The organism is Lysinibacillus capsici, from assembly GCF_003367505.1.
Taxonomy (GTDB): Bacteria; Bacillota; Bacilli; order Bacillales_A; family Planococcaceae; genus Lysinibacillus; species Lysinibacillus capsici.
In genome coordinates, this window is sequence record NZ_PXXX01000010.1 from 1 (window position 1) to 230,686 (window position 230,686).

Consider the following 230,686-nt stretch of genomic DNA (forward strand, 5'->3'; position numbering starts at 1 on the left):
GTTCTATCCTCCACTTTTTCATTTTTATCCGTCACTTTGAACAGGTTATCCGCTACATTAAATTTTATCCGTCACTTTGAACGTTCTATCCTCCACTTTTTCTTTCTTATCCGCAACTTTGAACAGGTTATCCGCTACATTAAATTTTATCCGTCACTTTGAACGTTCTATCCTCCACTTTTTCTTTCTTATCCGCCACTTTGAACAGGTTATCCGCTACATTAAATTCTAACCTCTACTTTACGCTCTATCCACCGCACTATAAAAAAACGCCCACCGAAGTGAGCGTTTCTTTTTATTCGTTTGTGCCTTTTTCCACGTCATATTCTGTAATCCAATCACTGAAGCTACCTACATATAATTGGATGTTTTCATAGCCTTCATCTGCTAATACAGCATAAAGCGGAGAGGCTGTTACGCCGCTTCCACAGTAAACAACAACCGGTTCATCAGCTGCAACTTTTTGACGTAATGCATCGTTTGCCTTTAGTTGACCATTTGACTTCAATTGCTCCCAGTCAAAGTTTTTCGCAGTTGGGATATGACCTGCTACTTTATCCAAAGGCTCTACTTCTCCTCGATACCTTTCAGCAGCGCGGGCATCGAGTAAAGTAGCTTTTACCTCTCCATCTACAATGGCTTTTACGGCTTGGCGTGGTGCATAAAGCTCATCTTTCCAATCAAACTCAATGATAGTTGGAGGATATTTAATAATATCCTTGGTAAAAGGAATTTTTGCCTCTAGCGCAGGTGCACCTCCGTTGACAATCACTACATTTGGGAAACCAGCATATGTTAGCATCCACCAGGCACGTGGGGCAAATGGAGCTGCTCCTTGGTCATAAACTACAATCTGATCTTCATACCGTAATCCTAGTTCTTGAAAAACGGATGCCAATTTTTCTTTGCTTGGCATTGGATGACGACCTTCTTTGCTGTCCATATCCGATAACTGCTGTTCTAAATCAATATAGATAGCACCAGTAGCATGACCTTCCTCGAATGCTTTTTTGCCAGCCTCTTTGTCCTGAAGATCGAAACGAGCATCGATAAAACGGACGCCATCATACTGAATTTCATCCACTGATTTGAATACTTTTCCCATTAGAATCACCTCATGCGTATTGTAATTGTGCGTAAATCGCTTTCCAAGAAGCTAAACGACTCTCTTCTTGTAAGGCTAATCTTTCTGTGTCAATTTGTTCAAGCGCTTGATGATAAATATAGTAACGTAATTTTTCGGCTTCCTCTGCTATAAACGTAATCGCCCATGTCATGAGAGAAACTTTCTGTGCATCTAAATAGTCTTGTGCATCTGGCTTTGTTACAGCTTCTAGTGCCTCACTTAGCTTCACTTTTTCATTCTTTTCAAAGAAAGCTTTTTGATTGCGGAAATGAGATTTTACGCTAGCATATTTGGAAATATCCGCAAACGGTCCTTCAAAATCCAATAAATTTGGCTCAGAGGATTCAAAGGCTAGGAATGAGAAGCTTCGATTTAACTCTTTCAATTCGCGCACTTCATCTTTAAAACGTTGTTGCATCTTTTTGCTAATGAATTGCGATAAACGGAAGTTTGTTACACGCATTTCTTGAGTAAAATCAAAACGCAAGCTTTGCATCACTTCTTTTAATGCATGCTCCAACGCTTGCTGTGCGGGCATTGCAGCAAAAGTAGAAGGATTGTAGCCTTCCTTAAAGAACTCAGGGTAACGATAATAAACACGCTGAAGAACATAATAGAGTAGCTCATCAAGCTCCTGCTTTGTTTCACTCTCTAATATGCTCGTATTCAGCACACTGAACTTCGATTGAATATGTTGTTCAAGTGTTGCTAATTCCTCTAGTCGCTCATCTTTACGTTTTAAGTTTTCCTCTGTTTGGGCAATTAAATCCGCCAAACGTTGCTCTGTTTTATCAACTTCCTCTGCAAGAGCTTGAACGGCTAATGCACTCAATTCATCATTTAAGAATGTATGGAAGTCGCTTTCAAACGGTGGCATACCTGATGTTAAATCGGCACCTTCTACCTTTTCCTTCAACGCTAAAAGACTAGATACCCCATATAGTCTTGGGAAGCGAATGCCAAAGCGTTGTAACTCTGAGCGTACATAGCCTTTTACATCTTCCTGTTCTTCATCCGTTGTTGCCAAATCAATTGCATTGACAATAAAGAACATTTTATCTAGCTCAAATGCATCCTTCACACGACCAAGTTGAATTAAAAACTCTCGGTCAGCTTTGGCAAAGGCATGGTTATAGTACGTAATAAATAGGATGGCATCAGCATTACGAATATATTCAAATGCTACGCCTGTATGGCGGGCATTAATAGAGTCCGCTCCTGGCGTGTCAACAAGTGTCACGCCCATACGTGTTAATGGACTATCATAATAGAAGTCGATATTATCAACAAAGCAAGATTTATTTTCTTGTGCTACAAATTTTTCAAACTCTTCACGGTCTACGCGGAGGATAGAACCAAACTCAGACTTAAAGGTTGGATAGCCTTCTTTATAGGCACGAATAAATGATTTATGAACATTTAAGCGTTCGTCCGTTAACTGCACCGCAAGCCCTTCATCAGCACGATTATAGGCTTCCTCCAATGTCGATACAGACAAACCAATCGCCGCATAGGAGCCTTGAATATCCTCTAGCATTTGTTCCGCAGTTTTAAGCTGTACATCCGCTGTTTCATGTGGGTGTTCAGGTGTAACTGGACGAATTTTATTGATGGCCGCAGTTGTTGGGTTTGGTGATACAGGTAACACCTTGGCTCCCATTAAAGCGTTTGAGAAGGAAGATTTCCCAGCACTAAATGCGCCAAACAATGCAATGGTAAAATCCTTTTTCTGTAGTCGTTCTACTTTATTTTCAAGGTATTGGGCTACTTCGGCAAAGCCTTGCACCTCTTTGACTGCATTGGCAGTATGGAGTGCACGGTTAATCACACCATCGATTGGTAGAGTCGTTGCACTAGTAGCTTGCTGAGCTTCCTCTTGTTGGATGATTTGCTCTTTTGGCTGCAACATGGACTCGTCAAATAGACGAATTTCTGCTAAATCTTGCTTAAATGATTGTTCCCAATTTGTAAGCTGTTGATTGGCAACTTTACGAATTTCATTGCTCGCTTGATGCATAGTGCTTGCACTATATTGCTGATAGCCTTCAATTTCAAGGACCGCATTAATGGCATCTACTTTGTCCTGCATACCCGCCATTTTTAATTTTGATGGTGCGGCAGTTTCTGTTGCTACAGCTTCAAGAGTTGTCGCTTGCGCATTTTTCCAGCTATCTGTCTCCTGAATGAAGTAGCGCTTTGTTGCTTCTGCGATACGGTTAGCGAAGTTTAACACAGCATCACCTGTTAAAATAGCGCCTGTTTGAACTTGCTGCTCAATCAATGAAAAAGGTAAGTCAAATACATAGGCATCAATAGCAGAGGCACGTTCCTCATTTAATGCACCAACGTCCTTCAATGCCTTTTTCATAAGACCTTTTAAATGTCCCGTGATTTGTGCATGGACCACATTTTGATAGGCACTATACGCATTTTCTTTACGTCTGTTTCGCTCTTCCTCTGTTTTTTTCTTTGCAGTAAAGAGCCCTCCAACTTTAAAGCCTTCCTGCATGCTTTCTAAATAAAGGCGTAAGTGATCGCGTAAATCAGCTGGCATAATTGCAGCATTCGCGAGCAACTCCTTACGTTGCTCCTCAAACGTTTCGTTCCAAGCTTCTACTGAAAATAATTCAACCTGACGATTTAATTTATTGTATTGCTCTAATATATCTTGATGGTGTGCCCAGTCATCCGCACTTAAAATTTCTTCATCAATTGCTAAACGATCCTGTCTTTCTTCCATTAAATAATTGTCATGCTCGCTTTGCAATAAACGCAATGTATTCGTAGCTGTTTGTACAAGCTGCTCCTGCCAGTCATTCATACTGTCCATCACGATTTTCTTTACTGCCTCAAAATCATTATGTGGATGCTCTGGCTCTCTTAATGATGTAAAGAAAACACCCTTCGGTACAACACCCCATGCTGCAAAGGACTGATGAACAGTGGCTTTAAATTCTTCGAAGCTCAATTCATTATCCTTATGCTTATCAATCATATTGACAATTAAATAAACATTTGGATTATATTTCATTAATTGCTTTGTGAATTGGAAATTTAATTCCGACTGCACATGGTTGTAGTCCATTGTATAAAATACGATATCGGCAATATGTAGTGCTGATTCCGTTGACATGCGGTGTGCATCATCTGTGGAGTCTACCCCTGGCGTATCCATTACAGTGACACCTAGTGGTAGTGTAGAGGCACTGTGTCCAATCTCAATTTGTGACACTAAATCCCCATTTTTACTTAGCTCTTTTACTGTTTTAAAATCATAGCCAGCCTCAAATTTTACAGGCTTTTCATTGTGCATATAAACAATCGCATAGTCTTCCTCTGATTTATGAACTTTTACGATGTTTGCACTTGTTGGAATAGGACTAGATGCCAGCAGATTTTCACCAGACAGCGCATTAATCATACTGGACTTCCCTGCAGAGAAATGGCCTGCAAAGCCAATCACATACTCTTTTTGCTGAATTTTTCGAGCAAAAAGTGATGTTTTATCCATGCGCTCTGTATCACCATTATGCTGATAAATTATGTATTGCAAAGAGGCTTGCTTTAATAGCCCCTCCAATTGTTGTTCAAAATCTTTCATGAAACCAGTAACCCCTTTTTCATTAATTATTCATAATTAGTATTCTACCTTATTCAACTAGCAAAGTATAACACTAATTTAAAGCATATATGCCAACGTTTCCATCCTTACAAAAACATGTTTATACAAAAAATCTATGCCAAATGATAGATGGTCAACTAGTTCTTTTTATATTTACTTCATATTTTATAGTAAGCATATTCGGGGCAAAGTTATATTTTTTATGAAGGGAGTGTGATGCCATATGATAAATCCTAAGTCTCATCAAATCATTGAAAAATATTGTTCATGTAACTGTGAGGATCGATTTATCTGGCCCCGTATAAAAGCAACAAACGGAATACCCATGGTTCCTCCTGAAGTAGTCCCTGAAGGTATGATTATACCAACGATCCAGCGATATTTTTATATCGTTACAGCTGATCTTGATCTATCGAATGGGGCAACTCTTCCAGCCAATCTCTTTTGGAATGATGAAGCAAATTCTGTTACTGAGTTTACAATTTTTTCACCTAATGGTTACGTTAACCTTTATATTAATGCAGTAATGCAGGAAGGCGGTATTTATACGGTAACCCCAGCCTCCCTGACAATCGTACCTTATAATGCGACATTGTATAGAGGAACACCCATTATTATTGAATCGCTAGGCTTTACAACGAAATAAAGGAAATGAAAGGAGGTGAATTTGGTGGCACTTTCCATTATTAATATTCACGTCAATGTAACAGGTAGTTCTACAAGGTTTTTTAACGTCTTAGCTGCACCCCTTGTCATTGCAGATGGCACGACAGTCGCTGCAACAACGTTTTTAAATGATAGCGGTACAGCCGCAACAGCATTCCCAGAAGTCGCAAATGGTTACTATAACTTATATATCAATGGTGTTCTTCAGGAGGGTGGTGCCTATACAGTTTCTACAACTGAAATAACGTTCAATACTGTCACAGGTACACTTTCTGCTGGTACGCCAATTGTGCTAGAAGCTGTGGAGCTAGTGACAACAATCTAAATCAGAACCACCAGTCTAACTGGTGGTTTGCTCTACGCGTGAAACGCTGGGGTACTGGCCCATGTCTAAAGACACACTGAAAGGTCCGCCAACCGCACTCCGTTTTCACGCTACCACTAAAGTGGTTTTATTATTTTCGCTTTTTTGCTTGTATTTCTTCTCCTGTAAATGGATCAATGAATTCTTTCATGGTCATTTGATCCTCAAGAATATCCTCTTGCAATTGATTTTTTATATATTCCTGTATGATTTTTCTGTTTCGACCTACTGTATCTACATAATATCCGCGACACCAAAACTTCCTATTTCCATATTTGTATTTCAGGTTCGCATGCCGATCGAATATCATTAAACTACTCTTCCCTTTCAAATAACCTACAAACGATGAAACACTTATTTTTGGTGGAATACTCACCAACATATGAATATGATCAGGACAGGCTGTAGCTTCAATGATTTCTACTCCCTTTCTTTCACATAACTGGCGAAGAATTCTACCTATATCTGCTTTGATTTGTCCATAAATAATCTGCCTTCTATATTTTGGCGCAAAGACGATGTGATACTTACAATTCCATGTCGTGTGTGCTAAACTTTTATTATCCATTTGGAGCCCTTTCGTACGAAGTCGGTTGACCAGACCTGATTTCATTGTACGGCTGGGGTTTTTTTCTTGTCCATAGCTAGAAGCTCTTTGGAACCCCTCGCATAGCAAGGGGTTTTCAAAAGATACAAAATAAAATGGATGCCTTATTTAGGGCATCCATTCTTACATTTTATTGTAATTGCTTTCTAAGACCTGCAATTTTTTTCGCATAGTCTAGCGCATGTGGGCCATCTCCATGTATACATAAGGTTTGGACTGCCACTTTAATTTTTTTGGACTGGACCGACATCACTTCATTCGCAGTCAAAATTCCTTTTACATGCACTAGCATTTCCTCTTCCGATTGTATGAAGGCATTTGGCACCTGTCTGTTCACTAATGTGCCATCTTCGTTATAGCGTCGATCCGAAAAAACCTCCTCATATACTTGAAGCCCTTGGTCTCTAGCAATCTCTACGATGAGGCTACCAGATAAGCCATATAAAATAAGCTGCGGATTAAGATCATACACTGCATTGACTACAGCTAACGCTTTTTCACGATCATTCGCGCATTGATTATAGAGTGCGCCATGTGGTTTAACATGATGAAGCATACCATTTTCAATCTGTACAAATGCTTGTAAGGCACCAATTTGATAAACCATCATATCGTAAATTTCAGCTGGGCTACATTGCATGTTACGGCGACCAAATCCCTCTCGATCGGGATAGCCTGGATGTGCACCAATGTGAACGTTTTTACGAATGGCGCTGCGTACAATTTGATGCATGATTGAATGATGACCCGCATGATAGCCACATGCAATGTTGATGGAAGTTACATAGTCTAATAGTTCTTCGTCCTTACCCGCGATAAAAGCATCATAGCTTTCACCCAGATCACAATTGATATCAATTGACATCATGTTTCCTCCAGTACAAAGTGAATTGTGTTAAACATACGCATTTGCGCTACTTTATGTAAATCTTCTTCATGAACTGTTGCAATAATAGGATAGCCTCCTACTGTTTGAGCATCAGCCATTAGGATAATGGGATTACCACTTTGAGGCACTTGGATTGTTCCGAACTGTGTAGCTTCTGATAGAATATCCTTCATCTCCTGAAGTTGTAAGGTAGGTCCTTTGATGTAGTAGCCCATACGATTACCGCCGATAAATTGAAAAGGATCTTGTAAAAATTGTCGCTGACTCTCCTCAGCAAATAAATGGAAATGCGGCCCTTTAAACAGTCGAACCGTAATCGAACTGTCAAAACGCGGACGATAGGGTGCATATAGCCCTCTATTATATTTTAAAGATGATGATACCTGCCCATATAAAATACTTCCTTTTGTAATGCATGTTCCCAAATTCCCAAGTGGAAGGTAGGATTGGCTACCAAGCTCATCATTTGTACGAAAACCTCCTAATGGAGTTAAGTAAACAATAGAGCCCTGATGGACACCCTTGATAGATAATCTATCTCCCCTCGTTAAATGGAAAGTTTTCCACATTTCAATTGGTACATGATTAACCAAGCATGTACTATGCCCCCCTGTTAATACATAAACACCATCAGCAAGCGCCTCAAATTCAAAACCACCCACAAACATTTCAAAAGACGTTTGATCATGGTGGTGCTGTAAGATTCTTTGAGCTGCTTGAAACGATCGGTGATCCATTGGTCCAGATAGCGGAATACCAAATGCCCGATAGCCGAACCTTCCTTTGTCTTGTAAGCTACCATACACCCCTAGTTTTGTTACGAGCAGAAGTGGCTTCAATTGCTACACTCCTTTGCTTTTCATTTCCCAAAATTGCTCTTTGGTTATTTCATAAAATTGAACTTCATCACCAAGTTCAAATAAAAATGGCTCTTTGCCATGAGCATCAAATAAATCCAAAGGTGTTTTCCCTATAATATTCCAGCCTCCAGGAGAATCAACAGGATAGATGCCTGTTTGTCCACCCCCAACCCCAACAGAGCTTGCTGATACAGATGCCCTTGGTTTCTGTAAGCGTGGCACAAATAATTTAGCATCAAGCTCGCCTAAGTAAGGAAAGCCTGGTAAAAAACCGATTAAATAAACATAATAGCTTTTAGACATATGCAAAGTTTTAATATCCTCAAAAGGTAAACCTGTGAAATCCATGACACGCTTTTGATCTAAAGCAAATTCCTCATCATAGCAGACAGGTATTTTTAAAAGTCGATTCGTTCCTTTATCAATTGTTGTGGAGGCTTGCATCTCAAGCCACTGCGTCCTTAAACGTTCAATATCTATTTTTTGTTTAATATAAGCTGTTACTGTATGGTAGCTTGCAACACTTTCGATTAGGTGATGCTGTAGCTGCTGTTTCAGAAACCGATTGAACGCTTGGACCGCGTGAAAGTTTGAGTGAGAAATTTCCTCTTTGAATGCAAAACGAATAGTATGTTGACTAATCCACATTGAATGCGGAAAATCAATGATTGGTTGCACGTGCCGTCTCCTCAATACAAAGCTGTACTGCAGCTACTAAATCTCTAATACTCCAGCCGGGAATTTTGCCATGTTTGATGGCCAGCTCAAATGATGCTGGAATATGAATAAAGCCAGCACGAACCCCTTCATGTTGCTGTGCATAAGCAAGCCCCTCATACATAATGTTATTACATAAGTATGTACCCGCTGTATTAGAGATTTCCGCTGGATATCCTTCTGCCTGCAAACGATTTACCATACTGCGAATTGGTAAGTTTGTTAGATAAGCATCTGCCCCCTCCTCATGGATACGCTCATCAACTGGTGTATAGCCATTATTATCAGGCTCTCCGTCTTTCACATTAATAGCAATGCGCTCTGGTGTTACTTTAAAACGTCCTCCAGCCAATCCTAATGAAATAATGATTTGTGGTTTCACTTCTTCTATATGTTGTTTTAATTGCTCCGCTGATTGCTGAAAATCTACAGATAGAATTCGTCCGACGATATCATAGCAATCTATTTTCTTTCCGTTTAATTCTTCCACAATTTGCATCGTTGGATTTATTTTATAATCAAGAAATGGCTCAAACCCTGTTACTAATATTTTTGTCATATTTGTCACCTGATTTCTTTAAATAACCTTAAAGGTTTGCTTCATTTTACAATAGATTTCTGAAAAAACAAATATTTCCCACGAACAAAAACATGTAAAAAAGAGGAGATTCTTTCCCTACACTATTGGTAATATGGAAGAAAATTTTGTAGCCTAATTAATTGAAGCGGAGACAGCGTCATTCCTAGGAGATTAGTGTTACTGATCAGATTCTAGAGGGTAAGTTAAAATGGACACTGGCGTAACAGGAATCACCTCTCGCCTTGCTAAAGCCCTTTTCTGCACGTGCTATTTTCTTTTTTAACAACATGAAAAAGAGTATGAAGCATAGCAGCTTCATACCCTTTTGTTTAGCTCTTATTTCAAATGTGCAGTTGCCTGGTTCATGACGTATTTTCCAACTCCAATATAGATCACTACAGCTGCTCCAATCAATACGAATGTCATTGCGAACCGCTCCTTCTTAGTTATTTTTCGTTAAGTTTTCAGACGTTTACATTGAATTTGAAAATCATTCTCATTAATATATTATAAATTTCATGTGAATTCGTCAAGACATACTTTCATCTTACCCTTTTTACATGGTAAGATGTAGAAAAGTCGGAAAAAGGATGCGGTAATGATGAGTAATTCGAAGTACTTTCAAACTATTTTAAACGGGACAATTCACGCTTTAAAAACCATTCTTCCTATGGATATAGAAGTAAAGTCGCCTAGTATTATTTCTGAACCCTTTCAACAACAACAAATGGGCGTATTAATTGGCTTAATCGGAGATTTAAAGGGACGCGTCATCATTGACTCCTCTCCCGAAGTGTTCAGCGGGATCGGTAGTACCATGTTCGGTATGCCGCTTGAAGGAGAAATGCTAGAATCCTTTACAGGGGAATTTGGTAACATGATTGCAGGAAATTTATGTACAGCTGTTGGGCAAGAAAGCTTAGAAATTGATATCACTCCGCCAACGGTGATGGTGGGCAATACAAAATTATATGGCTTTGAAAAGGCATTTGCTCTCCCAGTTTCGGTCCCAAGCGTCGGTGCCCTAACAGTTCTATTAACGATTGAGGAAGAAGAATAGAAAACAAGATTTGAGGAATGTTCCAAATAAGACATTGTATGCTCAAACAGACAGCACACATGCAAAAGATTTATCATTCGCACAAAAAAGAATGTACTTTCCTACCAATCTTTTATTTTTACTAAAATTAAGCAAAATATAGTACGGTGACAAGCTATCTCAATGACTTTTGAGATAGCTTGTTTTTTTTTCTTCGTAATTCTTCACACTTTTTTCACATAATTCCTCTAGAAGTGTGATTTTTTTCACATCAAAATGCAGGGGATTTTTATATGATGACTGTAAGAAACACAACAATAAAAAGCGTAGGAGGAGCAAAAATGGCAAATAAAAAGAAGTCAGATGAAAATTTAAAAGGTTCACTCTATGCAGTTTTTGGAGTAGGTATTATCATCATTTTACTTTGGGTGTACTGCTTCGATTTGTTCATTGGACGGTTTTAATCTACGAAGAAGGGACAGAAATATATGCACATACATAAGTATGAGAAATACTGGCTTGTGTTTGGAGTTACCACTTTAGTGGCATTCCTGATCATTCTCGGTATCGGAGCATTTCATCAAGGCTCCCATCCAAACAATGGTAAAAAAACACTAGATTACGAGAAAGTGAAAGAGACAGCGCCTTTTGATAATCCAGGTGTCCATAAGGTTGAAGGTAAAGATTGGGATTACGAAGTGGTAGTAGTTGCTTCTGCATTCAATTATAATCCTCCACAAATTGAGGTTCCACTTGGTGCAAAAGTGAAATTTATCGCGACAAGCGAGGATGTTATGCATGGTTTTGAGGTTGCAGGTACGAATATCAATATGATGCTTGAGCCTGGCTATATTTCGGAATATGTGACAGAAGTCAATAAGGTTGGCGAGTTTTTAATCGTATGTAATGAGTATTGTGGTACAGGACATACGATGATGCACTCTATGCTAAAGGTGGTGGATTCAAATGAGTCACACTAATTCAATGACAAAAGTGGATCGTCGAGATGCAAAGCTAGCAATGGCACATATTTACGTGGCATTTATCGCATTGTTATTAGGTGGTCTTGCAGGTTTATTACAGGTTTTTGTACGTTCTGGTCAATTTACATTACCAGCAGGCATTGGTTATTATCAAGTATTAACAGTTCATGGTGTCTTACTAGGTCTTATATTAACTACATTCTTTATTTACGGCTTCCAAATTGCAAGTGTAAGTCGAACATCTGGTACATTCACTGATACTCAGAGAAGACTTGGCTGGATTGGTTTCTGGTTAATGACGATCGGTACAGCTGCTGCCGCAACGATGGTGTTATTGAATAAAGCAACTGTTCTTTATACCTTCTATGCACCATTAAAGGCACATTGGATTTTCTATTTAGGTCTTACATTAGTCGTTGTTGGTTCTTGGGTTGGCGGCGCAGGTCAAATTTTACGTTATGTCCAGTGGCGCAAGGAAAATAAAGCGAGTGGACAACGCAGCCCGTTACTATCATTTATGGTAGTTGTTAATAATTTAATGTGGTTCGTGGCAACGCTTGGTGTTGCAGCTTCTGTTTTAATTCAATTATTACCATGGTCCTTAGGTTTAATTGAACGTGTCGATGTAGCATTATCACGTACCCTTTTCTGGTATTTTGGTCATGCACTTGTATACTTCTGGTTATTACCTGCCTATATGGTTTGGTACGTGATTATTCCAAAAGTAATTGGTGGAAAAATTTTCTCCGATTCTTTAGCAAGACTTTCGTTTATGCTATTCTTACTCTTCTCTATTCCTGTTGGGATTCACCATCAGTTAACTGAGCCTGGTATTGATGGTACATGGAAGTTCATTCAAGTTGTTTTAACATTTGCTGTTATCGTACCTTCTCTCATGACGGCCTTCTCGATGTTTGCCATGTTCGAGTTACGTGGACGTGAATTAGGTGGCAGAGGACTATTTGGTTGGTTTAAAAAATTACCTTGGAAGGATGCTCGTTTCTTCGTACCATTTATCGGTATGGTGTCATTTATTCCAGGTGGTGCAGGCGGTATTGTCAATGCCTCTTATCAAATGAACCAATTAATTCATAATACCATTTGGGTTACAGGGCATTTCCATTTAACGATTGCCACAGCTGTTGTTTTAACTTACTTCGGTGCGGCATTCTGGTTAATTCCACATTTAACAGGTCGTACACTTTCAAAGTCTTTAAATAATCTTAGTAATTTCGCTGGTATCTTATGGGCTACTGGTATGACGATTATGTCTTCAGCAATGCATATTGCTGGTCTAATTGGTGCGCCTCGTCGCTCAGATTACTCAGAATATGGTGGCGCTCAGCAGGCTTACGATTGGATTCCTTATCAAATCGCGCAAGCTGTGGGTGGAACAATCCTCTTTATCGCCATCCTAGTGATCATTTATATCGTCGTGAAATTAGCTTGGTTCGCACCTAAAGGTGACGAAGAATTCCCTGTAGGTGATGTACATGAGCTTAGCGGTCCAACACCAGCGATTTTAGAAAACTTTAAAATATGGCTTGTTATTTTAGTAGCCTTAATTTTATTCGCTTACACAGTACCAATTATCGATATTATTTCAAACTCACCAGCCGGCTCTAAAGGCTATCAATTGTGGTAAGCATCCAAACGCATCTTCCTATAAAAAAGCGATTTCTCTGTAACGAGAAATCGCTTTTTCACTTTATAATTGATACAGTTTCGTATATTTTTCTTGTAAATAGTCTGCTAGGTACTTAGCATTTAAGCCTTCCCCTGTCGCTTCTTTCAGCAATTCAAATGGCTTTTTCAATGCTCCATATTGATGAACTTTATCAGTTAGCCACTCACGAATAGGTAGTAGCTCTCCCTTTTCTAGTAATTCATCAAAATTAGGAATATCCTTGTCCATCGCATGCTTCCACTGTGCTGCATAAATCATCCCCAATGCATAGGATGGGAAATAGCCAAACATACCGCCTGACCAATGCATGTCTTGTAGCACTCCTTGTGCATCTGTCTCAGGACGAATACCTAAATATTCCTCATATTTATCATTCCATACTTGTGGGAGATCCTTCGCCTGTAAATCGCCATTGAACAGGTCACGTTCAATTTCATAGCGAATCATGATATGTAATGGATATGTTAGTTCATCTGCTTCAATGCGAATCAATGATGGTTCTACCATATTAATGGCACGTAAAAAATCGGCTAACGCTACATCACCAAATTGAACTGGTGAGAAGTGTTGAAGGCGCTCATAGTTATGCTCCCAGAACTTTTCATTTCTGCCGACAAAGTTTTCATAAAATAATGATTGTGATTCATGAATCCCCATCGATGTACCAGTCGCTAATGGTAGACCAGCAAGTTTTTCATCAATGTTTTGCTCATACATCGCATGTCCACATTCATGAATTGTGCCAAAAATAGCTGAACGGAAATCATTTTCATCATATTTAGTTGTAATACGAGCGTCACCATAGTTTAAGCCAATCATGAAAGGATGGACACTTTCATCCAAGCGACCAGCATCGAAGTCATAGCCGAGCTGAGCAAGCAATTCTAACGATAATTCACGCTGTGCCTCACGCGGGAAATGCTTAAATAACATGGTAGTATCGGGTTTATTCGATGAATGAGCAATTTTTTGAACAAGCGTCACAATAGACTCTCGTAATTCACCAAATACTTGATCTACGACATCTGTTGTCATATCTGGCTCATATAAATCTAGTAATGTATTGTATGGAGATCCATTTTTAATGCCCCAATATTGAATGAATTTTTTCTGCCATTGTATGATTTCTTCTAGGTATGGTAGGAATAGAGCAAAATTATTCGTCGCCTTCGCTTCTTCCCAAGCCGTTTCTGCCTTCGATTGAAGAATGACGAATTCTTTATATTCATTCGCAGGGATTTTTTTATTTTGATCGTAATTCTTTCTTACTTCTTCTACTAAACGTAGTGTTACATAGTCAAGATCAGCTTTTTGTGCCTCTAATGCTGCTAGAAGCTCTCCTAGTTCTTCACTCGTCTGCATATCAAATAAGGAGGCTGATAATGTACCAATTACCTCAGAACGTTGTGCTAACCCCTTTTTCGGTGCACCCGTCCGCATATCCCAATAAATCACATTGAGCGCTTCCTCATAATGCTGCATTTTCTTCACATAGTCTGTAAATTGTTGAACAGTCATGCATTCATCCTCCTTTTCACGTTATAAGTTTATCATATTTTCGAAAATTTTGTATATTGCGGACTTTCTAGGATAATTATTCAGAATATTCCTTTTTTAACTTCTCTATTATTTTGATGTATTGTCTATCCCCTAATCCATAGTGTGGAAATAGGGAAAATAATTGCTTTAACAGGTCATTTTGAGATAGATTGAGGTGTTTTTTTATATAAGTAGTGATCTCATTCTCTTCATTTAAATAGCTGAAAAATAATTGAATGCCCTGATACATGACAGGTATAAGCGTTGTCTTGGGTAGACGATGGTGCATCAAGACCTCGTGATAGACCCCCCCATACGGTCCAAGTTCTATCTCTGTTTCTTCCACATCATAGGTCATTTCCTTGACCATATAATAATAGACTTTGCCTTGATACCTTTGTTGCTCTAGGAAAGCAAGGACGGTCAATAAATTCATCTGACAAAACATATCATCTCCAAACCATAAAACAATACATTTATAGTCATTTGTTAACAATGGCTTCAACGGCTTCAATGTCACCTGCTCATATTGCTGTAAAGATACCTCATGCCCTATAGCACGTAGTTTATTAAATTCTTCACTGAAAATCGGACTAATCGTTGGATTCGTACACATCGCTTCATTGAAAGGAACGTAATCACTGTTGCCCATTAATTGTTGTTTTGCAAACTCCTCATACATCATTTGACCATTTAATACATTCAATAGCTCTTGATCGTATTGCGCATTCATCTTCTCTTGTAATGCTTCAATTTTTAATTTCTGAGAAATATCCATCATCAACCATCCTCCATCATCCTGTAATCTCAACTTTACAAAGGTTTGTAAAGGTTGAGGAGACTTTCTGTAATCATTCGGACTTATACCAAAATACCTTTTAAAAGCTCTAGAAAAGGATTCCTGCGATGAAAAGCCGTAGTGAAAGGCGATGTCGATTATTTTCTTTTGGGGATCTTTTAATGCAATAGTAGAAAGATAAATTTTACGTAGTAATCTATATTTTTTAATCGTCATCCCTGTCGTCTGATGGAATTTAAAAGAACAGTAATAAGGAGAATAACCTATATCCTTTCCTAATTGCTCTAATGAAAATCCTTCTAATAGATGAAGCTCAATCCAATCAATCATCTCCTGGACAATGTTGTTCATCCACATTCCTCCTAATTTCATTATAGTAGAGGCGATAATTTTTTTTATGATATAAGTTGTGAATAAAAAAACTGCAGCAAACTTTACAGAGTCTGCTACAGTTTCTGCTCCCATAACTAGAGGAGAGCTTTCTATATAATTGGGGATTTATACTAGCCTTCAAGTCATGTTCGGTTTCCAATCAAACATTTTTTGAGCTATCATGAAGTTTTATTGGAAAGAAAGTTGGGGATCCTTTCGATCCATTTAAAAATAGAGTCTGTTTACTCTATTCAATGTTTTGGCAAATAGCAATTACCTGTTTCACAGCCTCTGCAGAGTGCTGAAGGGCTGTTTGTTCTTCATTTGTTAGGTGCAATTCGATGACAGATTCGATGCCATTGCCACCTAAAATAGTTGGTACCCCTAAAAAGAGATCGTGGTACCCATATTCTCCTTCTAATAGGGCAATAGAAGGGATAATTTTTCGTTGATCTTTGATAATAATTTCAACCATTTGGGCACACGCTGCGGCTGGAGCATAGTAGGCACTACCATTACCTAGTAAGCCAACAATTTCACCGCCGCCTTTACGCGTACGCTCCACGATTTGCTGTAGTCGTTCCTGAGGAATTAGTTTCTCTAATGGAATGCCGCCTGCATAGGAATAACGGATTAATGGAACCATTTCATCGCCATGTCCTCCTAGGACGAAGCCTGATACATCCTCTGGTGCAATGTGAAGCTCCTGCGCCACAAACGTGTTGAAGCGAGCTGTATCTAACACACCAGATTGACCGATGATACGATTTTTGGCAAAGCCTGTTTCCTTATGACACACATACGTCATGGCATCAACAGGATTACTCAACACAACAACAATACTATTTGGAGCATAGTGTTTAATTTGTCTTGAAACCTGTTGAATAATTTTAGCATTTGTTGTGACTAAGTCATCACGACTCATCCCTGGTTTACGTGGAATACCTGCTGTAATGACAACAATATCCGCGCCTGCGATATCTTCATATTGACTCGTGCCTTTAATGGACACATTGAATTTTTCGATGGGGCCTGTTTGTAGCAAATCCAAAGCTTTCCCTTTTGTCGGGTTCTCGGCCTCTGGAATATCAACAAGCACTACATCGCCTAATTCTTTCTGTGCTAAAAATAAACTCAGTGTGGAACCGGTGTGGCCTGCTCCAATAACAGCGATTTTATTTTTACGAAATGCCATTATGCCTCACCTCGATTATCTGTCGCCAATGTTGTTTCTGTTGTTTTTTTAGCACGCGTTGCTGCTGGTGCAGAGACAGCCTTTTTCTTTGTTGCCTCTGGTCCTTTAATCATTTTAAAGACATCTTCATCAGGTCTCGGAATGACGTGAGCGCCTAATAATTCACCAACACGCATAGCGGCTGCTTTTCCAGCCTCTACTGCAGCTTGTACAGAACCTACGTCACCCTTCACGACAATCGTCACGATGCCACCATCCACAAACTCTTGTTTGACGATTGTGACGTCTGACGCTTTAATCATCGCATCAGCAGCTTCATAAGAGCCTACTAATCCTTTTGTTTCGATCATTCCAATTGCGCTACTCATTGTCCTCACCTCTCATTACTTCCGTAGAATCAATAATACCAATGACAACTGCATCAATCGGTAACGGATTATCTTTCATAATATAGCGAGATGACCCACCACTTGTAATCAGGACATCATCACCAATACCCGCTCCTATACGATCAGCTGCAACCATTTCTGTGCGAATCGGCTGTTGATTGGAATCAATAGGTTGAATGATTAGTAGCTTTAAACCATTCAGTCCCTCTTCCTTGCGTGTTGCCCATACACTGCCTATCACTCTTCCCATTTGCATGAACTTCACCCTCTTTATGCGACACACATTGTCTAACTACTCTGAACGAATCGTTAATGTTTTATTTAACTCTCGCAGCTTATCATAAGCCAATGCTGTCACAATGGTTTTCTTTGGAACGACAATTTCTTGTGCATCGATATCGAGCACTTCTATTTGTGAAAGTAGCTTTTTGTCATAATGATAGACGGACGGTTGCTCTACTTTCTGTACGACTGGCGACTGCTCTTTCACAGTGATCATAGGTTCACTTACTTGATGATGCACGATTTCTGCAAGCGTTCCTTGCTGAATTAACCCTGCATTTGCTTCATCTGTATCAATATGCATTTCTAAGCGATAGCGCTCTGAAACACGGATAACCACATTCGATAAAATAATTGGGCGAATACCTTCTACCTTAATTTGGACAGATTGCCCATCTACGACTTGGAATCTCGCACTATCCGCTGGGGACATATGAATATGTGCCTGTGCAATAATGAGGCCTTCATTTAACACAACACTTCCCTTTGGACCAATTAATGTAACAGGACTGGAACCTTGAATATCACCAGAAATTCTTAATGGTGGCTTCAGACCTAATTTCATAGCATCTGTCCAGCTTACTTCCACTTGCGATAAGGAACGAGCGGGACCAAGAATACGCACGCGCTCAATTGACCCTTTTGGACCTGCAATTACTACAGTTTCCTCCGCAGCAAATTGCCCTGGCTGTGAAAGCTCGAATTTCGGTGTGAGCTGATAATTTTCACCAAAGAGCTGTTCAACTTCTGCTTGTGCAAGATGGACATGGCGGGCAGATACACCAATCGGAATTTTACCGTCATGTGGAGGGGAAGATTGATTTTTTAAGACTTGTTGCAGAACTTCTTCCACAATTTTTTGCACTAAATTTTCTTGCATCTTGCCTCCTCCTTACGATGATACTTTTATTAATTTACCCTGTGCCTGCTGTTCGATAAAACCAGCATTTGCTTCATCCGTATCAATGTGCATTTCCAGACTAAAATCATTTGAAACACGTACAACGACACCTCGGAAAGTGACAGGTCGATCACTTACAACTTCTACTGAAACTAATTCATTATTGCGTACTTCCAATGCTTTGGCATCTTCCTCAGTCATATGAATATGCGCTTGCGCAATGATGACTCCCTGCTGGATCTCTATTTCTTTGTCTTGAGAAAGTATTTTAATACCCGCAGAATTGTCAATATCACCTGATTGACGTAAAGGTGGTGTCACTCCTAGCTTCATGGCATCAGTGCGGCTTACCTCTACTTGGGTTGCTGGTCTTACAGGTCCAAGGACACGGACATTATGAATAACGCCTTTAGGTCCCTCAATAGAGACGCGCTCTTTTGCAGCAAATTGCCCTGGCTGTGATAAGTCGAAATCTTTCGTTAGGGTTGCATTTGGACCAAAAAGTGCTTGTAAATCCGCTTCACTTAGATGGATATGACGAGCCGAAATGGCCACTGGAAAAGTTTTTGTTGCTGTTGTCATGTTAGCCACCTCTTTATTTTGTTGATTATTTTATCAGGACAAGGTGAGAGCTGTTCTAAAGTTAGATCCAGCTCTCTTCTATAAATGGTAGTTATTTTTCCATCTATAGCGTTTGAAAGAACATGAAATTATGCTTCTGCTTTTGGTAAAATCATTTCTAATTCGTGGTGTGGACGTGGAATTACATGGACAGATAATAGCTCTCCTACACGTTGTGCTGCTGCTGCCCCTGCATCTGTTGCTGCTTTTACTGCACCTACATCACCACGTACAAGAACTGTTACGATCCCGCCACCTACATGTACTTTGCCTACTAAATTAACGCTTGCTGCCTTTACCATTGCGTCTGCTGCTTCAATTGCTCCTACTAAACCTTTTGTTTCTACCATTCCTAATGCTGTACTCATTTGTCATTCCTCCAAATAATTTATTTATTTTGTAATGTGATTTGTTTTAATACTTGATCGACAATTTGTTGAACCATCGTTGTATCAAGAGTAGGTTCTTGTGAAACTACCGATTCAACAACGGACTGTACTTCGAATTCTGGTTTTGGCACTTCGACATCTTTAATGCCATACGCCATACGTTTGATATTTAATAAATGTCTTGCTGTAATGTTGTCTGACGTAATATTGCCGCCAAATGTCCCACAGCCTAATGTAAAGGATGGTGCTAAGCCCGTTGTGCCACCTACTGCACCAATTGAGGATAATGTATTAACCACAATTCGTGATACTGGTAATTCGACAGAAAATTGCTCTGCTAATGCTGCATTTTCAGTGTGAATTGAGCATGTATGTCCGCGTCCTCCAATATTTAATAGGTCAATCATCACCTGCTTGGCTTCTGTACTGTTTTCAACAACATAAAGCGCAAAGATTGGTGATAGTTTTTCAAGAGAAAATGGAATATTTTTACCAATCATTGTTTCGAAGCCCACAAGAACTTTTGTATCGTCTGGTACCGTAATACCGACAGAATCTGCTAGGCAAGTAGCTGATTTACCGACAATCTGGGGATTTACTTTCCCAGGAACTGGCGAGATCAATTTTTCCATTTTAGCTTTTTCTTCGGCATTTAATAGATAGGCACCATTTTTCTTTAATTCTGTTTGCACTTGCTCTGCAATCACCTTATCCACAATAATGGCTTGTTCTGTTGCACAGATTGTGCCATTATCGAACGATTTACTTTGCACCAATTGACGTACAGATTTTTGAATATTAGCCGATTTTTCAATATAAGCTGGTACATTTCCTGGCCCAACCCCATAGGCAGGTTTGCCAGAGCTATAGGCCGCCTTGACCAATGCACCACCACCCGTAGCTAAAATTAAATGAATGTTTGGGTGCTTCATTAGCTGCTGTGTTGCCTCCATGGAGGACATTGTTAAACATTGTAGTAATCCTTCTGGCGCACCTGCTTTTTCAGCAGCTACTCGACAAATATCTAAAGCCTCTTTTGTACATTTCACTGCATATGGGTGTGGACTAAGCACTAAACCATTTCTCGTTTTTAAAGAAATAAGTGTCTTAAAGATCGCTGTAGAGGTTGGATTTGTTGTTGGTACGATACCAGCAATAACACCGAAAGGACTTGCAATTTCGGCTACTTTTTTCATCCGATCATAGCCCACAATACCAACTGTTTTTAATTCTTTAATATCTTCATAGACATCTCGTGAAGCTACTTCATTTTTCATCTTTTTATGGTTAGGAATACCCATTCCTGTTTCTTGCACAGCCATTTTTGCTAAACGGTCTGCTTCCTTAAAGGCAGCATCCGCGACAGCCTTTACAATGTTGTCTACTTGTTGCTGAGAAAATTGCATATAGGCAGCCTGTGCTGTATTAGCATGTTTAACGGCATCTCTCATTTCCTGAATCGCTAATAAGTCTTTGTCTAATGTGGCCATAAAGCCGCCTCCTTTCTAAATCACTGGGTTTCTAGCTATATTTTCAATAGCTTCTCTGAATGCATGTGCCGCAGCCTCGCATGAAGATTGGCTGCCAGTTAATAAGCCGCCCCCAAAGTTAGTTTCAGATGGAGGACCAAAGAAAACCTTTAGCTCAACATCTGCAGCCTTTAATGCTGCATCTAATCCAACAACCGCTTCAAGCGGCGGAGCAATTAAATAAGCAAGTGGGGTGCCAACCTTTACATCTGCAAGCTCTGCAAGATACGTCCCACAGCTTGCCACGGTATGGGCAAACAAGGCATGATTGTCATTATTATTAATGGCTTCAAAATACGTATCAAATTCAATTTTTTGTTGAATGGCATCAAGACCACTACGAATTTCATCAGGTGAGCTTCCAGCAATAATGCCAATCACTTCACCTGACAATGGACCAGATGCATGTGCCGCTCCAGCATAAAAGCTTTTTGCATAAACAACATCGACATCTGCCTTTTTCGTCGCCTCATCTAAGGCAACATAGCCAACATCGTCGATTGTCAGTGTGACAAGCCCAATGCTATGATGATGTGGCTTTAAATCTAACTGCTCTGCTAGTTCACTGTTGACTCTTGGAATGGTTTGCATCGCCAAGATTTGCGCCATAATTTTTTGAGGATACATATTTCAGCCTCCTAACCTTCTTTTGCGACAAGCTCTACGCCACTTGCCTGATAACGCAGGATTTTTTCTACGACTGTGCCAAGATAAGCTCCCGCTTCTAATGGTGGGATACCACCCTTATGGATATTTGAAATTACCATACGTTCCGCTTCCACTGTCCCAATTCTTGGCTTGTAGCATAAATATGCACTCATCGATTCTGCTGATACGAGCCCTGGACGCTCACCAATTAGATAAACAATAACCTCTGCCTGTAGCAGCTCACCAATCTCATCCATTAAAGCAACACGCCCTTTATCGATATAGAACGTAGTACCAATGTCAATATTTAAATTGCTAAGACTTTGCTGAAGGGCTAAGTAAACATCTTGAACATTCTCCTCAATCGCACTTGCACTCAAGCCATTCGAGATAATAATCTGTACCTTTGGCTGTGGTTTACATTTTTGCTGAATCAATGCCTTTGATTCTTCTGATAAACGACGCCCTAAGTCAGGTCTTGTAATGTATTCCTCTTTATCTGTGACTTTCGTTGTGACCTGAAAGACATCAAGCTTTTGTAAAAGATCTTCTGTCACTTCGCCATATACAGCATCTACCGCAGCAGCATGATCAAGTCGGAATTTTAACCAGGTTTTCGTTTTCGGTCTTGTCCCTGCTCTTCCTACACCAATACGAGCAGGTGTATGTTTCTTAGCAGCCTGCACACTTTCACTTAACGAGCCCGCCTCAAACTGAAAGGGCTTGATTGGCACAGCGTCATTTACTGGTTGTTCGAAAGTAGCAGAAGTAACCGTCGTTACTTGCTGTGGAGCTCCATGCTGATACAGCTGAATTAATGGCTCCTGTGATGTTGCTATAGCTTCTGTTGTTCCTGAAGAACGATTTTCTACTGTATCATAAAATTTAATAAGTGGTTGTTCTGTTGGAGTAGCTGCTATTTCAGGTGTTTGGCTACCTGTACTTTTCTCCATCTTCTCCATGACAAGCTGTGTAATCATAGAAACTAATTGATCATTCACTTGACTCACCTACCTTTCAAAAATGGATAAATCGCCAGCTCTTGCTGACAGTCGACCATTTTCATAAATGCCCATTTTCTCTAACCATGCTAAATACTCTGGTGCTGGTTTTTTACCAAATGTTTGGAGTAATGTAGCCACATCATGGAAGCTCATCGATTGATAGTTGAGCATCACGTCATCGCCCATTGGCGCAGCAATAATAAAGTTAACACCAGCAGCTGTCAGCAATACACTCAAATCTTCCACATCATTTTGGTCTGCCTTAATATGGTTGGTATAGCAAATATCTACCCCCATAGGAATACCATGCATTTTGCCCATGAAATGATCTTCGAGACCTGCTCGAATTACTTGTTTATTGTTGTATAAATACTCTGGGCCAATAAAGCCAACTACAGTGTTCACAATATAAGGATTAAAATGTCTAGCAAATCCATAATTGCGCGATTCCAGTGTTACTTGGTCAATACCCATATGTGCCTCTGCCGATAGCTCTGAGCCTTGACCTGTTTCAAAGTAGAATAAATTTGGACCAGTACCTGTTCCTTGTTTTTTAATGAGCTCCTCTGCTTCTCGTATTAAATCAGCAGAAATACCGAACGAACGGTTAGCAATTTCTGTCCCTGCGATACTTTGGAAAATCATATCTGCTGGGGCGCCTTGTTTAATTGCCTTCATCTGTGTTGTAATATGAGCTAATACACAGTTTTGCGTAGGAATGGACCAATCATTGATGAATTCCTTTGTAGCTGTAAGCACTTTTTTGACACTTTCAACTGAATCATCTACAGGATTAATGCCGATAACAGCATCCCCAATACCATAGGACAGTCCTTCTTTTAGAGAGGCGATGATGCCATCAATATTATCTGTCGGATGATTTGGCTGTAGACGAGATGACAGCGTCCCTTTTTGACCAATCGTAATATTACACGTTGAAAGTATTTCAACTTTATTGGCTGCATGTACAAGATCTAAATTGGACATTAGTTTTGTAACAGCGGCAATAATCTCGGAATTCATCCCTTTACTTAAACGCTTTAATTCACGATCACCCGTGTCATTTGATAAAATGTATTCACGCAGCTGCTCGATGCTCCAGTTTTTGATTTCTCCATATATTTGCTCATTAATATCGCCCTCAATAATGCGTGAAACCTCATCATTTTCTTGTGGCACTAATGGGTTTTCGCGGATATCTTTAACTAAAAGCTCACTTAATACTGCCTTTGCTGCGATCCGTTGTTGAACCGTCTCAGCGGCAATACCTGCTAGCTGATCGCCTGATTTTTCTTCATTGGCCTTAGCCATAACATCTTTTAATGATTTAAAATTATATTTTTCTCCACCAAATATCACCGATAAGTTCACATTCATCCTCCTTACTTTGAATGGAAGGCAAGGGTCTTCACCACAACAGGAACGACGCCAGATGGCAGAACCTCTCCAATGTCGATGTAATCGCCCGTTTCCACTTTAATTTGATCGATGCAAATAATTGGTACTGTCGCATTTATGGCTTGTATGGTCTGTCCAATAATCTTTGCATAATCTGATTGAATGACTATGATAATTGGTATGTCCTTAGAGCATCTTGTCGCCAAATGTAACAAAATGGCCTGACACAATGCATGTACATCCTGAAAGCTTAAATATGGCAATTCACTAAAATAGAGGGCAAATGGCGAACGATTGTCCTGTATAGAAAATAAATCATTTGCTCTCTCTACTGCTGTCCTCACCGTCGAGTTAAAGTCTGTTGAAGGATCTAGATGACAATTGAAGACAGGTACATTTTTTAGTGGTAATACCTGTGCATCCACCTGAATGGTTGCCCCACTGATTTCAGTGGTTTGTGTACCAGCACCAGTCACTGTTGCACGTGCTGTTTCCTCTGGTCGTAACCATAAAAATGATTGTAGCTGTTCATGCTGAAGTAGCATTTTCGCTAATTTTTCACCAATATCATCATATTGACGCTGGGTACATTCATTTTCATAAATACAAGAGGCCACACCACCCGTAAAAACGATGGCATCCACAGGTTTATGCCAGTTTGGTAAATGCCCTAGTAATAATGGATGCTTTTCATCTCTGCATTGCCCATGAAGAATCATGGCAAGTGTTTGCACCATTTCTTCAATACAATGTGTCACTCGAATATCTTCGGCCGCATCACCGACCGCTAACGGATTAGTCCATCGTTCCATCAATCGCATGAGTGGCGGAGAAATTGATTGAATCTTGCCATCCTTAAACTCAATCAATCTACCACCAACATGTAAGGTACATGTACCAATGACCTCTCCAAATTGCATAACAGCAATATTCGCTGTCCCTCCACCAATATCGATATTGGCGATGACTTTGGATGAATTCTTTGATTGCTGTAAAGTACCTGCCCCTTTGGCAGCAATGATGCCCTCTAAATCAGGACCTGCGGTAGCAACTAAAAAATGACCTGCGCCATCTGCAATGGTATGGACAACCTCACTTGCATTTTCCTTCGTGGCTGATTCACCAGTAATGATGATGGCCCCAGTTGCAATATCAGATGGAGCAATTTGTGCCAATTGATACTGTTGAGAAATAAATTCCTCTATCTTTTTCATATCAATGATGTCTTTATTGATAAAAGGGGTTCTAATAATTGGACTTTGATGCAACACCGTTTTCTCAATAATTTCAATCCTTGGCACATGTGTTACGCCAGCCACATTCTTTAACAGAAAACTACTGACAACCATTTTTGTGGTACTTGTCCCAATATCAATGCCTGCACTAAATATTTTTTCAGTTTTCACCCTACACCTCCCTCTCGCTACTGTGAGCAATACATGAGATACGGACTATCGCTTTCCTTAACAAATTTTCGAATTTCTTCATTTGTCTGGAGTTGAATCAATGGTTCAATCAATTCAATGCCAAGCTTTTGCCAGGAAGAGGTTTTCACGATAGGGCCCTGCGTCATAACATTTTTTAATAAGGCGGTAGCCCTTTCTACATCTGCATCAGGGGCATCAATCTTGGTAATAACCCCTATTTGTATTTTGGGAATCCCTAAGCTGAATTGCGGAGGGAATACACTCCTTGCTGATGTGGCATCCTGCAAGTAAATTACATGGGTTACTTCCAAAGATGTTGCCATAATATTTCTGTAATACATTGGATTTTCAACATATTCACCTGGTGTATCAACAACCCAGTCATCATAAACGAGTGCTTGTGTTTTGTTGGCACTGCTTTCTTTGCCCAACAATGTATTCATCAATGTTGACTTTCCTGCTTGCACACCGCCTATTATCATTACTCGATTTTTCATATGACACATCCTATGATTTTGTTATTTTTGATGGTGTGTAACCTAATACCTCGGATAAAAAACGATTGATTTCTAACATCGCCATTTCTACCTCTGACACACTACCAACAATAACGAGACTACCTGTAAAACGATCTAAAAATCCTAGTTTGACATTGGCAGCCTTTGTTGCTAAGTCTCCTGCAATAATTACCGTTTCACTTGGCGTACAAGTCATAATGCCAAGGGCACCTGCTTCTTGGATACCTAGCTTTTGAAACATTTCTGGATCAGGATTGGCAATAAGGTGACTCAATGTTAGCTGTTTACCCGGCACAAACTCCTGAATAAATCGTTTTTTCTCTTCACTCACACGTCATCACCTCACTTTTTAATTAATTAAGATTGTTGATCTGTTAAATACTCGCCTTCTTTGATAATGCCAGCCTTACGATCTTCAATTTCCAACCTTAATGCAGTTGGTACTGAAAGCTTATAGGCTAAAATAATCGCAATAACACCCGCTAAAAACTTCCCTGCAATAACAGGTAAAATAATGGTTGGCTGGAAGTTCGCCGTGAATGATAAGTGATCACCTAATAAAAAGGCGGAACATACACCAAATGCAATGTTAATTACTTTGTCTTTTGGTGGCATATGGCGAATTAGTGTAAACATCGCTAAAATGTTCGCAATCGTTGCTAAAATCCCAGCACTTCCTACAGAGGATAAGCCTAATTTTTTACCAGCTGCTTCAAGTGGCTTGGAAGCATACTTTCGAATTAGATACACCATTGGGAAGGCACCCGCTAGCATAATCCCGATATAACCGGCTGTTTCTAATGCTCGGAACTGATCGATTTCATCAGCCATGATTGGATCGAAGCCCCACGCGCCAAAAATCTTTGTAAAAATACCTGTAAAAATCTCAACAATAGAGAACACTAACACCAATTTAATTCCCGCATCCATTACACGACCGAATACCATGAAGCCAGTAATCATGCCGTTTGGAATAAGCTTTAAGCCTAGTGCGATTAAGATAACGAAAATGAATAAAGGTAGTAAGTTAATTAATATTTGTAAAACAGAAATGGCAAATACATATGTAGGAGCCTCTGTTGTACTAATGACTTCACGTACTTCTGTGTTGAATAGCACAATCATGATCGAAGAAATAAATGCACCAATCGGAATTGTTAAAACGCCAGCCATAATTCCTAGCGCCATGTATTTATGATCACGCTTATCCAACATCGCAAGGCCCATTGGAATTGAGAATACGATAGTAGCACCTGACATAAAACCAACAACAAGAGCCATTACCCATCCCTCATAAGACTCCTTTAATGCATTGGCTAATTGGTAACCACCCATGTCCGAGGCTAAAATCGTCGTCGCTGCAATCGCAGGATCTGCGCCAATTAACTCAAAAATCGGACTAATAAAATGACTAATAAACCATGTTAAGTAAGGTATAGCTGCCATGATCCCTGCTGCTGGGACAAAAATATGACCAACCGTATGGATCCCATTCATAAATTCTTTCCCAATTCCATACTCAGCATCTCGGATAGCTCCGATTGCCCCTAAAACAGCACAAATCATAATAATATAAACGATAACCGTTCCTATCATTGCCATCTTACTCATCACCCCTTTTTTATTTATAAATTTATATAAAAAAAGGCACTTTAAAGAAGAAATCTCTTTAAAGCGCCTTTGCTTCAACTATTGACTTGTAAGTTGTTAATAATTTGCTGTGCAATATGCACCATTTCCTGTTGTGTTTGCATGCTTTCATTGCGAATCTTACGGTAAGCCTCGTCCTCGCTTATATTTTCAGCCTGCATCAGCAAGCCCTTCGCTCGTTCAATGACTTTTCGCTTATCTAATTGTGTTTGCTTATGTAAGATCTCCCCATTGAGACGGTTGAATTTATCAATTTGATGAAAAGCAACCTCAAGCACAGGCAACACATTTTTTTCAGAAAACGGTTTCATTACATATCCTAATATATTATCCTGCTTCATGTATAGCAACAATTCTTTTTCACTATAGGCCGAGATGAAAAGAACGGGTATACCAAGCTGTTGTTCAATAATTTTACTTGCCTTTAAACCGTCAAGTTTAGGCATTTTAATGTCCATTAAGATTAACTGTGGTTTGTGTAAAAAGGCTAATTCAATGGCTGTTTCCCCATTGTTCGCTTGAGCTACAACTTCGTAGCCGTTATCTTCTAACATAAACTTCAAATCAATCGCAATCAGTGATTCATCTTCGACAATCATAACTTTCCTAGTCATTTACGATAAATACCTCCTCACTTACAGGGAACTGAATTTGAGTATGTGTACCTTCATTACTAGGGATAATTGAAAATGAGCCAGCTAAATCATATTCTACAAGCCTTGTGATAATCTCCATACCAAAAGATGCCTTCACCTCTTGCATTCCAACGCCGTTGTCAGAAATATGAAGCGAAATTGTAGAATCTTCCTGAATGAATTGAATATCGATGATTCCTTCATCACGTCCGATAAACGCATACTTTAATGCATTTTGCAGTAGCTCACAAATAATGAGTGCTAAAGAGACTGCCTTTTTTGAATGGCAGAACAGCTGCAAATTTTCATGATGAAAGGCTAGTTGAATAGTTGCTGTATTAGACGTACCAATCATTTTATGACCAATTTTTTTAGCTAATGCGATAACGTCTACTCTTTCTTCAGCGTTATCTTCATTTTCTAAAATCAGCTCATACACCGATGAAATACTATAGATTCGATTTAATGCTTCTTGAAACGCACTTGCATTTGAAGCAGACAGATCATTGCGCATTTGCAAACGTAATAGACTTGTCACTGTCTGAAGATTGTTTTTCACGCGGTGGTGAATTTCTCGTATCGCAAATGTTTTCATCATTAGCTCATTTTCTTTCAGCTTAAGCTCTGTTAGATCATGAATAATGAGTAGCGTGACTTTCTCGTTATGACTGCGAATAGGAATCTTCTTCACAATAAAGGACTTACGATCAATCGTAATTTCTAGGAAAAAGACATCGTCGCCTTTATCATAGACCTCCTGTAAAAAAGGTAAGATTTTATCCAACGGTATATTGTCAAAATTTTCTAATCCAGATAGCTCCGAAATAAAATGATAGCCTGCTGGATTACTATAAATCACTTTATTTTCGTGATTTGTGAGAATAATCGACTCTACGAGTAAATCAGAAACAACTGGAATTGGTTGAGAATTAGGTTCGACAATATGCTCAATTAATGCAAACGGCATATTTTGAAAATCATCCTTCGGTGTCGTTTGCATCTTCACCATTTTTTCCTGAATCAACACAGCAATTACTTGCTGCTGCTCATTAAAAATGGGAATGACATTTTGCTCCACCGTTATGCCTTCCTGCGTAATTGCTCTGGAAATGGATGATTTTTCTTTATGTTTAAACGCAGCAAATACGGCTGGTTCAAAACTTTCAAATACGAATTTTCCGATAACTGATTTTTCGTATAAACCAATCTCTTTCTTCGGGAATGCCTCTGCCACAACAATTGCATGCGGTAAATTCTCCAACAGGCAATCTATGAACATGTAACAATCAGTCAACTCAGCATAATACGTTAGCGTAGCCTCTATTTCTATTAACTTGTCAATATCCGTTGCCGATAGATTTGTATATTTTCTACACAATGATTGAATGTTCGACAGGTTTAAGCCCCCTATCAAGGAATAGTCAGCAAGCAATTTGACTATTCTTAAAAATCTTTGTCATTATTATAAACCTTTTGTGAAATTATTTTCAATATAAAAAATATATTCTTTCACAAGATTTCGTTGCATTACAAAGAACTATATAGCTTAAAAGAGAAATATTCAACAGTTTTTTAAAGATCCATAATTTAACTACACACATAATGTTATTTCGATATAACAAAAAACGAGCTTACCGTTTGGGTAAACTCGCTTCTTTCTATTTTATTTCTGGTACAACTGCTACTATATTTTCAAAGGCTGCGCGCTGCTTTTGTTCATCTTCATTTAACAAAATGTGAATATCACCATGGTCATTCGATGTACGAATTAAGCGCCCCATCCCTTGCTGCAAGCGTAATTGCATGAAAGGTAATTCCACTTCCTCAAATGGGTTTTCGGCAAATGTACGTTTCGCATCAAATAATGGGTCCTGTGGAGGAAACGGTAAATCATAAATAATCACACGAGTTAATGCTTCCTCAGGCAAATCTAACCCCTCCCATAAATGATATGAACATAATGTTTTAACTGTTCCTTGCTGGAAGTCTCGAACAATGGCTGAAAGCTCTCGATCTCCCTCAAATGCTACATACATACGTTCCATTAGCGGTAATTCTGCCTTGAAGTTTAGCATGGCTTGCTTCGATTTAAACAAAATCAACGTTTGCTCACCATCAAGCAGCAACTGCTGAACACGCGCTGTTTTGTCTCGTTGTGTAAGCTCATGTAAATAGATTTTCATAACCTCTTTATAGTCGAATGGGGATGGCACAGAAAATGATTGGTAATCTCGAATTCCTAAACTATAGGCAATATAAGAAAAGTCTTTATTGACCGATAGAGTGGCAGAAGAAAAGACGATTGGAAGCTTTTTAGAGAATAATTTTTCTGCTAAAACTTCTGTGATTAAACGAGGCATAATGACGAGCGTTTCTTCACCATCTGTTTCCTCTAACCAATCTACTGCATCTCCCTGTGCGATGAAAATACGCAACGAAGCCTCATATTGTTCTAAATATTCTTCCGCCATATTTAGCTCATATTCAGGAATCATGTACATTTCTGATTCAAAAACGAATTCTTCCATCAATGTTTCTACATCATCTATTAATTGCTTCCCATAAGCAAGCAATGTTTTTGATTTGTTTATGCGTTTGCGATCTTCATTAGAAGCAACGATATCATCACGAAGCTGATCAAAAAATAGTTCATGATCATCCTGTAATTTCTCCATTGCATACAGTGTGCGCTCGCGTACACCATCTACCATCAAGCGCTCCAGTAATTGCACGATAGTCGTCGCCTGTACTTTATAGGTCATCGCTTTTTGCGCAGCATACTCCAATAAATGTCCTTCATCCAGCACCATCATTGATACCTCAGGCAGTAATGCTAACTGACCTTCACGCTCACGAGATTCCTTTGTAGCCAAATGCTCCATTAGAAAATCTTGTGAACAAATAACAAGATCGGTTGATTTTCGATAATGAGAGCGATGCAATGTTTGCCCACAGCGATTACGAAGGTCACAAACCGAACATTGCATAATCGAATTGTAATTAACCTTTTGCCAATCCTCATCACTGACTGTTGGATAATCACTGCGTTCCCCATATGGATGAACAGCAATCATCGAACCTTGTGCATAAACACCATCAGGGATAGAAAAGGAAATATCATCAATCCATTCATCCGACTCCACTTTCTCTGCTTCCTCAAAGCGTTTTAAGCATAAATACTGATCTCTCGATTTTGCTAGACGAACATCAATATCAAGTCCTAATGTTTTTTGGAGTTTATAAATATCGCCCCCCTCTTTTACAAGTTGGTCGATTAATGTTTCATCTGCACAAGCAATCAACGCAGGTTTCCCTGTGTAACGTGCGTAGGAAATAGCTGGAAGCAAATAAGCGATCGTTTTGCCAGTTCCCACTCCTGCCTCTGCAAAGAGAACATTTTTTTCTTTTAGTGCTTGTTCTATTTGATAAGCCATAAAGATTTGCTCATCACGGCATTCAAAGCCCTTTTCTGGTAATTCATCATAAAGAACATCGCCCATCCAGTCACCTAATGAATCGAAAAATGAACGGTCCTTTGATAATGCAAATGGTAAAGATTTACGCAATTAATGTTCCCCCTCTAACTATCTGGTGCTATTATACGCGACGAAACGGAAGATAAGAAAAAATCTTATCTTCCGTTACTATTCGTTAATCTCTTTTAGACTTTTGACCCCAGAACTGATAATAATTTGTTTCAATAAAACCATTAAATAATTTACGTTTTTTCGTCGCTTGGCGTCCATATAATTCTTCAAAATTCTTCATGGAGGATAGCATATATACAGACCAAGTTGGATAGTTTTTCATGACCTTCCCAACATCGCGAATCACCTGTTCCACGACTTCCACATCACCAATACGCTCTCCGTACGGCGGGTTCCCAATCATGACACCATCCGTTAACTGTGTTGTAAAATCACGTGCTTGCATTTGCTTAAACGTGATTAACTCTCCAAAGCCTGCTTCCATTGCGTTTTCTTGCGCAATGCTGACCATGCGGTGATCAATATCGGAACCAATAATTTCCAACGGCTGATCATAGTTCGCTAAACTATCTGCTTCATCACGAACCGCATCCCAGATTGCAGCTTTCATCCATGGCCATTCCTCAGAAATAAATTCTCGGTTATAGCCTGGCGCTATATTTTGTCCAAACATCGCCGCTTCCAATGCAATAGTACCAGAGCCACAGAATGGGTCAACAAACGGGCGATTTGGATTCCATTTTGAAATTTGTACAAGTGCAGCTGCTAATGTTTCTTTTAATGGTGCCTCACCTTGAGCCTGACGATAGCCACGCTTATGTAGGCCAGCACCAGATGTATCAATCGTTAGTGTCGCCACATCTTTTAAAATTGAAACCTCAATTTTGTAAGTCGCTCCAGATTCATCTAAAAAGCCAAGTCGCTTATAATGCTGTTTCATTCGCTCAACGATTGCTTTTTTGGTAATGGCTTGACAATCAGGTACACTAAATAATTTCGATTTTACGGACTTTCCTGAAACAGGAAAAGCAGCGTCCACTGGTAAATACTTCTCCCAAGGGAGTGCCTTTACACTTTCAAATAATTGTTCGAACGATTTTGCTGGGAATTGCCCAACAACAATCTTTACACGATCCGCTACACGTAGCCATAGATTGGTACGCGCAATCGCTGTTTCATCGCCTTCAAAATATACTTTGCCATTGTCAACGGTTGTTTCATAGCCAAGTGCTTTTACTTCTTGTGCCACAATAGCTTCTAAGCCCATTGCTGACGTAGCTACTAATTGATAGTTTGCCATAGATTATTTCCTTCCTTGATGCTCAATTTCCCAATACTCCATAAACTCCATCAATTCGTTTAACGGGAGTGGTTTGCTGTAATAATAGCCTTGGATAATATCACAGTTCATTTTACGTAGTATATCCACTTGTTGTGCTTGTTCTACACCTTCAGCAACAACTTTCATTTTTAAGCGATGGGACATTTGAATAATCGCATCTACAACTGCCTGTTTTTCATCGAGTGATCCAATATGCTGGATAAAGCTACGATCAATTTTTAAACAATCTAATGGGAAGCGAACCAAATAGCTTAAGGATGAATAGCCAGTCCCAAAATCATCGATTGAGATTTTAAAGCCTAATTGTTTTAAACGAACCAATTTACTAACTGTCTCATTGGCACTGTTCATCACCGTTCGCTCTGTCACTTCTATTTCAAAATTGTTAGCTGGCATATTATAGCGCTCTAATATTGTTTGTATCGACTCCAAAAAATTCTGCTGTTTAAAGTGAATGCTCGAGATATTAATGGCGACAGGTGTTTTCCAACCATATTGTTGCATTTGAATGACTGCCTCACATGCTTTTTCGATAATAAGCTCACTTAATGGAATGATTAGACCTGTATCCTCTGCATAAGTGATAAACTCAGCAGGCGAAACAAAGCCTAGCCTCTCGCTATTCCAGCGGACTAGTGCTTCTAAACCTTGAATCTGCTCATTTTCCATAGAAATCTTTGGCTGAAAATGTAGCTCAAATTCACGGTTTTCTATTGCTCTTCTTAACTCAGAATCTAGCAATAGCACTCGTTGTGCGTCGGTTTGCAGTTCATCAAAATAGAAGGAATAGCCGTTTAATTCATTCTTTTTTGAATAAGTCATCGCTCTATCTGCACAATTGATCAGTTCTTCTGTGTTTTTACTATCAACTGGATAAACGCTAATACCAATACTTGTAGAAATAAAAACTTCCTGATCATTTATCATCATTGGCTGTTCAATACTACTAATAATTTGTTCAGCAAATTTTGCAGCCTCTTTCACATTTTTCACATTGGTTAATGTAATGACGAATTCATCTCCGCCATATCTTGCAATAATATCTTTATTTTTCAGTAATTTTTTTAGTCGATTTGCTACTTCTATTAAAATTGAATCTCCAACAGCATGGCCTAATGTATCATTAATTTGCTTAAATCGATCCAAATCTAAGAAATAGATCGCATGCTGCACTGAATGAGAAATAGCAGAAGTCGATTCCAAGAGATTATCCATTCTTTCGATATAGGCAAAACGATTGGATACATCTGTTAATGAATCCGTGAGCAAACGCTTTTCTAATTCATTTTCTACTATTTTTCTTTCAGACAAATCTGTGAAAATACCACAGTAATTTGTAACCTCACCCTCATCGTTGGTTACACAAACAATTGTTAACCATTCAGGATATACGTCTCCAGTTTTACGACGATTCCATATCTCACCTTGCCAAATGCCTTCTTGTCGTATCTGCTCCCACATCTCTAAATAGAACGGCAATTCATGTACACCAGATTGTAAAACGGCTGGCGTTTTTCCAACCACATCATCACATGTATAGCCTGTCACAAATTCAAAGGCAGGATTAACCATTACTATTTTTTTGTATTCATCAGTAATCATGATACCTTCAGATACATTTTCGAAGATTTTAAGTATTAAGGAAGTCGGATATTTAGATATCAGTTTCAGTTTATCCGTACTTTCCCAATTGTTTACTCCGTTCATGTTTCCGCTCCATCCTATCTCTCTATACTCCCTCTCAGAAGGGCATTTACGTCAGGCCAACCACTATGTAATCTATTACGCTCGGTGTAATTGTCACTGACGCTTCTCTTTCGTGCAATGAATGCGTCCAGATTTTTCTAATTTGCTCGAAAAGCGCCTCAAGTAAATCTATGACAATCGCCGAAGGCATTCTCTTGATAAACAGGTAACCATACACCTAAAACTGATAAACCATTTATAGAGGTGGTTGTTATACCTGGCGTTTGCTTACAATACAAGTATGTGAGCAGTCAAGATCAATACATCACATTGATGCGATAACCGTTTTCAGATGTTGTGACTTAGAAGCGGTAGCGATACTTCTCAAACGTATAGCGCATACCAAGACTTGATTAACAAGGTTACTTTTTCCTCATGAATTCAAAATAAAAGCTCTCCACCGAATTGGAGAGCGCTTGTTATTTCGTAGATAAGCATCAAAAAATTCCATAAGCCATGTTTTGTTCCCGAGTACTCAAACAGCTTGCGCCTCGTACGATCAGGTGGTAATCATCTATCTACAGAGCAAACTCTGTCCCTCTATCCGTTCAATTCCTTCTAGAGAGTGCCCCTACCATAATTTGGGTTTCTCACTCGTGGGGTTTACCTCGTTCCACCTTGCAAGTTTCCAAGCAAGCTTCGTCACTGTGGCACTTTCAGGAAGTGTCAACCATATCCAGAGGACTTAGGTTTTCCTTCCGCCGTCAGCCTTAATAGCTGCCTTACCTTATTTTTTCAGTAAGCACGAACACTACGGTCATCTCAGAACCGTGCGAGCATGGACTTTCCTCTACGACGTCTAGCGCCGCAGCGATTACCAGAATTTCGTGATGATACGAAAGATTATACTAGAGTTTTATGTTAAATACAATATAATTGACTAAATTTATTCGTACAGCTTGCTACCAAATACATGTTTTTCTAAATTAGAAAGACGTTTTAAAATATCAAAATTCGTTGTACCAGCTGCCGCTGAAGCAACCGGTTGTCTCTTAGGTGTGCTTTCAATTTCTTCTTTTAACTGTCTATTTTCTTCACGTAGTTGGGCCACCACTTTTTCAAACGTTTCATAGTCTTGAATAATTTCATCAAGAAAAGAATCTACTTCTTCTACATTGTAGCCTTTAAAGTTCTTTTTAAATTCCTTTTCAAGGATCATTTTTGACGTTAATTTAATGTCCATTCACATCGCCCTTCCTCACACTACATACACGAATACATTATAGCATACTTCATCACATTATATCGTCTGAAAATACTAATTGTAAGGCTAAACTTGTCGTTTCACGCGCTTACCCACGAATTTATTTCTTATTTCCTAATCTGTGTAGTCTCTTTTCCCAAGAAATTTCCCATTTTTGTTTTTGTTCTGCTCTCCATTGCCCATTATTTCGAATGAGACGTATGCCTTCTTGCGTATAATAAAGGGCCTGCTCATAATCCTTCATTTTGTGCTCATAAAGTATGGCTAGCTGCTCAAGGGCATGTAACTTTGTTCTTGCTTCAACAAAATGAAGGGAGGCCACGAATGAGTCAATAGCTTCACTATAGCGTTTATTCTTCTTGTGCTGTAAAGCTAAATAATATTGAGCATGGCCCGCTTCTAGCGCATCAAATTTTGATGTCACCTTTTCTAAAATCCTCACACTTTGTGTGCTTTCTCTTAAATCACCATACCATTTCCCAATGTTGGTGAAAGTTTTTGCCGATTCTTCATGGTCCTGCTCGAACAATAAATACGTAGAATGACTATACAGTGTGATAAGTGATAGTAAATCCCACTCATTATGATGCAAAACCTTTATAAGAGCATCTGGAATGCCACTTTTTACTGCATCCAAATAAATAATAGGTGCGAGATGGCCTGGAATATCCCCTTTACGCGAAAAACCAAGCTTTTCTTCCTCGACAGATTTTAATTTTAAACGCTCCATATCATTTTTCCATAAACGCTTCGAACTATGCAACAAATCGATCTGTCGCTGAGAGCGTAATTTTGGTAAGGTTTTTTGATGCAATGTCCATCGTGTTTCAAGCTGTGGCCAATCAAAGCTTTTCCCATTATAGGTAATCACAGTAGCTGACTTTTGCCAAAGCTTGGATTCAAATAAGAAGGCTGCTTCATGTGCAGGATCTGCCATAATATATTGTGTGAGGATAAAGGATTCTTCAGCTACTTCTAAAAATCCAAGCAAAAAAATATGGGTCCCAACACCCTTTAAACCTGTTGTTTCCGTGTCAAAAAATAAGACGGATTCTTCCATATCTAGCGCATAAGGATGATCAAACTCAGCATCTTGCCATTTTTTCAGGGCTTCAAAGAATGATTGCAGTTGATAATGTCCATGCTGATAGCTAAACGGATAGCTTACTTGACGCTTAAATACGATGCCGAAATCATTTTCAACAACGGTTAGTCCCGCCTGTTTCCATTGCTCTGTATAGCTTGGCCTAGCAGGCTTTTGGAACGCTGGTTCTTCAACTTTTTTGGCGGACATCGGTTTTTTTCCCAGCATTTTTTTCATTTGTAATATTTTATTTTCGTAAGACATGAATTTCACTCATTTTCTGCTTATTGTATAAGACATCTCTCTTGCAAGAGTAACATGATTGTTAACCTCATTCAAAATATTCTTCGATGAAAATCGATTTACCATGAATACAAACAAGAGGGTGAAAGAACATATTGGCGTTCCTCACCCTCTGTTTACTATGCCATTAATTGTTGCAGTAATTTAGCTACCTTTCCTTTTGTTTGGAGCAATGATTCTTGTGCCCCAATACAGGAAGGACAGCCTGATTCACATGCACAATTTGTAACATGCTCATATGTTTTCATGATTAGCTCTTCCCATAGTTCATATACCTTTTCACTTAAGCCGATGCCACCAGGATACTTATCATAGACAAAAAACGTTGGCCGCTCATTATGTGTGGCCTTCACCTGTGGTACAACGGCTACATCGCTACTATCACATTGAATAAACAAAGGAATGAAGGCATTCATCGCGTAGGCTACCCCAGTCATAGCATCTGTTAGCTCTTCCTCTGTCCATTTATCTGGTGCTGTAAACGATAGCCATGAAGCACTTGTATGCATTTCATCAGGTGGTAAATGTATAGGTCCTGAGCCAATATTGTCATGTGTGCCGAAGCGTATTTTCTTGAAAATCGTTGCTTGTGCAACTAAGCCAACATCGCCAAAGCAGATTGTACCACCTGCATATGAACGGTTACGATCTTCCTCTAAAACTTTCATTTCAACTGCTAGATTGGCATCTGTATAGTAATCAACATCTACTTCACGTACGTAGGCTTTCTTTTCTTCCCAGTCAAGCTTCTCTACTTGGAACTGAATGCCTTGGTGCAAGTAAATGGCTTCTTCATGCAAGAGTGTCATGGCACTATGACGATCCATTTCACCAATAACCTTTGTCTGTGCAGGAATGGTAAGATCAATAATGACTACATTTTCTTGTGACGCTGAACGTAAGCTAATATCATGCGCCGGGAAACGATCACTCATCCAATGCCATTTATCACTCGTCTTAAAAACTACCCCTTCTTCTGCTAAATACTCCAGCAATTCTTGTATGTCATATTCTCCATACGTATCGCCTGTTGAAAAAGGTAGCTCGAAGGCAGCACATTTCAAATGATCCATTAAAATCAGCATATTTTCTGGATAAATACGTGCTTCCTCTGGTGTACTGCCTAGTAAAAATAGTGGATGATTGACTACATACTGGTCCAATGCGGAAGATTGCGCAACATAAATAATCAATGCCTCATCCTGACGTCTCCCTGCACGTCCTGCTTGCTGCCAAGCACTCGCAATATTTCCTGGGTAACCTGTCATAATACATGCTTGTAATTGACCAATATCGACACCTAATTCTAATGCATTGGTGCTAACTACTGTTTGGATTGTCCCATCACGTAAGCCTTTTTCGATGACACGTCGTTCAGATGGCAGATACCCACCTCGATAGCCACGTACAGATTCATCGAGCAGCTTATTACGTGTAAGTTCCTTTAAATAGGTTACAATCATTTCTACTCGTACCCTACTTTTGGCAAAAATAATGGATTGAATGCCAGCTGTGTACAACCTCTTAGCTAAATCACTTACCTCTAATACAGCACTTCTACGCACGCCAAATGTTTTATGAATAATTGGCGGATTGTAAAAAAGAAAGGTTTTCTTACCAACTGGAGCACCCGAATCAGCAATGAGCATGTGTGATTCATTCGTTAGTAGCTCAGCAAGCTCTTTAGGATTTTTTATGGTAGCCGATGTACAAATAAACACTGGTTTACTCCCATAAAATTCACAAATTCTTTTTAATCTCCGAATAACATGCGCCACATGGGAACCAAACACACCTTTGTATGTATGCAATTCATCAATCACAATATATTGTAGATTCTCAAAAAGTGAAACCCATTTTGTATGATGCGGCAAAATACCCGAATGAAGCATATCAGGATTCGTCATCACGATATGCCCTGCCTTACGAACCTTTTGGCGAATGCCTGGAGCCGTATCTCCATCATAGGTATAGCTTAAAATCTCCTCACCGCTTTGCTCAATGAGCTCATTCAAATCATTTTTCTGGTCCTGTGCCAGTGCCTTTGTTGGAAATAAATAAATGGCACGTGCATTTTTATCCTCCATTATTTTTTGTAGCACTGGCAGATGATAGCAATAGGATTTACCTGAAGCAGTTGGCGTAACCGCTGTAAAAGATGTACCACTCTGTGCCAAATCAAATGCCTCTCGCTGATGTGTATAAAGCTGCTCAATCCCTCTTGTCTGTAAGGCTTTCACTAAAGAAGGATGTAAATTCCTAGGAAATGGTGCATAGTTCGCTGGACGCCCCTCTAATGTTTGCCAATGCAGGATACGCTCTTTAAGTTCTTCATCATATCTCCACTCATGTAAAAGCTCACTAATCGTTCGTTTCTTCGATAGCATCCTTTTCTCCCTCCTTAACTAATCGTTCAAATATTTTCAAAGTATAGGAAGTAGAATGTATGGCATCTAAAAAACGTTTTTTACTTGTTTCTTTATAAAAAGATTGCACAACAAATTGCTCCATCGATTCAACGACCGAAGCAATTTGTTGCGTATGCATGTATTTTGGTCGATTTTTTTGAATCCATTTATTGGCTTCTTGCTGCCATACCTTTAAAAGTTGATGAATTTCATCTGCATGTGGCTTTACCTCTTGAAAAAAATCAGGTGTTCGATCTTCCTCACGCATTTGCCAAAAACGTGAAACGCACTGATCACATTCATCTATTAATTTGGATGTTTGCTGGATAACTAACAATTTTGCACCTCATCTCTCAACAATTATACATAGCAAATATATTTCGTAGTGACGGCATATACATGCTGAGTATGTTTTGTTCAGCTCGTCAGCTATGGAAATATCACTGTTTATGACACCTATTTACCACACCTTTATGGAAAATAATGTATCAATCTTCATGCTATTGCGTTAGTTCAATTGCTTATAAGATAAGTGTACCAAAGTCTATGATTTTTCACTACTAATAGGCGAACAAGCATTCTTTACTTGCCAGTTCTTTTCTGCTAAGCTTACTTTCTGGCTAACCGCTTTAAGTTGCATAAAAAAATGCAAACTATGAGCATTGTTTTCCAATGACACTCTCGTGAAAAGTAATTGATTGACCAGATCTAACTGCGCAACTAATTGTTCTAACTTGTTCAAAATAACGCCTCCTTTGCTTTACTTTAGTATTCCTCGTATGTATAGAATTACCTTCAGGCGTGACAAAATAAGCGTAAGTTAGCTGAAAGAAGAAGATTTTCGATAAAATTTTAATAGTGAACCTCTGACCAAAAAAATCGTCATGAATGAAAGGTTGCTGTGTGAGTATATTTTCATCCCAATGACCTATTTAAATTTATCAGTTATTTTGACGATTCTAGTAATAATAAAGCTGGCGATTTTTCGACGCAAATTATTCATACGTACCATTTGTTTTCTACTATTCTAGTAACAATTTCATGAATGATGGAGGTAGAGAACAGCTATTAAAACATGGTAAACTAGTGGATAGAAAAGCAGTAAGGTAAAGGGTGAGTTTAATGACAATTCGTTATCCAAACGGGAAATTGTATACCCCAAATGCTTCTGTACAGAAAACAGAAAAAAAGAGCAAAAGCAAAGATTTATCTTTTAGTAATCGCGGGAAGACGCTAGAAGATGAAATTAATGAAGCAAACGACTATTATATAAAAAGGCGACTTGCTATCATTCATAAGAAACCTGTTCCTGTGCAAATCGTCAAAGTAGAGTACCCTTCACGAAGTGCTGCTGTCATTCGTGAAGCTTATTTTCGAACACCCTCTACAACCGACTACAATGGTGTTTGGAATGGGCATTATATAGATTTTGATGCAAAGGAAACGGCTTCCAAAACAAGTTTCCCCTTAAAAAATATTCATGAGCATCAAATGACACATATGCAGCAAGTGACGGAACAAAATGGTGTGGCTTTTATTATCGTTCGTTTTTCTGCTTTTGAGCGATATTTTATTGTGCCATACAAAGTTTTACAAAAGGCCTGGCAAGCAATGGAAAATGGCAATCGTAAATCGATACCCTTTTCGATCATCGAAGAAGAGGCATATGAAATTCCCACGAGCTATTATCCGCGTATCGATTATTTACCTATCATCCAACAATTGATTGATGCAAAATGCTACGGGTCTGAAAGTGAGGAGAAATAAGAATGACTGAACGTCGTCGAACACGTGGAGAGCATCAAAAAGCTCTCGCTGAAAAAAATAAAAAGAAAAAAACGAAACCAGCCTCATCCGCTAAGACATGGTTTAAACGCATTTTCTTAACTGTCTTAGCCATCGGTGTAGCAGGCTTAATTGGAGGAGGTGCATTATTTGCCTTCTATGCAAGCACGGCTCCTGAGCTCGATGAAGAATTATTGAAAGATCCTGTTTCTTCAGAGTTCTACGATAAAAACGGTGAATTATTTGCAACAATCGGTGCTGAAAACCGTAAATATATAAAATATGAAGATATACCTGAAGATATGATCAATGCTATTCTGGCTACAGAAGATGTACGCTTTTTTGAGCATCATGGTATGGATTTTTATCGTCTAGGCGGTGCAATCCTTGCAAACTTCCGTGATGGCTTTGGTGCGCAAGGTGCATCAACTTTAACACAGCAAGTAGTCAAAAACTCATTTTTACAAAACGAGAAGAAATTAAAGCGTAAAGCACAGGAAGCATGGCTTGCCTTCCAATTAGAGCGTAAGTATACGAAAGAAGAAATTTTTGAAATGTACTTCAACAAAATGCTTATGTCAGGTCGTATCTATGGCTTCGGTACAGCCTCACAATACTTCTATGGTAAAGAATTAAAAGATTTAACTTTAGATGAAGAAGCACTATTAGCAGGGCTAGTGCAACGACCAAATGCGTATAATCCATTAAAAAACCCTGAGCTTGCAAAAAAACGACGTAATACCGTTTTAGGATTAATGTATCAACACGGAAAAATTTCTAAAGCCGAAATGGAAGAAGCCAAAAAAGCAGAAGTTCAATCAGGTTTAGCGGATGATGCAACACGCCAATCATTTGCAGGTTCCAAATATGATGCCTTCCTGGATATTGTTATTAATGAATTGGAAAATAATGGTGACGGTTCGGCAATGGCAGAAGGAATCAAAGTCTATACGACGCTTGATCCAAATGCTCAACAAGTTGTAGAAAATGTGATGAATGATGATAGTAATTTCCCAACTGAAGATATTCAGTCAGGTGTGGCGGTCGTTGATACAAAAACAGGTGCCATTCAAGCCGTTGGTGGCGGTCGTAAATATGGTGCAGAACGTGGCTGGAATTATGCCGAGGACTTAACAAATAATCAACCAGGTTCCACAATGAAACCGTTAGTCGACTATGGGCCAGCAATTGAATATTTAAAATGGTCTACAGGTCAAACACTTGTCGACGAACCAATGAACTATACAGGTACAAAGCAAACAATCACAAACTGGGATGGCAGATATATGGGTGCCATGACTGCACGTAAAGCATTATATGCTTCACGGAACGTTCCAGCTGTCAAAGCATTACAGGAGGTTGGCACAGAAAAAGCCAAGGAATTTGTTGGACGTTTAGGAATTGAAACAGAAAATCTCTATGAGTCCGATGCAATTGGCGGTGGTGCTATTACTATCTCTCCTATTCAAATGGCAGCTTCCTATGCTGCTTTCGGTAATAACGGGGTCTATACAGATCCACATTCGATTACAAAAATTGTCTATCGAGATGGTAAAACGTCTAAAAACTATACACCTGAGTCTAAAGTGGCTATGAATGATTATACGGCTTACATGGTAACAGACATGCTACGTGATGTAGTCGGCAATAAGCCTGATGCCTCAGGAACTGCAGCCAATGTGCCTGGCTTGGATATCGCAGGTAAAACAGGTACAACTAACTATTCAGCAGAAGACTTTAACAAATATAATTTACCGAATACAAGTGTGCCAGATTCATGGTTTGCTGGTTACACAACTAACTATTCCATCGCTATATGGAGTGGCTATGAAAAACACTTTGATCCAATTACAACGTGGGAAGAACGTCGATTACCACAAAACTTATTTAAGACGATTATGCAAGAAATTTCAGCGAATGTTGAGACAGCTAGCTTCAAAAAGCCAAGTACTGTTGTAGAAGCAACGGTGGAAGTAGGCTCTAAACCTTTAAGATTGGCAAGTGACTATACACCTAGCGAACTACGTCAAACAGAGTTATTCGTTCGCGGGACTGAACCAACAGAGGTTTCTGAGGTCTATGAGGCGCCAGAGCTATCTACACCTTATAATGTTTCAGCAAACTTAGATTTAGGAGCACAGTCGATCAATATTTCTTGGGAACATGATGCCATCCTAAATCCAGAAACCGATGAACCATTACCAACTTCATTTGAAGTTTCTGCCACACGTGAAGGTGGAGAAACGGTTGTCCTTGGCACAGCAGACACGAAAGGCCTAACTGTTGCTAACACACTTGAAGATGGTAACTATACAATCTCTGTCGTAGCCATTGTAGATGGCACACGCAGTGAGCCTGGGACAACTACCTTCCAGATCACAACTACCCCTGAGGAAGATTTGGAAACGGAAGATCCAGATGAACCAGATATTGATTTACCGATTGATCCTGGTCAAGAGGATAATGATCAAGGTAATAACAATAATGGTAATGGCGACAACGGTCATAACAACAATAATAATGGTAATAACGGGCATGGAAATGGCAATGGGCATGGAAATAACGGCAATGGTGGAAACAATGGCAATAATGATGGAAATCAGCAGCCAACACCTCCTACCGAGCCCACCAACCCAAATGAAGAAGACCAAAGCTCAGAATAAAGAAAAAAACCGAGAAGCAGTTCATTCACTGCTTCTCGGTTTTTTTATTGACGAAGGCTCTGAGGAGGCTATCCGTCAGTTTTGACGGTCTATCCTTCACTCTACAAGGTCTATCCGCCACTTTTCGCGTCCTATCCTTCACTTTATCTGTCCTATCCACTTTTTATACTCTATCCATCCACTCTAACTTTTACTAGCTTGAATCCGCAGTCGTGCTGTGCGCTTTTTCGTTTCTTTAAATAGCTCATCTAGTTGACGATAGCATGCATATTGACCTGGCTTAGCTTTAATAAAGGCTAATCGCTCAACCCCATTAATCGGTAGCACTTCATCGCCTGCAGCTTGCACAAGTTGTTCAAATAGCTCGATGGCATCTTCCATTAGCCCTTTTGCCAGTCCATTTCTTGCATCATGTGCTGTATGGATAGCGGCTTGTAGTGAAGTCCATTGGGCAAACCATGCATCTACTTTTTCTTTTGCAATGGCTTCACTATTCATGCTTCCTTCACCATGCCTTTCTTTAAACGCTTTTGCCCTTCACGACAATCGTCGAGTAAAGGGCAAGTACCACATCCAGGATTTTGTGCCTTACAATGATAACGTCCAAAGAAAATTAATTGGTGATGCGTTTTTGACCATTTGTCCATTGGCGTTTTCTTCATAATCGTTTCTTCCACTTCAAGCACCGAATCTTTCCATCGACAGAGCCCTAGGCGTTTGGATACTCGCTCCACATGGGTATCCACTGCAAGTGCTGGAATATCGAAGGCTACTGAAAGCACAACATTGGCCGTTTTTCGACCTACACCTGGTAATGTCACCAATGCTTCACGTGTTGCAGGGATTTCGCCACCGTACTCATCTAGTAAACGTTGACATAGAGCCTGAATGTTCTTCGCCTTATTGCGATAAAGGCCAATAGAGCGAATATCCTGTTGCAATTCCTCTATGGAAACAGCTAAATAATCTTCTGGTGTTTTATATTTTTGAAATAAGGTTTTCGTTACTTTATTGACTAGTACATCTGTACATTGTGCAGATAATAATGTGGCAATCGTTAGCTCAAAAGCATTGTCATGGACGAGCTCACAATGTGCGTCGGGAAACATTCGATCCATTTCTTCTAGACAATGCTCCCACTGTTTTTTCGTTAACAAACTGGATGCCCCCTATTCTCTTTCTTCCAACCAATTATAAAAAGGAACTCTACCCGTTGATTGCGTCTCTTGTTGAACTGTTCGAGCTGGTGCTCTGTTAAATGTCTGTTTCTCACGGAACTGTTCACTTTGCTTTTGTGCGGCTTGTGGTGTCGTAATATTTTTCTTTTTCCATTCTAATAAAATGCGATCAATATAGCGAATACTCAATTTCCCAGCAAAGACAGCCTCCTTTAGCGCCTCTTTGATGAGTGCGGGACTATGCTTGTCCTCATCAAGCCAGCATCCAATTTTTTCAAGTTCTAAAGGAGATAAAAGACGCCCCATTTCCTCTTCAAAAAGACGGAATATCTCCCCTTCTTCTTGCTGAAGTGTCACTGCCGTTTGTTGCTGCTCTTTCATATCAATCATCTGTAAAATGCGCTCCCATAGCGGGTATACGGAATACTTTTCATATAGCTTGCCACCCGCGTCGACATCTCGTGTAATTTCAAGAAAACCCTTCTGCATTAATCGCTGTAAACGGGATGTGATGTCATTATCAGACATTGTGAGACGATTTTTTAAATCATTAGGTGTTGGGAAGTCATTCTCCTCCATATGAAAGGCCAATAAGTGCATGACAATAAGTGCTTCTTCATCCTCCATGTTTAACTCCTTATAAAACTGAAAAAAAAGCTGTGGAATGGGAATCATTCTCTGCTCAGTCCATGTACGGAGTCGATGATTATTTACGTTCATTATTCTCCAGACTCCTTCTTTAAGTAAGTAGAAAAGCCGCGTAGATAGTTCACTACGCGACTTTTAAATTGATTAGCTTATGGATATAAGCGGTTTAGTAAACGTGGGAATGGAATTGTTTCACGGATATGCTCTGTGCCTGAAATCCATGCTACAGTTCGCTCTAACCCTAGACCAAAACCTGAATGTGGGACAGAGCCATGTTTGCGAAGCTCCAAATACCAAGCATAGGCATCTAATGATAGGTTATGCTCTTCCAGACGTGATTTTAATAAATCGTAGTCATGGATTCGCTCTGAACCACCAATAATTTCTCCGTAACCCTCTGGTGCAATTAAATCTGCACATAATACAACATCATCACGATCTGGGTGTGGTTGCATATAGAACGGTTTAATACCTACTGGGTAACAAGTAATAAATACTGGTTTGTCAAATGAATTCGCAATCGCTGTTTCATGAGGCGCACCAAAATCATCGCCCCACTCAATATCGTCGAAGCCTTGTTCGTGTAAAAGCTTAATCGCATCATCATAAGAAATTCGAGGGAATGGCGCTTTAATGTTTTCAAGTGTTGATGTATCACGGCCAAGTCGCTCTAGATCTAATTTGCAGTTTTCAAGTACAGATTGTACGATGTGCGCTACATATTGCTCTTGTACTTCTAAATTTTCTTCAAATTCTACGAATGCCATTTCAGGCTCAATCATCCAAAACTCGATTAAATGACGACGAGTCTTAGATTTTTCAGCACGGAAAGTTGGACCGAATGAGAAGACTTTTCCTAAAGCCATCGCAGCAGCTTCCATGTAAAGCTGACCAGATTGAGATAGATAAGCATCTTCATCAAAATATTTTGTATGGAACAGCTCTGAAGTACCTTCAGGCGCAGAACCTGTTAAAATTGGTGGGTCCATTTTTGTAAAACCGTTGTTATTAAAAAATTCGTATGTAGCGCGAATAATTTCATTACGAATTTTCATAATGGCATGTTGTTTACGAGAGCGCAGCCATAAATGACGGTTATCCATTAAAAATTCTGGACCATGTTCTTTTGGTGTGATTGGGAAATCTGTTGCTGCATGTAGTACCTCGATACCAGTTATAGCAAGCTCACAGCCAAAGCTTGAACGTTCGTCAGCTTTCACCTCACCAATCACATACATAGAAGTTTCTTGCGTCATCCCTTTTGCCGTAGCAAAAATTTCTTCGCCTACTTCTTCTTTCACTACAACGCCCTGTACAAAGCCAGAGCCATCACGTAGCTGTAGGAACGCGATTTTTCCACTTGAACGTTTATTGGCTAACCAAGCGCCAATTTTGACTGTTTCACCGATATGCTGTGGCATATCTTTAATCATAATTTTTTTCATAGAAATCCTCCAAAGTTGACTAGAAGGATTAGTCTTGCCATTTTGATTTTACGAATGTATCAATACGACGGACTGCCTCTTCTAATAAGTCTAAAGATGTAGCATAAGATAATCGCATAGTAGTTGGTGTACCGAAGCCAGAGCCTGGAATCACTGCTACGTTTGCTTCTGTTAAAATATCCGCAGCAAATGCATCTACTGAATCATAGCCAGTGTGAGCCATAGCTTCTGCTACGTCTGGTAATAGGTAGAATGCACCCTGTGGCTTTAATACATGGAAGCCAGGAATAGCACTTAACTGTGGGTAAATTTTTTCAAGACGAGATTCAAATGCCTGACGCATTTCCTCTACCGCATCCTGAGAGCCATTATACGCCTCCACAGTTGCATATTGTGCTGTTGTTGTCGCATTAGATGTTGAGTGTGATGCAAGGTCAGTCATTGCTTTAATAATGTCTGTGTCACCTGCAGCATATCCAATACGCCAGCCTGTCATAGAGTGAGATTTTGCCACACCATTTACAACGATTGTACGTGCTTTCACTGCATCAGAAAGTTGTGCAATTGAAAAATGCTCAATACCATTGTATACAAGCTTCTCATAAATTTCATCTGACACGATTAAAATATCTTTTTCTTCTGCAACAGCAGCAAGTTCTGCAAGCTCTTCACGAGAATAAATCATGCCTGATGGGTTACTAGGAGAATTAATAATCACTGCTTTTGTCTTGTCTGTCACAGCTGCTCTCAGTTGATCCGCTGTAATTTTATAGCTTTGTTCACGTGTACCTTCAACATAAACTGGTACGCCGCCAGCTAATTTCACTTGTTCTGGATAAGACACCCAATAAGGAATTGGAATAATAACCTCGTCGCCTTCATTTAAAATCACTTGGAATAGCGTGTATAAAATATGCTTTGCCCCTACACCAACAATGATTTCATTTGGCTGATAGGTAAGGTTATTGTCGCGTTGAAGCTTATCAATAATGGCTTTTTTCAGAACTGGAAGTCCGCCAGCAGGTGTATATTTTGTATACCCTTTCTCCATTGAATCAATGGCAGCATTTAAAATATTTTGAGGTGTATTAAAGTCTGGTTCACCAGCTCCAAGACCAATCACATCAATACCTTGCTCTTTCAATGCTTTTGCTTTTGCAGTAATCGCTAATGTTGAAGATGGTGTTAAAGTTTTTACACGTGTTGCTAATAAATTTTTCATTCGGGATCTACTCCTCTTATAAATTCGTAATGCGCTTCCACCAGTCGCCATCCTTAAACAGAATATAGACATAGTTGAGCTGGTCGTGGTCGTTCAGATATGTAATTTCCCAAACTGCGCCAGGCTCCTCATAGCCTAATTTCATGTGGAGGACTTTTTGTACATTTCCTTCATTTTTAAAAACCGATAATGCTTGCTTTTCCGTAATACCATCTTCTAATATCACTTCCTGAATGGAATCCTCGTCTAGATTCGTCGGAACAAAGACAGCTTTTTTATCACCGTATTCGTCTACCCCGAACACAGTAACATACGAATGTTTGCCATTATATGTGTAGGACTCCGATACAATTGCGAGGGCTTTGGCATCGAGTGCCAACTGTTCAGCCTGCTCTTCAATTGAACGGAACGGAGCCTCGGCTTTCCAGAGTACTAAAATACTAATGACAAGTGACAACGAAACAATAAAGACAGAAATGAAAATTAACCAGTTTTTCATCTATTCACCTTATGTTTCACATCGAGCTGTTTTGGCATAACACATAGCTGATGCATGTGTGTGTCTATAACTGTGTAACCATTCATTTTGCTTTCCATTTTGTCAACCTGCTTTCTTTCCTCATACCACAACATTATACAACAATTTTGTGCTGTCGTGTTTCTTAATTTCATATATTGTACGTTGCTAGAACAACGTTTTCAAACAATGACTACAGTAAATTTCATTTCACCTCTTAGAAGCCTCGTTTTGGGCATAAAAAACATGGTCCTATCATAAGAAAAATTCCTATTTAACTATGTAAATAGGAACCTGTCATTATGATAATTCGTATAGCACACAGCTAGCACGGCCATTCGCCTTTGCTTGGTATAAACAGCTATCCGCTTGCTCAAATAGCTCCTTGTATTGATAGTTTTTCTGATTATTCACACAAGCACCCATACTGACCCTTAAGGGATAACTTTGCTGTTCCTGTTCGAGCTTTAGTGAGAGCAAATAGACATGTGTGTTATGGACCAATGTTTTGATATAGTCCTTCTGAGAATGCCTAAAACAAAGGATGAATTCATCTCCGCCATAACGAATAATTTCCACATCTTCATCCTGTAAAAAATCCTTCAAGCTGTTAGCTAAAAGCTGTAAAATCATATCTCCAAATAAATGACCATGCGTGTCGTTAAATAGTTTAAAATAATCGACATCCAAAACCGTAATACATACATAGGATTGCGTTATTTCGGCTGCATTGAGCCATTCCTGTAGCTCATAGTCTAAAAAATGTCGATTTAAAACGCCTGTTAATGGATCATAATGTGCTTTTTTCTCAAGCTTTTCCTTTTGACGCTTAAATTCTAAGTTCATTACTTGTTGTAATAAATTTGCAACACTCATTTTTTCCGAGAGATCAATATATTCACGCTGTACATCAAAAATTTCATCTCGCCAATCCAATTGATACAATACATTTAACAGTAAGCGCATCACTTTTTTTGTAATTGGCTTATCTCCATAAGATCGGGCAAGATCTATGGCTTGTTTATAATAAAATACAGCTTCTTCAAGCTTTTGCTGTTTTTCAAATAAAAAACCGTAGCCAAACAATGCCGCTACTTTTTCTCGTTTATGATGATGAATAATAGTAGAGGATAACGTACTGTCCAGCAATGCCTTCCCCTTTTTAAAATCCCCTTCTAAAATATACACATCTGCTAAATTATTATTAATACGAATATCATGTAATTTTGCTAGATCAGGCATTGTTCTAGCAAGAGATTTATTATATTCTCTAGCTAATAGCCCTGCTTGAAGTGCTTCCTTTGTACAGCCCTTCTCTACCTCTAAATAGCACAGATTATTATGACAGCGAACAAGCATGACAGGATCTTGAAGCTCCTGTGCATAGGCGATAGATTTTTTCGTCATCTCCACCGTTTTTTCACGGATGCCAACTAAATCATAGATTAATGACATTACTAAATGATAATGCATTAAATCTTTTGTCGTACCATAATTTTGACAAATGGCCTCATAATCATGAATAAGATTAACCATGCTTAATGTGTCACCTAAAGAATGATGAACTAATATTTTTTGATAGTACAAATCCATGACATATGGATAGTTATTGCTCTCTAATGCGACTAAAAGACCTTGATCAGCAAGCTTTAGTGCTTTCGTTAAATACCCCTTTGTGCGCATCTCCATTATCGTTTTATTTAATTCTTCTAATGTTAATTCCACCGTCTCACCACTTCTCCATACCCCATATCATCCAGTTTACTTTGTGCTTTCTCAATTATAAGACATATGTATTCACTTAGTCCGCCTTTTTCGTATGATACCAACTATTACCTACAACGCAAAAATCTTTTGTGATGATTGTTTTAAAATCTTACATCTGTTTGCTTGAAAGTGAATCATCTTATCCCATCATAATATGTAGGTAATTTTTTTATGTCTTTACACATTTTTCTCCATTTTTGTCCTCGTTACCTGTTGTTTTTACCCATATGATGAGTTAATTAGCTTTTTTAGTATCGAAAAGGGACGTGATGTTGTGAGTATGCAAATTAACCCTTCTGATCCAGCAACGATTCCAAAATTTGTAGATGAACTTCCAAAACCAATGATTGCTAAACCAAAATACAGCAGAGGGCAACAGAAGAATGATTATTACGAATTGGTCATGATGGAGGGCCAGCATCGTTTTCATAAGCATTTTCCAAACTCATTAATTTGGGGCTACAATGGGCTTTACCCAGGGCCAACCATAGAAGCTTCTAAAGATAAAACTATCTATGTGAAATACAAAAACCAGCTGCCCTTACAGCACTTTTTACCAGTAGATTTTACGCTTCATGCTGCAAACGATTCACAAGAAGTAAGAACAGTTACTCACTTACATGGTGCCAATGTGGATTGGCAGAGTGATGGCCATCCTGAAGCATGGTACACAAGAGACTATCGGCATACTGGTCCAAAGTTTAATAAGGAAATACATGAATATACGAATCATCAACCTGGCACTACCATGTGGTATCATGACCATGCCATGGCTTTAACACGTTTAAATGTATATGCAGGATTAGCAGGCTTTTATTTACTGAGGGATGCCCTTGAGGAACGCTCTAATTTACCATGTGGAGACTATGAATATCCGATTTTAATTCAAGATAAAACGTTTAATGAGGATGGCTCATTGTTTTATCCTGACGAACCACCCTTTCCCGTGCCTGTTCATCCCTCTATCACACCAGGCTTTGTTGGCAATACGATAGTGGTTAACGGAAAACTATGGCCTTTTTTAGATGTTGAGCCACGTAAATATAGATTTCGTTTACTAAATGGCTCTAATCGACGAGGCTATGTCATCAGTCTTTCCAATGATCAACCAATGTTTCAAATTGGTACAGATGGCGGTTTCTTATCAGCACCACAACTTATCCAATCTGTCGAGTTGCTGCCAGCTGAACGCACGGATGTCATTATCGATTTTTCAAGCTGTGCTGGACAGGAGATTACCTTACTTAATACTGATACCGATTTCAGTGATGAACACACAAACGTGATTATGCAGTTTCGAGTAACTTTACCTTTGAAATGTGAAGATACAAGTGAGATTCCAGAAAGACTTGCCGTTTCTATGGATCTACATCCACACCATGCACATATTGAAAGACAACTACCATTGACGGCGACTACCGATGAGTTTGGTCGACCTATGTTGCTGTTAAATGATCGAATGTACCATGATCCAGCAACGGAAAAACCTTCTTTAGATAGTGTGGAAATCTGGAACTTTATTAATGCTACACCCTTTATCCATCCTATTCACCTGCACCTCATTCAATTTAAAATTCTGGAACGAAGGCCGTTTGATTTAGAAATCTATCAAAATGAAGGCATCGTACAATTTACAGGGCCGCCTGAAGAACCAAGAGACTATGAGCGAGGTTGGAAGGACACGGTGAAGGCTGACGCTGGAAAGGTGACAAAAATTATTATGCATTGGAAAGATCATGTCGGGAATTATATGTGGCATTGTCATTTCCTTGAGCATGAGGATCATGATATGATGCGACCCATTCTCGTTATGAAAGACGTCCATGCTGTTCAGCAGCCTCATGCAGCAGTAGAACATCCTGGAACACATCAAGAATCAACAGCTCCCACAAATCCTACAAATCTTACAAGTACTACCCATCATAGTGAATCTTCAGCACCACTATTAAATGAGGTAGAACACTCACAACTTGAGGAAGAAAAGGTAGTCTCACCTCAAGAAGAAGAATCCATTACTATTCATATAGGAGATAATACACAACATATGCCAACGCTACTGTTTCCAACCCTTCCTACCAATACTCCTACGAGCAGGCATAGGCCTCGTCAAAGAACCCGAAGATTTTAGCTAAGTATCGCTTTACAAAGAAAACTACCCATGAAAAGGTGGTTTTCTTTGTTCTAGCAATTTATTTGACCTCCAATCGCCATATTCTTCTCGTTACGAAAGCTAATAATAATACACATACAGAGATTATAAAGACTGGTATATAGATGTTGGCTTGAAAGAACTCAAATAGCAACCCATACCCCATCTGCCCAAGTGGTGCCATACACTGTGATACTGCCATCATAATTGCCATGACTTTCCCTAATTGTTCATTTGGTGTTTCTTTTTGCACAAGGGTCATTACGTAAATGGAGATAATCGTCATCATCATCGCAATGATAAGAGCACAACCAATAAATAAGCTATACGATGGATAATAGCCAATTTGAAGGGCGCGAGGGAGCACAGCCATAGCCATGGGAATTACCAAAAAGGCTGACATCAATACCCAAATATAGAGGGTGTGAATACGCAGCTTTTTTGCAAAGTACCCCATCGTTAACGCGCCTAAAATCGTCGCAAAATCAATAATCCCCATTCCTATTCCATACAATGTATCACTACTTTTCATCGTGACACGAAGAATAATAGGCACACCAACGATAAAAAGTGGAGTCAATAGTAAATTCAATAAAGCAGCAAGTAGCGTACATTTTAAAATAAAAGTTTGCTTCACCACATAAGTAAAGCCTTCTTTCATGTCTTTGATTAAGGTCGGCATCAAATGACCATCATAGCTACGTTTCACAAATGGGATTGTCATAAACATTTCTACAATAGCCGTAAAGAAAAATAATAAACCACTTACTATGACGAGAAGTTTGAGGCCAAGCATTCCATATAGTATCCCCCCTAGCACAGGTGCTGTCACTCCTGCTAATGCCTGGACCCCATTGACGATCCCATTAGCCTGCTCAAGCTTTTGTTCGCTAACTAATAGCGGAATACTAGCCATTACAGCTGGCGTGTACATGGCACTAATGAATGAAAGAAGCACCATAACCAACCCAATCCATAGCACAGAATGATTGTCTGTTAGTAATACAATAAAAAAAATCAATACAATGCCACTACTGATAAAATCAAATAGGACCATTAAATTTCGCCGATTAAAGCGATCTGCTATAGCGCCACCAAATGGTGTAAGTAAAACAGGAAGGCTTGAAATAGCGAAAAGCACAGCAAAAAGATCTGCCCGTCCTGTTATATCTAAAACAAAAAGTGAAAGAGCAAATCTTAAAAGCGCAGAGCCTAAAATAGAAATAATCTGCCCAGCTACCATAATGATAAAATCTTTCGAAAAGCCTTTTTCTTTGACTAGCATTTCCATATAAAAAACACCCCTTATTATTTTTAGACCGACAGTCGGTCATTTAATGTGTTAAAAAATTGTAGGCACAAGCTTCTAGGACTTGCCCTACAAATTAGACTGACTGTCGGTTTATAAATAGTATATGTGAACTCCCCAAAAAAAGGAACATATTTTTATATCTTCCTTTTTGTTAACCCTATTTACTTTTAAAGTAATGTTTAATTTGCTCAATCATAGCAGTAGTTGCCTGACTAACATAGCGATCTACACGGAAAATAATGGATAGGCTTCGGCTTGGAGCACCATTTGAAATTCGTATACTACACAAACTAGGATCATTCATTTGTTGGAGCAAAGGATAGGGTTGCACCGTTACACCAATATTGGCTCGAACGAGATTCATAATGGACGTGACAGAGCTTGTTTCAAGAATAGAATGAATGTGAAAACCATGCTTTTTTACAGCCTCTTCAACTATCTCTCTACCAAGAAAACCTTCTGGATACATCACCATAGGAAGTCCTTCTAATTCAGCAATTGGGATCACTGTTTGATGTGCCAATGGATGCTCCTTTGAAACGGTCAGTACATATTCCTCTCTACATAAAGGAATAATGACCAATCGATCATCTGATTCTACATTCGTCCCAATACCGATATCCACTTCATTTTCGAGAACCTGCCGCATAATATCGATGGAAGCAAGTATCTTTAATTTTACCTTTGGAAATTTTTGATGGAAATCAATAACAAGCTGTGTAATCCGATAATCAAGATCAGATGGCATGATGCCAATACTTATTTGTCCCCCTTGTAGCCCCTGTAAATCTTTAATCGAATCTTTGACATTTTGTAATGTATTAAATACCTCTGTTGTATAGCTAAACAAAAGTGAGCCTGCCTCAGTCACAACAATTTTTTTGCCAATACGATCGAACAATGGCATTCCTAGCTCATCCTCCAGCACACGTATTTGCTGGCTTAACGTTGGCTGAGAGATGCCAAGTTTCTCAGCAGCTTTTGTAAAATGTAGCTCCTCATAGACTGCCATAAAATAATGCAGATGCCGTATTTCCACATAGACCACGCCCTATCATAGTTTCTAACTATCATTGTAATAGTAATAATAGTATTGTTCAATCATTCTAATTCAGATAGACTTCAATTTAGGCTTACTATTTATTTGATAGGACGGAGAGGAAAGACAATGAATATAAAACACAAAATCGTACCAATTATTGCCATTATTTTAGCTTCTTTTAATTTACGGCCTGTCATTACTTCGGTGTCCCCCTTATTAGGAACTATTCGCCAGACTTTACATATGAGCGCAGCTACTGCTAGTTTGCTAACTTCTTTAGCTGTGCTATGTATGGGCTTATTTGCACCTTTCGCAATCAAACTAGCTAATCGTTGGAGCATCGAGCGAACTATCGCTTACGCTCTTATTCTTATTGGACTAGCAACAGCTACCAGATATTTTGCTAATACTGCCTGGGTCATGCTAGTAACAGCCTTGTTATCAGGCATTGGCATTGCCATCGTAGGACCACTGTTATCGGGCTATATTAAGGAGAAATTTGCGAACCCTTCCCGTGTAGTGGGGATATACTCGCTAGCACTTGTAGTAGGAGCTGCACTTGGCTCTGGGCTTTCTATTCCACTAAGCAATTTTTTTCATTCATGGCAAGCTTCTTCTGCCTCCTGGGCTATTCTTGCTTTAATCGCTTTATTCTTTTGGTGGAAGCCAATTGAACAAAAAGCAGTTACTGCATCAGTCACAAATTCACCTAGTAAGAGCAACAGTGTGAAGCAAATGTTAATGAATCAAAAGGCTTGGCTTTTAACAGGCTTTTTTGGGTTAATGGCCTTCATGTTTTATACCATCATGGCTTGGTTACCTCCCATCGCAGAAAATTTAGGCTATAGCAAACACGACGCTGGAATGATGCTGACACTATTAACAATTGCCCAAATGCCAGCTACATTTTTAGTGCCTATATTAAATAACCGTTTTCAGCATCGAGCCGTATGGCTAGTAGGTAGTTCATCATTAGAATTAATTGGTTTATTGATGCTACTGTTTTCTTATAATCCTTGGCTGAGCAGTATTCTGATTGGCCTTGGTGCAGGTGGGCTTTTCTCATTAGGGCTAACATTACCAATTGATGAGGCCAAAGATATTCACGAGGCTAGCTTCTTAGCTGCTATGACACAATCAGTTGGCTTTGTATTTGCTGCATTGGGCCCCTTCTTTGTCGGTCTTGTTCGAGATTTCACAGGCAATTTTACAACTGCTATTATTGGCATGATCATCATCGTCCTTGTGATGATTCTGATTCAACTAAAAATTGGAAACCAAAAGCAACCGCAAATGCATCATATTCACATGAAAAAGACGACTTTCTAACAAGGAAGGTCGTCTTTTAATGATGGAATCGATTTTGAGCCTTTGTTGTATTGCCTTCACGGGATGACACTGGCCATATATGTAGCGTCTTCAACTGATGATTTCTAATTAGCTGACTGAAGCATATCTTAGCACAACTGCCTCTAAAACATCGATTCCTATTAATATATCTTCAAGCTCCGTATGTTCATCTGGATGGTGACTTAAACCATCCACTGAAGGAATAAAAATAAGGCCAACTGGTCCGAGCCTTGTCATATTCATAGAATCGTGACCTGCTCCACTTTGCATATATTGATAGGATAGTTTCTTCTCTACACAAATTGTTTCTAAATCTTGCATTAGCTTTGGAGAAAGCAGGACAGGATCCTCTGAGCTAATGACATTGTATTCAATCGCAAGCTGCCTCTTTTGTTGAACGTTTGCAATAACCGTATAAAAATGCTGAAGCACACGTTCTCTCGATTCCACAGAGGATGATCGGATATCTACAGTTAACTCCACTTCACCTGGAACTACGTTCATCGAGCCTGCCACAACCTCTAGTATTCCAACAGTTGCCACAGTGCCAAACTCCTGCTCTGCTATCGCCGCTTTTTCTAATTCTAATGCCAATTCGGATGCTCCTAAAAGAGCGTCCTTTCTCATATTCATTGGAGTCGTGCCTGAATGGGACGCTTTTCCATTTAACTTCATTAATAAGCGAACTGGTGCTGCTACCCCTGTGACAATACCAATTTTCTTTTCATAGTTAATTAGCAGTGGTCCCTGTTCAATATGCAATTCGAAAAAGGCATGGAATCCTTCCTCTACTCTTGTCGCTTGATCAACACTACTAAAATCAAGTCCACAATGAGCAAAAGCCTGCTCCATCGTAATACCATCTCGATCGACTAAATGGCGATACTTTTCTTTATCAATTAATCCTGCCATTGCTTTACTGCCTACTGTTGACACACCAAATCTTGAAGACTCCTCACAGGCAAAGGCGATAATTTCAATTGGATGCTCTGTCACAATAGATCGCTCGTTTAATCGCTTGATGACCTCAAGGGCAGCGGTTACCCCTACAACGCCATCATATTTACCGCCTTGATAGACAGTATCTAAATGAGATCCCATGACAACAGGCTGCAATCCTGGCACACTGCCTTCTCTTCGAGCAATAAGATTTCCACAATGGTCAATATGAATTTGAAGATTTTCATCTTTACATAAACGAATAAAGGCATGTAAACAAGCCTGTTCTTCATTCGTATAGGCAACTCTCGTAATCCCTTTTTCGCCTGAATTATATTGATTCATTTTATCTAGTAATTGTTGATAACGTTCTTTATAGATCATGTAAACAGCTCCTTTTGAAGAATTACGAAGATGAAAATCAGACCAAATGTACGCTTGTCATAGTATCTATTTTACACCTTTTTGGTTGAAAATTAGAAAAGGGATTCTCCATAACGAGATCCCTACTCTAATTCACTGGAAAGACTTAAGCAGTATATGACTGCTCTAATCTATTTACTATTAGCCATTTTGTCATTGAAATGATGGAACAATGCATCACATTCTTCAGTCGTTTCAATTTTTTGCATGTTCAGGACACTTTTATCTTTACCCGTTAAGTAATCACGTAGATGCATATCAGAGAAGCCATGTACATGAGCATCTTCTGCTGTATTACAATAATGAACTTCTTTAATACCCGACCAAATAATAGCGCCCACACACATTGGACATGGTTCGCAAGTAGCGTAGATGACACAATCGGATAAATCCATTGTGCCAAGCTTTTTAGAGGCTTCACGAATGGCTACTATTTCTGCATGTGCAGTGATGTCTGTATCACGCATCATTGTATTGCCAACAACAGCGATGATTTCATCACCTCTTACAATGGTTGCACCAAATGGTCCACCAATATTTTGATCGATGCCTTCTTTTGTTTTGTCAACAGCTAGTTGAATATAATCCATACCGTGATTCCTCCTAGTTAATAATATGAGTACCAGCCTGATTATTGATCGCTTCTTTCAGACTTTCAGGGTTTGTAATAATTACTCGATGACCACCATTTTCTAAGAAGCTTAAGCTTGCTTCGATTTTTGGTAGCATACTTCCTGGCGGGAACTGATTATCTTGAACATGCTGCTTTGTTTCCTCAACAGTAATTTCTTCAAGTGCTTGTTGTTCAGGTTTTCCAAAGTTAATAAACACACGCGGAACACCCGTTGTAATAATTAATGAATCCGCATTTACTTGTGCCGCTAATAGACTTGTTGCAAAGTCTTTGTCAATGACTGCATCTACACCCTCATAGACATTGTTTTCTTTTTTCACAACTGGAATTCCACCACCGCCTACAGCGATCACGACATAATCATTATCAATTAATGATTTAATCGCCTCTTTTTCCACGATATCGATTGGTTTTGGTGAAGGCACAACGCGACGGTAGCCACGGCCAGAATCCTCTACCATTTTCCAATCTGGATGCTCTACTAGCATCGCCTCCGCTTGCTCCTTTGTAAAGAATGAACCAACTGGCTTTGTAGGGTTAATAAAGTTGGGATCATGTTCATTGATTTCAACTTGTGTAATCACACTGACTACCTTTTTATTAATTTGACGTTTAGTCAGTTCGTTAATTAATGCTTGTTGAATTAAATAGCCAATTCCACCTTGTGTGTCAGCCACACAGTTTACTAACGGAATTGCTGGCATGCCTGATACTTCATTAGCAATTTCACTTCGTTGTAAAGTGAAACCAACTTGTGGACCATTGCCGTGTGTGACAACCACTTTATAACCTTCCTGAATCATATCCGCGATATGCTCGACAGTTTGAGCAACTGCCTCTTGCTGACTTTGAATAGATTCACTTCCACTATCCTTTACCAACGAGTTACCGCCGATTGCTACAATTACTAATTTATTCACAACTACACCCCTACTTCTTTTTCTACACTATTTTGAACATTTTGCTGATTAAATTTATATAACAGCGTATATAAAATGAATGACACGATCAGTCCGCTAAAGAAAGCAAAGTTATTTAGCTGTACTAAAAACGGCACACTTTTCAGGAAAGCACCTGACATTGGTAAGAGGAAGCTTATTAATAGAACGATACATGCTACGATGTTATAGCCAGATTTATAAGCTCCATTATGACCTTCTTCCACATAAATCATAGATAAATCTAAACGTCTTTTACGCTCGATAAAGAAGCTAGACAACATAATACCTGCAATCGGTCCAAACATAGAGCCTATAAAACTATAAAAGAAAAATAACGTTTCTGTACTCGATACTAGTTTCCAAGGCAAAATGACTGTGCCAATAATCGCTGTTAAAATACCTGCTGTTTTGACCGTAAATACTTTAGGGAATAAAGTTGTCATTTGTAATCCAGATGGTAATAAATTACCAAAAACTACAAAAGCTGTTGCGCCTACATTTAACGCTAAAATTAATACAATCACTGAAAAGGGATTTTGAATTTTATCAATAGCATCTACAATATTAAAAATTGGTTGCCCAAAAGCAATTTCTGTCCCTGCTATTAAACTAATACAAGTAATCGCAAATAATAGATACGAGCCGATCATACCGATGGATAAGCCATAGATCATTGCTTTTGGCGATTTAGCTCTATGCGTAAAATCTGCAATATTTACAATTGGACCAGCCCAGTTAGACACCAATGCGCTAACACATGCAATAAAAACCAATGGACTTTCCATCGTTGTAGAAGGCTTATATTCTAAAATTGGTCCAATTCCTCCAGCAATATTAATTGCCCAAATCGCTGCGCCAATAATGAAAATATAAACAATCGGTGATGAGTATTTACCGAAGACTGTTAGCATATCCATGCCACCTAAAAAAAGTAAAACTGTAATTACCCATAAAATAATATAAGAAATCATAGTCGGAACATCTAAGCCAAAAATAGTGAAGTCTCCACCAATAGACATATAGTTCGGAATGAATCTTGCAAATAATACATTAAGGGATTGAGCGCCCACAACGGTCGTCGTACCAAAGAATACAACCCCAGCAATCAACCCTCGACATAACGCCGGAATAATAGAGCCTTTTACTCCAAATGAATCTCTTAGTAATATGGCAAACGGAATGCCATATTTAGAGGCGGAATATCCATTTAAGCAATAGCCTGCTGAGACGATTACTGCTGAAAGCATAATGGCTAAGAAAACTTGATTAACTGATAATCCTAAGACAAAAAACCCTGCAACCGTCATATAAGACATAATATTGTGAACTGCGCCCATCCACACGGTAATGTAGTTAAAGATTCCCCAGTCTCTTTCCTGAGGCCCTTTTGGTAAAAGTTCTTCCGAATAGCCAAGTGCTCTATAATCTTGATTGGACTGTTCAATTTTTGCGTGTTCCATAGAAAGCTCCTCCTACTTATAGGAAGTGGGCTTAAGCCCACTTCTCACTAATTGTAATTAATGCTTTTTCAAAAGCTTCCATTGGAGGATTTGTAATACCAGCACCAATCATACCGATTCCAGCCTCTTTATGTGCGATAGCTGTATTAATAATTGGAAGAATACCTGATTGGATGACTTTGCGAATATCAATACCAGTAGGAATTCCCATGAAGTTTAATAATGGAATGGTAATATTTTGGTTTTCTGTCGTCGTAATTTCTTTCATTTTACGAGAATAACCAATTGCTTCATCCACTGTTCCACCTACTAAAGCAACGATTGCTGGTGCAGTAGCCATTGCGAAACCACCAATACCGTAAGTTTCTGTAATAGCACTATCCCCTATATCAAGACCTGAATCCTCTGGTTTGTAGCCAGCAAACATCGGTCCGATTACTTTTTGTGCTGGGCCAGTAAACCATGTATTACCTGGCATGCCACTAATACGAACACCAAATTCTACACCGTTACGTGCCATTGTTGTCACGACAGTACTATATTCGATTCCATGTGCAGCATCTAATGCACATTTACAGCATGCCATCCATGTAGGACCTGAGAAATAATCACTACTTGCCACGAAATCAAATACTGCTCGCTTCTGTTCAACAGGATAATCTGTTTCTAAGATATATGGTGTCAATGCTTGAATTAATAAGCTTGTACCTGCATTATTACGGTTATGACATTCGTCACCCATGTGGAGCGCTTGTGCAAGCATCAATCGTAGATCGATGCCGTCTTTATTTAATTTCATTGCATCACGTAAAATTGGCCCTAACACATCACGCATCCATATTAATCGCTCGACAACGCTGTCATCGTTGGCACCCATACGTAAGATTTTTGCCATTTGCTCACTTAAATTTGTATAGGCGATATTGCCATACGTTTTATTTTCAACGATGTGCATAAACATCGAAGCAGATGTTACCCCAGCCATTGAACCAACTGCATTATGCTCATGGCAAGGTGAGAATGTAATATCTCCAGAAGCCGCTACCTTTGCTGCTTCTTCCAAATCTTTCGCTAATCCTTCGAATACAAGAGCACCCATCACAGCGCCCTTCATTGGGCCATTCATATCTTCCCAAGTAATGGGTGGTCCTGCGTGTAAAATTGTTTTTTTCGTCATGCCAGGTACAACATTGATGGCTTGATCGAAACCAATCAACACGGGTTGAGAGTTCACAATTTTTTCCACTGCAAGACGATTTGCTGCTTCGATTTTTTCAGCAAGTTCTGCTTTATCGATTTTGTTTAGTGCTGCAATAATTTCTGGCTTACCTCCACCCGGTGGTGACCACTCTAGGTGTGTAGCACTTGCATTTTGTGCTAATATATCATCCTTAAAAAGTTCAATACCTACGTTAATTACGTTAATTTTACTTGTGAAAAGTTCATTGATCTTACTCATGATTTTCTCCTTTCAACACCATTTCTCTAGCAAGTAATCCTGCATTTGTACTACTGCTTGCATGTGTAACACCTGCATCGACTAATTTTTCCACTTGCTCATCTATGTTTGGCGTATCTAAGTCTGTTCCAAGGACATACCCAATGATCTCTAAATGTCTACCTTCTTTTTCAGCAAATTTTTTAGCTTCAATGATGGCTGGAAGCATAACACCTACTGGGTCTTCATGAGAGCCAAAGCCTAATACGAAGTCCATCACAATGACACCAACTGTCGGATCTTTTGCTTCTTGTAAGAAGCGCTCAATGCGAGAAGATGGATCGATCATTGGATGTGGTTTACCATTTGTAAAATCATCATCACCGAAGTCAATGAATGTATGTTCCTGACTCACATTGATATCTTTCAATAAGAAATCAGGATTCTTTTGGATGTTACTGTAAATATTATCTAATTTTTCCATAGCTAGATACATAGATTCATCACAAAGCGTACCGCCACAGAATAACCCACGAATGTATTTTTGCTCTGGCGCTAATTTTGCACGAACCTCTTCAACTAATGGAATGTTAAGCGCACGTTTGTTAATACCTGCTTCATCAATACCTGCTAGTAAGACTGCCTTTAAGGCTGCTTCTTTCGATGTTTTAGCAAATTGTCCACCAGCTGCCACTACAGCCTCTTCATTACCACCTATAAAATAAACCACTACCGGTTTGCTGCATTCTTTAATTTGTGCGAGTACTTTTTTCTCAACACTTGCTTCAGGTGGCTTCGATACAAGTACAATCACTTTAGTGGCTTCATCGGCTTCTAGTGCTTTCATTCCATCAAGCATCATCATACCGCCCACTTCTTTACTTAAATCTCTTCCGCCAGTACCGATCAGTTGTGTGATACCACCACCGAAGTCATGAATGCGAACACTTACTTCTTGGCTACCTGTACCAGATGCCGCTACGATACCGATATTGCCTTTTCTTACAGCGTTTGCAAAGCAAAGTCCTGTATTACCAATAATAGCGGTACCACAGTCTGGTCCCATCATTAATAAGCCTTTTTCATGTGCTAAAGTTTTTAATTCTACTTCGTCTTCAACGCTCACATTATCACTGAACAGCATCACGTGTAGATCATTTTCAAGTGCTTTGCGTGCTTCGCGAACAGCAAATGCCCCATTGACAGAAATGACCGCAAAGTTTGCATCAGGAATTCCTTGTGCAGCTGAATCAATCGTTGCATATTTAATATCACTTTTTGCTTGTGCTTTATCTTTATTTATTAGTAATTCTTCCACTGCTAGGTAAGCGCTTTCTGTTTGATCCGCATTAGCAGTTTTAACAATAATCATTAAGTCCCCTGCTGTTGCTTCCTCCACTTCTGGCGTCATCAAACCAACGTTACGAATGACTCCTTTGTTCATCTCCGTACCCATACCAATAATTGCTTGCTCGACGCCTTCAATTTGATTCGCTTTTGTAGATAGTGACATCAATGACACTGAATCAAAATATGTGTTGCGCTTAATTACGACTTTAATACTCATCATTATCCTCCTAATTTTATATTGGCTTCTAAGCCACTTATCAGTCCTAAGGCAATATCTGTTCCTGAGGAGGAGCCAATAGCAAGCACCTTTCTCAGAGCCTCAATGGATTCCACTTCTGTGCCATATAAAATGGCGTGTATGAATGAACAGATGGACTCCCTTACTTGTCCATATGCTGCCTTCTTCAATGTTGTAAAGCTAATCTCATTGGTCAAAGGCTGAATCACTTTGATGACGCTTTCACACAAAGGTTTATACATAGAACACGGGCTATTTTGTAAGTGAATGATAGCAAATAAGCCTACTAAAAAATCATCCCCTGATGGTGTTAGCCCTGGCCCCAAGCCTACTAAATCAGCTGCATATGCCTGAAAACGATCCAAACGTTGATTCAATATTTCCTCATAAAGTAAAGTTGTACGCTGCTGTAATAATCTCGATGTCTCCGCTTCAAATTCACTGACGGGAGAATCATTACGTTTTATGCCGCCGCCTTTCCCATGTAAATCAATGAATTGTTTTACACGGATCATATTCATTTTTAAGCGTGTACAATTTGCTGGATAAATAGGTAGCTGACATTGCCAACGAGAGGCTTTTGGGATCGCTATTTTTAATTTTTCTTCTATTAATAGTTCATTATGGCGAACCGATACCCTGTCATGTTGCTGAATGCCCAGGTGATCCAATGTATCAAGATCAATGACAAGTGTATTGGGTGCCCGATCCATTGCCTTCGTAGCAAGTGTAAAAATTTCATCCTTACCATCACTCCGTATATTTAAGGCATGTTTAAACACGCTATGAACCGTTCCCGTAAACGTCGCCACTATTTGCTGCAGGAAATAATCATCACCCAATTTGGCATGTATCATATGTACACCTCTTTATGTCGTAGGAGTACTACTATTTCGCTCCTGCTTCTAGTAGAATTTTTTCAATTTCAGTAAATCCTTTTTCTTTAGCCATTGTTAATGGTGTCACACCATATTGATCCACTAATTGTGTATCTGCTCCATGTTCTACTAATAGACGAACTATTTCTTGTTGCTTTTCTCCCCCATCATTGAGGAGAATGGCTTCAATCAATGGTGTCCATCCACAAATATTTGTATGGTTGACATTGATGTCTGTAGTCGTTACAAGTTCACGAACTACCTCAACAAAGCCCTTCTCACTTGCTGGATGAATCCCTACACCGCCAAAGCGTGTTAAACGCTCTAAATCTGTGTTTGCTTGTAGCATTATTTTCACAAGCTCTAACTTTCCATTTATACATCCATACAAAAATGGGTTTAAACAAATTTGATCTTGAAGGTCAATATCTGCCCCTTCCTGAATTAAAAATTTTACTGTTTCTAATTGATCATTCATCGCAGCAAGTAAAATTGCTGTACGTTTGCGCTTATTTTGAGAATTAATATCCACACCTTGTTGTAAATAACCTTTCAGAGCGTTATTATCACCTGCTTCAGCTGCAGTTAAAAATTCTGAGACCACATTCATATCTACCAATTTCATTCCTCCATTTCTCTGACCTATTGTTCATTTCAACTAAAAAGAAATAAACCGCGAGAATGTTACTACTTTCACATTTCCGTCTTACAAGCTTTATTTTATTCTCTTATGCCGTAGATATCATTGTTTAGCAAAACCAAAAAGAATGAAGATCATTTAGGCAATATGTACAATGTTTTGTGATAAGATTATGGCGAAGGAGTGAAATCATTTGCTAACAATTAAAGATATATTAGAGATAAAGGCACTTGAAGGAATTAAAATTGTTGCTGGAGAGCAAGGAATTCACAATGAAATTGCACTTGTGAATATTATCGAAAATCCCGATGCATTTGATTGGCTGACACCGAATGAATTACTGTTAACGACTGGTTACATCTTCCAAGATGACGAAGCCTTACAAAATAAAATTATCCAAGAAATCTCTAAAATCAATTGTGCAGGCCTTGTTATTAAAATGAGACGCTATTTACAAAAGACGCCTCAAAACATGATCGATATTGCCAATCAGCATGGATTGCCGTTATTAGAGTTACCTTATAATTACACCCTTTCCAAGGTCATCTCGATTATCAATGAAAAGGCATCTGGCCGTTATGATCTATTAAATAGAAAATCTTTGGACATGCACAATACGCTATTTAAGGTGGCGCTTGAAGGAGGAGGCATCGAATCTATTTCCTCTAAGTTAGCTGAAACAATTAATAACCCGATTATTTTTTTAGATAATGACTGGAATTTACTGCATTATACAGATCTTGATACGAATCCTGTGCCCCTTGCCTATGGCATTAATTTAAAGAAGAATCGTCCAACATTTTCAAAGGATTTTATAAATACCATTCCGAATGATCTCAATGAAATGCAAAAATCCATTACACGAATCTATCAATTAGAAGATCTAGCCGTAAAATGTAGAATTCTTCCTGTTGCAGTAGCCAACTATATTTATGGCTATATTGTCATTTGGCAAACTGTACGGGATCTGAATGAATTTGATTTCATCGTTTTAGAGCAAGCCTCCACGATTGTGGCACTAGAAAGGATAAAACAGAAGGAAATTGAGGGTGTACGTCTAAAGATTAAACAAGAGTTTTTTGATGATTTATTGACTGGAAAAATCACTTCGCTTGAAACGCTACAAACACTATGCGATCTCCACGGCTTAAAGATCAACCATAAATATTATTGCATCGTCATCTCTATTAGCCATGAAAATTTGCAAAACCAGCATGATTTAATTTCTAGAAAATACGAAACCGATAATATTGCAAAAAAATGTATGAATTTAATTTATGAGCACTCTAGCACAATTAATGGGGAAATTACATGCCTTTATCGCAACAATCAAATCATTATATTAGTTGGACAGCAAGACAGCAAACAAGATTTCACGATCAATGAAACAAAGCAATACGCAGAAAACATTCTCCAATTATTAGTACAGCAACATACGCAAAGCTCTTTCTTAATGGGGATTGGCAAAGAATATAAACATATACGTTTTGTCCATAAAAGCTTTGCAGAGGCACATGAAGCTCTCCGTCTTATGCACCGCTTCGAAGAGCGTGGGGCAGTGGCTCATTATGCGGATCACTCCATTTATCATTTTTTAGATTCGAATATTAATGAAGTGCAGCTAAAGGACTTTTTCTTAGAAAGCTTGGGTTCTGTCTTTGAGCATGATCTATTACATGGGACAAGCTATCTACTTACATTAGAAAATTACTTTATCAATCATATGAATATAAGTGAAACAGCCAAGGAAATGTTTATCCATCGCAATACGTTAATTTATCGGATTGAAAAGATTAAAGAAATTTTAAAAACCGATTTAAAAAGCTATGAGGAGCTGTTACAAATCCAGCTAGCCTTAAGAATCTATCGCTTGCTTGGTAAGTCTTTATACCACGATGAATTTGCAGACTAGTATCAAAAGGTGGTGATCGCATCACCTTTTTTGATGACCATTCATTTCATATTCAGTTCATAAACGCATGCTATAGTAAAGCCATAGAAACGAAATACATTGTTTTCAGACAATGAAGGAGGCTTATTTCTTTGCAAGAAACATCAAATGATATGTCTAAACAAAAAGATTGGCGCCGTTTTATACAGTTAGTAAAACGTGCCGAACCACCGATATGGCTACTTGTCATCGCTTTAGTGATGAGTTTAGCAACGACAGGTGTAGGGTTTATTGTTCCATTATTTACAAAACAATTAGTGGATGGCTTTTCGTTAGAATCGCTTAATTATTGGCAAATTATTGTACTAGGTATTGCCTTTATCGCACAGGCTATTGCCAGTGGATTATCCATCTATTATTTAAATCGAGTTGGACATCATGTTGTGGCAAAATTACGTGACCAGCTATGGCGAAAGCTGTTGCATTTACCAATCCCCTATTATGATGAACATGATACAGGCGAAACATTGAGCCGTGTTACGAATGACACAGGGGTTGTGAAAGAGCTTATAACAGAGCATTTAGCAAACTGTTTATCTGGCGTTATTTCCATTATAGGTTCTATCATCATTCTTCTATTTTTAGATTGGAAAATGACATTAGTCATGCTGATTGCCGTACCACTGGCTATGGTGATCTTAATGTTGTTAGGGCGACGCATGTTTGTGATTTCAAAAGGGATGCAAGATGAAACAGCAAAATTTACGTCTGTATTAAATCAAGTTTTACCTGAAACGCGCCTAGTCAAGGCTTCAAATGCTGAGCAAATTGAATATGAGCGTGGAAAAAAGGGCATTACGAATCTCTTTACATTTGGCTTAAAAGAAGCAAAAATTCATGCACTGATTTCCCCGCTGATTTCATTCGTTCTGATGTCTGTGCTTGTAGCTATTATTGGCTATGGTGGTGTCCGTGTTTCCTCTGGAGAGCTGACGGCTGGCGATATGGTGGCATTTATTTTATATTTAATCCAAATCATTATGCCAATGACGCAATTAACGATGTTCTTTACCCAGCTCCAAAAAGCCATGGGTGCTACAGAACGAATTAGTGCATTGCTTGAATACGAGGAAGAACATATTGAAGAAGGCTTAACAGTAGAAAAAATAGATCAACCCATTTATCTTAAAAATGTTGATTTTTCTTATGGTGAGGAGCCCATTTTATCCGATATTAACTTCACAATTGAGCCAGGCAAAGTAACAGCCATCGTTGGACCAAGTGGTGGCGGTAAAACAACTACATTTTCACTGCTAGAACGATATTATCAGCCAACGAACGGCAGTATCACACTAGGAGATACACCAATCGAAACTTTTTCACTCCACTCTTGGCGCAGTCAAATCGGCTATGTAGCACAGGAAAGTGCCCTGCTCTCAGGTACGATTCGAGAAAACATTTGCTATGGTATAGACCGTGAAGTGCAAGATGATGAGCTAGAAAAAGTGGCTAAAATGGCCTATGCAGATCAATTTATTAACGAGCTTCCAGATAAGTTCGATACTGAAGTTGGAGAACGAGGCATCAAGCTTTCAGGAGGACAACGTCAGCGTATCTCTATCGCAAGAGCGCTCTTACGTAATCCGCAAATATTAATGCTGGATGAGGCAACATCAAGCTTAGATAGTAATTCAGAAATTTATGTACAAAAAGCATTAGACAACTTAATGCAAGGACGCACAACACTAGTCATTGCGCACCGTTTATCGACAGTGGTAGATGCCGATCAAATATTATTTATTGAGAAAGGGCATATTACAGGCTGTGGTACACACGAAACACTCTTTGAAACACATGCTATGTATCGTGAGTTTGCCATGCAGCAATTACGCATTAAAGACGTAGAATAAAGGGGTTTGTTGAGATGACAAAACTATTAGTCGTGGATGATGATGCACATATTCGCGAATTGGTAAAAGTGTTTCTGCAAAACGAGGGCTTAGAAGTAATAGAGGCTATCGATGGTGTCGATGCACTGTCTAAATTAGACACTGAGAAAGTCGATATGGTCGTGATGGATATTATGATGCCCAACATGGATGGCTGGGCATTATGTGAGGAAATACGTTCATTCAATACAGATCTACCAATCCTTATGCTAACAGCTAAAGGAGAAACCTCTCAAAAAATCAAGGGCTTTCATTTAGGGACAGATGATTATCTTGTGAAGCCATTCGAGCCTGCCGAGCTAATCGTACGTGTTAAGTCTATTTTAAAAAGATATCGTATCTCCCTTTCTCAAGTTGTAGAGGCTGGTCATGTCAAATTAAATCGCCATACACATGAAGTGGAAATGAACGGCGAGACGATTCTCCTTCGTTTGAAGGAGTTCGAGCTATTATTTACACTTGCAAGCTATGTTGGCAAAACCTTTTCCCGTGAACAGTTGATCGAAGAAATCTGGGGCTACGACTATGAGGGAGATGAACGAACAGTTGATGTCCATATCAAAAGAATACGAGAACGCTTTCCACAGGAGACGAGTGGCTTTGTCATTCGCACCATTCGTGGTCTTGGTTACCGCTTGGAACTAGGCACATGAGAAAACGAAGATTCTTGTTAAGATTAGCGCTGGTCTTTTGCCTGTTTCTGATTGCAAACACCGTTTTCGCTTTTATTTCCTATCATGTAACTTCATGGCTGTATGGACGGTTAGGAACTGAGCCTCATGGATTTTGGCTACAACTAGCAACAGTGATTGGGGTGTTTGCACTCTTTGCCTGTTCAGCTGCCATTATCTTTTTAATCGGACTAAATCGACAACGTAACTATTGGGATACGATTGTAGATGCATTAAGCCGCATGGCAAAAGGTGATTTTGATGTTCAGCTGGATTTGAGAGCAGATGAGGAGGATCAATTTGGGCAATTGATTCATGGTATTAATCATATGGCTGTTGAGTTAGGTGAACTGGAAAGAATGCGTCAGGAGTTCATTTCCAATGTCTCCCATGAAATTCAATCACCTTTAACGTCTATTAATGGCTTTGCCAAGGCTTTGAAAAATATTAACCTACCTGAAGAAAAACGTCAGCATTATTTAGCTATAATTGAATTAGAAAGTAATCGTTTATCAAAAATTAGCGACAATTTGCTCAAGCTAACTTCCTTAGAATCGCAGCACCATCCATTTGAGCCTATAACTTATCGACTCGATAAACAATTACGCAATGTTGTGCTGGCACTAGAACCGAATTGGTTAGCCAAACAGATTGACTTTGATCTCGATCTTGATAACCTGAGCATCACTGCAGATGAGGATTTGATGAATCAAGTCTGGATGAATTTGCTGACAAACAGTATTAAGTTTACACCTACCAATGGAACCATCTCATTATCTATGAAAAAGCAGTTCGACACGATAACCGTTCAGGTTCAAGATACTGGCATAGGCTTAACCGAAGAACAACAAAAGCATATTTTCGAAAGGTTTTATAAGGCCGATCAATCGCGAACTGCTGGAAATGGCGGTAGCGGATTAGGGCTAGCCATTGTCAAAAAAATAATTGAGATGCATCATGGAACCATTGCTGTAGAAAGCAAAATAGCAGAATATACAAGATTTTTGATTACTGTCCCCATCGACAGTACGCCAACTCATGCAAACGACTAACCCCGTCTGCATGAGTTATTTTTTCTAGTATGCTACTTTACTAAAATATCGATATACTTTATTTAGTTTCTGCTGTTGCTTCCCCTTTTTACTTTCCATATTACCAAACTCAAAAAACTTCACTTTTTTCATTCCAACAAATTTAAACAACGCCCTTTTCATTAAAATTTTATGTGCATTGTTCAACCATAAAAATGGATAATTGGTTGGCCCCTTCATCGTGGACACACAGACTACAGACTTCCCTTTTAAAAGACCCTCTGGAAATAAACCCTTTGTATCTCGATAAGCAAAATTTGCTGCAAATAATTGGTCGATATATCCTAACAGCATGGCTGGCGGTCTCCCCCACCAGATCGGATAAACAAATACAATTTGATCTGCCCAAGAGAGCTGTTGGCGGTATTTTTCCATTTTCGGATCCCGATACATATCACGACGTCGTTTATGTTCATGGAAAATTAAGCGTGGATCGAACTCTTCTTCATATAAATCTAGTATCTGAATCTCCTCGATGGTAGGATTCTCTCGACACCCCTTTATCACTTCTTGTAAAAAAGCATAATTTAAACTTTTATGGTTGGGATATGTATAAACAATTAACGTTTTCATTGTGCGCCTCCTCGTTACTTATCATTTGATAACAAAATAATAATTCATTTCATTTTAGTTGTCAAATGATAATTGTTTTAGGACAAGTTATTTGTTATCTTGACAGTAAGAGGTGATCCCATTGAATAAAAGCGCTTTATTTCATCAGTTTGTAGCATTTACAGCCACAATCCATCAAGTGACACATGATCTCACACAAAATGTTAACACTGCGAATATTACACCGCTACAATATAAAATTCTTGAATATATTAAAGTAAGCCAACCTGTCACACCAACAGAAATCAGTGAATGTCAGCATATGTCCCTACCCAACACAAGCCGTGAACTTCGGAAATTGCTGGAACGGCAGCTAATCGAAAAATTTAACGACACAGCCGACCGCAGAAAGCAGTATGTCCGTTTATCCAAAGAGGGTGAAAAAATGATGGAGGAGGCATTTGCCTGTATCGAAGAACGCTTTTTACAGCTTATTCAACACGCAACACAGGATGATCTAAAGGACATCCAACATGCTCTAACCATTTTAGAGGAAAAGGTTTTACAGCAAAACGGCTAAGACCATGCTGCTTTTCGGGTGTGGTGATCGCTACTATTGGAGAAGCTGGAGGCGAGATCTTTTTTGACTGAAATTGCTCTTGCTTTAGTTTGAAGTGATCATTTTTTTCACAACCGATCTTTTCTTTGCTCGAAGTGATCATTTTTTGTTCAAAACCGCTCTTTCTTTGGTTTAAAGTGCTCGCTTCTGATTCAAAGCTGCTCTTTTATTGGCTTGAAACACTCTCTTTTCATGCAAAGCCGCTCTTTCCTTGGTTCGAAGCGCTCTCTTTTACTTCAAATTGCTCATCTCCTTGCTCGGAGTGATCACTTCTAAACCAAAACTGCTCATTCTTCTTTATGGAATTATTCATCTTACACGCAAAAAGGTTAGCCATAATTTGACTTGAATCATTAAAAATCTTTAGTGTCACGCACCACAGATTCGTAACCACTTTGTCTTTTCTTTAATAGTATAAAGGTGAGTAGAAGGAGGAGTCTCAAGTGGAAGTAGTGTTTGATCGGGAGTGGATTGAAGAACAGTTTGATACACTTCCATTATGGCAACGGTCAGCCTATACAGATTTTGCTGCCACGATTGCGGATGAAGCAAATACGTTTCCGTGTATACCAGCAAGAATGGGCTTTTTATCAAACCATTTGCGCTATAGTTTTGTCGGGGATCCACGGGAAGAGCAATCGATTAAAATGTTAGCACAATGCTTAAAGGACTATACGAAAGCATCACGAACTTTCGGGAAGTATACAACTCTTACTGTGTTCTTTCATACCCCTCACGATATGCAAGATAGCTTTGAGGTAGCAGATTATCAGCAGTTATTTTGGTCCATATTAAATAATTTAACCAATTTGGATGAGATGAATTGGCCTGAAGGAATACCAATGGAGCCTACTCACCATGAATGGGAGTTTTGCTTTCATGGTGAACCCTATTTTATCTCTTGTGCAACACCAGCCCATAAATTGCGAAAGAGTCGTCATTTTTCCACTTTATTAATGGCCATTCAACCCCGTTGGATATTCGATGATATAAACGACACCACAGCCTTTGGGCGAAAAATCAAAAAGCTCATTCGTCAGCGGATTGCAGACTACGACACAGTTCCAGGACATCCAGATTTGAAATGGTATGGGCAAGAAGATAGTTATGAATGGAAGCAGTACTTCTTAAGTGATGATAACCATAGTCCATCCAAATGTCCTTTTTTAAGGATGTCTCAGGAAAACGGTTCATTACGTAATGTTTTTTTGCCTTTTCACAACAATCCAGGTCGCCACACTGATTAAGGCTATAAAGAGCAGGCTCACATAAAAACCGAGTCTGCTTGTTTTTTCACCTAAAGTTCCAGATACCGTCACAGCAATGAGCAACATCCCCATAGCATTCTTTACATGCCCCCACTTAGTTAACTCCATGAGCTTCCAGTAGGTTACTAAAATAAAAAGCCAATTATAGATCAACATTAAACCCGCCGCTGTAATCAAATATTCGAAGATTTTTTCTGGCATCAAAAAACCAATTACAATCGTAATTACTAGCCCACTCGTTAAAAATAAAAAGGCTGGAAAAGGAACTTTCATTTTTCCTTTCTTTGCAAGGACTGCCGGTGCATCATGATCCTCTGCAAGTGTAGTGAGAATGGTGATCACCGCGTAAAGCGAGGCCACCATTGTTGAAAAACCAGCAATGATTAGCACACCATTAAAGATATCTGCCACAAAAGGGATATGGTGTCCTTGAAGCGCTGTAATAAAAGGACTTTCATCAATCGAAAAGTCTTTCCACGAAACGAGTACTAATGCAAGGGCGATGGCCATGATAAAAATAACGGTAATCACGATCAGCATAATTCTCCCCGCTTTTGGCGCCTCTTTTGGATTTTTCAAATCGATGACCATTAAACCCATCACTTCAATTCCTCCGTAGGCATAAAAGGCATAAAGTAATCCGAGCCAAATACCTTTTAGTCCTTGTGAAAAAAATGCTTCATAATTAGCTTGAAGTGAAGCCATTGTAGTAGATGGTGTACCTTTCATGATGATGACCACTGCTACAATAATGAACATAATGATGGCAGCTGCCTTTAAGGCACCGAAGATATTTTGGAAATTTTCAAAGCCCTTCATGCCTGTGAGAATAATGACTAAACCAATAGCAGCATAAATCGATGCAGCAATCCACAGGGGCAGTGCCGGAAACCAAAATTTCGTAAAAATGCCGAGCGCCATCAGCTGGCTTCCCATGATTAATAGCTCAGAAATCAAGTACACCCAGCCATTGCTAAATCCTGCCCAGCGTCCAAAGGCTTGCTTGGCATAGGTACGAAAAGAGCCTTTATCTGGATTTTCCACAGACATTTTAACAAGTGCATCATACACGATATACGTACAAATGGCCGCTAATAAAAAAGGAATTAATACCGCAGGCCCACTTTTATGAATGGCCATACTTGTCCCAAGAAAAAAGCCAGTGCCCAAAGTACAACCGATACCAAGAAGCGAAAGCTGCCACCAGGCCATACTTCCTTTAGCTGATTTTGAAGTCATTTGTTCTCAACCCTTCGTTACGTTCTTACCAATGGCAATGTCATACATCGAATGCCACCACCGCCTTTTTCAAGCTCCGTGACATCAACTTCAAGCAAGTTTTTATTCTTCAGCAGTGGATGCGCTAATAATTGTTGTTGTGTTGCCTGCTTGCTTATCAACAGTGTTTCTGGATTCAGGTTAATAAAGTTGATGTCTGGAATGGTCTTATACGAGTTCAGCCAGTAAACATCCAAACCATGACGCTTTAAAAATGACTCTACCATATCAAAACGACTGCTTTGAGCTGTTAACACCTGAATAGGAAAATGGCGTACAAAGCTTTTAGCAACAACCAGATTCGCGTTTACAACATTACAATTCATATCTAAATGCAGCGTATCATTGCTTTTCGGTAAATCAATTATGGCAATTTCAGAAAACCCCTCTTGAAAAATGCCTTCCTTTAAGCTTTCGATAGCTTCTATCGATGTTCTCATTCCAAGATTAATAAGCACAGCATCTTTATTTAAAATTAACAAATCTCCACATTCGAAGGAATGAAGCGGCTGCAAATTAGCTTTCCATTGTTGTGGTAACCATTTTTCTAATAGTGAATGTGCAAGAGGGTACTCTGGTTTTCTAAGTGAGCTTCCAGCATTTCCAAGTAAAAGCCGATTCCCAATGACACAGGCTAGGTCACGCACAAAATAACGATTGAGGAGCTGCTCACTTAATAGCTGCTGATCGTGGGCTAGTTCTCTTGCATAATCAAGTACATGTACCCCTGCGTTTTCGAATGTTGTCTTTAATGCCATGAAATTATCCATCGCCTTCTGATGGTTGACCGTATCACTCCAACCAACCTGCTCTGCTACTGTTAAATCCGTTACATCTACGAGTGAAGGTGCACAAAGCATCACTACTTTCAGTTCTCCATGTTCTGACCAACAATTTAGTTGAAATGAATCCATTCAAGTATTCTCTCCTTCTTCACAACAATCTCTGTTAGCGTTACCATTGACTTTCAGATTATACAAAGACCATAATTAAGAAGAATTTACCAATTAAAACTATTTAGAGAAAGAGGTGTCATTATGGAATACTATAAATTTTTAAGACAGTATGTAGGACACCAACCAATTATTTTACCTGGTTCGGTGGTTCTCATTCTTAATACTGAAAACGAAATATTATTACAAAAAAGATATGATGGCGGTTGGGGGCTCCCTGGATGCTTAATGGAATTAGGCGAGAGCTTAGAGGATACTGCCAAAAGAGAGGTACAAGAAGAGACAGGACTAGCCATCACAGATTTACAGTTACTAGGTGTTTTTTCTGGTCCGGATTGTTACCTTAAAGTTTCGAATGGGGACGAATTATACGCCGTTACAGCAGTCTTCTATACAAGAAATGTGCTTGGTAATTTAGTGATTGATTACAATGAATCAGAGACAATGCAATATTTCTCTCTTTACCATTTACCAAACGATTTAAAAGATCGTCGATATATTGAACCTTATATCGCACAATTAATTTAGAGAGAAAACAAGCCGTTCTCTCTCTAATTATCATGTAAAATATTCTAATTTTGCTTGAGGGAAAAATTTCTGCATATAGCGATACAAATGTTCCTTAATGTCTTCCTCTTCCTCTTTTTGATAAATATATTTACCAATGCCATATTTGCCCCATTTATATCGTCTTACCGTCTCGTCGAGCTCTAGCTTTGTCATTGGATAATTTTTTTCAATCACTCGTTTTGCAGGCTTTGTAAAGCGATGTTGAATAAATTCAAAGGTGATGTCATCGCGCACATCCTTTGGCAATTCAGCGTCCAATCGCTCAAACATATGATAATAGCCCTCCTGCCAGCCATCATGAAGATAGATTGGCGCAACAATAAATCCGAGTGGGTATCCAGCTCTTGCCACTTTCCCCGCTGCCTCAATGCGCTTTTCCAATGGTGATGTACCTGGCTCAAAGTGCTTAATCACATAATCAGCATTGACACTAAAACGAAACCTTGTACGACCATTATGCTTGGCATCTAATAAATGATCCACATGATGGAATTTCGTTACAAATCGTAACTGACCTAGCTCACTTTGTCCAAAATGCTCAATGGCTCGCTTTAAGGTATGCGTAAGATGATCAATTCCTACAATATCAGAAGTACAGGATGCCTCAAAGCGAGTGATGTCAGGTGCTCGTTCAGCCATATAGTGATCGGCCTGTTCTAGGATTTCATCGACATTGACATACGTCCGAATATAAGGTTTGCTGCCCATAGTTGTTTGTAAATAGCAATAATGACAATGTCCCATACAGCCAGTCGCAAATGGGATGGCATATTCCGCTGAGGGCTTAGATGTATCAAACTTTAATGTTTTTCGAATACCCACTACTAAGGTCGATTTTGCTACCCGATACTTTTGAAAATCATTGTCTCCAGGAAGGTTTCTCACTTGATTATGGGAAGTTGTATAGCGAATTTCAATTCCCATCTGCTCAAACTTCTCTTTTAGCTCCTGACCTAATGGATACTGGAGGGCATCTGGCTCAAAATAAACAAGCTGAGGGGTAAATGGCTTTATCATGTGAGTCCTCCCTTAATGAAAATACTGGTGATAGGCCTGTTCAGCCGCCATCTCGCTTGCAAAAATTACCATGTCATTCGTGATTGGATAATAGGTTTCAAATAAAAATAGAGCTAGCTCCTCTGGTTTTTCTGGATGATAAACGACTGCCGCTTCCTGTATATTCGTTACATCTTGAATATGTGGATTGCGGTAAAAAATATAAACAATATCACCCACATCAAATGGTTGTTGCATCTCTTCACCTTCCTCTGCCTTTCCATTAGTTTGGTGAAAGTGTACAAAAAATATGTCATAAAAAATTTAGTTGGTAATATACATACAGTCTCTTGCAGTTATTTTAAGAAAATTGCACTTCCCGTAAATTGTAACACTTCAATTTAACCTGCTTTATTCAATTCTCCTACGTCGAATAGTGTGAGGTTATCCACTCAAAATTCCCTTACTCTTTTCAATCATCTTGTAAGGAAAGTAAGCCAGAATAAGTATCAAAACTGCATGATGGTTAAATTTTCTTCAAAAGGTAAAAGGGTGAAACTTTTAGGATGCTCATACGTTAAATTAGATGTCATGCTAAGTCATTCAAATGGCATGAAGAAGGGTGGAATTTATGAAAAAAATATGGACTTTACTTTTTGCTGTGATACTTATTGTACCGTTAGTATTGCAGCCGGCAACCGCACAAGCGGCAAAAGCCATCACAATTAATGTGGATGGGGTGCAATTAAAAACCGATCAGCCACCAGCGATGATTCAAGGACGTGTTATGCTACCACTTAGAGCGATCTTTGAAGCATTGAATGCAAGCGTAAACTGGGACCAAAAGACTCAAACAGTCACAGGGATAAAAGGTGATACAACGGTAGTTCTCAAGATTAAATCGAAGACAGCTACTATTAATAACCAGACAGTAACGCTTGATGTACCAGCACAGGTATTAAAAGGTAGAACAATGGTACCAGTACGCTTCGTCAGTGAAGCACTTGGGCAGGATGTTGATTGGAACTCAGAAAAACAGCAAGTATCTATTAAATCTGACACTCCAAGTAATATCAGTATTGCTCCAGCGAGCAATGTGTCAGTTCGAGATGTGAATGATCAGGGAGATGGGCGTGATCTTGAGGTTAGCTTCTCTAAATCGTCTACAGAATCATATGTAGATCATTATCGGGTTATGGTTGTGAAGGCTTCTAAAAGTTTTAATTTGTCATCAGCTCTTAAAGTCTCCTCTTCTAATTATTCGGTGGTATCGACTTCAAATGCGAATCGTGCCGTAACTTTATCGCAAAACTCGCGAGATGTGGACGGAGACTACATAAAAAATGATCAGTCTTATGTGGTTTATATACTTGCCATTGGTAAAGGTTCTTATTCTAGCGTATTATCAACTTCTTCTCCGAAGATTACTCTAACAAACATGTCTACTGTTACCGCAGTAACAAATGTGAAGATTAGCGATATTAACGATTTTGGCGATGGACGTGATGTCTCAGTTAGCTTTACTCGTCCACAAAATGATAGCAATACTTCCAATTACCGTGTGTTTATAGTAAAGACCAAGGATGCTAACAATTTTAGTCTTACCACTGCGAATAATTTATCCAGCAATTATTATACAACAGTGGACAAATCAGGAAGCAACGGCAGTACGTTGATAGCAACTCTGTCTTCCTCAACACGAGATACTTCAGGTGACTTTATAAAGAATAACGAATCCTACACAGCGTTCGTTATGTCTGTAAGTAATACGAATTCTGGCATGAATAAACTCTCGCCTGCTTCATTAGCAGTAACGCTTACTGTATCTACTCCAACTATTACACAAGTAGATGATGTTAATGATTTTGGCGATGGACGCGATTTGAGAGTTAGCTTCAACAAAGTGTCTGACGAATCTAATGTTAACTCTTACCGAATTTTTGTTGTAAGAGCTAACAACTATACGAACTTTACATTGACAAAAGCCAACAGTTTACCTAGCACTTATTACACACAAGTGAACAAAACAGGCAGCAATATTACTCAGGTGCTCTCTGCAGGGGCAAAAGATACTGACGGTTATGCCATTCAAAATGGCGTTAGCTATCGTGTATTTATTATGGCAGTAACTAATAACTCTGCAAATAATGTGCTTTCTTCAGCCTCCAATATGATTTCGCTGCTTAGCAACAATGTGGGTGCAGTGTCGAATATCATTGCCAGCGATGTGAGCGATTATGGTAACGGTCGTGACCTCTTTGTGTCATTCAATAAAGCTGTTGATGAGGCACCTATTAATCACTATCGAATTATGGTGGTACCAACAGCAAATTACAATAATTTTAGTCTGACGGATGCTAATAGCGTATCCAGCAGCAATTACACAACTGTTAATAAATCTGGGAAATCCACATATGAGCAAGCGTTATCTGAAAATACTCGGGATGTGCGCGGAAATACTATTAAAGAAGGTACGAACTACCGTATCTATGTACTGACTGTTGCCAATGGAAATACATTAGGAAACAATGCGCTAACTGCCGCAACGTCTACAGTTACACTAACTAAGAACTTCACTGTGCAAGCTGTAACTAATTTGAATGTTGCAGATATCGATGATAAAGGGGATGGCCGTGATGTGCAAGTAACATTCACGAAGCCTACAGATGAATCGAATGTTAATCATTATCGGATTTTAATGGTACCAACTGCATATTACAGTAGCTTTAATCTTTCACAAGCCAATAGTAGCTCTTATTACATCACAGAAAGCAAAGGTGGAAATTTAGCAGCAAATAGAACATTGGATGGGATTAGGGATGTACGAGGTAATTTTATTACAGAAGGAACTAGCTATCGCGTCTATGTACTGACTGTTGCAAATGGTAACTCTTTAAATGCCTACGCTCTATCCTCTCCTTCACCTGTGATTACAATTAGTAAAAGCAAAGCTGTTCAGGCAGTAAGCAATATTAATGTTAGCGATGTTGGTGATTATGGAGATGGTCGAGATCTACAGATTTCGTTTACAAAACCTTCTGATGAATCAAATATAGATAGTTACCGTATTCTAGTTGTACCTGCATCAAAGGCAAATGACTTTGATCTGAATACAGCTATTAGAGCAACTAATTATACAGGTTGGAGTAAAGGCCTGTATAGTGTGAAATTGGGTGCTGATAGTAGAGATACAGACGGAAGACTTATAACGAATGGCCAAGAATATCGCGTATATATCTTGTCTGTAGGTGGTGGAAATTCTAAGGAAATGTATAGCTTATCCTACCCATCTTCCTACATTGCTTTGGAAGACCTTTCAGCCCCTGGATCAGTGGAGAAAGTAACACTCAGTCTTCAGGGCGACGGATATAAATATAACAATATAAACATTAGCTTTGATGTCAAAAATGGTCAAAGCGTAACGGAGTATAGAGTGTTTATGTTACCTAAGGATAAAGCAGATAGTTTCAAATTGCAGGATGCTATTAGCAATCCAAATAGCACCAGAATTTATCCGAATAATCTCTCTAACGTCAGCCAAGCGCTAAGCATACCAGTAGATGCATTTGGTAATCAACTTGATTCATCTACAGAATATGTTGCTAAGGTTCTGACTTTGGCGAAAGGAACTTCTTCGCTATCGAACACATCCAATAATTCGGTGCAACTCAATAAATCTCCTGATAATAACAATAATGAGGCACCCCAAGACCCTCAAATTAATCAATAGGTCAATTATTTTTTCATAGCTGGGACTCCTTATGGCGCTTCTTGTACCATAAGGAGCCCTTGTTGTTTTGTAATTACTTTTCCCTCTGCTTTTTACATACGTCGCTCTATTTCCACTCTTTATTGATTCGTATACTGAACGATAGCCTGGCTTATAGTTGCTTTGTCATCTGTACCTGCTCTGTTGTCACCTTTAATCCATGCTTTAACAAATATTTTGTTGCTGGATTACTCGCTAAGAAGTTCAATGTCGTCAAATGGACTTTATGTGTTGTAATACTTGCTAAAAACTGTGTTATTAACTCTACATTACTTTCCTCTAGTATTACCATTTGATAAAGTAGAATACGCTCCACCTCACCATATTCATTCCACAATGTTTTGTATAGCATATAGCCAAGTGGTTCATGGTTATCATTATAAAACACCTTTGCTTCCCCATGCTTCACGCTCTGCCAGTTACACTGCCAAGGAACATTTTCCCGATAGAAAGATAGATGTGCTAGCTGCTCTGGGCGAATGGTCGCTATATGAAGGGCTACTGTAGATGTTACCTTGGCTTCATACTCGCCGCTTAAAAATAGTAATTGATTGGCAACCACATAGCCATATTTTTCATACAAGGCAATGGCTACCTGATTTTCCTTAATGGCTTCTAACGTACCCAACTCTACATTTTCTCGCTTATAGATAGCTAGGGTTTCCTCCATTAATAGGCGCGAGACACCCTTACCACGATATGCTGGAGAAATACCAGTCCCACCATTCCAAGCTGTTTTTTGGCCATCGATGGTACGAAAGCCATTCATCACAATGGCAATCGGTTCCTCTTGATCAAAAACGACAATAGAATGCTCAGGAGATAAGCCCTCCCCCACTAGTCGCTGTAAAAACATTTCTGCTGTCATATTAATTTCAATAAAATAACCTTCAAAGCCTTTGTTCCATGCTTTCAATACTTCATCTAATGTACATTGTGCAACTGTTTTAATCTTCATACAATCCCTCTTTTCAAATGGAATCTAATGCTGCTAGATTTTCTAAGGTTAGTTTTCTCACAATCTCATAACCATGTCCTTGACCTTTAGGTTTTATGACAACCGTCCCCATATTCGAAATGATGCCCAGCCCTACATTTCTTGGAAAGCTATGCCCAATGATTATGTTGTTTATGCCCTCAGGTGGAATGATTTCCAGCATCGATGTAGAAATCGTTAATATACTGCTTTGCACTACTGTAGGAAGATTGCCACCTAACATAAAGATTTCAAACAAGAAGGGGTCAATTTGGAGATTGCTGTTTGGAAATGCCAAACGTGCTGTTTCAATGGTCCGACAAAAAGGACTGGTAGTGATGGTGGAAAGGATGGGAATTTGCCAATAGCGTAGCATTTGACCATAATAAATTGCCTCCCTACGACCTTGATCGGATAAATTCCGTTGATTTTGACAACTTTGAAATGTACCATATGCTTGATCTACACCAATAGTTGCTGTTCCGTGTCTTGCATATAAAGTTAGCCCACCTTTTCTCAATAACGCTAGGAGACCCTTTTCCATTTTCTTCATCTCCTTCATCATATCACTTTCTACTTTGTAATGTATGTGCTGTACATAGAAAAAAGCTCCCCACAACTTTTTGTAGGAAGCTTTTTTCTGTTATTTTATTGGAATTCTGACAATAGCAGTCGTTTCTAAATGTTTTGATGAATCAATTGAAATATGACCATTATATTTAGTGACAATTTCTTTGACAATAAATAAACCTTGTCCTCTTAGTCTACCATTCTCATGTTTTTTCGTTGAAAATCCTTGTTTGAATATGTGATCAGGATTCGCAATATTTGGCCCAGTATTGGTAATTTTAAATTCATACTGAGATTCATCTGCTGTACAGCAAATCTTAATCTTACGTTGTTCCTCAGGTAATTCAACAGCAGCATCAATCGCATTATCAATTAAATTGGATAGAATCTTGATTAAATCTGTCGTTTTAATCTTATTAAAGTCATTTTGAGAAAGCGTAAAATCCATATCAATATGATGATTTTGAGCCGTTAATTTCTTCGTTTGCAATAAGATGGACAAACCTGGATGATCAATATTTAATTTTAATGACTTGATCGCCTGAACTTCTTTTGATAGTGAGGATAAATATTGTCTTGCCTGATCTGTTTTTTCTAATTGTAATAAACCATGTAACACTTGGATATGGTTCGTAAAATCATGACGTAGGGACGACACCGAAGTAATCAATGTTTTGATTTCTGCTAGATATGTGTCCTCTGTAGCGCCAACTTCCTTCGCTACCTCTTTTTGATACCATCTTTGTAAAAATAAAAAAGAACCGATGACAATTAAAATAAGTACACCATTAAAAATAAAATTAAATAGGTTGTCTTCAATGACTTTACCCTTAATACCATTTAGCGTATCTGCACTAATGTCAATGCCTAAATACCCGATAATTGTTCCATTATCATCTTTGATGGGTGCACCAACAGATAAATAAGACCCATGTTCAGAATCATGAATTACCTCTGTAACATAGGTTTCACCATTATAGGCCTTTTCAACATGCTTTGCAGGGACAGTACAAACCACGCCAATACCGAAGCCCTCTTTCATTTCTTTTGGCATCCCTGTAATCATGGCTATAGATACTTCAGGATTATCCACCTTTAAGGTGTAAACAAATAGTGCACCTAATTTTATCCTTGCATCGTTTAAATAATTTCTTACTTTCCAATAATAATCATTTTCCTGTGGATTATTTAAAAATTGCTGATAGGCATCCGTATCTATGGATGCAGCAATAGAATGGGCTGCCTCTAAGCTTTGATTGGCAATTGACTCTTCAACGGTCTTTTTTATTTTTACATAGGATGTAAAGATGTTTAAACTTGTAAACAAACATAATAAAATCGTTGATAGAATTAATATTAGTTTTATTTTTCTATTTTTCATAAAAAACGGTACTTCCTCATCTATAAATATTCTAGAATATTATTATATTATAATTAACTCTATTTTTTGTTTGTAAAGCAAACATTGCTTGTATATCCTACATAAATTAAAACACAAAATCAATTTTTATTTTATTCATACCCAAAATTACACACTGTAACAAATAGTTTAATAATCCTTGACAAGAAAGTAAACTAAAAAGATAAGTAATAACTTTTTATGTCTCATTTCCTATTTAAATGGAAAATTGAAAAAACCACTAAAGCAAAGGTATCAAAAAAAGATCAGGTATCAACAATACCTGATCTCATCACAATATGCTTATTTTTTACTTGAAGTCCGTGTTTGATCTTGCGGCTTAAGAAAGGTAGGTCGTTTACTATAGCCCTTTGGAGATAGTCGCAATAGGGACTTACGTATATTGCCCTTTTCAAAATCGGCACTAAAGTTTACGTATGGCACTCCCAAGACTCTCATATTCGCAGTGTATAAAAGGATGAAAAACACGGATATAAAAAAACCAAATAAACCAAAAAACGCCGAAGCCATAATAATGATTAATCGAAAAATACTCATAGCCGTCACAAAGGATTGATTGACCAATGTAAATGCAGCGATACTGGAAATGGCAATCACAACAATCATTGAGGGGCTTGTAACACCTGCTTTAATCGCTGCATCCCCAATAATTAGTCCTCCTACCACACTAACTGAGCCACTGACGGCACTCGGAAGACGTAAGTTGGCTTCACGAAACAATTCAAACATAAATAGCATCATTAAAATTTCTAGAATGGTTGGGAAAGGCAATCCCGTTCTCGATTCGACAACCGTTGCCAGTAGTAGAAATGGAAGCTGTTCTTGATGATATGTCGTCAATGCAAGCCAAAAACCTGGCAGTAGCATACTTATTAATATCCCGACAATTCTGAGTAATCGTTCCATCGAGCTAACAATGAGTGGGTACTCATTATCCTCTGCTGATTTAAAGAGCAACATAATATTTGCAGGTGTAATTATGGCATAGGACACACCATCAATCATTAAGAGTATTCTTCCTCTAATTAAGGCCTGCATAGCAAAATCAGGTCTCCCTGTATAATCATGTCTTGGAAGAATTGTCGCTGTCTTTTCAATTTTTTCCATTAATAAGTCGCCATTGATAACAATATCCGTGTCAATTTTTTGTAATTGAAGTCGAATTTGTTCCAGCATATTTAAATTCACAATGTCTTCCATATATAGTATGGCTACGGTTGTTTTAGAACGCTTACCAATTTCTAATGTCTCTACACTAAAAGAATTAGTCGGTAATCGTTTTCTTAATAAAGCAATATTAATAAAAACATCTTCAATAAAGTCATCTCTAGGTCCCTTTACTACTAGTTCTAATGTTGTTTCCCCAGGCTCTCGATTGGGTCTTTTTGAAATATCACTAGAATAAAGTAATTGATTTTCTTCAAAATACAGTAAAACATGGCCTTTATAGACCCTAGTTACCGCATCCTCTTTCGATAAAATCTTTTGTAAATAGGGAATGTGTAAATGCTGTTCAATTTCTTCCTCTAGCATGTCCTCCGTGACATTGCTTAACAAAGATTGAACACGTTGAACAACCACAGTTTGAAGAATTTGCTCATTGACCATTGCATCACAAGTTATAAAATGTACTGTATATTGCTGAAAATTATATTGTTGGAAAATCACATCAGCAGAGCGTTGAAATAGTGATTTCAACATTTTCAAATTAATTTGTTCCATTGATGAAATACTTCTCATCTCCTACTGAGCCAGCTCAAGATTAGTACATTTATGAAAACAATCACCTTCAATAAATACACTTAAGCATATTTTTCCCATGGTTGTTCAAAATATTCAAAGAAACAAATGTTGTGACGACTATTCAAATTGTCCTGATCCAATCATTTTCTTTAGATTTGCCATCTCAATTGCAGACATTGCCGCATCATAGCCTTTATTACCAGATTTCGTTCCTGCACGTTCAATTGCCTGTTCAATATTTTCGGTAGTAACAATTCCAAAAATAACAGGTACATTCGTTGACAATGACACATTGGCAATGCCTTTTGCCGATTCATTACAAACATAGTCATAGTGTGTTGTAGAGCCACGAATAACAGTACCTAAACCAATAATAGCATCATATTTCTTGGTTTCTGCCAGTTGTTTCGCTATAAAAGGAACTTCAAAAGCTCCTGGCACCCATGCAACATCAATAGATGCAGAATCAACCCCATGACGAGTTAAACCATCCATTGCCCCATCCAATAATTTGCTAGTAATGAACTCATTAAAACGACCCACTACTACTGCAATTTTCAAATCCGTTCCAATTAATTGTGCTTCAAATGTTTGACCCATTGTTCCTTCTCCTTTTTACATAGAAATTTTAGTTTTATTAGTGGATAATTGTTTACGATAAGCAACCAATGCTTCTATCGAGATCATTTTTAAGCCATGATGTGCAGCGTAATTTGTTAGTTCTTCAAACCGAAGCATGTGCCCATCATCACCCATAATTTCGCAAATAACACCTGCAGGTACGCTATGACAAAGCTTCGCTAGATCAATAGTGGCCTCCGTGTGCCCTCTCCGTTCCAGCACTCCTTGCTCTTTCGCAATCAACGGAAAAATATGGCCTGGTCGACGAAAATCAGTTGGCTTAGCTTGCTTTTCTATCATTCTTTGTATCGTTAGCGCACGCTCAAAGGCGCTAATCCCTGTCGTTGTTTCTACATGATCGATACTTACAGTAAATGCGGTTTGATGGTTATCTGTATTGTGCTGAACCATTGGATATAAATCTAGCTTTTGTGCAAGCTGCTGCGAAATCGGCGTACAAATTAAACCTCTACCATTGGTTGCCATAAAGTTGATTGTTGCTGGTGTGATGAATTCAGCGAGTGCCAGAAGATCTCCTTCATTTTCTCGATCCTCATCATCAACCACCACAATCATATTGCCCTGCCTTAAATCCTCTATGGCTTCTTCAATTGAATGTAGCACGATGATCAACTCCTATTCTGTGATTTAAAAACCATGTTGTGCTAAATAATCTCTTGTAATAGCTGGCGTTGTTTGCCCCTTTTTTAATTGCCCTATAATGTATTTTCCAACTAAATCGTTTTCGATATTAACGATTGCTCCAACCCTCTTCATACCTAAAACGGTTTCTTTGTAAGTATGAGGAATAAGTGAAATTGTGACACTATTGGCTTCAACATGAAAAAGGGTTAAGCTTGTGCCATCAATTGTTATGGAACCCTTTGGAATACAAAAGTTGGTTAGTTCCTCTGACATTTCGATATCAATATAAACGGCGTTTGCTACTGGACGTTTTCGCAAAATTTTGCCGACTCCATCAACATGACCAGCAACAAAATGGCCACCAAATCGTCCATTAGCAGGCATGGCACGCTCCAAATTAACAGAATCGCCTATTGCCAGCTGCTGTAGATTTGTTGCTTTGACTGTTTCAGGCATAACATCCATCGTAAGCTGCTGTTGTGTGAAATTTGTCACCGTTAAACAAACTCCATTGACCGCTATACTGTCACCAAGCTTGACATCCTCCGTTATCTTGGCTGATTGAACCGTAATTTTCATACTGTCCCGATCGCTTTGCACGGCTTTTATGATACCAATATCCTCTACAAGTCCTGTAAACATCCCATCACCTACTCTACTTTATTAGTACTTCTATCCTTTACTTTTAAAGTTGATCCACCTGTTTTTGTGCCTTATCCTTCTCCCTTCTCTCGTTAGCAATAAAAAATAAAAACCCCTTTACATCAAAGGGGTTTTGGGAGTATAAGACATCAACAAATAAGCCTATTTGAAAACAATTTTTTCATAGACTGTCATCTCACTCGTTCTTCTCCCATCCAGACTATCACTGTCGGTTTTGGATTTGCACCAAATCAGCTTGCGCTCACGGACTTTGAATTGCTTCATCACCGCCGATTGGGAATTTCACCCTACCCCGAAGAACATCTTCTATTCGATTGTAGCTAAATAAAAAAACTTCCCACAAGATGATTGGAAAGTTTTGTAATAAATGCATAGTCAAATAAACCTTCTAAATTAGAATCAATTTAAAAAGTTCGCATTTTTACCCTTCTCCCATCCAGACTGTAACTGTCGGTTTTGGATTTGCACCAAATCAGCTTGCGCTCACGGACTTTGAATTGCTTCATCACCGCCGATCGGGAATTTCACCCTACCCCGAAGAATATTTTTATTTAGCTAGTCTTACGATAACACTATTTTATTATATTATCCATCCTTCTTTTTAAATTTTTTTCGAAGCATAAATTTTAAACAGCTCTGACTCGACTTGAAAAATGTAAAAGATGTTATTAAAATGATGACATTTAACCTGTTTATGGAACTTCTTAATCAAAAAAACGTTCCTTTACAAGTGACTATTCAGTCTAGCAGTTTGGAGGTCATTTACTTGACATTTTTTAAAAATATACCTTTTAAACAAGCTATTTTCTATGCCCTATTAGCACTCTGTTGTGGGGTTTCGATCGTTTTCGTACATCATAACGAACAATTTTATGATCGACCGATAGCGGAAATAACGCAAGTGGATGTAACAGCATCAGAACCGATGACAGATATGTATGAAAATGAGGATTTTTTGTTTACACAGGAGATTATGGCCATTATCAAAAATGGTCAGCATAAGGGGCAATCCATTCATTTGACGAATGACTATTCTTCGTCTGGTGCTTTTGATCAAGAATACCATGTAGGCAATGAAATCTTTGTCACGCTAGATGATCGCACAACACAATCTGTTTTAACAGGAACCATTCTCGATTTAAAACGAGATCAAACCATGGTAATGATTGCATGGATTTTTATTTTTGCCCTACTTATTGTAGGTAAAAGACAAGGCTTATTTTCTATCATTAGTTTGAGTGTCAATGCTGTGATTTTATCATTCGCATTAGATCTTTATGTGAAGCATGGGGGCGTAAGCCTGTTATTAGTCAGCGGCATTTGCGCCCTGCTATTTACGATTATTTCGCTACTACTTATTAGTGGATTGCATACAAAAACATATGTAGCCATCGTGTCCACACTTTTAGGCACTGTTATAGCGCTTATCATAAGCTCTATTGTAATGTGGTTGACAGGTGAAAATGGTCTTCGTTATGAAGAAATGCAATTTTTAACACGTCCCTATCGTACCGTCTTTATGGCAGGTTTATTTATTGGCTCACTTGGGGCAGTAATGGATGTTTCTATTACAATGGCTTCCTCAATTTTTGCTTTATACGAGCAAGATCCTACAATCTCTGTCAAGGCTCTGAAATCTTCGGGACATGAAATCGGTAAAGATATTATGGGTACCATTACAAGTATCTTATTCTTTGCCTACCTTTGCGGCTCCATACCTATGATTATTCTCTATTTAAAAAATTCTTCCACATTAGGGCTTACATTGTCCTTAAATCTTTCTTTAGAATTAGCCCGTGCCTTAGCAGGGGGTATTGGTGTTGTCCTTACGATTCCTATCAGTCAGTATACCGCTATATTTTTCATTAATCGAAAGAGGGTTCAAGGATGAATGTTGTCGTCTTATTAGCAGTTATATTATTCGTGTTAATGGTACTTGTCGGCGGTAGACAGGGGATACGCTCATTTCTTTCTTTATTCCTAAACTTTGGTGTGCTCTTTGTCACCATTTTTTTAATGACAAACCCTAAAAATAGCCCCATCATCTTGACGTTTTTTGCCTGTACGGTCATTAGCTGTATTAGTCTTTTCTATATCAATAAAACAAACAGTAAAACCATTACAGCCTTTATCTCGACGATGGTGACGATAGGTGTGTTACTACTCTTTATTACCTTTGTAACGGAAAAGTCGATGATCCAAGGGTTTGGCGAAGAATCAACTGAAGAAATCAGCATCTTTTCTCTCTACATTGGTGTTAATTTTGTGCAGATTGGTGCATCAGTCATCATTATGAGTACGATTGGTGCCATTATGGATGTAGCCATTTCCATCGCTACCTCTATGCATGAGATTTTTTATCGCAATCCTTCGATTAGTAGAAAAAAATTATTTACAGCTGGCTTAAGCATAGGAAGAGATATATTAGGAACCGATACTAATACGTTATTTTTTGCTTTCTTTGGTGGCTATTTAAGCTTATTAATCTGGTTCAAGGACCTCTCCTATTCGATTGGGGAAATTATTAACTCCAAGGTTTTTAGTGCCGAAATGACAACCATTTTTTGTGCAGGAATCGGCATTGCATTGATTATTCCGATTGCCGCCTGCATCAATGCCTTTTATTTAATTCGAACACGCGAAAAAACAGAAAAACTTTTATAAAAATTACCAGTACCTATCATAAAACACAATAATGTCGAGGTGTCTCAATGGACTTTTGAGACACCTCCTTTTGTTGTACCATTTTCATTGCAATCGCCGTATTTTCTGATAATATTTACCATAAGATGTTTACGTACGCTCAAAATGGTTGTTATTTCAAGAATACTAGATGCCCATTCCATGTAACATTTTTTAGCATAGAACGTCAATACAACGAGATGAAAAAGGAGAAAGTTTGCAATGAAGCATATTATCTTTGATTTTGATGGGACGCTTGCAGATTCTACTGCTGTGTTTGCCTCAGCATGGAATACTTTAGCCCAAAAATATAAATTTAAAGGCATTGAATTAAAGGAAATTGATACATTAAAAAAATTATCAATTTCAGAACGCAGTAAATTATTCGACTTTCCAATGTATAAGTTGCCTATGATTTTACCGCAATTTTATAAATTGTATCGTCAATCATTAAATGATGTTCATCTTTTTGAAGGAATGAAGGAACTATTAATAGAGATTGATAAAAGAGGCTATAAAATCCTGATTATTTCCTCAAACTCTAAAGAGAATATTTTAGAATTTCTTAAAATGAACGGTATTCATTGTGTAGCGGATGTACTTTGCTCCAACCGCATTTTTGGTAAGGACAAAGTAATGAAAAAGTTTTTAAAGGAAGCAAATGTCGACTCGTCTAACGTCGTATACATTGGAGACGAACAAAGGGATATTGTTGCTTGTAAGAAAGCCGGTATACCAATTATTTGGGTGGAATGGGGCTATGATGCCAAAGAGGTCGTGCAAAATGACGAACCTGAATACAGTGTCTCAACACCACAGGAAATTTTAGAGATCATTTAATCATGAAAAAGGATAATAGCACTTGTCTATTATCCTTTTTATATGCCTATCCTTTGATGTCACTAATTTGCATTAGCTTTTCTGCTGTACTATTAACCCCTTTGTAGGCATCTGTTAATTCATGCATACTCGCAGCAAACTGCTGTGTAAACGCAGCAATTTGATTTGTTGATGCATTGACCTGATCGATGGATTGCTTAATATTTTCTAGTTGCACAGTTATGCTATCAGCACTTTCTGTACTACTCTGGGACATTTTTTGTATTTCAGAAGCGACCACCGCAAAGCCACGCCCATGCTCACCTGAACGTGCTGCTTCTATCGATGCGTTTAGACCAAGAATTCTCGATTTCATAGCTAAATCTTTTACTAAATGGACAATCACATTAATTTGTTCAATATCGCCTGTCATCGATTCCGCGAAATTAGATAGCTCTTCCAAACGATTGGATACATCCTTACTGGCAGTGGCTAATCCTTCATTTGTAGCTGTCATTTCTTCTACAGCACTCGAAAGCTCAGTTGCCAATAGACGCATACTATCCATTTTTTCGTTCGAAATAATGGCACTTACTACGCCAATAATACGTCCTCCTTCAAAAATAGGCTGGGCAGAGGCGATATAGGCCATACCAAAACCTTCTGCGCTACGCTCCTCTTTCACAAATTTTCCTGAACTTAACGCTATTTCTGTTGCTGTACCTCGATATTTATGTACTGGGTCACCAACCCCAACTTTTAAGTCAACCTTTTTTCCTGGTTTGTAGGCAAGCACTTTTTCCGTATCTGCCACGATGACACAAGCATCCTCTGGGTAAGTTGCTTGGTATAAATCAATCGAATCAATAGTTGCTTGTAGTTTAGGATGCATTGTCTTTTCCCCCTAAAATTTTCTGAATTGTATCAATTTAACTATATCATGCGATCCGAAAAAAGACACCAACGTCCAGTGGTGTCTCCTTACAACATTATGGTTTTTTCAATAATTCTACATATTTTTCTGCCGTTCGAATTTCAATTGTTAGAGAATTCTCTCCATAACTTGCCTTAATTAAAAATGGTACATCATTTGAGTTTTGAAACCTAAAATCTAACGTATCATAAGAAACCGTAGCATCTCTTCCTTTTGGGACATATCCTACATCTAACGAATGATGATGGCGCTCAACATATTTGACGGGAATTTGGTCTACTGCATTAAACAAGGTTGAAGAAGTTTGACAGATTCCACCACCAATTCCCATGACTACCTTCTTATTAATAATTTCAGGTGCGGGTTGATAGCCATTTGCCTCATCTCTTGGACCTACAATTGTATTAAAAGAAAAATAATCGCCACTGCCTACAATCACATTATGAATGGCTCTAGCAGAGAGCTCAATATTTTTATTTCTTCCTAAATCAGCACGATTGAAATAAGTTGTATAAGATGCAACAACCACTTCCTCTAATAAAGGAAGATCCTCAAAATAATAGCCACTTTCTGTTATATAGAGCGGCATTTCTACCTGACCGCCAGTCGCAGAAGCTTCGATAATACGCTCCACTAGCTCACTTTCCTTTAAAATGATTTGCGGCTTCCCCTTGATCACTTGCCCGTTTTCATCCAATCGATCAAGCATCATACGCTGATCATAGCCATTTGATGTGTCCGTTCCTCTTGCCCATTCCCTTGCTAATTGTTCGATATGCTTTTGATAGGCTTGTGGGTCCGTATCGAAGCCAAATTCCTTTGGAGATATTGTTTTAAGTACCTTACTCGTAGTTGGATCAACAACCTCTACAATAGGATCAATCATTTGTTCTTGTTCATATGTAACAGGTTGCTTTATTTCCTCACGTTGTTGAATTTCTTGTTCTAGCTTGTTATCAGGGACTGCTGTTTTTTCACAACCTACGAGACCCGTCATACAGATAACGCAACATGTAGCTAACCACTTCTTTTTCAACCATAAACACCACCTCTATCTTCATACTACAGAGACATCTTATTCGTCTATTGCTCATAGTGTGTTGTTTTTTGGTTATTTTTATTTGTCAAGATAGCAAAAACACGCTACATTATCCTTAGCCTGACATATCTAAAGATAGTTTGATGTGTATTCTTGTACTTAATTAACCTTTTAATGATTTAGGGGGATGTTAATTCTAGAAGAAGTAATATACGCTTCCAATACGGTATACTTTAGAATTTAACGCGAAAAAGAGCATCTACTAGCTATCACAAAAGCCAATAGATACTCTTTCTTTTTTTATTTTTGAATAAACATTTGTGTCCAGTAATTACCTTCCTGTACATAGCCTACACCAATATGTGTGTAGCTTTTATTAAGGATATTGGCACGGTGTCCTTCACTGTTCATCCAGGCCGTTACAACTTCCTGTGCGGAGCGTTGGCCCTTCGCGATATTTTCACCAGCAGATTTATACGTAATACCGAAGTTTTTCATCATGGTAAAAGGTGTACCATACGTTGGACTTGTGTGGTCAAAGTAATTTTTATCCTGCATATCTTGCGACTTATATTTAGCAACCCTTGATAGCTCCCAATCTTCTTGCAATGCTGGAAGACCTGCTTTTGCCCGTTCTGCATTGACAAGTTTCACAACCTCTTGTTCAACTGTTGCCTGTTCTTTTACAGGGACGTTAATTTTTTGACCTGGAGAAATTTGATTTGGGTTAGCGAGTTGTGGGTTGGCATCAATTAATTCCTGTACACCCGTTTCTGTTTTTAATGCTATTTTCCATAGCGTATCGCCAGATGTCACTGTATAGGATTCGGCGGCCATTGCCGCAACTGGTACTAATAATGAAGTTGCTACTACTGAAGCTAGTGCTACTTTTTTTATTTTTTTAAACATGTTAATCACCCTTCCTAATTGCTCTACCATTATCGTAAATAGTTTCTGAGCCATAATCATCACAAAATATTTGGAAGGATTTTTACAATTGTATGACAAGCGCGCCATATGTTTAGTTAAAGCCCTTTCTCTCGCTATTCTTTCCCATTGGAATTGTCATCAAGTTGCAATATGTTTGTAATTGGCATACATTACTAATAGATTCAGTGATCAATTGCTGCACAAAATATCCTATTTTGCTAATTGCTTACGCTGTAATCGATAAATTAAGAGAATATAGAGCCAATCATAAAAGAGCGTTGCTACAGAAATAATGGTAATTAAAGGTGTGCGGAAGTATAGATAAAATCCAACCGCTGCAAATAATGTACCCACCATCTTACAAACTGCTATCCCCATGGATTGACCAGCTAAATTCCCTCTTTGCAAGAGTAAAGCAATAAATAGTCCTGACATCATAAGATTTTGAAAGAATGCTACGTACTTTCCTTCGAAATCTTGAAATTCATAGACTATACCTAAAATGATCAGCATGCTAAAGATTAACGTGATCAAAAAGGAGAAATACAATAGCTTTTTTGATAGCATCTTTCGATATTCATTTGGAGCATAACGTAAAAATTGCATCAAAATAAAGACATCCAATACAAACCAAATCAGCGTAATATAGCGTTGCAGGTCATTTTGTGGGTAGAAAAAGGCAAAGATAAATTCCCATGAAATATTGGCACAAATAGCGACCATAGGCATGCCATAGGTTTTATCTTGCCATCCTTTGTAAATAACAAGTATATATGTAAAAATCCAAAAAAGACCCATTCCTACTTGGCAAATTAATAATATGTCTTGTTCACTCAACATTCACGCTCTCCCCCTCTCTAGCATTCCTTCTACTATATGAGGAAATCGATTCTTTATGTCTAAAAGTTTGATAGACGGGTAAAGGAGTGCTAAATAGTAAAAAACGGCAACCTATACATTCCACAAGCGATCCTATATAGTAAAACGAGGTGATTAAATGAAAATAAAAATGTATATAGATAATGAGCAATTTATCGCAGGAACGACCTTAAAAGATGAGATGGAGATTGAACACAATAATATGGCTTTGCATAGTTGCCATGATGTTCAAGCTATCATTAACAATCGTCAGCATTTAGCTGCGACATTGAACTGTGATTTACAAAATTTTATTTGTACAGAGCAAACACATAGTGCGAACTTTCATAAAGTCACATTAGCCGATCAAGGACGAGGAGCTGCGCAAATGGATACAGCGGTGAAGAATACAGACGCGCTTTATACACTTGAGCCTAACTTACTATTATGTAGTTTTACAGCAGATTGCGTGCCCGTTATTTTTTATAATGCTGTGAATGGACTCGTCGGTGTGATTCATTCGGGATGGCAAGGAACAGTCAAAGAAATAACACCCAAACTGTTTCAGCATCTTATGAATGAAGAACAGTGTCGACCTGAGGACTTTCATGTTCAAATCGGTATGGCACTGAGTCAGCAGAAATTTGAGGTAGACGCAGATGTATATGAAAAATTTCACAGTCTTGGTTATGCCGAAGAATTTATGTATTACAATGCAGAAACGAAAAAATACCATATTGATAATCAGCAGACAGTCAAAAAGCAATGTGAGCTTGCGGGTATTCCAGTGAATCAAATACAAATTGATGAAACCTGTACATTCCTTAGTCCCGATGGCTTTTCTTATCGTCAAGATAAACAAGCCGGAAGACATTTAAGCTTTATTATGCGAAAAACACAATAACAGCAAAGACCCTTCTTATCGAATGGGTCTTTGCTGTTATTTTAAAGTACCTGTACTAATAATGGACGTTTCTACATGGACCTTCACGTCTAATTTTCTAATAAGCTCTCTTGTTTTTTTCGATGTCCATTTTCCATGATGATACATTCTAAATTCTTCACTTAAGCCAGCTGGATCTACCTCTGTTTTATTTAATCGCGCTAAAAATTCACTAATATCCTGTTCCAGCTGTTTATTCACATCTTTTTCCAAATCACTTATACTTTCAACTGTAAATAAATGTGATTCTCTTTCTCCCTTATATTCGCTTAAAGTACCCTTTATTTTTAAGAAAATCGTTAATTTGGGTGATTCCATATTTTTATTACTCTCTTTTTTCACACTGCTCTCGATTAAATCAATCATTACCTTTTCTTCTCCATGTCCTGCATTTAAATCAAGGTGCAAAGGAGCAAGATTTTTCTGTCCACTTAAAGCTTGAATAACTAGTGCTTCCTCAGGTTTAATTAATTCATGCATCTGATTCCCTTTAAATATGGCAACGCCTTTAATCTCTAATTTCTCCCCTCGTTTTTCAACATAGGGTAATACTGTATCCACTACAGGATTTGTAATCGAGTACATAAAATCATGAATATTGGTATTGGGGTTAAAAGCAGTATTGATACTCGGCTCTAATAGATTGTTCAAATAAAAATTAATACTTGGCTTATCAGGATAATCCCCTTTTAAAATCGCTTCCGCATTATCCTTCACAACAGCTATTAATACTTTATTACCTACTTCCGCATTGCGATATAAGTGCTGAACAATTTTTCGAACATTCCCTTTCCGCGCAAAATCTTCATTTACTAAGACAACTCGCAATTGATTGAAGACTATTTTCTTATCGGATTGCTTTTCTATTTCCACGATGCCGCTTGATACTAAATCTGTTGTGATAGAAAAAGTTTGTGTGTCTTTTTCTGCGTCTGGAGAATATTGGGGGATCGCTACTGTGAGCCTCATCTGGTTCTCATCGATATAGTCAAAAGCCATCGAGTCTACCATCCCAACATCTTCTAGAGGAACTTTTAATTCTTTTTTAGAACAGCCTGTAAGTAAAACGAAAATCAAAAAAGAAATGATGCATAGATGTTTATTTTTCATACCTGCACCTGCTTTTTTCGAATAACATATATCAGGATTAAAAACACTGGCCAGCTTACCAGCACATAGCCTACATAGTTACTTGCCATAAATAATTTTTCTTGGAATTCACGCGAAAAGGGCATTTTTACAATAAAGAAAATAATCAAGGCGATGATATACAACTGATAACTTTGCTTTTTCTTTTTAAGGAAGGTATCCATACCCCTTTTTGCACACCATACATAGGCTGTAATCGAGGATAAGATTAGAAAAACCCAAAGCGTAATGCCAATGATATCGATTCGCTCAATAAAGGTAAATTCTCCTGCCTTAAATAGGTTTAATACTGAAAACTCTACATTTTTTAATTGCCACTCTGAATAATACATGACGCTAATAGCTGTTGTGATAAAGCATAAAAATATACTAATCCAAATACCGATTAAGGAATGACGAAATGCCTTTTTTTGATCGATGATATATGGAAAATAAAATAGAATTAATTCGTAACCAAGGATAGAAAAATATCCTTGCTTTAACGCTTCATAAAATTCCTTAGGCGTAAAATTAAAGAGAGGCAAAAAATGACTTGGATCACCTTTTTCAATGGCCCAGCGCGTAAAATAGAATAATCCAATGGTAATAAAAAATGTCATTATACAAAATCGTGCAATAGATTTAATACCCCCACTTACAATATAAATAAGTAGCAGTAAAAAGCAAAGAACAGGCATGGTGATGGTTTGTTCCTGCAATGCTGTACTTTGAATTAAGTGCATATAATTACTAATAATCCCTGCACTAAAAACAATAAATTGAATAATGACGAGTAGATTTATAAACTTTCCGAGCCATTTTCCCAATAATATTTCATTCATTCGAAATAAATCATCATTGGGAAACTTCGAACAAAGCCATACCATCGCAAATAGTGTCAGGCTAGCAATCACACCAAAGAGAAGAGGCATAAATGATTGTGTGTAGCCCATAGGACTTAATTTCTGAGGGAGTGAAAGGATACCGGTACCAATCATAATACTTTGCGCTAAGAAGATGACATGATAACGATTTAACACCTTTCCTTTTGTTGTATTCAAAATTAACCACCTCATTCTCATTCTGACACTATTTTTTCTGTACTTTTGAAATACCAGTCTTACTTCTTATATATTTAGTTGGAAATCGGATGACACTATCCAATAAATCGCTTGGCTTTCTTGGAATGGCAGGTGTCATATAATGCGTCCCTAAAGATTTGAGACTTAATAAATGGTGGATCAACCACGCAAAGGCGAGCATCTGTCCAAACAAGCCAAATAAACCTGCTGATAAGATAAAAATATAACGGATAAATCGGCTAGTATTACTCATTAAGAAAATGGGCGGTAAGAAGGAAAGTAGTGCTGAGGTAGCGACTAATACAATGAGTATATTACTGAGTAATCCAGCTTCTACGGCCGCTGTACCAATTACAATACCTCCTACGATACCAATTGTTTGTCCGACTTTGGCAGGCATTCGAGAGCCCGCTTCTCGCAATACTTCAATAATAAGCTCGATAAATAATACCTCAATCAGTGGTGGAAATGGTACCTTACTTCTTGATTCTTGAAGATTTAATAATAATTCGTATGGCAAAATTTCTGGATGAAAGGTTAAGGCTGATATATACATGGGTGTAATCATGATCGTTAAGAAAAAACCAAAAAAGCGCAGCATCCTTAATAAAGATGCTGTTGTCCAACGGTTGTAGTAATCCTCAATCGACACGAACATTTCAAAAAAAGAAGTGGGACAGACAATGGCTAGTTGACTATTATCCATAAAAACGACGATTCTACCATCCAGAAGATAACGGCAAATACTATCTGGACGGACTGTCATGTAATATTGAGGAAAGGGCGATAATGGATTATCCTCAATTAATTGCTTCAACACGGATATATCCGTAAATAACGGATAATCTACCTGGTCAATACGGTTTCTTAAATCATCTAAATTTTCATGGCTCACGATATTATCCATATACATAATCGATATTTTAATATTGGCTTCTGACCCAACAATTCGGTTTTCATTTTTTAGCATGGAGCTTTGAATCCGTCTTCTCACTAACGATATATTCGTTTCCAGTGATTCTGTAAATGCATCCTGTGGACCAATTACAGTCGACTCTGTTTCCGTATCCGTAATGGCCCTTGTAGGCGCACTATACGTATCGATACTTAATAGGGCGTTGGTTTCGTGAAAAAAAAGAAGGGTTTGCCCAGCATTCAATTTTTTAACGACACCTTTCACATCTTTCGGGTCCACATATTGAGCCATTTGATGAATTTGTTTCAAATTATTAGCTAGTGGAATCGTCACCATGGTTTGCAAGGTCATTTTTTCGATGAGTGAGGAGAAATAAATGACCGTCACATCCCCTTCTTCTGTAGCGATCATTTTCAGTTTTACGTCATCGACTTCGTTAATCTCCTGCTTTAATTTAGTGACAATCTGCTCGGGTATCTCGTTCATTTTTGCTCCACCCCTTTTGTTCCGATAAATACCAGTCCATATCATTCATTTTTTAGTAGTTTGCCTTTTTATCATTTAATTATGTAAAAATTGTGCTAGCAAAAATAGCCATACAAAAAGGATGCATCCCAATTAGAGATACATCCTTAAAGGTTATTCTATAGAATCTTTGCTGTATCGGTTTTTACCAATACCAAATACGTAGTAGCTAATGGTTACAAGAATCAAGAAAATAATGCCCACTATTAATGACACGCGTGTATCATCATTGAACCACATGCCGACTAGTACCATGATTAAAAAGATAATTGTTACATAGTTTGTAATCGGTGCGAACGGCATTTTAAAAGGATGCTTTGCTAGCTGCGCTTCCTTTACTTTTCTAAAACGAATTTGACTTATTAAAATGATAAACCATGGAATCATCCCTGGTAAAACACTTGCACTATACACATAAACAAATAAGTTTTCAGGGGCAATATAACTTAAAATAACACCAACGACTAAGCCAACTAATACGCCCGCTGTTCCAAATAAAGGCACACCATTACTAGAAAGCTTTGCGAAAAATTTTGGTGCTTGTCCATTCATAGCAAGTGTATATAACATACGTCCAGCACTATAGATTCCACTGTTACACCCTGACATTGCAGCTGTGATGACGACGAAATTAATAATACCTGCGGCAGCTGTGATACCTACCTTAGCAAATGTCGCAACGAAAGGACTACCAATTGTGCCAAGCTCATCCCAAGGATACACTGTAACAATGACAAAGATTGCACCGATATAGAAAATTAAAATACGCCAAATAATGCTTTGGATGGCATTCGTAATCGTTTGTTGAGGATTTTTTGCTTCTCCTGCTGTAATCCCAATGAGCTCCACCCCTTGATAGGCAGCAACGACTAAAGATAAGGCAAAGAAAAATCCTGTCCAGCCACCTGTAAAGAAGCCACCGTGACTCCAAAGATTGGATAAGCCGATTGCTATTCCATCATTGCCAAAGCCAAAGAAGATGAGTCCGACCCCTGCAATAATCATTAAAATAATCGTAACAATTTTAATCATCGCAAACCAGAATTCAAATTCTCCAAACGATTTGACAGAAATGAAGTTTGCCACACCCAAAATCACCATTGCAATTAGACCAGGTATCCAAGCTGGTAATTCTGGATACCAATATTGCATATACGTTCCTACTGCTATAATTTCAGACATCCCAACAATAACCCATTGGAACCAGTTACTCCACGCTGTTAAATACCCTGCTAAAGGATGAATATATTTATAGCCAAATGTGGCAAAAGAGCCTGTACTTGGCTCCATATAAAGCATCTCACCCATTGCCCTCATAATGAAAAAAATAAAAATACCTGCAATACCATAGGCAAGGAGTACAGAAGGTCCTGTCCATTGAATAGCACTTGCTGAGCCCATAAATAGCCCAACACCAATCGTACCGCCAAGTGCAATCATTTGAATATGACGTGCTTCTAATCCTCTTTTCAATTCCTTATTGGCCACTCCATAACGCCTCTTTTCCTGTTGTTCTTTCTACGATGTTTTTACTTTAAAATAATAATCAATTTTTCTAAAAAAGACAAATGTATTTTTAGGAAAAACAAAAAATATTACTATTTTAATAGAATAACAAAAAATAGGTAATAACGACGATTTAATTGATGTTTGTACGAAATATGATGTTACTTCAACATAATTAAAATCAGAAAATTCAAAAAACTCTATTCCGTTCAAGTCGAAAGGAATAGAGTTTACTTCGTTATTGTAATAAAGTTTGTTCCTGTAATTTTGCAGAAAAGTATTTACGTGCATCTGCTGTTAGAATTTGTAGCAAAGTCACTTCTTCTTGACGTGCAAACTCTACAAACATCCCACTTAAATTTTCGTAGACATATTTGATTTTAAAGCCACTATCTAAATAATGATCTACTTTTTGAATTTCCTCTGTGCTTTGTTGGAATTCAGACATGCCATCACCTCACCTTCTTTTGAAAATGTCTTGATGTTGTCTCACTTACTCGGCACCCTTCATCTCTAACAGAGGATCTGGTTGCTCCACCAGTTCATCTTCATCCGGAGTCGCCGTTGGAGCTGTTGGCTGGCCAAATATTTCGTCTAAATTATGTCCGACAGTAATACCTAAATATTTGGCATCACTTGGATCATCTAGCTCAGCTTGTGGATACTTTTTAAACCACCAATACTTCGCTAATACATAATATACAATCGCGCCTACAGCAAACCCTACTAAAGAAGAGTAAGTTGAAAATATATTGGCAACTGCACCACCGATTACCCAAGCGATTAATCCAGCCATATTAAAGCCCTTATAATATTTAAATTGCCCATCTAATTCATAAAGCTCTTTTACATGTACGCGCCGTTTACGAATTAGGTAGTAATCAGCAAATAAAATACCTACAATCGCTGTTAAAATACCGCCAATGATTAATAGGACATTGACCATGACATCAAATAGACTCCAGGGCTGTGCAAGAATACCAATAATCCCTGCAATAACTACCCCTACCCAGAATGGCACTTTCGGTCCACCGATATTAGAGAAAATAGTAGCTGCTGGTACAACGTTGGCAGAGGTATTTGTCGACCATTGTGCTAATACAATCATCAGCAATAGAATTCCAAGAATAAAGCCGCTTGCACTTTGCTGTAAGGCATTAATTGGGTCTGCCGAGGCAACTGCCATATAGCAAACTGCACCAATCGTAACAATGAATGTGTTTGTAATGGGCATGACAATTAAAGAGCCTACAAGCTGTGTTTTATTACGCTTGAACCAATTACGCTCATTTTTGGGTGCTTTAAAGAAACGGGACAAGGATGGCATATCTGCTGCTAAGGTTGCCCAAAAGCCCATATTTGCCATCACCACTACCATAAAGGCGGTAAAAGCAGCGAAGCCTGTTGTTGGGGTTTCCACCCACGTCCAAATATTTTTTCCCTGAGATGTTGCATTATCTGCCAATGTGTAATACATCCAACAAGAAATTAAAATTATGACAGGGGCTGCTAAATCAGCAAAACGCTCAATGGATTTAATACCAAGAGATGTATTAAAGAGTTGAAGCGCTGCAAACACAAGGAAGCAGATAAACCAATTATCAAAGCCAAACAATAAATTTAAAATTCCGTTTATCGCTAATGCACCAAAATACGTATTCAAACCAAACCAACAGGCAGCTGTAACACCACGTACAAGGGAAGGTATATGAGTACCGAATGTGCCAAATGGTGCACGCATATAAACAGGGAAAGATAATCCATGCTCTATTCCGATGTCACCAATTAACGTCATAAAGACGCCAATTAAACAAGAACCTACCAATGTTGCCACAATCACCATTGGTAAGGATAAATTCATGATAGCCGAACCACCAATGGCAAAAGCCGCTAATACAATTGCCATTCCTATCCAAATCACCGCAAAACCAAATGTTCCAATATTTCTTTGTTGATGTGTCACTGGAAGTAAATCTGGGGATTTTAAATAATTCCCTTCACGTTCCATAATGTTTCTCTCCTTTTTTTCTAATTTCCGTGACAACCTACTTGAAGTGCCTTCCTTCACCCAAAATGCTGAAGGAAGGTGGAATTTCGATTTTAATCTTTATTCAAAAATGAACAACGGTCCTTTATTTTGATAGACTGCTAAGAAGTGATTGGCGTTCATTCCATGTCATTGGCGGAATTGTAGATGGGCGTTCAACCATTGAAATGGCTCCATCGACAGGACAAACAATTGAGCATAAATTACAGCCTACGCAGTCTTCCTCACGAACCTTTAGCATTGGGCGACCATCCTCCGTATAAAGGTCAATACATTGATGGGATGTATCCTCGCAAGCAATATGACACTTATTGCAATTAATACAAACATCATTATTAATTTCTGCGACAATTTTATAATTTAAATCTAAATCACCCCAGTTTGAATACCTTTGTACAGAGCGACCAACTAAATCCATGACTGAAGCTAAACCTTTATCATCTAAGTAGTTATTCAGCCCATCAATCATATCCTCCACAATACTAAAGCCATGATGCATTGCTGCTGTACATACCTGTACGCCTGTCGCACCCATTAAAATAAATTCCGCTGCATCTTGCCAATTGGAGATCCCCCCGATGCCCGAAATCGGTACATTGACTAATGGATTACGAGCACATTCTGCAACCATGTTCAGTGCAATTGGTTTAACTGCTGGACCACAATAGCCCCCATGAGCTCCTTTTCCAGCCACATGTGGTACTGTATTCCAAGAATCTAAATCAACACCAGCTAAACTGTTAATCGTATTAATCATACTCACAGCATCTGCTCCACCTCGTGTTGCCGCTTCCGCCGTCACGGTAATATCCGTAATGTTGGGCGTTAGTTTAACAATAACAGGTGTACGCGCCGCTTCCTTTACCCAGTACGTTTGTTTTTCCACCAATTCAGGGACTTGACCAGAGGCAGAACCCATGCCTCGTTCTGCCATCCCATGTGGACAACCAAAGTTAAGCTCAAGACCATCAACCCCCACATCTTCTACTCGTTTCACAATTTCATGCCATTTTTCTTGCTTTGGTTCCACCATTAACGAGGCAATAATTGCGTGATTAGGAAATTTCTTTTTCGTCTCATAAATTTCTTGTAAATTCACTTCTAATGGTCGATCCGTAATTAATTCAATATTGTTAAAGCCTGCCACACGTTGGCCATTATAGCTAACTGCTGCAAAACGGGAAGACACATTTAAAATCGGTTCTCCTAACGTTTTCCAAACTGCGCCACCCCAGCCCGCTTCAAATGCACGTTGTACTTGATAGCCTGAATTCGTTGGTGGAGCAGATGCTAGCCAAAATGGATTCGGCGATTTGATGCCCGCTAAATTAATGCGTAAGTCTGCCATATAAGTTCCCCCTCTATCCGTACTAACAATCTTTTGTCAACTGAAAGCATAGTGCCAGATACAGGCTGTATGACCTCCATTTCAAAACATAGGCTAATGTAATCATTCAGATGGGGGATTAACAGCCTGTATAAACCCGATTGGTGAATCTAACAATCAGTGGAGGAAGAGCCTCCCTGATTGAAGGTTCACTTTATGCAATCTCACTTGGTTTTCTTAAACATTCATGAATCTTATATGCTGCATCTTTTCCTTGCTGTACAGCGGTCACTACCATCGCTTCACCCTGTCCATTACCAAAGACAACATCTCCACATGCAAATACTTTGTCATTGGACGTTTGCATTGTTGTCTCATCAATGTCTACGACACCATTTGTATGAGCTAAACCAAAGGCTTCAATTAACGATACAAAACGAGTTTGCCCGATGGCTTTAATAACAGCATCCACTTCAATGATAAAATTGGAGCCCTTTACTTCTTCAGGGCGTTGTCGACCATCAGGACCTGCCTCACCAAGCTTCATTTTCACACATTCAATGCCTGTCACCTTTCCTGCTTCATTGCCAATAATTTTTTTAGGTGCAGTTAGCCATTTAAATTCCACACCATCCTGCTTGGCAAATTCATATTCAAATTTGTATGCTGTCATTTCTTTTTCTGTTCTACGATAGAGAATTTGTACATTATCTGCGCCTAAACGCACCGCACTTGTAGCACCGTCTATCGCCGTGTTTCCAGCACCGATTACGGCTACTCGTTTCCCTACAATATCATTTGTAAGCGGTCCCATTTTTGTTTTTCGAATAAACTCAATAGCATCATGTACCCCTTCTAAATCTTCCCCATCAATGCCCAAATTTGGGACAGCACCCATACCGACAGCTAAAATCACACTGTCATACTGAGCCAAAATTTCATCAGCAGAAATATCCACACCTACAGCTGTATTCGTTTGAATGTCCACACCGAGCTGTTCAATCTGCTCTACTTCCCAATCTACGACATCATTTGGTAATCGGAATGCTACAATCCCATAGCTTCCTAAGCCCCCTGCCTTCGCTTCAGCCTCATAAATAGTTACTTGATAGCCTAAACGACTGAGCTCACGAGCTGCCGACAAACCAGCAGGACCTGCCCCTACAATGGCTATTTTCTGTCCATTATGTGGACCTGCCTTAAATAGCTGAGCATTGGTTTCCATTGCCCAATCCGTTGCATAACGTTGTAACTCACCAATTTTAATTGGCTTTGTTGAAGAATTTAAGACACACGCCCCTTCACACAGTTCTTCCGTTGGACAAACTCTTGCACAGCTTGCACCAATTGGGTTTGCTTCTAATATAGTCGTAGCAGAACCCTTCATATTACCAGATGCAATTTTTTTTATGAAATTTGGTATTTGAATACTTGTTGGACATGCTTTAATACATGGTGCGTCATAGCAATACAAACAACGATTGGCTTCCTCAATAGCCTCATTCTTTGTCATCTTACCTTTTAATTCCACAAAATTACGTCTAAGCTGCACGGTCATTGCATTTTCTTGAATCGGAACCATTTCCACATCCCCCTCATGTGTTCATTTTTTCCGTACCCTAATTACGAAACCGATTGTTTTGCTCTCCAGTCAAAACAATCGGTCTATCCTGTAGGAAGCTAAATGTTTAGAGCTTCCGCAGTTACTGTTTTTAATGGACGTTTAATGTATCGTCCACTGCCAAGTACACCTACAAATTCTTTATTTTTAATGACATATTCCCCACGTACGAGTACACTAACAGGCTCACCTGATACTTCCCAGCCTTCATATGGGTTATAGTCCACATTCATATGATGTGTTTTAGCTGAAATTTGACGCTGTGCCTCTGGGTCAAAAATGACGATATCCGCATCTGAACCAATTGCAATCGTTCCTTTTTGCGGGAATAAGCCAAATATTTTTGCGGCACTAGTAGAGATCATATCAACAAATTCATTGATGGAAATTCTGCCTTTTGCCACGCCCTCAGAGTATAAGATACTGAAGCGGTCTTCAATGAATGGTCCGCCATTTGGAATTTTCGAGAAATCATTTAAGCCTAATTGCTTTTTACCTTTAAAGCTAAAGGAGCATTGGTCTGAGCCAATCGTCTGTAGCTGTTTTGCCTTTAAGGCATTCCATAAATGTTCTTGATGATATTTAGGACGAAGTGGCGGTGACCAAACATATTTGGCTCCTTCAAAGCCTGGTTGCGCTAATGCGGATTGATCGAGCGTTAAATACGGTGGACAAGTTTCACCATAAACATCATAGCCCTTTTCACGAGCGGCAATAATTTCATCTACCGCTTCTTTACATGTCACATGCACCACATAGAGCTTCGCACCAGCTATATGCGCTAATTCGATAGCACGCTTTGTTGCCTCTCCTTCCAATTCCGCTGGACGAGTTAGTGCATGATAGATCGGTTCCTTATGTCCAGCACGTCTTGCCTCCTCTACTAGCTCATCTATAACAGAGCCATTTTCACAATGGACCATCACTATCGCACCAAGATCTTTAGCGATTTTAAAGGCTTTAAATAATGTACGATCTGTCGCTTGGAATTCTTTTGCATAAGCCATGAAGACCTTGACAGAAGTAATGCCCTCTTGCTCTAATAATTGTGGTAATTCAGCTTCGGTTTCAGGTGTTAGATCACCAATCATCAAGTGGAAGCCATAGTCAATAGCAGACTTTCCTTTTGCCTTGTCATGCCATTTCTCTACGGCTGTCGATAATTTTTCTTCTCCTGCTGTTAAACAGAAATCTAAAATAGTAGTTGTCCCACCAAAAGCCGCTGCAATGGTGCCTGATTTCCAATCATCATCCGTCACCGTGTTATTGAATGGCATGTCTAAATGCGTATGGGGATCAATGCCACCAGGCAATACGTACTTGCCTGTAGCATCAATTATTTCAGCGCCAGCATCCGTTAAATTTTGTCCAATTTGAACAATTTTACCGTTCTCAATTAAAATATCTGCCTCAAATACATCAGCAGCAGTTGCTACTCGTCCACCTTTAATGATTTTTTTCACTATGCCTCTCACCCTTCATCACAAAATTAGAGAATGCTTGATAGTTAATGCAGTGTATATGTTTCGCCCATACTAAACTTCGTTTGTAGCGTTAACACCGTTTCCAATAAAATATCTGCGCCCTTTGCACAATCTTCAAAGGCTGTTTCCTCTTCTTCACAATGACTCTTCCCTTGAATGCTTGGAACAAAAATCATCGCGGAAGGAACCATACTTGCCATATACTGTGCATCATGTCCAGCGCCACTAAACATACGATGAGATGAATAGCCAAAGCTTTGACAAGCTCTTTCTACTTCATTGCAAATCGCACTATCAAAATGCACGGTATCTCTGCCCCATAACTTGACAGGCTGAATATGGCATCCGCCCGCTGTCTCAGGAAGCGCGTTGAGAATATCCTCAACCTGTTGCATGACCTCTGGCTTTTGATGACGTGAATCAATTGTAAATGTCACCTTATTTGGGATGACGGTATGAATATTCGGGGAAACATTCATACGACCAAAAGTAAAAACAAGTTGTTCGTCAATTTTTCCTAATTGTTCATATAGCTCTTTAATGATGGTTGATGCCACAATCATTGGGTCTTTACGCATTGACATTGGGGTTGTACCTGCATGGTTTGATTGCCCACTAATTGTAATTTCATAGCAGACCATGCCTAGCACACCTTCAACCACACCAATTTCCTGCTGTTTTGCTTCTAATACTGGCCCTTGTTCAATATGCAATTCGATATAAGCAAGTGCCTCCTTCAGACGATTGGCTTGCTCTCCCTCATAGCCACTTGCTTGTAAAGCTTGTTGAAAACGAATGCCGTTTTTATCCGTAGATTGGAGCATTTTTTCTTTGTCAAATTTTGAGGTGATGACGCCTGAACTCATCATGGCTGGATCAAAACGTGCCCCTTCTTCATTCGTGAAATTGATAATCGTAAGAGGAATGTCCACTTCGATATCATTTTCCTTTATTGTTCGAATGGCCTCGATCGCTGTTAGTACACCTAACACACCATCAAATCTTCCACCTTTTTCTACTGAATCTAGATGGGAACCCATGACAATGGGTGGCACATTCTTTTTACCAGGAAGAGTGGCGTAAATGTTGCCCATATCGTCCACCTGAATATCCATTCCTAACGCTTTGCAACACTCACAAAAATAGTTTCTTGCTAATACATCCTCATTCGAAAGAGACAAACGTGTGACGCCACCATTTTCGGTGGCCCCAAATTGACTAAATTGTTCAATTAACTCTTGCAATCGTCTACTATTACATTTATACATATGCAAGTCCTCTCTTTCACAGTAGTTAATAAACATTCTAAAATAGATAAAATTTGTGAGATATGGATAGTAAACTAAAAAAATATGTGCAACTGCACATCATATATGGTAAGTTATGTTCATAATTAAGGGGGGAACGTATGGGGACGATTCGTAAAATTGTAGAGGGAGTTCATTTCCCAATGCTCACATTAGTCGCTGGACATAGTGGTACGTATCGCAGAGTTACTGGTATTAATGTTGTGGAAAGCAGTGATTTAATCATGTTTTGTAGACCCAATGAATTAGTCGTCACAACAGGTATTAATTTAGATGCGCAGCAAGACTCCTTGGAACATCTTGTTAAACAGGCATACACGAAAAAAGTAGCTGGCTTTATCATTAATACAGGACCATTCATTCCTAGCATTCCAGAAGCCGTCATCTCTTTTGCCAATCAACATGATTTCCCAATTTTTCAAATGCCATGGAATTATCGCATAGCTGATCTATTAAAAACTACCTTTCAATTTATTGCCAATCACCATCAAGAGCTTTCTATCGAAGAAAAGGTTCTTTTCAATCTACTATTTCATTACAAACAAAACACTAACACAATGAAAGATCAACTAGCACAGCTAGGATTTCCTCAAGGAAGAGAATTAGCGATCATAACTTGTACAACCATTGGCTCCAAAGCAGCTATTGACCGTTATGAGGTCATGATCCAATTCGCTTTTCAAAATCGCTATCAACGCTTCTTAAAATTAAAGCATAAAAATCACCTCATCTTTTTAATTGATAAAGCACAAATCAATACACCTAATATACCCTTCTCAAAAGTTGTAGAAGAAATCTATGAAAAAATCACGCTAAAAAATGGTTACTTGGATATTATTATAGGCAAAGGTAACTTTCATAAAGAGCTAGAAAATGTTCGCCAAAGCTATGATGAGTCCTTAACCGTCATCCATTTAGCACAGCTTCATAACAATCGTTATTTGTATAAATACAAAGAAATCGGTGCCTATAAAATATTGATGGCTGTGAAAAATCAGCCCCTAATGAAATCGTTTAGTCAGGATATTTTAGGACAACTTTACCGCTATGATGAACTACATGGGACAGACTATGTACCTTTTTTACGTATTTTTGTTGAGGAAAATGGCAGTACAAGCAGGATTAGTGAACGTCAATTTATACATCGAAACACCGTCCTCTATAAAATTAAGAAAATTGAAATGCTATTAGATATGGACTTAAGCAATCCCTTTACGAAGACTAATTTGTATATTGCCTTTTTAATTGAGGATGTCTTAATGCATCAATAGCCTGTCACAACATTAAATTAACTGAATTATCTTTCTCATTAAATACTCCTTCTAAAATTCTTGAAGCATACATATAAAGTACAAATGGGGGCGACTGCGCATTTTTGTTGTCCACATCTGAGGAAAACATATGCATGCTAATCAACTACCTGTTTAGAAGGAGTGAAGCTTCGTGACAAATGTAACAAGTCCCAATTGGCAAGTAAAAGATGAACAATTCGTATGGCATTCTATGAAGCCCTACAATCCAAATGCAACAATGATCGTCCAATCCTCTAAAGGGGCATGGATTACTGACATTGAAGGCAAGCGTTATTTAGATGCAATGGCAGGTTTATGGTGTGTGAACGTTGGCTATGGACGTGAGGAGATTGCCAAAGCTGCCTATGAGCAATTGCTAGAAAATACGTATACCCCATTATCTGTTGGGCATATCCCTGCTATTCAATTAAGTGAAAAAATTAATGAGCTTTTAGGGGATGATTATGTCGTCTTCTTCTCCAATAGTGGCTCCGAGGCAAATGAGGCAGCCTTCAAAATAGCTAGACAATATCATCAACAAAAAGGTCACGTCAATCGAACGAAAATTATTTCTCGTTACCGGGCCTATCATGGTAGCTCGATGGGTGCTCTTGCAGCAACTGGACAAGCTCAACGAAAGTATAAATATGAGCCACTGGCACCAGGTTTTTTACATGTCACTCCACCTGACGCTTATCGTGCCAATGAAGACCATATTCAAAGTAAGGACCCTTGTGCATTACCATCCGTCCAAGCAATCGATCATGTCATGACTTGGGAAATGTCAGATTCCATAGCAGCAGTCATTATGGAGCCTATTATTACTGGCGGTGGTGTAATTATGCCCCACGACAGCTACTTACAAGGAGTTAAAGCTGTTTGTGAGAAGCATGGCGCACTACTCATTGTCGATGAAGTCATTTGTGGTTTTGGTCGTACAGGCAAAGCTTTTGGATTCCAAAACTACGGCATCCAGCCTGATATTGTGACTATGGCGAAAGGCTTAACCAGCGCTTATATGCCACTGTCTGCTACAGCTGTTCGTCGTGAAATTTATGAGGCGTTTGCTGGAACTGAGGAATATGACTTTTTCCGTCATGTCAACACATTCGGTGGATCACCAGCAGCATGTGCCGTCGCATTAAAAAATATTGAAATAATGGAAAAGGAAAATTTATTTGCCCACTCGGCTGCACTAGGTGCTACATTACTCACTACATTACAGGAGCAATTAAAGGAGCACCCGAATGTTGGGGATATTCGTGGGAAAGGCTTATTAATTGGCGTAGAGCTAGTACAAGATAAAGATAGCAAAACACCCCTCGACATTACACTTGTGAACAAAGTGATCACACAATGTAAGGAACAAGGGTTACTCATTGGGAAAAATGGGGTAACCGTGGCAGGTTTCAATAATGTGTTAACCTTATCTCCTCCTCTGATTATTTCCTCAGACGAGACGAATTTCATTGTTGAAAAATTTGTACAAGCCTTACATTCTATTAAACTGTAGGAGGAATAGCTAGATGGTAACAAATACAGACATACAGGATTTAGGTCATTTTATCAATGGACAAACAGTTCTAGGGAAAAGCGGTCAGTTTTCAGATGTTTACAATCCAAGCACAGGTACTGTCATTGCTCGTGTACCTTTAGCAACAAAACAAGAGGTACAGGAAGCGATTGCTGCTGCCCAAGCGGCTTTTCCTGCTTGGCGTGCCTTATCAGTTGGTAAACGAGCTGAAATTATCCTTAGATTCCGCCAACTCATAACAGAAAATATCGATGAACTAATTGATATGATTTGTACAGAGAGTGGCAAAACGATTGAGGATGCCAAGGGCGAAATTACTCGCGGTTTAGAATCTGTTGATTTAGCTATCAATGCCCCCCATTTACTTAAAGGAGAGTATTCGGTGAATGTTGGTGGTCATATCAATGCCTACTCTCTGAAAGAACCATTAGGCATTGTAGCGGCTATTTCACCATTTAATTTCCCTGTCATGGTACCGCTAGCAATTACAAGTATGGCGGTGGCTGTAGGAAACTGTGTGATTCTGAAGCCGTCAGAGCGGGTTCCTTGCTCAGCATTATTTTTATCAGAGCTGTGGAAAGAGGCAGGCTTACCAGATGGGGTTTGGACTGTTATTAATGGAGACAAAGATGCTGTTAATGAGCTGTTATGCCATCCTGCCATTGAAGCGATTTCCTTTGTAGGCTCTACGCCAGTTGCAGAAGCCATTTATGCTACAGCCTCTAAACATGGGAAGCGTGTTACAGCACTTGGGGGAGGTAAAAATAATATGGTGGTTATGCCAGATGCTGACCTAGAGCATGTAGCAAATGCCTTTTTAGGTGCTGCCTATGGAGCTGCCTCCCAGCGTTGTATGGCACTGTCAACCATTATTCCTGTTGGGGAGGATACAGCCAATAAATTAGTGGGTATTCTTGCCGATAAAATTGCCAAATTAAAAGTGGGTCCCTATACAGATGCCGAAGTTGATTTTGGACCAGTCATTACTCAGCAATCAAAGGATGCCATCATTGGCTATATCGATCGTAGCCTAGAAGAAGGCGCAACACTGGTCTGCGATGGGCGAAATCCGGAAATTTCCAAACAATCGAACGGTTTCTATCTTGGACCTACATTACTTGATCATGTAAAGCCTGGAATGGAAATTTATGAACAAGAGGTTTTTGGACCTGCACGTAATGTCGTCCGCGTAGCAACATTAGAGGAAGCTATAGCCCTTATTAATGCCCATGAATTAGGAAATGGTGTAACCATCTTTACGAACAATGGTGCAGCAGCTCGAAAGTTTACCACTGAAATTGAAGTAGGTATGGTAGGTGTCAATGTACCCATTCCTATTCCAGTAGGCTATCATAACTTTGGTGGCTGGAAACGATCAAGATTTGGTGAGGGGCATATGTTTGGACCTGACCAAGTACGTTTCTTCACAAAAGCGAAAACCATTTCAGAAAAATGGATAGAACAAGGGAATGACGTTACATCTTCTTTTGCATTTCCAAGTAATCAGGACTAATCCTTAAAAATAAATATTCGCGTAGTCAATAGCTACGCGAATATTTTGAAAAAACTGACGCGAAAACATGGTCACTAGTTTTTACAGTTTAACTATTTGTTCTCTTTTTTCTCTTCCGTTTTTCTTACTTCTGAGAAGTCTGTTTCTTCTCCAGCCTCCATGCCATAGCTAGGATTTCTATCCATACGAGTAAATGTATCTACATCATCCTCGTCTTCAAATCGCTTTACAAGAATAGGAATCGAAATTAGCCCAGCAAGACCAACGAGTGCATAAACCCAACGAGATAAGACCGCCGTTTGTCCACCAAATAAATAAGCCACTAAATCAAATCTAAAGAATCCAATGAGTCCCCAGTTGATTGCACCTATAATAACTAGTACTAAGGCGATTCTATAAAGCACGCTCATGTGTACACCTCCTTTATTTTCAATACTCCAAGCTATATTTCTTAGCAGGGAGGTGTCATAAGAAGCGATAAAATGACAAAGACTAGTCATTACAACCGCCATTTTGACGGTCTTATTTTTTGCAATAACCTCTTTTTTATACTGTGTACAAATGGCGAAATGACGTACTCTGATGAATGGCGTTACTTGGATGATTTTTTATGTGTCTGCTCATGCTGAAGCAGCCATTCTTTGCGCCACATCCCGCCTCCGTAACCTGTCAGCGTTCCATTGGAGCCAATAATTCGATGACATGGCACAACAATGCTGATATTATTTTTTCCATTCGCACTACCAACAGCCCTTACAGCTTTTTCATTGTTAATAGCAATGGCGATATCCTTGTATGAAGCCGTTTCACCAAATCCTACACTCGGTAAAACATGCCAAACAGCTTGTTGAAAATCTGTACCTCGAAAAACATAAGGAAACGAGAACTCCTGACGATCACCTAGAAAATACTCATGCAATTGCTTAACACATTCTAGTAAAACTTCAGGTGTGTCTTGCTGAGGAGCATTGACGACCTGCTCTCGCTCTGCAAAGTTAATGGCATCAATTGCTGTATCACTTCCCTCAACTTCTATAATCCCAATTGGTGATGAATAATCTAATTTATACCGTTTCATACAGTGACCTCCATAAATAAAAGGTGGCATAAGCTTGCCAGCCTTGCCAATGTTCCGCATAGTTCTTTAATTCTTCAATTGTTGGTTTTCGTTCTAATGCTAGTTGTATTTTTAAAGCATTATGTAGACCTACATCTGCTATAGGAAATGCTGTCGGTTGTTGCAGACATTTCATAAGCACATAATCTGCTGTCCATGCACCAATTCCTCGAATGTCCATTAATCGTTTTTTCATGGCTTCGTAGTCCTCTTGTTGCCACAGCAAATTTTTTGTCAATTGTCCGCTTGCGATAATTTTGGCAATTTCAATAATGTATTCTGATTTCCTCCGTGTAAATTGGAGGTGGATTAAATCATCTACCTCAATAACGGCTATTCTCTCTGGCGTTGGAAACAGCCAGTAGCTTTGCCCCTCAAAGTAAACATATTCTCCAAAATGCTCGACAAATCTCTTTTTTAACATATAGGCAAAAGTTAAATTTATTTGTTGACCAATAATTGCCCAAACTAATGCTTCAAATAAATCAGGAATCCCGATTAACCGTAATCCGTTATATTTCTTCACAAGTGGCTTTAGGATTTGATCGTTTTCAGCCATCTGGTAATACCCCTGCAAATCCTTTGTTAAATCAAACCACTCTGCGATATATTGTGCGATGATCGCCTGTTCATGGCTAGCTGGCTGTTTCATTGGAAATATTACTATTATTTTATGTGCTTGTTCAGTTATTTCACATAAAATAAATTGTTCATCAATCTTCAATAATTTGTAGAGCACATCATCCTTTATATGATGAAGTATTTCGTGATGTGAGCGCTTTAAGAACTGCAAACACTCTCTATAATTAAATGCTTGTGGTAACTCGATAACTAAATAGCCAACATCGTTTGTCCATTTCATATCATGTCCCCCTGCAACGATAGGTTACGGTATTCTGTAGGCGAACAATTTTTCAGCCGTCGAAAAACTTTATAAAAATTAGATGGGCTTTGAAAGCCAGCTTCATAACATATTTCTAAATTTGTAAAGTCGGTATGTTTTAATAGATGGGCAGCCTTATCAATTCTGATTTTCTCTAAATACGTTCGAGGCGTCTCAGCAGTCTCTTGTTTAAATAGTCGTTCAAGGTGAAAGGGACTGAGGCCAACATGCTCCGCCATATCCTGTAAAGTCACTCTTTGTTTATATTCATTCATAATAAAAGTCGTGACATTTTTAATCAATTTCGTGTGTGGGGAATATTCTATTTCAGGCTGACATCGTTTACATGCCCGATAGCCAGCCGCCTCTACCTTTTGGATATCTTCATAAAATTCAACATTCATCTTTTTTGGCTTTCTGGATTTACAGGAAGGACGGCAATAAATCTTAGTAGTTTTAACCGCTGTATAAAAAAGCCCATCATAGGTTTGATCACATGTTATAATCTTTTCCCACTTTTCCTCAAAAGATAAATTGATTGCATTGTCCACGATTATCTCACCTCATTCCCATCGACTATATATATAACGCAGAAGTATCTTGGTCTTTTAATAATTGTGCAGCATGCTGTGTTAAATGCGCAATTATTTTATCTGAAAGTGCATTTCCAAAGCTAAAGCGTTTCACCCCTAATTCTTTTAGTAGCTTGACATTCGTTAAACTAGGTAATGAAAGAAGATTAATGGGCGCATTTATATTACGAGTCATCGCGCTTATTTCATTGGCATCTGTTAAGCCTGGGATAAATATACCACTTGCTCCGCTCTCAATATAAGCTTTTGCTCTTGTTATTGTTTCTTCAAATGGTTGCTCTAATTGAAAATACGTATCTGTTCGAGCATTAATAAAGAAATCTTTATAGCCATGATTATCTAATTCTTTCCTCATGTTTGTTAATAAATAACAGTGTTCAATTATGCTTCTTAAGCCTGTTTGATGTTTAAAGGAATCCTCAATGTTAATCCCTGCTACTCCCACATCTGCCGTTCTCAAAACATTGTCGATAATACTTTGTTCATCATGACCATACCCCGCTTCTATATCTGCTGATACGGGTATCTTGACTTGCTCTGTAATGGATTGAATAATTGTTAGATGTCGTTGAAAATCGATTTGTTCACCGTCTGCATAGCCAAGTGAGTTCGCTATGCCCCAGCTTGTTGTGCCGATTGCTTGAAAGCCTGCCTTTTCTAATGTTAATGCTGATATAACATTCCAAGCATTCCCAATAAATAATAGCTCTTGTGAAAAATGTAAATCATAAAATTGCTGAATTTTTGACATAATATAAGCCTCCATGCTGTTTGTTAGACCTTATATTATCAGGAACCACCCTTTTATTTCGTCCTCAATCTTGCTGTTATGGTCAATAATAATGTTTTAGCAAATAACATGGAAAATGCAATAGTCAGAAAAATAAATTTATTCACACTTATTATCCTAGTTATGTTCGCTCTCATCCCCCCTGTTAGCGCAATAGCCCAACAGATAAGCTGCTAGATCCTATTGTGTTAGGACAGCATTTAATTCCAAAATGGTCTCCATCGAAGATATATTGAGTGATGTCCATGATCATTCTTTTGTGGCTAGAAATCAATCGTATCCATTCTTCTGGCATACGAGAGATACTATTTGTTTACGTTTATCCATGGATAATATTTGAATAGATAAAAATGAATCCCATTGGCTAGAGGTAACAGATAAACTAGATAGCATTGATATGTATATCATTATTGGAGTGACTTTCTTTGTGATGGGCAAATACAATTCATTCCTTATTATCTAGATGTGACAAGGCTTTATATTAGGCCAAACACCATGGTAGAAATCGTGTGGAATTTTTACTAGATCATACAAAACCGGAGACGAAAACAGAGGCGTCATTACCTTGACGCCTCTATTTCCGTGTTTACATATTGATTTGTGAATAATCAACTTGTATAAATAGTAAAAAAACTATTCGCAGCCTTTTTAGCTATTCATCATTATGTTTAAAAAAGCTGGCTTTGGAAGAAACCAATGTTAGTTCTAAACTAAATTAAGTAAGTGCCTGTTCCTTGGAAAGCTTTCGTTGTAAAGCAATTTCTCGGCGTTTTTCTTTCGTCACACGCTGCCAAATGACTACTGTAATGAATCCAATAATAGCTAAGCCTAATAAAATACCAAAGAATACTTTATAGCCCGCTGTGCCACCCCAGTAATCTAAACAAGCACCTGCAATAATTGGCATAAAGATTTCACCACTATAACCAATTATCATCAGTGGCATGGACACAGTTCCTGTTGATTCTACTGGATAATCGCCTTCTACTAGAATTGCAAAATGCATCGCTTGCAAAGCATACATAGATGTATAGATAATCCCAATGAACACTAAAAGCATAAGGATAAAAGAAGCTTTTCCTGGTAATAAAATGAGCCCTACTAAACCAAATGCTAATAAAATATAGCCGATTAACACCATATTCGACACACCAATTCGGTCGCCTATGATTCCTGCACTAAAACTACCAATAGGACGACAATATTGCGAGAAGTAGCCCAAAGCCGCAGCAATTAACGTAGACGCACCAAATGCGGCCGTTGCATAAGGTGTAATGTAATAATAGCTAATAATCATCGCGTAGGACGTAAAGATAAGTATAGTCGCAAGCCAGGTAGTTGGCATCTTCAACACTTTCCAAAGGACTGCCCAATCAAACGTTTTACTGCTCTCTCTATCTTCTGGACTGACAGTTGCTTGATCTGGATCTTTATACAGCATCATAATCATGAGGCCCAACAAAAGACAAATCACAGAATACACTGTAATAACTGCTGAAAGAGCCATTTTATCACTCATATGTTTTGCAAAAAAAGCAAAAATCCCTAAAATCACAGCAGATTGAATAATGTTGGTTACACCACGTCCGCCTTCAAAAAATCCAAAAGCTTTTCCTTGTTCATTTTCAGAGCCTAAAGAACGAACCGCTTTTACTAATGCTCCCCAGAACGTCATAATGGACGTGATTCCCCAAGCAGCATGAATCAGTAGAAGTACTGGATAGGGTGGATACAATAATAATGTAAACCCTAATAATCCTGTGGCTACTAAAGAAATGGTTAATAAATATTTCGTTTTCCAACGATCTGCACAAAATCCTCCAAAAATATAGGAAATTAAACAACAAACACCATACGCACTACCAAGTGTCCCCATTTGTGTATTGGTTAAATGAAATGCATCCAGAAAGACATCATAATAGTAGTTTCTAAAATAAGGCAATGCGTAAATTAAGGCACCTGAAACAGCTAAAATAACTAAAGTAGCTGTATTCTTTTTTAACTTAGCTTCCATATGTTTACCCCTTATATGTTATTTACAAGCCATGACGTTTAATTTTTTGATTCCATTCCTTATGGAAGACTTGTTTGTCATTTTCTTTGATGACCATTTCCCCAACAATTTGGAAGTTTTCCTGATCAGATGTTTTGGTAACCGTAATATCCGCGTCAATCCACCAGCCTTCACGACCAATTTTCATTTTTTGATAGATTGTATACTGAGCTGACAGTGGATCAGCATTCGTTAAGGTTAATTCTCGTTTTAAATTATGTTCTACAGTGACATCAATATCATCAAAGCGATAAATACCTTCTCCAAATACGCCTCCAACCCCATCTGTAATACATGTCCATGTATCTGTTAAAATATCATAGGATATCGAACGATCGACTCTGCCTTCTTGCAGTGTTGTGATTGGCGTTAATGGTGCACTTTCAGCATTCATATTAGGTCCTACTACCTGCTGACCATGGAAAGTTGGCAATGATAAGGTAGCGGTTTCTAGATTTAATGTCAATGTAGCGTCTTCTGGCATTGGCCAAAACATAGGCCAAAACGTTGTAGCTAAGGATAGGCGTAAACGATGCCCCGCTTTAAATTGATGGCCACAGCAATCTAACTGAACAAAGGCCTTCACTTTTTCACCAGGTGTTAACAGGTCAACATGATCATGCCCATTTAAGTGTGTCAGGTTCATCACGCCATAGGATACACGAGTGACAGCTCCATCGGGTGCTACGTCTGATAGCTGTGCAAATAGCATTGCATGTGGTTTGTCACTCATTAATTCCACTTCAAATTTTGGATAGCCCACAATCTCTAGGGCTTTCTCTAGCCTATCCGTTTCAAAAACCATGGCCATTCCATCATCTAATCGTTGGTCTGCTGGACTTTCACCTAGTACGCCAGCGCCCATCCATTCACCAGATAAAAGACCATGATTTTGAGGAGTTTTTAGTAGGACTTGCTCTTGTTGCTCACTGCGGTTTTCTACTAGTTTTCCATGTGTCAGTTGATACACCTTAGTTTGTATCGATTCCGCTGCTGGCCACGATTCTAAACCAACCCAATAGCCTTTGCTAATTGGTTTCTTAACGGATGGCTCCATGCTCTCTTCTACCCAGACATTCACCATTGGTCCATCCATTACATCGTTGTCTATTCCTTTTAACCAATGATCCCACCATTTCACAGCTTCTTGTAGAAAGCCCATTGCTGGACCCGGCACTCCATCGTGGGGATAAACATGTGCCCATGGGCCAATAATGCCTTTTCTCGGAACAGAAAGCCCTTCCATTAAACTTAAGACTGTGTTTGTATAGGAATCTTCCCAGCCATCTAGCGCAAAAACTGGGATTTCTATGTCTTGATAATTCTCACAAACTGAACCATGTTTCCAATAATCGTCTCTTGTTTGATGCTCCATCCATTGTGCCATCCACAAAGGCATATTTTCTAATCGTTCCATCCATTTATCACGCCAGCTATCGCCAACAATATGTGGATCAATTGGACGTAACTGGTAGGCTAACATAATAGCACCCCACCAGAAGTTATCGTTTAACAAGCAACCGCCCTTATAGTGAATATCATTGTTATAACGATCATCTGTAAAGCCTACGGTAATAATCGCCTTTAACGCCTTTGGTCGACGAGCTGCTACTTGTAGAGAATTAAATCCGCCCCACGATTTCCCCATCATCCCGATATTGCCATCACACCAGCTTTGGTTAGCAATCCATTCAATGACTTCAAGGGCATCATCCTGCTCTTGCTTTAGATATTCGTCCTTTAATAAACCATCTGACTCACCTGAACCTCGCATATCCACTCGCACAACAGCATAACCATGTCCTGCAAAATAACCGTGCATAGGCTCATCTCTTGCTCTTGTCCCATCTGTTTTACGATAAGGAATATACTCTAAAATGGCTGGTACTTTCTCTCCCAATTTTACATTTGGTAGCCAAATACGACTAGAAAGCCTTGTGCCGTCAGCTAACTCGATCCATGTGTTTTCAATTGTTTCATATGTACACTCAAATTGTGTCACAATTTTTTTACTCATTGTATAATCCTCCCCTTGTGTCTAAGTGCAAGACTCCTAGTTATAACATCCTCTTCGTCTAATTATTCCGAATCTTGATTATTTAGTAATCATGATTATAAAATAATTGTGATTAGTATATCACCTGAAATTCTAATGCACAACTCTGAAAATGACAAAAGCTAATGCTATAATGAAAGAAGATAATTAAAATTGCTATGCTATAATAAGTTTAAATTAGCTACAAGAAGGTAAATATATACATTTAATTAATGATTTTACAGTAATTAATTGTTTGTTAGGGGGATATTACTTTGAAGAAAAAGGAAATACAAAGGAGTCGTATGTGGAAATACTTTGTAGATGCCACTGCGGAAATCATCGAAGAAGAAGGGCTGGAAAATGTCACAATCCGGAAGGTTGCTGATAAAGCAGGTTACAACAGTGCTACTATCTACAATTATTTTTCGGAAATCTCGCATCTTCTATTTTTTGCATCGATGAGATGCATGCAAGACTATACCAACGAAGTTGCTCGCTACATAGAAAGAGGCAAAGATCCTATTGAAAAATACTTATTGGCTTGGGAGTGCTTTTGTCAATATTCCTTCAAACAACCTCAGATTTTTCACGCAGTCTTTATCATGGATTTAGGGGAAACACCAGAAGCACTATTGGAAAATTATTATAATTTTTACCCCAATGATTTAATCAATATCCCTGATGATTTAAAGACCATTTTATTTCAACACAGTCTAACGAAACGAGGGCGTTCTATGTTAGAGATCGCTTTAAAAGAAGGCTACTTAACTGAAGGCAATGTTGATGCCATCAATGAAATTACACTATTAATTTGGCAAGGTATGTTTACAAACCTATTGAATAATCGCAAAAGTTATGATGCCAAACAAGCAACGGCAATCACTATGAAATATATTACAGAAATCGTTCGTAATGCTAACCTTTTTGATGAGCAAACTAAAAACAAGCAATGAGAATCATACTAGCAATTGCCTTTCTTTAAACGCTTATAAAATACGTAAAAACCCCTTCTAGCAATGCTAAAAGGGGTTTCTGCTATTTTTGCCAATGATTTAGTTCCTTTAACAATTCGGGTAGCTGCAATTTCTTTACATCGATAGGAGGTAATGCCTTAATAAACTCTTTCCCATATGACTTACTAGTAATTCGTCGGTCTAGGACAATAAAAGCTCCTTTATCCTGCGAGGAACGTATTAATCGACCAAAGCCTTGCTTAAACCTCATGATCGCTTCTGGTAAGGAAAGCTCCGTAAAGGAATTGCGGCCTAGGGTAGTTAGATGCTTTGCCCTCGCCTTAAAAACAGGCTCTTCTGGTGAAGAAAATGGTAATCGTACGACAATAACAGAGGCAAGTGCATCTCCTGGAACATCTACCCCCTCCCAAAAACTGTTTGTGCCAAATAGAACGGCATGACTAAATTTTTGGAAGGATTTTAGAATGCGCATACGGCTACCGCCTGTAACACCTTGTGCAAATAGCATGTAATCATCTAATAGTTCACTATCTTGGATAAGCTCAACTGTTTTTCGTAGCATATCCTGTGCTGTAAAGAGTACAAAGCAACGCCCTTCTGTCATTCGAACAGTCCGCGTAATTGCATGGGCAACAGCCTCAATGTATTCTTCTTGGCTGACATGCTGAATATCTGGCATATCGGTGACGATAAATGCCTTAGCCCCAGCATAGTAGGCTGGTGGAGCTTGTAGTTTCAAGACTTCAACATTATCAGAAATGCCTAACTGGCGTGTAACAAAGCGCTCATTGCCTGGTACCGTTAATGTACCTGATGTCCAAACAATACTTGCTTGCTGACGTAATGGTGCTAATACTTGTTCAATTATCGGCGTCACATTGACAGGCTTCTTAAAAACATGGAGACTGCCAGGGACACTCCGTACATCAAATTCTAACCAAACAGAATTGCCTTCCTGTGGTGACAGAAAAATATCGTCCCATTCAGCAATTTTTATCTTCACTTCTCGAATCCAATATTGCCATTCAGATAATACATATTGATCGTTTTTATCTAGCTGCTCAATCGCATTTTCGAACGACTGTGTAATGCTAGTAGCGAGATCCAGCCATTGCTGGGTTAGTTTGCTTACTTGTGCAAACGTTTCTTTCGCAAATGAAACATCCTCTAAAAACAAGGTGCATTTACTACCTGCTTGTTTCCCTTTCATTTGCTGTTGCAATTTTTGAATAGTTCTCTGGATTGTTTCATCAAATGTCCGCTGCAAACGTATGAATTGTGCATCAAGATGCTGTAAATTTTGCATGGCTACTCGCTGTTTTCTCTTCGCTGCCTGGCAAAACTGTTGAAATAAAGCCGTGTCCTCCATCGTACCAATTTGTCCAAAAATATACTTCCATTGTGTATAGGAGAAGACTACTTCATCCTGCTGCATAGCTGCCTGAATAAATTGATGCGCCTCGTCAATAATCCAGCCATCTATTTCTGTAAAAAGTGGTGTTTGACGCACTAAATCACTTAAAACCATGGCATGATTCGTTACAATACAGTCAGCAACTGCACTGTTCTTTAAAGCTTGCTCATAGAAATCAAAGCCCTTTGAAGGCTTGTCATTCGGTATTTTTCGGATTTTCTCTAAAAACAGTTGTCCGCCACCAGAAACATTGAGCTCGCTCAACACACCAGTCTCTGTTTTGGTCAACCACACAAGTATTTGTAAAATAGTAAATGTATCATCATAGGATTCATCAGCATATGCCATACATTGCTCAAAGCGATCGAGATCAATATAATGCTGCATTCCCTTCAGCACACACAAATTCACCTTTGTCCCAAGGATTTTTTCGATCTTTGGTAGCTCTTCTTCTACAAGCTGTTCTTGTAAATAGGAAGTATACGTACTGATGGCAATCTTTTTATTAACAGCACGGGCAAATAAGATGGCTGGAAGTAAATAGCCAGCAGTTTTACCAATACCCGTAGAAGCTTCAATCACGCACTCCTGTTGTTCATGTAATGCCCGCCAAATCGTGTCCATCATGTCAAATTGTGCAGGACGTTCCTCAAAATTTGGCAGTGCCTTTGACATTAAAGTTATTTTCTCATCTACTGATTGAGGGTAGGCAATCGTTTCTGTCACATGCTCATGCTTATTTCGGCCATTGCCAATCGCAAAATTACGGTAATAGTGTACATTTTCGCGGCCCGTCGTATGCTGGCGCTTAATTTGCAACGCCTCAAAAAAAAGCTGAGAAATATTTGATTTTAAGCGAAAGGAACGCTTATGCATCTGTTCAAGTGTAAGCTGTGGTAAACTTAGTAGCTCCTTCCAGCAATGCTTGAATAGCTCCGCTGTCGCGCGAGCATCGTCATCCGCTCGATGAGCATTTGCTAACTCAATATTTAAATCGGCCGCTAAATCCCCTAGCTTAAAACCAAGGGACATAGGGAACAAAATTTTAGCTAGCTCCACCGTATCCATTTTTTTACCTTGCCATTTTGGTAGTCCAGCACGTTTAAACTCTGCTTGTAAAAAGGATAAGTCAAAATCTGCATTATGTGCAACAAATACACAGTCAGCAAGTAGCTCATATATGTAATCCGCATGCGCTTCAAATGGGAAGGCATCCTTTACATCCTCATTCGTTATATGCGTTAAATCTTGAATGAAAGTGGGAATAGCTTTCCCTGGATTTATGAACTTCGTATAGGTACGCTCAATTTCCCAATCCTTCATAATAACAATGGCAATTTGAATCATCCGGTCCCCATTGGCTGGTGAATGACCAGTTGTCTCCAAATCTACAATTGCATATTTTTGACTTTCCATCATACATCTCAACTCACAGTTCACATTAGATAAGTTGAATTTTATCATATTATTGGCTCTGCGGCATCCTTTCTCCTCTTTGTTGAATCACCGCATCCATACAAAAAACGCAACCTTGGAGAAATCAATCCCCTAAGGTTGCGTTGTGGAATCGTTATGGAGTGCTTACTCAAACAACGTTACGCTTATTGTTTTTTTGCTACATCAACAATACGACCTTCTGTTGTTGTTTTCACTTCTTTAAGTGATAGTAATTGCTCTTGAAGGTTTTCCCAATCAGATAAGCCTAAATCTGTAACACGACCTTCTTCATATGCTTTAGCAAACATATCTAGGCCATCTCCACCTTTAGCAGTATAGGCATTTGTAGCTACTGTGTAAGTTTTACCATCTTCAATAGCAACATATTTACCTGTTGCTTTATCTAAATATTCGATAGATACAACACGTGAGCCTACTTCTTTTGACGAATCATATTGTAATTTCGCTCCAGCAATGTGTAAGAAGCCACCATTTTCTTTAGGTGCATTTTTCAAGGACACTTCAAATGCTGCTTTTAGCTCAGCACCTGTTGCATCCATTAATGCTAATGTATTACCGAATGGTAATACTGTAATTACTTGACCAACAGTAATATTCCCAGCTGGAATTGCTTCTCGAATACCACCGCCATTTTGTAATGCCATTACAACCGTTTTATCAGTATATTTTTGTGCCTTTGCTAGCATACCATCTGTAATGATATTACCTAGGGCTGTTTCATTACTACGCACACTTTCAAGACTTGTTTCACTTGCACGTGGGTTAGCTAAAGCTTCTTTTAGTGTTACACCTATTTCTTTGTTGTTCACTTCATCTACTTTTGCTTTATAAGGTGCTAGTAATTTTACTAATGATTCGTCTTCAGCTACCTTACCAAGGTCGATTAATTCGCCACCATATTCAGTAACTATGCCATCTCCATCAAATGTTACATCAAGCGTACCTAAGTATTTTACATACTCATTGGCCTGTACAATTAATGTAGCATCCTTCGCTTCACCTACTGTATTTGTATCAACAACGAATGGCTCGTCTAATTTTGTATGATCATGTGCGCCAACAATGACATCAATGCCTGGTACATTTTTAGCTAGTAAAATATCATTATCAACATTCGGATTATCATTGTAGCCAATATGTGTTAAAGCGATAATTTTGTTGACACCCATTCCTTCAAAGGCTGCCACAGCTTTTTTCGCTTCCTCTATATAATTTGTAAATGTTACTTTATCAGGAGAAGCAATATCAACCGTTTCCTCAGTCGTTAAGCCGAAAATACCAACTTTTTCTCCATCAATTTCTTTTACAATACCAGAATAAATTTTACCATTTTCAGGTTCACTTGAAATTAAGTCTGTAAATAAACCAGTGAATTTATCATCTGCTGAGAAATCAGCATTAGCATCCACAAATGGGAATTTAGCCCCTTTAACAAAATCCGCTAATGCTTGATGACCTTCTGGAGAGGCACCTAAATCAAATTCATGGTTACCAAATACCATTGCATCAAAGCCAATTTCATTTAATAGCGCTAGATCTGCTTGTCCATGGAATTCATTGAAATATAATGTACCATTAAATGCATCGCCAGCATGTAATGTTAAAACATTTTTCTTTGCTTCCCTTTGTTCTTTTACAGCTGTCGCCAATTTAGGTAATTCATTTGCACGAGCATGTGTATCATTCACATGTAAAATCGATAATGAGAATGCATCTGCTGGTGTTTCTGGAGTCTCTGGTGTTTCTGGTGTTTCTGGAGTCTCTGGAGTTTCTGGGTTTGATTTTGTTAGAGCCTCAGCAATGAATGTTGCCAGTTGTCCACGTGTAACTTTTTCACTAGCCTCATGATTTTTTGCACTTTCTAGCTCTGGTAATGTTGGGATAGATGCTAAAATTTTTGCTAAATCACCATGTGTAATTGTTTGGTTTGGACGGAAAGTATTATCTCCATAGCCTGTAATGACATTTAATCCTACAAGGGCTGCAATTGAGCCATAATAAGGATTTGATGCACTAATATCCGTAAATTTTGGATCCTCTACTTCTTTTGTATCCAATTTTAATGCGCCTGCAATCATTTTTGCCGCTTGTCCACGTGTGACATTTGTATCTGGTTTGAATGTACCATCTGGGTAACCACTAATAATCCCTGCTGCATAAAGTGTAGAAATGCCTTCAAAATCTGCATGACTTTCCTTTACATCCGAAAAAGGACTTGCTGCTGATGCTGGTACTACCGCTACCGCTGTTACAGCCAATGCTGCTGCAGTTACTGTTAAAAATTTGTTACGTTTATTTTCCATGACAAATGATACCTCCACTAGTAAAATGATGTACTAACAACTAAATTCTACATAAATATGACGCAAAATACTAGAACATTTGTAAAATTATAATTTTGTTAACTAGTTTAATAGTAATAAAAGCAAATTTTTGCCAGTAACTTTTGATATAAACGTAATCGCAAAAAAGGAGGATTGGCTATGCTTTGCCATCCTCCTCTCTTGTATTAATTTATTCTATGGCTGAATTCACATCACAGTTGCTTCTGGCTCGTGTGCGATCATTTCCTTAATTGTATTGCCCTCTCCCATGATGGCTACAGTTGGTTGATGGTCTTTTGCCTCATGATTATCCACATACACATAGGAAATAATAATGACAATATCACCACGCTGCACAAGTCTTGCTGCTGCGCCATTAACACAAATGACACCTGATCCTCGTTCACCAGCTATAATATATGTTTCAAAACGAGCGCCATTATTGTTATTAACAACATGTACTTTTTCGTTTGCCAGCATACCTACTGCATCTAAAATATCTTCATCTATTGTTATGGAGCCTACATAGTTTAAATCTGCCTGTGTCACTGTTGCACGGTGGATTTTACTATTCATCATCATACGTAACATACTATAGTCCCTCTTTCACAGTAAAAATACAATTATCGATTAAACGTGTTTTACCTATATAAACAGCTGCTGCCAACAGAACTTGCTGAGTTGCAGTTGTCACTGGTGTTAAATCTGGATATGTTAATAATTCAATATAATCAATGCGGCCATGTGTTCTTGCATGAATATGAGCTTTTGCTTTTGCAAGTGCTTTATCAGCATCACCATTCGCTAAAAAGCTATCGCGAGCCAACTGTAATGCTTCATTGATTGCTGGAGCCTCTTGTCGCTCTGACTCACTTAAATAGACATTACGAGAAGATTTCGCTAAACCGTCCTCCTCGCGTACAATTGGGACAACACGCATTTCTAAAGGGAAATTAAAATCACGTACCATTGTCGCAATAATCGAAACCTGCTGTGCATCTTTTTGACCGAAATAAGCTCTTGTTGGCAGTGTTAAATGAAATAATTTAGAGACAACCTGTAAAACGCCATCAAAATGACCAGGACGACTTGCACCACAAAGAATGGAAGCCTGCTCACCTGCATGTAGACGAATCCCTCCATCTTGAGGATACATTTCTTCCACACTTGGTGCGAACACAATATCAACGCCCACAGATTCAGCTAATGCAGTATCTCTTGGCAAATCACGAGGATAACTTTCAAAATCCTCATTTGGCCCAAATTGTGTTGGGTTGACAAATATACTCATCACAACGACATCATTTTCTACACGAGCTGTTTGTGCTAATGTTAAATGACCTTCATGTAAATAGCCCATTGTCGGAACAAGTCCAATCGTTTTTTGAGCATGCTTAGCTGCTTGAATTTCTGTGGCTAATGCCTGTATGGTCGTGATGACTTTCATCATTTAACGCCTCCATATAGCTGATCTAATGCTTCCTCTTTCATTGTGAAGAAATGCTTTGGAGCTGGGAAAGTACCCGCTTTCACTGCTTCTACGTAACCCATCATCCCCGCGCTTGCTTCTTTGCCCATATCAGCAAATTGTTGAACAAATTTCGGTACATGGTGTGAACCGTAGCTTAGCATGTCATGATACACCAGCACTTGTCCATCAGCCTCAATACCAGCGCCTATGCCAATGGTTGGAATAACAAGACTAGCTGAAACAATTTCTGTCAGCTGATGAGGGATACATTCCAACACGACTGCACATGCTCCAGCCGCTTCGCATTGTTTTGCTTCTTCAAGCAGTGTAGCAGCCTGTTCAGCTGTTTTTCCTTGTACCTTATAACCACCAAGCACTCCCGCTGATTGAGGCAACAAGCCTAAGTGAGCTACTACTGGAATACCAGCTGACGTTAATTTACGAATGACAGGTATAACTTCACCTGCCCCCTCAACCTTTAAAGCATCTGCTCCTGTTTGTTGCATCATCGCAATGGCTGTTTTGAGTGTCTCATTGACATCGCCATGATAAGAACCAAAGGGCATATCAACGACTATAAACGTATCCTTTGCCCCTCGTCTTACTGCTTTTGCATGATGGACCATATCCGCTACAGTTACAGGCATTGTAGAATCATAGCCAAGCACGACCATTCCAAGTGAATCCCCGACTAGTATCATCTCAACGCCAGCTTCTTCCGCGAATTTAGCAGCTGGATAATCATAGGCCGTCACCATCACGATTTTCTCGCCTGCCGCTTTCATCTTTAAAAAATCTGTTGTCGTTTTCATTTTGTAGTCCTCCTTTTTTAAAGGAAGAAAACAGAAAAACCCTTCTGGCCGAAAACAGACAGAAGGGTAGTGTGTCGTTCAATGATAAAAAGACCCCTGAAAGAGGCAATAGCTTACAAAATGAAAGCTATATTTGAACGTATCGTTTTCTTCCGTCCCTGTCTAAAAGATCAAGGCAGATATTTGATAGTATAGTCTATTGCGTTTTTGAAGGTGCCGTTCACAATGGATACTGCCCTTCGCACATACTATAACAGATTTTCCTATTAATCTTCAAATATTATTTTCTTACAATATCTTCGTCTAACAACATTGGAAAAAATTTTCTTTTAGAATTGACAATCAATGTTATACGTCATATACTATCCACATACTATATGTCATATAATATAAAATGAAGTATAGGTATTACATGTGAGGTGAAAAGATGACATTTCAGCTTGGTTCAGCTTTACTTGATGCTTGTGTACTGGCTATTGTCGAGAAAGAGGACGCCTACGGTTATTCATTAACACAGCAGGTACAATCAATCATGGAGATTTCAGAGTCTACACTGTATCCTGTATTACGCCGCTTACAAAAAGCGCATTACTTAACAACGTACGATCAACCTTATCAAGGTAGAAATAGACGCTATTATCAAATTACGGAGCAAGGACGTATACGATTATTAGAGCTATTAAAAGAATGGCAAATGTATAAGGAAAAGGTTGATTGTGTACTTTTAGGAGGGAATTTAGATGGATAGAGCAAGCTATTTGAAACAGCTACGAGGAAAATTACGTCGGCTTCCTGCGCATGAGTTAGACGCTGCGCTTGCCTATTATGAAGAATACTTTGAGGAAGCTGGAGAGGAAAATGAGCATCAGGTCATTTCACAACTTGGCTCTCCTTCACACGTCGCCTCACAAATATTAGCTGATTTCGCATTAAAGGATTTAGAAACCTCCTCGGCAAAATCAACAAAAAAGAATATGTCTGCCATTTGGCTCATTATTCTAGCTATACTGTCTGCGCCCCTTTCATTGCCATTACTTGCAACAGCCATTGCACTCATTTTTTCATTTGGCGCAGTCATTATCAGCTTAATCTTTGCTATTGTCGCAACTGTTATTAGTATTTTTGCTGGTGGCGTTGTGGCGATCATTTCCGGTTTCTTAATTTTAACAGAGCATTGGCCGACCGCACTGCTCTTTATGGGTGTCGGGTTAATCGTAACGGGCTTGGGTGTCCTACTGTTCCCAGTTGTTGCTCGTGTTATCAAGAAAACCGTTGTTGTCTCTGTTGAAACATTAGGCAGACTGTTCCATAAAATGACAAAGAAGCAAAAAAAGGGGGACTTCTAAATGACGTCAAAAAATACCCTTATTGCCATGACAATGATTGCATTAGGCATTCTACTCGCATTGATTGGCTATTTTTCAGGGGGTCGCTGGCTGATTCTTAAAGATTCAGAGGGTCTTTATGTCCCAAGTAATACTAAATTAATAAGTCAGTCTCATGCTTTAGATGCTTTCACAAGCATTAATATCGTAAATGATTATGGAGATGTGGAGATTGTTGCAAGTGATAGTGACTATAAATTAGACACAAAGGTCCATGAGCAAGAAGATGTAACATATCATATTGATAACGGAACTTTAACCATCGAAACAATGGCAAAGAAAAAGGATGGTTTTCAATTTGGCTTCGGTAACCTCTCTTCCCCTTCAATCAAACTCTATGTCCCAAAAGATACAAAAATAGTGGCGATTGTAATAGACAGTAATTTTGGCGATACAGCCATCCATGGGCTCCAGTATCAGCAGCTTAATCTCATCCAGGATTATGGAGATATTACTTTCAACAGCACGACGGGTGACAAAACAGAGATTAGGCAGTCCTTTGGTGATTTGACGCTTCAGCAACTTACTAGTAACGGCTTTACTATTGAGAGCGAGCATGGAGATATCGATATAGATGGCACATTAAATGGGCAAACAACCATTACCTCTAGTTTTGGCGATACAACGATTCACTTACAAAACAAACAAAGTGATATAGGCTACGCTCTCAAAACAGACTTTGGTGATGTGACCATTAATGATGAAGAACAAAATGGCACCGTGACTCAGGTAACGAAGGGTGAGCACCAACTGAATGTTTCCTTATCACATGGTGATATAGATGTGTCACTAAAATAAAGAATAGTCAATAAAAGAAGCTGCAAGTACAGGACGTTACTTGCAGCTTCTCATATTGTTGAAAAACAAAACCATTAATAGAATTTTTGTGAAAGGTGAAAACGGTTTCCGTTGCAGGCTACTTTCTTTCCTGTGGGCGAGCGCCGATCCCACGGGAGTCAAGTAGCCTTCCACTTCAACCTACAAAAGTGTTACCTTTTAGCAAAGGTTTTCAAATAAAGTGAAGGTGTTCACGACTCTTTATGAAGAGGTGCTGTTACGCATAACTTCCCCACATTGAAAATAAAAGTCTATCTATTCACTAATACAAATAATGGATTATTTTGTTCGCTACGGCCAGTACGAAAGATAAAGCAAAGACACTTTTGCAGAATGGTTGATTGGAGTGGAGCCAGGTCACTCCTAGGGGATTTAGCGTCACAGATGAGACCCTGCAGCGAACACAAGTGAGTGAAGCGGCTCATCGGACGCCCCCTGGAAAGGACGCTGGCGGAGCGGAAATCAACCCCTCACCTTGCAAAGTTGCTTTTTCTGCCGTTGACATCATCTTTTTGCAACAACATGAGAAGCCGCAAGTATAGGACATTACTTGCAGCTTCTTTTTTATAATATTTTGATGTCTCCCGCATAGATCGTTCGAACCGTTCCATCGTCCTGTGTCAGTTGCAGAACACCATCGTCTGTAATACCACTGGCAACCCCTTCAAAACGTTCGCGTATCGTCGTTACCTCTATACGTTGACCAATTGTACAAGACATTTGCTGCCATAGTGTCTTTAGACTCGCAAAACCTTCTTTAACGTATAGTTCTGTAAATTGTTCTAAATAGTGTAAGATAGAGGCCACAAGTGCTGCACGATTGATTTCTTCTCCAGCTTCTAATCGTAATGAAGTGGCAATATCCGCAATATCAGGTGAAAAGTCAGCTGCTGCTTGGTTCGCATTTATGCCAATTCCAACAAGTAAAGCTTGCACAAGATCCGCCTCTGCTTGCATTTCCGTTAAAATCCCCGTACATTTTTTGCCATTAATCAATAAATCATTGGGCCATTTAATCGCTGGCTCTACATGTTTATATAAGGTTTTAATGGCCATTGTGACAGCTACTGCCACCACAAGTGTATAGGATGAGGCCTGCTGGGGCGTAACATCTGGCCGAACGATTACGGTCATCCAAATACCTGTCCCATGTGCAGACTCCCAAGGACGAGCCATACGACCACGCCCCGCTGTTTGCTCCTCACCAATAATAATTGTACCGTGTGGAGCTCCTTCCTGTGCAAGCTTATGCGCAATTGTTTGTGTTGAATCAACTACATCGTAATAATGGATCTCACGTCCAAAATGCTCTGTCTTTAAAAAAAGCTTAATCTGTGTGGGGCTCAAGCTATTTGGTACACCTGTCAATACATACCCCTTTTTCTTAATTGTATCAAATGTATACCCTTCCTCTTGTAATGTTTGCATATGCTTCCAAACAGCGGTTCTTGAGACACCAAGAGAATCTGCTAATTCCTGACCTGAAACCGCTTCTCCATCAGCAGCCAATATTCTTTTTAAAATTTCGTCCTTCATGGAAATTGTCATCTTCACATCAATCCTTTAGTTAACTGTACTCTTGTTATGTAATTTATTTTGTCTTAATCATACTGTAAATTAACGTAAATGACCACCAACGATAGGAATTTAATGAAGCCGTCTCCCTTTTCGGGTGACGGCTTTCACCTATCATGTATTCGGCTTTAAGTAAGATCCTGTTGCTCCAGCCAGCTTTTAATCTGTTGTCGATCATTTTGAAGTTCATGATGAAGAATGGCTGTCAGCAGCTCCTCCAATGCGGCTTTTACCCACGGCCCACCCTTTTTGCCAGACCATTTCAGTAAATCAGCCCCATTCACCGCTAATTCTTGCTTATGTTGAATCGGTAGCTTTGCCTGTAATTCTCGGATAGATTGTTGAGGTATCGAAGCGTCTAATTGGCGAAGTTGGGCAAAATATTGTGCAGCCTCTAGTTCTTGCTCTGTGTAGTAAAAATAATGGCGATTTGTCCAACCATCTTTTAAAGCGTCATAAGCAGTTAAAACGGAATTAATAAACGCCATTTCCTTATTCGATAATCGATAATCGCGCACTACCTCACGCCATGCTGTTCCTTGTAGTAAGGCAAAGTATGCCCAGCCAAGAAGGGCATCTTTTGTATGGAAATTATGCCATTGAGCAGTTTGAAAATCACCTGTTAAATAGGCCGTTAATCCACTGTCCTCTAGTTTTTGTATACCCCCAAAAACTGTTTGTCCTACCCAAAGCTTATCAAGCTCTGCTTTAATGCGTTCTTTTGCAATAAAGCCCAAATCAGCAGCCCTTTGCTGGATGGCTGCGAATGTATTCGCCTCGATCGTAAAATCAAGCTGTGCAGAGAAGCGAATCGCTCGCAGCATCCTTAAAGCATCTTCTGCAAACCGTTTTTCTGCCTCTCCTACCGCTCGTATAACGCGCTTTTCAATATCTTGTTGTCCGCCATAATAATCTACAAAAGAGCCATCACGCCGCATGGCAATGGCGTTCATTGTAAAATCTCGGCGTTGTAAATCCTCTTTTAGAGATCGAACGAAATGGACATTCTGTGGTCTTCGATGATCTGTATATTCCCCATCTGTCCGATAGGTAGTCACTTCCACAGGTCCAGCGGGTACGATAACAAGTACCGTCCCATGCTGAATCCCAATATCTACAGTCTTTTGAAACACAGTTTTTACTTCTTCAGGCAAGGCATTTGTAGCCACATCTACATCATGGGCAGGACGATCGAGTAAAGCATCTCTTACAGCTCCACCAACAATAACTGCTTCAAATCCCGCCTGTTCTAATTGCTCAATGACTGAATAGGCTGCTTGCCATTCTTTATTGTTTTGCATGATTTCTTTCCGCAACCTTCTCGTACAGATTTTCATATTGTTCCACAATTTTGGATGAGTGGAATTTTTCACTTACTGCACGGATGGCCGCTTCTCGGAAGCGCAGTAATTGTTCCTCATCTTGCAATAAATGGGTTGCATACGTCGCAACTGCCTCTGTATCCCCTAATTCCACGATATAGCCGTCTACACCATGCTCAATGACTTCTGGAATACCACCTACATTTGTTCCAATACAAGGTACACCACAAGCCATTGCCTCTAATAACACCAGTCCAAACGATTCTTGCTGTGATAATAATAGCTTAAGGTCACTAATCGCATACAGTTCAGCTAAGTTTTCTTGTTTCCCTAAAAATAAAACATCCTTCATATACGGACTTCCTTTTACTTGGTCCATGACACGATGCTTTTCTGGGCCATCACCTACTAATAAGAGCTTTGCTTTCATGTTGGCACGGATTTTCATAAAGGCGTCTACAATGTGTGGAAGGTTCTTTATTTTACGGAAGTTTGATACATGAATGAGGACTTTTTCATCTTCTTGTATACCAAATTGCTCTTTTAAGTTTCCTGAATTTCGTGGGAAGTATTCGCGTTCGTCCACAAAGTTATAAATCGTTTCAATTGGTTTTACTGTATCAATCAGTTCATAGGTTTGTTCTTTTAATGCCTGTGACACGGTTGTCACAATATCAGATTTATCAATCCCATACTTAATGGCCTGTGAGAGCGTAGAATCTTGCCCAAGCACCGATATATCTGTGCCATGAAGGGTTGTAACGATGCCAATGTCTCGGCCGCTCATTTCACGTGCTAGCACCGCACATACTGCATGTGGGATGGCATAATGCACATGTAGCACATCCAACTCTTCATCCTTGATGACGTCTGCCATTTTACTCGCTAATGCAATATCGTATGGAGAATATTGAAATACTGAATAATTATTAACTTCGACTTCATGGAAAAAGACGGTTGGATAAATTTTATTCAATCGAAATGGTACGCTTGAGGTGATGAAATGAATTTCATGTCCTCTTTCTGCAAGCATTTTGCCTAATTCTGTTGCAATGACACCAGAGCCACCAACTGTAGGATAACAGGTAATGCCTATTTTTAGCTTTTTCATTCGATGATCATCCTTTCTGAATCACGTCTTTTGTTAATTGCGTCTTTCTTGTATCAGTCTCCAATCCACAAAGCCTTCCTGTAGGCCTTTTAGTAATATTTCTGCTGTTCCCATATTTGTTGCCAGTGGCACTTGGTAAACATCACAAAGACGGATTAGTGCAGAAACATCTGGCTCATGTGGTTGTGCTGTTAAAGGATCACGGAAAAATATCACCATGTCCATATCATTATTGGCAATCATTGCGCCAATTTGTTGGTCGCCACCAAGTGGCCCTGAACGAAAACGTGTAACTTCCAAACCAGTAGCTTCGATGACACGTTGTCCTGTTGTGCCGGTAGCATATAGTGTGTGTTCTTGTAAAATATTTTGGTAAGCAATAGCAAACTGTACTAAATTATCTTTTTTACGATCATGTGCAATCAATGCGATTTTCATATAGCTTCCATCCCAATCTTTAGATGATGTTTTCTAAACCATAAACAAGCTGATCCATTTTCATAACCTCTTCTATGCAAAATGCAACACCCGACATAAAAGAATTACGGTTTAATGAATCATGGCGAATCGTTAGTAGCTGCCCATCCCCTCCAAATAATACTTGCTGGTGTGCCACTAAACCAGGTAAACGTACGGAGTGAATGCGCATACCGTCAAAATCTCCACCTCTTGCACCTTTAATGGTTTCTTTCTCTTCTAGATGCCCTTGTGCCTTTGACGTACGGACCTCTTGTATTAACTGTGCCGTTTTCACCGCTGTCCCAGATGGTGCATCAAGCTTCTGATCATGGTGCATCTCTATAATCTCTACATCTGGTAAGTATTTGGCTGCTTCTTTTGCAAACTTCATCATTAGGATAGCACCAATCGCAAAGTTTGGTGCAATAATGCAACCTAACTCTTTTTCTTTGGCCATGGCTGATAATTCCTCTAGTTGTGCATCTGTAAATCCTGTTGTACCAATTACTGGTCGTACATTTAAATTCAGTGCTTCCTTTGTATGTTTGTAGACTGCATGTGGATTAGTTAAATCCACTAGTACATCTGGTGCAGTTGCTTCTACAAGATCATGCATTTCTGTAAATATAGGCACTGTATAGCTTGCTGGAAACATATCTAAATCAGCTAAAGTTTTTCCTACTTCCTTATAATCTAGTACAGCTACTAATTCCATTTTGTCATGTTTCATGACCGTATGTACAGCCTCAGCTCCCATTTTTCCTCTTGCTCCCGCAATAGCTACACGAATCGACATCATTCTTCATCCTTTCTAGTCCAACGATCCTTATCTCTAGTTTCAAATTTATGTATGACGCGTAAAAGTGCTTCATCTAGTTTAATACCTTGGGCATTTGCAAAACAGACTAGTACAAAGAAAAAGTCTCCTAATTCCTCTTCAATACTGTTTATATCCTCTGTACTCTTTTTCTTTTTCTGTCCATAGACATCCTGAACTTCGCGTGAAAGTTCGCCTAATTCTTCTGTTAGACGTGCAAGTAATTCAAATGGTGGAAAATAGCCTTCTTTAAATTGTCCTATATAGTCATCGACACGCTGTTGTAAAGCTTGCATTGTTAGTTGATCTGCCATAAAAATCACACTCCTATTTACCATCGTATAAAATTTACACCATTGTTGTCAAAACCAATAAAATGTCAGATAATAGATAACACTACTTCATTTGTTTGGAACTACAGGAGGTCAAATGCTAAAACAGATTAAAATACGTAATATTATCGCGATTATGCTCGGAGCAGCAGTTTTCAGCTTCGGCTTTGTTCACTTCAACATCCAAAATCAACTGGGTGAAGGTGGACTAAGTGGGATTACACTCATACTATATTTTACATTAGGATGGGACCCTGCCTTAATGAACCTGTTATTAAATATTCCCATGTTTATCATAGGTTATCGATTACTTGGAAAAAAATCATTTGTCTATACGCTTGTCGGCACTTTATCCGTATCTCTTTTTCTAAAAATTTTCCAAAAATATCAATTTACCATCCATTTAGAGGATGACATGTTGCTTGTAGCACTTTTTGCTGGTGTCTTTGTTGGATTGGGACTTGGGATTGTCTTTCGTTTCGGTGGCACTACAGGTGGTGTCGATATTTTGGCACGACTAGGGCATAAATATTTTGGCTGGAGTATGGGGAAAACCATGTTTGTCTTCGATGCCATCGTCATCATTCTTTCTTGGCTGACGTTCTTGGATGCTCGTTCCATGATGTATACATTAGTAGCCGTATTTGTTGGAGCCCGTGTCATTGACTTTGTACAAGAAGGTGCTTATGCGGCTCGTGGTGCGCTTATCATATCAGAAAAGTCTGGAGCCATTGCTGAAACAATCGCTCTTCGAATGGAGCGTGGTATCACCATTTTAGAAGGACATGGTCATTTTACGAAACAACCTAAGGAGGTTATTTATTGTGTAATTGGTCGCAATGAAGTTGTACGGTTAAAATCTATTGTGCATGAAGTTGATCCGCACGCATTTGTTTCCATCATTGAAGTACGAGATGTGGCAGGAGAAGGCTTCACACTAGACGATCAAAAGCAGCCCCTTCATTAAGCATACGAAGATAAAAAACTTGTTATAGTGGTGTACCACTATAACAAGTTTTTTCTTAGTCGTCGCTACGCATATTGGTAAAAATTAAAATTAAACGTAATAACTCTAGTACAGCTACCGCTGCCGCTGCTACATATGTTAATGCTGCAGCACTTAATACTTTTCGTGCTGGTCGTTCTTCTTCATTTGTAATAATGCCAAGTGAATTCATTTGAACTAATGCTCGCTTCGAGGCATCAAACTCCACAGGAAGTGTCACTAATTGGAAAACAACACCTGCTGCTAATAATATGATACCTAATAGCAAGAAATTCGTACTACTTGCAAAAATACCAATCATTACGAAAATCCAAGACGCATTAGAAGAAATATTTGCTACCGGGACTAGCTTACTACGTAATGTAAGCATGGAATATGCTTCTTTATGTTGGATGGCGTGGCCCACCTCATGGGCAGCAACCGCAGCACCTGCAACACTTGCTTCATAAAAGTTACTTTCTGATAAAGCCACTGTTTTGGTTGCTGGATTATAATGATCAGACAACACACCTTGTGTTGGCACAACTCGTACATCATATAAGCCGTTTGCATCCAAAATCGCACGCGCTACCTCTGCACCAGTTTGCCCCTTCATTGTACGTTGCTTTGCAAGTTTATTATACGTACCCTTTACCTTCATTTGAGCATAAAGTGGAAGCAGCATAATAATCACAAAATAAACAATATACATGCTCGTTGACAATTTTCTAACCCCTTTCTACCTCGATACTATAATTCTATAATTTATACCCTAATTCGGCAAATATTTGCGCCACCTAATTGAGAAAATGGCAAGTAAAATACATGCAATTGATAACCAGAATGTAAAGTAACCTATATAGCTTGTGTAATTGGCTAAATCCCGATACATCGGCATTTGCCCAAATACATAGTCAATGACATCATTATGCAGTGTCCAAACAGCTGCTATCACAACATGCCAATAAGTGAAGACATATTTCTTCATATATAGTACAGCTTGTACAGCCATGGCAAAATGTGAACCAACTAGCATCCATCCCTGCCAGCCAATAGAACCTGTTTCAATTAATGTCCAAATATTCATCACATCTGCCCATAAGCCATATTTCACCAACGTAACAAGGGCAAGTACTTCCATCAGTGGCCAGCTTTTCCCCATAATCCAAGCAATTAACACAAAACAAAAGAATAAACTGGCTGTCGGACTATCTGGAACAAAAATATAAAAAATAGGCTCTGTGATGGCAAGCTGCCACCCATACCAATAATAGCCATAAATTGTACCTAGTAGATTAATAATTAGCAGCACTATCAAGAATGATTTATGGGTCAGAAGGTACCAAATATTTGCTCTTGTTAGTTGCACGATGTTAACTCCTTCCGATAAAAACAATCCATTATTTATGTATAGTTCAATTGTATCTCATCATCAATATGTGTTATTTTATTGTTTTAATTCGCTTACTTGTTTCATAAATAAATGTTTTTTCGACATCTTTCGCTAAAATCCTTTACACAAGGGAACCTTTTTGTATGGCTTCCAGTCCCAATAGTATAACAAGGTAGAAAAAAAAGAGCCAGTTTCCTGACTCTTTTACTATTACTCTGCTTTTAAGCTTTCGATGAATTCAGCAAGTTTTTGAAGATCTTCATCTGAACCTGTCCATAATCCTGGTGGCATGTTACCGCGACCATTATGAGCAATGTCCTTAATTTCATCAGCTGTTAATCCAGTGTTCATTAGAGATGGTGCACCAGCTCCACCTTCTAAGCCTTCACCGTGACATGTAATACAAGCTGAACCAGCGTATAGTTTATAACCTTCTGATTCTTTATCGAATTCAACTGTTTCTACGATTGCACCCATAGCTTTTTGAGCTTCCCAGTCGTGGTTAACAACTGACTCCCAAGTTAGGTAGAACATAGCAGCTAAAGTTAATAACATAAACGCTGTTGGCAATGGACGTTTAGATGGACGACGTTCTGGACCCTTGTCTAAAAATGGCATTAATAATAGCGCTCCAAATGCAAGACCTGGAATTACAATAGCTCCGATTACATTGTATGGACCAGAAGCAAATGAGTATTTTAAAAGTTGATACATAAATAAGAAGTACCAGTCCGGTAGTGGTGTATATGCTCTAGTTGGATCTGCCGGCCCTTCAAGTGGTGACGGGTGAGCGACAGTTAATAATAAGTATCCAATTAAAAATACAGCACCTACCATCCATTCCTTCAGTAAGAAGTTCGGCCAGAAAGCTTCCGTCTTACCTGGATATTCGGAATAATCCTTTGGAACGTTCGGCATTCTGTGATTCGCTTTAATACGAGAATCGCCGACAAATTTCATTCCTTTTCCGCGATGCATAGTGTCCCCTCCTTTTAAAGATCATCGAACCGTCAAGACAATTACAACGGTCCTGAAATTCCTTGACGACGAATCATGATAAAGTGCGCTGCAAGTAACCCAAACAATACTGCAGGTAAGAAGAATACATGAATCGCAAAGAATCGAGTTAACGTTTGAGCACCAAGAATCGTTGTGTCACCCGCTAATAATACTTTAATCATCCCACCGATAAACGGTACTGATGCTGCAATTTCGATACCTACTTTAGTAGCGAATAATGCTTTCATATCCCATGGTAATAAGTATCCTGTAAATCCAAGACCCATCATTACACCAAAAATACCTACACCAACCATCCAGTTTAACTCACGAGGTTTTTTATAAGAACCTGTGAAGAATACACGAAGTGTATGTAAGAACATCATTACGATAACTAATGAAGCTCCCCAGTGGTGCATACCGCGTACGATTTCACCAAATGCTACTTCGTTTTGTAAATAATAAACTGATTTCCAGGCATTCACAACGTCTGGTACATAGTACATTGTTAGGAACATACCAGATAGAATTTGAATTACTGTGATGAAGAATGTTAATCCACCAAAGCAGTAAACGAATGCTGAAAAATGATGTGCAGGGTTAACGTGCTCTGGCACTTCGTGGTCGGCAATATCACGCCAAATCGGTGTAATATCTAGGCGTTCATCGACCCAATCATAAATTTTATTTAGCACTGTTGTCGTACCCCCTTACTTATTTAACTAGAGAATTTGCTTTAGCTGGACCAATCATTAAATAGCCATCTTGTTCTTGTACTTCAAATTCATCCAACGGACCTAGAGGCGGTGTACCTGCAATGTTTTTCCCGTTTTTCTCATAACGTCCTGCGTGGCATGGACAGAAGAATTGACCTGGGTGTGCAGAATCTCCATTCCAGTCAACCATACATCCTAAATGCTTACAAACAGGTGAAAGGGCAATGATTTGATCGCCACTTTTATAAACCCAAGCTACATCTGTAACCTGTGATTTATACCATGCATCCACTTGTTCATATGAAAAGTCCACTTTTACAGGCTCTTCAGTCAAGTCAGCGATTTTATGCTCTGTTTTTACAAAATCCCCACCCTCATGCTTTTGTAGCACAGGATCAATTGCAAAGCGAAGCATTGGCATTAGCATACCTGCCGCCATAAATCCACCTACACCAGTAAGAGTATAACTTAGAAATTGACGACGTGAAACTCGATTATTACTCATTATTTTCCCCCCTCTAACTTAAAGGTCAGTCCAACGGACATACTTTTACAAATAGTAATACTAGGACATATATATGATATATCAAGTCCATAGCTTGGTCAATATAGCATTCTGTGGAAAGCTGGAGAATGTGAACATTTATTGAAACTAATTGTTAAATCTGTGCCCATTTAGTCGAAAGCATTGGAATCACTTGTCGCAATTGATCTTCTAGAATGGATTTTTTCACACTGGCATCCATACTTTCTAAAGGAATCGCTGGTAACCAAATCATATTGACTATCTCTCCACTCTTTGTCCAATAATGGTCACAAGTAATGAAGAACACATGCTTAAATCCAGCATTATGTAATTGTGCTTCTAATTGCTGTGGTAAATCGTCGTTTTTTAAAGTTGTCATATAAGAAAATGGTGGCATGACTAGTAGTCGACCTTTAAACTGCTGCTCTATAAAAGAAGTTAAAGACATGACAAAATCTACCTCGGCACCACTTTGTTTCATTTTTTCAGAAGAGAGATCAATGGATACAAGTGGAACAACCGCGGTATCAATAAAATCTTTTTGTGCCATAAACGATGTTACATCGTTTGCATTAAAATACATTCAACAAACCTCCTTTTATCGCAAAATAAAAATGTCCTTTTCCACTCTTCAATAGGATACCCAATTAAAAGTGAAAACAATCATTCACTAGTAATGTTACCATATTGAAATGGATAAAGGACATTCAATTTTTACCTATAATTAACGTAAATTAGCCGTTTCCTTCAATGCTTGTAACAAATTAGACAATTCATAAAATCGCACTTCATCTCCCTGGTCGAGGGCTTCATCAATTTGTGCAAGTAATTTCTCTTCTTGGAATACGAGTAAGCTATTGGAAAGCAGCTCTTCTGCCAGTACACGATCTTTTTCACTGACGAGCAGTGTTTCTGGCATATAAGGGTTTTCTTCAAGAACTGCTAAGTATTGTGCACTTGGTGGTATATTAGGAAAATTCAATTGTATATACATATCTTCTTGTTCATGTAAGCGTAAATCATGGAAAGACTTCTCAGCATCTGCCGTCATCACATTGCCTTTATAGAAACGAAAAGGCACACCAGTTGAGTCTACTGTTGACATCACCATTGCCCTAGGACAATAGTGAGCTTCTTCCACAAAACGGATTCTTTTTAACAAGTCATCATTACTTAATAGGTAATTTAAAATCCATACACACTCACGACGTTTCAATTGATAATTTTTTAAAAACCATCGAACAAATGCTTTTTTATCAACAACTGATACAGAAGCAGTCATACCCACTCCCTCCTTTACTCAAATTCTAAGGTTTCTAACTTCTCCTGCCACTCTGGTTCACCCGGTTGAATGTTGATTAATTGTCCAAGAACCTCTTTTGCCTCTGAACGCTTTCCTTCTTCTAATAAGAAGTAAACATATTTTTCTAAAAATGTTGCGTCTTCCTTAAAATCATTATATGCCAAACGGTAAAATTCGTATGCACGGTCGTACAATTCTAAATTTTCATATGCCTCTGCCGCAAAAGGATATAAAGTGCTCCATTCAAAATCATTTTGCTGTAATGTCTCAAATAACTCGATTACATCCTCATGGCGCTCCTGTTGTCCAAACACTGAAATAAGTGCTAGTACCGCTTCCATATATTCAGGATCGAGCGCTATAGCTTCTCTCAGATGTTGCTCAGCTTCTTCAGGCAAACCATTTTTCAATGCCATTTTACCAGCGAATAAATAAAGCGATTTATCATATTCATCACGCTTTAACCCCTCTTGAATGGCAGCATAAGCTTTTTGATTATCCTCTGTCATTGCATAGCTTTCCGCAAGCAATAAATAGGCTGAGAAGTAATCAGGATCTAATTCTTTCAATTCCTCTAGTTGTTTAATAGCCATCTCGTATTTTTGTGACTGGAAGGCTGAATAAGCAGCTCCAAATAAAATATCGGGCTTTACTTCATCTTCAAGGGCTTTGACATAATAATCAAATGCCGTCTCATAGGCTGCACCTGCACGATAAACCTCCGCTAGTCGTTCGACAAGTTGAATACCAGCAAATTCATTTTGCTGCTCATATAAGTCCTCATACAGTCTTGCTGCCTCTAAAAAACGACCTGTTTCAAATAAAAGTTCTGCTTTCGCAAAATGTAATAATGGCTCGTCTGGTAAAATCGCTAATGCTTCATTTATACGCTTTTCTGCAACCTCAAATAACCCTTGCATTTGATAATAATCAGCTAAAACCAATAACGCTTGTGGATATTCTGGGGAGGTTTCTTCAATTTCTAATAATAAATCTAATGCTTCATCTTCATTACCAAGCTCCATTAGGACATTGGCACGATCTATTTTTAACTGTGCTTCTTCTGGGAATAAAAATTGTAAATGCTCCAGCACACGGTCAGCTTCCTTCATGTACCCATACTGCATAAAAATCTCAGCAAGTGCATAGATCTCCTCGGGTAGCTCCTTCATTAAAAATGATTCTAGTAGCTGATCTATTAATGCTAAATCCCCTTGTTCAAGTGCTTGCATCATTTCAGTCATCGCATTGTTCACAGTCATTCACCTATTCTTTCGTTGATACCTTTATGCTACAAAACATTTACCTCTGAAACAAGAAAAAACTCCCCAAAAGCTTGGAGAGCCTCTCTTTAATTGTTACCTCACTGCCTCAATATGCTCAAAGAACGATGGGTAGGATACAGCAATACATTGTGCATCATCTAGTGCAACAGCTCCGTCTGTTATTAAAGCTGCAACTGCACCCATCATGCCGATTCGATGATCACCATATGTTTGAAGGTTTGCTCCTTTTAAAGACGTTGGTCCCTCAATAATCATCCCATCTTCTGTTGCTTCGATTTGGGCACCAAGTTTCTTCAATTCAGTCACAACAGCCGTGATACGGTCAGTCTCCTTCACCTTTAGCTCCTCGGCATCTTTAATGATCGTTTGACCATGTGCTTGCGTAGCGAGTAATGCAAGAATTGGAATTTCGTCAATTAAACGAGGAATAATGTCTCCCTCAATTATTGTACCAGTTAAAGAAGATGTCGCGATTTGGATTGTTGCTGTCGGTTCAGCTTGATTATCATCATTCGGCGTTACCGTCATCGTGGCGCCCATTTTTTCCAGCACCTCTATAATGCCATCACGTGTTGGATTAATGCCCACATTATTTAGTGTTAGCTGACTATTTTTGCAAATGGCTCCTGCCACTAAGAAAAAGGCAGCCGATGATATATCTCCTGGCACAGAAACATGCGTACCATTGAGAGCTTGTCCTCCTTCAATCGATACTACGCCATTATCTACTTCTACATGTGCACCAAATTGACGCAGCATTCGCTCTGTATGATCTCTCGAAACATCCATTTCTCTAACAATAGTTGTTCCTTCAGCACGCAAGCCCGCTAGTAAAATAGCAGATTTCACCTGTGCACTTGCTACAGGCATCTTGTAATCAATGGCTTGTAATTTTGTACCTTGAATGGCTAGCGGTGTATATTGCCCGTCTGCACGCCCTGTAATTTGTGCACCCATCTGACGCAGTGGATCTATAACACGGCGCATTGGTCGTTTTCCAATGGATGCATCTCCTGTCATGACAGAGTGAACAGTAGAACCAGCTAAAATGCCTAGCATTAAGCGTGTTGTTGTACCAGAGTTACCCGTATATAACACTTCTGTCGGCTCCTGCCAGCCATCCATCCCTGGACTATGAATGGTTACATTTGTCCCTTCCACCTCAATCTGAACGCCAAGTTTCTGGAAGCAATCAATTGTACTTAAACAATCTTCACCTAGTAAAAAGCCCTCTACGGTCGTTGTTCCACTAGCAATGGCGCCAAACATCACAGAGCGATGAGATACAGACTTATCGCCTGGAACAGTTAAAGAGCCCTGTAAAGAAGGCTTGTTGTATTGCAATACTTTTTCACTCATGAACTTTATTCCCTCCAATATGAAGATAGAAAGCGCCGAAATGCCGACGCTTTCTTATGCTAAGAAATATACGTTTCGAAATTTGCTCGTTTTTGAATACAGGCTGCAGCACGTTCGCGATCATTTTCACTTTGGAAGCTAATGACTAGAATACCGAAAACATCTTCTCGTGATTCAACGATGCGAAGATTCGTAATACTAATTGCTTCATCTGCTAAAAAGCCCGTCACTTCAGAAATAACACCTGGATAGTCAGGAACATCAACATATAGATCGAATGGTGTATACATAGCCCCTGCACTAATCGGTAATTCATCTCTCAGTTCTTTGGCAACTGCAAAATAGTTTTCAATATCCTGTGAAGAACCCTCCATCAGCAGTTCCTTAATGCGTGTCATTTCTTTTTCCCAGCCATCTAATTGCGTGAGGAGTTCCTCGCGATTTTGCAGCGTAATATCTCGCCATAAGATGGGATTGGAAGAGGCGATTCGTGTCACATCACGAAACCCTCCTGCGGCAAGAGAACGTGTCATTGGGTACTCTCCATTTTCGCCGCCTAATTGATGAACAAGTGAGGCCGCAATAACATGCGGAAAATGACTCACCACCGCTGTCATGTGATCATGCTCACTGGCAGATACACTGACTACTTTTGCATGGGTAAATTTCAGCAAACTTTCAAGCTGTGCCATATGAACAATTTCTTCCCCAGCAAGTGGCGTAAGCATGTAATATGCGTTTTCAAAAAGATGCGCCTTAGCAGCCAGCACACCACTTTTATGAGACCCCGCCATTGGATGTCCACCAATAAACGTTATGCCAAGTTCTCGTAATTCGCTGGCTTTTTGCATAATTAATTTTTTTGTACTTCCTGTATCTGTTACGATGACTTTATTTTTCAAGGGCCATGATTTTAATTGCTCCATCCAATCCAGTGTTGCATTAACGGGCGTACCGAAGATAATAACGTCAACCTCAGCCGCAACAGCCAGTGGATCTGCGACAATCTCATGCACAATATTTAATGTTTTCGCATGCTCGCGTGTTTGTGCGTCCATGTCGTAGCCAATAATTTTTGTTTCTGGTGCTTTTTGCAAAGCAAGGGCAATAGAACCTCCGATCAATCCTAGCCCTATAACGAGTACTTTGCGTGTCATGCAAATACCCCTTGTTGTTTTAACACTTCATCAAGTTGGCTAAGCAATGCTGCATTTTGAGCCTCTGTTCCAATTGTCACACGGATAAATCCTGGTAAGCCTAATGCATTACCACTGCGCACGATAAAGCCTCTTTTCATCAGCTCTTGGAAAACAACATCACTATCAGCATGGGTATCAAAGAAAATAAAGTTTGTATCAGATGGGAAGTATTTTAAATTATGCTTTTCACAAAATTCTACATATTGTTTTTTGCCTTTTTCATTGGCCTCACGGCAGGCTTCAATATAATCTTGGTCACTGAGGGCAATGGCAGCAACAGCTTGACTTAAGATTGTATTATTGAATGGTGCGCGCACAGGATCAAGCTTAGCAATAACATCAGGTTGGCCAATAGCATAGCCTACGCGGAACGAAGCTAAGCCATATGCTTTAGAGAATGTACGCAGTAAAAGCACATTCGGATACTCATTAATGATTGGTAACGTATCCTTGTGGTCTGGATGTGTAACATATTCAATGTATGCCTCATCAAGCACGACAAGGACATCGCTTGGAACCTTTGCAAGAAAGGCACGCAATGCAGCATCAGGAATGACAACTCCTGTAGGATTATTTGGACTACATACCCAAACAATAGAAGTTTGGTCATCAATTGCAGCCAACATTGCCTCTAGATCATGTGCTCCATCTTGACAAGGCACTTTACGTACTTCAGCACCTTCAATTTCAGCATTGTGCCAGTATTGAGAGAAGGAAGGGTCGGCCATAACCGTGTTTACCCCTGGATACAACAGAGCACGAGTAATAATAGCAATGATGTCATCAGAGCCGTTACCAAAAAGAAGCTGTGTTTCTTTCACACCTAGATGATTTGCCACAGCAGTACGTAGGTTTTGGGCATAGCCATCTGGATAAAGTGCATGATTCACTGCATTATTTTGTAAATAAGCTGTTACCTTAGGTGAGCACCCGAATGGATTTTCATTCGATGCCAATTTAATAACTTCCTTTAAGCCATATTCACGTTGTACTTCTTCAATTGGTTTACCTGGCTTATATGCTTGCATACCGTCCAATTGTTGTTTCCACTTCATCTAAAACATCTCCTCTACTTATTTAGCCTGAGCCAAATCTGGTCTTAATTTCACTGCATCATTGAGATACAAGTGCTTTACATCTTTTTGGGCAACCTCTACGTTTGCATGTATTAATACACGAATACATAATGGTAATGCTTCTGGCACATCCATTTCATGTGTACACATAACAGGGACATATTGCCAGCCATCCATCAAGCGTACTGCACGAGCAGGAAATGCTGAGGTAATATCTGGCGTTGTTGAAATGAGGATCGATGCGATATCATCAATGTCCACATTATTTGCTGCCACAACCTCACGCACTAATCTTGCTGTCTCATCCCATACAAGCTCTGGCTTGTCAGATTCAATTGTTATTGCTCCTCTAAGTCCACGAATCATACAAGCACCTCCGCTAATAACTGTCTATATTCAGCATCTATTTCTTGGCATTCTTCTAAATCAATAGCTTTGACAAAAGGCTTTCCAATTTTCTCCAAAAGAACAAATTGTAAAATGCCATATTCCGCTTTTTTATCTTTCATTAGGTAGCTAGATAATTGTTCAAATGAATAATCACTCACAGCCTTAAAAGGATAGCCGTTTTTTATCGCAAACTGTAAAAAGGATTGGGTGAACGTTCGATCAATTTCTCCATATCGTTCACTCAATAGAAGACAATAGACGAGTCCAATCATAACCGCCTCACCATGAGCCACTTTGCCATAACCCGCAGCTGCCTCAATTGCATGCCCATATGTATGGCCTAGGTTTAAAAACTTTCGAACGGATTGCTCTGTTTCGTCCTCAGCAACAATTTGTGCTTTCACTTCAATTCCTTTTTTTAGTTGCTTTGCTAGTTCATTTTGATTAAAATGGATCACCGAATCTCCTGTCATTAATTCCTCCAGCCAGTTCGGGTCAGAAATCATGGCATGCTTAATTAACTCTGCTGTTCCCGAACGTACCTCACGCTCTGATAAACTTTCTAAAAGAGCTGTATCATATATCACGCCTTCTGGCTGATAAAATGCGCCAATCATATTTTTTCCTAGTGGATGATTAATGGCAGTTTTTCCACCAACTGCGGAATCATGCGCTAGAATAGTCGTTGGAATTTGAATAAACGGAATCCCACGCATATAGGTTGCCGCAACAAAACCTGTTAAATCGCCAACTGCTCCTCCTCCAAAAGCAAAAATGAAGGATTTTCTGGAGCATTTTTGCTCTAATAAAAATGTTTGAGCAGCATTGTATTGATCAAAGGTTTTGCACGCTTCTCCACCTGGCAAAATAAAGACCTCAAAGTGGTACGGGAAATTTGCTTTGAAGTACTCTCCCTGTGCTGCCCAAACATTGACATCAGTAAACACAAAGAGCTTATCCGCTTTTTGAAGTTTATCAGCAAATGCCTCCACAGCTTCAGTTAGAAATTGATGCCCAAGAACAACTTCATATTGATGCGATTTTGTTGCTACTGGTACACGCATAACTTAGAACCCCTTTGTATATTGACGATGCTCGTCAATTTGAGCTTGTAATTGTGGTAGTTGATCACTATGGAATTGCTCTAAAATTGCATTCGCTATTTCCCAGGCAATAACATGTTCTGCAACTACAGACGCTGCTGGTACTGCGCAGCTATCAGAGCGCTCAACACTCGCTTTAAACGGCTCTTTTGTTTCAATATCTACACTTTGTAATGGTTTATATAAAGTAGGAATTGGCTTCATCACACCACGTACAACAATTGGCATACCTGTTGACATACCGCCTTCTAAGCCACCAAGTCGATTGGTTGCACGAGTATAACCTTCTTCTTCAGACCAGATGATTTCATCGTGTACTTCAGAACCTTTTCGACGTGCCATTTCAAAGCCAAGTCCAAACTCTACTCCTTTAAATGCATTTATAGATAGCATAGCAGCAGCAAGCTTTGCATCCAGCTTACGATCATAATGTACATAAGAACCTACACCTGCTGGCATGCCTTCTACAATGACTTCTACAACACCACCGATCGAATCGCCGGCCTTTTTCGCTTCATCAATTGCCTCAACCATTTTCGCAGAGGCGATTGGATCTACACAGTAGCAAGGATCCGCTTCGACAATTGCACGAATTTCTTCTGTTGTTTTTCCTTCTATTAAAGAAGTATCGGCTTTAATTCCCACTATCTCTGTAACATGTGCAACAATGGAAATGCCTAGTTCATTAAGTAACGCCTTTGCCACAGACCCAACTGCTACTCGTACAGTTGTTTCACGCGCAGAGGAGCGCTCTAATACATTCCTTAAATCACGGTGACCATATTTCATGCCTCCAACTAAATCTGCATGACCTGGTCGAGGACGTGAGATTTGACGCTTGATATCTTCAGGATTGATATCATCAGCTAGTGGCTCTGCTCCCATAATTTTAGTCCAGTGCTTCCAGTCATCATTTGTGACAACGAGTGCAACAGGAGATCCAAGTGTCTGACCATGACGAACACCAGCTACAATCTCCACTGTATCTGTTTCGATTTGCATGCGGCGCCCACGTCCATGACCTCCTTGGCGACGTTTTAAATCATGATTAATTTTTTCTGCTGTAATGGGTAAGAGTGACGGTAAACCCTCAATAATTGTCGTTAATTGGGGTCCATGAGACTCACCTGCTGTTAAGTAACGCATAAACACTTTCTCCCTTCAACTCGCTAAAGTATGTATTTTTCACTATAACATATATTCTTTAAAAAAACAGTCCTTTTACGAATGTCTTTTAAGTAGTTACCATTTTCATAGATCTAAATGTGAATATTCTGAATGAAAGTTATAAAAAACACCTAGCTAAATTTTATAAAAAATACGCCTTTGCTTATGATAAGCGAAAAGCGTATGAATTATCTATGTTTAATGCTTGGTCAACTTTATGTACAATTGTGTCATTTGTACAAAGCTTTTCATCCATATTATTAATTATTTTTACGATAGAAGAACGTGTCTTCTACATCAAATTCATAACGTGCTGGATTAAAAATTTGCTCTGTCGATCCAACAAATAAAACGCCATCCTTGCGCAGTGCTTTACTAAAATTATTATAAATTTGATCTTTCGCTTCTTCTGTAAAATAAATCATGACATTGCGACAAACAATTAAATCATAATTGCCGTCATAAGAGTCATTCAATAAATTATGTTTCTTAAAGGTTACACAACGCTTAATCTCATCCTTCACGCGATAGAAGGAGCCTTCTTGTTCAAAATACTTTGCTTTAATATCACTTGGGACCTCGGCTAAAGAGCGTTCAGGGTAGACACCTAACTTCGCCTTTTGTATCACATTCTCATCTAAATCAGTGGCAATAATTTGAATTTGAGATAAAGGCACCAATTGAGATAATACCATTACTAAAGAATATGGTTCTTCTCCTGTCGAACAAGCCGCACTCCAAATTTTTAAACGCTTATTAGTTTGTAAAAGTTTCGGAAATATTTTCTTTTGTAATACTTCCCAGCGCTTTCCATTGCGATAAAATTCAGAAACATTGATCGTCATACGATCTAAGAATTCATTCATTAAATCACGATCTTGTTCGAGTGCCTTTAGAAAGTCTACAAAATTACGATAGCCCTTTTTCTCATAAAGAGAGGTTAATCGTCTTTTCATTTGCGCTTCTTTATATAACGCTAAATCTATTCCTGTTTTGCGCTTAATACCTTCTATAAACTGTTCATAATCAGACATATGGTCATCTTCCCCTCTAGCGTCGTATTACCATTATAGCGGAAAAGTCCCAATCCTGAAATAGTCTTTCTCATGTATGCAAATCTACTTTCTTACGTTTTGTTTTTCCTCTAAAAGTAATACTTTCGACTGTTCTAATTCAAGTCTCATTTTTTCTGTTTCAATCGTATAAGTTTCTAACCTAAGCTTTTCTAATTCTACTTCTTTTTCAACAGCCTTCAGTTTTATTTTTTGTTGTCTCGTACGAGCGTCTGTAAAAATTCCAGCTAGAGAAATAATGACGCCTCCAATTATCGCTACAATGGCAATTGACAATCCGTTCACTTCCTTTCGTTATTTTGATTATACGGCAAAATGGAAAAAATAGTTTCATTTTTCAGGAATTTATTCCAATAAAAAATGAAGGTAGTTTTTCACCACCCTCATTCTATCCATTATCGTTAGACTTGTATGCGGTACGCTTTTAAATCTTCTCGTAATTTAGCCTTTAAGAATTTACCTACAGACGTTTTTGGTACCTCGTCAATGAAGACAATATCATCAGGAACCCATGATTTATGGAATTGGTGCTGTAGACTCTCTAGTAACTCTTCTTTTGTAATCGAACCCTTAAACTCTGGCTTTGCTACGACACAAGCTAATGGTCGCTCCAACCACTTTTCATGTGGAATGGCAATAACAGCTGCCTCAAAGACCTTTGGATGGGACATTAATGCATTTTCAAGCTCTACTGAAGAAATCCATTCGCCACCACTCTTAATTAAATCCTTTGTACGGTCGGTAATTTTTATATAGCCATCTGTTGTCATCACAGCAATATCGCCTGTATAGAGCCAGCCGTCTTTAAAGGCCTCTTCCGTTCGTTCATCCTGATAATACTCATTAGCAATCCATGGTCCTCTAATCGTAAGCTCTCCCATCGTTTTGCCATCCCAAGGCACTTCACCATTTTCATTGACAATCCTTGTATCAATAAGTGGCATCGTCATACCTTGTGTAATCCGAACATTCATTTTTTCATCAGCCGTATAGTCCTGCATATGTGTTAAATACGTGGATAGGCTTACAAGAGGTGAGGTTTCCGTCATACCGTAACCTGTCATGTAAGGGATATTAAGTTCTTGCTCAAAGCCTCGGACAAGACCAATTGGTGAAGCAGAACCTCCACAAACAATTAATCGCATAGACGATAGGTCACGAGGGTTTTGACGCTGCTCCTGTAGAACGCCCAGCCATATGGTCGGTACACCTGCTGTCAATGTAACTTTATATACATCAAATAATTCTAGCAATAGCTGTGGTGTAAACATAGGTCCCGGTAAGACCTGTGTAGAACCAAATGCGACACTGGCAAATGGTAATCCCCATGCATTCGCATGGAACATTGGCACAACAGGTAACACCACATCCGACTCACAAATTGCAATACTGTCAGCAAGACCAGCTGTTAAACTATGAAGTACAATACTGCGATGTGTATAGACCACTCCCTTTGGCATGCCCGTCGTTGCACTGGTATAGCACATGCCTGCAGGTGTATTTTCATCTAAATCTTCTGGGAATGTGAAATGTTCATCTGCCTCCGCAAGTAGCGATTCATAGGAAAGAGCATTTGGAATCGGTAAAGTTTCTACTGCAACAGCATCACCCATAATGATATAATGCTTTACCGTTTTCAGCTGAGAGACGATAGGTGCAATTAGTGGCACCAGATTATCATCTATTAATAATATTTCATCCTCGGCATGATTGATGACATAGGCAATATGCTCAGGGGATAATCGAATATTAATCATATGCAATACTGCTCCTGCACATGGTACAGCAAAATAGGCTTCCAAATGGCGATGGTGATTCCAAGCAAATGTGCCCACCTTCATTCCTCGATCCATCCCTAGTTTCGTCAAAGCATCGGCTAATCGGCGAGTCCGTTTGACATATTCTTTATACGTAAATTCGTGAATAGTAGTGGCACTTGTTCGAGAATAGATTTTCTTTGAGTGAAAAAATCGTTCTGCACGATTCAAAAAACTTGTTAATAATAAAGGTGTATCCATCATATGCATGATACCGCTTCCCTTCATCTACGATTTTAGAAACAATCAAAACAAAAACTATTTGAACTAGATTTTGCCGTTACCTCGGTTGCATGCGAATGGCACCATCTAGTCGAATGACCTCTCCATTTAACAAGCCATTGTGGATAATACTTTCAACCAAAAGAGCATATTCCGAAGGTTTACCAAGTCGTTTAGGGAATGGTGTCATTTGAGCAAGAGCTGTTCGTGCAGGCTCAGGTAACGAAGCAAACATTGGTGTTTCAATTAATCCTGGCGCTATGGTCATCACTCGGACACCGATTTCCGCAAGCTCTCTTGCAATTGGCAACGTCATGGCTGCTACGCCACCTTTTGACGCGCTATAAGCAGCTTGTCCGATTTGCCCATCAAATGCAGCCACAGACGCGGTATTAATAATGACGCCACGCTGTCCATCCTCATTTGGCTCATTATGTTGCATTTTTTCTGCCACTAGACGGATGACATTAAACGTGCCAACTAAATTAACAGCAATCACTTTTTCAAATAACGCAAGGGCGTGTATACCACGCTTCGAAATAACTTTACTCGCATCTGCAATGCCAGCACAGTTCACTGCAACATTGATCTTGCCAAAAGCTGCAATAGCCTGCTCAAGGCCAGTCGCCACCTCCTCTTCCTTTGTGACGTCTACTCGTGCATAAAGGACATTTTGACCTAATTCTTCCACTAGAGCTTGTCCACGCTCATCATTGACATCAAAAATAATTGCTTTGCCACCCTGTCCTATTAATTTCCGAACGGTTGCCTCTCCTAAACCAGAGGCACCCCCTGTTACGACTGCCACCACTTCATGTTCCTTCATCAGACATATCCCCTTTTACATTTTTTCAATGATCGTGGCATTGGCCATTCCCATTCCCTCACAAATCGCCAACAAACCGTAACGATAATTCTCTCGCTCCATTCGATAGAGCATGGTCGTTAACAATTTCGTACCTGTTGCCCCTAATGGATGTCCCAGTGCAATGGCTCCACCATCAGGATTGAGCTTCTGTGGGTCTCCTCCTATTTCATGCAGCCATACGAGCGGCACAGGTGCAAAGGCTTCATTTACCTCATATGTGTCGATATCCTCAATGTTGAGCCCTGACCGTTCTAATGCTTTTCTAGTAGCTTCGATTGGCCCTGTCAGCATTAATGTCGGATCAGAGCCCACGACCACTCTTGTCACAATTTTAGCGAGTGGTTGAATGCCTAGTTCTCTCGCTTTATCCAATGCCATTACGACTACAGCTGAGGCCCCATCACTCATTTGGCTCGCATTGCCCGCAGTAATCGCGCCATTCTCTTGAAAGACAGTTTTTAATCCATTTAAAATGTCAACGGTAGTTTCTGCACGAGGACCCTCATCTACGGCAAATGTTGTCACTGAGCCATCCTCTTGTGGAACTTGAATGGGTAGTATTTCAGCTTGGAAATGACCTGCTCTAATGGCGGAAATCGCCCGTTGATGGCTTTGATAAGCATAGCTATTTAGCTGTTCTTTCGATAAAGACCATTGGGAAGCGATTTTCTCTGCTGATAATCCTTGATGGATAATATCATAATTTTCCTGTAAGCGGTTACTAGCATGGGCATGTTGCATGTTTGAGCCCATTGGTACTCTTGACATACTTTCTACCCCACCAGCAATGACAATGTCCATATCCCCGGCTAAAATTGCCTGTGCTGCGAAGTGCACGGCTTGTTGGCTTGAACCACACTGACGATCAATGGTTACACCTGGCACACTATCTGGGAATCCAGCCATTAATAAAGAGGTCCTCGCAATATTTGCCCCTTGTTCTGCTGTTTGCGTCACACACCCCAAAATGACATCGTCTACTTGTTCCTTACCAATGCCTGCACGCTTTACAACCTCCTGTAATACATCAGCTGCTAAATCATCTGCTCGAACTTGACTTAATGCGCCCTTACTTCTTCCTATAGCAGTTCTCACAGCTGCTACAATCACCACTTCTCTCATGTCCATAACCCCTTTTCCTCGTCATCCTCTTAGTTTATTGACGAGTCTACTCAACTATTCCTCACTTAATTATCAGAATATTACATTATTTATTGTACATGACTAAGAAGTTTTTAACAATTCTATATGTTTCTAGTAAGAGATTATTCGTCGGAATGATCCCTCCCCTTTTTTGCGCAATAAAAAAGCAATCTCAAAAAATTGAGATTGCTTGATCTATTCGAAATTAAACTAAATCTTCACCGAAGAATAAGCCGATTTCGCGCTCTGCAGAAGCAAGAGAGTCAGAACCGTGGATGATGTTGTGAGAAACAGTTGTTGCGTAGTCACCACGGATTGTACCTGGGTTAGATTCTTCAGGTTTCGTTGCACCCATCATTGTACGTGCAAGCTTGATTACGTTCTCGCCTTCCCATACCATAGCGAATACAGGACCAGAAGTGATGAAATCAACTAATTCACCAAAGAATGGACGCTCAGCATGCTCAGCATAGTGCTTTTCTGCTAATTCTTTAGGAATTACCATTAATTTAGCACCTTTCATTACAAAACCGCGACGTTCGAAACGATCAACGATGTCTCCAATTACTTGACGTTCAACGCCGTCAGGCTTAACCATTAAAAAAGTTTGTTCAATTGCCATGTTTAAAACACTCCTTAAATTCGTCTAACAGGTTTTACACCTACCGATAAATATTAACAAAAAATGAGCTTTTGTACAACAAAAAGCTAGAATTTGCGCTTACCCATGAACAATGCTACATCACGTAATTTTTTCTTTACGGGATGTTTTGGTAAAGCATCAATTTCTTGTAAGGCTTTTTTCAAATATTTATCACTCATACGATTAGCTTGCTCAATCGCATGAGATTTACGCACATATTGCAACATATTTTGACGTTCCGATTCTGTTAACGTGCCTGCAAACACTTTAACTAAGTATGGTTGCATCTCCGGATCATCTTTCAACAATAAAATCGGTAAAGTAATATTGCCCTGTAGTAAGTCACTACCTGCTGGCTTCCCTAGTTCTTTATCGGTTGCCATAATATCTAAAACATCATCGATAATTTGGAAGCTCATGCCTACAAAGTAGCCGAAGCGCTTTAAATGCCGAACTGTTTTAGCATCAACCCCCGCTGCCACAGCTCCTAGCTCACAGCTTGAGGAAATAAGTAATGCTGTTTTGCGTTTGATTCTTCTAAAATAATCTTTTAAACCTTGATCTAATCTAAATTTATCTTCAATTTGAATGACTTCACCGTTACAAATCTCCACCATCGTACGGGCTAAAATTTGATGAACAAGTGGGTCTTCTAACTTTGTTATATATTCCAGCGCACGTGCGAAAATAAAATCGCCTGTGTACATTGCTACCCTGTTATTCCACTGTGATTTGACAGTCGGGCGTCCTCTTCGCATATTGGAGTCGTCAATGACATCATCATGTACAAGCGATGCCATATGAATGAGTTCTAAAGGCACTGCTACATCCTTCATCTTCTCAATGTCATAATCACCAAATTTTGCGCCTAGTAACACAAAAATTGGTCTTATCCGTTTGCCACCAGCTTGTAATAAATGGAGAGAAGCATCGTTGATCAAATATGAAGATGAGTCCACCGCTTTTTCTAACTCTTGTTCAATGATTTCGATATCTGATTTCAAATCGGAATAGAGTAGTTTTAACTTCATCTTTTCCACGTGTGAAAACCTTCCCCCATTAACGTATCTTTTTAAAGCCCATATGCATTGCCGCAGCCCCGCCACTGTATGCTTTGTACGTTACTTTTTCTAATCCTGCCTGCTCAAACAATGCCGCTAACCTTTTCATACCTGGGAAATCATTCGCAGATTCCTGAAGCCAAGAATACTCCTTATAGCTTTTCGCAAATATTTTACCAAATATCGGCATTATAAATTTAAAATAAAAACGGAACAGCTGACGATAACCAGGGATCTCAGATTGAGATGTTTCTAAACAAACCACCATTCCACCTGGTTTAACAACACGATGCATTTCCTTCAAAACTTGTAAATAATCAGGTACATTGCGAAGACCAAAGCCGATTGTCACATAATCAAACGTATCATCAGGAAAAGGCAACTCCATCGCATTTCCATGAATGAGTTCAATTTGTGGGTATGGCTCTACCTTTTTTTCGCCAACTTTCAGCATGTTTTGACTAAAGTCAAGCCCTTTTACTTCTCCACTTTCACCAACAGCCTCTGCCAATGCGATTGTCCAGTCTGCGGTGCCACAGCATACATCAAGTGCTTTTGATCCAGGTTTTACAGCCATGTGCTTCATCGTATCGTTACGCCAGCCAACATGCATCTGGAAACTAATTACACCATTCATTTTATCGTAGTTTTCCGAAATACTTTCAAATACTTCGTGAACGTGTTCTTCTTTCGTTTTAGCCATTTTGAAAAACCTCTCTTATCCGTTAGTAGAAGCAATGGATGCCTCTACATGTGCATGTAAAGCTTGTTTGATATCACTTTGTAAAAAGGATGCCTGATTAATGATCTGTGATAGCTCTGTTTTTAAATGCACAATTTTCCCTTGGATGACGCTATTAAAGGTTGCGCCATTACGTCTGACACTTTCTTCTAGTGCCTTACCCATTAAAGACATTTGCCCACGTTGATAAGCTGTCCATTCTTTTTCTAAACGCAAGATTAATAAGCTTTTTTCTATAAGTGGTATATATTCACTGAAAGAATAAAGATCAAAAAATTGAGCAATTAACCCAGATTCTATCGTACTCATCGATGTATACCACTGTTCCATTGTTCGTTGTTTATTTTCATAAACCTTAATTTGATTTTCACATCGTGCCACAATACCTTGTGACAAGTTTCGAATCAATGCAACATTCCCTGACATTGCTAATATTTCATAATAACGACCACTATAAAAATCCCCAGCTAATACGGTAAGCTGCTGTTCTTTTGATGTTGCATCTAATTCTTTTATATGATCGTGAGCCGCTAATGCTGCGTACACTATGCCAACAGTAATTGCAGCCTCTTGTTGCTCTTGTTGCCACTCTTCACCATTCAAAAACGGGATTAACAAATAAAACAGTTGATTTTCATCTAGCACAGGTACACCTGTGTATTTTTGCAAAGTTCTATGACGAACATCCATGAAAATCTCTGTTTTTAACTGTGCAATTGAATTTTGAATGTATGTTGCATTCATAGACCTTACTCCATTTCACTTTCAGATACGTTAGCCCTATACAAGGCCAAACGCTTGCTTACTGAGTCATTATAGCATACGCAACGATGCGGAATAAAAAAAATTTGCTTTCTTCATAGCACAGGCAGTAAAGCTCTCCCATAATTGAATGTTGGAATGCTAACTGCCCATAGACCTTATACTAAGTTTTTCACATCTAGTGTTTTTATATGTGCTGTAGAACGTTGAACAGCATTAAAACCTATCGTCAGAAACAAAATTTCTTATTTTTTCGCTTCGCTATTGATCACGCCATGTGCTGTATGAATTTGCGCTTTACCGCGTATTTTCATGGCAGACGTGTGTTCTGTAAATTGAGCAATCATTACTTCGCCGGCATCTAATTTCTCTGAATGATGGAATTTCGTATCAGTTCCACGTGTTAATCCAATGACATGTACACCATCTTCTTCTGCTTGAATAACAATATAATCTTGTGACATCTTTGTACACTCCTTAAATCCGACAAATTCTTAGTTCATCATAACATAATTAGACACGCAATTTAAGACATTTGAATAAATGATAGTACTTCTCTACGTTTCACTTCATCTTCCTCATATATACCGCGTGCAACAGATGTCACCGTTTTAGAACCAGGTTTTTTTAATCCACGCATTGTCATACACATATGCTCAGCCTCGATCACAACATAAACACCTTTTGGCGAAAGCATCTCCATAATTGTGTCCGCTACTGAAGAGGTAATACGCTCTTGTAGTTGTGGTCTGCGGGCAATCGTCTCCACTGCACGTCCTAACTTACTCAGTCCAGCAACAACGCCGTCATTTGGTATGTATGCAACATGTGCTTTGCCATAGAAAGGTACTAGATGATGCTCACACATCGAATAAAAAGGTATATCTTTGACAAGCACTAGTTCTTCATGATCCTCATGAAATACCGTTTTAAAATAATCTTTAGCATCCTCATGCAAGCCGCTGAACATTTCGGCATACATTTTTGCTACACGCTTCGGCGTATCCAATAAACCTTCACGATTTACATCTTCACCTACCGCTTCTAAAATCATTTTTACCGCTTCTTCTATTTTTAATAAATCAATATTCGACATCAAAAAAACCTCCTGCATATCAAAACATTACACATTTCCCTATGCATCGTAGCACATCCAAAAGGTAAGCGCAAAATGACTTACCTGATTCATCAGAAATTCGCTTCTAGATAAGAAAATCACTGTATATTATTATGTAAAATTCAAATTTGAAGTTAAAAAGAGCAGCCTTCATGTTCGTTAACATGAAGACTGCTCTATGTAACTACTAGACGTGTATTATTTTACCGCGTCTTTAAGCGCTTTACCTGGTTTGAAAGCAGGCACCTTGCTAGCAGCGATTTCGATTTCTTTACCAGTTTGTGGGTTACGACCTTTACGAGCCGCACGTTCACGTACTTCAAAGTTACCAAAACCAATTAATTGTACTTTGTCACCCTTTGCAAGAGCATCTTGAATTGTATCAAATACAGCTTCAACTGCTTTAGAAGCGTCTTTTTTAGAAAGACCTGCAGCTTCAGCAACAGAGTTTACTAATTCTGTTTTATTCACACCATTCACCTCCTCTCAAAGGGTCATGAACCAATTCTGTAAAAAGAGTAACACATAGAAAACCGCTACGCAACTGTATTCATACATGATTATAACCAAAAAATCAGTTTTTCACCCAAAAAACAAAAATAAAAGGACTTTTCGCATAAAAACGAAAAGCCCTGCGTATATTTTTTGCATTTTTTCTGAATTTTATCACTATAAAATAAATGTTACTAAACCACGATCTCCTTCGTTAACCATACGTTCAATCGTCTGACGCATACGTTTTTTGGCAGTAGATGGAACTGCATCCATTTTATAACGAATTCCCTCTTTTAATACTTCATGCAATGGTGTGCCAAATAATTGTGTATTCCATAAGGCATCACGATCATGTAAATAAGCATGATTTAAATCTTTTAGAAGTTGCTGACTATGGAACTCTGAGCCAATTAACGGTGCAAATTCTGACTCCATATCAACTCGGATAATATGATAGGATGGCGCTTTTGCCTTCATTCGTACGCCGAAGAAATTATTCTGTTTAATGAGCTCTGGGGCTGTTGGCTCAAATTCCTGCATCATTGGCAATGTCACGCCATAGCCTGTCGTATCAGCATCGTGAATAGCACTTTTAAAGCGTTTTTGGGCCTCTTTTGCCTCTGCCGCCTCTTTGATAAAGAGTAACCAATCTTTTTTCGTTTCAATTGGTTCTTCTAGCCATTCATTACAAACTGATTTATACAATTCACCCTGTAGGGATACCCGAATTACAGCTGTTCCTACACCTGCATCTACATGAACAACTTCACTTTGGTCAATAAAGTCAATGGCTTTAAAGGCATCTGACGCCTGTTGCACATCTCGAATTTTCATAACAGAAGAAAGGACTTCCTCCATCGAATCAATCAATGCAACATTTAATGGATGTGTAGCATCTAATACATCCAGCCAGTCTGGTTTTTCCACCTCAATGGTACGAATTGGGAATTCAAATAACGCCTCTTGTAAAATATATTGAATATCCGTTTCTCTCATTTGATCAATGGACATCGCAATAACAGGGACATTGTAACGTTCAAACAATTCATTGCGAAGCTGAACCGTTTCTTCTCTCGCAGGCATTTGGCAATTGAGTAAGATGACAAATGGTTTGCCGATGTCTTTTAATTGCTCTACAATTTCCTCTTCTGCCTTCTCTGCTGCTCGTCGACTGATTCCGTTCACTGTACCATCAGTCGTTACGACAATACCAATATTCGCATGATCGCGAATCACCTTATCTGTGCCAATTTTAGCGGCTTCCTGAAATGGAATTGGCTCCGTATGCCAAGGCGTATGAACAAATTTTGGTCCATTTTCATCCTCATAGCCTTTTGTCCCATCGATAATATAACCAACACAATCTGCTAATCGAATTTGGAATGGCATTTCATCTTCACCGACCACAATACGGGTTGCTTGGGCAGGCACAAACTTCGGCTCAGCAGTCATAATGACTGGCCCCGGAGAACTTTGTGGCAACTCATCTTGTGCTCGCATTCTTTCCGTTTCATCCACAATGTTTGGTAACACGACTGATTCCATTACCTTTTTTACAAATGTTGATTTACCTACACGTACTGGACCGACAACACCAATATAAACATCGCCATTTGTGCGCTCTGCAATTTCTCTAAATACTGCTTCACTCAAGGTTTCTGCCTCCTTTATCTACGCTTTTTCACTATATGCGAGCCTGTAGACAAATATGAAAAAGCCCCTCACAAATGTAAGGAGCTTGTTTGCTATTTCTCTTTTTTCTCGGCGGCTTCTGCCTCTTGTTTTTGTAATTCTTTCGCTTTTTTGACATCCGCATTATACGTTTTCATATCATAGATAGGCTCTCCATTCTCGTCCACTGTATATGGAATAGAATAGGCAGGCACCACTGGAAATTTGTCGACAAGCAGTTGGCGAATATCATCACCTGGCTTTACATTCGGCTTATCCTCTTTTAAAAGCTGGCCTAAATCCACAGCATAGTCTACATGTAATTCACCATCACCAGTCATGAAAAGCGGTAACTCGACGCCAGAATAGGGACTTTTTACAGTTACCTCTGTTTTATAACCCAAATCTTTATAGTTGATCTGATAAACATTTTCTGAAATTGACCCTTTTATTGGTAAATACTGTGTAGATAGTTTACGAATACCTATTTCACGTATACGCTCTGCCGCGTTTAAATCTACTAATTTGACCGATGCCTCATTTTCAGGGTCCCAAATGATATACTGATATATACCACCTTTTTCATAGGCATTTCCAGGAATTGTCGTCAAATACTTCGGCATAAGTTTTTCAAAATCGATTAAATATTTGATATAGATATCCGTATCTAGCTCGCTATTTTTAATTGGTACTAGTCCACCTGTTGCTTCACGGTATTCATCCACAGCACGTTGAACTGCCGCTAGTTGATCGACATCAGGCGTGACCTTAGCCCTTTTTTCTTCTTCTGGGTACGCACATCCTACTAACAGTATGGCGGTTGCAAATACCAACAGCAAAGCACTTAGTTTTTTCATGTTACTGACACCTCATTATTATTTATGCTGGCCAAGTGGCAACTACAAGTACCATTAAAAATGTGCCAAGTCCAAACAGTATGTATGCACATAAATTTACGACTGTTCGTAAAAATACATTTGAAATCTTATTTCGTGCTAAATAAATTAAGCCGACTGATATAATCATAAATGCGATGCAATAAAACGACACCCACATTACATCAAGCGCAGGCATATGAGCTAACGGGCCCATTTCAAAAAACCACCTTTCTTTGAATGTCAAGACACAAAGTATATTATACTATGTGCTTTTGCTAAAAAGAAATAGTTGTCCCATAACTATCAAGAAATGGACAACTCTTTTAGCTTGTATTTCTATTCAACTAGTGGCACACAATAAGGCGTCTCAACAGATTGGTTGAGACACCTTATTTATGTCCATTTAATGACAAGTCTAATCAAAAAATTAATATTAATGCTTCATATCGTCTATTTCTCGTTTTTTCATACGCATCATTAAGGCATCTACTGCCACTTTCGGTTCAACATCATTAAATAGCACACTATAGAGCTCTGTGGAAATCGGCATGGCGACATCATATTTCTCTGCTAATTGATAGGCTGCCTTCGTGGTACGGACACCTTCTACGACCATGCCCATTTGATCCAGCACTTCTTGTAGCTTCATACCTTGCCCTAACATATTACCTGCACGCCAGTTTCGCGAGTGGACACTTGTACAGGTTACAATTAAGTCCCCCATACCTGTAAGCCCTGAGAACGTAAATGGATTACCACCCATTTTTACACCTAACCGTGAAATTTCTGCAAGACCTCGCGTAATAAGTGCCGCTTTTGCATTGTCTCCATAATTTAAGCCATCAGTAATACCTGCCGCTAAAGCGATAACGTTTTTCAAAGCTCCTCCTATTTCTACACCAATGATATCCTCATTTGTATAGACGCGGAAGAACTGATTCATAAATAAATCCTGTACCTTTTCAGCAGCATCAATATTAGCACAAGCTGCAGTAACCGTTGTAGGATGATGCAGTACCACTTCTTCTGCATGACTTGGCCCAGAAAGAACAACAATTTCTTCCACATACATTGCTGGTAAGCTTTCTGCTAAAATCTCAGATATTCGTTTTAATGAGTCAGGCTCAATTCCTTTCGAAACATGGACAAACAACACTTTTTTTGTTAATTCAGCCGTTAGTTTCTCGCATACTTCACGAATCGCTTTTGTTGGAACAGCCACAACAATGGTTTCTGCATGAGTAGCTACCTGTGCCATATCACTCGTCGCATGTAAATTTACAGGTAGAATGGTTTCTGGTAAATATTTTTTATTCGTATGCAGTTGATTGATTTCTTCTGCCTGCTCAGCTCTATGTGTCCATACAAGCGTATCATGTCCATTTTCCGCTAGTACCATTGCCAGTGCAGTACCCCATGAGCCTGCCCCTAACACACAAACTTTTTCCATAACAAAATCCTCCCTTTGTTGGGTTGTCTATTAAGTAAGTTCTTTCTTGTAAAAAGACGCCACCCAACAATAATGTCGGGTTGGCGTATTGTATGTCTATAGCTATTGCCTTAAGCACGCGCACGTGTAATTAAACGAATTGGCGTCCCTTCAAAGTCAAATGTTTCGCGGATGCGATTTTCTAAGAAGCGTTCATATGAGAAATGCATAAGCTCAGGTTCATTCACAAAAATAACGAATGTTGGTGGCTTAATCGCTACCTGAGTAGCATAGTAAATACGTAAACGACGACCTTTATCTGTCGGTGCTGGATTACGAGCCACTGAGTCCTCAATCACTTCATTTAAAATAGAGGACTGAATACGCATCGCATGATTCTCGCTGACACGTTGGATAATCGGTAAAATTTGATGCACACGCTGTTTTGTATTCGCCGATACAAAAATAATTGGGGCATAATCTAAAAATAGGAAATGCTCACGAATTTGCTGTGTAAAGACATTCATTGTTTTTTCATCTTTTTCAATGGCATCCCATTTATTCACAACAATGATCACAGCTTTTCCAGCCTCATGTGCATAGCCAGCGATTTTTTTATCTTGCTCCTGAATACCTTCTTCTGCATTCAGCACTACTAAAACAACGTCTGAGCGTTCAATAGCACGTAGCGCACGTAACACAGAATATTTCTCGGTTGTTTCATAGATCTTTCCTTTTTTACGCATACCCGCCGTATCAATAATGACATATTCCTGTCCATCATATGCATAAGGCGTATCAATCGCATCACGTGTTGTCCCTGCAATATTACTAACAATAACACGTTCCTGCCCTAGGAAAGCATTCACTAAAGAGGATTTCCCAACATTCGGGCGACCAATTAAAGAGAATTTAATGACATCATCACCGTATTGTTCTTCATCTTCTTTCGGGAAATGTTTCGCACATTCGTCCAATAAATCCCCTAAACCTAAACCGTGGGAACCTGAAATAGGCCAAGGTTCACCGAAGCCAAGTGCATAAAAATCATAAATCATTTCACGCATATCAGGATTATCAATTTTATTGACCGCTAATACGACTGGTTTTTTTGTTTTGTATAGAATTTTAGCAACTTGCTCATCTGCTGCCGTTACCCCTTCACGACCATTTGTCATGAAAATAATAACGTCTGCTTCATCAATAGCGATTTCAGCTTGTTGACGAATTTGTTCTAAAAACGGCTCGTCTCCAATTTCAATGCCACCTGTATCAATAATATTAAAATCGTGTGTTAACCACTCTGCCGAACTATAAATACGGTCACGTGTTACGCCTGGGATATCCTCCACAATCGAAACACGTTCTCCAACGATACGATTAAAAATCGTCGACTTACCTACGTTCGGACGACCTACGATGGCTACTACTGGTTTCGTCATCTGTACTTCATCCTTCCAACTTCTTGTCTTTCGCTATTATACACGAAAAATGCCATTATATCATATCATATCCATAATGTAGAACGCTATGTATGGTGATAAAAGGTGTTACCTCATTTTTTTAAGCGCTCTATCAGATGTTATAAAGGTTCTATCGCCTTTTTTAATTGCTATCCTTTATTTTGAGAATCTTATCCGCTACTTTTAGAGTTTTATCCTTCAATTCAAAGATTTTATCCACTCTTCAATCGCTATTCTTCACTTTCAAAATCCTATCAACCATAAAAATAGCGAGGATACATTTATGCATCCTCGCTTTATACATTATTTAAAGTTTTTTAGTTTATCGCCAATCACATCACCGAATGAGAAGCCTGTATTCTCTTCAGGTAATTCATAGTCGATTACTTCTTCTGCTTCAGGATTTTCTAATAATTCTTTAATACTAAGGGCTAGACGGCCTTCGTCAGCGTTGACATCAAGAACCTTTACCTGTACTTCTTGTCCCTCTTTTAGTGCTTCATGAGGTGTGTTAATGTGCTTATGCGCAATTTGCGATATATGCACTAAACCTTCAACGCCTGGGAATACTTCCACAAATGCGCCAAATGAAGTAAGTCGCTTCACTCTACCGTCTAAAATAGTGCCTTTAGCGGCACGTTCTTCAATATTAGACCATGGTCCAGGAATTGTTTCCTTAATAGATAAAGAAATACGTTCATTTTCTGGGTCCACTGATAGAACTTTTACTTTTACATCTTGTCCTTCAGCTAAAACCTCACTCACATCACTCACATGCTCATGTGATACTTGCGAGATGTGTACAAGACCATCAATACCACCTAGGTCGATAAATGCACCAAATGACGCGAGACGCTGTACTTTACCATCCAATACATCGCCAGCTTTTATTTGATTAATCACATTTTTCTTTTGTGAAGCTTTCTCTGCTTCAACCACTGCTCGGTGAGATAAAATAAGGCGATTCTTATCCTTATCAAGCTCAACAATTTTAAAGCTTAATGTTTGCCCTTTATAGCCTTCAAAATCATCAACAAAATAGTCCTCTACAAGCGATGCTGGTACAAAGCCACGTACACCTAAATCTACGACAAGACCACCTTTAACAATATCCTTTACTTCCGCTTCAAAGATTTCCTCAGCGGCAAATTGCTGCTCCAGTGTATCCCATGCTTTTAGAGCATCCACTTTACGTTTTGATAGGACAAAGTTTTCTTCTTCAACCTTTGTAATCATCAATTCTAATTCATCTCCAACTGAGATGACATCAGACGCTTTCTCAATGTGTAAGCTTGATAATTCACTAATCGGTACAATACCATCAAACGGAGCACCTGGAATTGATACAGATACTGCCTTTTCATCAACTTGCGCGGCAATGCCTTTGACGATATCACCCTCGTTAAACGTTTGTTCTGCATAGTTCATTTCTTCAGACATATGTAACCCTCCTTCGCATCTTCCCTTACTATTTTATTCGATATTGAAGACAAAGACAAAAATAAATCCTTTAAATTCAAAAAATGTCTGAAATTTTAGGATTTATAGCATTTTTTCTTCTGCTAATTTTAAAATAGCTTGTGCTGCATCATCAATGGACAATGCTGTTGTATCTAAAAAAATCGCATCTTCAGCTTGAATCAGTGGCGATGCTTCACGCTCACTATCCTTTTTATCACGTAGCGCAATTTCTTCCTGAAGTTTTTCAAGAGAGGAGTCAATTCCTCTTTTTTGATTATCAATCAAGCGTCGTCTAGCACGCTCCTCTACTGTTGCAGACATGAAAATCTTTAGTTCTGCATCCTTTAAGACATGTGTAGCAATATCGCGGCCATCCATGACAACACCGCCATTAGCTGCAAGTTTTTGCTGTTGAGCAACTAATAGCTCACGAACCTTCGCATGGGCAGCTACTTGTGAGACTGATGAAGTGACCTCATTAGAGCGTATTTCCGCTGACACATTGTGACCATCTAAAAAAACAAGCTGTCCCTGAGGTGATGGTTTTAATTCAATTGTGCTTACTTCAAGCATCTCTGCTAATTTTGCTTCATCATCTAAATGTATGTTTTGTTGCATCGCTTTATACGTAACTGCTCGATACATTGCCCCTGTGTCAATGTAAGTAAAGCCAAGTGCTTCAGCAACAATTTTTGCGATTGTACTTTTGCCAGCACCAGCAGGCCCGTCTATCGCAATTTGAATGTTTTTCTTCATATTCTTCCCTACTTTCTGCACCTCTTATTGTATCATATAACCTCAAAAAAGCCCTCTACTAGGAGAGGGCTTCATCAAAATATTCATAAAGGATATTAAACATTAAAAGGGTTCATTTCTTTACGACGATTGACTAATTGACGTTCAAAGCAAAAACGGACAATATGCTGTTGATCGACATCATCTGTATCTGTTAGTTGGATTGTTGCAATGCGTTTATCCTCTTTTTCAAAAATACGTACGATCAGCGCTTCCGTAATGACATACTTGACATCTCCATTAGCAAATGGCAATACAATGGTTAGTTTTACTTCATCACCCTCAGTGAAAGCTACTTGACCTTTCAACATGACTGCTAGGCCTCCTGCACTAATATCCACAGTCACAAGCTGATATTTATAATCTTTCAACTGAATAGCAACGTCTACTTGTGTCTCCACACGAACGTATTCTCGTCGCTGAATTTTTATAAACTCCTCTGGTGTTGGACAATGCAACATAATCATTGGGATATTACCTGCTTTACGGCCAACTACCTCTGTATTAAAGGCAAAGGATTGTTTATCCTCGGTACGAAAAGTTGCTCTAAATTCTGAGCCATCTATTAAAAATGCCGTTTTCTTTGTTGCCATATTAACCGGATAATCAATATATAGAATATTATCTTTTTGCTCTACAACTTTACAGCGGAATTTCTCCAAACGCTCTGTATAAGTTGGTTCAAGTTGTAATTGTGTACCAATTTTTATTTCCATGAGCATCTCCCCGTGCGAAAAATATAGTTTAATTATCTCATGAGAAGCTTATTTTGGCTATAAAAATTGGTAGTATTTTCATGTCAAGTTGATACAGAGCGGAAGCATCATTGATTAAGTTAGATATTCCACTTTTAATACATTATGGTTTTCCGCATCAATAACAATTCTAAATGTTTCCTGCGTATTACCATCACGCAATGCAATGACCTCATAGCAAAGACGTTGCTCAAATTGTCCATTATCTGTGTAGATATTTTTTACCTCTTGTACTTGGATATCGTCTTGGAAGAACGTTTTCCAATCAATCGGCTTAGCTGTTTGCTTTTTAATATTTTCTTCTTGAATATATTCCATTGCATTTGCACCTAACAGCTCACCTGTATCTTTCGCCACTTTCAATTGAACACCATCAGCGTAGATTAACGCATTATCTCCAGGATGGACACGAGCAAATGTCACATGCCAAGCTTGATGATTTTCTCGTGATTCCACATAGGCTACATCTTTCATGCCTAATTTCTTCACATATTCCTGCGCTTTTTTCATGATTTCCTCTTGTGATAACTTGGCTTCATCCACAGGACGTTCTACTAAATAGGATAATAAATGTCCACCCTTTTCTGTTAAATCAACATAGCCTAATCGAATCCCTTGGTGGAATTGGATATGATAAAAAGGATATGGTGCTGTATCACTACTTTTTGTAACTGTAAATGTGGCATCTTTAATGACTGGAAATAAGTATTTCACTTTTTCTAGTGCTTCTTTTTCGGTAATAACTGCATCCTGTAATGCCTTTAACTCAATTTTTTTCTGCCAATCAGATTCAGATAAAGTTAACGGGAAATCCTTTTCGCCGTAGCCCTTTAATGTATCTTTTACAGTATCAAATTGGCTATTTGGATTTTTATTATCTACTTGCTGTAGCCAAACATCCATTTTCCCATCATGCTTATAGAAATCGACGGTTGCAGCTGTCCATTCATCGGAAAGAGATTGTAAATTCGTTGAAACCTGGGGCATTTTTTCACGCCAAGCTTCATAATCCCCTGTTTTCGCTGTCCTTTTTGCTTCATCGCCAAGTCGCCCTAGATAGTTCATCCATTCACTTGATAGTTCTTGTCCTATTGGAATATTCGCAATTGAAGAACGAACTTCTGAGCTTAAACGCCAAACCGAATCTAGTTCATTGTGAATCGCCTGCTCGTCTTGAAACAACAGGGATTGTGATACTGAGCGTTGAAGATGGGAAAGTTTTTCAGATGCATCCGTTAACTTATCTGTATATTGTGCTAGCACGGTACGTTGTAAATCTTCTTTATCTCCATGTAAATCAATGCTGTATGCCCCTAACCCAATAACGGCAATCGTTAAGACCACGAGCCAAGTTTTCATCTAGGTTCCTCCTTTCTATGAACAGAAAATATGCTCTCCAATTTGTTTGATTTGTGGACGTGACCAAATCCATTTGCTCGTTGCAGTTTTTGGATTGAAATAATACAATGCATTTTCAGAAGGGTCCCAGCCGTTCATGGCATCAATAACCGCTTCTTTCGCTCGCTCATTTGGCTCAAGCCAAATTTGCCCATCTGCAACGGCCGTAAATGCTAACGGTTGGAAAATGATACCTGAAATAGTATTCGGGAAATCTGGGCTTTCCAAACGATTTAAAATAACTGCGGCAACCGCTACTTGTCCTTCATATGGTTCTCCCCTTGCCTCTCCATATACCGCATTCGCCATTAGCTGTAAATCACGCTCTGTATATTTGGGAGGAACTTGTGTCTGTGTTCCATTATTATTACTACTTCCACTACTATTGCTACTGCCACCACTAGTATTCTTTTTCACTTGCTGATCAAGTGGCTGCCCACCATAATAAGTAAATTGATTTCCTGCATTTAATTGAGCTTTCACCCATTTTTCGTCATAATCTGAATTGCCCGTTAACGCTTTCTTTGTCTTAGCGCCTGCAATTCCGTCTACTGGTAACCCATAATTTTCTTGGAAATTACGTAAAGCCCAGTATGTGTTGTAGCCAAATTTGCCATCAATTTTACTCTTATAAAAACCTAAGTATTGTAGCCTCGCTTGCAATTCAACGACATCATCTCCATAGGCACCCCGAGTAATTTGCTGATCGCTAAATGCATTCGCATCATTTTGAGGAATCGCAATTATACTAATTCCTAATATTAAAGCAAAAAGTATGCTTACTAAACGCACTTTTATCACTCCTTTTTTTTATAGCTTGAAACAAAAGGAGTATTTTATACATGATAAAAATGAAATAAAGCGTAGAAATCTTTGACGATTTCTACGCTTTATATTTTCTTTTGCATATGAAGATGCTGCACCAGATGATAATGTGCAAGCTTCACTTTACGCAAGCCAAACCACCATAAAAACAACATAAAAGGAATCATTAAATAAACCCAGTGACCTTTGAATGATAATATTGTATTGTATAGAATGTGAAGTACGACTGGTGCACAAAGCGCCATAGCAATCATCTCTTTTGTCTTAACAAGTTTCGAAAACTTAGCCCGTCCATAATAATAGCCCATTACGACACCGAACAAAGCATGACTCGATACTGGTAATAAGGCTCGCATAAATGCCGTGTCTAAGCCAAATGAAAGTAAATAAAGAACATTTTCAATCGTAGCAAAGCCAAGTGAAATGCTTGCCCCGTACAATATACCATCGTAAGGGTCATCAAATTCTATATGATTATAGATGGCAATTAATAGCACAAACCATTTAAAAAATTCTTCAATGACACTTGAAAATAGTACGTCTTGAAGATAAAGATATCGAAAAACCCCTTCCTCTGTTAATACATACTGTAAAAACATGATTGGGAACGTTAAAAATGCGCCGTATAAAAACGTTTGTAGTAAAGTTCTTCTTGGCTCCGTAGCCATCTGATTGCGCAAATAGAAATAACTAAAAAGCGCTAGACCGGGAGCAATGGCAGCAGATAATAAAATGATCATGATGCCGGCTCCTTTCAACAATAGACTGCTATTATTATACCATGTAATGACAAAAAAACTTTTTAAAAGGAGATTTATTTTTTATGAAAAAAACAATTTTATTAATTCATACTGGCGGCACAATCTCCATGGCGATGAGTGCTGAAGGAGCGGTCATGCCTAATAAGGAAAATCCTCTAATGAAGGAAAGTAATAAACTGGCTTCACTAGCAAGCATTATCGAAATAGAAGCTTTTAACCTTCCTTCTCCACATATTACACCGAAAGAGATGCTTTTATTGCGTAACTTGATTTTGGAACAAATTGACGCACAGCCAATTGACGGTGTGGTCATCACACACGGTACGGATACATTGGAAGAAACCGCCTATTTCTTAGAGCTAACTACGAACTTAGCCATTCCGATTGTGCTAACAGGAGCAATGCGTTCATCTAACGAACTTGGAGCAGATGGGATTTATAATTTAGTAGAAGCAGTCCGAGTAGCTGTTGATGAAGAAGCACGTGATAAAGGTGTGCTTGTTGTGATGAATGATGAGGTTCATCTTGCTGTAAATACAACAAAAACAAGCACAAGTTCAGTAAATACTTTCCAATCTCCACAATATGGACCGATTGGCCTTATTACAAAATCCCGAATCTTATTCCATCACGCACCAATTCGTCGACAATATGTAGATGTTAACAATTTACCTAAGCGTGTCGCAATGCTAAAAGTGTACGCTGGAATGGAAGAAGATTTATTGGATGTCGTGCTTGCATGTAAATATGATGGTGTTGTGCTAGAAGGACTAGGTCAAGGGAATGTCCCGCCATCTGTTGTAAAGGGAATTGAAAGCCTTATACAACGAGACATCCCAGTTGTACTTGTTTCCCGCTGCTTTAATGGAATTGCAGAAGGTGTTTATGGCTATATGGGCGGCGGTAAAATGCTAGAAGACTTAGGCGCCATATTCGCCACAGGTATTAATGGTCAAAAGGCACGCTTAAAATTATTAATAGGCCTTAACACAACTGGCTCGCCTTTAAATTTAAAGGACTTTTTCTTGTAACGCTAAAGTCTCGATCACCTGTTCATAATAGCCCAGTATTTCGCTAAGTCGAGCCAAAGCTTCATCAAAATCTGGCTGTATCACAGAAAATTGAATGAAATTCTTTTGGCGTAAATACTGGCTTTCACCATGAACGAATAGCCCGTTTAATGCTAAATCAATAAGTAGGTTGGCATAATTATTAGGCAATTGAACCGTTATCAACATCGGATATTGAGTAGTTGGATATTGAAATTGCATGATTGGTAGCTGCAGCAGTGATTGAAAGCGTTGCTGTAGCTGCTCATAACGTGCTGGATAGGCTTGCAATGCAGTCTCCACATTGCTCAGTAATACAGCAGGTAATGTAAATGGTATGACACCTTGCTGATAATTTGCTAAATCAAGATAAGCGGGTAGATCGGCAGATGGGGGTGCAAGTGATTGCGAAAATACAAATGCTAGCCCACTTAACGCACCAATGGCCTTACCACTCACAGCCGTAGCTAAATAGCAGTCCTGTAAAGAGAACGGCATGGCACCGAACGAACTAATACAATCTATACATAACTTTACATTGTATTGTTTAGCAAGCTTTTTAAGAATATCTAAGTTATTACAAGTTCCCGTGGAAGTCTCACCATGTACTGCCAACATCCACTGATAAGACCCCGTCTCAAGCTGTGAAGCCAGTTCTTTGTCATCAAATACTGTTCCCCATTCTTTTTCTACCACATCATAATGTAATGACCAACGAGCGGCTTGCTTCTGTAAACGTTCACCGAATTCTCCATTTGTGAGAATAAGCCCTTTTCCTAATTGCTGTGCCTTTAGTTGTGCAAGCATTACTTCATTTGCTAGCGTTCCCGTTCCTACGATTACACCAACATGATTGGACTTCGATAAATGCAGTAACCTCTTCTGCACTCGTTCATAAAGCGCATAAAAAGGTAATGAACGATGTGATAAATCTGAATGAGCAATTGTCTCTAATTGCCTCACCGGCCCAGGATAAAATGTAGAGGGTTCCGTCGTTAGTCTATGTTGTAATGATTGTTCAAATTCATGTCTAGTGAGCACCATCGGTAAAAACATCGCACCCTCTTCCCCGACAGCTGGTGCAAACTGCTTAAAACCCATCTGCTTATATAGTTTTTCCTCTCTCGTTGTACCTGAAATCACTGCAGCAGAATAGCCTTTTTCGTAGGCAAATGTAGTTAAGGCCTGAGTAAGCTTCAATAGAACTCGACCCGTTCGATAACCTTTCTTCACGGAAAGCAAACGAATTTCACAAAGCTTCTCACAATTTTCCTTCGATAAATACTGCTCGACCTTACCAATCTTTTCATCAATAGAAAATGGTCGTTGATCTCTAAACGCCACCATGCCAATTAATTCTGTTTGCTTATAAACAACGACATAGGTATTCTCCTGATGAAATCGATCTACTTTTTTTCGCGATGCATTTACCTCATGCTGAGGAATTTCTTCTACAAATGTTTCATAATTCAATCGAGCAATCGCCTCAAATTCTTCATTTGTTTTGGCAATTTTACACCAATACATTTCCTTCACTTCCCTCTTTTCAATGATTCCTGAATATTAGACATATGCTTAATAAGCATACACACGATTGCCATGATTAAAAGTCCATATGGCTCTAATTTCCCTGCTTGAATAATTGCGGCTATATAAAAAGCAAAGCCCCCAACCATGCCAAGTGTCAGACTTCTAGTAAAGGCCGATATAAGTGCTGTACCAATAATCATCCATAAAAAAAGACTTGGCGATAAGGCGAGACCCACACCAATAAAAGTAGCTACACCTTTCCCTCCATTCCATTTCAGCCAAATCGGAAATAGATGCCCTATTATCACCCATGCAGCTCCGCCAATAAGGACCCATTCATCCAATTGCCACATGCGTCCTAATCCGACAACAAGTACACCTTTTAATGAATCGCCAAGAAGAGTCAAAATAAACGCTGTTTTCCCAATCACACTTCCCGCATTACGCGCGCCTAAATTTTTACTACGCTCTTCCTGCAAATTGACACCGTATATCTTACCAACGAAATAAGCCGTCAAGATGTTTCCTATTAAATAACTCAAGAGCCAATACAAGCCAATCATTGAGTTGCCTCCTTGCTAAAAAGGCTGTATAAGCTACATGCCTATACAGCCTCGATCGTTATTTTTTTCTCTGCTCAATAGTTCGAGCGATACATTCGCCATGGAAACGACCATTTTCAATAAAAATTTCATTGGCATTATTTCCTGCTGCAATAACACCTGCAATGAATAGTCCTTCAACATTGGTTTCCATCGTTTCAGGCGTAACATAAGGACGACCCGTTTCTTCCTCTATGTCCACTCCCATCGCTTTAATAATGGAGTGATCAGGATGATAGCCAGTCATAGCAAAAACGAAATCATTTTTTACTATTTTCTCTTGGCCCTCTACTTCTAAAACAATTTCGTGCTCACGTATTTCCAATACATTTGTATTAAAAAGCATGTCAACTTCTCCAGTTTTGACTACCCCTTCAAATTCGGGTAATACCCATGGCTTGATGCTTGGAGAGTATTCGCTGCCACGATAGGCTACGGTTACACGAGCCCCGGCTTTATTTAATTCTAACGCGGCATCTATCGCTGAATTTTTGCCGCCTATAACTAGAACATCCGTATCAAAAAATTCATGGCCCTCTTTAAAGTAATGGAAAACTTTAGGTAACTCCTCACCATGGATATTTAAATAATTCGGATGATCATAATAACCTGTTGCAATGACAACATAGGGCGTTTCATATATTTCCTTATCGGAGGTAACCGTGAACAAATCATTATTTTTTACAACACTTTGTACTTTTTCGAAGCGATTAACTTGTATATTTTTTAAACGGACGACCTCTCGATAGTAGACAAGGGCTTGATTGCGTTTCGGCTTACGTCCTTCAATAATAAATGGTACATCACCAATAGCTAACCGTTCACTCGTACTAAAAAATGTTTGATGTGTAGGGTAATGATAGATGGCATTGACGATATTTCCTTTTTCAATCACAATAGGTTGTAAACCAATATTTTGCAAAGCTATTGCTGCTGCTAAGCCGCATGGGCCTCCTCCAACAATAATTGCATCTGCTTGCTGCATTTCTTGACACTCCAATCGAATTTGAACAGCAAAAATTGCTGCTCCATGCTTTCACATTATCATAGAATAGACGATACCTTTTTATTATACGCCTTCTCACACGATTTGGTTGTTTATTTACTCGAAATATCAATGTCAATTATATGACATTGGGGCTTTGCACCAAATCGAAAAGGTACTAATGTCGTCCCATAGCCATTGCTTACTAAAGTCATGACACCATCACGCTGACGATAGGAACCATTTGGATGAACACCATATGGACCGAATCTGATTTGCCCTCCGTGTAAATGTCCCCCCATCATTAAATCCGCACGATATTTAGCCCGAACTTTCGCAAAAACCTCTGGATTATGGGCGATAAAAACAACTAAATCCTGATCTCCTATCTTTGCAAAAGCTTTTTCAAAACTATATTCTTTAACAGTTGTATCCTCAATAGCACTTAACCAAAAGCTATTTTTAAGCGGAAGCTGTACGGCATCATTGACAATAATTTGAACATGGTATGCCTGTAAAATGTCCTTCAGTCTTTCTTCCCCAATTTCTCTGTCATTATTGCCCCAAATAAAATAGGTTGGTCCAAGGGACGTTAATAATGATAAATTTTCATGAATACGATCAATCGGTGTACGGCTATCCGCAAAATCACCGCCAATAATTACTGCATCAAAATGATGTCCCTGTAACTGTGCAATCATTTTCTTACTTATTTTACGTAAATGAACATCTGAAATAAAAAATAATCGTACCTTCTCCTGTTCACCCTGTAATGAAAGCTGGTGAGACAATACATTATTTTCATGTGCCACCTTCCACATATAAAGTGGAGGGGCGATGACTACCAAAAGAAATAGCCCTAAATATAGCATTTTCTCACTTCTCCTTACGACAGCAAAAAGGCGATTCTTCTTAAAAAACGAATCGCCTTTTTGCTAAATCAGACGTACGTTTTGGTGTGAACGTTTGTCTGTAATTTTATACTAGAAAACCTATATAACGATAAAAAAATTCTATTAAGGTAACTTAATGACTTGCCCAACCATTACAGTATTAGAGGACATCCCATTAGCAGCACGAATTTTAGCTAAAGTCGCTTCACTGCCATCGCCATAGTGATTTAATGCAATTCGGTATAAGTTCTCATTTGCTTTTACAGTATGTGTCGTTGCTTTAGCATTTTGTTTTGCTTCTTCCGCTTTTCTAGCCTCTTCTGCTTTTCTTGCTGCCTCTGCTTGTTGTTGAGCTATTCTTGCTTCTTCAGCTTTTCGAGCTTCTTCGGCTTTTTTTGCTGCCTCTGCCTTTTTCGCTTCTTGAGCCTTTTTCGCTTCTTCAGCAGCTTTTTGCTCCGCTGCTAACTTATCAGCATCTTTTTGAGATTGCTCTTGAGCCTTCTTATCTCCCTGAGCGTCTTGACCCTTATCATCTTTTTCCTTATCTTTATCTGACGCAGATGCTTCTGAAGGATCTAATTCGACAACCTGTTCAGCTGTATCCTTTTCGGCTTGTTCAATCGTTTTTCCTGGTTCATAAAATTTCCAAAAATAAATAAGAATTGTTAATGGTATCAAGATAAAAATAACAAACAGAATCGTCATTAACGGTGTCTTACGTTTCGAATTTTTTGGCTTTTTGTTTTTATTACCGTTTTTATTCATTCTGGAAACTCTTGATAAGGATTGCTGTTCTTTTTGCTCATCTTCAAACGATTGACGATGCTCTTCTATTTTATCGCGATAATCTTCTTTATTCATTCGCCTTTCCCCCAACCTTACTACGCTTTCTATCATCTCTATTATGACGAATTTTACGAAAAAAGTAAATGACCGTCAGTTTTAGTCTAATTACCCATTAATAGTTGTTGCAATCGACTTTCCCACGTTGCCATTTCTACTTTCTTTTTCTCTTTTAAGCGTACTTTCTTGATTACATCATAATGGATTCCACAATTTTCACAACAGTTTTCCGGCTTTTTCTGCAATTTTTGCCCAAAATACCCGACTAAATGTTCACGAATACAGTCTTTTGTCTGTATGATTTGAAGCATTTCATTCACTGCATTGTATTTCTCTAGTGCTAAATGATTTAATCGGACCTTCACTTGTTCCGAAGACTCTCGTTGCAGCCAATAGTCTAACACACGGAAGGCTGTCTCACTTAACTCCCCATTTTTCAGCATTTGGATGGGCTGTATTTGCTGAGATAGCAGCTCCTGGTAGCGGTCAACATGATGTAAAGTTGGTAAATCGCCTGTCACAACAAATTTAGCCAGCTCCTCATCACCTTCAGCATACAGTAATATAGCAAGTGCAGAGTGACCATCCCGCCCTGCACGTCCAATCTCCTGCATATAATTCGCTATATTGGCAGGCATTGATTCATGAATGACCTGCCGTATATCAAGCTTATTAATGCCCATACCAAAAGCGTTTGTTGCAACAATCCAATCAAGTTCACCAGCTATAAATTGCTGTTGAATAAATTGCCGGTCCTCCACCCCATAGCCAGCATGATATGCAGCAACACGAACGCCCTCTTGTAATAAGGCTTCGCTATATTGTTGCGCACGTTTACGTGAGGAAACATATAAAATACCAGGTCCTGCCGTTTCCGTAACATGGTGCATGAGCCATCTAGCTTTATCAGCCTTATCCTCCACTACTACACGACCTAAATGAATATTCGGGCGGTCAACATTATACATAAACTCGAATGGTGCTTTGAGAGATAAAGTTTCCCGTATATCTCGAACAACCTTCTTTGTTGCCGTAGCAGATAATGCCAAAATTGGCGGACGATTTTCTCTCGATAGCCAGTCACCTATTCGTAAATAATCTGGTCGAAAATCAAAGCCCCATTGTGAGATACAATGTGCCTCATCTACTACGATTAAACCTAGCTTCATCTGCGCCAGTTTCTCTTGTACCTGTTGCTGGAGCAGCATCTCTGGGGAAGTAAAAATAAAACGATATTGCTCTAAAAAATGTAATACATAACGTTTCTCTGTTAGTGATAAAAAGGAATTTAAAGCTACCACCCTCTTTTCCCCAAAACGCTTCAGCTCTTCTACTTGATCCTGCATTAATGACAGTAAGGGTGAAACAATTAGTACAGGTTTCTCTAATGTATAGGCTGGTAGCTGGTAGCAGAGTGATTTTCCCATTCCTGTTGGCAATAAGGCAATAACATCTTGTTCTTGTAGTAATGCCTCAATGACTTCTTTCTGTCCTGGCCGAAATGATGAATAACCAAAATGCTTATGCAATAATTGTTCAAGTTCCATTTATACTTCTCCTTTCGCAAGGACAAGCCTTAATTGAAAATAACTCATATCGTTTAAAGCTTCATGTAATATTTTCAATTTTTTTGTTTGATACTGCTTCGATGCCTGCCACACTTTTTGGGCTTCATCATAGGAGACGAATGGGCCAATAGAAAAGTTCGGTTCATACATAGCTAATTCCACAAAATGATCCTCAATTGTACTTTGTTTTAGTTTTCTCATTTGAACAATTTGCTCCATCGAATAACCTTGTTCATATAATTGTGCGGTTTGTTTTGCAGAATCTGTTAGCAATATTTTAACTTTTAATCCTTCTGCCACATGCCCTAGCAATGGGTAATCATCTATTTTTTGATGCACTTCATTTAATAATATATGTAGGGTTTCAATAAAAGCTAATTGACTATCCAGTACAGTTTCCTTCCGTTCATCTGCAAGCTGTTGCCACGTCCATCCTGGTAATTGATAACCACTTAAACGATACAGAACAAGCTGTTTGCTTGCATCTGACACAGGGAGAATAGTTAGCACATGATTACATTCTGTCAATAATTGCTGCTGTAAATGACCTTCCTTATAATGATGTGCCTGTAAAAAAGTTCGCACCCACGCTTGAATCATTGTATCTCTACTAATCGGTGAAAAGGTACGAACGGCTGCGGCTTGATGTGACAAACTTTGTACAATGAGAGAGAGCCTCGCAAAAAACACATGCTCATTTCCCCGATAGTGCCAACCATCAAAGAAAAAGGTTGGCGTTTGTTGTGCACGTTGTAATCCTAGCGTTTCCATGTAAAAATGACCAGATTCCTGCACATTTAACCAACTATTCTGCATAAATAAGTTTACAGCCTCATCAAATGTAGTACGAGATAGTTTTGGCAAGAGGCCAAAATATTGATGCAGTTGAAAAAGACCAATATCTTGAATTGTCTGGCCTGAACGCTTCCCTCTTAGGACATGATAGGCAGCCGAAATCGTCCGCTCTTTATTGAGTTTTTGAAAGATTTGCAATAAAATTTGATGAAACATTGACGCAAATTCCTCCAATTTAATAGTATTTAAGTTGAAATGTAAGATAAACATCTTTAAAATGAGTATGAAGCTTTGTAGGAACATCGTTAAAGGAGAGAATAAAATGGCTAAATACACAATAGTTGATAAAGATACATGCATCGCTTGTGGCGCATGTGGAGCCGCAGCGCCAGACATTTATGATTATGATGATGAAGGCATTGCCTTCGTTATTTTAGATGATAACATGGGAACTGCTGAAGTTCCAGAGGATCTATTGGAAGATATGCAAGACGCTTTTGAAGGTTGTCCAACAGACTCTATCAAAGTAGCAGATGAAACATTCGATGGTGACTCATTAAAATTTGAATAGTCTTCCGTTGATGTATATCTTAAAAGGCATCCTTCAGGGGATGCCTTCTTATTGATTAAAATATTGGCTATCTTTTGCATCAAGATAATAGGCATATGGTCCATTGCTATACATACCAATCTATTGGAGGAATGTGAATGTTTGAGCAGTTACAAGTTGAGCATAGTTTATTTTATATTGATCAAGACCATATGAATAGATTTAAAAATCTTGCTGCAAAGTGGCAATCAATATTTCCAGATGTTTGTGCGAAATGTTTGAATACTGTGGACGCATGGGCAAACGTGTTAAATAACTGGGTTTTCTTAAAATCGCAGCAGACCGATGAGCTCATTCTAAATCCTTCTAAAGCCATCTATTATTCCATCAATACATTCTTATTAGATGAGCTCCAAAAAATTCAAATAATTCAAAAAGTAAAAGAATGTGAGAATGATGATTTTCAGTATTTTGCGGCCTTCCACTTAGGAAATGCCATCGATTTATGGGTGTACGATACACTTGAAAAAAGTGCAGAATCTGATTTGTTAAAACCACAAAATCGAATACCTTATTATCTTGCCTTTTTAGACGATGATTTTCAAACAGACAATGCTTTATTCCATAAAAATCAAACAAGAGCAATCAAAATATTGGCACAGGTCATTCGGTCACAAAATTGCTTTAGAATCACTGTCAGTAGTGCTGTTAATCGAGCAGTAGATATGTATGATCATTATGTAACAAAATAAAATAGCACACTTTTTAATTCGTCTCTACTGTAAAGAGATGAATTTTTTTTGCTCTCTAAACTAAACTACTTCTCTTTTCATCTTGTTATTGCAACGTTATTTTATGTATGATAAGATTTTAGTAGTTGGTACTAATAACAGATATTATCTCACAAAGGAGTTCTTCATAATGATGGATAATTTATTACAATTAAAAGATAAGAACATTGTTGTCATGGGCGTAGCAAATGATCGCAGTATTGCTTGGGGCATTGCTAAACGTTTATTTGACGTTGGTGCAAATGTCATCTTCACGTATCGTCAAGAACGTTCATTAAAAAAATTACAAAAACAATTAGAAAATATCGGACAATCCGATTCTCTTGTTGTTCAATGTGATGTGAATAGTGACGACAGCACAAAAGCAGCTTTTGAAGAAATCGGCTCAAAGGTTGGTGTTATTCATGGGATTGTACATTCAGTGGCTTTTGCGCATGCAGAAGATTTACACAACCGCTTCCTTGAAACAACTCGAGAAGGCTATGCATTCGCACAAGATACAAGTGCCTATTCACTTATTTCCACTGCAAAAGCAGCTCATCCATACATGACAGAGGGTGGCTCTATCGTTACAATGAGTTACTTAGGTGCAGAACGAGTACTTGATGGCTACAATGTGATGGGCGTTGCAAAAGCTGCATTAGAGGCTTCTATGCGCTATCTTGCTGCTGATATTGGCCAAGATAATATTCGCGTCAATGCTATCTCAGCTGGTGCTATTCGTACACTCGCTGCAAAAGGTGTTCCTTCTTTTAACACAATCTTACACAAAATTGAAGAAACAGCTCCTTTAAAACGTAATGTTCAACAAGACGAAGTAGCAGATATGACGATTGTTATGCTATCTCACCTATCACGTGGTGTGACTGGTGAGACGATCTACATCGACGCTGGCTACAATATTATGGGTTAACAATAAAGAAGTATGGGAGGATGTATTATCCTTCCATACTTCTTTTTGTTGTTTATAGCATTGTCCATAAACTTTGGATCAACAAAATTAAGCCTGCTGCTACTAATAGAAAATAAATTAAGATTTTAAACAATTTTTGATTTAATCGCGTAAATAGCATTTGTCCAAAAATAAGTCCTAAGAAAACAATTGGCAAAGCATACATACTATATATCCAAACCATTTTACTTGTACCCTCAAAAATGACTTGAGAAAGTAAGCTAATTAGATAGATAAATATATAGTAGGCTAGTGAAACAGCTCTAATGGTTTCTTTATTTCTATGTGTGCTCGCAAAATAGAGCAACAGTGGTGGTCCAGCCATCCCAATACTTGTTGTGAACATACCTGATATAAAACCAACGCCATAATCTCTACTCCTTGTTTGTTGAATAGAGAGATTTTTAATCAATAGAATCGTAAGCCCTATAAGAAGGATAGCGATGAGCAGCTTAAATGTGGTCACATCGACTAAGGCAAATAGTATACTACCAAAAGGAGCACCTGCAACACTACCGATCATCACCTTTTTAAGCAACGCTACATCAATATCATGTCTCACCTTCCATATGAGAGAAAACGAAATAACAAGGGACAGTATTATATTTATTTGCATCGCCTCTTGTGGTGTAAAAAGCAACAGTAAAAAAGGCGTAGCCATAACGGAAAAACCAAAACCTGTACTGGTTTGTAAAATAGAAGCTGCTAGGATAATGAAAAAATAGAAAAGTAATTCCTGCAAAATGACACCTCACATCATGTTGTGATACGTTGTCTAACAATGAATCTTTTTAATAAAAATGATAGGACACAAGCAATGAATAAAAACAGAGCAATCATCACTATAACACCCATCCACCCATATTTCATCCAAAAAATGCCTCCTACTGTTCCTCCAACACTTGAACCAAAATAATAGAAAAATAAATAGAGAGAAGATGCTTGTGCTTTATCGTGGGATGCTCGTTTGCTCACCCAGCCACTTGCGATTGAATGAGCTGCAAAAAAGCCAAAGGTAAAAACTGTTATCCCTATAATCTTTAAAGTAAGGAGCCCATTGAGCGTTACTATAGCTCCAGCTAACATAATGGCAATGGCCAGTAAGAGCATTCGTTGGCGACCATAACGATCGGCTAAACTGCCAAACCATGCCGAGCTAAATGTCCCAACTAAATAAATGACAAATATCCAACCTACAATTGTGGCACTTAAATTATAGGGAGGTGCCATTAGTTTAAAGCCAATATAATTATAAAGTGTGACAAAGCTTCCCATTAAAAGAAACCCCATCCCATAAAGACACAGCATAGAAGGATCTCTTAAATGTTGCAGTAGGGTTTTGGTCAATGCTTTTAATTGTAAAGGTCGCGCGCTGAAATGTTTGGAGCTTGGTAACATCCAGACAAACAATAAACTAACTAGTAGGCTGATTCCTCCTAGTACCATCATGCCTGTATGCCAGTTATAATGGTCCGTTAAGGTACCAATAATAACTCGTCCACTAAGTCCCCCTACTGAATTACCGCTAATATATAAGCCCATGGCAACCCCTAAGCTTGCTGGTTCCATCTCTTCTCCCAAATAAGCCATAGCGATTGCTGGTAAACCTGCAAAAACGATGCCTTGTACAACACGTAAAACTAAAATTGTTTCAAAGTTAGGTGAAAATGCAAGAGCTAGTGTCAGGACAGAAGCTGCAAAAATAGAAATCGTCATCAATGATTTTCTTCCCCATGCTTCTGATAACGAACTGACAATTATTAAACTCACCGCTAATGCAAAGGTAGTTACTGAAAGAGATAAACTTGCTACAGCTGGTGAGACGTGAAATGCTTCTGAAAATGTTGGTAGTAATGGCTGCGTTACATATAGGTTAGCAAACGTAATAAAGCCTGCTAAAAATAAGGCCCAATTCGCTTTATGAAACGCCCTCGTACCCTTTTGTATATAGTCCATGAAACTCTCTCCTTAACTTCTTCCACATGCTACTATTATTCTAATACAATATTTCGCAAAACACACGTCTCCTTGTCAAAAAATAGACAAAAAAGGCCTTCATTTTCACCGCTACAAAAAAATAATAATTGACAAATAAAAGCACTTCGGATTTGTATGTTCTTCTTTTAATAAAAAATAAATAGCTATTTTGACTTGGCAAATATTGTGCTACAGTAAAAGTAATCATCTAGAACCATTGTCACAATGAAGACAGATGACACAACCATTTTCATTGACGAGACTTGGAGGAATTTTTATGAAAATTATTGAAGCTTTAGCCCTCGCAACACCTTATATTCATCTAGCACTAAAACAAGAAGCCATTGTAGCTGTTGTTGAAAAGGAAAATGAAACAGTCGTTAAATACTTAGCAGGTAAACGTGTGGATTCCGGCTACCATGATGGACAAAAAGTTAACGCCAATGACCAAAATGTTTTCATCGCCTTTAATGGACAAAATGCAGATGTGGTGATACCAGAGGATGTTTACGGTGTAGCAATCAATGCTTTTTCATTCCCCATTCGTGAAAATGGTCAAGTAGTAGGTGCATTAGCTTTTGGCTTACCAATAGATAATGAGCTCAAACTTGAAGATTATATGGCTACGATGGATAAGATCGTCAACAGTCTACAGGATAAAGTACATACAATCGCTTCCCATTCTGAGGAATTAGCAGCCACTAGTGAGGAAATTAATAAGCAGGCACAGCATGCCCTAGAGGACTCTGAAAAAACAAATGCCGTGACAGATTTAATTAAAAGTATATCTCGCCAAACTAATTTACTAGGTTTAAACGCATCCATCGAGGCTGCACGTGCTGGACAGCACGGCGCTGGCTTTAATATTGTGGCACAGGAAGTTCGAAAGCTGTCCTTTGAGACGTCTAGTGCTACCGAAAATATAGAATCATCATTACGGAATATCAATAGAAATCTAGATAATCTAAAGCAAAATATGGGACAAATCAATGATGCAACAAATGAGCAAGCACAGCTCGTACAGGATTTCAGCGAAATTATAGAAGAATTAACTTTACTTAGCCGAGAAATGAAAGGCTTTATGCACAATGCGTTAAAATAATAATGAGGTGAACAATAATGCAAATTACCATTAACCAAGATTTAGCTTTACGGATGATCGCACCTGAAGATGCAGAGAAGGTTTTTGCATTAACGGATGCCTCGAGGGAATATTTGAAAGAATGGCTACCATGGCTAGATTTTACAAAAGAACTGGCGGATACAAAAGCCTATATTGAGGGCTGTATTAAGGGACATGAAGCGAACAGTAGCCTCTCCCTAGTCATTCTCTTTAAAAATGAAATTGTTGGCATTGCAGGCTTTAACGCGATTAATCCGAGCAATAAAATCGGCACTATTGGCTATTGGTTGAGCGAAGGAGCACAAGGACATGGCATCATGACGAAAACGGTAAAAGCTTTATTGCAATATGCCTTTGAAACATTGAAGCTTCATAAAGTTGAAATTCGTGTTGCTGAAGCCAATCACAAAAGTCGCGCAATCCCAGAACGTCTTGGATTCATGCAAGAAGGAACCATTCGAGCTGCAGAATGGCTCTACGATCATTATGTAAATCACGTTATTTATGGCATGCTTGTAAGTGAATGGCAGCAACAACTATAAAAAAACGACCTGATGAGATCATCAGGTCGTTTTTTGTTAGGATTGTTCTACCGCTTCTTTCGTTTCTTCAGGTGCTTGCTTTTTTTCAAGTCCTAAAGCAATCTGCTCTAATTCTGGACGCAATGTGTGCTTCCCAGCATAGCTCTCGATCAGCTCTTTTACATCGAGACCAGAAGTTTCTTTTAATGTTTCTTGAAGTGTAGACATTAAATTGGTTGCGTAAGATGTCACCTTATTCGCACCACTTCCCTCTCCACCACCAGTATCGACCACTGTAATCTTATCGATATTGCCAAGTGGACTTGCAAGCTCTTTTGCATACTCTGGCATCATGCGTACAACCATATCCAGTACAGCTGCTTGACCATAGTATTCAAAGGCTTCGGCAATCTTACGTTTAGCTTCAGCTTCAGCCAGACCACGTAGACGAATGATATCAGCCTCCGTCTCCCCTTGTGCTCGCTCTGCATCAGCTTTGGCAAGACCATCCAAACGAATTTTCTCTGCCTCTGCTTTTGCTAATGATTCAATACGATATTTTTCCGCATCAGCCTGTGCAAGCTCACGCATTTTTTCGGCTGCAGCATTTTGCTCCACTGCATAGCGATCTGCATCTGCTTTCTTTTTAACCTCAGAGTCATATTGCTTTTCTCTACGTAAAATCTCTTTTTCTTCTAATTCAATTTGCTTTTGACGCTCGATAATGCGAATTTGCATTTCTTGCTCCGTTACTTCCTGCTTAGCACGAGCAGTTTCAAGCTCATACGCTTGGTCAGCACGCGCTTTGGCAATATCCTGCTCACGTCGGAACTCAGCTACTTTTAATTGATTTTCTTTTTCTGCTTCTGCAATTTCCGTCGCACGCTCTAGTTCTGCCTTTTGTGCTTCCTTAGACGCTTCTGCACGTTTAATACGTGTTTCTTTTTCTGCATCTGCTGTCGCAATATCAGCATCTCGCTTTACCTGTGCGATTCTCGGTTTCCCTAGTGAGTCTAAATAGCCATTTTTATCTCGTACATCCTTGATCGTGAAGGATACAATGACAAGACCCATCTTTGCTAAATCTTGTGAAGCAACACGTTGAACTTCCTGTGAGAATTTATCGCGGTTTTTGTAGATTTCTTCAACCGTCATAGATCCTAAAATGGAACGTAAATGACCTTCTAATACTTCACGTGCTTCCCCTTCGCGCTCTGCTTTTTGCTTGCCTAAAAACTGCTCTGCTGCTGTCGCAATTTCTGAAATGGAACCGCCAATTTTAATAATGGCTGTACCATCTGCCATAACAGGAACACCTTGCTCTGTATACACCTCAGGCGTTGTCACTTCTAGTTTACTAGAAAGTAAGCTTAACGGCTGTGCTTGTTGGAAAATAGGGAATACAAATGTACCGCCCCCACGAATGATTTTAATGCGATTCCCCGACTCATCCTTATGTACATTTTTAGAGCCGAGATAGCTACCTGTCACAATCAGTGCTTCATCAGGACCCGCCGTACGATACTTTGTCACATATAAGCCGACTAGGGCAATTAATACAAATGCTACAATTCCTAAAACAATTAAGATATCGGTTGACATAGACATATCTCTCCTTTAAACAAATTTTTTCTCGTACGTTCTAACAAAAAGTGTTCCGTCCTTCACATCCACAACAAGTACGGTTTCATCATAGTCAATGGCTTCATTATCATAGCCCGTTGCCCGTTTTGAAATCATGCCACTTGTCGTTTCGATAACAACCTCGCCAAAACCATCTACTGGAATTGGCACAATAACTCTTCCTAATTGCCCGCCTAGCGATTCCTCTGTATAAGCTAAAGAAACATCAGCGGAACGTAGCGGAACGAGAACAAATAAATAAAAGATGGAACTTAAAATAGCACCGATGATACATGCAGCAATGATGTTCCAAACGCTAGAGAACCAGGCTAGTTTTTCTAAAATAAAACCTGCTGCTGACATCAACGTAATGAAAGATAGAATGACACTCGGATTAAAAATGGGTAGTCCTTCCCCAATACCTTCGACTGCATCACCAAAAAACATAACCAATACTGTGGCAAGGCCAGCGAAAATCAAAACCACCAAAAAGATCTGCTCGAGTGAATAGCCAAATAGCGTCAAGTTGCTCACCCCTTTTCATCATATTACCTACTATACGGATGTACCTCAGGAAAAGTTTCAAAATTTTTCAAACTCTTCTTTAAAGTATTATTTTTTGCTTTCATTAGAACCATGTTACAATAGAAAAGTATTCTGACAACTAAGGAGAAATGGCATGAAGCTTTCAACAATCTTAAATTTTATAATTCTAGTATTTTTCACGTTATTATTCGTTAATGATTTCTTTCCTGATACAACTATTGCTGCGATGCTGACTAAAAAAATAATATTGCTTATATTAGTTGGGCTTGTCATCATTCAGCTAGCCTTCGACAAGGGTAGATATAAAAGATTATCAAAAAAGGCTTATATCGGATTAACATTGTATACAGTTGGATTATGGATCGTTTTAACATTACTTGGCGGTCAATCACAAATTGGCCTATCGTTCACAAGTCCTCTATTCTATATCATTGTTGTGCTTCTTGGATTGGATTTAATCCGCCTTTCACGCCAAACTAAGCGGGATCAAACAGAGGAGAAAGCGAAGTAAAGCACAGCTATCCGTCAATCTTACGAAGCTATCCACCACTTTCGCACTGCTAACCGTCACTTTTGTCCCTCTATCCGACGACAACATAAAAAGCATGTCTCCGATTTTGACAGAGACATGCTTTTCTTATGATTCTAATACATTTAAAATGGCATCCAGCTCATGGACAGCTAGATCTAAGCGTTCCTTCGCTTCGATATTTTGCTGTTTTAAGTGACTAAACTCTAGTAAATTTTTCTCATGCTTTAATTTAATAGATGATAAACGTTCGATTCGTGCTTCTACTTTTTCTATTGCTTGCTCACAGACAGTTGTCCAGAGCTTTTCTGATTGTTGCATTTCCGTTGTCGATGGGTTGTGCTGACGCATAATTCGTGCGTAAACCATTTCAATTTGTTCAATTAGCTCCGAATAAAAATGGCGCTCAACGCGTGTTGTTTGGAATGTTGGATGTTCTACCTCTTTGGCATATGGCGTTATTTGACGAAGTAGCTTGCCAGCATTTTCTCCAAAAGCATGGGATAAATTCAAGACATTCATTAATTGCAATAATAAGCGTATTTCTTCTAGATTAATAAGTTGGGAATCGATGCTTTCCTTTAACTTTAATGACTCCATGTAGCGTCGATCAAAATGTTCAATTTCACCGTTGCGCTGCTCTACTAAATGGACACTTGCATTGTCTTTCAAGCTTTTAATATAGCGAATGGCATGGTTTTTTAGCTCTTCTTTTGACAGCAAGTTATCATTGTCTTGTTGTGGTTTTTCTCGTTGAACATACGCAAATGCATCCATTTTTTTGGGCCATTGTGCTGCTTGGGTTTCATCTGAGACATTATAGCGTATATAAATTCCGTGCATTTCATATCCTCCAAGTCCATTAAACAAGTATCTCTAAAGACAATAAATCGAATACGACATTTTTTCAAGTAAAAAACTTTTAATAATTGAAAATCCTTCTTTTTAACAATAAAACAAAAATCCCGAATAGTCGATACTATTCAGGATTTTACTAGTTTTCATTTATTCCTACTTATCCTTTAACACCTTTCCACCTGCTCCACTAACCCGTGTATAGTTGCATCTCGCAAATTCATATCAGGCAATGGATAAAAACAATGCTGTTAACTGAGGCCTGAGGAATACGATGTCGTAATGAGCAGCTATCGTTCTACAGGAGCAGGAAATGATTTTTGCTGATTATATTTTAAAGCATCCCTTCATTAAAATAACTTGTAATCAAAATTGACAAGTACAGTTCTAAAAAATCGCCAAGTTCCTTGTAAGCACTACAGGAATTTGGCGATCTTTATGTGTAGCTATTTAAGCCTGTTGGCGGATATCTTGAATGCTCTTCCCTTCAGTAAACGCATGAATCGATGCAACGGAGCCCACCGATTTAAAATTTGCCTTCTCATAGACTTTGGCAACCTGTTCACTAATTGGTAATATCCAAAGATCGTCCAATCCAAGCTTGACTGATTGCTGTTGGATATGCTGCAGCATATAGCCGATTAAACCACGACCACGATAGCTTTCAGTTGTTGCAACACTTTCAATCCTACCTTGATTTTCTGACACAAAAATATTTGCTGAGCAGCACGCCACCCCATCTAGTCTTAGTAGATAATACGTAAAATGTGAAGAATGATAGGTTTGCTCAAATGCCTTTTTTATTAATGAAGGCTCCCCAAATGCAGAAATGCTCATTTCTACTGCTAATGCTTCCTCCATATTTGCATCCGTTACACGCTCAATTTGAATGGCAGGATTAGGTGGAAGTATCGCATATTCACCATCCCAGTACTGAATTTCATTAACAAAATGCTCATATTGAAAGCCGTGCGTCTCTAATGCCTCTATACATAGCTGATTTTGTTCTAGATTATATAAATAAATCCGCGGGATCAGAGATTTTGATTGGTAGAAATCTTTGATGTCTTGTAAAAATAAGTCAGGTTGTTCAATCTTTCTCCAAATCTGTGCATGATTTGCATCGTAATAGGTTGGGATAGCCTGATTGTAAAATAAGACCCCCTCCTTACAAACCTCCACTTCACTGAAACTCTTCACATACTCTATATCAAGCTGCATAATGCGTTCTAAATTAAACATGCTCTGTGCCCCCTTCTAACCATCTTTCATATAAATTTTCTAATTGAAGTTCAAGCTTCTGCCGTTGTTCTTTAGCAAGCGATGGTTGTTGTAGTTTTGTCTCTAATTTTTCAATTTGCTGTTCAATCGGTAATTCTTTTTTTGGTGGCTGCGTTTTATTTACTGGTTGTTTTTCAACCATTTTCATTGCAAGTTCCTGTCGTTTTTCTCTAGCCCACTCATAATCTCCCTCAAAAACTTGAATAGTCTGGTTTTCAATCCACGCCGTTTTCGTAAAAATTTTCTGTAAGAAATAGCGGTCATGTGACACCCCAATAATCGTGCCTTCAAAGGATTCCAGTGTCTCTTCCAATACTTCTCTTGCTTCAATATCTAAATGATTCGTTGGCTCATCTAAGATTAAGACATTGATATCCTCATGCATTAATTGTGCTAAACGAAGACGCATTTTTTCTCCACCACTTAAGTCCTTCACTTTTTTAAAGACATCATAGCCATAGAACAAAAATCGTGCGAGTATATGGCGAGCTTCCGCCTCTGACACGGCGACACTTTCACGAAAGGCATCAATTAATCGTATAGCAGGATTTGGATGTTCAAATTGCTGGGAAAGGTATCCAAATTTCACATTACTTCCAATCTGACACACTCCCTGATTAGGAATGATTTCCCCTAATATCATTCTTAATAATGTTGATTTTCCACTACCATTGCTCCCAACAATCGCTAATCTTTCGCCAAAATAAATAGCTAGATTGCTTTCCTTCAATAAAGGCTTATCAAAGCCATGATCAATGGCTTGCAAAAGCACGACCTCTTTACCACTGCGTTCAGCCATCGTTAACGCTAAATTCATTTTCTTTTTAGTGAGGGGCTTCTTTACTCGCTCGATACGTGCTAATGCTTTTTCCATACTCTTTGCACGTCGATGCATGGATGCGTTTGGTGGATTCGCCTCATTTGCCCACTGCTTTAATCGTTTAATTGTTTCTTGCATCTTTTTAATTTTCTTTTGTTGCTCTTCATAATTTGCAAACTGTTGTTCAATTTTTGCTTCTTTTTGTGCTATAAAGGCATCATAATGGCCGTTATACGTAAAAGCCTCTCCATCCTCAATTTCGATAATCTTCTGGGCTATTTGATTCATGAATTGACGATCATGGGATACGACAATGACAATCCCCTCAAAGTTTCGCACATAATGTTCAAGCCACTCAATAGCTTGCATATCCAGATGGTTCGTTGGTTCATCCAATAACAAAATAGAGGGCTTTTTCAATAAAATTTGTCCAAGCATAACCTTTGTTTTTTCACCACCACTTAAACTACTAAATGGCTGCTCTAGCATATCTGAAATACCCAGTCCATTTGCAATCATTGCTAGCTGTGCATCTACTTCATAGCCCCCTAATAGCATAAATTGCTCCTGCAATTGCCCATATTGCAGTAATATTTTATCCGTGACCGTCGACTGCATCTCTTGCTCAAGTGCTGTCATTTTTGCCTTTATTGCATAAATATCCGCAAATGCTTCCTCCAGCACTTCTTTCACAGCATGGAGTGGATAATGTGGAATCTGATGTAAATAGCCAATCGTCGCTTCTTTACTTTTAATTATTCGTCCCTTGTCAGGTATCTCTACCCCTGCAAGCAGTTGTAATAAAGTCGTTTTTCCACTGCCATTTACACCAACAATCGCCACATGTTCACCACTATTTACCTCTAGCTGTAAGTTCTCGAATAATATATTGCCACCCATAATTTTTTGAATTTGTTCAGCTTTCATTTGCATCGTTTTTTCCTCCAATGAAACGTGCGAAAACATCTTTAGAACACAAAAAAGACTGCTCATTAACAAGCAGTCCTCTTCTCAATTAAATGTGTGAAAAAGAATGGTTAATTCGCTACGTTTGTTATTTGATTTTGCTTAAAAATGGACAGACCTATCCCGTTGTTCGCAAAATCGAAAGTAATCACACGTGCAAAATACATAGCCGTATCCACTTTTACACATGTTTTCGTAGCGTTTTTATTCATTCCTTCTCACCTCCGTTCATAGTAGTTATGGCTATCATAACATTATTCGGATTATTTGGAAAGGGAAAATTTAACGTTCATTTATCATCATTCAAAAGTTCTATTTGATCGAAATTCGCACAAAGAAAAACATGAGTGGTTGATTCATAGCCCCCTCATGTTTTCACTTTTTTTACAAATACTTTTACCACAGGCACCAGAAAAATCGAGACAACTAGTACACGAAAAAGCTGAAAGGCCGTGACAATCGTGACATTTGCATGGACCGAAGCGGCAATAATCCCCATTTGATCAAGACCACCAGGAACAATACTTAAAAAGCTTGTCCTAAAATCAAGGCTGTACAACGCTGCCATCACAAATGTTAAACCATAGGCTGCCCCAATAAAAATGCCCGCCGAAACAAACGCATAAAAGATATGCTTCTTCGATAAATGTAAATCCTCTTTTTTCAATAATAATCCAATATAAATTCCTAGCATGAGTTGGGCAATATGCAGAAGCGATAATGGTAATTTTGGCACTTCTATCCCTGCCATATTAACGCCCATTAGTAAAAACACTGGGCCTAGCATATAGCCTGTTGGAATTTTTAGCTTTTGTGCTAGCCACCCTGCGCCACCACATACCACAAGTATGCCAACAAGGTTCCATGTGTATGTTCCATCAATCATAGAACTATTGCCACCTGCCCCTGCCACCATTAAAGGAACAAAGCCAACGATTAAAAGAACGCGAAGGATTTGAAAGAATGTGATGACCACCATATCCATCTCTTGTTGCTCTTCCGCAAATGCCACAACCTGCGACATGCCCCCAGGAACACAACACGTTAAGGCAGTCGCAAAATCTAAATCTGTCCGCTTGGCAACAAGGAAACTTACCGCAAAAAACAACAAAATAAATATGATATTTAACACGACCATGCTTCCTAAAAAAAGCTTGATGTCCTGTACAGCTTCTGGTGTAAAGGCATAGCCGATAGAATAACCTGCTACGACTAAACCAAAATTGCGGAAAAAATGATGCCATTTTAATTGGACGTTGGTGGATAGCTGCACGATGAGCACCGCTGTAATCGCTCCTAACAGCCAAGGCATCGGTATATGGAAAAATTGAAAAACTACAGCACCTATTAAACCAATGCATAATGTGATGAGCATATGCTTATCAAAAATAAACATGGTAGCAACCCCTTCAACTCGATAAGCCTATTATGACCTTTATAAACCGCTTTTTCTACTGGACCGACTTTTGAGCTGATTGCTATCGTTGAAAAAGAACCTGTTATCCAACAAATAAAACCTCTTATCGAACAATTTATCCTTGCTAAAATTTTCTATGCTACATTAGTAATACCTGATTCAGCGTTTTTAAAGGAGGCCTCCTATGAAAATTCATTTAACCATCAATCATGAGCTCGAGGAAACTGAGATTCATATTCATGCCAAGGAATATAATGAGCAAATTGAAAGATTGATGAGACAGCTTCAAACATCCCAAAGTACGATGCTAGATGGGTATGACCAACAAGAAATTCATCTCTTAAAAATTTCCGATATTTATTCCATTTACGCAGAGGATGCCAAAGTATTTTTACAGACAGATGAGCAAGAGTTTGAGTCCAAGCGAAAATTATATGAGCTTGAGGCTCAGCTCGCCAAAGATTTTGTACGCGTGAGTAAGTCTACACTCGTCAATATCCATAAAATATCCTCTATTCAAATGGGCAAAATCGGCACTACACAGCTATTACTTGAAAATGACGTAGCCATTCATGTCAGTCGAAAATATTTAAAAGAATTAAAGAGACACTTAGGTATTGGGAGGGATTCATAGCATGAAGTATTTACGCATGATGATTATCGGTCTACTCATTTCCCTTAGCTCCTCTTATGTCTTAGTGACACTTAGCGTCCTATCAAATAATGCGGTGGCCTCAGGAACAGAATTATCGGAGCAAATTGTGATCGCGGCCATCCTTGGCATTGCCATTGGTTTGCTATCCGTCATTTTTGATATGGAGCAATTGCCTTTTACAGTTCAGCTTCTTCTCCATTTAGTAGCGGTGACAGCATGTGTACTAACCGCAGGCTATTTTGGTAGCTGGTTTGATTCAGGGGTATGGTATGTACTTATTGCGGAAGCCATTATTTACTTGATTGTTTGGTGTATTCTATATGTTCTTCAATTAAATGATATTGAAAAAATCAATAAAGAAATTCAAAAGAGAAGGGATTAACCACTTATGACGTTTGCGATAAAAGTTGAAAATTTATGTAAGCAGTATGGAGAACAGCAAGCTGTCAAAGGTATTTCTTTTACAGTCGAACAAGGCACCCTATTCGCTTTTTTAGGTGAAAACGGTGCAGGTAAATCTACAACGATTGAAATACTTTGTACTTTACTAAAAAAATCGAGTGGTCAAGTAACTATTAATGGTTTCACACTCGACGCAAGCAATGATAACGCGGATATCCGTAAATCTATTGGTGTCGTTTTCCAGCAAAGTCTATTAGATGAGCGATTAACTGTACGTGAAAATATCCTCCATCGAGGTAAAACATATGGCTTATCGAAAGCACAGCTTACCGATAACTATCAATTTGTTTCCACCTATTTGCATTTAGAGGATATTGAAGAGAAAAAATATGGAACATTATCAGGGGGACAAAAAAGGCGAGCAGATATTGCTCGTGCACTGATTCATCGTCCAAGTATTTTATTTCTGGATGAACCTACAACGGGTTTAGATCCACAAACACGTCAATTTGTTTGGCAGGCGATTAAACAACTTCAACTGGAAACCAATATGACTGTTTTTTTAACGACCCACTATATGGAGGAAGCGGCAGTCGCTCACCAAGTCACTGTCTTAAAGCAAGGTAAAATTGTTGCACAGGGAACGCCCGATGCACTAAAAACAAAATATGCCTATGATTCAATGGCTCTCGTTTTTCAAAATGCACAGGAGGGTGTGAAATTTCTTGAGGAAAATGCGATCTCCTACACAGAGAATCAAGGGATATACACCATCCGTTTAACTTCTACCTTACAAGCACTTCCCCTTTTAAAAAAAGCTGAGCCACTTATCGCCTCCTTCGAAGTCATTAAAGGATCAATGGATGATGTCTTTCTTCATATTATGGCAGAGGAGGAGGTTGCGTAGTGGAAGCATTAATTAGTTTAGTTCTGCGTAATAACAAAATATTTAGACGGGATAAAACACAGGTGTTCTTCTCCCTACTGTCAGTCATTATTGTCATTGTGTTGTACGCTGTCTTTCTCCAAAAAATGCAGGTAGATGCCATTGAACAACTAACAGAAGCTACACCTGAATTGATCACCATGGTCAATGAGTGGCTAGTAGCAGGTTTACTATCCATGATTGCTGTTTCGACTACACTTGGTGCCTATGGTATCGCTGTTAAAGACCAAGAATCCAAAGTACAAGCCGACTTTTTAACAGCTCCTCTTTCTCGTGCAACTATTCAGTTGAGCTATGTGCTCAATGCATTTATTATCGGCTGTATTTTTTCCTTTATTGCGCTCCTTGGCTGTGAAATCTTTATTGTCACAACGGGAGGTAAGATTCTAAGTTTTGGGGATTTTATTCAGGTATTGAGCATACTGTTTTTATCTGTCTTGCTTGCGAGTGTTTTTAATTTATTTCTTTCGTTATTTGTGTCGACCCAAAATGCTTTCTCAACACTCGGCACAATTGTTGGTACATTACTTGGATTTTTATGTGGTGTTTATGTACCTCTTGGAGCTCTACCAAGCTTTGCACAACATATAATCATGTACTTTCCAATTAGCCATACAACACTATTATTACGCAATGCATTTATGGAGAGCTCTATTGCAAATGTTTTTGATGGTGTGCCCGTTTCTTATGTGGAAGATTATAAAATGAATTATGGCATTGTTTATGAACTAAATGGACATATACTTAGCTCCACAACAAGTCTAATTGTGATTGTCTGTACAATTGTAGTTCTTTCTCTAGCATCTATGATCTTATTTAAGAGAAAGTATAACTAAATATGAGCCAACCATTTTACACATCGTTTAGAATACGATGTGTTTTTTATTGCTTTAATACAAACATTTTGTTATTTTAAATATTAAACAACAAACAAAATTAGAATTCGTTTGTTTTATCAAGGAGGTATTGCAATGGATGTAAATGAATTATTTTGGCAAGCTCCTATCGATGATCTAAAAAAGGGATATATCGATCAAGCGACACACTTCACCTGCCTACTATGCGGTGAAAAAGTAGAAAAAGGCATTATTTATCCTCAAGAGGGCTTATTATATGAAGCAGAGAAAATGATGCAACACCATATTACATTGGCTCACCATTCTGTTTTTCATTATTTAAACGGTCTCAATAAAAAAATGACAGGCTTAACAGAACATCAAAGTCATATTTTACGCTTATTTTATGAGGGAAAATCAGATCAGGAGATAAAAGAAGAATTAGAGATTGGCAGTGCCACCACGATTCGCCATCACCGTTTTGCTTTAAAAGAAAAGGAACGCCAAGCCAAAACATTGATGGTGATGATGGAGTTACTAAAAGAACAAGATCAGAAGGAGGAACCATTTGTGCCTATTCATAAAACAGCTACTATGGTCGACGATCGCTATAACGTAACCCTCACGGAAGAACAGCAATTATTAGAGAAGCTATTTCCAAACGGTGTTGGCAAGGAACTGGTTCGCTTTCCAAAGCGCGAAAAACAGAAAATTGTAGTGCTACGTGCAATTGCAAATCTTTTTGACCAAGAAAAGCATTATACTGAAAAAGAATTAAATGAAGTGATTAAACCGATGTATGAAGACTATGTACACATACGTCGTTACTTAATTGAATACGGTTTTCTTGACCGGAAAGCAGATGGCAGTGCCTATTGGGTAAAAAAATAAGAAAGTAGGTTATAAAAATGGATCATAAAAAAGAGTTAAAAGAAATGTATAAAGAGATGAAAATTGAAGCTGGCGTTTTTACAATGACCAATACACAAACAGGCAAATTATTTGTGGGGAGCTTTAATAATTTAAAGCGTTTAAATGGCTTTCAATTTATGCTAAAAACCAATACACATACGAACAAGGTGCTTCAGGCAGATTACAATTTATATGGTCAAGAAGCTTTTGAGGTGGAAATCGTTGAGTATTTAAAGAAAAAAGAAGAAGGCTATTTCGATGAAAAAAAAGAGCTCGAAAAGCTGGAGCAAAAATGGCTTGAGACACTAAAACCTTATGGTGAGCATGGTTATAATTAGTCATTAGCGCATTTGCCAAAAAGGTAAATGCGCTATTCATTACTTGTTTGATGGGTTGCCAATCAATTGAATTTCCTGCTGTGCTTTCTTCATTAATTTATTGAAAACAAGTTCATACGAATGCTTAATAAGATTCTCTACCAAATCCATCGGGACATCCTCAGCATCCATATAAATGGAATTCCAATGGGTTTTATTCATATAGTAACCAGGTATAATGCTTGCATAGGCTTCTCGTAATTCCTCCGCTCGAGAAGGCTCACATTTCAATGTAAGAACAGGCTTACCTGTTCTATTTCCTCCAAGCATGGCATACATTTTTCCACCGATATGATAGCGATCTGCTTGCCACTCCTCTTGATAGTCATACGTTGTTCCATGAAGCTGTATACAGTAAGCATGAATTATTTCTTTTTCCATCTTTACAATCCCCGTCCCCTCAAATAAAAACACACGTTCGATTATGGTAAGTATAACCTAAAACGTGTGTAGAGAATAGCATTATTTAGTTGTACCACGGTCAAACATTCCGATTACTTCCGTCGTCTGTAAAATATTCACAAACGACTTTGGATCAGTCTCCTTAATCGTGCTTTTCACATCAGCTAGTTGGTAACGCGTAATAACAGTAATTAATACTTTCCGACCCTCGCCTGAATACGCTCCCTTTGCATCGATAATCGTTACTCCACGATGTAGCTTTTCTAATAGTTGCTGTTTGACCTCGTCCCCTTTACTCGTAATAATCATCAACGTTAATTTAATATGGCTTGTATGAATTGTATCCACTACTTTTCCAGTTGCATAAATGGACACAAGGGTTAACAACGCCGCATCCCAGCTAAAGACAAAGCCAGAAGCAGCAACTACGATTCCATTCATAGCAGCAATTAACGTACCGAGCGGAAAATCACGTTTCCGGCTAAGTAGCATAGCAATTATATCAAAGCCCCCTGAGGAGCCAGCTGCTCGGAAAATCATGCCCATTGCAAACCCTACAATAACACCACCAAATAAGGACGCGAGGATTGGCTCTTGTGTCGCTTTGTGTATTGGAATAATATATAAACTCACTGACAACACAGCCACCGAAAGAATGGTGTAGCTAATAAATCGCTTGCCGAGCTTCATCACACCTAAAATCAGTAAAGGCAGGTTAAGCAGTAAATTTAACACGCCTGTATTTAAAGGGGTAATAATCCCAAGCATGATGGCAATACCACTCAACCCACCACTCAAGATTTCATGGGGAATCAATAAATAATTATAGGCAAAGGCCACTAAAATGGAAGAAAGTGTAATTATAATCACATTTCGCATAATGCTATCCCCTATCAATCAACGACCAATTTTTGATACATCTTTGTCATAGACTACCCAATTTACACTCCTGAAAAACCTATCCTCTTACTTTTTCTTCTGTTCTTCCTTTAAAGGCATATTTTGTTTATGTTCCCCTGTATCCGCAACTTTATAGATTCGCTCAAGCATCGGTGGATGTGTATAACGGAACCACTTCACTAAGAGTGGCGGGTTCACTTCACTTAAGCCTGAAATCGTTAGCTTTTGAAATGCTGTTACAGCCGCTTCTCGATCATTCATAAGGTTAATAGCATATTGATCGGCTCTCGTTTCTTGATATCTCGATATAAAATTGGATACTGGATTGGAAGCAAATAGTAAAATAGAAGTAATGAGTAAAAATAATGGATAGGAACGAATGCTACTGATTTTATTAATTTTTAAAACCTGTCCATATCGTGAAATCAAGCGACGCATAATTTTCGCTGTTAGCCATAGCCCTATTAACATTAAGAATAAATAGCCTGCAATGCCAAAATAAATATGCTTTTCAACATAATGTCCCATTTCATGTGCCATGATAAATAAAATTTCATTGTCCGTTAGTCTATTTAATGTAGTATCCCATAGCACAATTCTCGAATTGCTCCCAATTCCTGTCACATAAGCATTTAAAGCATTTGTCTTTTCTGCCATGTTGACCTCATAAACATGCTCTGCTGGAATATTGGCCTGTGTAGCAAGTGAAAGTATCTTTGTTTCCAGTTCTTTATTTTTTAGTGGATAAAAATCATTGTACAAAGGATCAATGACAACTGGCTGAATGAACATCACAAAGATTGTAAAGGGGATAGTTAAAAGCCAAGCATAGAGCCACCATCTTTTTTCGCTCTTTTTAATGAGCCAATAAATCACCGTAACAATAATCAAGCTAGTACCAAAATTCACCCAAAAATCAATGACACCATCCTTCATCCAAGATGCAAATGCTTGTGTACTGATGCCATAGCTTTTGCTTAGATGATAGCGATAATAATCAAGCGGGAATAGCACAATATAGAGCAATAAAGATAATAGGAATAAGTAACCCGCATTTTGCAATAGCTTCCACTTCGTTTGGGAGGTCGTCACTTTTTCGAAATAACGAGATACACCCAATAGTAAAATCAAGAAGTAAATAAGCCATTCTAAAGGTGTGGCTACAAAGAATACAAAGTTCCGTATTTTTGAATATTCACCACTTAAAAAAAGCTCCTTGCCAGACATAAACATCACTGGATCTGCCGCCGTTCCTTGTAAGGCACTTGGTATTTTACCACCACCGCTGTGGAAAATATACCAGTACATACAAAGCACGTAAACACCGAAAAGTAGTAGTGTAACAATGCCCATTTTTTTCGCTATGTTATTTCCCCCTCATATCACCCAAAGTTCGTCCTATAGTAAGTGTAAGCGAAATTATCAAAGTTAGAACAAACATGGACCTACTTTTTTAATCTCTCTGTTGCCAAAGAAAAATTTCGCCTCATTTCTATATGAGGCGAAATCATTATCGTCCTATTCATTTATCCATAACAAATGCCGTTTTACCACGTTGATCCCCGCTTAGATAGCCAGTGGATAATAGTTGCTCATACCATTGTTTTTCTATAGTAGCTGCTTGAGCCGCATCATCTACCTTCGTAGAAAGTTCAACCATAATATCGCCTTTGTACTGCCATACCTCTATATCCGCTTCATGTCCTAAAAAGCTTCCTTTATAGGTCGTAGCATTAGCAGGCCCATATACGACAACTTGAGACAACGTATTTTTATACCATGCTTCGGAGTTCCAATTTACAATTTTCTTTGGCGCATTTTCAAGAATGAATTTTTTCGCAACATTTGTAGCAACTGAATCATAAGAGACCTCAGCAGAAGTCTTCAAAGATTCCTTTCGGCTTATCGTAAATGTACGATGATCTCCCTTAATATCTAGCTCAAACTTATAATTTGACTCAGAACCAGTAAAACCATGATTCATTGTTTCTGCCATTGCTTCACTTAAAGGTGTGTTTAAAAAACGCTTTTTGTAGGTTATATCCATTTTATTACTACCCTTATATACACGTAAGCGGTGTATATAGTCATGACGTAGAAACAATTGGTCAAGCGTATCATAAAAATAAACTTTTACGTCATCCTTTTTAGTTGCTTGAAAAGCCTGGACAATAGTTGATTCATTAAAAATCTCAGGGTTAATATTGAATTTAATTTCATGGCCTGGCTCAATGGCTGCTTTCGCTTGTGTTGTATTCACACCCATCATACTAATCACTATCAAGCCCAAGACACACAGATAAAATGCCCATTTTTTTAGTTTAGTCACGCTTTAATTCCTCCTTCGGAAATGTTGTTGTTAAATTTGTATGTGTACTGTGAAAATAGATCGTTTGTCGTGCACGAAGTCTCTGTGACAGTGCCACTAAATCCCAATAGTCTGGATGTGTTTTATAGAAGAACTCCTCAGAGATATGCTTTAAGCTAGCTGGATTGGAAGCATGACGAGAATAGCCTGTATGAACAAAAATTGCCGTCGGATAATCCTTTGCAAGCTCCTCCACTTGAGCCACATCCTGCTCTGAGACAAAATACAGTACATGGTCACTGTCCTGTTTTTGCTTGAGTCGTTCTAAAAGCATCACTTTATTCGGCCAAATATTTTCATGTTCTTCATCATAATGCCCCAATAAAGGTTGTAGCTTGGCATCTACCCTAATCGCTCGAGTTGTATGTTCGGAAAGATACGTCATAATATCGACTGTTTTGCCCGAAAAAGAGGAGGGGAATATAAATGAATGATTGGGATGAGCCTTTACATACATAGCCATCTGCTGTAACACCTCAAGATTTCGAATGCATTTTTCCGCATGTCCACTATCAATAAACGCTACATCATAAACCGTTCCATCCTCCTCTGGCAAGGTCGCCTTTAATAAATACGAATCGACTACATAATCACCAGAGAAAAAAATCATTTCATCAAAAAAACGAATTTTGTACCACACGCTTCCAATTAAATGCCCACTATATCCCCATTGAAAGGCAAGATATTCATTGACCTCTATCCATTTTCCAATCGTATCTGGATAGAAAGTTCTGACTTGTGGGATAAGCAGTGGAAGCTGCTGAGCAGTTGTATGACTCATTAGTATCGGTCCCGTATAGCCCATGTTCTGTAGTATTGGCAATGCCCCTACATGATCAATATGCGAATGAGAAATAAAGACAGCAACTAGCTTTTCAATATGATTAAATGTAATATTTGGTGGCGTTTTTTGTGTATTTTTCATAATGCCACAATCCAATAAAATGGCCTGCCTCTGATTTTCTATATAAAAACAATTGCGCCCATATTCGCCTACACCACCTAAAATTTCAACACTAAGCATTGGCCTGCCCTCCTCGTTTTTGCAGCCAACCCAATAGGAACATAAAAATAACAGTCATAAGGACGGTTATAACAGCTACTGCCATTCCAATCCCTACATTACCTTGCTCAAATTGGCTATAGATAAAGGTTGCCCCTGTCTCTACGGATGGTGGCAAAATTAAAAGGCCAGCTACAAGCTCTCGCATTGAAATAATAAAAGTCATCATCATTCCTGTTAAAATACCCTGCATCAAAAGTGGTAGGATGATGCGACGATAAACCGCAATGTTACTACGTCCAAAAATAGCAGCTGATTGAAAAATAGAGGCATCCAATTGTGAAAAAGAAGACTTTATATACTGCACCGAATAAGGTAAAAACAGTACACAGTATGTGACTATTACCATTGCCTTTGTGTTATAAATTGTTGCGGGAAGCCAAGGAGCATTCCAAAACATAATTAAACCTACAACAAAGACAATCCCCGGAATAATATTAGGCATTAAACTAAAGAAGTCTAATATTTGCTGCTTTCTGGTTTCTCCCTTTTTAATATAAAGAGCGATGAATAAACCTATTATGGCGGTTATCAAGGCCGTCATGATAGAAAAAACAATGCTATTTAAAAATGCTGTCAATCCTGCACTTCCACTAGTGAAGACCTCTTGATAAGAAGCCAAACTGAAATTCCCTGCCTGTAAACCATCTCCCCGTACCTTTTGCAAAGAGGTCACGATAATAGAGAAATAAGGAATGCCGATAGATAGCAATAAAACAAGCCCTACAAAAGTCCAAGAAGCTGTTCTTATATACCACTTGTCCTTGAGCTCACGTCTAGCAGGTGTTTTTCCTGATAGCACACCATATGTATATTTGCGACCAATGAGATTTTGGAAATACCAAATGACTAAGCAAACTGACAATAAGAATAAGGATAGCGAGGTTGCCATGCGAATATCAACTGGCCATCTTGATAAATAGGAATGAATTTCGGTTGTAAACACTTGAAACCCAATCCGACTGCCGAATGTAGCTGGCGTTCCAAATTCAGCAAGCGTCTTAATAAAAATAAGGAGACTTCCCAAAACATAGCTCGAAAGTAAAAGAGGTAACACAACTTTTAGCCAATTTTGCAAAGAACTTCGCCCAAAAATCAGCGCTGCATCTAAAAATGAGCCATTTATGCGAAGCAATGTATTTTTCAGCATTAAATACAAAAACGGAAACAGGTGTAGGCTCATGATCACTACCATGCCAAATAAGGAAAAGAAGGAATCTGTCATCCAAGCAGCACTTGGAATAAGCTGCTGTAAAAAACCATTGTGCTGCATAAACAAAATCCAGCCCATTGAACCAATATAGGGAGGTGTCATAAATGGAATCGTTAACACTATATCGAGCCATTCATATTGATATAAACTTGTTTTCGTGCGAATGAAAGCCATAGGTAATGCGATAATTGTTGTCCCAATAATCACGAAAATCCCTAAAACCATCGAATTTCCAAGCGTTTTCCATATTCTATCGTGTGTAAACATTCGACTAAACTGTGATATATCAACATGTCCCTCTTTAATAAAGGTATAAAATAAAATGGCCATCAACGGTGCGATAGCAAATATGATGACAATTGTCAGTAAAAATCCAAAAGCTCGTCTTCCTTCCATTATCATGGCATGTCAACCCTTCTCTATGAAAACTAGAAGGAGGTATATCAACCTCCCTTTATTTATCGAAATAAATCCGTAAACTTTGTTAGTACTTCCAGCTGTTTCGCTTCCGCACCCATCCAATCAACTGTTAACTGTGGAATTTCATCTAATGCTGCACGATTTTTCACAGCAATATCTTTATTCCCTGGTAATAAGTAAGCATCTGCTACTAGCTTTTGCCCTTCATCTGACAATAAAAAATCAACATAGGCTTGTGCAGATTCTACATGTTGTGCATCCTTTAAAATACCTACTGCTCTTGGACTAACTACTGTCCCACTCGTCGGATAGATAATTTCCACTGGCTCACCGTCTGCTTTTGCTTTATAAGCCATATAATCTACACCTGCAATCGTGGCATTTTTCTCGCCTGTTATAACCGCATCCAAGGCTTCTTTATTCGCACCATTGACTTGTAAGCCATTTTTCTTCCAACTATCAATCGTACTCCAAGCTGTTTTTTCTGCTGCTGTGTAGCCAAATAAGAAATCAACAGCAGAGCCTGACAGACTTGGATCTGGTATATTCATTTTATTTTGCCAATCAGCTTTTGCTAAATCAGACCAATCCGTAGGCGCCTGTGTCGTATTTTTCGTATTATAGGCAATACCTAAAGCAGAGGCACTGTAGCCATAAAAATATCCATCTTGATCCGACCAATCACTGTTAATTTTGTCCTTGTTTTTAGCCGCTTCGTAGCTTTGCAATTGATCTGTTGCTTTTAACCCATCCATTGAGGCAACAGAGGCAAGTACAACAATGTCAGCTACAGGATTATTTTTTTCCGCTTCTAAACGAGAGAGAATTTTACCCGTAGTTCCTTGAAACATTTCCACTTTAATCCCTGTTTTTTCTTCAAATGCTTGCTGAATATTTGCAGCTAAACCATCTGGCCCAGCAGAATACACTGTCAGAACTTTCTCCTCCTGTGTCTTTGCACTTGCTTCATTCGTCTCTTTTGCCTCTTTATTACCACAGCCAGCTAATGCTAAGGCCAATAAAATGCCAGCAGTTGCCCAAAATTTAAAATGTCGTTTCTTCAATGTAAACCCTCCAATTGATAGATTTGTTTTTCATCAATAAAAACTTGCAACCTTTTTCCATGCTCTAATGGCTGCTTCTCATAAAAGTTCCAATACTGTCCTTCTACCTGTGCTTGTACTAGATAACGATCGCCAACAAATGTACTTTTCACAATCTGCGCTTGTTTGGCAATCGTACCAGGACGCGATATTCTCGAAACACCCTCAGGTCGCACAATTGATTGTCGATTGTGAAGCCAATTCACTTTGCCAATAAAATCTGCCACATAGGGCGTTGCTGGTGCACGATAAATTTCCTCAGGCGAGCCAATTTGAGCAATCCTCCCTGCCTCCATAACGATAATTTGATCAGACATTGTCATGGCCTCTGTTTGATCATGTGTTACGAAAATGGCTTGGCAATTAAGCTCATGAATGAGGTGCATGATTTCATCTTGCATTTGCTCTCTTAAAACAGCATCGAGAGCGGATAAAGGTTCATCAAATAAAATTAATTGCGGTTTGGTCGCTAAAGCTCTAGCTAATGCCACTCGCTGCTGTTGTCCACCCGATAATTCACCTGGCTTTCGTTTCTCATAGCCTTGCATTTTTACCAATCGCATCACATGCTCGACTCGTTCAGGAATAGCTGATTTCGGAATAATGCCCTTTAAGCCAAAGGCAATATTTTGGAAGATGGTCATATGTGGCCATAGAGCAAAATCTTGAAAAACCATGGCAATATTACGCTTATTTGGTTTGACATTTTTACGAGACCCCGAAGAATAAATGACGGTGTCATCAAATCGTATTTCTCCTTTTGATGGCTGTTCAAGGCCAGCTATCAACTTTAATAAGGTTGTTTTGCCACAGCCTGATTGTCCGAGAATCGTAATAAATTGCTGATCTAACTCCACATCAATCGGCCACAATGCTTGAGACTGCCCATATTTTTTCTCGATATTTTTTAATGAGATTTTCATAAGTATCCTCCTCGTTACTTACAACTATAAATTCCAGATATTTAGAAAATATTAATCTACTATTAATAACACGTTAAAAAAAATCTAATAAACTAAAGCAAATACAAGATTTTTTCTAATTTCCTTTAGGAGGATAAAATGAACAATAGTAAATTACAGGCATTTTGCTTACTTGTAGAATTAAAAAAATTAGCCCCTGTCGCCAAAGCACTTGGCATTACAGCCCCCACCGTATCATTTCATATTCGCTCTATAGAGGAGGAATACGGTATTCATTTATTTCGAACAAATGCTGGAGGATACCGTTTAACAGAAGCGGGCGAAGGTGTGTATCATTACGCTCGTCAAATGGTTCAACTTCAAAAGGATATGGATCGTTTTATTGAAAATCTTTTAGCAGGCCATATCGGTTCATTACGACTAGGGGCGAGTGGCTTACCTGCCCATATTTTTATGCCAGATTTAATTCATCAAGTTTCAACGACCTGTCCTGAGATTCGCATTTCATTAGAAGTAAAAACAGCACCTGAAATTGAAAAAAAGGTAGCACTACAAGAATTAGATTTCGGGCTCATCATGGAGACTAAGCAGGAAAATCCTTTACTTCATTACGAAACAATCGGTGAAGATGCACTTGTATTGGCATTCAGCCCATCTCACGAGCTAGCAGCACAAAAAGACATCACCAAAGAAGATATTCTTAAATACAAGCTATTGTTGCATACATCATCTAGCTCCACGAATCACTTCATTGAAAAGTGGATGGACCCATTTCAGCCTTCTATTTACACAATTGAGTTGGATTCTGTGAGCACGATTAAAAAGATGCTGACCTTTGGCAAAAACTTGGCGTTTCTATCTGTTTCCTTAATAGAAGAAGAATTAAAATCAGGTGTACTGCTGAAGAAAGATCTACATGATGTAACACTAAATAGAAAAATTCAATTGATTTATCCGAAAACGCGCTTAGATCATAAAATGGATGAATTTGTCAAAACGTCGGTTTATGAAATAGCAAAGCAATTAAAAATGTCTTCTACGATGACATAATTCCACATACAGTCGTAATAACATGGAATGGGAAGATATTTTTATGAAAGGAGGGTTGTCCTTGCTAACCAAGCTGTTGACAAAAGATTGTATACAGCTTGCAAACTTTGTCCGATCATGGCAAGAAGCAATTCATTTAGCGGCTAGCCCATTAGTACAACAACACAAAATTGAACAGCGCTATGTCGAAGCCATGATTCGATCTATTGAACACTATGGTCCTTACGTTGTCATCACACCCAAAGTAGCCATTCCTCATGCACGGCCATCTGATGGGGTTCTTGAACTAGCCATAAGCTTGCTACGATTACAAAAGCCTGTTTTTTTTAGCCCTAATCAGCCTGTCTACCTACTAATTGTGCTAGCTGCCATTGACAATGCTTCACATCTACAGGTGTTGGCTGATTTGGCATTAGTCTTACAAGAACCCGATCAGATTGATGACCTAATCGCCTGTCAACATGCGGACATGATATGGGAGAAAATCAAACAATATACGACAAAGGAGTCAACAGAATGAAAATTTTAGTCGTGTGTGGGAGCGGTTTAGGAAGTAGCTTTATTTTAGAATTGAATGTTAAAAAAGCATTAGAAGTATTGGGGAAAGATGCAGAGGTAACGCATACAGATTTAGCGTCTGCCAAGGCGGAGAAAGCAGATATTTATTTAGGGGCAGCAGATATCGTGAATGAATTAGCGAAAGACAAAGGAATCATTGTGAGCATCGTAAATATGATGAGTATTTCAGAAATAAAAGAAAAGCTTGAACCGTTGCTTTAAGCATTAAAAATTTGGATAGGATGAGGTGTTGGTATGTTAGATGTTATCATGCATGACATTTTAGGAACACCAGCTATATTAGTCGGCCTATTCGCTTTTATTGGTTTACTTATTCAAAAAAAATCAAATTCCACTGTTCTGTCAGGTACATTAAAAACGATAATGGGCTTTGTCATCCTCGGAGCTGGTGCCACTGTCTTAATTGGCTCTTTAGATCATTTTAGTAAAATGTTCGATCATGCCTTTCAAGTACAGGGAGTCATTCCCAACAATGAGGCCATCGTGGCAGCTGCTCAGACTAATTTTGGTACAGCTACTGCACTAATCATGGTATTTGGTATGATTATGAATCTACTATTTGCGCGATTTACGCCATTAAAATATATCTTTTTAACTGGACATCATACATTATTTATGGCTTGTTTAATCGCCGCTTCATTATCAGTTGGAGGGATGAGTGGTACACCTCTTATTCTTGTTGGGTCTATCATTCTTGGACTTTGTATGGTCGTGTTCCCTGCCATTTTACAGCCGACAGTTCGACAAATAACAGGGAGTAATGACTTTGCTGTTGGTCACTTTGGCAGTGTTGGCTATTATGTTTCTGCAAAGATTGGTAAGCTCTTTGGTAATAAAATGAAATCCACAGAAGATATACAGGTTCCGAAAGCATTAGGCTTTTTACGAGATACCTCAGTTGCTATTTCTTTAACAATGAGTGTGTTCTTTGTAATTGTTGCCCTTTTTGCTGGCCCTTCCTATATTGAGTCACAATTATCAGCTGGCTCAAATTTTATTATTTTCGCTATTATGCAAGCGATTACATTTGCAGCGGGTGTTTATATTATTTTAGCAGGTGTACGGATGTTAATTGCTGAAATTATTCCAGCCTTCAAAGGCATTGCAGATAAACTTGTACCAAACACAAAACCAGCACTTGATTGTCCAACCATCTTTCCTTTTGCACCAAATGCCGTTATTATTGGTTTCATTTTTAGTTTTATAGCAGGGCTGGTTTCCATGTTTATACTCCCCTTCATCGGACTAAAAGTCATCGTACCAGGTCTTGTTCCACATTTCTTCACAGGTGCGGCGGCGGGTGTCTTTGGAAATGCTACTGGCGGTAGAATTGGTGCGATGTCCGGAGCCTTTGCCAATGGTTTATTAATTAGCTTTATTCCAGCCATACTCCTTATCTTTATGGGAGACATTGGCTATGAGGGCACAACCTTCGGTGATTCAGACTTTGGGGTAATCGGCATTATTATTATTAATTTATTAAAATTATTCGGCGCTGTTTAGAACATATAAAGCCTGACGCTATTTGCGTTAGGCTTTTATAGTGCTGTACATACAAGAAGTGCTACGAAAACCTTTATAAATCAATTACTTTATTAGTAATCTAGCTTTATATTATTAACTTATTATGTATATAGAAATGATTCATTATTCTTAGACATCCTAAAAATTTTTTGCACGGATGTCTGACATCAGACTAAAAATATTAAGTTTTTGCCGATATATATTTTATACACAACAGGAGGTACACAAAATTTGAAGAAATTATTCACTAGTTTTCTTTTGATCACTCTGTTGATAGCAGGCTGTTCCTCAGCACCGACAGAAACATCAACTGAAGGATATAAGATAGGAATTTTACTATCAGATGCAGGACTAGGCGATGAATCATTTAATGATTCCGCTTTTAAAGGCTTAGAAAAAGCGCGCGACGAGCTAGGCATTTTGTTTGATTACAAAGAGGCTCCTGATGGTAAATACGAGGAAAAGCTGAATGAACTTGTAGCAGAAAAATATGATATCATCATTGGTCTCGGGTTCTCTGTACAAGAAGCACTAGAAAAGACTGCAAAACAAAATCCCTCTCAGCAATTTATACTGATTGACGGGCAATCTGATATTAACAACATCATTTCGATTACCTTTAAAGAACAAGAAGGTAGCTTTTTAGTTGGCATGATTGCCGCTATGACAAGTAAAACAGGAAAAGTTGGCTTTATTGGTGGAGCAGATGCTCCTGTTATCCATCACTTTGAAAATGGTTTTATCGAAGGAGCACGTTATGTACAGCCATCGATTGAAATTATGAGTGACTATGCTGGTACCTTTGACGATACCCAGGCTGGTGCAGCAATAGCAGAAAGGTATATCAAAAATAACGTTGATTTTATTTACCATGCAGCAGGCTTTACTGGCTTTGGGGCGATAAAAAAGGCAGAGGAAATGGGGATCTATGCAGCAGGTGTTGATATCGATCAGTTTTTTGTTGCCGAAAAAACAGTTGTCACATCCATGCTTAAAAATGTTGATCTAGCCGTCTATCAACTCGCTAAGACATTAGTAGAAAATGGTAAAATTACAGAAAAATCCTTTGCATTAGGTTTAGCGGATCAGGGTGTGGGACTAGCAGATATTCGTGTAATTCAACTGACAGCTGAGCAACAGACTGCTATCGAAAAAGCCAAAGAAGCCATTATTTCAGGTACGATAAAAGTTACTGCGGAAAAGAGGAATGACCAGTGACACTACGTAAGAAATTATTTATGAACACATTGATTCCAATCGTATTGGCTATGGCTATGATTGGCTTTATTATCCTACAAACATTCACGATCCAAACAACAGCACAGGATGATACGAAACTTTTACTTGCAGTGAAAGAACTAGAGCAAAGTTTAGTTGTTGCCAGCCAATCTTTAAATAATTTTACCTACCTGGATAGTGAAGCCAATAAAAACGAAGCGCTCGCTATTTTACAAGAAACAAAAAGTAATTTAGAGGCATTAGCCTCTCTAACGAGAATACCTGAACATCAGACAATCGTCGAAAAAATAGCTAGTAAATTTGAAAATCTAGAAAAAGCGACTGAAAGCGGGTTTCAAGAAAACAATCGCTCTGAAATTAAAAAGCAGTCCATCAGAATTAAAGGAATTTTAAACGATATGTATTTGCTCAAAAAAGAAACGAACGAATGGTATCAAGAAATGATCCAAGTAACGAAGCAAAAAATAGGTTTCATTACAACCTCTACCATCATAGGTAGTGTGCTATTAATTATTGCTACGATACTTTATTCCTATGTAGCTGCGAAAAGAATTACCAAACCCATTAATCAGATTGTAGATTGTGCACAGGCTGCAGCAACAGGAAACTTAACAATGGATACTTCTACCCTCTCCTATCAAGCAAACAGTCGATATGAGATTGATCAATTAACAAAAAGCTTTGCAGACATGATGAATAATTTAAAAAATACTGTACAATCCATTGATAATATTGGAAAGGATGTTAATTTGTTTACACAAGAAGTGACGAGCCATATGAACAATATTCATGAAAGTAGTAATCAAGTCGCTACCTCAACCGACGAATTAGCAAAAGGCAGCTATACGATGTCAGAAGACATTCAATCAGTGGCACTCCAAATGAATAATATGGCAGATCAATTTAGGGATGTTATGCGTACGAGTGAGCAATCGGCTGACACTGGTAAACAAGCTCTGGAGGCTGTTCAAAATGGTCAATATTCATTAGAAAAACAATCTTCCATTGCAAAGGATATATCAACCACATCACTTGATATTAAGGAAGCTGTAACTCAATTTTCTCAATTCACTTCGGAAATTGAAGGCGCAGCCAATGCTGTCCATACGATTGCTAGCCAAACAAATTTATTAGCACTAAATGCTGCCATCGAGGCTGCAAGAGCTGGAGAAGCAGGCAAAGGGTTTGCCATTGTTGCCGAGGAGGTTAAAAAGCTCTCTTCTGAAACGGAGAATGCTACGAATTTAATCACTTCAATGGTCTCGCATATTCAAGATGGCATTACGCACATCCTTACTACGGCTGAACGAGGTTATCTGCTGTCAAATGAGCAATCTCAATCCATGGTAGAGACAGAACAATCATTCTCTGTTATTACCATGCACATAACAAATATCTATCGCGATTTACAAAACCTCACAAGAGAAATGGCACAAACAAATGAAATGAGCCAGCAAGTAAATAGTACCATTGAAAATATTTCTGCTATTACAGAAGAAACGGCTGCTGGCACAGAAGAAATATCGGCATCAACGCAAGAACAGCTACTTTCCTTCCAAAAAATTAGTGCTAAGATAGACGATCTTGAAGCTATGACTAATACGTTGATGAATGAGCTCAAAAAATTCACCCTATAGCGATTCGATTCATTACCGCAAAAAATCCAGTGAAATGATTCACTGGATTTCTTCTTTCATTATAAAGTTAAACCACCATCTACTAACACAATAGAGCCTGTCATATAGCTTGCTTTGTCTGATGCTAGGAATACTACCATTTCTGCTAATTCCTCTGGTTTTGCATAGCGTCCCATTCTCATATTTGGAATCTCCTCTGGCACATAGCCACCTGTTTCAAACATCGCAGTTACACTGTTTGTTAATGCCGTTTCTACTCCCCCTGGACAGATACCATTGATCCGAATACCTTTTTTTACATACTCCAAAGAAGCTGATTTTGTTAAACCCACTACTGCATGCTTACTTGCAGAATAGACAGCCATACTGTGCTCACTGCGAACTCCTGCTGTAGAAGCTGTATTTATAATTGAACCGCTTCCTTGTCCCTCCATTACTTTTAAAACATATTTTAAGCCAAGGAATACACCCTTCACATTGATTGACATAATACGGTCATATTCTTCATCTTCAATCTCTGTTAGTGGAGAAATTTTCTGAATAACCCCAGCATTATTGAAAAATACATCAATACGTCCGTACGTATCAACAGCAGTATTGACATATTTCTGAACGTCTTCACTTTTTGAAACGCCTGCCTGAACGAAAATACCTTCCCCGCCTTGTTCTCTAATCAAGCTTACTGTTTCTTCCCCTGTTTCTTTGTTGAAATCCACTACCACCACTTTTGCACCATTGCTAGCAAGTTTCAAGCTGCTAGCTCTTCCAATTCCGCTTCCTGCGCCTGTTACAACTGCAATTTTATTCAAAAGATCCATCTTCTATTCCTCCCTAACATTTTAAAGTCACTGTCTATTTTATTGCTACTTCTCCTTTATTTATTGTATTATTCTACACAAAATAGTACTTTCTCAATGTCTATCCAATAAAAATGTAAATGCTTTCATTTTAATAGAATTATTACGAACTGGAGTGTAGGAACATGAAAATTAACACTATTGATCTTCAATACATCAGCCAATTAATCTATGAAACACATCATCTTCCAGTCACTTATATTAATTCATTAGGAAAAATAATCTTTGACTATTCATCAACAAATAATCCATCTTACATTTCTTTAAAGGAACAGTTGAAAACATATCCTTACCATAAAGATTCTAATGCCTATCCAATTTTTTTCTCTTATGCTGAGTTTAATTTTTTCTATATTAATGTGCAGCAAGAGGATCAATATTTAGGTGCAATTGTAGTTGGCCCTTCCCTTTCGCCAGAAGTGGAAGACATAAAGACAAGTGTTAATCAAGAGCTGATTCCTATTCTTCATTATCAACAAAGTTTAGCCATTAGTTTATTTGTGTATTACGCCATCTATCAAAAGAAATTAAATAAATCTGCTGTCATTTATCACAACCAAGCATTAAGACCTCTCATTCGTCATGAGGAAAATACTACGCTTGAGCTCTCCTATGCAAGAAGAAATGATATTGTTCATACAAATCTTTACTATGAAAAAATATTGTTAGACAATGTGAAAAATGGGCGTATAGAGAAACTAAATGAAGTTTTGAATTATTCCATTGTTGAGCAAGCAGAACTTGGAATACTATCAAAACGCAATAATTTAAGAAGTGTTCAATATTTGATGATTACAGGCATTGCACTTATTTGCCGTGCAGCAATTGAGGGTGGTTTAAATGAAGAAACAGCCTTTACATTAAATGATTTTTACATTCAAAAGCTAGAGGATCAAAACAGTTTAATCGAAATTCTTTCGTTAATGGAGGAAGCTATTTACGACTATACAAGCCGTGTATCACAGGCAAATACAAGGAAGTATTCTGGACCCATTACTACCTGTATCCATTTTATTGAAAATGAGTTGTATGGGGATCTAACACTCGACCAACTTTCAGCAATTTGCCACCTAAGCCCCAATTATCTTTCCTCCTTATTTAAAAAGGAAGTAGGTACTTCCTTTAGTGAATATATTCAGCAGCAAAGGATTGATGAGGCGAAAAAACTCTTAACATTTACCAACTATCCAATCCTAGACATCGGTTCATTACTTAATTTCACAGATCAAAGCTATTTCATTAAAGTTTTCAAAAAATTTACGGGAATTACCCCTAAACAATATAGAACTAAGTATTCTCATAAATAATTCGATATAGAGGGAAAGTAAAAAGATGGTAGAAATCAATTTTTACTTTTCTCTTTCCTTTTTTGAAGTACTAACAATATCATCTATGTCATATCTTGAATTAAAACGTAACCATTACACTTTAAGGAGGTCTATGTGGAACGTCTCCATTTTTCTAAATATGTATTGAATTTTTGGTTGCTCTTCATTTTATTCCTAGGCATGCTACAACTACTGTTATTCAACGTCTCAGCTCTAAACGACCTTAGTTCCTCTCTACTCAATTTAAATACGATATTTTTAAGTATTTTAATTGAAGCATTACCATTTGTCTTAATTGGAATACTGATTGCTGGCTTTATACAAATTTTTATAACAGAGGAACATATCCAAAGGTGGATTCCTCGAAACCCTGTGATGGCAGTTATCATGAGTTGTCTTGTAGGTGCATTATTTCCAGCCTGTGAATGTGGGATTGTTCCGATTGTTAGAAGATTGATTGTCAAAGGCGTACCTATACATGCAGCTATAGGCTTTATGTTAACTGGTCCACTTATTAATCCCGTTGTTATTCTTTCTACTTATATGGCATTTGGAAATGATTTAAGAATAGCGAGCCTTCGAATGCTTGTTGGCTTTGTCATCGCTATTGTAGTAGCATTACTTATCAGCTTATTTTTTAAAGGCTCCCAATTTAAGAGCTCTTTACAGCCCTACTCATTAACAATCCCTAGTCAACAAACATCCTTCTTCACCAAATTATTAAATATGGTCAAACATGCCATCGATGAATTTTTTGATATGGGTAAATACTTAATTATCGGGGCATTTTTAGCTGCCTTTGTACAAACCTATATATCTACCAAAACACTCGTAGCCATTGGAGAAGGGGAACCCTCCTCCATTCTAGTTATGATGGGCTTAGCCTTCATTCTGTCACTTTGCTCTGAGGCAGATGCCTTTATTGGCGCATCCTTTAGTGCTATTTTCTCCACTCCATCCATTCTGGCCTTTCTTATTTTTGGCCCTATGATCGATTTGAAAAATACCATTATGTTGATGAGCGTATTTCGTTTAAAATTTGTTTTTTGGTTTATCGCCTTAGTGGCTACAGTTGTCTACATTAGTATATGGATTCTTTCAGCGTATCTCTTCTAAGGGGGAAAACCATGAAATTTCACGTTCAACAAGCGCTAAGAGCCTTCATGTTACTCTCCTTTTCGGCTATGATTGCCAACCTGCATTGGACCGGAGAACTAACAAAATTTATCAACCCTAAATATGAAGGGCTGAGTAAAACAGCCGCCATTTTATTTTTTATACTATTTCTTGTTCAAGTGACAAGAATTATATCTTTTTCAAAGGTTCCCCATTCATGTGATCAAACGGGACAAGCATGCTGCTCCCATCACGACCATGGTCACACAGCCTTTACCCGAAAAAAAATGATAGCCTACCTCATTATCATGACACCAATAATGACAGGCTTCTTCGTGCCAGCAAAAATTTTAGATGCATCCATCGCTGATAAAAAAGGTGGTGCATTTATTCTCACCCAGCAAAATCAATCATCTAAAATAGAGGATTACCTCACTTCAAATGAAACGATTGATGAAAACATCTATGATGAACATGAAGCTGATCCCCGACTGACAGAGGAAAAACAGGAAATGACTAAAAAACAATATGAGCAATTAAAGCAACAGCTATCCCAACAATCCATGCTAAAAATGACCGATGAGGACTACACGATTTATTATGAAGAAATTAATCAAAATTTGGCTAACTATTTGGGGAAGAAAATACAGTTGAAGGGCTTTGTTTTAAAAGAAGAAAATTTTACAGAAAAGCAACTAGTGATTTCAAGATTTCTTATTACGCATTGCGTCGCCGATGCCAGTATTGTCGGCTTTCTGACAGAGTTTTCGGACGCTCCTACACTCACAGAAGATACATGGATTGAAGTGGTCGGTACAATTAGTCAAACAACATATGAAGGTGCAAGCTTACCTGTTATCCATATTGATGATTGGGTAACAATCGAACAACCTGAATCACCTTATCTTTATCCTATTAATATTCGAATGAGTTTCTAGCAATAAAAGGGCAAAGCTTATGGCTTGCCCTTTTTCAGCTATTAATGGGGGATCGCACATCTAAGCCTAAATGGGAGCGTAATGTGCTACCTTCATATTCAGCTCTGAATAACCCCCGCTCTACTAACATGGGAATAACGTCGCTAAAGAACAAATCCAAAGATTTCGCAGGTCCGCCTGGTATGGCAATAAAGCCATCCAATGCACCCTCTTCATAAAAAGTAACAATTTGATCGACAATATCCTGTGGTGTACCGATTGCTACAAGGTGGGCTGAGCCAATTACCTCTGGGCGTGCTAACAATACTGCGACTGTTGGTTCATTGTTTACAATATAACGACGTACCAAATCTGCATGTGTTTTACTACGTACTTGTTGATCTTTTGATGGCAGCATATCAACCGTTACCTGATCTTCAAGTGCCAAATGACGAACATCCATGCCAATCACAGATTCTAAAGCACTGTAGCGCCGCTCAAGTGTTAAATGTGCATGTGCTTGTCGGTGCATTTCGAGTGCTTCTTCATATGTATCCCCTATAAAGAAATAGAGTCCGGGTAATAAGCGAATATCGTCGGCTGAACGACCTACTTCTATAGCCTGCTGACGCAAATCATTACGCATCTCAATACCCACCTCCATGGCTGGTGTAGCCGCAAAAATCGCATTGGAAACAGTAGCCGCAAATTGCCGCCCAACATCCGACGCTCCTGCTTGGAAGAGTGGAATCTCTCCTGCTGGATGCATTGGGAGATTTAAGGGACCTTTTATATGGAAAAATTCTCCTTCATGCTCAATTGGCTTAACAAGCTCTTTTATTTTCTCTAAATTCTCATCCATTTCTAATGTTTCATAGGGATAACTATGCCATAGCTGCTTGACCACCGCTGTACATTCTGCAGCTTTAGCATAACGCTCCTCGGAAGAAGGCATGGGCTCATTGCTGAAATTATGGGCGCCATCTATAGAGGTTACGATATTCCATCCAACTCGTCCTTCGCTAATCCAATTTAAGGACTGCAATTGACGCGCAATCAGATAAGGTGGCGTAAAGGATGTGGAAATCGTTGTTACTAAGCCAATCTGTTTCGTTTCTCTTGCCACCATCGCCATTAAAAAGTTAGGATCTAAGCCAACTGTTCCTTTCATTTTAGCCATTAATTCTGGATGAGCTGTTAAATAATCCGCCTTAAATACAAAATCTAATTTCGCTGCTTCAGCACGCTGCGCAAATGCAATATGTTCTTCTATCAAGGCACCCTGTTTGCCATGATTACCGTAAACAGCTAAATGCATTCCAATAATAAGGTGTCTTTTCATTGCTACTCTCCTTCTTTTTAATTGATAACGATTATCATTTTCATAATAATCATTCATGGCAGAGATTGCAATGAATGACTATTAAGTTTTTGAAGGTCCTCTACAAATGAAAAATAAGCAACCAAACTAATATTTACTATAAAGTTAAATAAAGGTATTATCGAGATAATTCAAAAATATTTAAGCGGAGGAATCATGAGAAAATTTACCTCTTTATTTATAGTTACTCTTTTTATATTTCCAATTGGTGGCGCATCTTTTATAGAAGATCCTATACTCCAACCATCTATTCCGCCGAACCTTGGTGCTTCTGCTGAGGAATCTTATTCTACCCCCACAGCTGAAAAAAGTGATGATTCTCTTCTTACAACGTCTTCTACCTTTCCAACTGGTCAGGGTTCGATGAGCTTTAATTTTAAAGCACCTAGTAATGGCACTGATACAATTCAAATTTATGTAAAAAATAACAGCTCACAATCTATTAGGTTTATATTAACTGCACCTAATGGAACGGTTTGGATAGACGGAGAGATCATTAAATCTGGACAATCATTTACTTCAACTTACGAGTTGGATGCAAGCCAAGCTGGTCAATGGTTCATGAAATTTGATAATAATGATGGTTCTTCAATTACAGTAGATATAAATACAAGTTACGAAATTTAATATGGAGCTTCACCCTTTAGCTTTTTTCTATTCAAATAGGTGATGCAAAAATTTGTTTTTCCGTTGGGTCCCAGAGAACAATTCCAACATCCTGCTTCTGATCGATTACCCGAATGGTGATGGGGATATAGTCAAATAAAATTGTATTTATTTTTGTACTAGTGAGCTGTAACAAGCCAATTAATTCAATATCATTAACCAGTGGTACATGTATTTCTAGATTAATATCTGTTAATTTGCCATCTTCATAACGAAGTTTTCCCATGATTTTAGGATTTAAATGTTTAAATCCACCTTGAATATCCTCTTTAAAAATTAATAATTTATTATACATATTTTGGTCCAAACTATATAAAGCATCTGATGGGAATATATAATGCTTTTTATCTATATCAAACCATTTTGTTATGGTAGCTGCATCTTTAGGAATAAAGGTTTCAGCTAAAAATATGCCTGGAATAATATCGTTTATATTAGATTCTTGATATAAAGTTAAATAAATAGGGACTCTCGGATATTTTTCATTTTTTCTAATATCCTCAAGAATCCTTTTAGCTACTTCCTTACCATAATTTTTAACATCGTTGATATCATCATCATTTTGGTCTACTTTCACTTGGCCTGTGTAAATTAAACCATTGGCATCGGAAACTCGTATATCATAAAATTCATTTAACGAGATCGCGATCGATAGTCCCTCTACTTTGTTATTTTCTTTATTAATAAAATTTTGTTCTAACACATGTGAGAGAATCAAAGGATACTTTTTTTCATCCTCTAGCACATTGTCACTTCTAGTTTCAATGGCTGGATTTAACCCAATACCTTCATCTGTTTTTCTACTTAACCATTGGCTGATCATTTTCTCTTCCAGATATTGACCTTCCTGCATATAAAACTTGTCAGTTGAGAAATGATTCACCGATAAATTCATGAGTCCTCTTTCAATTTCATTAATATTTAAAGCATTATTCATATTATTGATGATTGAACCTCTAGCAATATTGACTTTTGCAGGCTGTTGAATCTCATAGACCTCCTTTTTCTGTATCGATGAAATATATTTTTTCTCATTAGCAGTAACACTTTCGTCCTCACTACTACAAGATGCTAAAATCAATATTGGTGCGAATAAAAATAACATAAAGCTTCTTTTTTTCATTGCTATTTCTCCTTGCATACTATGTATCATTTGATAAATTACCTCATTCAACGATACCAAATTTACCAAAATAAAACATTACAAATTTACAAATCTCCCCATTTACCTATCAGATGATCAAAAAAGACCTATGCTCGTTTTCTCGAACATAGGTCTTACTGCTTTCAACTGCTAATGAGTGGGTTTTTCACTACATTGGAGTGGCTCTCACACTTTTAAGAGCGGGTTTTCGCTTCTTTAGGAGCGGGTTCCCTCCTTCTTAGAGCGATTTATCCTCAATACTATTTGGCATTTTTATCGGGCTGGTGAATACCAAATACATTGCCTTCCGTATCAATATAATAGCCTTGCCATGCCATTCCTGGTAATGCGTACTTTGGCATGGCTACTTTGCCCCCGTTTTCAAGAATTTTTGCTTCCGTTACATCATAACTTTCAACACCCATTGTACAAGCAAAGCCATTCAACGCTTGGTTTGTTTCTGGTGGAGGCCCTTGGCGTTGCATTAAAGCACCGTTAATGCCAAGTTCACCATCTTCACCTGTCACGGTACCGAAGTAAGGCATGCCTGCATATTCACTCCAGTCCTGAAATGACCATCCAAAAACTTCCCCATAAAAATCCTTAGCCCGATCCATATCACTTACATGAATTTCAAAATGAACTATTCTCCCCATAGTATCCTCCTTAAAGATGAATGTATTTGATCATATTTACTATATATCATTTTTCTGAAGATTAAAATTAATAAATTATTTCTGCCATACCAACAACATGTTGGTTATAGAGACTTATATGGAATCTCCCATCTATAATTCAATTCTATTTTTTCTATAATACAACTACAAAAAAGTGTGACTAGAAAATGAATTATTCTCTAATCACACACTATTAGGGCTAGTTATAATTGACTATATACCGAAATGGCATCGGTAATATTATATTGCTCCGTTCTAGGGCTGCCGTCCGCTCCTACTGTCACTAGCACATATTCTTGTCCATTTATAAGAGCTAAGCTTGCTAAACATAAGCCTGCATCTTCTGTATAGCCAGTTTTTCCACCTAAAATTTCCCCTCCTGGCAATGCACTTGACGTCATATGCTGAAACATGCGACTGGTAAAAGTAATGCCTTCTGGATGAAGGTTTGTTGATTTTATAGAATATCTTTCTGCTGTATAAACATTTCGAAAATCATCGTTTGTTAAGGCGTATTGTAAAAGTAAAGACATATCCTTTACAGTTGTATAATGATCTGAATGGTGGAGTCCAGTTGTATTCACAAAGTGCGTATTTTTCATGCCTAGCTGCTGCGCCTTTTCGTTCATCAGTTTCACAAATCCACGTTCTGACCCCGCAACATATTCAGCTAAACCTAGTGATGCTTCTGCACCTGATGGCAACATAGAGCCATACAACAAATCTTCTACTGTCAGCTTTTCATTTGGGAGAAAGCCCGCCACTGACGCATTTTCCTCTAATAAATCCCGAAAGATATGTTTAGGTAAAATGATTTCTTCTTGTAAATTGGAGATCTGCTCAATCGCGACTAGAACCGTCATCATTTTTGTCAAAGAAGCAGGATAAATCTTTTCCTCACTTTTTTTATCTAAAACAATTTGATTTTCATCCAAATTCACTAAAATTGCATTCGAACTGTACATATCAAGATCGAGCATATGCTGACTGGCTGTTTGTACTACTTTTGGTGCATGATCTATTTCCTGACGTAAAGTCATTGGCGATTCTTTCAATAGTAAATAAACGAAAATCATTATGGATAAGAACAATAAACTCAATATACCTTTTCTCTTGAACATAAAAACAACTCCTTCTCTTTATGCTTTTATTCAACCATAAAAAAAGGAGCTTATTTTTAATTTACTATTAGTGAATTCTTAAGGTTTCTTAAGAATTGGTTGGAATCATCACGGTGAATACGGTTGTATCATTACTAGAAGTTGCGGTAATGGTTCCGCCATGGGCCTGTACAATTTCATTAGAAATGGCTAAACCAAGCCCAGCACCTCCTGTTTGGGTAGACCTTGCACTATCTAAGCGGTAAAACTTTTCAAATATCATTTTTAATTTTTCAGGAGGAATCGTCTTCCCTGTATTCGTAAACGAAATAAATGTCTGATTATTTTCGCTTTGCGCACTAATTTCAATTGTACTATTTGGATCACTGTAGGCAATTGCATTTTTTAAAATATTATTAAATACCCTTGCTATTTTATTGCCGTCTGCATAGATAGTAATATCTTCATCTAATTTGACGATGGCTTTTTGACCCTTTGGTGCCAGCAATGGATAAAACTCGTCGGCCACTTGCATTAACATATGTTGTAAAGGAATAGAATCTTTCTCTAAAATGATGGATTGTAAATTAAACCTGGTTATTTCAAAAAATTCATTGATTAGTTGTTCCAGTCTATAAGATTTATCTAATGTAATCGTCACATATTTTTCTTTCTGCTCTACCGGCATATCCCTCGCTTCATCTAAAAGACTTAAGTAGCCAATAATGGATGTTAAAGGTGTTTTAATATCATGCGCTAAATAGACAACTAAATCATTCTTTCGTTGCTCAGCTTCTTGTGCATCCCTTGCACGCTTTTCTAATTTATATTTCACGTTATTTAATTTTTTCTCCAAAAAATCGAGTTCAGCTGGGAGCTCAATTTCCTTCCCTGACTCATCAGCAAGCATGGTAATACTTGAACTAATTTGATGAAAATATCGGGTAAATCGAGACAAGGCGATATAGAAAATAATCAATAATAATAAAATAAATCCTATCGCAAGCCAAAGCGATTTATTTTGTCGAAATAACACATGATAGGCATTGCTTGCAGCATAATAATCAAGTTGCAAGACATTTTCACAAAAAGCAATAAAAGCATCTGCAAAGGGAGCTTGTAAGACCCCATCAATAAATGCAAAATTAATAAAAAAGCCTATGATGCTAGCGATGACAAGTATCGAAATAATTTGTAGAACCATTTTCCTTTTCAGTTTGCCAAACTCATTTTTCAATGGTATACCCCACTCCCCAAACCGTTTTAATATACTTTGGGTTCTCCGCAGCATCCTTCATTTTTTCCCGTAAATGTCGAATGTGAACCATTACCGTGTTATTGCTGCTAAAGTACTTTTCCCCCCAAATTTCTTGGAATAATTGCTCTGAGCTAATAACTGTCCCTCGATTTGCACATAAATACCAAAGAATAGCGAACTCCGTAGGTGTAAGGGATATGGGTCTTTCATTTAAAAAGACTTGTCGTGTGTTTTTATTAATCACCAAGCCAGCAAAATCAATGATATCTTCCTGTTGCTTCGAACCTTGGTTGTAGAAAGTAAATCTTCGTATTTGCGCCTTTACACGAGCAACCAACTCTAATGGACGGAATGGCTTTGTTATATAATCATCTGCTCCCAGAGAAAATCCATTTATTTTATCGATTTCTTCTTCCTTTGCCGTAAGCATTATCACTGGAAAATTCAGTGTTTCTCGGATTTTTCGTAAAATAGTAAACCCATCTATATCAGGCATCATAATATCCAGAACAGCTAAATCTACTTTCTCATGCTCAATACATGCCAAAGCCTCTTGAGCCGTATAAAACTTAAATACATGATAGTTTTCATTTTTTAAGTAAAGTTCTATTAAATCTGCAATTTCCTTTTCATCGTCAACAACTAATATATTCAACTGTATTGCCCTCTCCTTCTCCCCACTTGTTTTCCAATGATTTTTCACAGGCATTATAGCACTTACGCATGACTATATCTATTATTAGGGTAGTTAGATAAAAACATCTTTCCAACTCTACTTTTGATAGGTTTATGTTAACAAAATCATAGATAGCTTCATAATGAACTATTACTACATCAAAAATAGGCTTAGGTTATATCCCAAGCCTCGCATTTTCTGGTAATTAATTTGTTGGATTGATTGCTGTAGTAGTAGATTTTCGACTCATATCCTGTGTTACCACTCTACCTGCGTAATATAGCATTTGTTTATTTAATTTATTCTCTTTTACAGTTATACTGGTAGGTTTCACTTTTAGAACAAGCGTTTTGCTCCCTAAAGATGACTGATATTTTTCGATATGCTTTTTTGATAAAGGTGCTTGGTAATAATCTGGTACATATTTATCAAGCATTGCCTGCATAGCAGCAGTAGCTTCATTTAAATCTGTAACAAATTCCCCCAAACCATTTGCTACTACACTTATATAAGCCGTATCAGTCTTAGCAGGAATAGGGTCTACCATTGTTCCATAATTTTCACTTATTGTGATACATGCATTCCGATTATTTGTTAGAATATCTATTTTTCTTCCTTCGTTGGCACCATGAAAATAAAAACTTCCGTCTTTGTAAACATAATTTAGCGGAATAACATATGGCATATGTTGATCTACCAAACCAAGAAATGCAGTTTGTGCGCCTTCTAAAAATTGTTTAATTTGTTTTTCATCTGTACAAACTCTATTTATCATCCGAATATCTGTTACCATTATCATTCCCCCTATCCTCTTCTAAAAAGGAGTCTACAGCAGTATTGCACGTTAAAAAAGGGACAGTTTGATGAAAGGGCATGGGTACAAAGTAAAAATACTAGTTTATCAAAAGCCCATACTATTTTCTAGAAGTTCTCTAGTTCTACAAATGAATGTCATATATTGAATGATTTATTCTCCAAATTTTCACCTACATCACGATAGAATAGTTTAAGTTGCGCAACAATCATAATGCTAATGACTACAAGTAAAAACCATGAACTGATTTTACCAAAATGAACAATCGACCAAGACACCTCTTGATTCGGATAGGACCATGCTCCAAAGAACGTTGCAATATTTTCAGCAATCCAAATGAAAAAGCCAATCAAAAAGAACGATACAACAATGGGCATTTTAAAGACTTTGTTCCGTACTGTAAATTTTACAACAGTACGATAAAACACAATAAATAGTAGTGCCATTAACAGCCATCTAAAATCATAAATAAAATGGTGTGTGAAAAAATTCAAGTAGATAATGGCTCCAAGTGGAATAGCTACATAACTTTTTGGCCAGCTTACAATTTTTAAATCAAACCTACGCCAAGCTTGGCAAATATAACTTGCTACACTCGCATACATAAATCCGCTATATAAAGGCACACCCCCTATTTTTGTCCACGCCTCTTCAGGATATGACCATGAATTGAAATTCACTTTATATAGTTCGAGCACGAGCCCAATAATGTGAAACAAGCAAATGACTTTTATTTCATCCTTTGTTTCTAAACCAAATTTATACATCAAGTACTGAGTCAATAGACAAATTGCCAGAATAAAGTCATATCTTCCTACCCCAGGTATTTGAATGACTTTAGAGAGTGCAAGTGTAGCAAATATCACAACAGGAAAAATACAAGATAATGATTGATGATACGTAAAGACTCCTAAGTCTTTAATAAAATTCTTCAACATGAATCCACCTCAAATGAACTTGTTCATAATTAAATTGCTTCTTGTATGAAGAATAAACGATAAATTATCTTATTTCAATATTTATTTATCGAAAAACAATAAATTTTTTCTCTTATTACTGGAACTATTCTTTGTTAAATACGTCTTTGTTGTTGCTTATCTATGAAGAAAAGAGTAGCCATGTAAGTAGCTACTCTTTGATATTAAAGATATATTTTTTGATTTAATTTTAATTGGACTTCTTGTTGGTTTATTTCTAAATTCGTCACTTTTTTCACTTTTAAATAATAAACGATATAACAACCAATGAAGAATGCTCCACCACAGTAGAGTGCTAAACGTTGAGCTGGATCAAAAGCCAAGCTTGCCATAACAATACAGTTCGCTAATAAACCTAAAATAGGGATCACTGGATACAGTGGCGCTTTGAATTTTAAATCCTCTACTTTTCCTCCTTGGCGTATATAGGAGCGTCTAAATGCAATTTGAGATGCTGTAATCGCAATCCAACCAATTTGTGCACCTAAGCCTGCTAGAGATAATAACCACACAAAGACTGTATTAGCAGCAAATACACTTGACAGTAAAGACAGACCTGCTACAGCGAGTGTGATTAGTAATGCATTCATTGGGATACCTCTTTTATTAACTTTCCCTAAAACGGGACTTGCCATCTTTTCGACAGATAGTGAGAACAGCATACGTGTTGCAGCATAAAGACCCGAGTTTGCGACAGATAATAAGGCTGTTAGGATAACAAAATTCATAATATCTGCTGCATATGGAATACCAATGCTATCTAATACGACTACAAATGGACTTTCCACCACCCCTGCTTTATCCATTGGTATCATTGCCGCAAGTACAAATACGGATAACACAAAGAAGAACAGCGTACGCCAAACAGTTTGCTTAATAGATTTAGGGATAGTCTTTTCAGGATTTTCACTCTCCCCAGCAGCAATACCAATCAATTCTGTACCCTGGAATGAAAAATTCACGGTAATCATTGTAATAAGCAGTGCTGTTACACCATTAGGAAACAATCCACCCTCATAAAAATGAGTAAGGAAAGGGGCATTTGTTCCATCTTTCATATCGATTAGCCCAAACATAGCTGCTCCACCAACCGCAAGGAACATAATAATTGCCAATATCTTAATGCTGGAGAAGACAAATTCTGCTTCACCAAATGCTTTTGCTGATAAACCATTCAATACAAAGAGTAGTGCTGCAAATATTAGGCACCACATCCATACTGGTGAATCAGGAAACCATCTTTGCATTAGTTGTCCAGCCCCTAAAAACTCAAGAGCAACAGTTACTGCCCAACCTAGCCAGTATAGCCATCCAACGGCAAAACCAGTAGCAGGACCGATAAATTTCGTTGTGTACGTTTGGAATGAACCTGATACCGGCATAGCAACAGACAATTCACCCAAACATAGCATTGTTAAATACATAACTGCTCCGCCTACTAAGTAAGCTAGGATGGCACCAGTTGGCCCAGCTTGGTTAATCGTGTAGCCTGATCCAAGAAAGAAACCAGTTCCAATACATCCGCCAAGTGAAATCATAAATAAGTGTCTTGCTTTCATACTTCTTTTTAATTCATATTGTTCTGCTGCCATAAAAAACTCCTTACATTCATTATCTGTGTAAGCACTTTCTTTTTTTCGTACAAAACAGATAACAATCTAAAATTTGAATGTTAATAGATAAACTGTTTTATATATTTTATGAACTGTCAATTTTCTGACAAAATAAAGGCTATTGAATAGCTAAATTGTATTGTAAACTTACTATAGGGAGAGCTATTTTCTTATAGTTGGTTGTCGCGACCTAATTTTTTAAGAAAAGTTCTTCCTTCTGGGATACAAAATGACTTCTATTCATGGCTTAAAGTAATGTATCGCCAAATAGTGAGCTGATTAAAGCTACCGCAGCAATAGCCGTTTTATTGTATTGATCTAATACAGGGTTTGTCTCAACAAATTCTGCTGAAGTAATAATATTTGCTTCTGACAGCATTTCCATAGCTAAATGACTTTCACGATAGCTAATACCACCTGCTACTGGCGTGCCTACACCTGGTGCATCATTTGGATCCAGTCCATCTAAATCTAATGATAGGTGAACACCGTCTGTGCGCTCCTTTAAATAGTCAATCGTTTCTGACATTACTTTCGTCATTCCTAAACGATCAATTTCATGCATCGTGTATACTTTAATACCAATTTCCTTAATAAGCTTTTTTTCTCCAGGATCTAAATCTCGAGCACCAATGATAACAACGTTTTCAGGCTTTACCTTTGGAGCATAGCCTCCGATATTTGTAAGTGCTGGATGTCCAAGGCCCAAGCTTACAGCTAAAGACATGCCATGGATATTTCCTGAAGGAGATGTTTCACCAGTATTTAAATCGCCATGGGCATCATACCAAATGACACCTAGATTCTCATAATGCTTGGAAACTCCTGCTAATGTTCCAATAGCAATACTATGGTCTCCACCTAAAACTAAAGGAAAACGGTTTAAAGAAATTTCATGGTCTACTTTTTGGCCTAGCTTCTCGTTACTTTCTGTGACAGTTTTTAAATTTTTTAAGTTTGTCTTTCCTTCTGCGTCTTTATCTTCGTGTACGAAGTCAATAGTTAAATCCCCTTCGTCGTAAATCGAATAACCAAGTCTCTCAAGTCGTTCAGTTACCCCCGCATATCTGATAGCACTTGGTCCCATGTCTACGCCTCTTCTTGTTTGACCTAAATCCATGGGCACCCCAATAATTGTCACTTCTTTATTCATGATGTTTTCTCCTCTCCAATAATTACTTTCACAGTATAAAGAAATTGCAACATTGACTCAACTCGACATTATTTTAAATTTTTATACAGTTTAAATTATTAAAAACATAGATTTATTCTTGTATAAACGATTGCATAAACGCTATTTCAATGCATAACAAAACATTTTTTTCCTTTTTAGTGCGTATTTTTGTAAAAAATTACTAAACAAAATATTAAAACTGTTCTTTTTTTATAGTTTTTTCCGAAAATTTTGACGGTAATTTTATCTATAAATGCAATATGTTAATAAATATTTTCCAAAATCATTCAATTATTCTTCTTTTTTACGGCAAAAAAAAGCCTTACTACAATAGTAATAAGGCTTTTCAATTGCCTATTTTAATAATCGCACAATACTATTCAAACAGGTTTCTTTATAAAATTTATGTTGTTCTTCTAAATCGCAGGTTAACCACTGAATTAATGAACCATCAATCATTGCCCTCATCATTTTTGCATAGGTTAAGGAATCAATGTCTGAACTAAAGACACCTTCTCTTTTTCCTAATTCAATAATTTCTTGTCCAATTCCCCAGCAATTCTCATAAAATTTTAAGTTAATTCTTTTGTACTCTTCATTGCTATTTGCCTGAGCTAAAAAGTCTAAATAAACCCTGTAAAATTTTTTATTTTCTATAGGGGATACAAATACAGCATTTAAGTAGGCATGAAGCTTGTCTATAGCTGTTTGATGCTTGCCTATTTCTTGGATTTCATAGCTGTAGATTTTGTTCGTAGTGGATTCAAGTAATTCTAATAAAATGTTTTGTTTGCTTGTAAAGTAGTAGTGAACTACCCCTTTTGAGACACTGGCATGATTGGCTATGTCTTGTAGTGTAACCTTATCATAACCTAATTGTGAAACAGCGTTAAAGGCTGCTTTCATAATCTGTTTTTTACGTTCTTCCTCTTTCTTTTTCATAGGAGCCTCCGATGACTTGATAGAAGTTATTATACATGAAGAGTAGCAACAATCCAATTTTATGTTGACCGGTCAGAATAATTTTGATACTGTTTAATGGAATAAAATTGTAGGGGGACGTTTACGATGACGGCAGAAAATTTTAGTGCGTTAGTAGTCAATAAAGATGATGCATTTACAGTGAAAGTGAACAAGTTAACTTTAGAAGATCTACCAAAGGGTGAGGTATTAATTAAAGTTAGTTATTCAGGTATTAATTATAAAGATAGTCTTGCCTCTATTCCTGATGGTAAAATCGTTACGTCTTATCCTTTTGTTCCTGGCATTGATTTAGCTGGGACTGTTGTTTCTTCTGAGGATTCTCGCTTTAAAATTGGTGACGAGGTCATTGCGACTAGCTATGAAATAGGTGTTTCCCATTTTGGTGGCTTTAGTGAATATGCCCGCATCCCAGCGCAATGGATTGTACCGCTTCCAAAAGGACTTTCCCTTAAAGAGGCTATGGTAATTGGTACTGCAGGATTTACAGCTGCATTATCTGTTCAAAAGTTAGAGGAAAATGGTATTCATCCTGAAAAGGGGAAAATTCTTGTGACAGGGGCTACAGGAGGTGTAGGTAGCTTTGCTGTATCTATTCTTTCAACACTGGGTTATCAAGTTGAAGCGAGCACAGGAAAAGAATCTGAACATGAATATTTACAATCACTCGGGGCTACTACAATAGTAAATCGTGAAGAGGTTTATGATGGAAAAATTAAAGCATTAGGCAAACAAAAATGGGCTGCTGCTGTTGATTCTGTTGGTGGAGAGCCACTTGCCTCATTATTAAGCCAAATTCAATATGGTGGGGCTGTTGCATGTAGTGGTTTAACG

General features: G+C 38.6%; 221 protein-coding genes, 1 other RNA gene and 2 riboswitches (1 of these 224 cut by a window edge). Of the genes, 54 read left to right on the top strand and 168 right to left on the bottom strand.

Translation table 11 applies throughout. The features are described from left to right. Positions 1-295: 295 nt before the first annotated feature. Positions 296-1,105, bottom strand: a complete 810-nt coding sequence (locus C7B89_RS07140) for a sulfurtransferase (RefSeq protein ID WP_054550790.1) — start codon at positions 1,103-1,105, stop codon at positions 296-298. Positions 1,106-1,115: 10 nt separating this feature from the next. Continuing rightward, positions 1,116-4,727, bottom strand: coding sequence for a dynamin family protein (locus tag C7B89_RS07145; protein WP_115673396.1), 3,612 nt, complete (start codon positions 4,725-4,727; stop codon positions 1,116-1,118). 244 nt (positions 4,728-4,971) lie between these two features. Between C7B89_RS07145 and C7B89_RS07150 the strand changes: the two genes are divergently transcribed. After that, entirely contained in the window at positions 4,972-5,394 is a 423-nt protein-coding gene (locus tag C7B89_RS07150) for a DUF4183 domain-containing protein (RefSeq protein WP_115673397.1), read from the top strand. Between the two features lie 24 nt (positions 5,395-5,418). Further along, the gene (locus tag C7B89_RS07155) at positions 5,419-5,739 is read left to right on the top strand and encodes a DUF4183 domain-containing protein (protein WP_048390025.1); all 321 of its coding nucleotides are present in this window, start codon (positions 5,419-5,421) and stop codon (positions 5,737-5,739) included. 130 nt (positions 5,740-5,869) lie between these two features. Here the strand turns inward: C7B89_RS07155 and tnpA are convergent, their stop codons facing one another. From tnpA to pcp, 5 genes are all read right to left on the bottom strand, one after another. Then, on the bottom strand, positions 5,870-6,346 hold the full coding sequence (gene tnpA / locus C7B89_RS07160) for an IS200/IS605 family transposase (protein WP_115673398.1): 477 nt from the start codon (positions 6,344-6,346) through the stop codon (positions 5,870-5,872). Between the two features lie 169 nt (positions 6,347-6,515). Further along, positions 6,516-7,253, bottom strand: a complete 738-nt coding sequence (locus tag C7B89_RS07165; protein ID WP_425269272.1) for a 5-oxoprolinase subunit PxpA — start codon at positions 7,251-7,253, stop codon at positions 6,516-6,518. Then, on the bottom strand, positions 7,250-8,113 hold the full coding sequence (locus C7B89_RS07170) for a 5-oxoprolinase subunit C family protein (protein ID WP_048390021.1): 864 nt from the start codon (positions 8,111-8,113) through the stop codon (positions 7,250-7,252). The genes C7B89_RS07165 and C7B89_RS07170 overlap by 4 nt, the downstream gene beginning before the upstream one ends. Positions 8,114-8,116: 3 nt before the next feature. Beyond that, positions 8,117-8,812: a 5-oxoprolinase subunit PxpB gene (pxpB, locus tag C7B89_RS07175; RefSeq protein WP_048390019.1), complete on the bottom strand. Its 696-nt coding sequence runs from the start codon at positions 8,810-8,812 to the stop codon at positions 8,117-8,119. Further along, positions 8,796-9,410, bottom strand: a complete 615-nt coding sequence (pcp, locus tag C7B89_RS07180) for a pyroglutamyl-peptidase I (protein ID WP_115673400.1) — start codon at positions 9,408-9,410, stop codon at positions 8,796-8,798. The genes pxpB and pcp overlap by 17 nt, the downstream gene beginning before the upstream one ends. A 622-nt stretch (positions 9,411-10,032) precedes the next feature. Here pcp and C7B89_RS07185 point away from each other — a divergent pair. From C7B89_RS07185 to C7B89_RS07195, 4 genes are all read left to right on the top strand, one after another. Next, entirely contained in the window at positions 10,033-10,491 is a 459-nt protein-coding gene (locus C7B89_RS07185; RefSeq protein WP_048390015.1) for a chemotaxis protein CheX, read from the top strand. A gap of 320 nt (positions 10,492-10,811) precedes the next feature. Continuing rightward, positions 10,812-10,934: a hypothetical protein gene (locus C7B89_RS23415; RefSeq protein ID WP_009370491.1), complete on the top strand. Its 123-nt coding sequence runs from the start codon at positions 10,812-10,814 to the stop codon at positions 10,932-10,934. Positions 10,935-10,958: 24 nt separating this feature from the next. Continuing rightward, positions 10,959-11,450 (top strand): cupredoxin domain-containing protein, encoded by a 492-nt coding sequence (locus C7B89_RS07190; RefSeq protein ID WP_004269330.1) that lies wholly within the window; start codon positions 10,959-10,961, stop codon positions 11,448-11,450. After that, positions 11,437-13,098 (top strand): b(o/a)3-type cytochrome-c oxidase subunit 1, encoded by a 1,662-nt coding sequence (locus C7B89_RS07195; RefSeq protein ID WP_115673401.1) that lies wholly within the window; start codon positions 11,437-11,439, stop codon positions 13,096-13,098. The genes C7B89_RS07190 and C7B89_RS07195 overlap by 14 nt, the downstream gene beginning before the upstream one ends. Before the next feature lie 63 nt (positions 13,099-13,161). On the opposite strand, the gene C7B89_RS07200 is transcribed toward C7B89_RS07195, so the two are convergent. The 27 genes from C7B89_RS07200 to C7B89_RS07330 form a co-directional block, all read right to left on the bottom strand. Next, positions 13,162-14,658 (bottom strand): carboxypeptidase M32, encoded by a 1,497-nt coding sequence (locus C7B89_RS07200; RefSeq protein ID WP_115673402.1) that lies wholly within the window; start codon positions 14,656-14,658, stop codon positions 13,162-13,164. Between the two features lie 76 nt (positions 14,659-14,734). Beyond that, on the bottom strand, positions 14,735-15,829 hold the full coding sequence (locus C7B89_RS07205) for a helix-turn-helix domain-containing protein (protein WP_115673403.1): 1,095 nt from the start codon (positions 15,827-15,829) through the stop codon (positions 14,735-14,737). Between the two features lie 268 nt (positions 15,830-16,097). After that, positions 16,098-17,045 carry a malate dehydrogenase gene (gene mdh / locus C7B89_RS07210; protein ID WP_016991928.1) on the bottom strand — a complete coding sequence of 316 codons (948 nt, stop codon included), beginning with the start codon at positions 17,043-17,045 and terminating at the stop codon, positions 16,098-16,100. Continuing rightward, positions 17,045-17,413 carry a BMC domain-containing protein gene (locus C7B89_RS07215; protein ID WP_115673404.1) on the bottom strand — a complete coding sequence of 123 codons (369 nt, stop codon included), beginning with the start codon at positions 17,411-17,413 and terminating at the stop codon, positions 17,045-17,047. Before C7B89_RS07215 ends, mdh begins: the two co-directional genes overlap by 1 nt. After that, entirely contained in the window at positions 17,406-17,690 is a 285-nt protein-coding gene (locus C7B89_RS07220) for a EutN/CcmL family microcompartment protein (protein ID WP_004269324.1), read from the bottom strand. Before C7B89_RS07220 ends, C7B89_RS07215 begins: the two co-directional genes overlap by 8 nt. Positions 17,691-17,726: 36 nt before the next feature. Beyond that, positions 17,727-18,596, bottom strand: a complete 870-nt coding sequence (locus tag C7B89_RS07225) for a phosphate propanoyltransferase (RefSeq protein WP_009370493.1) — start codon at positions 18,594-18,596, stop codon at positions 17,727-17,729. Between the two features lie 12 nt (positions 18,597-18,608). Then, the gene (locus tag C7B89_RS07230; protein ID WP_054550779.1) at positions 18,609-19,199 is read right to left on the bottom strand and encodes a phosphate propanoyltransferase; all 591 of its coding nucleotides are present in this window, start codon (positions 19,197-19,199) and stop codon (positions 18,609-18,611) included. Positions 19,200-19,327: 128 nt separating this feature from the next. Then, positions 19,328-19,606, bottom strand: a complete 279-nt coding sequence (locus tag C7B89_RS07235) for a BMC domain-containing protein (RefSeq protein ID WP_004269321.1) — start codon at positions 19,604-19,606, stop codon at positions 19,328-19,330. A gap of 20 nt (positions 19,607-19,626) precedes the next feature. Further along, a complete protein-coding gene (locus C7B89_RS07240) occupies positions 19,627-21,117 on the bottom strand; it encodes an aldehyde dehydrogenase family protein (RefSeq protein ID WP_054550778.1) in 1,491 nt (496 codons plus the stop codon). Positions 21,118-21,132: 15 nt separating this feature from the next. Beyond that, the gene (gene eutL / locus C7B89_RS07245; RefSeq protein ID WP_036077522.1) at positions 21,133-21,783 is read right to left on the bottom strand and encodes an ethanolamine utilization microcompartment protein EutL; all 651 of its coding nucleotides are present in this window, start codon (positions 21,781-21,783) and stop codon (positions 21,133-21,135) included. Between the two features lie 11 nt (positions 21,784-21,794). Next, the gene (gene eutC / locus C7B89_RS07250) at positions 21,795-22,805 is read right to left on the bottom strand and encodes an ethanolamine ammonia-lyase subunit EutC (protein WP_054550777.1); all 1,011 of its coding nucleotides are present in this window, start codon (positions 22,803-22,805) and stop codon (positions 21,795-21,797) included. A 9-nt stretch (positions 22,806-22,814) separates the two neighbouring features. Continuing rightward, a complete protein-coding gene (locus tag C7B89_RS07255) occupies positions 22,815-24,185 on the bottom strand; it encodes an ethanolamine ammonia-lyase subunit EutB (protein ID WP_008176446.1) in 1,371 nt (456 codons plus the stop codon). A gap of 5 nt (positions 24,186-24,190) precedes the next feature. Continuing rightward, a complete protein-coding gene (locus C7B89_RS07260) occupies positions 24,191-25,612 on the bottom strand; it encodes an ethanolamine ammonia-lyase reactivating factor EutA (protein WP_115673405.1) in 1,422 nt (473 codons plus the stop codon). A gap of 17 nt (positions 25,613-25,629) precedes the next feature. Beyond that, on the bottom strand, positions 25,630-26,130 hold the full coding sequence (locus C7B89_RS07265) for a EutP/PduV family microcompartment system protein (protein WP_115673406.1): 501 nt from the start codon (positions 26,128-26,130) through the stop codon (positions 25,630-25,632). A 10-nt stretch (positions 26,131-26,140) separates the two neighbouring features. Then, positions 26,141-26,482: an ethanolamine utilization microcompartment protein EutS gene (gene eutS / locus C7B89_RS07270; protein WP_004269314.1), complete on the bottom strand. Its 342-nt coding sequence runs from the start codon at positions 26,480-26,482 to the stop codon at positions 26,141-26,143. Positions 26,483-26,508: 26 nt separating this feature from the next. Beyond that, positions 26,509-27,753: an ethanolamine utilization protein EutH gene (eutH, locus tag C7B89_RS07275; protein ID WP_054550774.1), complete on the bottom strand. Its 1,245-nt coding sequence runs from the start codon at positions 27,751-27,753 to the stop codon at positions 26,509-26,511. Between the two features lie 83 nt (positions 27,754-27,836). Next, positions 27,837-28,415, bottom strand: a complete 579-nt coding sequence (locus C7B89_RS07280) for an ANTAR domain-containing response regulator (RefSeq protein ID WP_004269312.1) — start codon at positions 28,413-28,415, stop codon at positions 27,837-27,839. Further along, a complete protein-coding gene (locus C7B89_RS07285) occupies positions 28,408-29,868 on the bottom strand; it encodes a sensor histidine kinase (RefSeq protein WP_115673407.1) in 1,461 nt (486 codons plus the stop codon). Before C7B89_RS07285 ends, C7B89_RS07280 begins: the two co-directional genes overlap by 8 nt. Positions 29,869-30,094: 226 nt before the next feature. Continuing rightward, complete coding sequence (locus C7B89_RS07290) at positions 30,095-32,002, bottom strand: ATP-dependent DNA helicase (RefSeq protein WP_115673408.1); 1,908 nt, start codon at positions 32,000-32,002, stop codon at positions 30,095-30,097. Between the two features lie 85 nt (positions 32,003-32,087). Then, complete coding sequence (locus C7B89_RS07295; protein ID WP_115673409.1) at positions 32,088-33,224, bottom strand: THUMP domain-containing class I SAM-dependent RNA methyltransferase; 1,137 nt, start codon at positions 33,222-33,224, stop codon at positions 32,088-32,090. 3 nt (positions 33,225-33,227) lie between these two features. Beyond that, on the bottom strand, positions 33,228-34,973 hold the full coding sequence (locus C7B89_RS07300) for a GGDEF domain-containing phosphodiesterase (RefSeq protein WP_054550770.1): 1,746 nt from the start codon (positions 34,971-34,973) through the stop codon (positions 33,228-33,230). 484 nt (positions 34,974-35,457) lie between these two features. Further along, an RNA gene (gene rnpB / locus C7B89_RS07305) (RNase P RNA component class B) lies at positions 35,458-35,838 on the bottom strand. A gap of 60 nt (positions 35,839-35,898) precedes the next feature. Next, a complete protein-coding gene (gpsB, locus tag C7B89_RS07310) occupies positions 35,899-36,195 on the bottom strand; it encodes a cell division regulator GpsB (protein WP_004269307.1) in 297 nt (98 codons plus the stop codon). A gap of 121 nt (positions 36,196-36,316) precedes the next feature. Continuing rightward, positions 36,317-37,564, bottom strand: coding sequence for a ribonuclease H-like domain-containing protein (locus C7B89_RS07315; protein WP_115673410.1), 1,248 nt, complete (start codon positions 37,562-37,564; stop codon positions 36,317-36,319). Positions 37,565-37,722: 158 nt separating this feature from the next. Next, positions 37,723-39,990 (bottom strand): DEAD/DEAH box helicase, encoded by a 2,268-nt coding sequence (locus C7B89_RS07320; protein ID WP_066037669.1) that lies wholly within the window; start codon positions 39,988-39,990, stop codon positions 37,723-37,725. Then, on the bottom strand, positions 39,965-40,348 hold the full coding sequence (locus C7B89_RS07325; RefSeq protein WP_054550767.1) for a YppE family protein: 384 nt from the start codon (positions 40,346-40,348) through the stop codon (positions 39,965-39,967). The genes C7B89_RS07320 and C7B89_RS07325 overlap by 26 nt, the downstream gene beginning before the upstream one ends. Positions 40,349-40,555: 207 nt before the next feature. After that, complete coding sequence (locus tag C7B89_RS07330; protein WP_004225568.1) at positions 40,556-40,753, bottom strand: hypothetical protein; 198 nt, start codon at positions 40,751-40,753, stop codon at positions 40,556-40,558. Positions 40,754-41,133: 380 nt separating this feature from the next. Between C7B89_RS07330 and recU the strand changes: the two genes are divergently transcribed. Continuing rightward, on the top strand, positions 41,134-41,778 hold the full coding sequence (gene recU / locus C7B89_RS07335) for a Holliday junction resolvase RecU (RefSeq protein ID WP_048389981.1): 645 nt from the start codon (positions 41,134-41,136) through the stop codon (positions 41,776-41,778). Between the two features lie 2 nt (positions 41,779-41,780). Then, positions 41,781-44,459, top strand: coding sequence for a penicillin-binding protein 1A (locus C7B89_RS07340; protein WP_115673411.1), 2,679 nt, complete (start codon positions 41,781-41,783; stop codon positions 44,457-44,459). Positions 44,460-44,642: 183 nt separating this feature from the next. Here the strand turns inward: C7B89_RS07340 and C7B89_RS07345 are convergent, their stop codons facing one another. From C7B89_RS07345 to C7B89_RS07375, 7 genes are all read right to left on the bottom strand, one after another. Further along, the gene (locus tag C7B89_RS07345) at positions 44,643-44,957 is read right to left on the bottom strand and encodes a YpoC family protein (RefSeq protein ID WP_066037666.1); all 315 of its coding nucleotides are present in this window, start codon (positions 44,955-44,957) and stop codon (positions 44,643-44,645) included. Further along, positions 44,954-45,616 carry an endonuclease III gene (gene nth, locus C7B89_RS07350; RefSeq protein WP_048389975.1) on the bottom strand — a complete coding sequence of 221 codons (663 nt, stop codon included), beginning with the start codon at positions 45,614-45,616 and terminating at the stop codon, positions 44,954-44,956. The genes C7B89_RS07345 and nth overlap by 4 nt, the downstream gene beginning before the upstream one ends. A 12-nt stretch (positions 45,617-45,628) precedes the next feature. Then, complete coding sequence (locus tag C7B89_RS07355) at positions 45,629-46,357, bottom strand: DnaD domain-containing protein (protein WP_016994290.1); 729 nt, start codon at positions 46,355-46,357, stop codon at positions 45,629-45,631. 77 nt (positions 46,358-46,434) lie between these two features. Continuing rightward, entirely contained in the window at positions 46,435-47,730 is a 1,296-nt protein-coding gene (gene asnS, locus C7B89_RS07360) for an asparagine--tRNA ligase (RefSeq protein WP_048389973.1), read from the bottom strand. A 28-nt stretch (positions 47,731-47,758) separates the two neighbouring features. Next, positions 47,759-48,952 (bottom strand): pyridoxal phosphate-dependent aminotransferase, encoded by a 1,194-nt coding sequence (locus tag C7B89_RS07365; protein WP_048389971.1) that lies wholly within the window; start codon positions 48,950-48,952, stop codon positions 47,759-47,761. A gap of 16 nt (positions 48,953-48,968) precedes the next feature. Continuing rightward, positions 48,969-49,451, bottom strand: a complete 483-nt coding sequence (locus C7B89_RS07370) for a cell wall elongation regulator TseB-like domain-containing protein (RefSeq protein ID WP_048389969.1) — start codon at positions 49,449-49,451, stop codon at positions 48,969-48,971. 318 nt (positions 49,452-49,769) lie between these two features. Next, on the bottom strand, positions 49,770-51,194 hold the full coding sequence (locus C7B89_RS07375; protein WP_115673412.1) for a tetratricopeptide repeat-containing diguanylate cyclase: 1,425 nt from the start codon (positions 51,192-51,194) through the stop codon (positions 49,770-49,772). A gap of 316 nt (positions 51,195-51,510) precedes the next feature. Here C7B89_RS07375 and C7B89_RS07380 point away from each other — a divergent pair, with 316 nt between their 5' ends. Next, entirely contained in the window at positions 51,511-53,364 is a 1,854-nt protein-coding gene (locus C7B89_RS07380; RefSeq protein ID WP_425269273.1) for a multicopper oxidase family protein, read from the top strand. 61 nt (positions 53,365-53,425) lie between these two features. Here C7B89_RS07380 and C7B89_RS07385 read toward each other — a convergent pair whose 3' ends face one another. Both C7B89_RS07385 and C7B89_RS07390 read right to left on the bottom strand, forming a co-directional pair. Then, positions 53,426-54,676 carry an MFS transporter gene (locus C7B89_RS07385; protein WP_115673413.1) on the bottom strand — a complete coding sequence of 417 codons (1,251 nt, stop codon included), beginning with the start codon at positions 54,674-54,676 and terminating at the stop codon, positions 53,426-53,428. A gap of 178 nt (positions 54,677-54,854) precedes the next feature. Next, complete coding sequence (locus tag C7B89_RS07390) at positions 54,855-55,736, bottom strand: LysR family transcriptional regulator (RefSeq protein WP_115673414.1); 882 nt, start codon at positions 55,734-55,736, stop codon at positions 54,855-54,857. A gap of 129 nt (positions 55,737-55,865) precedes the next feature. Between C7B89_RS07390 and C7B89_RS07395 the strand changes: the two genes are divergently transcribed. After that, complete coding sequence (locus C7B89_RS07395) at positions 55,866-57,068, top strand: MFS transporter (protein ID WP_115673415.1); 1,203 nt, start codon at positions 55,866-55,868, stop codon at positions 57,066-57,068. A 108-nt stretch (positions 57,069-57,176) separates the two neighbouring features. Here the strand turns inward: C7B89_RS07395 and C7B89_RS07400 are convergent, their stop codons facing one another. The 8 genes from C7B89_RS07400 to C7B89_RS07435 all read right to left on the bottom strand — a co-directional run bounded on the left by C7B89_RS07400 (position 57,177) and on the right by C7B89_RS07435 (position 66,009). Continuing rightward, the gene (locus tag C7B89_RS07400; RefSeq protein ID WP_115673416.1) at positions 57,177-58,412 is read right to left on the bottom strand and encodes a Zn-dependent hydrolase; all 1,236 of its coding nucleotides are present in this window, start codon (positions 58,410-58,412) and stop codon (positions 57,177-57,179) included. A 170-nt stretch (positions 58,413-58,582) separates the two neighbouring features. Then, positions 58,583-59,041, bottom strand: a complete 459-nt coding sequence (locus tag C7B89_RS07405) for a nucleoside deaminase (protein WP_054550759.1) — start codon at positions 59,039-59,041, stop codon at positions 58,583-58,585. Between the two features lie 13 nt (positions 59,042-59,054). Continuing rightward, the gene (gene arcC / locus C7B89_RS07410) at positions 59,055-60,005 is read right to left on the bottom strand and encodes a carbamate kinase (protein ID WP_048389956.1); all 951 of its coding nucleotides are present in this window, start codon (positions 60,003-60,005) and stop codon (positions 59,055-59,057) included. A 2-nt stretch (positions 60,006-60,007) separates the two neighbouring features. Continuing rightward, entirely contained in the window at positions 60,008-61,486 is a 1,479-nt protein-coding gene (locus tag C7B89_RS07415; protein ID WP_054550758.1) for a cytosine permease, read from the bottom strand. A gap of 31 nt (positions 61,487-61,517) precedes the next feature. Continuing rightward, positions 61,518-62,945 (bottom strand): YlbE family protein, encoded by a 1,428-nt coding sequence (locus C7B89_RS07420; protein WP_112117709.1) that lies wholly within the window; start codon positions 62,943-62,945, stop codon positions 61,518-61,520. After that, positions 62,938-64,491, bottom strand: a complete 1,554-nt coding sequence (gene fdrA / locus C7B89_RS07425; RefSeq protein ID WP_115673417.1) for an acyl-CoA synthetase FdrA — start codon at positions 64,489-64,491, stop codon at positions 62,938-62,940. Before fdrA ends, C7B89_RS07420 begins: the two co-directional genes overlap by 8 nt. A 2-nt stretch (positions 64,492-64,493) precedes the next feature. After that, the gene (locus tag C7B89_RS07430) at positions 64,494-65,369 is read right to left on the bottom strand and encodes an oxamate carbamoyltransferase subunit AllH family protein (RefSeq protein WP_115673418.1); all 876 of its coding nucleotides are present in this window, start codon (positions 65,367-65,369) and stop codon (positions 64,494-64,496) included. A gap of 31 nt (positions 65,370-65,400) precedes the next feature. Next, entirely contained in the window at positions 65,401-66,009 is a 609-nt protein-coding gene (locus C7B89_RS07435) for an ankyrin repeat domain-containing protein (protein ID WP_081011059.1), read from the bottom strand. Positions 66,010-66,223: 214 nt separating this feature from the next. Between C7B89_RS07435 and C7B89_RS07440 the strand changes: the two genes are divergently transcribed. From C7B89_RS07440 to C7B89_RS07455, 4 genes are all read left to right on the top strand, one after another. Beyond that, the gene (locus tag C7B89_RS07440; RefSeq protein WP_054550754.1) at positions 66,224-67,942 is read left to right on the top strand and encodes a PucR family transcriptional regulator; all 1,719 of its coding nucleotides are present in this window, start codon (positions 66,224-66,226) and stop codon (positions 67,940-67,942) included. A 131-nt stretch (positions 67,943-68,073) separates the two neighbouring features. Next, positions 68,074-69,831 carry an ABC transporter ATP-binding protein gene (locus C7B89_RS07445; RefSeq protein WP_115673419.1) on the top strand — a complete coding sequence of 586 codons (1,758 nt, stop codon included), beginning with the start codon at positions 68,074-68,076 and terminating at the stop codon, positions 69,829-69,831. A 14-nt stretch (positions 69,832-69,845) separates the two neighbouring features. Beyond that, on the top strand, positions 69,846-70,523 hold the full coding sequence (locus tag C7B89_RS07450) for a response regulator transcription factor (protein WP_103117749.1): 678 nt from the start codon (positions 69,846-69,848) through the stop codon (positions 70,521-70,523). Continuing rightward, a complete protein-coding gene (locus C7B89_RS07455; protein ID WP_208644728.1) occupies positions 70,520-71,593 on the top strand; it encodes a sensor histidine kinase in 1,074 nt (357 codons plus the stop codon). Before C7B89_RS07450 ends, C7B89_RS07455 begins: the two co-directional genes overlap by 4 nt. Before the next feature lie 24 nt (positions 71,594-71,617). Here C7B89_RS07455 and C7B89_RS07460 read toward each other — a convergent pair whose 3' ends face one another. Continuing rightward, positions 71,618-72,205 carry an NAD(P)H-dependent oxidoreductase gene (locus C7B89_RS07460; protein ID WP_054550751.1) on the bottom strand — a complete coding sequence of 196 codons (588 nt, stop codon included), beginning with the start codon at positions 72,203-72,205 and terminating at the stop codon, positions 71,618-71,620. A 121-nt stretch (positions 72,206-72,326) separates the two neighbouring features. Between C7B89_RS07460 and C7B89_RS07465 the strand changes: the two genes are divergently transcribed. Both C7B89_RS07465 and C7B89_RS07475 read left to right on the top strand, forming a co-directional pair. Next, positions 72,327-72,764 (top strand): MarR family winged helix-turn-helix transcriptional regulator, encoded by a 438-nt coding sequence (locus tag C7B89_RS07465; protein WP_115673420.1) that lies wholly within the window; start codon positions 72,327-72,329, stop codon positions 72,762-72,764. A 482-nt stretch (positions 72,765-73,246) separates the two neighbouring features. Beyond that, a complete protein-coding gene (locus tag C7B89_RS07475) occupies positions 73,247-74,050 on the top strand; it encodes a YqcI/YcgG family protein (RefSeq protein ID WP_016994316.1) in 804 nt (267 codons plus the stop codon). Here C7B89_RS07475 and C7B89_RS07480 read toward each other — a convergent pair. Together C7B89_RS07480 and C7B89_RS07485 are read right to left on the bottom strand one after the other, a co-directional pair. Continuing rightward, positions 73,997-75,310 (bottom strand): amino acid permease, encoded by a 1,314-nt coding sequence (locus C7B89_RS07480; protein WP_115673421.1) that lies wholly within the window; start codon positions 75,308-75,310, stop codon positions 73,997-73,999. The genes C7B89_RS07475 and C7B89_RS07480 overlap by 54 nt on opposite strands. A gap of 17 nt (positions 75,311-75,327) precedes the next feature. Next, a complete protein-coding gene (locus tag C7B89_RS07485; RefSeq protein WP_115673422.1) occupies positions 75,328-76,263 on the bottom strand; it encodes an arginine deiminase family protein in 936 nt (311 codons plus the stop codon). 123 nt (positions 76,264-76,386) lie between these two features. Between C7B89_RS07485 and C7B89_RS07490 the strand changes: the two genes are divergently transcribed. Further along, positions 76,387-76,830, top strand: a complete 444-nt coding sequence (locus C7B89_RS07490; RefSeq protein WP_115673423.1) for an NUDIX hydrolase — start codon at positions 76,387-76,389, stop codon at positions 76,828-76,830. A gap of 30 nt (positions 76,831-76,860) precedes the next feature. On the opposite strand, the gene splB is transcribed toward C7B89_RS07490, so the two are convergent. Continuing rightward, positions 76,861-77,889 (bottom strand): spore photoproduct lyase, encoded by a 1,029-nt coding sequence (gene splB, locus C7B89_RS07495; RefSeq protein WP_048389930.1) that lies wholly within the window; start codon positions 77,887-77,889, stop codon positions 76,861-76,863. A gap of 12 nt (positions 77,890-77,901) precedes the next feature. Continuing rightward, positions 77,902-78,126, bottom strand: a complete 225-nt coding sequence (locus tag C7B89_RS07500) for a transcriptional regulator SplA domain-containing protein (RefSeq protein ID WP_004232790.1) — start codon at positions 78,124-78,126, stop codon at positions 77,902-77,904. Positions 78,127-78,499: 373 nt separating this feature from the next. On the opposite strand from C7B89_RS07500, the gene C7B89_RS07505 reads away from it, so the two are divergent. Next, entirely contained in the window at positions 78,500-81,598 is a 3,099-nt protein-coding gene (locus C7B89_RS07505) for a copper amine oxidase N-terminal domain-containing protein (RefSeq protein ID WP_115673424.1), read from the top strand. A gap of 151 nt (positions 81,599-81,749) precedes the next feature. On the opposite strand, the gene C7B89_RS07510 is transcribed toward C7B89_RS07505, so the two are convergent. The 7 genes from C7B89_RS07510 to ribE all read right to left on the bottom strand — a co-directional run bounded on the left by C7B89_RS07510 (position 81,750) and on the right by ribE (position 88,254). Then, entirely contained in the window at positions 81,750-82,595 is an 846-nt protein-coding gene (locus C7B89_RS07510; protein WP_115673425.1) for a GNAT family N-acetyltransferase, read from the bottom strand. Between the two features lie 13 nt (positions 82,596-82,608). Continuing rightward, positions 82,609-83,157 (bottom strand): histidine phosphatase family protein, encoded by a 549-nt coding sequence (locus tag C7B89_RS07515; RefSeq protein ID WP_066037654.1) that lies wholly within the window; start codon positions 83,155-83,157, stop codon positions 82,609-82,611. Between the two features lie 99 nt (positions 83,158-83,256). After that, on the bottom strand, positions 83,257-84,564 hold the full coding sequence (locus tag C7B89_RS07520) for an ATP-binding protein (RefSeq protein WP_103117740.1): 1,308 nt from the start codon (positions 84,562-84,564) through the stop codon (positions 83,257-83,259). 321 nt (positions 84,565-84,885) lie between these two features. After that, complete coding sequence (locus C7B89_RS07525; protein ID WP_103117739.1) at positions 84,886-86,325, bottom strand: spore germination protein; 1,440 nt, start codon at positions 86,323-86,325, stop codon at positions 84,886-84,888. A gap of 138 nt (positions 86,326-86,463) precedes the next feature. After that, positions 86,464-86,946: a 6,7-dimethyl-8-ribityllumazine synthase gene (gene ribH / locus C7B89_RS07530; RefSeq protein ID WP_048389922.1), complete on the bottom strand. Its 483-nt coding sequence runs from the start codon at positions 86,944-86,946 to the stop codon at positions 86,464-86,466. 15 nt (positions 86,947-86,961) lie between these two features. Further along, a complete protein-coding gene (gene ribB, locus C7B89_RS07535) occupies positions 86,962-87,591 on the bottom strand; it encodes a 3,4-dihydroxy-2-butanone-4-phosphate synthase (RefSeq protein WP_048390479.1) in 630 nt (209 codons plus the stop codon). Between the two features lie 24 nt (positions 87,592-87,615). Beyond that, positions 87,616-88,254, bottom strand: a complete 639-nt coding sequence (ribE, locus tag C7B89_RS07540) for a riboflavin synthase (RefSeq protein WP_115673426.1) — start codon at positions 88,252-88,254, stop codon at positions 87,616-87,618. Positions 88,255-88,453: 199 nt separating this feature from the next. Beyond that, positions 88,454-88,579: riboswitch (FMN riboswitch) on the bottom strand. A gap of 116 nt (positions 88,580-88,695) precedes the next feature. Next, a riboswitch (FMN riboswitch) is annotated at positions 88,696-88,821 on the bottom strand. A 220-nt stretch (positions 88,822-89,041) separates the two neighbouring features. Between ribE and C7B89_RS07545 the strand changes: the two genes are divergently transcribed. The 3 genes from C7B89_RS07545 (at position 89,042) to C7B89_RS07555 (ending at position 91,797) form a co-directional block, all read left to right on the top strand. Beyond that, positions 89,042-90,166 (top strand): YibE/F family protein, encoded by a 1,125-nt coding sequence (locus C7B89_RS07545; RefSeq protein ID WP_054550738.1) that lies wholly within the window; start codon positions 89,042-89,044, stop codon positions 90,164-90,166. Then, positions 90,163-90,939, top strand: a complete 777-nt coding sequence (locus C7B89_RS07550) for a YibE/F family protein (protein ID WP_115673427.1) — start codon at positions 90,163-90,165, stop codon at positions 90,937-90,939. The genes C7B89_RS07545 and C7B89_RS07550 overlap by 4 nt, the downstream gene beginning before the upstream one ends. Positions 90,940-91,179: 240 nt before the next feature. Then, a complete protein-coding gene (locus C7B89_RS07555; RefSeq protein ID WP_048389915.1) occupies positions 91,180-91,797 on the top strand; it encodes an HAD-IA family hydrolase in 618 nt (205 codons plus the stop codon). A gap of 46 nt (positions 91,798-91,843) precedes the next feature. On the opposite strand, the gene C7B89_RS07560 is transcribed toward C7B89_RS07555, so the two are convergent. The 4 genes from C7B89_RS07560 to C7B89_RS07575 form a co-directional block, all read right to left on the bottom strand. Further along, positions 91,844-92,668 (bottom strand): methyl-accepting chemotaxis protein, encoded by an 825-nt coding sequence (locus tag C7B89_RS07560; RefSeq protein WP_048389914.1) that lies wholly within the window; start codon positions 92,666-92,668, stop codon positions 91,844-91,846. Positions 92,669-92,765: 97 nt separating this feature from the next. Next, positions 92,766-93,746 carry a VanW family protein gene (locus C7B89_RS07565; protein ID WP_054550736.1) on the bottom strand — a complete coding sequence of 327 codons (981 nt, stop codon included), beginning with the start codon at positions 93,744-93,746 and terminating at the stop codon, positions 92,766-92,768. A gap of 303 nt (positions 93,747-94,049) precedes the next feature. Then, positions 94,050-94,658 (bottom strand): CAP domain-containing protein, encoded by a 609-nt coding sequence (locus tag C7B89_RS07570; protein ID WP_112117691.1) that lies wholly within the window; start codon positions 94,656-94,658, stop codon positions 94,050-94,052. Positions 94,659-94,889: 231 nt separating this feature from the next. Continuing rightward, positions 94,890-95,519, bottom strand: coding sequence for a transmembrane-type terpene cyclase (locus C7B89_RS07575; RefSeq protein WP_016995451.1), 630 nt, complete (start codon positions 95,517-95,519; stop codon positions 94,890-94,892). A gap of 157 nt (positions 95,520-95,676) precedes the next feature. On the opposite strand from C7B89_RS07575, the gene pgeF reads away from it, so the two are divergent. Next, on the top strand, positions 95,677-96,441 hold the full coding sequence (gene pgeF / locus C7B89_RS07580) for a peptidoglycan editing factor PgeF (RefSeq protein WP_048389906.1): 765 nt from the start codon (positions 95,677-95,679) through the stop codon (positions 96,439-96,441). A gap of 36 nt (positions 96,442-96,477) precedes the next feature. Here pgeF and C7B89_RS07585 read toward each other — a convergent pair whose 3' ends face one another. From C7B89_RS07585 to C7B89_RS07630, 10 genes are all read right to left on the bottom strand, one after another. After that, positions 96,478-97,590 (bottom strand): Ger(x)C family spore germination protein, encoded by a 1,113-nt coding sequence (locus C7B89_RS07585; RefSeq protein ID WP_066037643.1) that lies wholly within the window; start codon positions 97,588-97,590, stop codon positions 96,478-96,480. Next, positions 97,587-98,669, bottom strand: a complete 1,083-nt coding sequence (locus C7B89_RS07590) for a GerAB/ArcD/ProY family transporter (protein WP_054550732.1) — start codon at positions 98,667-98,669, stop codon at positions 97,587-97,589. The genes C7B89_RS07585 and C7B89_RS07590 overlap by 4 nt, the downstream gene beginning before the upstream one ends. Before the next feature lie 28 nt (positions 98,670-98,697). After that, complete coding sequence (locus tag C7B89_RS07595; protein ID WP_054550731.1) at positions 98,698-100,092, bottom strand: spore germination protein; 1,395 nt, start codon at positions 100,090-100,092, stop codon at positions 98,698-98,700. Between the two features lie 153 nt (positions 100,093-100,245). Further along, positions 100,246-101,619 (bottom strand): amino acid permease, encoded by a 1,374-nt coding sequence (locus tag C7B89_RS07600; RefSeq protein WP_054550730.1) that lies wholly within the window; start codon positions 101,617-101,619, stop codon positions 100,246-100,248. Positions 101,620-101,875: 256 nt separating this feature from the next. Next, on the bottom strand, positions 101,876-102,085 hold the full coding sequence (locus C7B89_RS07605) for a hypothetical protein (RefSeq protein WP_016995612.1): 210 nt from the start codon (positions 102,083-102,085) through the stop codon (positions 101,876-101,878). 45 nt (positions 102,086-102,130) lie between these two features. Then, positions 102,131-103,645 carry an NCS1 family transporter gene (locus C7B89_RS07610; protein WP_054550729.1) on the bottom strand — a complete coding sequence of 505 codons (1,515 nt, stop codon included), beginning with the start codon at positions 103,643-103,645 and terminating at the stop codon, positions 102,131-102,133. A gap of 124 nt (positions 103,646-103,769) precedes the next feature. Next, positions 103,770-105,032: an NAD-dependent dihydropyrimidine dehydrogenase subunit PreA gene (gene preA / locus C7B89_RS07615; RefSeq protein WP_048389894.1), complete on the bottom strand. Its 1,263-nt coding sequence runs from the start codon at positions 105,030-105,032 to the stop codon at positions 103,770-103,772. Positions 105,033-105,225: 193 nt separating this feature from the next. Next, positions 105,226-106,593: an NAD(P)-dependent oxidoreductase gene (locus tag C7B89_RS07620; protein ID WP_054550728.1), complete on the bottom strand. Its 1,368-nt coding sequence runs from the start codon at positions 106,591-106,593 to the stop codon at positions 105,226-105,228. Positions 106,594-106,691: 98 nt separating this feature from the next. Next, a complete protein-coding gene (hydA, locus tag C7B89_RS07625) occupies positions 106,692-108,095 on the bottom strand; it encodes a dihydropyrimidinase (RefSeq protein ID WP_115673428.1) in 1,404 nt (467 codons plus the stop codon). Between the two features lie 44 nt (positions 108,096-108,139). Continuing rightward, complete coding sequence (locus C7B89_RS07630) at positions 108,140-109,384, bottom strand: Zn-dependent hydrolase (protein ID WP_115673429.1); 1,245 nt, start codon at positions 109,382-109,384, stop codon at positions 108,140-108,142. A 140-nt stretch (positions 109,385-109,524) separates the two neighbouring features. Between C7B89_RS07630 and C7B89_RS07635 the strand changes: the two genes are divergently transcribed. The 3 genes from C7B89_RS07635 to C7B89_RS07645 all read left to right on the top strand — a co-directional run bounded on the left by C7B89_RS07635 (position 109,525) and on the right by C7B89_RS07645 (position 113,762). Further along, positions 109,525-110,694, top strand: a complete 1,170-nt coding sequence (locus tag C7B89_RS07635; RefSeq protein WP_048389885.1) for a PucR family transcriptional regulator — start codon at positions 109,525-109,527, stop codon at positions 110,692-110,694. A gap of 172 nt (positions 110,695-110,866) precedes the next feature. Continuing rightward, positions 110,867-112,228 (top strand): aspartate aminotransferase family protein, encoded by a 1,362-nt coding sequence (locus tag C7B89_RS07640; protein ID WP_054550726.1) that lies wholly within the window; start codon positions 110,867-110,869, stop codon positions 112,226-112,228. A 13-nt stretch (positions 112,229-112,241) separates the two neighbouring features. Beyond that, positions 112,242-113,762: a CoA-acylating methylmalonate-semialdehyde dehydrogenase gene (locus C7B89_RS07645; protein WP_115673430.1), complete on the top strand. Its 1,521-nt coding sequence runs from the start codon at positions 112,242-112,244 to the stop codon at positions 113,760-113,762. Between the two features lie 92 nt (positions 113,763-113,854). Here C7B89_RS07645 and C7B89_RS07650 read toward each other — a convergent pair whose 3' ends face one another. From C7B89_RS07650 to C7B89_RS07680, 7 genes are all read right to left on the bottom strand, one after another. Next, complete coding sequence (locus tag C7B89_RS07650) at positions 113,855-114,172, bottom strand: DUF378 domain-containing protein (protein WP_048389879.1); 318 nt, start codon at positions 114,170-114,172, stop codon at positions 113,855-113,857. Between the two features lie 182 nt (positions 114,173-114,354). After that, positions 114,355-114,840, bottom strand: coding sequence for a methylated-DNA--[protein]-cysteine S-methyltransferase (locus tag C7B89_RS07655; RefSeq protein ID WP_112117680.1), 486 nt, complete (start codon positions 114,838-114,840; stop codon positions 114,355-114,357). Further along, on the bottom strand, positions 114,827-115,741 hold the full coding sequence (locus C7B89_RS07660; RefSeq protein ID WP_115673431.1) for a DNA-3-methyladenine glycosylase family protein: 915 nt from the start codon (positions 115,739-115,741) through the stop codon (positions 114,827-114,829). Before C7B89_RS07660 ends, C7B89_RS07655 begins: the two co-directional genes overlap by 14 nt. After that, the gene (locus C7B89_RS07665; protein WP_115673432.1) at positions 115,738-116,313 is read right to left on the bottom strand and encodes a bifunctional transcriptional activator/DNA repair enzyme AdaA; all 576 of its coding nucleotides are present in this window, start codon (positions 116,311-116,313) and stop codon (positions 115,738-115,740) included. The genes C7B89_RS07660 and C7B89_RS07665 overlap by 4 nt, the downstream gene beginning before the upstream one ends. A 25-nt stretch (positions 116,314-116,338) precedes the next feature. Further along, complete coding sequence (locus C7B89_RS07670) at positions 116,339-117,106, bottom strand: isocitrate lyase/PEP mutase family protein (protein WP_115673433.1); 768 nt, start codon at positions 117,104-117,106, stop codon at positions 116,339-116,341. 754 nt (positions 117,107-117,860) lie between these two features. After that, positions 117,861-119,159 (bottom strand): MFS transporter, encoded by a 1,299-nt coding sequence (locus C7B89_RS07675; RefSeq protein WP_048389869.1) that lies wholly within the window; start codon positions 119,157-119,159, stop codon positions 117,861-117,863. 22 nt (positions 119,160-119,181) lie between these two features. Then, on the bottom strand, positions 119,182-121,215 hold the full coding sequence (locus tag C7B89_RS07680) for a CocE/NonD family hydrolase (protein ID WP_115673434.1): 2,034 nt from the start codon (positions 121,213-121,215) through the stop codon (positions 119,182-119,184). 323 nt (positions 121,216-121,538) lie between these two features. Here C7B89_RS07680 and C7B89_RS07685 point away from each other — a divergent pair, with 323 nt between their 5' ends. Next, positions 121,539-122,189, top strand: coding sequence for a TetR/AcrR family transcriptional regulator (locus C7B89_RS07685; RefSeq protein ID WP_048390477.1), 651 nt, complete (start codon positions 121,539-121,541; stop codon positions 122,187-122,189). A gap of 82 nt (positions 122,190-122,271) precedes the next feature. On the opposite strand, the gene dinG is transcribed toward C7B89_RS07685, so the two are convergent. From dinG to panB, 5 genes are all read right to left on the bottom strand, one after another. Then, the gene (gene dinG / locus C7B89_RS07690; RefSeq protein WP_115673435.1) at positions 122,272-125,043 is read right to left on the bottom strand and encodes an ATP-dependent DNA helicase DinG; all 2,772 of its coding nucleotides are present in this window, start codon (positions 125,041-125,043) and stop codon (positions 122,272-122,274) included. 182 nt (positions 125,044-125,225) lie between these two features. Beyond that, a complete protein-coding gene (locus tag C7B89_RS07695; RefSeq protein WP_115673436.1) occupies positions 125,226-127,385 on the bottom strand; it encodes a 5'-nucleotidase C-terminal domain-containing protein in 2,160 nt (719 codons plus the stop codon). A gap of 228 nt (positions 127,386-127,613) precedes the next feature. Beyond that, entirely contained in the window at positions 127,614-127,997 is a 384-nt protein-coding gene (gene panD / locus C7B89_RS07700) for an aspartate 1-decarboxylase (RefSeq protein ID WP_009370842.1), read from the bottom strand. Position 127,998: 1 nt separating this feature from the next. After that, positions 127,999-128,853 carry a pantoate--beta-alanine ligase gene (gene panC / locus C7B89_RS07705; protein WP_115673539.1) on the bottom strand — a complete coding sequence of 285 codons (855 nt, stop codon included), beginning with the start codon at positions 128,851-128,853 and terminating at the stop codon, positions 127,999-128,001. Further along, positions 128,853-129,689, bottom strand: a complete 837-nt coding sequence (panB, locus tag C7B89_RS07710) for a 3-methyl-2-oxobutanoate hydroxymethyltransferase (protein WP_066037629.1) — start codon at positions 129,687-129,689, stop codon at positions 128,853-128,855. The genes panC and panB overlap by 1 nt, the downstream gene beginning before the upstream one ends. 427 nt (positions 129,690-130,116) lie before the next feature. Here panB and C7B89_RS07715 point away from each other — a divergent pair, with 427 nt between their 5' ends. The 3 genes from C7B89_RS07715 to C7B89_RS07725 are packed head-to-tail and all read left to right on the top strand — an operon-like array spanning position 130,117 to position 131,872. After that, positions 130,117-130,437, top strand: a complete 321-nt coding sequence (locus C7B89_RS07715; RefSeq protein ID WP_115673437.1) for a PadR family transcriptional regulator — start codon at positions 130,117-130,119, stop codon at positions 130,435-130,437. Beyond that, complete coding sequence (locus C7B89_RS07720) at positions 130,430-131,035, top strand: DUF1700 domain-containing protein (protein WP_066037628.1); 606 nt, start codon at positions 130,430-130,432, stop codon at positions 131,033-131,035. The genes C7B89_RS07715 and C7B89_RS07720 overlap by 8 nt, the downstream gene beginning before the upstream one ends. Then, the gene (locus tag C7B89_RS07725; protein WP_115673438.1) at positions 131,036-131,872 is read left to right on the top strand and encodes a DUF4097 family beta strand repeat-containing protein; all 837 of its coding nucleotides are present in this window, start codon (positions 131,036-131,038) and stop codon (positions 131,870-131,872) included. It begins immediately after the preceding gene. Between the two features lie 603 nt (positions 131,873-132,475). Here C7B89_RS07725 and C7B89_RS07735 read toward each other — a convergent pair. From C7B89_RS07735 to C7B89_RS07760, 6 genes are all read right to left on the bottom strand, one after another. After that, complete coding sequence (locus C7B89_RS07735) at positions 132,476-133,459, bottom strand: biotin--[acetyl-CoA-carboxylase] ligase (RefSeq protein WP_054550716.1); 984 nt, start codon at positions 133,457-133,459, stop codon at positions 132,476-132,478. Positions 133,460-133,614: 155 nt separating this feature from the next. Next, positions 133,615-134,787, bottom strand: coding sequence for a CCA tRNA nucleotidyltransferase (locus tag C7B89_RS07740; RefSeq protein WP_115673439.1), 1,173 nt, complete (start codon positions 134,785-134,787; stop codon positions 133,615-133,617). After that, positions 134,774-135,919, bottom strand: coding sequence for an N-acetyl-alpha-D-glucosaminyl L-malate synthase BshA (gene bshA, locus C7B89_RS07745; protein WP_115673440.1), 1,146 nt, complete (start codon positions 135,917-135,919; stop codon positions 134,774-134,776). The genes C7B89_RS07740 and bshA overlap by 14 nt, the downstream gene beginning before the upstream one ends. 33 nt (positions 135,920-135,952) lie before the next feature. Next, positions 135,953-136,357: a methylglyoxal synthase gene (gene mgsA, locus C7B89_RS07750; protein ID WP_004232690.1), complete on the bottom strand. Its 405-nt coding sequence runs from the start codon at positions 136,355-136,357 to the stop codon at positions 135,953-135,955. A 19-nt stretch (positions 136,358-136,376) separates the two neighbouring features. Next, the gene (gene dapB / locus C7B89_RS07755; RefSeq protein ID WP_103117725.1) at positions 136,377-137,174 is read right to left on the bottom strand and encodes a 4-hydroxy-tetrahydrodipicolinate reductase; all 798 of its coding nucleotides are present in this window, start codon (positions 137,172-137,174) and stop codon (positions 136,377-136,379) included. Continuing rightward, positions 137,174-137,509, bottom strand: a complete 336-nt coding sequence (locus C7B89_RS07760; protein WP_054550714.1) for a nucleotide pyrophosphohydrolase — start codon at positions 137,507-137,509, stop codon at positions 137,174-137,176. The genes dapB and C7B89_RS07760 overlap by 1 nt, the downstream gene beginning before the upstream one ends. Before the next feature lie 115 nt (positions 137,510-137,624). Between C7B89_RS07760 and C7B89_RS07765 the strand changes: the two genes are divergently transcribed. Further along, on the top strand, positions 137,625-138,494 hold the full coding sequence (locus tag C7B89_RS07765; RefSeq protein ID WP_004232676.1) for a YitT family protein: 870 nt from the start codon (positions 137,625-137,627) through the stop codon (positions 138,492-138,494). Between the two features lie 55 nt (positions 138,495-138,549). Here the strand turns inward: C7B89_RS07765 and C7B89_RS07770 are convergent, their stop codons facing one another. The 37 genes from C7B89_RS07770 to prsW all read right to left on the bottom strand — a co-directional run bounded on the left by C7B89_RS07770 (position 138,550) and on the right by prsW (position 172,387). Continuing rightward, complete coding sequence (locus tag C7B89_RS07770) at positions 138,550-139,224, bottom strand: zinc metallopeptidase (RefSeq protein WP_115673540.1); 675 nt, start codon at positions 139,222-139,224, stop codon at positions 138,550-138,552. A gap of 60 nt (positions 139,225-139,284) precedes the next feature. Next, a complete protein-coding gene (gene lhaT / locus C7B89_RS07775) occupies positions 139,285-139,881 on the bottom strand; it encodes a lipoprotein heptaprenylglyceryl N-acetyltransferase LhaT (RefSeq protein WP_048389842.1) in 597 nt (198 codons plus the stop codon). A 234-nt stretch (positions 139,882-140,115) separates the two neighbouring features. Further along, a complete protein-coding gene (locus C7B89_RS07780; protein WP_004232669.1) occupies positions 140,116-140,883 on the bottom strand; it encodes a menaquinol-cytochrome c reductase cytochrome b/c subunit in 768 nt (255 codons plus the stop codon). Between the two features lie 41 nt (positions 140,884-140,924). Next, positions 140,925-141,599: a menaquinol-cytochrome c reductase cytochrome b subunit gene (gene qcrB, locus C7B89_RS07785; protein WP_004232663.1), complete on the bottom strand. Its 675-nt coding sequence runs from the start codon at positions 141,597-141,599 to the stop codon at positions 140,925-140,927. Positions 141,600-141,618: 19 nt separating this feature from the next. After that, positions 141,619-142,125, bottom strand: coding sequence for a QcrA and Rieske domain-containing protein (locus C7B89_RS07790; protein WP_004232660.1), 507 nt, complete (start codon positions 142,123-142,125; stop codon positions 141,619-141,621). A gap of 154 nt (positions 142,126-142,279) precedes the next feature. Further along, a complete protein-coding gene (locus C7B89_RS07795; RefSeq protein ID WP_048389840.1) occupies positions 142,280-142,729 on the bottom strand; it encodes a DUF2487 family protein in 450 nt (149 codons plus the stop codon). Positions 142,730-142,870: 141 nt separating this feature from the next. Then, positions 142,871-143,428 carry a ReoY family proteolytic degradation factor gene (locus tag C7B89_RS07800; protein ID WP_048389838.1) on the bottom strand — a complete coding sequence of 186 codons (558 nt, stop codon included), beginning with the start codon at positions 143,426-143,428 and terminating at the stop codon, positions 142,871-142,873. A 14-nt stretch (positions 143,429-143,442) separates the two neighbouring features. Next, a complete protein-coding gene (locus tag C7B89_RS07805) occupies positions 143,443-144,711 on the bottom strand; it encodes a tetratricopeptide repeat protein (protein ID WP_004232654.1) in 1,269 nt (422 codons plus the stop codon). A 96-nt stretch (positions 144,712-144,807) separates the two neighbouring features. Beyond that, positions 144,808-146,094, bottom strand: coding sequence for a 3-phosphoshikimate 1-carboxyvinyltransferase (aroA, locus tag C7B89_RS07810; RefSeq protein WP_115673441.1), 1,287 nt, complete (start codon positions 146,092-146,094; stop codon positions 144,808-144,810). 59 nt (positions 146,095-146,153) lie between these two features. Next, a complete protein-coding gene (locus C7B89_RS07815) occupies positions 146,154-147,251 on the bottom strand; it encodes a prephenate dehydrogenase (RefSeq protein ID WP_115673442.1) in 1,098 nt (365 codons plus the stop codon). Next, entirely contained in the window at positions 147,248-148,348 is a 1,101-nt protein-coding gene (gene hisC / locus C7B89_RS07820; protein WP_066037622.1) for a histidinol-phosphate transaminase, read from the bottom strand. The genes C7B89_RS07815 and hisC overlap by 4 nt, the downstream gene beginning before the upstream one ends. An 18-nt stretch (positions 148,349-148,366) precedes the next feature. Next, on the bottom strand, positions 148,367-148,735 hold the full coding sequence (aroH, locus tag C7B89_RS07825) for a chorismate mutase (RefSeq protein ID WP_004232646.1): 369 nt from the start codon (positions 148,733-148,735) through the stop codon (positions 148,367-148,369). Continuing rightward, positions 148,732-149,823: a 3-dehydroquinate synthase gene (gene aroB / locus C7B89_RS07830; protein ID WP_016994409.1), complete on the bottom strand. Its 1,092-nt coding sequence runs from the start codon at positions 149,821-149,823 to the stop codon at positions 148,732-148,734. The genes aroH and aroB overlap by 4 nt, the downstream gene beginning before the upstream one ends. Positions 149,824-149,826: 3 nt before the next feature. Next, positions 149,827-151,008 (bottom strand): chorismate synthase, encoded by a 1,182-nt coding sequence (gene aroC / locus C7B89_RS07835; protein WP_004232644.1) that lies wholly within the window; start codon positions 151,006-151,008, stop codon positions 149,827-149,829. Between the two features lie 281 nt (positions 151,009-151,289). Continuing rightward, on the bottom strand, positions 151,290-152,063 hold the full coding sequence (locus tag C7B89_RS07840) for a CheR family methyltransferase (RefSeq protein ID WP_048389829.1): 774 nt from the start codon (positions 152,061-152,063) through the stop codon (positions 151,290-151,292). Between the two features lie 84 nt (positions 152,064-152,147). Continuing rightward, positions 152,148-152,378, bottom strand: coding sequence for a hypothetical protein (locus C7B89_RS07845; RefSeq protein ID WP_048389827.1), 231 nt, complete (start codon positions 152,376-152,378; stop codon positions 152,148-152,150). Between the two features lie 125 nt (positions 152,379-152,503). Continuing rightward, positions 152,504-154,129 carry a long-chain fatty acid--CoA ligase gene (locus C7B89_RS07850; RefSeq protein ID WP_115673443.1) on the bottom strand — a complete coding sequence of 542 codons (1,626 nt, stop codon included), beginning with the start codon at positions 154,127-154,129 and terminating at the stop codon, positions 152,504-152,506. A 70-nt stretch (positions 154,130-154,199) separates the two neighbouring features. Further along, complete coding sequence (locus C7B89_RS07855) at positions 154,200-154,967, bottom strand: 3-hydroxyacyl-CoA dehydrogenase (RefSeq protein WP_048389823.1); 768 nt, start codon at positions 154,965-154,967, stop codon at positions 154,200-154,202. 15 nt (positions 154,968-154,982) lie between these two features. Continuing rightward, positions 154,983-156,131, bottom strand: coding sequence for a thiolase family protein (locus C7B89_RS07860; RefSeq protein WP_054550709.1), 1,149 nt, complete (start codon positions 156,129-156,131; stop codon positions 154,983-154,985). A gap of 226 nt (positions 156,132-156,357) precedes the next feature. Further along, entirely contained in the window at positions 156,358-156,774 is a 417-nt protein-coding gene (gene ndk, locus C7B89_RS07865) for a nucleoside-diphosphate kinase (protein ID WP_004232627.1), read from the bottom strand. 86 nt (positions 156,775-156,860) lie between these two features. Further along, positions 156,861-157,835: a heptaprenyl diphosphate synthase component II gene (gene hepT, locus C7B89_RS07870; protein WP_054550708.1), complete on the bottom strand. Its 975-nt coding sequence runs from the start codon at positions 157,833-157,835 to the stop codon at positions 156,861-156,863. Positions 157,836-157,854: 19 nt separating this feature from the next. Further along, entirely contained in the window at positions 157,855-158,559 is a 705-nt protein-coding gene (locus C7B89_RS07875; RefSeq protein WP_048389815.1) for a demethylmenaquinone methyltransferase, read from the bottom strand. Between the two features lie 15 nt (positions 158,560-158,574). Next, on the bottom strand, positions 158,575-159,342 hold the full coding sequence (locus C7B89_RS07880) for a heptaprenyl diphosphate synthase component 1 (protein ID WP_048389813.1): 768 nt from the start codon (positions 159,340-159,342) through the stop codon (positions 158,575-158,577). A 263-nt stretch (positions 159,343-159,605) separates the two neighbouring features. Beyond that, the gene (gene mtrB / locus C7B89_RS07885) at positions 159,606-159,824 is read right to left on the bottom strand and encodes a trp RNA-binding attenuation protein MtrB (protein ID WP_004232621.1); all 219 of its coding nucleotides are present in this window, start codon (positions 159,822-159,824) and stop codon (positions 159,606-159,608) included. A 62-nt stretch (positions 159,825-159,886) separates the two neighbouring features. Further along, the gene (gene folE / locus C7B89_RS07890; protein ID WP_009370809.1) at positions 159,887-160,456 is read right to left on the bottom strand and encodes a GTP cyclohydrolase I FolE; all 570 of its coding nucleotides are present in this window, start codon (positions 160,454-160,456) and stop codon (positions 159,887-159,889) included. Between the two features lie 219 nt (positions 160,457-160,675). After that, the gene (locus tag C7B89_RS07895) at positions 160,676-160,948 is read right to left on the bottom strand and encodes an HU family DNA-binding protein (protein WP_004232618.1); all 273 of its coding nucleotides are present in this window, start codon (positions 160,946-160,948) and stop codon (positions 160,676-160,678) included. Between the two features lie 198 nt (positions 160,949-161,146). Further along, positions 161,147-162,625 carry a stage IV sporulation protein A gene (gene spoIVA, locus C7B89_RS07900; protein ID WP_048389809.1) on the bottom strand — a complete coding sequence of 493 codons (1,479 nt, stop codon included), beginning with the start codon at positions 162,623-162,625 and terminating at the stop codon, positions 161,147-161,149. Positions 162,626-162,717: 92 nt separating this feature from the next. Continuing rightward, a complete protein-coding gene (locus C7B89_RS07905) occupies positions 162,718-163,500 on the bottom strand; it encodes a hypothetical protein (RefSeq protein WP_115673444.1) in 783 nt (260 codons plus the stop codon). A 22-nt stretch (positions 163,501-163,522) separates the two neighbouring features. Next, positions 163,523-163,735, bottom strand: coding sequence for a DUF2768 domain-containing protein (locus C7B89_RS07910; RefSeq protein ID WP_004232605.1), 213 nt, complete (start codon positions 163,733-163,735; stop codon positions 163,523-163,525). 219 nt (positions 163,736-163,954) lie between these two features. After that, complete coding sequence (locus C7B89_RS07915) at positions 163,955-164,971, bottom strand: NAD(P)H-dependent glycerol-3-phosphate dehydrogenase (RefSeq protein ID WP_016993349.1); 1,017 nt, start codon at positions 164,969-164,971, stop codon at positions 163,955-163,957. A gap of 110 nt (positions 164,972-165,081) precedes the next feature. Beyond that, complete coding sequence (gene der, locus C7B89_RS07920) at positions 165,082-166,392, bottom strand: ribosome biogenesis GTPase Der (RefSeq protein WP_004232601.1); 1,311 nt, start codon at positions 166,390-166,392, stop codon at positions 165,082-165,084. A gap of 324 nt (positions 166,393-166,716) precedes the next feature. After that, entirely contained in the window at positions 166,717-167,853 is a 1,137-nt protein-coding gene (gene rpsA, locus C7B89_RS07925) for a 30S ribosomal protein S1 (protein WP_048389803.1), read from the bottom strand. 102 nt (positions 167,854-167,955) lie between these two features. Next, positions 167,956-168,630, bottom strand: coding sequence for a (d)CMP kinase (cmk, locus tag C7B89_RS07930; protein ID WP_004232599.1), 675 nt, complete (start codon positions 168,628-168,630; stop codon positions 167,956-167,958). A gap of 95 nt (positions 168,631-168,725) precedes the next feature. Continuing rightward, positions 168,726-169,385, bottom strand: a complete 660-nt coding sequence (locus tag C7B89_RS07935; protein WP_054550705.1) for a flagellar brake protein — start codon at positions 169,383-169,385, stop codon at positions 168,726-168,728. A gap of 114 nt (positions 169,386-169,499) precedes the next feature. After that, complete coding sequence (locus C7B89_RS07940; RefSeq protein WP_048389800.1) at positions 169,500-170,783, bottom strand: PepSY1/2 domain-containing protein; 1,284 nt, start codon at positions 170,781-170,783, stop codon at positions 169,500-169,502. 15 nt (positions 170,784-170,798) lie between these two features. Next, positions 170,799-171,614 carry a spore cortex-lytic enzyme gene (gene sleB, locus C7B89_RS07945; protein WP_048389795.1) on the bottom strand — a complete coding sequence of 272 codons (816 nt, stop codon included), beginning with the start codon at positions 171,612-171,614 and terminating at the stop codon, positions 170,799-170,801. Between the two features lie 98 nt (positions 171,615-171,712). Further along, positions 171,713-172,387 carry a glutamic-type intramembrane protease PrsW gene (prsW, locus tag C7B89_RS07950; protein ID WP_004232588.1) on the bottom strand — a complete coding sequence of 225 codons (675 nt, stop codon included), beginning with the start codon at positions 172,385-172,387 and terminating at the stop codon, positions 171,713-171,715. A gap of 83 nt (positions 172,388-172,470) precedes the next feature. Between prsW and C7B89_RS07955 the strand changes: the two genes are divergently transcribed. Further along, entirely contained in the window at positions 172,471-173,439 is a 969-nt protein-coding gene (locus tag C7B89_RS07955) for an asparaginase (RefSeq protein ID WP_048389794.1), read from the top strand. Here the strand turns inward: C7B89_RS07955 and C7B89_RS07960 are convergent. The 7 genes from C7B89_RS07960 to C7B89_RS07990 all read right to left on the bottom strand — a co-directional run bounded on the left by C7B89_RS07960 (position 173,419) and on the right by C7B89_RS07990 (position 180,889). After that, positions 173,419-174,984 carry an aminotransferase class V-fold PLP-dependent enzyme gene (locus C7B89_RS07960; protein WP_115673541.1) on the bottom strand — a complete coding sequence of 522 codons (1,566 nt, stop codon included), beginning with the start codon at positions 174,982-174,984 and terminating at the stop codon, positions 173,419-173,421. The two genes, C7B89_RS07955 and C7B89_RS07960, sit on opposite strands and share 21 nt — an antisense overlap. A gap of 5 nt (positions 174,985-174,989) precedes the next feature. Further along, on the bottom strand, positions 174,990-175,550 hold the full coding sequence (locus C7B89_RS07965; protein WP_054550703.1) for a glycerol-3-phosphate acyltransferase: 561 nt from the start codon (positions 175,548-175,550) through the stop codon (positions 174,990-174,992). 58 nt (positions 175,551-175,608) lie between these two features. Beyond that, complete coding sequence (locus C7B89_RS07970) at positions 175,609-176,574, bottom strand: YpdA family putative bacillithiol disulfide reductase (protein WP_115673445.1); 966 nt, start codon at positions 176,572-176,574, stop codon at positions 175,609-175,611. A gap of 113 nt (positions 176,575-176,687) precedes the next feature. Next, positions 176,688-177,446: a metallophosphoesterase gene (locus C7B89_RS07975; protein WP_048389788.1), complete on the bottom strand. Its 759-nt coding sequence runs from the start codon at positions 177,444-177,446 to the stop codon at positions 176,688-176,690. Between the two features lie 144 nt (positions 177,447-177,590). After that, on the bottom strand, positions 177,591-178,328 hold the full coding sequence (locus C7B89_RS07980; protein ID WP_048389785.1) for a LysM peptidoglycan-binding domain-containing protein: 738 nt from the start codon (positions 178,326-178,328) through the stop codon (positions 177,591-177,593). Positions 178,329-178,414: 86 nt separating this feature from the next. After that, complete coding sequence (locus C7B89_RS07985; RefSeq protein ID WP_115673446.1) at positions 178,415-179,857, bottom strand: RecQ family ATP-dependent DNA helicase; 1,443 nt, start codon at positions 179,855-179,857, stop codon at positions 178,415-178,417. Continuing rightward, on the bottom strand, positions 179,858-180,889 hold the full coding sequence (locus C7B89_RS07990) for a YpbB family protein (protein WP_115673447.1): 1,032 nt from the start codon (positions 180,887-180,889) through the stop codon (positions 179,858-179,860). Positions 180,890-180,995: 106 nt separating this feature from the next. On the opposite strand from C7B89_RS07990, the gene C7B89_RS07995 reads away from it, so the two are divergent. The 3 genes from C7B89_RS07995 (at position 180,996) to C7B89_RS08005 (ending at position 182,927) form a co-directional block, all read left to right on the top strand. Beyond that, positions 180,996-181,244, top strand: a complete 249-nt coding sequence (locus C7B89_RS07995; RefSeq protein WP_004232564.1) for a ferredoxin — start codon at positions 180,996-180,998, stop codon at positions 181,242-181,244. Positions 181,245-181,381: 137 nt separating this feature from the next. Further along, positions 181,382-181,975: a hypothetical protein gene (locus C7B89_RS08000; protein WP_048389781.1), complete on the top strand. Its 594-nt coding sequence runs from the start codon at positions 181,382-181,384 to the stop codon at positions 181,973-181,975. A 169-nt stretch (positions 181,976-182,144) separates the two neighbouring features. Then, on the top strand, positions 182,145-182,927 hold the full coding sequence (locus C7B89_RS08005; protein ID WP_004232559.1) for an enoyl-ACP reductase FabI: 783 nt from the start codon (positions 182,145-182,147) through the stop codon (positions 182,925-182,927). 52 nt (positions 182,928-182,979) lie between these two features. Here C7B89_RS08005 and C7B89_RS08010 read toward each other — a convergent pair whose 3' ends face one another. Both C7B89_RS08010 and C7B89_RS08015 read right to left on the bottom strand, forming a co-directional pair. Beyond that, the gene (locus C7B89_RS08010; protein ID WP_066037604.1) at positions 182,980-183,708 is read right to left on the bottom strand and encodes a sulfite exporter TauE/SafE family protein; all 729 of its coding nucleotides are present in this window, start codon (positions 183,706-183,708) and stop codon (positions 182,980-182,982) included. A gap of 14 nt (positions 183,709-183,722) precedes the next feature. After that, a complete protein-coding gene (locus C7B89_RS08015) occupies positions 183,723-184,922 on the bottom strand; it encodes an MFS transporter (protein ID WP_115673448.1) in 1,200 nt (399 codons plus the stop codon). A 298-nt stretch (positions 184,923-185,220) separates the two neighbouring features. Here C7B89_RS08015 and C7B89_RS08020 point away from each other — a divergent pair, with 298 nt between their 5' ends. Both C7B89_RS08020 and C7B89_RS08025 read left to right on the top strand, forming a co-directional pair. Next, on the top strand, positions 185,221-186,045 hold the full coding sequence (locus C7B89_RS08020; RefSeq protein WP_048389774.1) for a methyl-accepting chemotaxis protein: 825 nt from the start codon (positions 185,221-185,223) through the stop codon (positions 186,043-186,045). 17 nt (positions 186,046-186,062) lie between these two features. After that, the gene (locus C7B89_RS08025; RefSeq protein ID WP_103117709.1) at positions 186,063-186,608 is read left to right on the top strand and encodes a GNAT family N-acetyltransferase; all 546 of its coding nucleotides are present in this window, start codon (positions 186,063-186,065) and stop codon (positions 186,606-186,608) included. A 36-nt stretch (positions 186,609-186,644) separates the two neighbouring features. Here C7B89_RS08025 and C7B89_RS08030 read toward each other — a convergent pair whose 3' ends face one another. Both C7B89_RS08030 and C7B89_RS08035 read right to left on the bottom strand, forming a co-directional pair. Next, entirely contained in the window at positions 186,645-188,189 is a 1,545-nt protein-coding gene (locus tag C7B89_RS08030) for a flotillin family protein (protein ID WP_004232547.1), read from the bottom strand. 15 nt (positions 188,190-188,204) lie between these two features. Next, complete coding sequence (locus tag C7B89_RS08035; protein ID WP_004232545.1) at positions 188,205-188,735, bottom strand: NfeD family membrane protein; 531 nt, start codon at positions 188,733-188,735, stop codon at positions 188,205-188,207. 154 nt (positions 188,736-188,889) lie between these two features. On the opposite strand from C7B89_RS08035, the gene C7B89_RS08040 reads away from it, so the two are divergent. Then, a complete protein-coding gene (locus C7B89_RS08040) occupies positions 188,890-189,267 on the top strand; it encodes a hypothetical protein (RefSeq protein WP_112117651.1) in 378 nt (125 codons plus the stop codon). Positions 189,268-189,393: 126 nt separating this feature from the next. Here C7B89_RS08040 and C7B89_RS08045 read toward each other — a convergent pair whose 3' ends face one another. The 5 genes from C7B89_RS08045 to C7B89_RS08060 all read right to left on the bottom strand — a co-directional run bounded on the left by C7B89_RS08045 (position 189,394) and on the right by C7B89_RS08060 (position 194,603). Then, the gene (locus C7B89_RS08045) at positions 189,394-190,128 is read right to left on the bottom strand and encodes a hypothetical protein (protein ID WP_048389726.1); all 735 of its coding nucleotides are present in this window, start codon (positions 190,126-190,128) and stop codon (positions 189,394-189,396) included. Between the two features lie 462 nt (positions 190,129-190,590). Beyond that, the gene (locus C7B89_RS08050; protein ID WP_115673449.1) at positions 190,591-191,382 is read right to left on the bottom strand and encodes a GNAT family N-acetyltransferase; all 792 of its coding nucleotides are present in this window, start codon (positions 191,380-191,382) and stop codon (positions 190,591-190,593) included. Then, on the bottom strand, positions 191,375-193,174 hold the full coding sequence (gene abc-f, locus C7B89_RS08055; protein WP_115673450.1) for a ribosomal protection-like ABC-F family protein: 1,800 nt from the start codon (positions 193,172-193,174) through the stop codon (positions 191,375-191,377). The genes C7B89_RS08050 and abc-f overlap by 8 nt, the downstream gene beginning before the upstream one ends. A 104-nt stretch (positions 193,175-193,278) precedes the next feature. Further along, positions 193,279-193,419: an RAxF-45 family protein gene (locus C7B89_RS23025; RefSeq protein WP_004232534.1), complete on the bottom strand. Its 141-nt coding sequence runs from the start codon at positions 193,417-193,419 to the stop codon at positions 193,279-193,281. 155 nt (positions 193,420-193,574) lie between these two features. Continuing rightward, positions 193,575-194,603 carry an AbrB family transcriptional regulator gene (locus C7B89_RS08060; RefSeq protein ID WP_115673451.1) on the bottom strand — a complete coding sequence of 343 codons (1,029 nt, stop codon included), beginning with the start codon at positions 194,601-194,603 and terminating at the stop codon, positions 193,575-193,577. A gap of 205 nt (positions 194,604-194,808) precedes the next feature. On the opposite strand from C7B89_RS08060, the gene C7B89_RS08065 reads away from it, so the two are divergent. The 6 genes from C7B89_RS08065 (at position 194,809) to C7B89_RS08090 (ending at position 198,713) form a co-directional block, all read left to right on the top strand. Continuing rightward, positions 194,809-195,258 (top strand): LytTR family DNA-binding domain-containing protein, encoded by a 450-nt coding sequence (locus C7B89_RS08065; RefSeq protein WP_115673452.1) that lies wholly within the window; start codon positions 194,809-194,811, stop codon positions 195,256-195,258. 1 nt (position 195,259) lies between these two features. Further along, positions 195,260-195,661 carry a DUF3021 domain-containing protein gene (locus C7B89_RS08070; protein WP_115673453.1) on the top strand — a complete coding sequence of 134 codons (402 nt, stop codon included), beginning with the start codon at positions 195,260-195,262 and terminating at the stop codon, positions 195,659-195,661. Between the two features lie 6 nt (positions 195,662-195,667). Further along, positions 195,668-196,588, top strand: a complete 921-nt coding sequence (locus tag C7B89_RS08075; protein ID WP_115673454.1) for an ABC transporter ATP-binding protein — start codon at positions 195,668-195,670, stop codon at positions 196,586-196,588. Then, positions 196,588-197,463: an ABC transporter permease gene (locus tag C7B89_RS08080; protein ID WP_115673455.1), complete on the top strand. Its 876-nt coding sequence runs from the start codon at positions 196,588-196,590 to the stop codon at positions 197,461-197,463. The genes C7B89_RS08075 and C7B89_RS08080 overlap by 1 nt, the downstream gene beginning before the upstream one ends. 135 nt (positions 197,464-197,598) lie before the next feature. Beyond that, positions 197,599-198,354 carry a DUF2087 domain-containing protein gene (locus C7B89_RS08085; protein WP_048389708.1) on the top strand — a complete coding sequence of 252 codons (756 nt, stop codon included), beginning with the start codon at positions 197,599-197,601 and terminating at the stop codon, positions 198,352-198,354. Between the two features lie 17 nt (positions 198,355-198,371). Further along, positions 198,372-198,713 (top strand): GIY-YIG nuclease family protein, encoded by a 342-nt coding sequence (locus C7B89_RS08090; RefSeq protein ID WP_048389707.1) that lies wholly within the window; start codon positions 198,372-198,374, stop codon positions 198,711-198,713. Between the two features lie 39 nt (positions 198,714-198,752). Here C7B89_RS08090 and C7B89_RS08095 read toward each other — a convergent pair whose 3' ends face one another. The 8 genes from C7B89_RS08095 to C7B89_RS08130 all read right to left on the bottom strand — a co-directional run bounded on the left by C7B89_RS08095 (position 198,753) and on the right by C7B89_RS08130 (position 207,144). After that, positions 198,753-199,133: an MmcQ/YjbR family DNA-binding protein gene (locus C7B89_RS08095; protein ID WP_115673456.1), complete on the bottom strand. Its 381-nt coding sequence runs from the start codon at positions 199,131-199,133 to the stop codon at positions 198,753-198,755. An 81-nt stretch (positions 199,134-199,214) separates the two neighbouring features. Further along, complete coding sequence (locus tag C7B89_RS08100) at positions 199,215-200,033, bottom strand: YitT family protein (protein ID WP_004232517.1); 819 nt, start codon at positions 200,031-200,033, stop codon at positions 199,215-199,217. Positions 200,034-200,120: 87 nt separating this feature from the next. After that, the gene (locus C7B89_RS08105; protein ID WP_279629542.1) at positions 200,121-201,419 is read right to left on the bottom strand and encodes a M48 family metallopeptidase; all 1,299 of its coding nucleotides are present in this window, start codon (positions 201,417-201,419) and stop codon (positions 200,121-200,123) included. Positions 201,420-201,576: 157 nt separating this feature from the next. Next, positions 201,577-202,383 (bottom strand): hypothetical protein, encoded by an 807-nt coding sequence (locus C7B89_RS08110; RefSeq protein WP_115673458.1) that lies wholly within the window; start codon positions 202,381-202,383, stop codon positions 201,577-201,579. Next, positions 202,376-203,446, bottom strand: a complete 1,071-nt coding sequence (locus C7B89_RS08115) for an MBL fold metallo-hydrolase (RefSeq protein WP_115673459.1) — start codon at positions 203,444-203,446, stop codon at positions 202,376-202,378. Before C7B89_RS08115 ends, C7B89_RS08110 begins: the two co-directional genes overlap by 8 nt. Further along, entirely contained in the window at positions 203,439-205,100 is a 1,662-nt protein-coding gene (locus tag C7B89_RS08120) for an ABC transporter permease (RefSeq protein WP_115673460.1), read from the bottom strand. The genes C7B89_RS08115 and C7B89_RS08120 overlap by 8 nt, the downstream gene beginning before the upstream one ends. Before the next feature lie 56 nt (positions 205,101-205,156). Continuing rightward, a complete protein-coding gene (locus C7B89_RS08125) occupies positions 205,157-206,182 on the bottom strand; it encodes an ABC transporter substrate-binding protein (protein ID WP_066037589.1) in 1,026 nt (341 codons plus the stop codon). Next, entirely contained in the window at positions 206,179-207,144 is a 966-nt protein-coding gene (locus C7B89_RS08130; RefSeq protein ID WP_054550684.1) for an ABC transporter ATP-binding protein, read from the bottom strand. Before C7B89_RS08130 ends, C7B89_RS08125 begins: the two co-directional genes overlap by 4 nt. 138 nt (positions 207,145-207,282) lie before the next feature. On the opposite strand from C7B89_RS08130, the gene C7B89_RS08135 reads away from it, so the two are divergent. The 6 genes from C7B89_RS08135 to C7B89_RS08160 all read left to right on the top strand — a co-directional run bounded on the left by C7B89_RS08135 (position 207,283) and on the right by C7B89_RS08160 (position 213,173). Further along, positions 207,283-208,194, top strand: a complete 912-nt coding sequence (locus C7B89_RS08135; protein WP_054550683.1) for a LysR family transcriptional regulator — start codon at positions 207,283-207,285, stop codon at positions 208,192-208,194. Positions 208,195-208,255: 61 nt separating this feature from the next. After that, positions 208,256-208,714: a PTS sugar transporter subunit IIA gene (locus tag C7B89_RS08140; RefSeq protein ID WP_054550682.1), complete on the top strand. Its 459-nt coding sequence runs from the start codon at positions 208,256-208,258 to the stop codon at positions 208,712-208,714. Then, a complete protein-coding gene (locus tag C7B89_RS08145; RefSeq protein ID WP_004232490.1) occupies positions 208,711-208,974 on the top strand; it encodes a PTS sugar transporter subunit IIB in 264 nt (87 codons plus the stop codon). Before C7B89_RS08140 ends, C7B89_RS08145 begins: the two co-directional genes overlap by 4 nt. Positions 208,975-209,007: 33 nt before the next feature. After that, positions 209,008-210,276 carry a PTS ascorbate transporter subunit IIC gene (locus C7B89_RS08150; protein WP_054550681.1) on the top strand — a complete coding sequence of 423 codons (1,269 nt, stop codon included), beginning with the start codon at positions 209,008-209,010 and terminating at the stop codon, positions 210,274-210,276. A gap of 252 nt (positions 210,277-210,528) precedes the next feature. Beyond that, a complete protein-coding gene (locus C7B89_RS08155; protein ID WP_115673461.1) occupies positions 210,529-211,515 on the top strand; it encodes a BMP family lipoprotein in 987 nt (328 codons plus the stop codon). Beyond that, complete coding sequence (locus C7B89_RS08160) at positions 211,512-213,173, top strand: methyl-accepting chemotaxis protein (protein ID WP_115673462.1); 1,662 nt, start codon at positions 211,512-211,514, stop codon at positions 213,171-213,173. The genes C7B89_RS08155 and C7B89_RS08160 overlap by 4 nt, the downstream gene beginning before the upstream one ends. A 59-nt stretch (positions 213,174-213,232) precedes the next feature. Here the strand turns inward: C7B89_RS08160 and C7B89_RS08165 are convergent, their stop codons facing one another. Beyond that, the gene (locus C7B89_RS08165; protein ID WP_115673463.1) at positions 213,233-213,991 is read right to left on the bottom strand and encodes an SDR family NAD(P)-dependent oxidoreductase; all 759 of its coding nucleotides are present in this window, start codon (positions 213,989-213,991) and stop codon (positions 213,233-213,235) included. A gap of 164 nt (positions 213,992-214,155) precedes the next feature. Here C7B89_RS08165 and C7B89_RS08170 point away from each other — a divergent pair, with 164 nt between their 5' ends. The 3 genes from C7B89_RS08170 (at position 214,156) to C7B89_RS08180 (ending at position 217,412) form a co-directional block, all read left to right on the top strand. After that, positions 214,156-215,337: an AraC family transcriptional regulator gene (locus C7B89_RS08170; protein ID WP_054550677.1), complete on the top strand. Its 1,182-nt coding sequence runs from the start codon at positions 214,156-214,158 to the stop codon at positions 215,335-215,337. Between the two features lie 135 nt (positions 215,338-215,472). Beyond that, a complete protein-coding gene (locus C7B89_RS08175; protein WP_115673464.1) occupies positions 215,473-216,474 on the top strand; it encodes a permease in 1,002 nt (333 codons plus the stop codon). A gap of 11 nt (positions 216,475-216,485) precedes the next feature. Beyond that, on the top strand, positions 216,486-217,412 hold the full coding sequence (locus C7B89_RS08180; protein WP_115673465.1) for a TIGR03943 family putative permease subunit: 927 nt from the start codon (positions 216,486-216,488) through the stop codon (positions 217,410-217,412). Positions 217,413-217,446: 34 nt separating this feature from the next. Here the strand turns inward: C7B89_RS08180 and C7B89_RS08185 are convergent, their stop codons facing one another. After that, positions 217,447-218,709 (bottom strand): NtaA/DmoA family FMN-dependent monooxygenase, encoded by a 1,263-nt coding sequence (locus C7B89_RS08185; RefSeq protein WP_244205599.1) that lies wholly within the window; start codon positions 218,707-218,709, stop codon positions 217,447-217,449. A 219-nt stretch (positions 218,710-218,928) separates the two neighbouring features. Here C7B89_RS08185 and C7B89_RS08190 point away from each other — a divergent pair, with 219 nt between their 5' ends. Further along, entirely contained in the window at positions 218,929-219,399 is a 471-nt protein-coding gene (locus C7B89_RS08190; RefSeq protein ID WP_054550673.1) for a hypothetical protein, read from the top strand. A 31-nt stretch (positions 219,400-219,430) separates the two neighbouring features. Here C7B89_RS08190 and C7B89_RS08195 read toward each other — a convergent pair whose 3' ends face one another. The 10 genes from C7B89_RS08195 to C7B89_RS08240 all read right to left on the bottom strand — a co-directional run bounded on the left by C7B89_RS08195 (position 219,431) and on the right by C7B89_RS08240 (position 229,813). After that, entirely contained in the window at positions 219,431-220,561 is a 1,131-nt protein-coding gene (locus C7B89_RS08195; protein ID WP_115673467.1) for a CamS family sex pheromone protein, read from the bottom strand. Between the two features lie 281 nt (positions 220,562-220,842). Next, entirely contained in the window at positions 220,843-221,238 is a 396-nt protein-coding gene (locus tag C7B89_RS08200; protein ID WP_115673468.1) for a VOC family protein, read from the bottom strand. A gap of 224 nt (positions 221,239-221,462) precedes the next feature. Beyond that, positions 221,463-222,380 (bottom strand): D-alanyl-D-alanine carboxypeptidase family protein, encoded by a 918-nt coding sequence (locus C7B89_RS08205; protein ID WP_048389674.1) that lies wholly within the window; start codon positions 222,378-222,380, stop codon positions 221,463-221,465. Positions 222,381-222,468: 88 nt separating this feature from the next. Beyond that, complete coding sequence (locus C7B89_RS08210; protein ID WP_244205601.1) at positions 222,469-223,563, bottom strand: sensor histidine kinase; 1,095 nt, start codon at positions 223,561-223,563, stop codon at positions 222,469-222,471. Positions 223,564-223,585: 22 nt separating this feature from the next. After that, positions 223,586-224,278 (bottom strand): VanR-ABDEGLN family response regulator transcription factor, encoded by a 693-nt coding sequence (gene vanR, locus C7B89_RS08215; protein WP_167444827.1) that lies wholly within the window; start codon positions 224,276-224,278, stop codon positions 223,586-223,588. A 220-nt stretch (positions 224,279-224,498) separates the two neighbouring features. Next, a complete protein-coding gene (locus C7B89_RS08220; protein ID WP_115673469.1) occupies positions 224,499-225,086 on the bottom strand; it encodes a pyridoxamine 5'-phosphate oxidase family protein in 588 nt (195 codons plus the stop codon). 158 nt (positions 225,087-225,244) lie between these two features. Further along, the gene (locus tag C7B89_RS08225; protein WP_115673470.1) at positions 225,245-226,045 is read right to left on the bottom strand and encodes a DUF817 domain-containing protein; all 801 of its coding nucleotides are present in this window, start codon (positions 226,043-226,045) and stop codon (positions 225,245-225,247) included. Between the two features lie 203 nt (positions 226,046-226,248). Continuing rightward, complete coding sequence (locus tag C7B89_RS08230; protein ID WP_004232450.1) at positions 226,249-227,676, bottom strand: amino acid permease; 1,428 nt, start codon at positions 227,674-227,676, stop codon at positions 226,249-226,251. 268 nt (positions 227,677-227,944) lie between these two features. Beyond that, positions 227,945-228,850, bottom strand: coding sequence for an arginase (gene rocF / locus C7B89_RS08235; protein ID WP_048389666.1), 906 nt, complete (start codon positions 228,848-228,850; stop codon positions 227,945-227,947). Positions 228,851-229,225: 375 nt separating this feature from the next. Further along, positions 229,226-229,813: a TetR/AcrR family transcriptional regulator gene (locus C7B89_RS08240; protein WP_054550665.1), complete on the bottom strand. Its 588-nt coding sequence runs from the start codon at positions 229,811-229,813 to the stop codon at positions 229,226-229,228. A 126-nt stretch (positions 229,814-229,939) separates the two neighbouring features. Here C7B89_RS08240 and C7B89_RS08245 point away from each other — a divergent pair, with 126 nt between their 5' ends. Further along, positions 229,940-230,686, top strand: partial view of an NADPH:quinone oxidoreductase family protein gene (locus C7B89_RS08245; RefSeq protein ID WP_054550664.1) — the 5' portion only. It continues 246 nt past the right edge of the window; 747 of the gene's 993 nt are visible here — the first part of the coding sequence; its start codon is at positions 229,940-229,942; the stop codon falls past the right edge of the window.

Excerpts from the sequence above, each read along its gene's own strand:
- C7B89_RS07240 (WP_054550778.1), bottom strand. The coding sequence starts at position 21,117 with ATGGCCACATTAGACAAAGACTTATTAGCGATTCAGGAAATGAGAGAT.
- C7B89_RS08130 (WP_054550684.1), bottom strand. The coding sequence starts at position 207,144 with ATGAAAATCTCATTAAAAAATATCGAGAAAAAATATGGGCAGTCTCAA.
- C7B89_RS07265 (WP_115673406.1), bottom strand. The coding sequence starts at position 26,130 with ATGAAAAATCGAGTAATGATAATAGGCGGTGTGCAAGCAGGAAAGTCA.
- C7B89_RS08075 (WP_115673454.1), top strand. The coding sequence starts at position 195,668 with ATGACGTTTGCGATAAAAGTTGAAAATTTATGTAAGCAGTATGGAGAA.
- C7B89_RS07555 (WP_048389915.1), top strand. The coding sequence starts at position 91,180 with ATGAAGCATATTATCTTTGATTTTGATGGGACGCTTGCAGATTCTACT.
- C7B89_RS07560 (WP_048389914.1), bottom strand. The coding sequence starts at position 92,668 with ATGCATCCTAAACTACAAGCAACTATTGATTCGATTGATTTATACCAA.
- C7B89_RS07655 (WP_112117680.1), bottom strand. The coding sequence starts at position 114,840 with ATGAAACGGTATAAATTAGATTATTCATCACCAATTGGGATTATAGAA.
- prsW (WP_004232588.1), bottom strand. The coding sequence starts at position 172,387 with ATGATCATTTTATTATCTGCTGCCATTGCTCCCGGTCTAGCGCTTTTT.
- C7B89_RS08040 (WP_112117651.1), top strand. The coding sequence starts at position 188,890 with ATGAAGCTTTCAACAATCTTAAATTTTATAATTCTAGTATTTTTCACG.
- C7B89_RS08225 (WP_115673470.1), bottom strand. The coding sequence starts at position 226,045 with ATGTTGAAGAATTTTATTAAAGACTTAGGAGTCTTTACGTATCATCAA.
- C7B89_RS07795 (WP_048389840.1), bottom strand. The coding sequence starts at position 142,729 with ATGTATTTTAATGCAAACGATGTAACATCGTTTATGGCACAAAAAGAT.
- dapB (WP_103117725.1), bottom strand. The coding sequence starts at position 137,174 with ATGTCGATTCGTGTAGCTATTGCGGGAGCAAGAGGAAAAATGGGAGCT.
- C7B89_RS08230 (WP_004232450.1), bottom strand. The coding sequence starts at position 227,676 with ATGGCAGCAGAACAATATGAATTAAAAAGAAGTATGAAAGCAAGACAC.
- C7B89_RS07715 (WP_115673437.1), top strand. The coding sequence starts at position 130,117 with ATGACATTTCAGCTTGGTTCAGCTTTACTTGATGCTTGTGTACTGGCT.
- C7B89_RS08015 (WP_115673448.1), bottom strand. The coding sequence starts at position 184,922 with ATGGACTATATACAAAAGGGTACGAGGGCGTTTCATAAAGCGAATTGG.
- C7B89_RS08210 (WP_244205601.1), bottom strand. The coding sequence starts at position 223,563 with ATGGTTCTACAAATTATTTCGATACTTGTCATCGCTAGCATCATAGGC.
- C7B89_RS08185 (WP_244205599.1), bottom strand. The coding sequence starts at position 218,709 with ATGCATTTAGCTGTTTACGGTAATCATGGCAAACAGGGTGCCTTGATA.
- C7B89_RS07575 (WP_016995451.1), bottom strand. The coding sequence starts at position 95,519 with ATGTTGAGTGAACAAGACATATTATTAATTTGCCAAGTAGGAATGGGT.
- C7B89_RS07990 (WP_115673447.1), bottom strand. The coding sequence starts at position 180,889 with ATGTTTCATCAAATTTTATTGCAAATCTTTCAAAAACTCAATAAAGAG.
- C7B89_RS07660 (WP_115673431.1), bottom strand. The coding sequence starts at position 115,741 with ATGAAATGGACAAACGATGTTGGCTATTTAGTTATCGAGTTACCACAA.
- C7B89_RS07385 (WP_115673413.1), bottom strand. The coding sequence starts at position 54,676 with ATGGAAATGCTAGTCAAAGAAAAAGGCTTTTCGAAAGATTTTATCATT.
- C7B89_RS08000 (WP_048389781.1), top strand. The coding sequence starts at position 181,382 with ATGTTTGAGCAGTTACAAGTTGAGCATAGTTTATTTTATATTGATCAA.
- C7B89_RS08065 (WP_115673452.1), top strand. The coding sequence starts at position 194,809 with ATGAAAATTCATTTAACCATCAATCATGAGCTCGAGGAAACTGAGATT.
- C7B89_RS07620 (WP_054550728.1), bottom strand. The coding sequence starts at position 106,593 with ATGGTTCCGATTCAAGAAAATGCAATGACCGTGCAGCTTAGACGTAAT.
- C7B89_RS07650 (WP_048389879.1), bottom strand. The coding sequence starts at position 114,172 with ATGAGCGTGCTTTATAGAATCGCCTTAGTACTAGTTATTATAGGTGCA.
- C7B89_RS07645 (WP_115673430.1), top strand. The coding sequence starts at position 112,242 with ATGGTAACAAATACAGACATACAGGATTTAGGTCATTTTATCAATGGA.
- C7B89_RS07205 (WP_115673403.1), bottom strand. The coding sequence starts at position 15,829 with ATGAACAACATTGTCCAGGAGATGATTGATTGGATTGAGCTTCATCTA.
- C7B89_RS07605 (WP_016995612.1), bottom strand. The coding sequence starts at position 102,085 with ATGTCTGAATTCCAACAAAGCACAGAGGAAATTCAAAAAGTAGATCAT.
- C7B89_RS07345 (WP_066037666.1), bottom strand. The coding sequence starts at position 44,957 with ATGAATAGTGAAGCCATTGCAAAAGAAAAAGTAGATGCATGGTTTGCC.
- C7B89_RS07790 (WP_004232660.1), bottom strand. The coding sequence starts at position 142,125 with ATGAGTAATAATCGAGTTTCACGTCGTCAATTTCTAAGTTATACTCTT.
- C7B89_RS08085 (WP_048389708.1), top strand. The coding sequence starts at position 197,599 with ATGGATGTAAATGAATTATTTTGGCAAGCTCCTATCGATGATCTAAAA.
- C7B89_RS07145 (WP_115673396.1), bottom strand. The coding sequence starts at position 4,727 with ATGAAAGATTTTGAACAACAATTGGAGGGGCTATTAAAGCAAGCCTCT.
- C7B89_RS07725 (WP_115673438.1), top strand. The coding sequence starts at position 131,036 with ATGACGTCAAAAAATACCCTTATTGCCATGACAATGATTGCATTAGGC.
- C7B89_RS07405 (WP_054550759.1), bottom strand. The coding sequence starts at position 59,041 with ATGGATTATATTCAACTAGCTGTTGACAAAACAAAAGAAGGCATCGAT.
- C7B89_RS07905 (WP_115673444.1), bottom strand. The coding sequence starts at position 163,500 with ATGAAAAAACTAAGTGCTTTGCTGTTGGTATTTGCAACCGCCATACTG.
- C7B89_RS08020 (WP_048389774.1), top strand. The coding sequence starts at position 185,221 with ATGAAAATTATTGAAGCTTTAGCCCTCGCAACACCTTATATTCATCTA.
- C7B89_RS07965 (WP_054550703.1), bottom strand. The coding sequence starts at position 175,550 with ATGATTGGCTTGTATTGGCTCTTGAGTTATTTAATAGGAAACATCTTG.
- aroH (WP_004232646.1), bottom strand. The coding sequence starts at position 148,735 with ATGATTCGTGGACTTAGAGGAGCAATAACAATTGAATCTGACAAGCCA.
- C7B89_RS08135 (WP_054550683.1), top strand. The coding sequence starts at position 207,283 with ATGAACAATAGTAAATTACAGGCATTTTGCTTACTTGTAGAATTAAAA.
- C7B89_RS07415 (WP_054550758.1), bottom strand. The coding sequence starts at position 61,486 with ATGGAACACGCAAAAATTGAACAGTCCAATCAAGATTATAGAGCACTT.
- C7B89_RS07430 (WP_115673418.1), bottom strand. The coding sequence starts at position 65,369 with ATGATACATGCCAAATTGGGTGATGATTATTTCCTGCAGCAAATAGTG.
- C7B89_RS07940 (WP_048389800.1), bottom strand. The coding sequence starts at position 170,783 with ATGAAAACTTGGCTCGTGGTCTTAACGATTGCCGTTATTGGGTTAGGG.
- mdh (WP_016991928.1), bottom strand. The coding sequence starts at position 17,045 with ATGGCATTTCGTAAAAATAAAATCGCTGTTATTGGAGCAGGCCACACC.
- C7B89_RS07765 (WP_004232676.1), top strand. The coding sequence starts at position 137,625 with ATGCTAAAACAGATTAAAATACGTAATATTATCGCGATTATGCTCGGA.
- C7B89_RS07805 (WP_004232654.1), bottom strand. The coding sequence starts at position 144,711 with ATGACTGTGAACAATGCGATGACTGAAATGATGCAAGCACTTGAACAA.
- ribE (WP_115673426.1), bottom strand. The coding sequence starts at position 88,254 with ATGTTTACAGGACTTGTAGAGGATATTGGTATCATAAAAGCCGTGCAA.
- C7B89_RS07855 (WP_048389823.1), bottom strand. The coding sequence starts at position 154,967 with ATGAAGGAACATGAAGTGGTGGCAGTCGTAACAGGGGGTGCCTCTGGT.
- C7B89_RS07985 (WP_115673446.1), bottom strand. The coding sequence starts at position 179,857 with ATGGAACTTGAACAATTATTGCATAAGCATTTTGGTTATTCATCATTT.
- C7B89_RS07185 (WP_048390015.1), top strand. The coding sequence starts at position 10,033 with ATGAGTAATTCGAAGTACTTTCAAACTATTTTAAACGGGACAATTCAC.
- C7B89_RS07420 (WP_112117709.1), bottom strand. The coding sequence starts at position 62,945 with ATGAGTAAGATCAATGAACTTTTCACAAGTAAAATTAACGTAATTAAC.
- C7B89_RS07505 (WP_115673424.1), top strand. The coding sequence starts at position 78,500 with ATGAAAAAAATATGGACTTTACTTTTTGCTGTGATACTTATTGTACCG.
- eutL (WP_036077522.1), bottom strand. The coding sequence starts at position 21,783 with ATGTATCCTCAAAAAATTATGGCGCAAATCTTGGCGATGCAAACCATT.
- hisC (WP_066037622.1), bottom strand. The coding sequence starts at position 148,348 with ATGAAGTGGAAACAACAATTGGACGGTATGCAAGCATATAAGCCAGGT.
- C7B89_RS08045 (WP_048389726.1), bottom strand. The coding sequence starts at position 190,128 with ATGCACGGAATTTATATACGCTATAATGTCTCAGATGAAACCCAAGCA.
- mgsA (WP_004232690.1), bottom strand. The coding sequence starts at position 136,357 with ATGAAAATCGCATTGATTGCACATGATCGTAAAAAAGATAATTTAGTA.
- C7B89_RS08090 (WP_048389707.1), top strand. The coding sequence starts at position 198,372 with ATGGATCATAAAAAAGAGTTAAAAGAAATGTATAAAGAGATGAAAATT.
- eutH (WP_054550774.1), bottom strand. The coding sequence starts at position 27,753 with ATGGCAATGATAGGAACGGTTATCGTTTATATTATTATGATTTGTGCT.
- tnpA (WP_115673398.1), bottom strand. The coding sequence starts at position 6,346 with ATGGATAATAAAAGTTTAGCACACACGACATGGAATTGTAAGTATCAC.
- C7B89_RS07515 (WP_066037654.1), bottom strand. The coding sequence starts at position 83,157 with ATGGAAAAGGGTCTCCTAGCGTTATTGAGAAAAGGTGGGCTAACTTTA.
- C7B89_RS08120 (WP_115673460.1), bottom strand. The coding sequence starts at position 205,100 with ATGATAATGGAAGGAAGACGAGCTTTTGGATTTTTACTGACAATTGTC.
- C7B89_RS07395 (WP_115673415.1), top strand. The coding sequence starts at position 55,866 with ATGAATATAAAACACAAAATCGTACCAATTATTGCCATTATTTTAGCT.
- C7B89_RS07760 (WP_054550714.1), bottom strand. The coding sequence starts at position 137,509 with ATGGCAGATCAACTAACAATGCAAGCTTTACAACAGCGTGTCGATGAC.
- C7B89_RS08050 (WP_115673449.1), bottom strand. The coding sequence starts at position 191,382 with ATGTTTAATTTAGAACGCATTATGCAGCTTGATATAGAGTATGTGAAG.
- C7B89_RS07880 (WP_048389813.1), bottom strand. The coding sequence starts at position 159,342 with ATGAATGCAACATACATTCAAAATTCAATTGCACAGTTAAAAACAGAG.
- C7B89_RS07320 (WP_066037669.1), bottom strand. The coding sequence starts at position 39,990 with ATGCTATCGAAGAAACGAACGATTAGTGAGCTTTTACATGAGTGGAGA.
- C7B89_RS07995 (WP_004232564.1), top strand. The coding sequence starts at position 180,996 with ATGGCTAAATACACAATAGTTGATAAAGATACATGCATCGCTTGTGGC.
- C7B89_RS08025 (WP_103117709.1), top strand. The coding sequence starts at position 186,063 with ATGCAAATTACCATTAACCAAGATTTAGCTTTACGGATGATCGCACCT.
- recU (WP_048389981.1), top strand. The coding sequence starts at position 41,134 with ATGACAATTCGTTATCCAAACGGGAAATTGTATACCCCAAATGCTTCT.
- C7B89_RS07280 (WP_004269312.1), bottom strand. The coding sequence starts at position 28,415 with ATGACTAGGAAAGTTATGATTGTCGAAGATGAATCACTGATTGCGATT.
- C7B89_RS07975 (WP_048389788.1), bottom strand. The coding sequence starts at position 177,446 with ATGCTATATTTAGGGCTATTTCTTTTGGTAGTCATCGCCCCTCCACTT.
- C7B89_RS07200 (WP_115673402.1), bottom strand. The coding sequence starts at position 14,658 with ATGACTGTTCAACAATTTACAGACTATGTGAAGAAAATGCAGCATTAT.
- C7B89_RS07460 (WP_054550751.1), bottom strand. The coding sequence starts at position 72,205 with ATGAAAACGTTAATTGTTTATACATATCCCAACCATAAAAGTTTAAAT.
- C7B89_RS08030 (WP_004232547.1), bottom strand. The coding sequence starts at position 188,189 with ATGTCAACCGATATCTTAATTGTTTTAGGAATTGTAGCATTTGTATTA.
- C7B89_RS07850 (WP_115673443.1), bottom strand. The coding sequence starts at position 154,129 with ATGCATATGATGGATACACCTTTATTATTAACAAGTTTTTTGAATCGT.
- C7B89_RS07680 (WP_115673434.1), bottom strand. The coding sequence starts at position 121,215 with ATGAGTAAAAAAATTGTGACACAATTTGAGTGTACATATGAAACAATT.
- gpsB (WP_004269307.1), bottom strand. The coding sequence starts at position 36,195 with ATGGACATTAAATTAACGTCAAAAATGATCCTTGAAAAGGAATTTAAA.
- C7B89_RS07490 (WP_115673423.1), top strand. The coding sequence starts at position 76,387 with ATGGAATACTATAAATTTTTAAGACAGTATGTAGGACACCAACCAATT.
- mtrB (WP_004232621.1), bottom strand. The coding sequence starts at position 159,824 with ATGTCACAAGATTATATTGTTATTCAAGCAGAAGAAGATGGTGTACAT.
- C7B89_RS08205 (WP_048389674.1), bottom strand. The coding sequence starts at position 222,380 with ATGTTCAAGAGAAAAGGTATATTGAGTTTATTGTTCTTATCCATAATG.
- C7B89_RS07970 (WP_115673445.1), bottom strand. The coding sequence starts at position 176,574 with ATGCAGCAAGCAGATGCAATTATTGTTGGAGGAGGCCCATGCGGCTTA.
- C7B89_RS07485 (WP_115673422.1), bottom strand. The coding sequence starts at position 76,263 with ATGGATTCATTTCAACTAAATTGTTGGTCAGAACATGGAGAACTGAAA.
- aroB (WP_016994409.1), bottom strand. The coding sequence starts at position 149,823 with ATGCGTGTACCAGTAGCAACAAAATCGCATCAATATGAAGTTGTTCTT.
- C7B89_RS07295 (WP_115673409.1), bottom strand. The coding sequence starts at position 33,224 with ATGGCAAACTATCAATTAGTAGCTACGTCAGCAATGGGCTTAGAAGCT.
- C7B89_RS07190 (WP_004269330.1), top strand. The coding sequence starts at position 10,959 with ATGCACATACATAAGTATGAGAAATACTGGCTTGTGTTTGGAGTTACC.
- ndk (WP_004232627.1), bottom strand. The coding sequence starts at position 156,774 with ATGGCAATTGAACAAACTTTTTTAATGGTTAAGCCTGACGGCGTTGAA.
- C7B89_RS07165 (WP_425269272.1), bottom strand. The coding sequence starts at position 7,253 with ATGATGTCAATTGATATCAATTGTGATCTGGGTGAAAGCTATGATGCT.
- C7B89_RS08240 (WP_054550665.1), bottom strand. The coding sequence starts at position 229,813 with ATGAAAAAGAAAGAGGAAGAACGTAAAAAACAGATTATGAAAGCAGCC.
- C7B89_RS07740 (WP_115673439.1), bottom strand. The coding sequence starts at position 134,787 with ATGCAAAACAATAAAGAATGGCAAGCAGCCTATTCAGTCATTGAGCAA.
- C7B89_RS07585 (WP_066037643.1), bottom strand. The coding sequence starts at position 97,590 with ATGAAAAATAAACATCTATGCATCATTTCTTTTTTGATTTTCGTTTTA.
- C7B89_RS08005 (WP_004232559.1), top strand. The coding sequence starts at position 182,145 with ATGATGGATAATTTATTACAATTAAAAGATAAGAACATTGTTGTCATG.
- C7B89_RS07220 (WP_004269324.1), bottom strand. The coding sequence starts at position 17,690 with ATGCAAATGGGAAGAGTGATAGGCAGTGTATGGGCAACACGCAAGGAA.
- C7B89_RS08165 (WP_115673463.1), bottom strand. The coding sequence starts at position 213,991 with ATGGATCTTTTGAATAAAATTGCAGTTGTAACAGGCGCAGGAAGCGGA.
- C7B89_RS07695 (WP_115673436.1), bottom strand. The coding sequence starts at position 127,385 with ATGGAAAATAAACGTAACAAATTTTTAACAGTAACTGCAGCAGCATTG.
- C7B89_RS07840 (WP_048389829.1), bottom strand. The coding sequence starts at position 152,063 with ATGTCTGATTATGAACAGTTTATAGAAGGTATTAAGCGCAAAACAGGA.
- C7B89_RS08150 (WP_054550681.1), top strand. The coding sequence starts at position 209,008 with ATGTTAGATGTTATCATGCATGACATTTTAGGAACACCAGCTATATTA.
- C7B89_RS07480 (WP_115673421.1), bottom strand. The coding sequence starts at position 75,310 with ATGACTTCAAAATCAGCTAAAGGAAGTATGGCCTGGTGGCAGCTTTCG.
- asnS (WP_048389973.1), bottom strand. The coding sequence starts at position 47,730 with ATGAAAAAAATTATGATTAAAGATATGCCACAGCATATCGGTGAAACA.
- C7B89_RS07815 (WP_115673442.1), bottom strand. The coding sequence starts at position 147,251 with ATGACACGCAAAGTACTCGTTATAGGGCTAGGATTGATCGGAGGTTCT.
- panC (WP_115673539.1), bottom strand. The coding sequence starts at position 128,853 with ATGAAAGTCATCACGACCATACAGGCATTAGCCACAGAAATTCAAGCA.
- C7B89_RS07735 (WP_054550716.1), bottom strand. The coding sequence starts at position 133,459 with ATGACAATTTCCATGAAGGACGAAATTTTAAAAAGAATATTGGCTGCT.
- C7B89_RS07400 (WP_115673416.1), bottom strand. The coding sequence starts at position 58,412 with ATGATCTATAAAGAACGTTATCAACAATTACTAGATAAAATGAATCAA.
- cmk (WP_004232599.1), bottom strand. The coding sequence starts at position 168,630 with ATGAAGAAAAACATTCAAATTGCGATAGACGGGCCTGCTGGTGCTGGC.
- rpsA (WP_048389803.1), bottom strand. The coding sequence starts at position 167,853 with ATGTCTGAAGAAATGAACTATGCAGAACAAACGTTTAACGAGGGTGAT.
- C7B89_RS07215 (WP_115673404.1), bottom strand. The coding sequence starts at position 17,413 with ATGAGTAGCGCAATTGGAATGATCGAAACAAAAGGATTAGTAGGCTCT.
- C7B89_RS07355 (WP_016994290.1), bottom strand. The coding sequence starts at position 46,357 with ATGAACGTAAATAATCATCGACTCCGTACATGGACTGAGCAGAGAATG.
- C7B89_RS07685 (WP_048390477.1), top strand. The coding sequence starts at position 121,539 with ATGTGGAAATACTTTGTAGATGCCACTGCGGAAATCATCGAAGAAGAA.
- C7B89_RS23025 (WP_004232534.1), bottom strand. The coding sequence starts at position 193,419 with ATGAATAAAAACGCTACGAAAACATGTGTAAAAGTGGATACGGCTATG.
- C7B89_RS08070 (WP_115673453.1), top strand. The coding sequence starts at position 195,260 with ATGAAGTATTTACGCATGATGATTATCGGTCTACTCATTTCCCTTAGC.
- C7B89_RS07225 (WP_009370493.1), bottom strand. The coding sequence starts at position 18,596 with ATGCAAGAAAATTTAGTGCAAAAAATTGTGGAAGAAGTTCTGCAACAA.
- pcp (WP_115673400.1), bottom strand. The coding sequence starts at position 9,410 with ATGACAAAAATATTAGTAACAGGGTTTGAGCCATTTCTTGATTATAAA.
- C7B89_RS07910 (WP_004232605.1), bottom strand. The coding sequence starts at position 163,735 with ATGGGCCCGTTAGCTCATATGCCTGCGCTTGATGTAATGTGGGTGTCG.
- C7B89_RS08200 (WP_115673468.1), bottom strand. The coding sequence starts at position 221,238 with ATGGGGAGAATAGTTCATTTTGAAATTCATGTAAGTGATATGGATCGG.
- C7B89_RS07255 (WP_008176446.1), bottom strand. The coding sequence starts at position 24,185 with ATGAATGTGAACTTATCGGTGATATTTGGTGGAGAAAAATATAATTTT.
- C7B89_RS07595 (WP_054550731.1), bottom strand. The coding sequence starts at position 100,092 with ATGAACGAGATACCCGAGCAGATTGTCACTAAATTAAAGCAGGAGATT.
- folE (WP_009370809.1), bottom strand. The coding sequence starts at position 160,456 with ATGTCGAATATTGATTTATTAAAAATAGAAGAAGCGGTAAAAATGATT.
- pgeF (WP_048389906.1), top strand. The coding sequence starts at position 95,677 with ATGAAAATAAAAATGTATATAGATAATGAGCAATTTATCGCAGGAACG.
- C7B89_RS08180 (WP_115673465.1), top strand. The coding sequence starts at position 216,486 with ATGAAATTTCACGTTCAACAAGCGCTAAGAGCCTTCATGTTACTCTCC.
- preA (WP_048389894.1), bottom strand. The coding sequence starts at position 105,032 with ATGGCAGACTTACGCATTAATTTAGCGGGCATCAAATCGCCGAATCCA.
- aroC (WP_004232644.1), bottom strand. The coding sequence starts at position 151,008 with ATGCGTTACTTAACAGCAGGTGAGTCTCATGGACCCCAATTAACGACA.
- panB (WP_066037629.1), bottom strand. The coding sequence starts at position 129,689 with ATGAAAACGACAACAGATTTTTTAAAGATGAAAGCGGCAGGCGAGAAA.
- C7B89_RS07935 (WP_054550705.1), bottom strand. The coding sequence starts at position 169,385 with ATGGAAATAAAAATTGGTACACAATTACAACTTGAACCAACTTATACA.
- C7B89_RS07955 (WP_048389794.1), top strand. The coding sequence starts at position 172,471 with ATGAAAAAAACAATTTTATTAATTCATACTGGCGGCACAATCTCCATG.
- C7B89_RS08145 (WP_004232490.1), top strand. The coding sequence starts at position 208,711 with ATGAAAATTTTAGTCGTGTGTGGGAGCGGTTTAGGAAGTAGCTTTATT.
- dinG (WP_115673435.1), bottom strand. The coding sequence starts at position 125,043 with ATGATGGAAAGTCAAAAATATGCAATTGTAGATTTGGAGACAACTGGT.
- C7B89_RS07140 (WP_054550790.1), bottom strand. The coding sequence starts at position 1,105 with ATGGGAAAAGTATTCAAATCAGTGGATGAAATTCAGTATGATGGCGTC.
- C7B89_RS07510 (WP_115673425.1), bottom strand. The coding sequence starts at position 82,595 with ATGAAGATTAAAACAGTTGCACAATGTACATTAGATGAAGTATTGAAA.
- C7B89_RS07630 (WP_115673429.1), bottom strand. The coding sequence starts at position 109,384 with ATGTATAAATGTAATAGTAGACGATTGCAAGAGTTAATTGAACAATTT.
- C7B89_RS07960 (WP_115673541.1), bottom strand. The coding sequence starts at position 174,984 with ATGTATTGGTGTAAAATTGCCAAAACAAATGAAGAATTTGAGGCGATT.
- der (WP_004232601.1), bottom strand. The coding sequence starts at position 166,392 with ATGACGAAACCAGTAGTAGCCATCGTAGGTCGTCCGAACGTAGGTAAG.
- C7B89_RS07860 (WP_054550709.1), bottom strand. The coding sequence starts at position 156,131 with ATGAGAGAAGTGGTGATTGTAGCAGCTGTGAGAACTGCTATAGGAAGA.
- C7B89_RS23415 (WP_009370491.1), top strand. The coding sequence starts at position 10,812 with ATGGCAAATAAAAAGAAGTCAGATGAAAATTTAAAAGGTTCACTCTAT.
- rocF (WP_048389666.1), bottom strand. The coding sequence starts at position 228,850 with ATGAATAAAGAAGTGACAATTATTGGGGTGCCCATGGATTTAGGTCAA.
- C7B89_RS07525 (WP_103117739.1), bottom strand. The coding sequence starts at position 86,325 with ATGGAACAAATTAATTTGAAAATGTTGAAATCACTATTTCAACGCTCT.
- fdrA (WP_115673417.1), bottom strand. The coding sequence starts at position 64,491 with ATGAGTATTAAAGTCGTAATTAAGCGCAACACATATTTTGATTCAGTG.
- C7B89_RS07875 (WP_048389815.1), bottom strand. The coding sequence starts at position 158,559 with ATGGCTAAAACGAAAGAAGAACACGTTCACGAAGTATTTGAAAGTATT.
- C7B89_RS07195 (WP_115673401.1), top strand. The coding sequence starts at position 11,437 with ATGAGTCACACTAATTCAATGACAAAAGTGGATCGTCGAGATGCAAAG.
- C7B89_RS07300 (WP_054550770.1), bottom strand. The coding sequence starts at position 34,973 with ATGAACGGAGTAAACAATTGGGAAAGTACGGATAAACTGAAACTGATA.
- splB (WP_048389930.1), bottom strand. The coding sequence starts at position 77,889 with ATGATAAAGCCATTTACCCCTCAGCTTGTTTATTTTGAGCCAGATGCC.
- C7B89_RS07235 (WP_004269321.1), bottom strand. The coding sequence starts at position 19,606 with ATGAGTACAGCATTAGGAATGGTAGAAACAAAAGGTTTAGTAGGAGCA.
- C7B89_RS08220 (WP_115673469.1), bottom strand. The coding sequence starts at position 225,086 with ATGGTAACAGATATTCGGATGATAAATAGAGTTTGTACAGATGAAAAA.
- C7B89_RS08195 (WP_115673467.1), bottom strand. The coding sequence starts at position 220,561 with ATGAAAAAAAGAAGCTTTATGTTATTTTTATTCGCACCAATATTGATT.
- C7B89_RS07520 (WP_103117740.1), bottom strand. The coding sequence starts at position 84,564 with ATGAAAAATAGAAAAATAAAACTAATATTAATTCTATCAACGATTTTA.
- C7B89_RS08100 (WP_004232517.1), bottom strand. The coding sequence starts at position 200,033 with ATGCGAAATGTGATTATAATTACACTTTCTTCCATTTTAGTGGCCTTT.
- C7B89_RS08060 (WP_115673451.1), bottom strand. The coding sequence starts at position 194,603 with ATGTTTATTTTTGATAAGCATATGCTCATCACATTATGCATTGGTTTA.
- C7B89_RS07720 (WP_066037628.1), top strand. The coding sequence starts at position 130,430 with ATGGATAGAGCAAGCTATTTGAAACAGCTACGAGGAAAATTACGTCGG.
- C7B89_RS07915 (WP_016993349.1), bottom strand. The coding sequence starts at position 164,971 with ATGGAAAAAGTTTGTGTGTTAGGGGCAGGCTCATGGGGTACTGCACTG.
- C7B89_RS07340 (WP_115673411.1), top strand. The coding sequence starts at position 41,781 with ATGACTGAACGTCGTCGAACACGTGGAGAGCATCAAAAAGCTCTCGCT.
- C7B89_RS07770 (WP_115673540.1), bottom strand. The coding sequence starts at position 139,224 with ATGTATATTGTTTATTTTGTGATTATTATGCTGCTTCCACTTTATGCT.
- C7B89_RS07150 (WP_115673397.1), top strand. The coding sequence starts at position 4,972 with ATGATAAATCCTAAGTCTCATCAAATCATTGAAAAATATTGTTCATGT.
- C7B89_RS07675 (WP_048389869.1), bottom strand. The coding sequence starts at position 119,159 with ATGGAAGCTAAGTTAAAAAAGAATACAGCTACTTTAGTTATTTTAGCT.
- C7B89_RS07800 (WP_048389838.1), bottom strand. The coding sequence starts at position 143,428 with ATGACTGCTTCTGTATCAGTTGTTGATAAAAAAGCATTTGTTCGATGG.
- C7B89_RS07635 (WP_048389885.1), top strand. The coding sequence starts at position 109,525 with ATGGGGACGATTCGTAAAATTGTAGAGGGAGTTCATTTCCCAATGCTC.
- C7B89_RS07315 (WP_115673410.1), bottom strand. The coding sequence starts at position 37,564 with ATGTCTTACGAAAATAAAATATTACAAATGAAAAAAATGCTGGGAAAA.
- C7B89_RS07550 (WP_115673427.1), top strand. The coding sequence starts at position 90,163 with ATGAATGTTGTCGTCTTATTAGCAGTTATATTATTCGTGTTAATGGTA.
- C7B89_RS07570 (WP_112117691.1), bottom strand. The coding sequence starts at position 94,658 with ATGTTTAAAAAAATAAAAAAAGTAGCACTAGCTTCAGTAGTAGCAACT.
- abc-f (WP_115673450.1), bottom strand. The coding sequence starts at position 193,174 with ATGCAAATGAAAGCTGAACAAATTCAAAAAATTATGGGTGGCAATATA.
- C7B89_RS07670 (WP_115673433.1), bottom strand. The coding sequence starts at position 117,106 with ATGTCAAAAATTCAGCAATTTTATGATTTACATTTTTCACAAGAGCTA.
- C7B89_RS07450 (WP_103117749.1), top strand. The coding sequence starts at position 69,846 with ATGACAAAACTATTAGTCGTGGATGATGATGCACATATTCGCGAATTG.
- C7B89_RS08170 (WP_054550677.1), top strand. The coding sequence starts at position 214,156 with ATGAAAATTAACACTATTGATCTTCAATACATCAGCCAATTAATCTAT.
- C7B89_RS07370 (WP_048389969.1), bottom strand. The coding sequence starts at position 49,451 with ATGAAAAACTGGTTAATTTTCATTTCTGTCTTTATTGTTTCGTTGTCA.
- bshA (WP_115673440.1), bottom strand. The coding sequence starts at position 135,919 with ATGAAAAAGCTAAAAATAGGCATTACCTGTTATCCTACAGTTGGTGGC.
- panD (WP_009370842.1), bottom strand. The coding sequence starts at position 127,997 with ATGTTACGTATGATGATGAATAGTAAAATCCACCGTGCAACAGTGACA.
- ribH (WP_048389922.1), bottom strand. The coding sequence starts at position 86,946 with ATGGGTCAAACATTTGAAGCACAATTAATTGGAACGGATTTGAAAATT.
- C7B89_RS08095 (WP_115673456.1), bottom strand. The coding sequence starts at position 199,133 with ATGGAAAAAGAAATAATTCATGCTTACTGTATACAGCTTCATGGAACA.
- C7B89_RS08190 (WP_054550673.1), top strand. The coding sequence starts at position 218,929 with ATGAGAAAATTTACCTCTTTATTTATAGTTACTCTTTTTATATTTCCA.
- C7B89_RS08115 (WP_115673459.1), bottom strand. The coding sequence starts at position 203,446 with ATGCTTAGTGTTGAAATTTTAGGTGGTGTAGGCGAATATGGGCGCAAT.
- aroA (WP_115673441.1), bottom strand. The coding sequence starts at position 146,094 with ATGAGTGAAAAAGTATTGCAATACAACAAGCCTTCTTTACAGGGCTCT.
- C7B89_RS07780 (WP_004232669.1), bottom strand. The coding sequence starts at position 140,883 with ATGCATCGCGGAAAAGGAATGAAATTTGTCGGCGATTCTCGTATTAAA.
- C7B89_RS07980 (WP_048389785.1), bottom strand. The coding sequence starts at position 178,328 with ATGAATAAAGAAGATTATCGCGATAAAATAGAAGAGCATCGTCAATCG.
- C7B89_RS07230 (WP_054550779.1), bottom strand. The coding sequence starts at position 19,199 with ATGACAACAGCAACAAAAACTTTTCCAGTGGCCATTTCGGCTCGTCAT.
- C7B89_RS07365 (WP_048389971.1), bottom strand. The coding sequence starts at position 48,952 with ATGAAAAATTTATTAGCAACACGTGTAAAAACTTTAACACCATCTTCA.
- C7B89_RS07610 (WP_054550729.1), bottom strand. The coding sequence starts at position 103,645 with ATGGAACGTGAAGGGAATTATTTAAAATCCCCAGATTTACTTCCAGTG.
- C7B89_RS07455 (WP_208644728.1), top strand. The coding sequence starts at position 70,520 with ATGAGAAAACGAAGATTCTTGTTAAGATTAGCGCTGGTCTTTTGCCTG.
- C7B89_RS07500 (WP_004232790.1), bottom strand. The coding sequence starts at position 78,126 with ATGCAACAACCATTTGATGTGGGTGATATTGTTTATATTTTTTACCGC.